A 165,042-nucleotide genomic window follows, 5' to 3' on the forward strand; every position below is an offset into this window, starting at 1 on the left:
ACGGCCCGATCCTGCTCCAGGACCACTACCTGATCGAGAAGAACGCCCAGTTCAACCGTGAGCGGGTGCCGGAACGCGTCGTCCACGCCAAGGGCGGCGGCGCGCACGGCTTCCTCGAGGTCACCGAGGACGTCAGTCAGTTCACGAAGGCCGCGTTGTTCCAACCGGGCGTGCGCACCGAGAGCCTGGCCCGGTTCTCCTCGGTCGCCGGGGAGAACGGTTCGCCCGACACGTGGCGCGACCCGCGCGGTTTCGCGGTGAAGTTCTACACCTCCGAGGGCAACTACGACCTCGTCGGCAACAACACCCCGGTGTTCTTCATCCGCGACCCGATCAAGTTCCCCGACTTCATCCACTCGCAGAAGCGCCGCGCCGACAACCACCTGCGCGACCACGACATCCAGTGGGACTTCTGGACACTGCGGCCCGAGTCCGCGCACCAGGTCACCTGGCTGATGGGCGACCGCGGCATCCCGTCGAACTGGCGTGAGATGGACGGCTTCGGATCGCACACCTACCTGTGGGAGAACGCCGGCGGCGAGAGGTTCTGGGTCAAGTACCACTTCAAGACCGACCAGGGCATCGGCTACCTGCCGCAAGCCGACGCGGACCGGATCGCCGGCGAAGACTCGGACTACTACATCCGCGATCTGTTCAAGAACATCAAGCAGGGCAATCACCCCAGCTGGACGCTGTATGTCCAGGTGATGCCCTACGCCGAGGCCGCGGACTACCGCTTCAACCCGTTCGACCTGACCAAGGTGTGGCCGAAGGGCGACTATCCGCTGATCAAGGGCCTAGGTTCGGCCAGTGCTCGACCGCAATCCGGCGAACTACTTCGCGGAGATCGAGCAGGCCGCGTTCGAGCCGTCCAACCTGGTGCCGGGGATCGGCCCGTCGCCGGACAAGATGCTGCAGGGCCGCCTGTTCGCGTACCCGGACGCCCACCGCTACCGGATCGGCGCGAACTACACGCAGTTGCCGGTCAACGCGCCGAAGTCCCCGGTCAACAGCTACTCGCGCGACGGCGCGATGCGCTACGACAACCCGGGCGACCCGGTGTACGCGCCGAACTCCTACGGCGGCCCGCACGCGAACGCGGAGATCGCCGCCGAGACCGCTTCGGGCTACGGCGTCGAGGACGAGGTCATCCGGTCGGCGTACCAGCTCCACGCCGAGGACAACGACTTCGGCCAGCCGGGCACGCTCGTCCGCGAGGTGATGGACGACGCGCAGCGCGAGCGGCTCGCGAGCAACATCATCGGCCACGCTTCGAACGACGTCTCGCGCCCGGTGCTCGAGCGGGTCTTCGAGTACTGGCGGAACGTCGACAAGGACCTCGGCGACAAGGTCGCGGACGCTTTCCGCGAGTAAGGACCTCTTGCGAGAGGCTGCTCCCACCACAGAAAGCCCCCGGTGCCCGCACCGGGGGCTTTCCCATGCCCCACTCGCATGTGAAACCCAGAAGTGGGCGTGGCGTGCGTGGGGGACAACCCGAGTGGAGCAGTGCGACACGCCTGTCCGACGGAGTGATCAAGCGAAACGATCACCGTTTACACCGCTGTGGGTGAACGAGCCGCACCGCCGTGTCGGCCGGTCACAGGTGGTCATAAACCGGCGGGAAAAGGATGATCTTCAGGGGGAAGCACAAGATTTCGACGTTAATCAATTGCGGGGGTCTTCCCGGGGAATGAATCCGGCACGTAAGGGTCAGAAAAGTGTTCCGGCCGGTGATCGGGTGGTGTCCGGCCGATACGGCGGGTATCGATTGACCTCGTCAGGTCTCAGAGGTCAGGAGGTAAGGGAATGAAAGGTGACATTGTCCGGACGATTGCCGCGGTCGCCGCAGGCAGTCTGTTGACGGTGGCCTCGGCCGGCGCCGCTACGGCCGGCACCGATGGTGGGAAGGGCTCGTCGAACACCCAGGCGCTCGCCGCACAGTTGCTGCAGATGCGAGACGGCCTCACCAAGGTGGCCTACGCCGGCGACGTCGCCAAGACGCGGGCGGATTTGGACAAGCTCAGCCCGGTCCTCGGTGACATCGCCGCGGGCAAGCGCTACCAGGTCCAGACCGAAACGCAGAAGCTCGGCGACCTGGCCCAGGGCCGATCCGTCGAGTCCGGCAGGCTGCTGGCCGACCCGACGGCGAAGGCGCGTCAGCTGCCACCGCTGCCGGTGCCGATCCCCTCGCTGCCGGACCTTCCCGGACCACTGAAGATCGTCAGTGACCTGGTGAAAGCCCTGCTCGCGGCCGTGACCGGCATTCTCGCGGGCCTGCTCGGCGGGCTCCCTGTCCCGCCGCTGCCGGTCCCGCCCGTCCCGCTTCCCACGCCTTAGAAGGAGACCTGGAGTCGTCAGGTTCCGCCGTGCAGGGCGGCGGGCCACGATATGGGGGCCGGAGCCCGGGTGAGGACATTTCTCCTCACCCGGGCTTTGGCTTTCACTGCGGGGCTTTTCACTTCGGGGCGAGACCCAGCCGCAGGGCGCCGGCCGCTTCGGCCGTCGCCTCACGGAACCGCCGTCCGATGCCGAGGAAGTTGATGTACCCGTGGATCAGGTCCGGCTGGCGGCTGAGCGCCACCGGGACCCCCGCCTTTCGTAATTTCTCCGCGTAGGCCTCGCCCTCGTCGCGCAGCGGATCGAAACCGGCCGTCGCGATATAAGCGGGCGGCAATCCGGAAACGTCGCCGTGCAGCGGCGACAGTTTCGGGTTGTACAGATCGGTGCCCTTCGGCACGTAATGTCCTTCGAACCAGGTCATATCCGAATCGGTGAGGAACAGGTCCTCGGCGAACAATTCCCGGGAACGGCGGCGCACGGTGAAATCGGTCGCCGGATAGAACAGCAGCTGGAACGACGGCACCCCGCCGCCGCGTTTCACCGCCTGCTGCGCGGTCACCGCGGCGAGGTTCCCGCCCGCGCTGTCACCGCCGACGGCGATACGGGCCGGGTCGGCGCCCAGATCGCGTGCCTTCGCGAAGGCGTACTCGAACGCCGCGATCGCGTCTTCGGTGGCGCCGGGGAACGTCGTCTCCGGCGCGAGCCGGTACTCCACCGAAAGAACCCGCACGCCCGCCTGCTTCGCCAGGTAGCGGACGGTGTTGTCGTGGGAGGCGCGGCTGCCGACCACCCAGCCACCGCCGTGGAAGAACACCAGCAATCCGGAGGGATCCGGCAGCCCGGCCGGGGTGTAGAGCGTGGCGGGCACGTCGCCGTCACCCGTCGGGATGAGCAGCTCCCGGGTGGCGACCGGTTCGATCGTCTGACCGCTGACCAGATGCCTGCTCGCCAGGAGCATGCTGCGCGACTCTTCGACGCTTCCGCGCACCAGCGACGCCTTCGCCAGCTTCTGCAGGCGGAGCAGGAGCTGGGCGTCCAGCGCGAGTTCCTGTCCGTCCAGGCGGAGCGGCGGCCCGGCGATGGCCCGTCTGACCGGCTTCGGGAGCCAAAAAGCGAGCTGCGAGAACGCGGCCTCGGCACGGATCTGGAGCGGTATCGCCATACTTCCTCCTGAGGGCTTCCCGTCAGGTTACTTTCGAGTAGGTATGCCGTCCAGCGGGACCGCGGCCGTTGCGGCGAACGGGTGTGACGCAAGCCTCCGTTCCAGATCCTGGTCCTCCACTTAAGTAGAGGGGTTAGCCTCGAAAGCGTGACTTCGACGAACGCGGTGCATGTCCTCGGTATCGGCGGCTCCCTCCGGGAGGGCTCGCAATCCGAGCGCGCGCTGCGCATCGCGCTCGGCGCCGCGGCCGAAGCCGGAGTCACCACCGAGCTGATCTCCGGGCCCGAGCTGGTGCTGCCCTTCTACGACATCGCGCCCGCGGAGCGGCACGAGCGGGCCACCCGGCTGGTCGAAGCGATCCGCCGCGCCGACGGGATCGTCGTCGTCTCGCCCGGCTACCACGGCGCGCTGTCCGGACTGGTCAAGAACGCCCTGGACTACGTCGAAGACCTGCGTGACGACGTCCGTCCGTATCTCGACGGCCGTGCGGTCGGCCTCGCCGCCGTCGCGTACGGCTGGCAAGCCGCGGTCACCACGCTGGAGCAGCTGCGCACGATCACGCACGCGCTGCGCGGCTGGGCCACCCCTTTGGGTGGTTCGATCAACACCGCGGAGACGAAATTCGACGAAGCCGGCGGCGCCTCGGACGAGAAGAGCGTCCGCACGCTCCGCCTGATCGGAACCCAGGTCGCCGAGTTCGCCCTGAGTCGCGCCGGTCACTAGTCGTTTGCTCCGGTCATCGTCCGGGTAGTTTCCGGACGTGATGCCTGCCATGGGGTGGCAAGGTTTCGCGGTTGCGGGACGTTGACACCGAAGAGACGCTCAACGGGGCGTGTCTTGAGACCAGGAGGTAGGCGAAGAATGGCTGAGGCTCTGTACACCGCTGTGGCCACCGCTCGCGGCGACGGCCGCAACGGTGAGGTCACGTCCTCTGACGGCGTCATCGACGAGTCGTTGGCGATCCCGAAGGAAATGGGCGGGCCGGGTGGGGACAAGACGAACCCCGAGCAGCTCTTCGCCGCCGGCTATTCCGCCTGTTTCCACTCCGCGTTGCAGCTCGTCGCGCGCCAGGCGAAGGTGACGCTGGACGGCTCCACCGTCACCGCCGAGGTCAGCGTGCTCAAGCAGGGCGAGGGCTTCGGTCTCGGCGTGGCACTCAAGGTTTCGCTGCCCGGCCTGGAGCAGGCGCAGGCCGATCAGCTCGTCGAGCAGGCGCACCAGGTGTGCCCCTACTCGAACGCGACCCGCGGCAACATCGAGGTCGCCCTGTCCGCGACGGTCTGATCCCGGCCGCGGCAGGTCCATTCCCGAACCGGCAGTTTCTGAAAGGAAGACCGAATATGGGCAAGTCTCCGATCAAGAGTCCGCTGAGCGAAGCCGACAAGGAGATCACCGGTAACGCCTTGCAGGCCACGCTGGTCGATCTGGTGGATCTGTCGCTGATCGCGAAGCAGGCCCACTGGAACGTCGTCGGAGCGAACTTCCGCAGCGCGCACCTGCAGCTCGACGAGCTGGTCGCCACCGCGCGCCAGTACGTCGACGAGGTCGCCGAGCGCGCCAACGCCATCGGCATCTCGCCGAACGGCCAGGCGAAGGCCGTCGTGGAGAGCTCCGGCCTGCCGGCCTACCCCGACAACTGGCAGTCCGTCGAGTCCACGGTCGCCGCGATCGTCGACATCCTCACCACGCTGATCGAGCGGCTGCGCAAGCGCATCGACGAAACCGACAAGAGCGACCTGGTCACCCAGGACCTGCTCATCGAGATCACCCAGGAGCTCGAAAAGGCGCACTGGATGTGGCAGGCGCAGCAGGCCTGACCCGCCCTCTCGCGCCGCTCTCGCGTGCAATGAAGGGGCCTTTCATAGCAAATTTTGCTATGAAAGGCCCCTTCATTGCACTTGGCGGAGGGTGAGTCCGAGTGCCGGTTTCACGCTGCCGGGCTACGTTCGGTCCATGGTGCTGCACAAGGGAACCGCGTCCGAGTCCGCCCGCAAGGGCGGGGCCAACCCGCTGCACGCCGGCGCGTATCCGGCGCTCGCCGCGAACATCCGCCTCCCGCACGACAGCCTCGCCGAAGACCCGCTCCCGCCCGACACCGCGCTCCAGCTGGTGCGCGACGAGCTGATGCTCGACGGGAACGCCCGGCTCAACCTCGCCACGTTCGTCACCACGTGGATGGAGTCGCAGGCCCGCGAGCTGATGGCCGAATGCGTCGACAAGAACATGATCGACAAGGACGAGTACCCGCAGACCGCGGAACTCGAGCGGCGCTGCGTGAACATCCTCGCCGAGCTGTGGCACGCGCCCGATCCCACCGCCATCATGGGCTGCTCGACGACCGGTTCGTCGGAAGCCTGCATGCTCGCCGGGATGGCGCTGAAACGCCGCTGGTCGAAACTGGGCCGCACCGGGAAGCCGAATCTGGTGATGGGCGCGAACGTCCAGGTCTGCTGGGAGAAGTTCTGCGAATACTGGGAGGTCGAGCCGCGGCTGGTGCCGATGGACGGCGACCGTTTCCATCTCACCGCCGACGAGGCGATCGCCCGCTGCGACGAGAACACGATCGGTGTCGTCGCGATCCTCGGGTCCACGTTCGACGGCAGCTACGAGCCGGTCGCCGAGATCGCGGCCGCGCTCGACGGCCTGGCGGAACGCTCGGGCTGGGACATCCCGGTGCACGTCGACGGCGCTTCGGGCGCGATGATCGCGCCGTTCCTCGATCCCGAGCTGTGCTGGGACTTCCGCCTGCCGCGGGTGGCGTCGATCAACACCTCCGGGCACAAGTACGGGCTGGTCTACCCCGGCGTCGGCTGGGTGGTGTGGCGCGACAAGGAGGCGTTGCCGGAGGAGCTCGTCTTCAACGTCAACTACCTCGGTGGCGACATGCCGACTTTCGCGTTGAACTTCTCCCGCCCCGGCGCCGAGGTGGCCGCGCAGTACTACACGTTCGTCCGGCTCGGCCGCGAAGGTTTCCGTGCCGTGCAACAGGCTTCGCGTGACGTCGCGACCCAGCTGGCGGACGGGATCGCCGGGCTGGGCCCCTTCGAACTGCTGACGCGCGGTGATCAGCTGCCCGTGTTCGCCTTCACGACGAAGGCGGACGTCGAGAGCTTCGACGTCTTCGACGTGTCACGGCGGCTTCGCGAGCGTGGCTGGCTTGTCCCGGCATACACGTTCCCCGAGAACCGGACCGATCTCGCGGTGCTGAGGATCGTGGTGCGCAACGGTTTCACGCACGATCTCGCCGATCTGCTCCTCGCCGACCTCCGGCGCCTGCTGCCCGAGCTCGATCACGGCGCGCGACAGCGGACAGCGTTCCATCACTGAGCCGGGTGCCTTGCGTCACGCCGGATTTCGCCGCGTCCTACCGGCGCGTAACGTCGTGGGGTATGGGAGTCGCCGGAGACGAACGTCGTGCGTTGAGCGAGCTTTTCGAAGAGGTCGGCCCGGACGCGCCGACCCTGTGCGCGGGTTGGAAAACGCGGGATCTCGCGGCGCATCTGCTGATCCGCGAGCGGCGGCCCGACGCGGCGCCCGGCATCCTGGTTCCGGCGTTGGCGTCGTACACCCAGCGCGTGCAGGGCTCCTATGCCGCGCGGCCGTGGTCCGAGGTCGTCGGCAAGGTCCGGTCCGGCCCCGCCTGGTACTGGCCGACGTCGATCGCCGCGCTCGATGAGCTGGCGAACAGCGCGGAGTTCCTGATCCACCACGAGGACGTCCGGCGAGGACAGCCCGGCTGGGAGCCGCGTCCGGCGGACTCCGCCCGGGACGCGGCGGCGTGGAAGTCGGCGAAGCAGGCCTCGAAGCTGAACCTGCGGAAATCACCGGTCGGCGTGATCCTGAAGACTCCCGAAGGCCGCGAAGCGCGGGTGAAGGAAGGCCCGGACACGGTGACCGTGATCGGCGCGCCGATCGAGCTGCTGCTGTTCGTCTTCGGCCGCGACGCCGTCCGTCTCACCTTCGAGGGTGACGCCTACGCGGTGGACAGGCTCCGGAAGCACGATCGAGGCCTTTAGAGTTCCGCGTCGGGAATCCGGCACGCATCTCGGCGGCCCAGCTTCCCGTCGGCTGCGTCGCCGTTCCGCCCGAGTACAACCCGGTACGAGGACGAACCGGCGCCTTGCCGAGGGAAACCTGGATCCACCGGGATACGCACCGTATTCCCGACGCGGAACACTAGAGTTCCGGCCATGCCGATGATCAGTGTTTCGATGTTCCCCGGCCGCACGGCCGAACAGAAGCAGGCCCTCGTGCGCGAGGTGACCGACGCGTTCGTCCGCACCTGCGGCGGCAAACCCGAAGGCGTCTGGGTGACGATCAACGAGATCCCCGCCGAACACTGGGCGGCCGGCGGGACTCTCCTCTCCGAGCGCTGACCCACTCACCGAGTGCCATGAAAGGTCCTTTCCTTGCAAAATTCGCAAGGAAAGGACCTTTCATGGCACGTCAGCGAAGCCCGACGGCCCGCAGCGCGAAGAACACCTCGATCGCGGTCTGCTTGATCGTCTCGGCGATCACCAGCGACCCGTGGCCCGCGTCGAACCGGTAGAACTCGAACGGGATCTCCCGCTTCGCGAGCCTGTCGAGGTAGTTCTCGACCTGCCGGATCGGGCAGCGCGGGTCGTTGTCCCCGGCGAGCATCAGCACCGGTGCCGTCACGGCCTCGACGTAGGTGATCGGCGAGCATTCCCGGTACACCGCCGGCACCGTCTCCGGCGAACCGCCGAACAGCGCCCTGTCGAACGAACGGAGCTGCTCCATCTCGTCCTCGTACGCGGCGACGTAGTCCGCGACAGGCACCCCGGCGATCCCCGCCGCCCAGCGCGCCGGCTGGGTGCCCAGCGCCAGCAGGCTCAGGTACCCGCCCCACGAAGCGCCGTTCACCACGCATTTGGCCGGATCCGAAAGTCCACTTTGGACGGCCCAGTCGTGCACGGCGGCGACGTCTTCGAGTTCGGTCAGGCCGGGGCGGCCTTCGATGGCGTCACGCCAGGCCGAGCCGTAGCCGGTCGAACCGCGGTAGTTGACCTCGACGACGGCGAATCCGGCGTCGAGCCACACGGCGCGGTACGCCGAGAAGCGGTCTTCGTCGGCCGAATGCGGCCCACCGTGCAAGGAGAAGACCGTGGGAAGCGGACCTTCCGGCGCGTCGGCCGGACGCGAGACGAGCGCGTGGATCTGCCCGCCGATCCCGTCGACGAACGCGTCGGTGACCGGTGCCGACCCCGGGGCGCGCTCGCCCGGCGGTTCGAGGAGCACCGAGTCCTCACCGTCCGCCGTCCGCGCGCGCACGGCCGTCGGCTGCGCGGCGCTGGACCACGAGTATTCGACGGTGCCGTCGGGCCGCACTCCGGCGCCGCCGATCCGGCCGGACGGAGTGTCCAAAGAGGACAATTTGCCACTGGCGAGGTCGTAGCGGTGCAGGGAACTGCGGCCTTGGTGGAAGTGGACGACCAGCAGTGCCCGCGCGTCCTGATACCAGCCGGCGACCACCTCGCCGGGCAGATCCAGCTCGATCTCCTGCTCGGTGTCCGCGGCGGTGTCCCAGATCAGGAGTTCTTCGCGACCGCGCCGCTCGTGCAGCACCAGCAACCGCTGATCCCCCGCGACCGGGGAGAACTCCAGCGCGCCGAGGCCCTTGCCCTCGCCGTCCCATTTGTCGGCGACCGTCGTGAAACCGTCGGTCGACAGGACGCGAAGCGCGGGGTGTCGTGAATCACCGTGCTCGGAGTGGGAGATCACGAGCAGCGACTCGTCGCGGGCCAGCGAGGCGATCCCGGCGTCGTCCTCGTGCTTGTAGAAGGACGTGGTTTCGCCGTCGATACGGGCGAAGAGTTCGCTGCCGTCGTCGGTCGAGACGCCGACGGCGACCACCTTGGTGCCGATCTCGAGCCCGGCGGGGTAGCCGTCGTGGACGTCCGGCACCGCGCGCTCCGCGGCGGCTCCCGGCGCGAACGGTTCGCGGACCCAGGAGCCGAATTCGTCGCCGTCGGTGTCGTTGAACCACCAGATCCAGCGGCCGTCGGGGGACGGGGTCGCGTGCATCGTGCCGTTGGGCCGATCGGTGACGCGGCGGTGCTCGCCGGTCGACCGGTCCCAGGAGTAGACCTCCCAGACGCCGCTGGCGTTGGAGACGTAGACGTTCGCGTCGGGGGCGTCGATGGCCCATTCGGGCACCGAGATGCGCGGCGCGCGGAAACGGGCCCGCCACCTGACCTCGGCTTCGGCGTCGTCGAACAGGCGGTCCGGGACCACCGCGGACGGATATTCATTGCCTGGCTGCGTGCTCACCCCTCGATCCTGCCACTGGAGAGCCGTACTGTGTGCGGGGTGCTGGAGGGAAACGCGCCGCGCGCCGCGGTGTCCGCGCGGTTCGCGCGTCAGGCGGTCGAGCGGGCCGTGTTCGCGCAACCGCTGTTCGGGCCGGGGATGGGGTGCGTCGACGTCGGCTGCGGGCCGGGTTCGATCACCCTCGGTATCGGCAACGGGCACAGAAAGTCCACAGTGGACTTTTTGGTGGCGGAGGCAGGCGCGCTGCCGTTCGCCGAGGCTTCGGCGGACGTGGTCTTCGCGCACGCCGTCTTCGAGCACCTGCGGGAACCGGGCGCCGCATTGGCGGAACTCCGGCGGATCCTCAAGCCGGGCGGCACGCTGGCACTGTCCACATCGGACTGGAGCCGGGCACGGCTGCGGCCGAAGACGGCGAACGTCGACGCCGCCCTCCGCGGTCACTATCTGCTGTGCCGTCGCGCGGGCGGTGACCCGTTCGCCGGGCGCTCGCTGCCCGCCGCGGTCACGGCCGCCGGTTTCACCGACGTGCGAACGAAAATCCGCTACCGCACGGATACGACATACCGGGCGCTGGCGACGTCCGTCGAGGCGCGTCTGGTGACGGCGCTGGAAACCGCGACGACCCCGGACCGCGACCAGCTCGCTTCGGCGGCCCGCTCGGCCTGGTCGTGGGCGCGCTCGGGCGATGGGGACTTCGCCCAATGCTGGACGGAGCTACTCGCCACCCGCTGAGCGTCTCGAATGAGGCATGGGAACATGCGGGAGCGCCCAGGGCCCGTAACGCGAAAGAGCCTTGCTCGCCAAAGCGAGCAAGGCTCTTTCGATCCAACGTCGGGGTGGCGGGATTCGAACCCACGACCTCCTCGACCCGAACGAGGCACGCTACCAAGCTGCGCCACACCCCGGGGTACTGCTTAACGGGTCGTGGAGAAGTCTAGCGGACGGTGTTCCGGGCTTTGCGGGGGGCCGCGTTCCGGCGATCGCCGCTGGTCGTACCCCGTGGGACGAGGGTCAGCAGGCTCGCTTCGGGAGGGCACGCGAAGCGCGCGGGAGCGTATGGCGACGTGCCCAGCCCGGCCGAGACGTGAAGCCACATCTGCGCGCCCCAGCGGGACGCGCCGCGGGCGCGGGTGCGGTCGAGGTCGCAGTTGGTGACGAGCGCGCCGTAGCCGGGAACGCGAAGCTGCCCGCCGTGGGTGTGCCCCGCGAGGACGAGGTCGTAGCCGTCGCCGGCGAACTCGTCGAGGACGCGGGGTTCCGGGGAGTGCGTGACGCCGATGCGGACGGCGGCCGCCGTGTCCACCGGGCCGGCGATGTCGGCGTAGCGGTCGCGGCGGAGGTGCGCGTCGTCGACGCCGGCGGTGAACACGTACTGGTCGGCGACCTCGATGGTGCGCCGGACGTGGGTGAGGTCGTGCCAGCCGTGTTCGACGAAGGCCGCGCGGAGGTCGCGCCACGGCAGGTGCTCGCCGTGGATGCGCTTCTTCTTGCCCTTCGGCATGAGGTAGCGCGCGGGGTTCTTCGGCTTCGGCGCGTAGTAGTCGTTGCTGCCGAAGATGAACACGCCGGGCCGGTCGAGCAGGGGGCCGAGTGCGCGCAGCACGGACGGGACGGCCTGCTGATGTGACAGGTTGTCACCGGTGTTCACGACGAGGTCCGGTTCGAGTTCGTCGAGCGCCGCTACCCAGCGTTGCTTGCTCACGTGACCGGGCAGCATGTGCAGGTCCGAGATGTGGAGGATCGTGAAGGGCTTCGCCCCTGCCGCGAGGACCGGGAGCTCCGCGGTGCGAAGCGTCCACCGGCGCCTTTCGATACCGACCGCGTAACCGAGGGTCGCGGCTCCCAGGGCGACGGTTCCCACGGCCAAACGCCGTACCGTCGCCCCCGAAGTACTTTCGTTACTGAGCGTGCTCACATCGTCCAGTTTACGTGCTCTTCGGTGGTGATCGTTCGCCCCCATTCCGGCGATCTCGGTAAATCGCTGGAATGGCCTCTTTTCTTCACCTTCCGTGGTCGGCGCGGGTTGTCGCGATCAACCGACATGATCCCGTCGACCACTGTTCCCCGTTAGGCCGCCAGGCGATCACTCAAAGTTAGATTCACCTGACTCATCGTGATTTACGCTGGTGAACGCGGTCAGCGTCCGCCGCCCATGTACTTCGGGTCCGGCTGCGGCAACGGCAGGGCTTCCTGGCCTTCGAGGATCTTCGTCATCGCCCCGAACCAGGTCTGCGCCGGCGTCTTCCCGCCGAACATGTTTTCGCAGCCGCGAGTGGTCACGTTACCCGGGCCGAGGTAGCAGAGACCGCCGTTTCCACCCTTCGGACGGAACACCATCGCGGCGCCCGCGAGTTGCGGAGTGGCCCCGAGGTACGTTCCCGAGCCGTTGCTCTGGGTGGTCCCGGTCTTGCCCATCACCGGCCGGTTCCACTTGGCGCCGCTCGCGGCGCCGGCCGACGTCCCGCCGGGCTGGCTGTCCCTGCTCATGCCGACCGCGAGAGTGTTGGCGAGCCCTTCGGGCACCACCTGCTCGCAAGCGGCTTCCTTGACGGGCACCGGCTTTCCGTCCCGGTCGGTGACGCCCGCCAGCGGGGTCGGCGGGCACCAGACGCCGCCGCTCATGATCGTGGCGCCGACGTTCGCCAGCTCCAGACCGCTCAGCGGGGCGGGGCCGAGGGTGAACGACGCGTTTCCGGCCCAGCCGGGCCTCGGGCCGAAGGCCTGGAGCTGGCTGGTGTTGGCGCCGGGGTTGTCGGACTTCGGGTCGACGGCGCCGCCGCCGAGGTTGCTGGTCATGGTGTCGCGCATGCCGAGTTTGCGCGCCATCTCCACGATCGGCCCCGTGCTCCCGACCTTCTCCTCGAGGGCCACGAACGCCGTGTTCGGCGAAGTCGCCAGCGCCTGCTGCATCGACATGGTCCCGCCCGCCGGGTTGTAGTCACCCGCGTTGCCGAGGCAGTACCAGCGGGAGCGCAACGGCGGCCCGGTCGGGGCGCATTTGGGGCCACCGCCGGCGAACACGTGAGAGGTGTAGAAGTCGGGCACCGGAAGGGGAGAGTTGATCCCCGCCACGCCCGCTTCCAACGCCGCGGCGGCGGTGAAGACCTTGTACGCCGACCCGGCGCCACCGGTGTTGTAGACGCCGGAAGGCAACGCGAAGGTCGTCTGTCCCTGGTCTTCGTGGAGCCCGTAGTCACGGTTCGCCGCCAGCGCCACGACTTCGTGCCGTTCCTTGCCCGGCTTCACCAGCGAGAGCGTGTTCGCGACGTTGTCCTGGGTCTTCTTGACCTGGGCTTCGGCCGACATCTTGGCTTCGTGGTTCGCCCGTTCGTCCAAAGTGGTCTTGATCTGGTAGCCGCCGGTGTAGAGGTCGTCCTTCGTCATCCCCGACTTGAGGAGATAGTCCTCGACGTACTGGCAGAAGAAACCGTTCTCCGGACCGGCGCCGGTGCAGTTCGAGGCGGGCTTCTGCGGGCCGCCTTCGACGACGCCGAGCGGCTCGGCTTTGAAGCGTTCCGCGTCCACCTTCGCGAGCTTCTGGTTGTCGACCATGCGGTCCAGCACCAGGTTGCGACGCTCGGTCGCCTTCGCCGGGTTCTTCCACGGGTCGTTGACGATCGGGTTGTTCACCAGACCGGCCAGCAGCGCCGCCTGCGGCACCGTGAGTTTCTCGGCGGGCGTGTTGAAGTACGCGTTCGCGGCCGCGCCGACGCCGTAGATCTCGCGCGAGAATTCGACGACGTTCAGGTAGCCGGTCAGGATCTGCATCTTGTTCAGCTTGGTTTCCAGCTGGATCGCGATCCGGGCTTCCTTCAGCTTCCGGGCGACCGACTGCTCCTGTGCGCGCTTCTGCCCCGGCTTGTCGTCCCGGTAGACGACGTTGATCAGGTAGTTCTTGACGTACTGCTGGGTCAGCGTCGACGCGCCTTGGGTGTCCCCGCCGGTGCTGTTGCTGACCGCGGCGCGCAGCGTGCCCTTCCAGTCCACCCCGTTGTGCTCGTAGAAGCGCTTGTCCTCGACCGAGATCAGCGCCCACTTCATGGCGTCGTTGATCTGGGTCTCGCTCGTCGGGATGCGGAACTGCTTGTACAGCGTCGCGACCTGCTTGCCGGTGTTGTCGGTGATCGTCGTCACCAACGGCGGCGGTATGTCCGCGAGGTCCGAAGATGTCTTGTCGACGGTCTCGCTCGCCTGGTTCGACAGCACCCCCGCGGCGCCCGCCACGGGGAACAACATCCCCGCGACCAGCACCCCGGCGAGCACACACAGGCCAATGAGCTTCAGCAGACCGTCCGTTTTGCGCACGCGGACCAGGGTACGCGGATCCCGTTAGCCCACCGTGACGTCACCTCGCTGTAAGTGGGATTCGGTCACGAAATCGACCCCATGAGGTGACTTTCGGTAACGGCAGGCATTCTAGGGCTTGGCGGGGGGAACCGAGGGCCCCTACAGTCCGTCAACGTCTCACGTATGAAAAAGCCGACAGACGGGTGAGTGCGAGCGGCAGTCGCATTCGACCGAACGGAGGCACCGGCACCGGGGAGGTGTCGGCTCAACCGACGTGAGCACACAGGGAGACACGCTCATGGGGGCAGGAGCGCAGGCTTTTCGTCCTCCCGTGGTGTGTCGAACACCAGGGTAGGGAGCTGGGGGTATGGAAACCAACCAGTCGAGCTGGCGAGTCAATGCGTCGTGCCGCGACACCGATCCGGACGGTTTGTTCGTCCGGGGGGCGGAACAGAACCGGGCCAAGGCGGTCTGCCTCGGTTGCCCGGTCAGGACGGAATGCCTCGCCGAAGCGCTCGATGGCCGGATCAACTTCGGCATCTGGGGAGGTATGACCGAACGGGAACGGCGGGCGCTGCTGCGGCGGCGGCCGGACGTTTCCAGCTGGGCGGACCTGCTTGAAGCGGCGAAGCGCAGTTTCACCGGGATCGACGAAGAGGAAGACGTCCGCGTCCGAGTCTCGTGATCACGGTTTCGTGAAAGGCCCCTTCCCTGAGTCCAAGGTAGGGAAGGGGTCCTTCACGGAAACTCAGGACTGGGTGGCCAGCCTGGTCCCGATGTCGCGCAGGCCTTCGAGGTCGTGGACGTCACTGGGGAGCGCGGGCACCCGCACCAGCGGGACCTCGGGATGCGCCCGCGTGAACCTGGCGAGCAGCCGCGTCTCTCGATCGGCCAGCGCGACCCGGTCCGCGTGCAGGCGAAGGACGGCTTCGGCCAGCGGAGCGCTGGCCTCGCCCTTCGCCAGTTGCTCGGCGGCCGCGATGGCTTCGGCGCCGGACAACGGCGCCAGCACCGGATGCGTCCGGTTCGCGACCAGCCCGGCCAGCGGCATGCTCTCCTCCGAGAGCCGCTCCACGAAGTAGGACGCCTCGCGCAGCGCGTCCGGCTCCGGCGCGGCCACCACCAGGAACGAAGTGCCGCCGGACCGCAGCAGCTCGGAAGTCTTGCGCGCGCGTTCGCGGAAGCCGCCGAACATGCTGTCGAAGGCCTGCATGAACGCCGAAGCGTCGGTCAGCAACTGGCCGCCGATGATCGTCGAGACGGCCTTCGCGAACATCGAGAACCCGGCGTTGACGACCTTGCGCAGGCCCCAGCCGCCCGCCTTGGCTGGACCGGTGAGCAGCCGGATCATGCGGCCGTCGAGCGCGCTGGAAAGCCGCGTCGGCGCGTCGAGGAAGTCCAGCGCGGACCGGCTCGGCGGCGTGTCGACGATGATCAGATCCCACTCGTCGGTGGCCGCGAGCTGCCCGAGCTTCTCCATCGCCATGTACTCCTGCGTTCCGGAGAACGACGTGGAAATGGTCTGGTAGAAGGGATTCTGCAGCAGTTGCTCGGCGCGTTCCGGGCCGGCGTGCACGCGCACCATGTCGTCGAAGGTGCGGCGCATGTCGAGCATCATCGCCCAGAGCTCACCCTTGGGCTCGAAGCCTTCGACCTGCACCTGCTTCGGGTGGTTGCCCAGTTCGCGCAGGCCGAGCGCCTGCGCCAGCCGCCGGGCCGGGTCGATGGTGAGCACCACCGTCTGCCGCCCGCGTTCGGCCGCGCGCAACGCCAGCGCCGCCGCGGTGGTCGTCTTGCCGACCCCGCCGGATCCGCAGCACACGATGACCCGGCTTTCCGGATCGTCGAGCAGCCGGTCGACCTCCAGGATGTCCGACATCAGCGCACCCCCTGCTCGGTCAGCGCTTCGGCGAGTTCGTAGAGCGCCGCGACGTCGACGCCGTCGGTCAGGTCCGGCAGTTCGAGGCCCGGCAAGTCGGCTTCGGCGAGTTGCTCGCGGGCACGCTGCTCGGCCGCGACCCGCACGGCGTGCTCGACGGTCTCCTCGACCAGCGCGTCGAGGGTGCTGTCGGGCAGGTTCAGCCCGGCCGACGCGAGCCCGGCGCGGACGCGCGAGGCGTCGACACGGCCGTCCGCGGCGGCGGTCACCGACCGGGCGGGCAGCCGCGGCGGGCGGACCCGGTTGACCAGTACCGCGCCGGGGCGCAGGTCGGCGCCGTCGAGTTCGGCGACGGCTTCGACGGTCTCCCGAACCGGCATCTCTTCCAGCAGCGTCACTAGGTGGACCGCGGTCTCACCGGAGTGCAGCAGGCGCACGACCCCGTCGGCCTGGCCGCGGATCGGGCCGGTCTTGGCGAGATCGGTCAGCGCCTTGGTGACGTCGAGGAACTTCACGACCCGGCCGGTGGGCGGCGAGTCGACGACGACGGCGTCGTAGGTGTGGCGGCCGTCCGATTCGGTGCGGCCGACGCATTCCTTGATCTTCCCGGTGAGCAGGACGTCGCGCAGCCCCGGCGCGAGCGTGGTCGCGAACTCGATCGCGCCCATCCGCCGCAGCGTCCGCCCCGCGAAGCCGAGGTTGTAGAACATCTCGAAGTATTCGAGGAGCGCGGCCTCGACGTCGATGTGCAGGGCGCGCAATTCGCCGCCGCCGGGAACGGCCGCGATGCGCTGCTCGGCGTACGGCAGCGGCTCGGTGTCGAAGAGCTGGGCGATGCCCTGGCGGCCTTCCACCTCGATCAGCAGCACGCGGCGCCCGCCCTTGGCGAGCGCGAGGCCGAGGGAGGCGGCGAGCGTGGTCTTGCCCGTCCCGCCCTTACCGGTGACGAAATGCAGCCTGGCTCTCACGAGTTCGTCGGTCCAGCCGGCAAGGGATGTGCTCACCGGTCCCACCCTAATTGAGCGATCAGCCCGCCAGCATCATGACGCCGAGCGCAGCGGCGACCACCGCGACGACGGCCCAGGTCAAAGCGCCGGGCAGAACCGTGAGCATCACCACACCGAGCAGCAGGAGGACGACGAAGGCCACCGCGCCGGTGATCGCGACCGTCGCCGAGCGGTCCGTGCGGTCCCGTGCCTTCGCCATCAGGACCAGCACCAGCGGCAGCCCGGCCGCGGCGAGCAGGACGGTCGCGACCACACGCCAGGTCTCCACGGGGCCAGCCTAGCTCCGCCGATCACACGTGATCAGACGGCGATCCCCCGTGATTGGAGAGCGATCACCTGTGATTGGAGAGCGATCACGCGTGATTGGGGAGCGATCATCGTGATCGCCGTCCAATCACGCGAGTTCGCCGTCTGATCACGCGTGATCGCTTCCTGATCACGCGCTTCGGTCAGCTCCCGATGGGGGTCGCGGGCACGCAGGGGACCGGCTTCGCGTGCGCCGGGTCCAGCGCGTTGAGGACGTGCCCGGCCGCGTTCTTGTCGGCGGCGACGCCGGCGTGCTCGGCCAGGTCCAGCACGCAGCCGTCCTGAAGCACGATGTTCTTCACGTTCGGCCCCTTGCCCATACCGCTCGTGTACGGGATGACGGCCTCGTCGTACCGGGTCATGATGTTCGTATAGGTCACGCCCGGCTGGAAGACGCCGTTGCCCGACCGCAGCTTCGTGAGGAATTCCGAGCCGCGCAGGAACTGGCGGCACGAGCCGCAGGCCGGATCGAGGATGCCGTTGAACCCGGGCGCGAGCCCCAGCGCGGCGGCGAGCGCGTACAGATGCGAAGCGCCGAGCAAGGTCGTGCCGTCCCAGAGCGGGGTCAGGCTGACGTACTTGTCCACTTTGGACGCACCGCCGAGGAACTTCACGTAATAGGAAGGCATCAGCGTGCCTTCGGAATGTCCGAGGAGGTCCACCTCGGACGCGCCGGTCGCGCCGAGCACCTTGTCGACGAACGCCGAAAGCTCCTTCGCGCTCTGCTCCATCGGCAGGAGGCCGCCCGGCTGGTAGACCGGCAGCGGTTTCCCGGGGATCCCGTAGGTCAGGGAGAAGACGCAGTACCCCTTGTTCTTGAGCAGCGGGGCGAACGTCTGCCAGTTCACCGTCTGGTTGGCGCCGAGACCGTGGGTGAGCACCACCGGATTCGGATGGGCAGCGCTCGGACGGCAGTCGAAGTCGTTCGAGCCGGGTGGCGGGCCGCCGGGATTCGCCGCTTGCGCGGGCAGTGCCGCGGCGAGTGTCCACGGGACGGGGAGTTCCTCGTCGGCGTTCGCCGGTGAAGCGCAGATCAGGGCAAGGGCCGCGGCCAGGAAGGCGGCGGCGAAGGACTTCGTTGTCCGCATGTCGGCGTCCTATCTACTCCCGAGTAGGTGTGAAGTGAACCACATCGACGGGAATTCGGCGAACCGTCCGCGAGAGGGTTTTCCGCATGTGTGTCGGGCGCGCTTGCCGGTTTGGCTACGCTCCCGGACATGAGCGCCACCAAGTGGGAGTACGCGACCGTCCCCCTGTTGATCCACGCCACCAAGCAGATCCTCGACCAGTGGGGTGAGGACGGCTGGGAGCTCGTCACCGTGCTCCCGAACCCGACCGGCGAGCAGCACGTCGCCTACCTCAAACGAGCGAAGAACTGAGGGATTGAAGCCATGACCTGGAGCGATCGACTCGCCGAGCTCGGTATCGAGCTGCCAGCCGTCGCCGCCCCGCTGGCGGCTTACGTGCCCGCCGTCCGCACGGGTTCGCACGTCTACACGGCCGGGCAGCTGCCCTTCGTGAAGGGTGAGCTCGAAGCGACCGGCAAGGTCGGCGCCGAGGTCAGCCCCGAAGAGGCGAAGCAGTACGCGCGGACGTCGATCCTCAACGCCCTCGCCGCGGTCCACTCGGTCGTCGGCATCGACAACGTCGTACGGGTGGTCAAGGTCGTCGGGTTCGTGGCGTCCGCGGAGGGCTTCACCGGCCAGCCAGCGGTGATCAACGGGGCGTCCGAGCTGCTCGGCGAGATCTTCGGCGAGGCGGGTATCCACGCCCGCTCGGCCGTCGGGGTCGCCGAGCTGCCGATCGGGGCGCCGGTCGAGATCGAACTGATCGTGGAGGTGAAATGATGGACCCGGATATCGAACGGTCCTCGCACGAGCTCCTGCTCCGGCTGGCCGGACGGCTGCCGGATCAGCTCTTGTGGCGGTTCCGTGACTGGCTGGGCGAAGGCGCGATGGGCACGCTCGCGCGGACCCTGCCCAGGTCTTTGCTTAAGCACAGGATCGACCTGGATCAGACGGAGTATCGCCTGCTAGTCGCCGGGCTCATCCCGCACGGAGCCGACTGGCACCAGGTGAGTTCCACCCTGGGGGTAGACGACGTCACCGAGACCAGGTACACATTCACGCAGAGTGCGCCCGAATGGGTGAACTCCGTCGACTCTGTGTCCGTATTGATCCACGCGACGTTGCGGGGACGGCCGGATGTGGGTGAAGTGCGGCAAAGCTGGCGACACCTCGGTGTAATCGGCGAGGGTGGGGCGAAACGAGTCCTCCTGGTCACGGCGCTGAACGGGTTGCCGAGGCTGACCGGCGAACTGCAGCGCGTCCTGCGCGTGCTGGGTGACGAGGAGCCCGGCGTCGAGGTTCTCCCGCCGAGCATCGACCTCACCGGTTATCACCGCACCGCGCTCGCCAACTCCGAGCTGGTCTGTGTGGGCGCGGTGGACACCGGAAGTCGGCTGGTCGCCGCTTAACGCTCGCTCCACCAGGCGAGCCGGGAGGGAGCAGAGCAATGGTGGAGGTCCACGACGGCCCGCCCATGGACGGGTTCTCGGTGCCCCTGCGTCTGCACAACCTGTTACTGGCCCTGGCGGGTCGTATCGACGACAGTGCTTTGACCGAAGCGCGTGAGCTGATCGCGCGTGCGCACATCGACGAAGCGGTGGAGCTCACCACCGGCACCCTGATCGCGGGGAAGATCCCGGTGAGCTCGGCCGAACAGCGTGAACTCGCGCTCGTCCTCGAGATGAGCAGGTCCGACGCCACCCTGGCGAACGACCTGCTGGTCGTCGAGCAGGACGAGCCGGTGCTCACCCACCGGTTCACCGGTGAGAACCAGCCCGAATTCGGCCTCGCCGAGGCGCTCGACCGCACCCTGCAGGTGCTGCCGGACGTCCGGTCGGTGCACGCGGTGTGGCGGAACACGCCGGCGGGCAGCGTGCCCGGCGCGTTGCCGCAGCGGGTGGTCCTCGTCGAGATCGGCCCGGAGGGCAACCCGCCCGCGGTCGCGTTCCGCGTGGACACCGCGCTTCGCCGCGCGGGGATCCGTTCGGTCGTCGAGGTCGCGGGCCCCGGCGTCGCGCGGTCCGCGTACCACCAGGCCGCGTCGTCGGCCGCGAGTCCTGTCTGGGTCACCGGGAGTACCCACTCCAGTGACTTTCGGTCCGAGCCGGTGACTCCGCCGCCCGCTCCCGCCCCGGCTCCCGAGCCGGTCAAGGAGCAGCCGAGCAGGCACGGGCTGCGGCCGGTGAGCAGCGGTGGCCACGAACCGGTCGAGCCGATCGCGCCGGTGGTGCCGATCGTGCAGCAGGCGACGGCGGCGACGCCGTCGTCTTCGCCGGAGCCGCGCAAATCGCGGGCGGAGACCCGTGCCGAGCGCACGGCCGACCTGACACCGGCCGAAGTGGCGCAGCTGCGCCAGGCGCTCAAGGAGGACCCCGAAAAGGGCCGCGAGATCGCCACGGGCAAGCCGAGCATGCACGAGGTCGTCGAGCTGCCCGCTCTCGACCTCGACGACCCCAGCCTGAGCGAGCGTGACCGCGCGCTCCTACGCGAGCTGCACGCCGAGCTCGCCGAACGGGAGCGCGCCGAAGCGGCGAAGATCCGGCTGAACGGTGCTTCGCGCAGCAGCGGCTGGTCTTCCTGACCGAGCCCCACGCGTTTCGTCCTCTGAATGCGGTAGTTGCCCGCGCAACGATCGCAACCAGAGGACGAAACGCGATGTTAGGTTGCTGGTGTGGCTGAAGAACTGACATTCGACATCCCGGTGGGGGCCGGGGTGGGTACCCGCGCCAACGCCGACGGCGAGCCCGTGACGCCCAAGGACGCGGCGACCGTGATCCTCCTCCGGGACGGCGCGGACGGCGTCGAGGTCTTCCTGCAGCACCGGGTGAAGGGCATGCCGTTCGCCGGCGGGATGACCGTCTTCCCCGGTGGCGGCGTGGATTCCCGCGATGTCGACACCTCCGTCAGCTGGGCGGGCCCGAAGCCGGCGTGGTGGGCGGAGCGCTTCGGCTGCGACGAATCCCTCGCTCGTGCCCTGGTGTGCGCGGCCGTGCGGGAGACGTTCGAGGAGTCGGGCGTGCTGCTCGCGAGCGTCGGGGACGCCGTCGTCACGGACACGACGCCCTACCACGACGCCCGCGCGAAGCTGGTTTCCCGTGAGCTCTCACTCGCCGCGTTCCTCGAAGCCAACGGCCTGACGCTGCGCGCGGATCTCCTGCGCCCGTGGGCGAACTGGGTCACCCCGCCGCAGGAACCGCGCCGCTACGACACCTGCTTCTTCGTCGCCGTGCTGCCCGAGGGACAGCAAGCGGACGGCGCCACCTCCGAAGCCGTCAGCTCCGGTTGGCAGCGGCCCGAGGAGGCCATCGCCGATGCCAAGGAAGGGCGCCGCATGCTCATGCCACCGACCTGGATGACGCTCGCGGAACTGGGCGAATTCGACTCGGCGGCCGCGGCTCAGGCCGTCGAGCGCGAGATCTCGAAGATCATGCCGACGCTGGTGCGCGAAGGCGACAAGGTCCGCGTCGTCCTGGACCCGGCATGAGCGCCCCCGCGTACGGTGTGCTGCGCCAGGTCACGCCGACGGCTTCCGTGCTGCTGGAGCACAACCCGTCGTCGATGACGTTGGAGGGCACCAATTCCTGGGTGCTGCGCGGTCCCGGCGCGGCCGGTTCCGTGGTCGTCGACCCCGGTCACGAAGACGTCGATCATCTGACACTGTTGGCGGAAACCGGTGCCGTCGAGCTGATCGTCCTGACCCACCACCACCCCGACCACGCCGAGGGCGCGCCCTCGTTCGCCGAGCGCGTCGGGGCTCCGGTGCGGGCCTTCGACGAGTCGCTCTGCGTCGGCGGAAAGTCCCTTGTGGACGGTGAAGTGATCGAGGCGGCCGGTCTCCGGCTGTCGGTGCTGCACACGCCCGGCCACACCGGGGACTCGATCTGCCTGGTGTCCGCAGGGCAGATCCTGACCGGTGACACCATCCTCGGCCGCGGCACCACCGTGCTGCACGACCTCGGCGACTACCTGCGCTCGCTGCGGAAACTCATCGGCCTGCCCGGCGGCACCATCGGACTTCCGGGCCACGGCCCGGAACTGCCCGACCTGGCCGCGACCGCGCGCGAATACCTGGCACACCGGGAAGAACGGCTCGACCAGGTGCGTTCGGCACTGGAGAAGCTCGGCGCGGACGCCACCCCGCGCCAGGTCGTCGAGGTCGTCTACGCCGATGTCGACAAGGCTCTGTGGGTGCCCGCGGAGTGGAGTGTGCAGGCACAGTTGGACTACCTGAGGTCGGAGGACGGCGAATGAGTGACGTCGAGGTCGAGTTCTACTGGCGCCCCGGATGCGGGTTCTGCGCCGCGCTGGAGCGGCCGCTGTCGAAGAGCGGCTTCAAGGTGAAGCGGGTCAACATATGGGAGGACCCCGACGCCGCCGCGCGGGTGCGTTCGGTGGCGAACGGGAACGAGGTCGTGCCGACGGTCTTCGTGGGCTCGAAGGCGATGGTGAACCCTTCGTTCGGTGAGATCGAGGCCGCGGTGAAGGCCGCTTCCGCCTGACGCGCGCGCTATGAAAGGTCCTTTCCTTGCAAAATTTGCAAGGAAAGGACCTTTCATAGCATTCGGTACGGGTGACGCGTCGAGTCGGGACGCCGAGTTGAGACGCCGAGCCTGGTGTTGCGAAAGCCACTTTCGCAACCTTCAACGTTGCGAAAGTGGCTTTCGCAACACGCGCCACGGCACGGGCCCCCTTGTGAATGGCGTCAGCGCGGCAGCATCGGCATCACGTAATACGTCAGCTCGACATCACCCGGCTCCACCGCCCGGATGACACAGGCCCGCATCCCGGGCTGGATCTCGAGCCGCACCCGTTCCCCGGCGAACCCCTGCAGCGCGTCCAGCAGGTAGCGCGCCTGGAACGAGGGTGACGTCCGGCCGCCCGAAACCTCGGCCTTCAAGGTCTCCTCGGCCTCCCCGGTGTCCTGCTTGGAACTGGCCAGCCGAAGATGCGAGTCGCCGACCTCCAGCGTCAGCACGCGCCGGTCGTCCGCGTAGACGCCCACCCGGCGTACGGCGGCGGCCAGGGCGTCGGCGGCGACCTCGACCGTCGTGTCCACAGTGGACGACTCGATCAGCTTCTCCGAGAGGAATCCCGCGTCGAGTACGGCGGTGGTGACGGTGACTCCGGGCCAGCTCAGCCCGAAGCGCGTCTTGTCGCCATGCAGGCCGACGACGCCGCGTGCCTGTTTCGCCGTCTCCGCGAGCAGGCCTGCCGGGACGAGCGCGTCGATCGGCTCGCCTTCGGCCCGCAGCGGCAGGGTGGCCACGGCCATCCGGTACCGGTCGGACGCCGTCAGCCGCAGCTCGCGGCTGAAGCTCTGCACGCGGACGCCGGTGAACATCGGCAGCGCGTCGTCCTTCGCCGCCGTGCCCGCGACCGTGCGCAACGCGGCCACCAGCGCGTGACCGTCCACTTCGGACACCTTCGGCGGCATGTCCGGAAGCTGCAGCTCGCGGCTCAGCAAGGGCAGCGCGTACCGGCCGCCCTCCACGCGTACAGCCAGCCGCGAACCCTCGACGACCAGGCGCACCAGGTCATCTTCCAGCATTCGCAGGGTTTCCGCGAGCGGCCCGGCCGGGACGAGCACTTCGCCATCGGTGTGGACCATGGCGTCGCTGGTCAGGCGGACCGCCCGTTCACTGTCGCTGCCGCCGACGGTCAGCCCTTCCTTCCCGGCGCGCAGGAGCAGACCGGAACGGGCCGTGAGCAGCCGGGCGGCGGCGGAAACGGCGGACGAGAGGGAGCGGGTGGCGGCAGTCAGGTCCATGCCCGCAAGCTAGCGGGCGGCACCGACAAGTTCGGCGGCTTCGGTGGCGGTTCCGGCCGGCTGCGGGCGGAAGGTGCCGCGCAGCAGCCACACCACCACGGCGAGCGCGAACCCGACACCGCCGGCGGCGAGGAACGCCGCTTCGTGCCCGGCGTGCTCGACGAGGTAGCCGCTGATCGACTGCCCGAACGCGAGCCCGAGGGTCACCGCGGTGAGCACCCAGCCGAACGCCTCGGCCGCCGTGCCCTTGGGTGCGGCGATCTCGATGGCCGCCGAGTGTGTCGTCGACTGCGGCGTGATGAGCGCGCCCGCGGCGAGCATGGCGAGCGCGAGACCCCAGAGCGAGCCGGGCAGCGCGAGCAGCGCCACCAGCGCGCCGAATCCGGCCAGCAGCACCGGCAGCCGCAGGCCCATCTGACGCGGCCAAGGGCGCAGGCTGTACGCGACACCGAACGCGACCGAGCTGACCGACCACGCCGAGAGCAGCAGCCCGCCGATGGAGGTGTTCCCCGCCTCGGTGGCGGCCGCCGGGACGGCGACCTCGACGAACCCGATCACGGCCCCGAAGCCGAGCGCGGCGATCGCTAGCGTGCGCATCCCGGGGCTGGCCAGCGCGCCGAGCACCCGCTGGTTCGACGACGGCGACGGTCCCCACACCCGCACGATCGGGCTCAGCGCGAACAGCACCGCGCCGGCGATCATGGTCAGCGAGCCGGTCACGATGCCGGTGCCCGCCCATGGCGCGGCGATCAGCAGGCCCGCGAACCCGGGACCGAGGATGAAGAAGACCTCCATGCTGATCGCCTCGTAGGAGAACGCGGCGTTCCGCGTCGGCCCGGCGGGCAGCAGCCGTGTCCACAGCGCCCGGGAGGCCGAACCGACCATCGGTTCCGTGATCCCGGTGCAGAAGGCGAGCGGGACCAGCAAGACGGTCGGCGCGTGCGCCTCGATCGCGAACACCAGCCCGGTCATCGCCAGTGCGAAGAGCACAGTGGTGGTCAGCAGCGGCCTCGTCGGCCCGAAGCGGTCGATGAGCCGTCCCTGCACGACCGCGCCGACGGAGACGCCCACCAGCGACCCGGCCGAAACCAGCCCGGCCGAGGCGAAGGAGCCCGTCTCGCGCTGGACGTAGAGCAGCGCGGAAATGCCGATCATCGCGATCGGCAGGCGGGCGAGCAGGGACGCGATCACCGCCCCGCGGGATCCGGGCGCGGTCAGCGCGGCTCGGTAGTCGGCGAGGGAGGTGCGGTGGCTCTCGGCGGAAGCGGGCACAGACTGGGACACGCGTACCAGTATGAACACTTTGGTACGCGAGTACCAGATCGGCGGCGGTAAGTTTGGTCACCGCCGGTTTCGGGTACTACGCGCCTTGGACTGCTCTCGGTTCGTCACGATCAGGTAACAGTCGGCCCATTCTGGGTCATTCGGGGCAACAAATTGACGCGTTCGGCGTCCTTGAGAGTGAAAGAGCTTGAGTTCTCGGCCGATGGCCGTGGATGGTTGTACGACAATCACACAGTCTCCAGCTCCCTCCGGCGTACGGGTCGGGGCCTTTGTTCCGGAGGGCGGGGAGCGCGGATCGTCGGGGGATGGTCCGCGCACAGCGAAGAGCCGGTGCGCCACGTCGGGGGTGGCGCCCGGCTCTTCGTTGTGTCAGGCGCCAGGATGCAATGAAGGGGCCTTTCATCGCAAAATTTGCGATGAAAGGCCCCTTCATTGCACGTGAAGCAAGGGACTAGCGGGCGCGGCGGGCCAGGCGCTCCGGGTCCAGGATCAGCACGCTCTTGCCTTCGAGCCGCAGCCAGCCTCGGTGCGCGAAGTCGGCGAGAGCCTTGTTGACGGTCTCGCGCGAAGCGCCGACGTACTGGGCGATCTCTTCCTGCGTCAGGTCGTGCGTGACCCGCAGCAGACCGGCTTCCTGGCTGCCGAAACGCTGCGCGAGCTGCAGCAGCGCGCGCGCCACGCGGCCGGGGACGTCGGTGAAGATCAGCTCGGCGACCATGTTGTTCGTTCGGCGCAGCCTGCGGGCGACCACGCGCAGTAACTGCTCGGCGATCTCCGGGCGGGTGGAGATCCACTGCCGCAGCGCCGGGCGGTCCATCGTCACCGCGCGGACCTCGGTCACGGTCGTCGCGCTGGACGTCCGCGGGCCGGGGTCGAAAATGGACAGCTCGCCGAACATGTCGGACGGGCCGAAGATGCCCAGCAGGTTCTCGCGGCCGTCGGGTGACTTGCGGCCGATCTTCACCTTGCCGGACTGGATGATGTAAAGCTTGTCGCCGGGTTCACCCTCGTTGAAGATGACATGCCCGCGAGGGAACTCCACGGATTCCAAGGTCTGTGCCAGCGCCTCGGCGGCTGCCGGCTCAACACCCTGGAAAATGCCCGCTCGGGCCAGGGTTTCGTCCACCTCGGGTGCCTCCTCATCGAGATACGACGTCGATCCTCATTCTGCCGAGGACCGTGTCGTCGATCACTTTTCGCGTCAGTCTAGGTCGTGCGCGCGAGATCGCTCGTCGGCACGCCGAACGTGCTGGCGGCCGGGAACGATCTCGCTCGAACGTGGAGCCTAACTCCGCACGCGTCGCGCGCGAAGCCTGGCCGCCTTCCCGCCCAGCCTGCGCAGCCGGAAAAGCTCGAGCGCGCGCCCGATGCCGTGCCCGTACAGGGCCCTGACCTCGTTGGGCTGAGCCTGCTCGAGGAACTCCTCGACCTCGTTCTCCTGCACCGCGACGTGCTTGAGCCTGGTCTCCACGCGTTCCATGAACAGCGCGAAGAACATGATCACCAGTGGCACCAGGATGACGAACCAGACGGTCATGCGCCCTGCCCAGGGAATTCCGAAAAGTTGTGCATTACTCCAGATCCTCGCTCATGGCGTCCTCGATCGAAGCGCCGAGGTGGTGCTCTGGCGTGTCGGCCGTCGACCGGCGGGTGCTCCCACTGGCTCGTCCGATGGCGCCCGTAGGCTATCGGGGTGCCTCCTGCCCCTGCCAATGCCCCCCGTGCGGGGGGTAAGGGTGAAAGCCGGCTCGCAGTGGTGAGACGCGCCAGGCGGATGAAGCGTTGCCTCGACGACGAGTTCCCGGACGCGCACTGTGAGCTTGACTTCACCACTCCACTCGAATTGCTGGTCGCGGTCGTGCTTTCGGCGCAGACCACCGACGTCCGCGTGAATCAGGTCACGCCCGCGCTCTTCGCCCGTTATCGCACGGCCGCCGATTACGCCGGCGCCGACCGCGCCGAACTCGAGGAGTACCTCCGGCCGACGGGGTTCTTCCGCGCCAAGGCGAACTCGGTGATGGGCCTGGGCGCCGCCCTGGTGGAGCGCTACGACGGCGAAGTGCCCGGCAAGCTGAAGGACCTCGTCACGCTGCCGGGTGTCGGCCGCAAGACGGCCAACGTCGTGCTCGGCGACGCCTTCGGGGTTCCCGGGATCACCGTCGACACCCATTTCGGCCGTCTCGTCCGCCGCTGGGGCTGGACCGAGGAGGAGGACCCGGTCAAGGTCGAGCACGCCGTCGGTGAGCTGATCCCGCGCAAGGAGTGGACGCTCCTCTCGCACCGGACGATCTTCCACGGCCGTCGCGTGTGCCACGCCCGCAAACCCGCCTGTGGTGCCTGCCCGCTGGCGAAGATGTGCCCCTCGTACGGAATCGGCCCGACGGGCTTCGAAGAGGCCGCGAAGCTGGTCAAGGGCGAAGAACGCGAGCACATCCTGGAACTGGCGGCCCGCCGGTGACCAGGGTCACCAAACTGGCTCTCGGCGCCGCCGTACTCGTGGTGGCCCTGATCGTCGCGCTGCTCACCACACGTGACGGCCAGGCACCCGCGAAGACGTCGGGAGATCTCACAGCCGCGCGGGCGAAGGCCGCTCTCGCACCCTGTCCGCCGCCTGGGCCGGGCGAAGTGGCGAAGCTGCGCGGAGTCGACGTCGAATGCCTCGGCGACGGCTCCCGGGTCGACCTCGCCAAGGTGCTCTCGGGCGGGCCCGTTCTGGTCAACCTGTGGGCGTCGTGGTGCGAGCCGTGCCGCGCCGAACTGCCGTTGCTCCAGGAGTACGCCGCGCAGCCGGGTGCCGCGCGCGTGCTCCTCGTCCAGGTCGCGAGCTCCGGGGCCGACGGGCTGGCGATGCTGGCGGGACTGGGGGTCCGGCTGCCGTCCGTGTTCGACGGTGACGGACAGTCAGGCCCGGTGCGGACGGCACTGAAGGTCCCTTCCTCCCTCCCGGCGACGTACCTGGTCACGGCGAGTGGTGACGTCCGGCTCATCGAGAACCCACGCATCTTCCTGAACACTGACCAGGTGCGCGCCGCTGTGGAAGGGACACCATGACCGGCCCCCTCGTCGATCCGGAGGCCGTGCCCGCCTGGTTGCAGCCGCTGGTCAAGATCAGCGGCGAGGTCGGCGCGGACGCGTTCAGCCGGTTCAGCGTGCCGAGGGACGCGACCTACCGGTCCGCGTCCGTCCTGATGCTCTTCGGCGAGGGCCCGCAGGGGCCCGACATCCTGCTCCAGCGCCGCGCCGACACGCTCGGCTCGCACGCGGGTCAGGTCAGCTTCCCCGGCGGGGGCGCCGAGCCGGAAGACGGCGGCCCGGTCGGCACCGCGTTGCGTGAAGCGGAGGAGGAGACCGGCGTCGAACCCGAGGGTGTGCTGCCGGTGGCGGTCTTCCCGGAACTGTTCGTGCCGGTGTCGAGTTTCGCCGTGACGCCGGTGCTCGCCTACTGGCGGACGCCGTCGCCGGTGCACGCCGTCGATCCCGGCGAGACCGCGGCGGTGGCCAGGGTGCCGATCGCCGAGCTCACCGATCCGGCCAACCGGTTCCAGATCAAACGCGAGGGCTACGACTGGAAGGGGCCCGCGTTCGACGTCGGCGGGATGTTCGTCTGGGGGTTCACGGGCGGCCTGCTGGCGATGACGTTGTCGCTCGGCGGCTGGGAACGGGACTGGGACCGAGGCGACGTCAGGGAGCTTGACGTAGCGTTGGCCGAACATCAGGCGCGGGTCGACGGGCGGCAAGTGCCGGAGAAGGAGTAGGCGCCGGTGAACTGGGTCGACGTACTGGTGATCCTCCTCGCGCTGCTGGCGGGCGTGTCCGGCGCGTTCCAGGGGGTGATCATCGCCCTCCCCTCGCTGGTCGGGGTGGTGCTCGGCGCGCTCGCCGGGATCAAGATCGCGCCGTTGATCGTCGAACTCTTCCAGCATCCGGCGGCGAAGGTCGGCTTCGCGGTGGCCACCGTGGTGTTCCTGGTCGCGCTCGGCGAGACACTCGGTGTCTGGGCGGGCCGGAAGCTGCGGCAGAAGATCAACCCGGACAAGCTTTCCGGCGTCGACAAGACGCTCGGCGCGGTGGTGCAGGCCGCCGTGGTGTTCGTGGTCGCGTGGCTGATCGCGACGCCGCTGACGGCCGTCTCGGGAGTACCAGGGCTGGCCAAATCGATCAACAGCTCGGTCGTGCTCGGCGAAGTGAACGACGTCATGCCCGAGGCGGCGCAGGGCTTCCCGAGCGAACTGCGCAAACTGCTGGACGCGTCCGGCTTCCCGTCCATTGTGGACCCGTTCCAGAAGCCGAACGTCGAGGACACCAGCCCGCCGGACACCGCGTTGCAGGCGAGCGCGATCGTCAAACAGGTGCGCCCCAGTGTCGTGAAGATCCGCGGCAACGCCACTTCGTGCTCGCGGGCGCTGGAAGGCAGCGGATTCGTCGTCGCGCCGCAGCGCGTGATGACCAACGCGCACGTCGTCGCGGGGACCGACGAGGTCGCCATCGAATCGACTTCGGGCAAGTTCCCGGCCAGGGTCGTCTACTTCGACCCCGAGGCCGACGTGGCCGTGCTCGCGGTGCCGAGGCTGCAGGCGCCGGTGCTCCCGTTCACACCGCGCGTGGCGCGGGCCGGCGACAACGCGATCGTGCTCGGCTACCCGCTCGACGGCCCGTACACCGCGACGCCCGCCAGGGTGCGCGGCCGGATCAACCTGCGCGGACCGGACATCTACGAGGCCAACACCGTGCAGCGTGACGTGTTCACCGTGCGCGGGCAGGTGCGCAGCGGCAACTCCGGCGGGCCGATGATCAACCCCGAAGGCGAGGTCATCGGGGTCGTCTTCGGTGCGGCGGTCGAGGATCCGGAGACCGGCTTCACGCTGACTTCGGAGCAGGTGCGGCCGGTGGTGGAGACGGCTCCGGCGCTGAGCGCGAACACGTCGACCGGTCCTTGCGCCAACTGAGCCCACTCACGTGCGATGAAGGACTCCTTCATCGCACGCGCGCGGGGTCAGGAGTCCGCGGAGAGGCCTTCGCGCCACGAAGCGACCGTCTCGTCCACGTCCAGCGGCCGTGCCCGCAGCACCGGACCGCCCGCCGGACGCCGGTGCTCGGCCCGGATCCGATCGTTCAGGTCCTCGACGATCTCCCGCACCCGCGCCTCACGACGTACGCGAGCAAGTGTGTCCGGCAGGTCGTCGAGCTCCTTCGCGATCGCCAGCGACGGCGGCAGCAGCGCCGAAACGTCGTGCCCTTCGGCGCGGACCTTGTTCACCACCCAGGCCAGCGCGGTGTCCGTGCCGTCCGTCTTCGGCAGCGGCTTCCCCGCGCCGGGGAGGTCTTCGAACTCGCCCTTCGCCTCCGCGGCGCGGACCTGCTTGTCCACCCAGGACTCGAACGTCACGCCCGTCGGTTTGCGCTCGGTCATGCTTCCAAGATACGGAGGAAGTCCAGCAGCGCGGCCGACGTGCGTTCCGGGGCCTCCAGCTGCGGGAAGTGCCCGATGCCGGGCCAACGCTCGAGGCGAGCGTCCGGGGCCCAGCGACGTGACGCCGCGGCGGTGTCGGGCAGGACGCACTTGTCCTCCTCGCCGTGCAGTTGCAGCACACGGGGGGCGAAACGGCCTCGCAGCGCTTCGCTGAACCGGCGTCCTTCGCCGCGGAACTGCGCGCGGAACGCCCATCGGTAGTACTCGAGGGCGCTGTGCGGCACCCCCGGCACGAGCATCGCCTGCCGGAAGGTCCCCACCGTCTCGGTGAAGTCGGAAGTATCCGTCCACTGTGGACCGGACCAGGCGCGGAAGAGTTCTTCGACGGCGAGCGCGTCGTCCTTGACCAGCCATTTTTCCGGCGCCATCGGCGTCTGGAAGCGGAACAGATGTCCCGAAGCGCGCAGCTGCCCCGGCCGCCGGACGGCCCGGCGCAACGCCAGCGGATGCGCGCCGCCCAGCACGCTGACCGACGACACCAGCCGCGGGTGCAGCGCGCCGACCGTCCACGCGAGCATGCCGCCCCAGGCATGCCCGACGAGATGGGCCTTGCGCGCGCCGAGCGACTTGATCAGCCCGCCGACGTCGCCCGCGAGGGTCCAGGCGTCGTAGCCACGCGGGGGTTTGTCGGAGTCGCCGTACCCGCGCAGGTCGACCGCGACCGCGCGGAAACCGGCATCGGCGAGCGCCGTCAGCTGGTGATGCCAGGTCCACCAGAACTCGGCGAACCCGTGCAGCAGCAGGACCACCGGCCCGTCGCCGAGTTCGGCGACGTGCAGCCGGATGCCGTTGGCCGAGACGTCACGATGGGTCCACGGACCGTCGATCCGGACGATCGACGGATCCGGTGTCGCCTGCACCGACTCGAAAACTTCTCAGTCGCGGTCCGCGGGCGCGGCGTCTTCGGCGCTGTGACGCGGCTTGAACGCGGCGGCGGTGTCCTTGAAGCTGTTGATCGTGCGCTCCGGCGCCTTGATCTTCTTCACCTTGCGGTAGCCGAGGAAGCCCGCGACCGCCGTCGCGACGAGCATCAGCCCGAACACGATCGCGAACGCCGCCCAGCGCATCAGCCACTCCGACAGCAGTTCGCCGAGGAAGAAAAAGAAGAAGAACGAGCTGTACAGCCCGATGACCAGCGCGACCAGGAAGAAGATGGCGCCTTTGAGGCCCTTCTTCGCCTCCGCGACGACCTCGGATTTGGCCAGCTCGACCTCGGCGCGGATCAGCGTCGAGACGTGCTGTGTGGCATCGCCGACGAGCTTCCCGAGGGACTGCTCGCTCGCTACCACGTCGTCATCGCTCGACAGGGGGAGGTAGGGCACGGCCCCCACGCCGTCGGGGCCGGTACGTTCGTGCTTGGGGCTGCTCACACCGGCCATCGTGCCACGTGCCCCGATCACGGGCGCGACGGACCGGCGAGTGTCGCTTCTCAATCTTCGCGCGCGTGCACCCGGCTGCGGTGCAGCAGCATCGCTGCGGCGGCCAGCGAGGCGACCGCCGAGGCGATCAAGACCGCCATCTTGGCTTGGTCCACGGCCTCGCCGTCGAGCGCGAGGTCGGCGATCAGCAGGCTCACGGTGAACCCGACACCGCCGAGCATCGACAACGCGCCGATGTCCCGCCAGCCCATGCCCCTGGGTTTCTCCGCGAGCTTGAACTTCACCGCGAGCAGGCTGGCGCCGAAGATCCCGACCAGCTTCCCGCCGACCAGGCCGACCAGCACGGCCAGCGGCAACGCCGTGGTGAACACCGCTCCGAGCGACTCGGCGTCCACTTTGATCCCCGCCGCGAACAGCGCGAACAGCGGCACCGCGACCGCGGCCGACCACGGCTGCAGCCGGTGTTCGAGCCGGATCGCGGGCGCGTGCTCCTCGCCCTCGTCGGCGCGGACGCGGGTGAGCAGGCCGAGCGCGACGCCGGCGATCGTGGCGTGGATGCCCGCCGAGTGCACCGCCACCCAGGTGATCAAGGCCAGCGGCACGTAGATCCAGGCGCTGCGGACCCGGCGGTGCTGCAGGTAGGCGTACAGCGCGAGGGCGACGACGGCAACGCCCGCGGCGACGAGGTCGAACTTCGCGGTGAACAGGATCGCGATGAGGAGGATCGCGCCCAGGTCGTCGACCACCGCGAGCGACAGCAGGAAGACCCTGGCGCTGCTCGGCAGGTTCGACGCGGTCAGGGCGAGGACACCCAGCGCGAAGGCGATGTCCGTGGCGACCGGGATGGCCCACGCGCGTTCGATGCCCGGCGCTCCCCAGCCGACGGCCAGCGCGACCAGCGCTGGGACGACCATGCCGCCGACCGCGGCGACCACCGGCAAAATCGCCTGCTTGAACCGCGAAAGTTCACCGACCACAAGTTCGCGTTTGAGTTCGAGCCCGGCGACGAAAAAGAACAACGCGAGCAGGCCGTCCTTCGCCCAGTCGCCGATCGTCAGATTCAGGTGGAGGAATTCGGGGCCGAGCCGGAAATCGCGGATCGCGCGGTAAATGTCGTCGATGGGCGAATTGGCCCAGATGAGGGCGATCGCGGTGGCACCGAGCAGGATCATCCCGCCGGTCGTCTCCGTGCGCAGGTAGCGGGCGAAATCTGCGACGGCTTTCGCGGGGCGGGTAGGGCCGGACAAGGCATCCTCCGGGGTTTCGGCAACGACGAACACTGTTGCCGACCAGACTTCCCGGCGCACCTTGACGTGATTTTAACGCCTCAAGCTGCGGAAATCTCGTCTTCATGACGGTGACCACAAGATCATGCGGACGTCGGTGTCCCGTCCACTCGGTGGGCTTCTAGCATGTCAATCGGAAACCGACAACGATGTCTGCACTAAGGACGGCATGGTGAGTACCTCTACCGAGGTCCAGCGAGACACGAGGTTTTTCGGGCACCCACGAGGGCTCGCGAACCTCTTCGGCGTCGAGATGTGGGAGCGTTTCTCGTTCTACGGGATGCTCGGCATCCTTCCGATCTACCTCTACTACGAAGTCAGCCAGGGCGGCCTGGCGCTGCCGAAGGCCTCCGCGCTCGGCATCGTCGGCGCGTACGGCGGCATGGTCTACCTGTCGGCGGTGATCGGCGCCTGGGTCGCGGACCGGGTGCTCGGCTCGGAACGCACGCTGTTCTACAGCGCGATCCTGATCATGATCGGCCACATCAGCCTCGCCGTGCTGCCCGGTCTGGCGGGTATCGGTGTCGGCCTCGTCTGCGTGGCCGTCGGCAGCGGCGGGCTGAAGTCCAACGCCACCGCCATCGTCGGGACGCTGTACGCGCCGGGCGACGAGCGCCGTGACGGCGGTTTCACGATCTTCTACATGGGCGTGAACGTCGGTGGCTTCGTCGGACCGCTGCTGACCGGGCTCGCGCAGAGCGAGATCGGTTTCCACGTCGGCTTCGGGCTCGCCGCGGTCGGGATGGCGCTCGGCCTGATCCAGTACACGATCGGCCGCAAGAACCTCGGCGAGAAGGCGAGCGAGGTCCCCAACCCGCTGCCCGCGTCGCGGCGCCCGCTGGTCTTCGGCGGTACCGCGGTGGGTGTCGCCGCGATCGTGCTGCTCGTGGTCTTCGGCGTGATCAACCCGGCGAACCTGGTCGACGTCGTCGTCTGGGCCGTCGCGGTCATCTCGGTGATCTACTTCGTGGTGATCATCAGCAGCAAGAAGATCACCGCCGACGAACGCAGCCGGGTGTACTCGTTCATCCCGATGTTCATCGCGAGTGCCGCGTTCTTCTCGCTGTACCAGCAGCAGTTCACCGTGGTCGCGGCCTACACCGACGAACGACTGAACCGGACGATCTTCGGCTGGGAGATGCCGGTCGCGTGGGTGAACTCGATCAACCCGGTGTTCATCATCCTGTTCGCGCCGGTGATCGCGGCGATCTGGACGAAACTCGGCTCGCGGCAGCCGTCCTCGCCGATCAAGTTCGTGCTCGGCACGGTCACCATGGGCGTGGCGTTCCTGCTGTTCCTCCCGATGGTCGGCAGCGGCAAGAACGCGAGCCCGCTGCTCGCGCTGGCAGGCATCCTGTTCGTGTTCACCATGGCGGAGCTGATGCTTTCGCCGGTCGGTCTCTCGCTGTCGACGAAACTCGCGCCGGAGGCGTTCCGGACGCAGATGGTGGCGCTGAACTTCCTGTCCATCTCGCTCGGTACGGCGATGTCCGGGAAGCTCGCCGAGTTCTACACGGTGGACGACGAAGCGCCGTACTTCAGCATCGTCGGCGGGGCGGCCATCGTGGTCGGTGTGGCGCTCCTGGTGGCGACGCCGATGATCCGCAAGCTGATGAAGGGCGTTCACTGACGCCGCTTCATGCCGCACTGACGAGCGATCCTCGAACGTGCTGAAAGGGCCCTTCGCCGCATAGGAAGCGGTGAAGGGCCCTTTCGCTGCTTCAGGTGGGCCGGGCCGCGTGATTGGACGGACGACACGCGTGATTGGACGGACGACACGCGTGATTGGACGGACGACACGCGAAACGCGGCCTAACCGACGGTGATCCCGAAAAGCACACCGACGTAGTAGGTCACCAGCATCGTCAGCGCGCCGACACCGACGTTGCGCGCGATCGCGCGGCCGACGCGGGCGTCGCCGAGTTTCGCGCTGATGAACCCGGTCAACACCAGCCCGACCAAGACCGCCGACGCGCACGCCCAGACCCGCGCCGAGGTCGGCGTCCACGCGATCGCCAGCAGCGGCAGGAGCGCGCCGACGGTGAACGCCACGAGCGACGCCCACGCCGCCTGCCACGGGCTGGTCAGATTGTCCGGATCGATGCCGAGTTCGGCCTCGGCGTGCGCCTGCAGCGCGTCCTTTTCGGTCAGTTCGCGGGCGACCTCGGCGGCGAGTTCCGGCGAAAGACCCTTCTCCTCGTAGATTTCCGCGAGTTCCCGTTCTTCGGCCTCGGGCATCTCTTTCAGCTCGCGCTTTTCCAGCCGCAACTGCGCGCGTTCGGTGTCGCGCTGCGTGCTCACGGAGACGTATTCGCCACCCGCCATGGAAAGCGCGCCCGCGACCAGTCCCGCGATTCCCGCGGTGGCGATCGCGGTGGAATCGGTGGTCGCGCCCGCGACACCGACCACGATGCCCGCCACCGAGACGATCCCGTCGTTCGCGCCGAGAACCCCGGCGCGCAGCCGGTTCAGCCTGCCGCCGAGGTCCGCGTGGGGTTCGTGAGGATGTGAAGTCGATACGGTATCGGTCACCGTTTCAGTGAAACACAAAGAACGGTATCCGGCGAGTGAAGGCCGGTTTGGTGAATAGAGGCAATCCTTATTGACTATTGCCTTGCCTGACTCATCGGCTACGTTGTGCCCGTGGCGGAGATGGTGATCCTGATCGGGCTCCAGGCGTCCGGGAAGTCGACGTTCTTCCGGCGCGAGTTCGCGGGGACGCACGTCCACGTCAGCAAGGACACCTTCCCCAACGCCCGGCGGCCGCAGGCTCGGCAGCTGCGGATGCTGGCCGAGGCGCTCGAGGACGGCCGTTCGGTGGTCGTGGACAACACCAACCCCTCGCCGGAGGAATGGGCACCGCTGGTCGAAGTCGCCAGACGGTACGGCGCGCGGGTCCTCGGGTACTGGTTCCCGCCTGATCTCGAAGGCTCCCGAGAGCGCAACGCGCGCCGGACGGGGAAAACCCAAGTGCCCGACGTCGGTCTGTATGCGACGCTCAAACGCCTCAGGCGCCCGAGCGCCGAAGACGGTTTCGACGAGCTGTACACCGTCGGTTTCGACGGCGAAGGCGGTTTCGTCGTCGAGCGGGGGTGAACCATGGACGTCGGTGATTTCGAGGCGCGGCAACGGGAACGCGAGTGGTTCCACGGGCTGACCGTGCCGCCGGGAGCCTGGACGGTGCTCCGCGTCGACGGCCGGGGCTTCTCCAAGTTCACCGAAGCGCGCTTCGAGAAACCGTTCGATCCCCGGTTCGCCGACTGCATGGCCGAGACCGCGAGCGCGTTACTGGCGGAGTTCGCTTCGCCTTACGTATACACGGAAAGCGACGAGATCTCGGTCCTGCTCGCCCCTTCCGCCGATCTCTTCGGCCGGGGCGTAGAGAAGCTCGTGTCGATCTCCGCCGGGATCGCCTCGGCCGCGTTCACCCACGCGGCCGGGGTGCCCGCGCACTTCGACGGCCGCGTTTGGCTGGGCACGACGGCGGACGACGTCGTCGACTATTTCTCCTGGCGCCAGGCGGACGCGGCCCGATGCGCGCTCAACGGCTGGTGCTACTGGATCCTCCGCAAGACGGGGAAATCGGCGAGTGAGGCCGGAGCCGTTCTCGACGGTGCCGGCGTCTCCGAGAAGAACGAGCTGCTCTTCGCGCACGGCGTCAATTTCGCCGAAGTCCCCGCGTGGCAACGGCGGCGTCGGGCTGTACTGGGAGTCCTACGAGCGCACCGGATTCGATCCGGTGCGCGAGGTCGAAGTCTCCGCGACCCGCCGCCGCGTCCGCGTGGAGCGCGAGCTGCCGATGAAGGACGAGTACCGGGCCTTCCTCGGCGAGCTGCTTCAGCCGATCGGTTCGGGCAGCCGTCGCACGGTGTAGGCGAGTTCGATCGTCTCGCCGGTCGCCGGGTCGCCCAGTTCCACGCGCCAGGAGCCGGCGAACTGGTCGACGCCGTGCACCATCGGGATGGTCCCGGAGATCAGCACGGTGCCCGGGGCGTAGAGGTCCCGCTCGCGCAGGACGTCCAGCCAGTACGACGGCGGCAGCAGTTCCGCGAGCTTTCCTTGCTGGATCAGGTTTTCTCCGGCCCAGGCGGACAGCGTGAGGTCGTCGAGCCGGTCTTCGACGTCCACGAGCCGCCACGCCTTGGCGGCGAGGACGTCGGGGCCGGCGTTCTTGCTCCACGCGACGCCGTGCGCTTCGAGCGCGCGGTCGGTGTGGTCGCAGGCGGCGGTCAGGAGGACGTCTTCGGGCGCGGGGCCGGTGATGACGATGGCCCATTCGGCCTCGCCGGAGGTCCGCTCGTGCTGCACCGGGACCTCGTCGGTCTGGCTCGCCAGGTACGGCGCGACCGGGTAGAGCGCCGGGATCACCGACGGCGCGGGGACGCCGAGTTCGGCCAGTTCGGCCACGTGAGCGGCGACGTCCTCCTGGCTGCGACCGGCGTATCCGGCGTTCAGCAGCGTGTGGACCTCGGTCCGCCGCTCCTGGCCGTCGGGAAGGGTGAAACGCAGCTCAGGCATCGGTCCTCCGAGATTGGGGGTTGCGCATACAGCTTGTATACAAGGAGTATATCCGCAATTCAACCCCTCCCGGCGGGGTTGCGGATCTCCTACGGACGGATGTGGACATGACCTCACCAGCCGGTGACCGGCGTTCGTTGCACAAGGCCTTCGCGGCCAGCCTCTCGGGAACAGCGCTCGAGTGGTACGACTTCGCGGCCTACTCGGTGGCGGCCGCGACGATCTTCGGGAATCTCTTCTTCCCCTCGGAAGACCAGCTCGCGAGCACGATGGCGGCGTTCTCGACCTACGCCGTCGGCTACCTCGCCCGGCCGCTCGGCGGGTTCCTCTTCGGCCGCCTCGGCGACGTGCTCGGCCGCAAGCGCATCCTGGTCATGACGCTCGTGCTCACCGGGGTGGCGACGTTCCTCATCGGTGTCCTGCCCACCTACGAGAACATCGGCGGTTTCGCGGCGGTGCTGCTCGTCGCGCTGCGGTTCGCGCAGGGTGTCGGCATCGGTGGCGAATGGGGTGGCGCGGTCCTGCTGTCGAGCGAATTCGGCGATCCGAACAAACGCGGTTTCTGGGCGTCCGCCGCGCAGATCGGCCCGCCCGCGGGCAACCTGCTCGCCAACGGTGTCCTCGCCGTGCTGGCCGGGCTGCTCACCGAGGACCAGTTCAACAGCTGGGGCTGGCGGATCGCCTTCCTGCTTTCCGGCGCGCTGGTCGGGTTCGGCCTGTGGATCCGGCTCAAACTGGAGGAGACGCCGGTCTTCAAGCAGCTCCAGGAGCGGGGCGAACGCTCGTCGGCGCCGATCTCCGAGGTCTTCCGCACCGAACGCCGCGCGCTGGTCGCGGCCGTGCTGATCCGGGTCTGCCCGGACGTGCTCTACGCGCTGTTCACCGTCTTCGTCCTCACGTACGTCACCACGCACACCGATCTCTCGCGCGGCGCCGGGCTGGCCGCGGTGATGATCGGTTCGGCGTTCCAGCTGGTGCTGATGCCGCTGTTCGGCGCGCTCTCGGACCGCGTCTCGCGACGCAAGATGTACCTGATCGCGACCATCGCCGCCGGGATCTGGCCGTTCGTGTTCTTCCCGATGGTCAGCGGCGGCTCGTTCCTCATGCTGGCGACCGGGATCGTGCTCGCGCTCGTCATCCACGCGGCGCTCTACGGACCGCAGGCCGCGCTCGTCACCGAGCAGTTCTCGCCGCGTCTGCGCTACACCGGCAGCTCGCTGGCCTACACCCTCGCCGGCGTGATCGGCGGGGCGCCCGCGCCGCTGCTGTTCACGGCGTTGCTGGCCGGGTTCGACACGTGGCTCGCGATCGGGGTCTACTTGCTGGCGACCGCCGTCGTGACCATCATCGGTGTCGTGCTCGCCCGTGACCCGGACCGCGAGGAGGCAGCCGCCATGGAGACAGTGCGATGACCTGGACGACCATGTCCACAGTGGAGGGTCTGCCGCTGATCGGCGGACAGGGCCGGTTCCGGACGCTCGCCAGGGCGGAAGGCGGGCTGGCGTACGAGATCTCCTACCCGGCCGGCGTCGCTTCTCCCGTGCACAGCCACGATCACGACAGCATCGTGTACCTGGTTTCGGGTTCGCTGCGCGGCACGCTCGACGGCCGGGAAGTGACCCTCGAAGCCGGCGGCACGATCGTCCATCCGCGCGGTGTCCCGCACAGCGTCGAGGCCATCGTGGACAGCCAGTGGGTCGAGTTCAAGACGCCGCTTCCTTCGCGGCCGCCGATCGCGGAATGAAAAAAACCGGGGCGGGCACTGATATCCAGCGTCCGCCCCGGTCGGGAGGAAAGTCTTACGCGTCCAGCTCGGCCAGCGCCAGCTTCGCCTTCTCCAGCTCGGCTTCGAGCTGAGCGACCTTCGCGGCCTGCAGCTCGCGGGCGGCGTTGATGACCTCGTCGATCGGGCCCGACAGGTCGGCGTGCAGTTCCTTGGCGGCGCGGGACACGGCCGCGGCCGGGATCTCCAGGCCCTTCGTGACCCACTTGCTGCCGTTCTTGAGCTCGGCCTGCCACTCGCCGTCGGCGGTGCCGGTGACCGTGAGGGTCAGCTCGACGGTGCGGGTCTTCTTCGCCGTCGTGGCGACCTTCGGGCGGCCACGCTTGGGCTTGGGGGATTCCACCGTGTTCTCTTCGGTGGGGGTCTCCGGGTTTTCCGGAGTCTCGGTCTTCGCCTCGGCCGGGGCTTCGGCCGTCTCCGCCTGCGGCGTCGAGTCGACGGGCGCTTCGGTAGCCGCTTCTTCGGACACGGCGTCAGTGCGTGTCAAGGCATCCACGGTCATCGTCGGTGTCGTCTCCTTGCCCGGGTATGGGGTGGTACCCGGCACATCCTAGAACAGGCGTTCGAGTGACGCGAACCGGGGTGTGATAGGCGTGTCGCGCGCCATGAAAGGTCCTTTCCTGGCAAATTTTGCAAGGAAAGGACCTTTCATAGCGCTTGAGGTGGGGTTACTCCTCGGACTTGCCGGACTTCAGGCCCGAAGAGATCAGATCCATCACCGACGAGTCGGCCAGCGTGGTCACGTCGCCGACCTGGCGGTTCTCGGCGACGTCGCGCAGCAGGCGGCGCATGATCTTGCCGGACCGCGTCTTCGGCAGCTCCTGCACGACCAGGATCTGCCGCGGCTTCGCGATCGGCCCGATCTCCTTGGCGACGTGGTTGCGCAGCTCCTGCACGGCCTTGTCTCCACCGTCCACCGCGTTACCGCGCAGGATGACGAAAGCGACGATGCCCTGCCCGGTCGTCGGGTCGGTCGCGCCGACGACGGCCGCCTCGGCGACTGTCGGGTGCGAGACCAGCGCGGACTCAACCTCGGTGGTCGAGATGCGGTGCCCGGACACGTTCATCACGTCGTCGACCCGGCCCAGCAGCCAGACGTCGCCGTCGGCGTCGTACTTCGCGCCGTCACCGGCGAAGTAGTAGCCCTGGTCGGCGAAGCGCGACCAGTAGGTGTCGCGGAAGCGCTGCTCGTCGCCCCAGATACCGCGCAGCATGCCCGGCCACGGCTTGTCGAGCACCAGGTAACCGCCGCCGCCCTTGCCGACCTCGACGCCCTGGTCGTCGACGACCTTCGCCGAGATACCCGGCAGCGCCTTCTGCGCCGAGCCCGGCTTCGTGGCGGTGACGCCCGGCAACGGCGAGATCATGATCCCGCCGGTCTCGGTCTGCCACCAGGTGTCGACGATCGGCGCCGAGTTCGCGCCGATGTTCTCGCGGTACCAGATCCACGCCTCGGGGTTGATCGGCTCGCCGACACTGCCGAGCACGCGCAGCGACGAGAGGTCGTACTTCTGCGGGATCTCGTTGCCCCACTTCATGAACGTGCGGATCAGCGTGGGCGCGGTGTAGTAGATGGAGACCTTGTGCTGCTGGACGATCTCCCAGTGGCGGCCCTCGTGCGGGGTGTTCGGCGTTCCTTCGTAGACGACCTGCGTCGTCCGGTTCGCCAGCGGCCCGTACACGATGTACGTGTGCCCGGTGATCCAGCCGATGTCGGCGGTGCACCAGTAGACGTCTTCGCCTGCCTTGTGGTCGAAGACGTTGTGGTGGGTGTACGCGGCTTGGGTCAGGTATCCGCCGGAGGTGTGCAGGATGCCCTTCGGCTTCCCGGTGGTGCCGGAGGTGTAGAGGATGAAGAGCGGGTGCTCGGAGTCGAACGCCTGCGGCGCGTGCTCCGCGGACTGGCCGTCGACCAGTTCGTGCCACCAGAGGTCGCGGCCTTCGGTGATCGGCACCTCTTCGCCGGTGCGGCGCACGACGATGACCTTCTCGACCGATTCGGCGCCTTCGAGCGCTTCGTCGACATTGGCCTTCATCGGGGCGGCCTTGCCGCGGCGGTACTGGCCGTCGGTGGTGATGACGATCCGCGCCGCCTGGTCGTCCACGCGGGAACGCAGGGCTGTCGGGGAAAAACCACCGAAGACGACACTGTGCAGGACGCCGATCCGGGCGCACGCGAGCATCGCGACGATCGCTTCGGGCACCATCGGCATCTGGATGGCGACGCGGTCGCCAGCCTTGAGGCCGAGGGACTCGAACGCGTTCGCGGCCTTGGAAACGTCGTCCTTCAACTGCGCGTAGGTGATGTCACGGCTGTCGCCGGGCTCGCCGACCCAGTGGAGGGCGACCTGGTCGCCGTGCCCGGAATCGACGTGGCGGTCGACGCAGTTGTACGCGACATTGAGCTTCCCGCCCACGAACCACTTCGCCACCGGCGCATTGGTCCAGTCCAGTACCTGCGACCACTTCGTTTCCCAGTGGAGGCGCTCGGCCTGCTTGGCCCAGAACGCTTCCCGGTCCGCGTCGGCCTCGGCGTAGAAGTCGGCGGTGGCATTCGCTTGCGCGCTGAAAGTCTCACTCGGGGGGAAGGTCCTGCTCTCCGTGAGTAAATTGTCCAGCGCCGGCGACTGCTCGGTCATGGTGCGATGCCTCCTGTGATTCGCGTGTCTTCACGCCCGTTGGCACGCTATCGACGTTACGACGCGAAGTAAAAGGTTGCATCGTGGTTGCGCGCGGCATTCATCCGCTTGAGGACAAAGCGGTACGGACCGCAGGCCATTCTGGTCCGGTGAGGGAGTAGACGACGGTGTCGCGGATGGTTCCGTCCGGCCGGACGCGATGCGCGCGCAGCACCCCTTCCCGCTGCGCGCCGAGACGTTCGATCGCCTTCTGCGACTTGAGGTTGCGGAGGTCGGTCTCCCACGAGACGCGGTTCGCGCCGAGGTCGTCGAAAGCGTGGCGCAGCAACAGGAGTTTCGACTCGCGGTTGAGTCCGGTCCGCTGCCATTCGGAACCGATCCAGGTGTAGCCGACGGAAACGATCTTGTGGCGGGCGCTCATCGCGTAGAACGACGTCGTGCCCGCGACCTCGCCGGTGCGCGCGTCGATCTGGGCCCAGGCGCGGCGGTCGGCGTCGGCGAGGATGTCTTCGACCATCACTTCGGCCGCGGCGAGGTCTCGCGGCTGACGGAGGCTGAGCCACGTCCAGATCGCCGGGTCGGAGCCCGCGGCGAACAGGCCCTTCGCGTGATCGCGGGTGAGCGGTTCGAGGCGGACGCGTTCGCCGGTCAGGGTGGCATGGACACTCCAGCTGTTCCAGTCGTTCACGGCCTCGACGCTACGGACGGCAATGGCCTTATTGGATAGCCAGTTTCGAAGCATTCGAGAAGGCCACTGGGGCGTTGCCTATGCTCGCGGGAACGATCGAGAAGGCGAGGCAGCATGGCCGAGGAGCGGGAAGAGCTCACCTGGGAGTTGTTCGGGACGGCCAGCAGGGAGCTGGCGCAGGCCGTCGCCGACGACGGCTTCGAGCCGGACCTCATCCTGTCGATCGCGCGCGGCGGGTTGTTCGTCGCCGGCGCGCTCGGCTACGCGCTGGACGTCAAGAACCTGCACGTGATGAACGTCGAGTTCTACACCGGCGTCGACCAGCGGCTCGACCTGCCGGTCATGCTGCCGCCGGTGCCGAACGTCGTCGACCTGACGAAGAAGAAGGTGCTCGTCGCCGACGACGTCGCGGACACCGGCGCGACCTTGAAGCTGGTCCGCGACTTCTGCGCCGACCACGTCGCCGAGGTGCGCTGCGCGGTCGTCTACGAGAAGCCGCGCGCGTGCGTCAAGTGCGAGTACGTCTGGAAGCACACGGACCGCTGGATCAACTTCCCGTGGTCGGTGCAGGCGCCCGTGGTGCGGCGCGCGGGGCAGGTGCTGGACGCGTGACGGATCCGCTGAAGCCGCTGCTGGACCTCGAAGGGGTCGCCGCGGCCGCGAAATCGGCGCAGGACGCGGTGTTCGCCGTCCACCGGCTGCCCGCCAACCTGCGCGGCGGCGCGGCGACGGCCGCCGAAGCCTCCGTCCGGTCGGCGCGGGCGTCGGCCGGGATCGAAGGCGCCGCGCCCGAACTGCCCGAGTCGGGTGAAGTGAGCGATCCGGTGCTGGCGGGCGCGCTGCGGGTCGCGGAAGCGCTGGAGGGCCTGCTGCCGACGTGGCGGCGTGCGCCGTTGCAGGCGTTGGCGCGTCTGCATGTTCTCGCCGCGTCGGATCTGGTGACGGATTTCGACGCGCTGGGGCGGCCGCGGTCGTCCGGTGACGTCGGCCCGCGGCTGGAGATGCTGGCGCAACTGGTCGCCGGCGTGACGTCGGTGCCGGGGCCGGTGCTGACCGCCGTCGTGCACGGGGAACTGTTGGCGCTCAAGCCTTTCGGCTCCGCGGACGGTGTCGTCGCACGGGCGGCGGCGCGGCTTTCAGCGGTGGCGACCGGGCTGGACCCAAAGGCGCTGACAGTGCCCGAGGTCGCGTACTTCCGGCGCGTGCCGAAGTACCTCGAAGCCGCTTCGGCGTTCGCCGGGGGAACTCCCGACGGCGTCCGGGCGTGGCTGCTCTTTTCGTGTGAAGCCTTCGAGGCCGGCGCCCGCGAGGCGAAGTCGATCTCCGACGCCGCCGGCTGACCTCCCGCGTTTCGTCCTCTCGATGCGGTAGTTCGCGATGCCAACTACCGCATTCAGAGGACGAAATGCGGGAGTGGGGTGGGCTCACATGAGGTCGTGGGTAGGTGTGGGGCGTAGCCACATGGTCTAAGGGCCGAGAGCGACCTAACGTCGTTCGGCATGAGTGGTGCGTATCACAGCGATCTGGCCGGTAAGTCCGCGCTGGTCACGGGCGCGGCGAGCGGGATCGGCCTGGCCTGCGCCGAAGCGCTCGCCGAGGCGGGGGCCAAGGTCCACCTCGCCGACATCGACGACGCCGTCGAGCAGGCGGCGGCCGACGTCAACGGCATCGCGCACGTCGTCGACCTCACCGACGCCCAAGCCGTCGAGACCCTGCCGGCCGAGGTCGACATCCTCGTCAACAACGCCGGTTTCCAGCACATCGCGCCGATCCACGAGTTCCCGCCGGAGACGTTCACCCGCATCCAGGCGCTCATGGTCACCGCGCCGTTCCTGCTGATCCGCCGCGCGCTGCCGCATATGTACGAACGCGGCTGGGGGCGCGTGGTCAACATGTCCAGCGTCCACGGCCTGCGCGCGAGCCCGTTCAAATCCGCGTACGTCACCGCGAAACACGCGCTCGAAGGCCTCTCCAAGGTCACCGCGCTCGAAGGCGCGGAGCACGGCGTGACCAGCAACTGCGTCAACCCCGGCTACGTCCGGACACCGCTGGTCACCGGCCAGCTCCAGGCGCAGGCCGAGGAGCACGGGCTCGAACGCGACGCCGTCATCGAACAGGTCCTCCTGCGCCGTTCCGCGATCAAGCGGCTCATCGAACCCGCCGACGTCGCCGCTTGCGTGCTCTGGCTGTCCGGCGAGCACGCCGCCCATGTCACCGGTACCTCGATCCCCCTCGACGGCGGCTGGACCGCCGCGTGAACCCCTGTGTCTCCCGAGGAACCCGCGACCGCGATCGACGTCGGCAGGGCGCTGCCCGGTCGTCCACTCACGACGGCGATACGGCGCCCTGCCACCGCGATAGCGGGGCCTCCGGCCCGCCTTCCGGACCCACCTCCTGCTCCGCCAACAGGTTCTCACGAAAGGACGTCCTCGGTGACCACGCAGAACCGCGGCTCGATCGCGAAGGTCGTCAGCGCCAGCCTGATCGGAACGACGATCGAGTGGTACGACTTCTTCCTCTACACCTCCGCCGCGGCGCTGGTGTTCGGCAAATTGTTCTTCCCCACCAACGATCCGCTCACCGGCACGCTGCTCGCGTTCCTGACCTACGCCGTCGGTTTCCTCGCGCGGCCGATCGGCGGGCTGGTGTTCGGCCACTTCGGTGACCGCGTCGGCCGCAAGAAGCTGCTGGTGCTGAGCCTGTTGCTGATGGGCGGTTCGACCTGCGCGATGGGCATCCTCCCGACGTACGCGACCGTCGGTGTACTGGCGCCGATCCTGCTGACGCTCCTGCGGCTCGTGCAGGGTTTCGCGCTCGGCGGCGAATGGGGTGGCGCGGTACTGATCGTCTCCGAACACGGCGACGACAAGCGACGCGGATTCTGGGCGTCCTGGCCGCAATGCGGAGCTCCCGGCGGCAATTTGCTCGCGACGGCGGTCTTGGCGATCCTCGCCGCGACGCAGTCCGATGAGGCGTTCCTCAGCTGGGGCTGGCGGATCCCGTTCCTGCTTTCCGGTGTCCTCGTGGTGATCGGGCTGTGGATCCGGCTCGCGGTCAGCGAATCACCGGTGTTCCTTGCCGCGCAGAAGAACAACGCGACCACGCACGCCCCGGTCGTCGAGGTGTTCCGCAAGAGCTGGCGCGCGGTGCTGATCACGATCGGTTCGCGTATGGCGGAGAACGTCTCGTACTACGTGATCACCGCGTTCATCCTCGTCTACGTCACCACCGGGCTGAACCTGCCGAAATCGGCCGGCCTCAACGCGGTGCTCATCGGTTCGGCCGTGCACTTCCTGACCATTCCCTTGTGGGGCATGCTTTCCGACCGGATCGGCCGACGGCCGGTGTACCTGTTCGGCGCGATCGGCATGGCGGCGTGGAGTTTCGCGTTCTTCGCGATGCTCGACACGAAGAACTCCGGTGTCATCATTCTCGCGGCGACGGTCGGGCTGGTGCTCCACGGCGCGATGTACGGCCCGCAGGCCGCATTCTTCTCCGAGCAGTTCCCGACGCGGGTGCGCTACACCGGCCTTTCGGTCGGCGGGCAGCTGTCGTCGATCGCGGCCGGGGCGGTGGCGCCGCTCATCGCGGTCGCGTTGTTCAGGGAGTTCGGCAGCACGATCCCGGTCTCGCTCTACGTGGTCGCGATGTGCGTGCTGACCGTGATCGCCCTGCTCGCCGCCCGCGAGACCAAGGGGGAGTCCCTGCACTCCGAAGTTCTCACGGAGCGCGGTCACGTGTCAGCATGACCCTTGTGGACAGTTCCGCACAGTTGCGCCGGCTGCTCGAACTGCTCGCCTCCGGGGCGGGCAGCGAGCAGCTGGCGCACGTCCCCGTCGACCCGAAGGCCACCGAACTGGCGCTCCGGATCCGGGACACCGTCGCCGAGCACAGGCGGCGAGAGGCGGAGCTGGCCGCGCTGTTCGACACGGCCAGCGATCTCGCCCGGCTGGACGATCCGGACGCCGTCCTGCGGTCGATCGTGCGGCGGGCGCGGGCGTTGCTCGGCGTGGACGTCTCGTATCTCAGCCTCAACGACGAAACCGAGGGCAAGACCTACGTCCGCGTGACCGACGGCTCGGTTTCCGCGCTGTTCCAGGACATCGTGCTGGGCATGGGCGAGGGGCTCGGCGGGCTGGTCGCGCAGACCGCGCGACCGTACGCGACCGCGGACTACTTCAACGACAAGCGTTTCCGGCACACTTCGTCGATCGACACCGGTGTGCTCGACGAGGGGCTGACCGCGATCCTCGGGGTGCCGCTGGCGATCGGCAGCAAGGTCATCGGGGTGCTGTTCGCCTCCGACCGGACCAGCCGTGACTTCTCGCCCGACGAGGTCGCGCTGCTGTCGTCGCTGGCCGACCACGCGGCGATCGCGCTGGACAACGCGCATCTGCTCGACGAGACGCGCCGCGCGGTCGCCGAACTGAACGCCGCCAACGCGACGATCAGCGCGCACAACGACGCGATGCGCCGCGCCGAGGACGCCCACGACCGGCTGATGGATCTCGTGCTGCGCGGCGGCGATCTGGCCGAGGTCGCCGCCGCGGTCGCGGACGTGCTCGGCGGCTCGATCGCCGTCTATGACGCCGACGGTGTCGTCCTCGCCCGGACCGACGGCGAGCTGAGCCTTTCGCGTGCGGCGGTTTCGGCGTCCAGGACGAGCGGACGCGCGGTGTCCACTGAGGACGGTTGGCTCTGCGCTGTCCAGGCGGGGCAGGAATTCCTCGGCAGTCTGGTACTCGGCGGTGGGCCGTCGCTTGGCGAGGCCGACCGGCGGCTGTTCGAGCGGGCGGGGGTGGTCACCGCCGTCCTGCTGATGCAGCGGCGATCCGTCGCGCGCGCCGAGGACGAAGTGCGCGGGGAGTTGCTGTCGGACCTGCTCACCGCGCCGGGCCGCAACCCCGCCGCACTGCTGGCTCGCGGTCGCCGCTTGGGGGTCGATTTGTCGACACCGCACGCGGTGCTGGTCGCGCATGCCGACGACGTCTCCCGGCGAAGGCTGGCCACGGCGGCCGCCCGGCACGCGGCCCTCGTCGGTGTCCATGCCGACGAGGTGGTCCTTCTGGTCGGCGGTGCGGACCCAGGAGCGCTGGCCCGGTCCGTCGCCACCGAACTCGCGTCCACAATGGACTGCCCGGTGACGGTGGGTGCGGCGGGCCCGGCGGCGTCACCGAGGGAACTGGCCGTGGCGCACGCCGAAGCCGCGCGCTGCGTCGCGTCGCTGCTGGCGCTGGGGCGCGCGGGGGAAGGCGCGAGCATGGCCGACCTGGGTTTCGTCGGGCTGCTGCTCGGCGAGCACGCCGATCTGGGCGCGTACGTGACCGCCACGATCGGCCCGGTGCTCGACTACGACGAACGCCGCGGCACGGACCTGATCGGCACCCTGCGCGCGTATTTCGCCTGCGGCGGCAACTTGACCCGCGCGAAGGATCTCCTCCACGTGCACGTCAACACGGTCGTGCAGCGGCTGGATCGCATCGCGTCACTGCTGGGAGAGCACTGGCAGGCGCCCGAGCGCGCGCTGGAACTCCAGCTCGCGCTCAGGCTGCACCGCCTCACCAATGACCGAAACGGATGACGTCGTCGAAATCGCGGCGAGCGATCTTGGTCGAAGAGGAACCGGGCGACGGTCCGGATTCCGCGCCGTGGCCGAGCGCCACGACGCCGATCGGGTCGTGATCCTCCGGCACACCGAACTCGCTGTGCAGCCGCTCCACGCTTTCCGGTGCCAGCCCGAAGAACACCGCGCCGAGACCCTCGTCGACGGCGGTCTGGAGGATCAGCAACGTCGCCATCCCGGTGTCGACGTCCCAGTACGGCACGCGCCACCACGAGTCGTCACGGTCGGCGACACCCTTGTCGGGCTTGGCATAGCGGTCGAGGTAGGCGTTCTTGACCGAGAGCGGGACGATCGCGACCGGTGCCGTGGTCACGGTTTCGGGCGCCCAGCTCGCCCCGAACTCCCAGAATTTCGTGAGTTCTTCGCCGGCGAGGACGAGAAACCCTTGTCCTTGTGAGAAACCGGCCGAAGGGCCTTTGAGCGCGTTGCGCAGAATGCGCCGCAGGCTCGCCTCGGCGACGGGTTCGTCGGTGAACTTCCGGACCATGCGACGGCGTCGTACGACGTCCTGGAATTCCATCCGATCAGCTTAGGCTGCAACTGGTCGCCAGGTCACCGCTCGCGCGCGGGATCGTCGCCGAAGCGGGCGGGCGGACGCCGTCGAGCCAGCCTTCGAGCGCGGTGAACGCCGTGCGGAAACAGGGGCCGATCGGGCGCAGCTTGTCCGGGAAGGCGTCGTAAAGCCCGTCGACGTGGTTGCCGTCGACGATCCGGTAGTAGCGCTGGAGCCCGGCGCGGCCCTGTTCGGCGATCATCCGCTGGTAGACGTCGGAATCGCGGGTGATCGGCAGCAGCGTGTCGAGGGTGCCGTGCAGGGTGATCAGCGGTTTGCCGATGCGGCCGGTCAGCGAGATCCGTTCGACCGCGCGGTGCACCGGCCGTGGGCGAGTGGCGTAGTCGTAGTCGGTTCCGGCGAACGACGGATCGAATTCGGCCTGGTAGATGCGCTGGGTCAGGCCCCAGTAGACGTCGTTGTGGTACGGCCAGAGGAATTCCGAGCCCGGCGCGAAACCGGCGTCGAGAATTCGTTGGCGGGCTTGCGCGAACCGGCGGCGTACGCGGGGTAAGCCTTGATCGCGGGCGGCAGGAAGGTGAACAGGTTCGGGCCGTCTTCGTGCCAAAGCGTGCCCTCCCAGTCGATGCCGCCGTCGTAGAGCCACGGCCGGTTCTCCAGCTGCCAGCGGACGAGGTAGCCGCCGTTCGACATTCCGGCCGCGAGGGTGCGGCTCGGCGGACGCCCGTAGCGGTGCGCGATGGTGGACTTCGCGGCGATCGTCAGCTGGGTGACCCGTGAGTTCCACTCGGCGAGCGCGTCGCCGGGGCGGCGTCCGTCCGTGTGGAAGTCCGCGCCGGTGTTGCCCTTGTCGGTGGCGGCGAACGCGTAGCCGGCGGCGAGGACCTGGTCGCCGATCGCGCGATCGTTCGCGTACTGGCGTCGCACACCGGGCGACCCCGAGACCACCAGGCCGCCGTTCCAGCGATCGGGCAGCCGCAGCACGAACTGCGCGTCGTGGTTCCAGCCGTGCGTCGTGTTGGACGTCGACGAATCCGGGAAGTAGCCGTCGATCTGGATACCGGGAACACCGCTCGGCGCGGGGAAGCCTGCCGACGTGAGCCCGGCCCAGTCGGACTGGACGGTGTGCCCGGTGACCAGCGTGCCGGTGGTCGTCAGATCGTCCAAACAGGACAGTCGTTCGTTCGCGGCCCCGGGAACGCGCACGTTCCCGCAACCACTCGCCGCCTGGGCGGGGGTGGCCAGGGCCAGCATCATCGCGAGGACCAGAATGAGCCGCATCGGCCGACGGTAAGCGGGCTCCTCGGAGGCCGGTACCCGGCGCGACCACACAAAACCGGCCGCCGCTGTGGTGGTTTGCCACGTGGAACGCCGCAGACGGCGGATTTAGCCTGAAATGATGCGAAAACTCCTCATCGTCGCGGTGGTTTCGGCATTGACCCTTCTCTTTTCGGCTCCGGCGCAGGCGGCGACGATCCGCCCGGTGACCGGGTTCGGGAGCAATCCCGGTGCGTTGCAGATGTTCGAATACGTTCCCGACGGGCTGCCGGCCGGGCGTCCGGCGGTGGTCGTGCTGCACGGCTGCACCCAGGACGCGGCCGGATACGCGCGCGGCTCCGGCTGGGTCGGGCTCGCGGACCGGCTGCGGTTCAAACTCGTTCTGCCGCAACAGGTCTCGGCGAACAACTTCAGCAAGTGCTTCAACTGGTTCCAGGCGGGTGACATCAAGCGCGGCTCCGGCGAGGCCGAATCGATCGCGCAGATGGCGCGGTTCTCGGCCGGGAGCCGGACGTACGTCACCGGCCTTTCGGCGGGTGGTGCGATGACTTCGGTGCTGCTGGCGGCGTATCCGGAACTGTTCGCGGGCGGCGGTGTCGTCGCGGGACTGCCTTATGGCTGCGCGGCTTCGATGATCGACGCCTACTCCTGCATGAATCCCGGCAAGGACCTGACTCCGAAGCAGTGGGGCGACAAGGTGCGGGCCGCGGGGGCTGGGCCGCGTTCGCCGGTCAGCGTCTGGCACGGGACCGCGGACTACACGGTCGCTCCGATGAACATGCGCGAACTTTCCGAGCAGTGGACCGACGTCGGTGCCGCCGTCGACACGCACGCCATCACCGGGATGGGGCACGGTCAGCCGATCGCACCGAGGTCCGGTTGCGGTCAAGCGGGCCCGTACCTGCTCGACGTCGGCGTGTGCGCCGCCGGCGAACTCGCGGCCAAGTGGCGGCTAGGCGAGGACGGCGTCCAGTAGCCCGGGGAAGCGCGTGTGGAGGTCTTCGGTGCGTAGCTCGACCCAACGGGTCCGGCCCTCGACGAACGTCGTCGTGAGGCCGGCCTCGCGCAAGACCTTCCAGTGATGGGAAAGCGTCGGCGCGCTGATCTCGACGTCGTACTCGGTGATGGCGCAGCTTCGCGGCGAAGGATTGCTTCGCAGGGCGCGGATCAGCTCCAGGCGCACGGGGTCCGCGAGCGCCTGAAGGACCGGCACGATCTCGATCTCGTCGATCGACGGCTGCGGCAGCGTGCTGCTCACTTCACTCCAAACTATTTGACAGTCATCGAATAGTCCCGTCACTATACCTCTCATGACGATTCGACGATCATCAAATGATCGGCTCGCTCTGGGGGTTCTGCTGGTACTCGCCGTCGGGACGTTCACCGTCGGTACCGACGGATTCGTCCTGAACGGGCTGCTGCCTGCCATCGCCGCCGACCTGCGCGTTTCCGAAGCCGTCGCGGGCCAGCTGACCACGGTCTTCGCGGTGACCTACGCGGTTTCCTCGCCGATCATCGCGGCCTTCACAGGACGGCTCGACCGGCGCTGGGTGCTCGGCGCGGGGATGGTGCTGTTCACGATCGGCATGGCCGGTCAGGCGCTCGGCGAGTCCTTCGCCGTGGTCGCCGTCGCCCGCGTGCTGGCCGCCCTCGGCGCCGCCGCGTTCCAGTCCAACGCCTACGTCCTCGCCGGTGCGCTGGCGTCGGACGAGCGCCGCGGCCGCGCACTGGCCACGGTCTCCGCCGGGATGAGCGTGTCGATGGTGCTCGGTGTGCCGATCGGCGTGCTGGCCGGGAACTGGTTCGGCTGGCGCGCGGTGATGTGGGGGATCGGCGCGGTGGCGGTGATCGTGATGCTGCTCGTGCCGCTTCTGCCGGGAGTCCGGATGCCGACGGTGTCGTTGCGCGACAGGCTCGCCGTCGTCGCACGTCCGCCGATCGCGCGCGTGCTCGGCGTGAGCGTTCTCGGCACCGCTGCGGGCTTCGCGGCCTTCGTGTACTTGCCGGTGCTGGTCGCTCCGGTCGCGGCGGGCGCGATGATCTCGTGGCTGCTCGTCGGCTTCGGGATCGGGCAGATCGTGGGCAACGCCTTCGCGGGCCGGGCCACCGACTCGCTCGGCTCCGCGCGCGTCCGCTCGATCTCGCTCATCGGTACGGTCCTGACGCTGGCGCTGCTGGACGTCGCCGTGCTGAGCCTGCCCGGCGCGCTGATCTTCACGCTGGCATCGGGCGTGTTCGGCGGGATGCTGATGGTGCCGCAGCAGCACCGGCTGTTCTCGCTGGCGCCCGACGCGCCGACGGTCGCCTTGGGGCTCAACGGTTCCGCGATCTACGCCGGCGGTGCGCTCGGGGCCGCGCTGGGTGGCGTCGTTCTGTCGTCTGCGGGCGTCTGGTGGGTCGGGCCCGTTGCCGCCTTCGTCGGTCTGCTGGGCTTCGCGCTTTCGGTGCCTTCGCGGGCGCGGGTGCCCGAGCCCGCCTGACCAAAGGGGAGCAAGGGACCTTTGCTCTCGTTTGTCTCAATGTCGAGAGAAACGGTAGCAAAGGTCCCTTGCTCTCTTTCCGCAGGTCAGGGGGCTATTTGACCGACCAGCGCTCCTCGATCCGCGCGAAGCGCCACACGAGGAGCGCGAGAGCCCACGTCAGCACGAAGAGCGCTACGACCGCGTAGCCCACGTAGTCCAAGCTCCGCTCCAGCGACGCTTCGTCGAACTCGCCCCGCCGCATCCGCCGGAACACCTTCACGATGCCGACCAGCACCACCAGGTTCATAATCCCGATGAGGTACAGGAACACCGCGGAAACCGACGTCCCGATCAGCCCGGTCGCCTCGTGCAGCGCCGACGAATCGTCCTCGACGGCGCCGGCCAGCGCTCGCACCCCGAGCGACAACAGCAGGCACAGGACGAACACGATCGTCGAATGGCCGAGGGAGAACCAGAAACCGACCGAAAGCGGCCGTTGCCCGTCGGCCATCAGCTTGCGGGTGGTGTTGTCGATCGCGGCGATGTGGTCCGCGTCGAACGCGTGCCGCATCCCGAGCACGAACGCCGTGACGCCGAGGCCGACCCCGAACACGCCCGTGGCGCCGAGCTCGTACTGGCGCGGCGCCACGAAAAGCGTCAGGACCCCCCAGCCGATGACGTTGAGCAGCAGGATGAACCCGGCCATCCCGGCGACGGACACCCGTTCGCGTCGCGAGAGCGCGAGGCGTCGGGATGAACGGGTCTGTCCGCCGGTGTTCAGCTCGCGTGCACCCGGAGGGAGTCGAGAGCCTTGCGTACGTGGCCATCGTTCGCCGCCAGCGCCTTCGCCGCACTCGCGACGTCCTCACCGGACAGCAGATGGACCAGCGCGACCTTGAGGTCGCCGTCGGCCTCGGTGAGCGCGTCGGAGCAGTCCGCCATGCTCATTCCGGTGGCCTCACGCAGGATCCTGATGGTCCGTCCGCGCAGCTTCGCGTTGCTCGCCCGCATGCTGACCATCAGATTCGAGTACGTACGGCCGAGCTTGATCATCGTCGCGGTCGAAAACGCGGTGAGGATGATCTTCTGCGCCGTGCCCGCCTTCATCCGCGTCGACCCGGCGATCGCCTCGGGGCCGGTGTCCACCGCGATGAGGACATCGACACCCGGCGGCGTCACCGCTGCCGGATTGCCCGACACCAAGGCGGTGCGGCCACCGCGACGGCTGGCCGCGGCCAGCGCGCCGAGGACGTAGGGCGTCCGGCCGGAAGCGGTCAGCCCGAGCACGAAGTCGCCGGGCGCGACGGACTCGGCCACCTCGGCGGCTCCGGCCTTCGCGTTGTCCTCGGCGTCTTCGACGGCTTGGCGCAGCGCGCGTGCGCCGCCCGCGTGATGCGCGATGAACCAATCGGAGGGCACGTTGAACGTCGGCACGAGCTCCGCCGCGTCCAACGTCGCCAGCCTGCCGGAGGTGCCGGCCCCGAAGTAGTGCACGCGGTGTCCCGACCGCAGCGCTTCCACGGCGAAGTCGACCGCCCGCGCCACCTGCGGCAGCACCGCGGCGACGGCTTCGGGGACCCGGCGGTCCTCGGCGTTGATGGCGCCGAGGATGCCCATGGTCGACATCAGGTCGATGTCGGTCGTCCGTGGATTGCGCTGTTCGGTTGGCGAATCGACGTGCACCACCTGGCGTGGGACGGTCATCATGCGCCTCACTTTTTCGCTCATTTGCCGGTTTCCCGCGGCCGCCGCCTGCCGTCGGGCCGGACGCCCAGACGGTGCGAACCCACCGCGTCCCTGGTCGCGTCGAGCGCGTTGACCGACGCGTCCATGTGCCGCTGCGCGACACCGATGAACAGGCAGTCGATGACGGTCAGCTGCGCGATGCGACTGGCGGTCGCGCCGGAGCGGAACGTCGTCTCCCGCGCGGCCGTGGTCAGCACGTGGTCGGAGACCTCGGTGATCGGCGAACGCGGGAAGTTCGTCACGGCGACGGTGATCGCGCCGTGCTCGCGGGCCACACGCAGTGCCTCGACGGTGTCCGTGGTCGCGCCCGTGTGCGAGATGCCGATCGCGACGTCTCCAGGGCTCAGCACGGCGGCCGAGGTGAGCATGATGTGCGTGTCCGACCAGGCGAAGCTGACCCGTCCGATGCGGTGCAGCTTCTGCTGCAGGTCCGCGGCGACGAACGCGCTCGCGCCCACTCCGTAGACGTCCACGCGGCCCGCGCCCGCCAGAACGTCGATCACCCGCTGTAGCGACGGGATGTCGAGCTGGTCGGCGGTCTCCTCCACGGCACGAGCGTCCGCGAAGCTGACCTTGCCGATGACCGCGGCCAGGTCGTCCTCCGGACCGATCTCGCCGCCGAGGTTGCGGGACGACCGCGCCTCGGACCGGGCGGTGTCGGCCGCCAAGGCGATCCTGAGCTGCGGATATCCGCCGACACCGACCGCCTTGCAGAACCGCGTGACGGTGGTTTCGCTGGTGTTCGCCGCGAGCGCGACCTCGGTGATGCTGCGCCGTGCGACCGTCGCGGGGTCGTCGAGGACGACCTTCGCGACGCGCTGCTCGGCCCGGGCGAGCCCGGGCAGGAGGGAGCGAATCCGGACAAGCGGGCTCGCGTCAGCGTCCCGTGTCGGCTGCGCCGGCACGGCCTCGGACGGTGCGGCCGCGATTACGGATTCGGTATCGCCCACCGTGGGAAAGTTACTAACCGTTGGCATCTGCGACAAGGCTACCCACACCCTTCGGGAAGATCGCAACCTATCCGTGTCTGCGGATTCGATTTGCGATTAATCGTTGACCAGAAAGTCGCTAACCAGGTCGAGGCCGTTAACGAGGTCGAGCTAACGACTTGGCAACTTAGTGTCGCGATGCAAGGGGCCGTGTCCCGGTCAGCGGGGCGGTCGGTCAGCGCATCGGAGCCGTCCGGTTACCTAGTGCTCAATTTCCAGCCGGTAGCGACGAAAGGAGGGCGATTATGCTCACTGTCCAGCAGTATGCGGCCGCGTTCAGTGACTTTCACACCGTCCAAGGAAATTCCCCGTCCGGTGTAACGGGCATCGGTCGTGTAACGCCAGCGGAGGGTGATTTGTGAGCTTTGCGACACCTCGGCCGTCGCCCGCCACCAAGCCCGATGACCATGCCCGCCGAGACCGGGTTGGTCGCCGGCGGGAGCGCCTGGTCCGTTTGCACGCAGAGTAATCGATTTCCAGGTCGCTCCGCCGTCGGTACTTGTTTCCAAAAACAGTGAGTCCGAGGGACCCTCGGTGTCCACGAAGGTGTCGAACGAGATCTTCAGCGGCCCGCCGCGCGCCTGTAGCGGCGGAGTCGTGAGCGTGGCCGTGGAGACGTCCCCGGCGCCGCTGAACCACGCGTCGTGGCCGCGCGCCGGGCGGACGGCCATTGCCTTCGCCAGGGAGCTCGCCCAGGTCTCCCTGGCGATGTTGATCGAGCCCCAGTTCCGTGTCGGGTGCACGCGGTTGGTGAGCAGGACCGCGAACGACCGCGACAGCGGGTCGATCACCAGCGAGGTCCCGGTGAACCCGGTGTGCCCGGCTGTCGAAGGTGCCGACAGCGCGCCCATGTACCAAGGCTGGTCGAGTTCGAAGCCGAGGCCGTGCGCGTTGTCGGGGAACTTGTGGTTGTAGTTCGTCAGCATCGCCCGCACGGTCTCCTCGCGCAGGATCCGCTGGCCGCGGTACGCGCCGCCGTTGAGGATCGTCTGCGCCAGCACCGCCATGTCGGCGGCCGTGGAGAACACGCCCGCGTGCCCGGCGACACCGCCGAGCGACCAAGCGTTCTCGTCGTGGACCTCACCGCGTACGAGCCCCCGGGGCGGCTTCGCGGCGTACTCGGTCGCCGCGACCCTGGCGAGTTTCGACGCGGGCGGGTTGTACCCGGTATCGGCCAGGCCCAGCGGGGCGGCGATGCGATCCTGGACCACCTTGTCCAGCGGTGCCCCGGCCACCTTCTCGACCAGGAAGCCGAGCGTCAGCAGGTTGATGTCGGAGTAGAGGTAGGTGCTGCCCGGCGGGTTCTTCAGCGGGCTGTCGAGGACGGCCTTCCGGCGCGACGGGATGTCCGGGTAGCCCTCCCACAGCGACGGGAGCGGTGTCGCGGCGAAGCCCGAGACATGGGTGAGCAGCTGCTGGACGGTGACGGCCTCCTTGCCGTTCACCCCGAACTCCGGCAGGTACCGCGCCACCGGCGCCGAGATGTCCAGCTTGCCCGTCTCGGCCAGCTGCATCACCGCGATGGAGGTGAACAGCTTCGAGATCGAGGCCATGTCGAAGATCGTGTCCGCGCGCATCGGGACCTGTTGCTCGGGTGGCAGCTCGGTGCCCTTCGCGTCGGCGTAGCGGACCGCGCCGCCGACGGCCTGCCGCTCGACGACCACACCGTCGTGCGCGAGCAGGCCGACCGCTCCGGAGAAATGCGGATGCCCGGTGGCGTCCGGCTTCGTCCAGCTCTCGATGAACCGCTCGGCCGCTTTGATCGGCTCCGGGTCGAGACCGACGTCGGAGGGCGCGCCGTCACGCAGGACGGTGGACGCGGGCGCGAAGCCTTCACGCGGCTTGTCGAACCGGCCCGCCGCGCGGTCGCGCTGCTGCTCGCTCCCTGGAATCGCCTGTGCTCCCGCCGTCGACAGCGTGGTCGCCGCGACCAGTACGGAGACGGCCGCGATCAGGATCTTCCTAACACGCAAGGTCGTTCCCCTCAGCGATAGATGAGATGGCGACGGCGTTTCCGGTCGAACTCGGCCAGTTCGGCCTGCCAGGACCCGACGATCTCGTCCACTCCGGCGCCTTTGTCGATCATCGTGCGCAACCTGTCGGAGCCGGAGAGCTTGTCGAGGAAGTTGTCGGGCCGCCACTTGAACTTGTCCGGATGCAGCTGCTTCGCGGTGACGAACATGGTGACCGCGGTGCGGATGGCGTCGAACGCCCGCGGGTCGGTGATGGTCACCTGCACGCCGCCGCACGGCTCGTTGACGAACTTGCCGAACGTCGGCACGAAGTACGCCTCACGGAACTTCACGCCGGGAAGCCGTAGTTCGCCGAGCTTCTCGCGCCAGCGCCAGTCGAGGCCCGGCGCGCCGATGATCTCGAACGGCCTGGTGGTGCCCCGGCCTTCGGAGAACACGGTGCCCTCGAACATCCCGGTGCCGGGATAGACGAGCGCGGTGTCCGGCGTCGGCATGTTCGGGCTGGGTGGGACCCACGTCAGCCCGGTGCGCGCGAAAAGCTGCTCACGTCGCCAGTCACGCACTTCGACGATTTCGAGCCTGCCCGGCGTGACACCCTCGGCGGGCAGGAACTCGGCGGCGAAGAACCGCGCGAGCTCGCCGACGGTCATGCCGTGCTGCTGCACGATCGGCTTCCGGCCGACACCCGAGGCGTACGCCGGGTTCAGCATCGGCCCGGCGGACTTGCCTCCCAACGGGTTCGGCCGGTCCAGTACGACGACCGCCGCGCCGACCTTCGCGGCCGCGACCATCGCCGTGTAAAGCGACCAGATGTAGGTGTAGAACCGCGCGCCGACGTCGGCGATGTCGAAGACGACGGTGTCGACGCCCGCCTTCGTGAACATCCCGGCGAGCTTCGTCGCGTCGGCGCCGTACGCGTCGTAGACGGGCACGCCGGTGCGTGGATCGGTGTAGTCGCCTTCGGACCCGCCCGCTTGCGCGCTGCCGCGGAAACCGTGCTCCGGCCCGAACGCGGCGAGCGGCCGGACCCCGGCGGCGACCATCGAGTCGACGATGTGGTCGCCGCTCGCCAGTACTCCTGTCGGATTCGACAGCACGCCGAGCTTGCGACCGGCCAACGGCGCCCAGCCCTTGGCGGCGAGCACGTCCGCTCCGGTGCGGGTGAGCGGGGGACCTTTGCTCTCGCTTTCCGCCTGGGCGCCCGCGACCGAGGACCCCGCCGTCAGCGCGGGGACCGCGAGCGCGCCGGTGGCGAGGAAGTGGCGGCGGTTGAGGTTCACCAGGTCAGCCCGTGGCCGAAGGGGTATTTCACCGTGCCGACGTCCTTGCCCGCGGGAACGTCCACCGGCAGCTTGCCCTGCGGCTTCACCTTCCCGAGGATCACCTTCGCCAGCGCTTCGAGCGAAGGCGAGATGTAGCCGTACGTGGCGAGCCACGTCTTGATCGGGTTCTCGTAACCGGCGTCGTAGGGGATCTGTGCGGCGACCGCGACGACCGGCTTGCCGGTGTCGGCCAGTGCCTGCAACAGCTTGCCCTGCAACGGATACGTACCGACGTTGTTGGTCAGCACGACGACGAGGTCGACGTTCTTCGCCGCCGCGACGGCCTGGGAGATCTGCGCGTCGGTCGGCGTCTGCCCGGTCTGCAACGCGGTCGCCTGCGTGCCGTGCGCGGTGAGCTTCGCGGCGAGCGACGTCGTCGTGCTCACGCCCCAGCCGGTCACGAGCGTCTTCGCCGGCTGCTGCTTGAGCGGGAGGACGCCGCCGTCGTTGCGGATCGCGGTGACCGACCGGTCGGCGATGCCCTGCGCGGTCGCGAGGTTGGCCGGGGTGCCGACCTTCGTCATCACCTTGGCCGGGTCGACGAACGGCGAGGTCAGGATGCCCCGGTTCAGCTTGAGCTTGAGCACGCGCAGGACACTCTCGTCGATGCGCCGCTCGGTCAGCTCGCCCTTGCGGACGGCGTCGAGCACCGAGTTGATCGCGAGTTCGAGGTTCACCGGCATGAGCAGCTGGTCGATACCCGCCTTCAGCGCCAGCACCGGGATCTCCGCGTCGGTGTGCAGCTCGCGCACGGCGTCCATCGACAGCGAGTCGGTGACGACGACGCCGCGGTAACCGAGCTCCTCACGCAGCTTGCCGGTGAGGATCGGCTTCGACAGCGTGGCCGGCTCTCCCGACGGGTCGAGACTGGGGAACTGGATGTGCGCGCTCATGATCGAGTCGATGCCCGCCTTGATGGCGGCCTTGAACGGCGGCACGTCGGTCTCGCGCCAGCTGGCCTCGCTGCGGTCGATCCTGGGCAGCTCGTGATGGCTGTCCGTGGCCGCGTCGCCGTGGCCGGGGAAGTGCTTCGCGGCGGCCGACACCGTCTCGGAGCGCCGTCCGGAGTTCTGGAAGCCCTTGACCTGGGCCTCGACGTACTGGCTCGCCAGCTCCGGGCGGCCGGAGAAGGACCGGACGCCGATCACCGGGTTGGCCGGGTTGGAGTTGACGTCGGCGTCGGGGGCGAAGTCCTGGTTGATGCCGACGGCGCGCAGTTCGTGCCCGAGGATGCGGGCGGCCTCCTGTGCGGCCTTGGTGTCACGGCCGGCCGAGATCGCCATCGCGTTCGGCAGCTCGGTGGCGGGGGCGCCCATCCGGGTGACCGTGCCGCCTTCCTGGTCGGTCGCGATCTGCAACGGGATGCGGGCGCCGCTGCGGAGCGCGGCCCGCTGGAGCCCGTTCGAGAGCTTGGCGACCTGCACCGGGTCGTCGAAGTTGTCGCGGCTGTCGTTGTTGAAGTAGATGACGCCGCCAAGGTGGTACTTCTCGATCACCTGCGCGGGGGTGTCGACGCCGAAGTCGGCCTTGTTCTTGGCGTTGACCTCGTCGGCGGACTTCCCGTTCACCCACGTGACGAACAGCTGCCCGACCTTCTGCTCCAGGGTCAGCCCGCGCAGCGTCCGCTGCGCCTCCACGTCCGCCGTCACCGGCTGCGCGGTGGCGGGAACGCCCGCGATGGCCAGCGTGAGCAGACCCGCGAGGGGCACGGCGAGCGCATGGATCCTCCGATGACGGGCGTGCGCGGTTCGGGTCGTCACCTCAAGCCTCCCAGATTCGTGCCTGACTCTCAGATGGAAAGAAGTCCACCTGGAAGCACTGATATCCGGAAGCTACCCACGAGCACTTTGCTTGTCCATCGGCTACCCCCGCGATCGGTCCGTTCATACACAAAGGGACGCGAAGGGGCCTGTCACGCTTGAAAACGAGGGCAAAACACTGGCGGCGCCCGTCGGCAAGAAGCCGGCGGGCGCCGCCAGTCGGTGCGGACCACTCGGGCGACCAAGCGTGCAACTCTGGTCGTACCTTCATGGACTCGGCGTCCGGCGTCCCGGTACGCAGTCCCTAGACGACGAGCCTCCCGCGGCGCGCTGCGCGTGGGTACCCGGTGTCCGCACACGGAGATTCGCCGGGGTGGAACAGGCTTCTCTTCTACCTGTTCCCTGGCCGACCGAACGTCCGCACTTACTTTCTACGCCGTGAGCCGGGTCACTTCAAGTGCGCAGACGGGTGCACCGGTACAGAGGCTCGATCTAGTGACACGGGCACCCTCCGCGACGGACAATTCGCGGCCCTGACTGCGAAAACCGGCCCGGTACCGCCGTGTGGGTGTGCGCTCAGCGGGTGCGTTTGCGCCGGTTGTAGCCGTACCAGGTGGCCCCCGCGGCGAAGGCACCGAGCGCGACCAGTCCGGCGGAGCGCGCCGGGATCCGGGTCCGTAGCGACATCGGGTGCTCGAAGGCGAGGATCTCCCAGCCCTGCTCCGTCGCGTGCTTGCGCAGGACGCGGTCGGGGTTGACCGCGTGCGGCCGCCCGACGACCTCGAGGAGCGGGATGTCGGTGCTCGAGTCGGTGTACGCGTGGCACTGGGTGAGGTCGTAGCCGTAAGTCGTCGCGAGCTGCTTCGCGGCGACGGCCTTGTTCTCGCCGTAGCAATAGAAATCGACTTCGCCCGAGTAGCGACCGTCCACGATCTGCATCCGCGTGGCCACGCTGCGCGTCGCGCCGAGCATTTCGGCGACCGGCGCGACGACCTCCTCGCCGGTCGCCGAAAGCACCACGACGTCGTGCCCGTCCGCGCGATGCGCGGAGATCAGTTCCGCCGCCTCCGCGTAGACGAGCGGGTCGACGACGTCGTGCAGCGTCTCACGGACGATCGCCGACACCTGCGCGACATCCCATCCGGCGCACAGCGCGGAAACCTCGGCCCGCATTCGCTCGGTCTTCGCCGCGTCCGCGCCCGCGAGAGAGAAGACGAGTTGGGCGTACGCGCTGCGAAGCGCCGCTCGGCGGTTGATGAGGCCTTCGCGCAAAAGCGGCTTGCTGAAGGCCAGCGCGCTCGATGACGCGATGATCGTCTTGTCGAGATCGAAGAACGCCGCGACCTGGCTGGGCGTCGTGCTGGGTCGGTCCACTCGCCAAGGATAGGAGAGCCGCACGGCCGCGCGCCCGTTGGTCGACCACGATCGGGATACGGCGGTGGAAAATTCACGACCGCGTACTCGATCCGGCGCGTCGTGCCGTTATCGAATTGTGGGTACGGAGGGCGCGCGCATCGGGCCGGTATCGGAGTTACAGTGAGATTGTCCGGCGTTGCACCGGGCCCAGGTTCAGTCCGACCCCCCGGGGCTGAACCCCAGGCGGCCCTCGTCCCTCCCCCCTGACGAGGGCCGCCTCCTTTTCCTTGTGGTGTCAGTGGTTCAGACCTCGTTGGCCGTGAAAAGCGTTTCTGGACAAGGCTGGGACTTCTCGGAGTTCGTTGACTTTCTTTTTCCTCGGCCGTTTTCGTGCACGCACCCGTGCCGAAAAAGTGTCGTGGATTCATGCGGTGAAGGACCGACAAGAATCGCGGGAAACCGGTTTCTCGCGGCTGAGTTGTCCACAACACCCCGGTTGTCCACAGGCGGGACGGAATGGCGTTGTGCGCGGCGGGGACCGGCGCGACCGTGGAGTCATCACCCGAGTCCGACCGAATCACTGGGGGAGTCATGACCGCGGAACGTCCGCTCGTCGTCGCCGGCGACGACATCCTGCTCGACGAGATCCTGCGCGTGGCCGCGGCCGCGGGCTGCGAGGTCGAACGCGCGCCCGATCTGGACGCCGCCCGCGGAAGGTGGGCCCGCGCACCGCTCGTGGTGCTCGACGAGGAAGCCGCGAGCGTGCCGAATCGCCTGCTGCGGCGGAACAAGGTCCTGCTGGTCTGCAAGGGCGCGCCGACGCCGGTGACGTGGGAGCGTGCCTTCACCACCGGTTCGGAGAAGGTCCTTTCCCTTCCGGACGAGGAAGGCGACCTCATCGGCGAGTTCGCCGACGTCGTCGACGGGCCGGCGCGTGACGATGGTGTCGTCATCGGGATCATCGGCGGGCGTGGCGGTGCCGGGGCGTCGGTGCTGGCGGCCGCCGTCGCATATCGCGCGGAGAAGTCCGGCACCGGCGGGCTGCTGGTCGACTGCGACCCGCTCGGCGGCGGGGTCGACGTCCTCCTCGCCGCCGAACGCGATCGCGGGCCTCGCTGGCCGGAGCTCGATCTCGGCGGCAGGGTGTCCATGGCCGCGCTGAGCGAAGCCCTGCCACGAAAGAAGTACTCGACCGGCTCACTGTCCTTTGTGTCCTACGGCAGGGAAGGCCGAGGCCCCGGGCCCGAGGCGATCGAGGGCGTGCTGAACGCCGGACGGCGGGCGGGGCGGACGGTCGTCTGCGATCTGCCGAGGTACTTCGGCGCCGAGACGGCCGCCGTGATCGGGCTGGCCGATCTCGTCGTGGTCGTCGTCCCCGCGGAACTCCGTGCCTGCGCCGCGGCGAAACAGGTCCTCGCCAGGCTCGAACCCCACGCGAGGAGGATCGGCGTCGCGGTCCGCGGTCCGTCGCCCGCCGGGCTGATCCCGCAGGAGATCGCCGACGCCGTCGGTGTCCCGCTCATCACGTCGATGGGCCGCGAGCGGTCCCTTTCGATGGCCCTGGACCGCGGGGAATTCGTCCCGAGGCATCGCGGGCACCTGGCCACGGCCGCCACCGAAGTCCTCGCGGCGGCGCGCGGAAACCTGGCCGGTGCCTCGCGATGACCGAAGATCTGGTCGAGCGGGTCCGGCGGCGGCTGGCCGGATCGACCGACCCGGCGAATCCGGTGAGCGTCGCGCGGGCGGTCCGCGCCGAAGCGGGCGGCGCACTCGGACAGGACGCCGTTCTCGGAGCGGTCCGGCTGGCCCGTGACGAGTTCGTCGGCGCCGGTCCGCTCGCGCCGCTGCTCGAAAAGCCCGGCGTCACCGACATTCTCGTCACCGCTCCCGACGAGGTCTGGGCGGACACCGGTGCAGGTCTTGAGGAGACGGAGATCCGTTTCACCGACGAGGAAGCGGTCCGCAGGCTGGCCCAGCGGCTCGCCCTCGCGGGCGGGCGGCGGCTGGACGACGCGCAACCGTTCGCCGACTGCTGGCTGCCGGGAGTGGGGCCGCAAGGCCGGGTCCGGATGCACGCGGTACTCCCGCCGCTGGCGCCCGCCGGAACCGCTCTCTCGCTCCGTGTTCTCCGGCCCGCCACCCATGATCTCGCCGAGCTCCGGTTGCGCGGGGTGTTCGGAACCAGTGGCGCGGATCTGCTCGACTCGGTCATCCGGCGACGGCTCGCGTTCCTGGTCTCCGGTGGGACGGGGTCGGGCAAGACGACCTTGCTCGCCGCGTTGCTCGGCGCCGTGCCCCCGGCCGAACGCATCGTCTGCGTCGAGGACGCCGGAGAATTGCGACCGGATCATCCGCAGTTCGTCAGCCTGCTCACCCGCCCGGCCAACGTCGAGGGCGCGGGCGAGATCGGACTCGGCGAACTGGTGCGCCAGGCGTTGCGGATGCGCCCGGACCGCCTGGTCGTCGGGGAAGTGCGTGGCGGAGAGGTGATCGCGTTGCTCAACGCGATGAACACCGGGCACGACGGTGGCGGCTGCACCCTGCACGCCAATTCCTCGGAGGAGGTCCCGGCACGCATGGAGGCGCTGGCCGCGCTCGGCGGGCTGAAACGCGACGCGCTGCACAGCCAGCTGACGGCGGCGGTGCGGGTGGTCCTGCACATGGTCCGGCTGCCGAGCGGGATCCGGCGGCTGGACGAGGTCGGTGTCCTTCGGTCCTTTCGAGGTGAGGCCAAAGTCGTCCCGGTCTGGAGCAAGGGCAACTGGATCGGCGACGAGACTCCCTTCGAGGAGATGGCGGCATGAATCCCTGGTTCCTCCTCTCCTTCGGCGCGGGGCTGGCCTGCTGGCCGAAGCAGATGGTGCGCGCGCCGATCTCCTGGCGTTTGCCCCGGGAGGTTCGGACGGGCTGGTGGCCTCTGCCGTCGCTGATCGCCCTGCCGTTCCTCGGGATCGGCTGGGCGGTGGCGGCACTCGTGTTCACCGTGACCGTCCGCCAGGAGGTCCGGTCGCGGGCACGGGAGAAGGCGGCGCTGGCCGAAGCCGAACTCACCGCGTCCGTGCTGCGGACGATGATCGGTGAACTCCGCGCGGGCGCCCATCCGGTGACGGCGGCCGAAGCCACCGCGGAGGCGATCCCCGCGGCGTCCGAGCGGCTGCGCGGACTCGTCGCGGCCGCCCGGTTCGGTGGTGAGACAGCCGCCGATCCGGACGCGCCACCGGCACTGGTGAACGCGTGGACGCTCGCGAACCGGTTCGGACTGCCGATGGCCGACGTGCTCGACGCCGCGCGACGGGACACGGAGGCGGGAATCGGCTTCCGTCGACGGCTCAAAGCCAAAATGGCCGGTCCCCGGGCGAGTGCCGCCGTGCTCGCGGCCCTCCCGCTGCTGTGCCTGCCACTCGGCGAGGCGATGGGCGCAGGCCCCGTCCACGTCCTCACCGGGACGGGCGCCGGGCAGCTGCTGCTCGTCGTGGGCAGCGGGCTGCTCTGGGCGGGGACGGCCTGGTGCCGGGCCCTCACCGGGCGGGTGTCGTCATGCTGACCGGCGCGGCGTTGATCCTGCTGGGCGGTGCCGTCTTCTGCTGGCCACGCGTCGCGGCCGGAGGCGCAGCGCGCCCAGGTCGGCTTTTCACGTGGCTTCGGGACCGGTCTCCCCGGGACAACGGCGTCTTCGAACTCGTCCGGTCCGCGGCCACCCTCGACCTGCTGGCCGCCTGCCTGGCAGGCGGGCTCCCGGTGCCCGTCGCGCTCGAGGCCGTCGTTCCGGCCGCCTCACCGAAGACCGCGGCGGCTCTGCGTTCGGTGGCGTCGCATCTCGCCGTGGGCATCGGGCCGGCGGAAGCCTGGGCGCCGGTCCGCGACCGGCCTGGCCTGACCGAACTGGCCGTCGCCGCCGTCCGGACGGCGCGGGCGGGCACCGCGCTCGCCACGCATGCGAAGGACCTCGCGCGAAGGCTGCGCGAGTCCCTCACCGCCGAAGCCGAGGAACGCGCGGAACGGGCGGGAGTGCTCTTGGCTGCGCCGATCGGCCTGTGCTTTCTCCCCGCGTTCCTCTGCCTCGGTGTCCTGCCCGTTGTGCTCGGCCTCGCCGGGCGGCTCGACGGCGTCCTTTGATCCGCCGGAGAGCGGCGCTGAATAGCGCGGATCAAAGACGTGAAGCGGCCTGCCGACGTCGGTCGCGGGTTCACCGACAAGCAATCACTGAAAGGCGATCCCCTTGAACAAGCTCCCCACCTTCCGCGAAGACGACGGCATGGCGACGATCGAATACGCCATCGTCACCCTGGCCGCCGCGGCGCTGGCCACCGTCCTCTACTTGGTCATCGACAGCGAAGCCGTCCGCTCCGGGCTCACCGCGCTCATCGAGCGGGCCTTGTCGGTGAAGTTCTGATGCGCGGCGAGGATCGCGGCTCCGTCACGGTGGAGGCCGCGCTCGGCATCGGCGCGCTGACCTTCGTCTCGGCCCTGTTGCTCGCCGGGATCGGCGCCGCCTCCGATCAGCTCCGCTGCACCGACGCGGCCCGCGAGGCCGCCAGGTTGCTCGCCCGCGGCCAGCCCGCCCGTGCCGAACAGGCGGTACGGGAGATCGCGCCGTCCGGCGCCCGGCTGGAGGTCGTCCGCGAAGGCGACACGATCACGGCCGGCGTCGAGGCCGAACCGGTCGCCGGGCTCCTGCCCGGTCTCCGGCTGCGCTCCAGCGCCTTCGCCATCGCCGAGCCAGGGAGCGAGCCGTGAGCACGGACGATCGCGGCGTCGCGACCGTGTGGACCGCGTCGATCGTCGCCGTCCTGGTCGGCGCGGCGGCGTTCGTCTTCTGGGTCGGCGCCGCCGTGTCGATCCGGCACCGCGCCGAGGCCGCCGCGGACCTGGCGGCGCTCGCGGCGGCCTCACACGCGTCGGACGGTCCCGCCGCGGCCTGCGAACGGGCGCGGCAGGTCGCCGTCCGGATGTCGGTCACGTTGCTGACCTGCCGGTGGGAGCGGGGTGACGCCCTGGTCGAAGTGCGCTCGGAGCCGTCGGAGCGGCCAGCGGTCACCGGACGGGCGGAGGCACGGGCCAGGGCGGGCCCGGTCGACCGGCCACCGTGACGGGCGTCGCACGGTGAACGGTCGCCGGGCGGTGACCGGCCGGTAGTACGGACGAGTAACCGCTGGGCGCGAGCAGCGGTCGTTGACGCGCGGCGAGCGGTCGAACCCATGATCAGCTCGCCGCCGAACGGTCGCCCGCCGCCCGCCGTGAGCGCCGTCACACGGGCGGGAAGCCCTGGTCGGCTGCGACGAACGGCCCCGTACCGGTCGTGCGGGCCCGTTAATCGGACGTCCGGCGTTCGGTCCGTCCGGTCGCACTACCGCGCGTTCATCGCTAAGTAACCGCCGGTTGTCGCGTGAGGTCTTCTCCCGAAGTGCAACTTGCCGTTTATTGAGATGTGCGCCACTTCGAAAAGTTCGCCGAGGCCGGTGCGACCGAGACAGACACAGGACAGAGTTGACCTGAGGCAGGGACAGTAATGTTGGACGCGAATTGGCCGGACAGCTGGCGGGGCGCCTTCCGCATCGAAATGCGTGCGGAGGCGATCGGTCTCGCCTGGCGTGGCTGGCCGGTGCTCCCGGGTGCCGAGCCCGCGGCGCTCACCGCCGAAGGTGACGACCTCACCTGGCGGCGTCCGGTCCCGGCACAGGACAACTGGCGTGAGCTGACCGAGACCCACCCGCACGAGGTCGCCACCTGGTTCGGCGACGACACCCACAGCCTGCTCGTCGCCACCGGCACCGTGCTCGACGCCATCGAGGTCGACGACGAGCTCGGCAAGGCCGCCGCCCGCCTGCTGCGCGCCAGCGGGCACCCCGCCCCGATCGTCGCGATGCCGAACGGCCGCTGGCTGTTCCTCACCACCGTCGCCGCGAGCATCCCGCGGGAACTGGCCGACCAGGCCTCGATCCAGTGGCACGGTGCGAACGGCTACATCCCGCTGCCCCCGTCGCCGTTCCAGCACGGTGTCGTGCACTGGCGGGTCAAGCCCGAGGTCTGGGGCTGGCAGCTGCCCGAGGCCGCCGAGGTGCACGACGTGCTCGTCCGTGCGCTCGCCGGTGACCAGGCCGTCGCCCCGGTGGCGAGCCTCAGCACCGCCGCCTGATCAACCCACAATTTCAAGCCACCCCGTGGCCGGACACGGACCCGTGCTGACGCAAAGCCCCGAGCACGGTGTCCAGAACGGTCACCGCCCCCGCCTTGTCCAGCGGATCGTTGCCGTTCCCGCACTTCGGCGACTGGACGCAGGACGGGCAGCCGGCCGGGCACTCGCAGGAAACGATCGCCTCCCGCGTCGCGGCCAGCCAAGGGACAATCGCGGCAAACCCGCGGTCGGCGAATCCCGCACCCCCGGGATGGCCATCGTGCACGAACACCGTCGCCTCCCCGGTGTCTTCGTGCCACGCGGTCGACACCCCGCCAATGTCCCAGCGGTCGCAAGTAGCGAACAGCGGTAGCAGGCCGATCGCCGCGTGCTCGGCGGCATGCAGGGCACCGGGGACGCGCGCCGGATCCAACTCGGCGCCCGTCCCCGGTGCTCCGCCAAGTTCCCCGGCCCCCACCGTGGAGCCTCCGGTCCCCACCGGCTCCAACGCTTCGGTCCCCGTCCGATGGCCCCCGGTCCCCGCCACGCCATCGGACACGCCGAGCAGCTCGGCGGAGATCGTGTACCAGACGGCACGGGTGTGCAGGCTCTGCTCGGGCAGATCCAGCGGAGTCTGGTCCAGCACCTCACCGGACGGACGTCTCCGCAAGTAGCCGACCACTTGCGAGCTCACCGAAACCTCGCCCAGGTTCACCGTGACCCCGCCGTGCACTCGCTTCTCTTCGGTGCGCAGCACGCTGATGTCGACGATCTCGCGCGGTGACGTGGTCCAGTCCGGATCCTCCGCGTGCACCAGGGCGAGCCCGGTCTCCAGATCCAGCTCGTCGACCACATAGGACGAGCCCTGGTGCAGGTACACCGCGCCGGGATGGACCGCGTAACAGGCGGAACCCGGGTCGACGGTGCCGAGCATCCGGCCGGAATCGGCTTCCACCACGGCGATCTGCTCACCGCCGGAGCCCCGGATGCCGACCTCGGCGTGCGGCCGGTCGCGCGACGTCCAGTACCAGCCGCTCGTGCGGCGGCGGATGATCTTCTCCTTGACCAGATCGGCGAGCACGGCGCGTGCCGCGTCGCCGCCGAAGGCCGCGACCTCCGGCTCGGTCAGCGGGAGTTCGGCGATGGCGCAGGCCAGTTGCGGCCCGAGCACATACGGATTCGACGGGTCGAGGACGGCGGCCTCCACGGGCCGGTCCAGGATCGCGGCCGGATGGTGCACGAGATAGGTGTCCAGCGGATCGTCGCGGGCCACGAACACGACCAGTGCCGCGTCGCCCGCGCGCCCGGCGCGGCCGGCCTGCTGCCAGAACGAAGCGAGCGTCCCCGGATAGCCTGCCAGTACCACCGCGTCCAGCCCGGCGATGTCGACGCCGAGTTCGAGCGCGTTCGTCGTCGCGACGCCGAGCAGCCGCCCGGACAGCAACGCCGCTTCGAGGGCGCGCCGTTCCTCCGGCAGATACCCGGATCGGTACGCGGCGACGGATTCCGCCAGTGCACCGTCCACTTCGGACAGAATCCGCCTGGCGCCGAGCGCGGTCAGCTCCGCGCCCCGCCGCGACCGGACGAAGGCCAGCGAGCGAGCGCCTTCGATGACCAGTTCGGCGAGGATCCGGGAAGCTTCGGCCCCCGCCGAGCGCCGCACCGGCGCCCCGTTCTCGCCTGAGAGTTCCGACAGCAGCGGAGGTTCCCACAACGCGACCGTGCGCTCGCCGCGCGGCGAGCCGTCCTCGGTGACGGGGACACAGTCCTGCCCGGAGAGCTTCGACGCGAACGCCGCCGGGTCCGCCGTCGTCGCGGACGCGAGGACGAAGACCGGCGAAGCGCCGTAGTACGCCGCGACCCTTCGCAGCCTGCGCAGCAGCAGCGCCACATGGGAACCGAAGACACCGCGATAGCTGTGGCATTCGTCGACGACGACGAACGAGAGCCGCCGGAAGAACCGGGACCAGCGCGAGTGCGACGAGAGGATCCCGCGGTGCAGCATGTCCGGGTTCGTGAACACCCAGTTCGCGTGCGCGCGGACCCAGTCCCGCTCCTCCAGCGGGGTGTCGCCGTCGAACGACGCGGCCCGCGCCTTCTTGATGTCCAAAGAGGACGCCGCGCGCAACTGGTCGGCGCCGAGCGCCTTGGTCGGCGACAGGTACAGCGCCGTGGCCCGCTCGTCCTCGACGAGTGCCGAGAGCACCGGCAACTGGTACGCGAGCGACTTGCCCGACGCGGTACCGGTCGAGATCACGACGTGCTCGCCCGCACGGGCCAGGGACGCGGCTTCCGCCTGATGCCGCCAGGGCGCCTCGACGCCGTTCGCCTTCAGCGCCTCGACGACCGGACTCGCCACCCACTCCGGCCAGTCCACGGAATCCGCCGGACGAGCCGGCAACTCGGCCACATGGGTGACCGGGTACAGCGAAGCCGGGATCCCCGCCGTCGCTCGGTCGAGAAGCCGCCGGCCCTTGCCGGATCGCACCGTGCCGTCCACCTTCGGAAGCTTCGCACAGCGCACCGACAAAAACGGCCCGCCGCCGGAGGCGAACGGGCACTGGAAGCGGCCACTGATGATCGATACAGTGACCAGCCTCACAAGATCACGGAACGTACGGTGGCGGGGACGCCTTGCCGTCCGCCATCCCATTACCAATACACTCCCGCAATCCACACCGTCTGTGGCGAGCGTCATGTGAGACGTGCCTTGCAGTGCGACTAGCGTGACGTTCGGCTCAGCTCCCCATGCCAGCGCACGAGCCGCCGGTTCCTTCGGCGGATCGTCGTTGGCCAACGGCGACGTCTCCAGGAGGACGAATGTCCCGGCAGTTCCTCGCGGAGGGCGAACTCACGCTCTCCGGAGGTGGTTACACCATCGTCGGTGTGATCGCCGTGGTCGCCCTTGCCGCACTGGTCATCGGCTACGTTCTGATGAAGGAGGTCTTGGCCGCGGGCCAGGGCACCTCCAAGATGCAGGACATCGCGAAGGCAGTGCAGGAAGGCGCGGCTGCCTATCTCAAACGGCAGCGCAACAGTCTCGCGATCTTCGGTGCGATCGTTTTCGTGCTGCTCTTCGCTTTGCCCGCCGATGACTGGAACGAGAAGATCGGCCGGTCCCTCTTCTTCCTGGTCGGCGCCGGGTTCTCCTTCGCGATCGGCTATCTCGGCATGTGGCTGGCGACGCAGGCGAACCTGCGTGTCGCGGCCGCTTCGCGCGAGGAAGGCGGTCGCGAGAAGGCGATGCGCCTGGCCTTCCGCACCGGTGGCGTCGTCGGCATGATCACCGTCGGTCTCGGTCTCTTCGGCGCCGCGGTGGTCGTCCTCGTCTACACCGGACAGGCCCCGAAGGTGTTGGAGGGCTTCGGTTTCGGTGCCGCGCTGATCGCGATGTTCATGCGTGTCGGCGGCGGTATCTTCACGAAGGCCGCCGACGTCGGCGCGGACCTGGTCGGCAAGGTCGAGCAGGGCATCCCCGAGGACGACCCGCGCAACGCGGCCACCATCGCCGACAACGTCGGTGACAACGTGGGCGACTGCGCCGGGATGGCGGCGGACCTCTTCGAGTCGTACGCGGTCATGCTCGTCGCGGCGCTGATCCTGGGTAGCACCGCCTTCGGCGTGCACGGCCTGATCTTCCCGCTCATCGTTCCCGCCATCGGCGTGATCACCGCGGTCATCGGTGTCTACATCACCAAGGCCAAGGCGGGCGAAGGCGGTCTGGTCACGATCAACCGCTCGTTCTACATCTCCGCCGGGATCTCCGCGGTGCTCTCGACGATCGCCGCGTTCGTCTACCTGCCCGGTTCGTTCTCCGAGCTGACCAGCGGTGCCACCAGCGAGCCCGGCAGCCCGGCGCTGATCGCGACCGTCTCGGTGATCATCGGCATCGTGCTCGCGGCGATCATCCTCAAGCTCACCGGCTACTACACCGGCACCGAGCACAAGCCGGTCAAGGAGGTCGGCAAGTCCTCCGAAACCGGTGCGGCGACGGTGATCCTGGCCGGTATCTCGGTCGGGTTCGAGTCCGCCGTGTACACCGCGCTCGTCATCAGCGCGGCCGTCTTCGGCGCGTACCTGCTCGGTGGCGGCGTCGCGCTGTTCGCCGTGGCGCTGGCCGGTACCGGTCTGCTCACCACCGTCGGTGTCATCGTCGCGATGGACACCTTCGGCCCGATTTCGGACAACGCGCAGGGCATCGCCGAGATGTCGGGTGACGTCGACGAAGACGCGGCGCAGATCCTCACCGAGCTCGACGCGGTCGGCAACACCACCAAGGCCATCACCAAGGGCATCGCGATCGCCACGGCGGTCCTCGCGGCGACGGCGCTGTTCGGGTCCTATCAGGACGCGATCAGCAAGGCGCTGAAGTCGATCCCGGAGGCGGCGCAGGCCAGCGCGTCCGCGCTGAACTTCTTCGTCAACGAAGTGGTCAGCCCGAACACCCTGGTCGGGGTCATCATCGGTGCGGCGGTCGTGTTCCTGTTCTCCGGTCTCGCGGTCAACGCGGTGTCCCGTGCCGCCGGCGCGGTCGTCTACGAAGTGCGGCGCCAGTTCCGCGACATCCCGGGCATCATGGAGGGCACCACGCGGCCGGAGTACGGACGGGTCGTCGACATCGTCACGCGCGACTCGCTGCGTGAGCTGACCACGCCCGGTCTGCTCGCGGTCTTCGCCCCGATCGCGGTCGGCTTCGGCCTCGGCACCGGCGCCCTCGCCGGTTACCTCGCCGGTGCGATCGCCTCCGGCACCCTGATGGCGATCTTCCTCGCCAACTCCGGTGGTGCCTGGGACAACGCGAAGAAGCTCGTGGAGGACGGAAGCCACGGCGGCAAGGGTTCGGACGCGCACGAGGCCACCATCATCGGTGACACCGTGGGTGACCCGTTCAAGGACACCGCCGGTCCCGCGATCAACCCGCTGATCAAGGTGATGAACCTGGTTTCGGTGCTGATCGCCCCGGCGGTCGTGCAGTTCTCGATCGGCGCGGACGCCAACGTCGGCATCCGCATCGCGATCTCGCTGGCCGCCGTCGCGATCATCGTCGCGGCGATCGTGGTCTCCAAGCGTCGCGAGTCGGTGCTTTCCGAGAACCCCGCGCAAGCGAAGGCGTAACGCCGGAAGTTCTCCTCCGCCGGGCCCGTCACGATTTTCGTGGCGGGCCCGGCGGCTGTCCGGCGCAGGCTAATCTCTGCGCGTCACGCCGATCCGATCCCGGGGGAGTCCCTTTCATGAGGCGTTCGATCATCGTGTTCGCCGCCGCTCTACTGCTGGCGGGCTGCGGTGGCGCGGAGCGGGCGGCCGCCCCTTCGCCTTCTTCGCCCGCGCCGGTGGCCGGGAGTTCCTGGATGGACGGTTTCTGCGGTTCGCTGATCGACTTCGCCAAGATCGGCGATTTCACGATGCCCGACTTCGAGCAGGACGACGTCGCAAGCGCGCGAAGGGTGATGGACGAGGCCTTCGGGGTGTTCGCGCCCGGTTTCGACAACGCGGTCACCGGTCTGCGGAAACTCGGCCAGGCGCCGAGCCCGGAAGCCGACATGGCGCGCAAGAGCATCGTCGACGCGTTGACGCCGATCCGGGACGAGGTCCTCGCCGCGAAGGCCGCGCTCGACGCGGCGCCGAAGGACGACAAGAAGGCGGTGGCGGCGGCCGCGGTTTCCTTCCGGCAGATCGGATCCGACATCAACGACATGCCCGACCCGTTCCAGCAGCTGGAAACGAACGTTTCGTTGAAAACACTGGCCGCGCAGGCCCCGAACTGCGAGAAGTTGCCTTCCTGACCGTTCTTTCCGCCGCGTTGATTTGCATTGCCCCCCAGTATCGGTACCGTCGGGGGCCAGCCGGGAAGTCGTCAGGTCGGGAGGTGTTTTCGTGCGGCCGCGGTTCACCGTTCTCGCCGCGCTAGCAACAGGTATCGGACTCGGCCTCGCCGGGTGCGGGCAGCAGCCCGCGGTGACTTCCCAAGCCAGACAAGAAGGTCTCGCGACGGTCAGCGCGTCGGAGGCCGACCCCGCCTCCGCTTGGACGGAGGGGTACTGCGGCGCGGCGGGCGGCCTCGTCCGGACGCTGGCGACGCTGCCCAGCGTCGATCCGAGCACGCCACAGCAGGCTTCCCGTACTTCCAGCGAACTGATGGCCTCGGTGGTCCAAGGACTGGATCGCACCTCCGCCGCTTTCGAGAAACTCGGTCCGTCGCCGGTCGCGGGCGGTGACACCTCGCGTACGGCGCTCGTCGCCCAGCTCGACGGCATCCGCGCCCGCGCCGACGACGTCCGCCACCGCCTCGACTCCACAAGCGACCCCGAAGCGACGAAAACGGCGCTTCGCGACGCGAGGACGTCCCTCGACGAACTAGACCGCCTCGACCTTCTCAGGGGCCTTAAAGGCGTCCCTCAGCTCGCCGCGGCGAGCAGCCGGATCCCGATTTGCCAGGAATTGGTCGAACAACCTCGCTGAGTCACCGCCTCATCACTGGCCATGAGTCGAACCTGTGTTCTATTCTGTCCGGGTGGACGGGACGATCTCGCTCTTCTCGGCGGAGGCGAGCGGGCCGGGGCTCGCCGACCTCGCCGGCGTGCTGTGCGGGCCCGGGCGGATGACGGGTTTCGGGCGGACGGCCGCGCGGTTGTCCGCCGTGGTCGACGAGTCGTGGCGGGCGGGTGCCCTCGCCAGGGAATGCCGTCGTCGTGGCGCGGAGGCGCAGGTCTCGGCCGCCGAATGCGGGCGGCCGCTCGTGAGAACGCCGTTCAGGGTCGACCTGCTGCCACTGGAGCAGCGTTGGAACCGTGGTGAAGAGAAGGTCCTGCCGGAGGGCTTCCGGCTCGACGGGGCCATGTTGAGGATGTGGGCGCTGGCGGCGGGCAGTCCCCAGGGCAACGGCTACCTGCTCGCGCTCGATCCGGAGGCGCCGGAGACGCACGAGCGGCTGATCACGGCGCTGGCCCGGCTGGGCGTACCGGCGAAGGCGCAGAAGGGTGAAGAGGCGCTGCTCCGGGTCACCGGGCGAAGGCGGCTCGCGCACGTGCTGGAGCTGATCGGAGACGCGCCGGCGGGTGCCGAGCCCGCTTGGCCGAGCCTCGTGCCCGTCGTGCGTGCCGTCTGACGCCTGTGGTCAGGGCGGTTAGGGCCTTCACACCTTCGGGCTGCGGTTGACCCCAACCTGGTCCGTGAAGGCCTCCTTGAGGGACCCAGAGTCCCTCAAGGAGGCCTTCACGGAATCGATGATCGTCACACGAGCCGCACCTGCGGCAGGAGCCCCAGCGGTAGGGCCGTCAGGGTTTCGGTGCCCGGCAGTTCGGGTTCGAAAGGTCCAGTTCACTGTGCGAGAGACAGGAGGTCAGCTGATAGGTCTGCTCCCCGTAGTTGATCCCCTTCCGCACGGTCACGTTCCCGGCGGCGTCGACCTCGCACGGGTTGTTCATCGTGCACCGCTGGCCGCTTTCGTTGCCGGTGTTGTTGACGCCGACGACCTTGCCCGTCGACCTCTCGATGATCGGCGACCCCGAGGTCCCGCCGATCGTCTTGCACGCCGGGGTGTACCTGATCGAGTCCTTCCAGACCCAGTCCGCCTCGTGCAGTTCGTGGACGAAGCCGTCGATGTCGCAGGAGTAGATCTTCTTCCAGTAGCCCGACACCACGTCCATCCCGATACCCGCCGACGGACGGGTCGGCGAGAGCGTCAGCGGGGCGATACCGTAGGCGGACTTGATCTTGGCGTAGCTGGTGTCGAGCTGGTAGAGCGAGACATCGGTGTCGGTCATCGTCGCGTAGAGCAGCTTCTTCGCCTTGAGCGTGCCGAGCGAAGAGCGGCCGTCCTTGGACAGCAGGCTGAAGGTCCGCGACGACGGCTTGTCGACGATTACTTCTCCGGGGTCCGGGAAACCTTCTTGCAGGCAATGTCCGTTGGAAAGGACGAGGGCGGGGTCGTCGAGGCTCGCCTCGGGCGGTTTGACCACCGACCCGGAGCAGTTCGACAACGCCACGGTTCCGGCGAAAGTGGTCGTGGCCGCCTGTGCCGGCGCGGTTCCCACCAGGGCGGACGCGGTCAGCATGGCGAACAGTGTGCCGAGGAGTCGTCGGGTCACGTGGAGTCCTTTCGGGTCGGCGTGGACATCAAGTGAAGCGTTGGCGGGCGCCGAGCCACCACCGTCGAACGGAGGGTGTTCGGCCCGTCACGCGGGCCCCCCGGCGGACGTGTCCGACATCACGTGCTAGGTGTTGAAAGGAAACATCGACGAGGTCAGCGGCGATGCGCTGGACACACGATCGGCGGCGTGTTGCACCACCTAGCCGTGGTCCGGACGGTGCGAGCGTGCACACTGACGGGTCGAGAGGCGGCGCGAAGGCGCCGAAGATGAGCGGAGAGCAGGACAGCGTGGCAGGAGCACGGACGAAGAAGACCGCGGCGTCGGACGACGGCGCGGGCCGTCGTCGGCTGGTGATCGTCGAGTCGCCGACCAAGGCCCGCAAGATCGCCCCGTACCTCGGCGGTAACTACGTCGTGGAGTCCTCCGTCGGACACATCCGCGACCTCCCTCGCGGCGCGGCCGACGTCCCCGCCCAGTACAAGGGCGAGTCGTGGGCGCGGCTGGGTGTCGACGTCGACAACGACTTCAAGGCGCTCTACGTCGTCACGCCGGACAAGAAGTCCAAGGTCACCGAGCTGAAGAGCCTCCTGAAGGACGTCGACGAGCTCTACCTCGCCACGGACCCCGACCGCGAGGGCGAAGCCATCGCGTGGCATCTGCTGGAGACCCTCAAGCCGAAGGTCCCGGTGCGCCGGATGGTCTTCCACGAGGTCACCGAGCAGGCGATCCGCGCCGCGGCCGACAGCACCCGCGAGCTCGACGGGGATCTGGTCGACGCGCAGGAGACCCGCCGCATCCTGGACCGGCTCTACGGCTACGAGGTCTCGCCCGTGCTGTGGAAGAAGGTCATGCCGAAGCTTTCGGCCGGCCGCGTCCAGTCCGTCGCGACCAGGATCGTGGTCGAGCGGGAACGCGAGCGCATGCGCTTCACCTCGGCGTCGTACTGGGACATCTCCGCCACGATGGACGCCGGAGCCGAGGCTTCCCCGCGCAACTTCCCGGCCAGGATGATCGCCGTCGACGGCGCGCGCCTGGCCACCGGCCGTGACTTCGGCTCGGACGGGCAGCTGAAGGCTTCGAACAACGAGATCCGCGTGCTGGCCGAGGCCGACGCGGTCCGGTTGGCCGAGGCGCTGAAGAACCGCGACTTCAAGGTCGCGAGCGTCGAGGAGAAGCCGTACACGCGCAAGCCGTACGCGCCCTTCATGACCTCGACCCTGCAGCAGGAGGCGGGCCGCAAGCTGCGGTTCACCTCCGAGCGCACCATGCGGATCGCGCAGAAGCTGTACGAGAACGGGTACATCACTTATATGCGTACCGACTCCACGACGCTGTCGGAGTCGGCGATCTCGGCGGCGCGCAGCCAGGCGACGCAGCTGTACGGCAAGGAGTACGTCTCGCCGTCGCCGCGCCAGTACACCCGCAAGGTCAAGAACGCGCAGGAAGCCCACGAGGCGATCCGTCCCTCCGGCGAGGTCTTCCGCACGCCGGGCCAGGTCGCGAAGGATCTGGACACCGACGAGTACCGCCTTTACGAGATGATCTGGCAGCGCACGATCGCGTCGCAGATGGCGGACGCGAAGGGCACCACGATGTCGGTGCGCATCGTCGGCACCGCCACCAGCGGCGAGGAGGTCACGTTCGCCTCGTCGGGCCGCACGATCACCTTCGCCGGGTTCCTCAAGGCGTACGTCGAGGCCGTCGACACCGAGAGCGGTGGCGAAGCGGACGACAAGCAGAGCCGTCTCCCGCAGCTGGTCAAGGACCAGGCGCTGACCGCGACCGAGCTGAGCCCGGACGGGCACACCACGTCGCCGCCGGCGCGCTACTCGGAGCCGAGCCTGGTCAGCAAGCTCGAAGAGCTGGGCATCGGCCGCCCGTCGACGTACGCGTCGATCATCAAGACCATCCAGGACCGCGGCTACGTGTGGAAGAAGGGTTCCGCGCTGGTGCCGTCCTGGGTCGCGTTCGCCGTGATCGGCCTGATGGAGCGGCACTTCGAGCGGCTGGTCGACTACGACTTCACCGCCGGCATGGAGGACGAGCTCGACCGCATCGCCGCCGGTGACGAGCACCGCACGCAGTGGCTGTCGAAGTTCTATTTCGGCGGCGACATGGGCGTCGACGGTTCCGTCGGCCGTCTCGGCGGGCTGAAGAAGCTGGTGGGCTCGGGCGTCGAGGACATCGACGCCCGCGAGATCAACTCGATCCCCCTGTTCACCGACGCCGATGGGCACACCGTCGTCGTGCGTGTCGGCCGCTACGGCCCGTACCTCGAGCGCGAGGTCGACGGGACGTCGCAGCGGGCGAACCTGCCCGAGGACCTGCCGCCGGACGAGCTGACCAAGGACATCGCGGAGAAGCTGTTCGCGACGCCGCAGGAAGGCCGCGTACTCGGCAAGGACCCGGTCAGCGGACACGAGATCGTGGCGAAGGAAGGCCGCTTCGGCCCGTACGTCACCGAGCTCCTGCCCGAGCCGGAGCCGCTGCCCGAAGGCGCGACGGCCGCGCAGAAGAAGGCCGCCAAGGCGAAGCAGCCGAAGCCGCGGACGGGCTCGCTGTTCAAGTCGATGTCGATCGAGACGATGACCCTCGAAGACGCGCTGAAGCTGCTTTCGCTGCCGCGCGTGGTCGGCAAGGATCCGGAATCCGGCGACGAGATCACCGCGCAGAACGGGCGCTACGGGCCGTACCTGAAGAAGGGCACGGACTCGCGTTCGCTCATGACCGAGGACCAGCTGTTCTCGATCACGCTCGAAGAGGCGCTGAAGATCTACTCGGAGCCGAAGCAGCGTGGCCGGTCCGCGACCGCGAAGCCGCCGCTGAAGGAACTGGGCGACGACCCGGTGTCCGGTAAGCCGATGGTGGTCAAGGACGGCCGCTTCGGTCCATACGTGACCGATGGCGAGTACAACGCGACGCTGCGGAAGTCGGACAGCATCGAGGAGCTGACCGCCGAGCGCGGTGCCGAGCTGCTGGCCGAGAAGCGCGCGAAGGGCCCGGCGCCCAAGCGCAAGGCTCCGGCGCGGAAGACGGCGGCGTCGAAGACGACGGCCACCAAGTCGACGGCCACCAAGAAGACCGCCGCGACCAAGTCGACCGCGACCAAGACCGCGGCGGCGAAGAAGCCTTCGACCCGCTCGACGGCCACGAAGACGAAGTAGCCCCCTGAGCGCGCTATGAAAGGTCCTTTCCTTGCAAATTTCGCAAGGAAAGGACCTTTCATGGCACTTGGGGAAGGGCAGGTCAGGAGCGAAGGCCCGCCCAGAAGCCGCACCGGTGATCGGCCGCATGAGCGACCGGACGGATAGCGTCCGGCGCGAGCGACAACACGACATCCCGATCCCAGCGGGGTGACCCTGGCGAGTTCGGATCACCCGTGCGCATGAAGTTCGTCCAGTACGCGATCATCTGCCCCGAAAGCCGTTTCTGCGCCTCGTCCAGCGACTTTTCGACCCCGCTGAGCTCGAACAGATAGACCAGATCGAGGGCGTGCGCCGCGCCGTGCGGCACGGTGGGCACGTCGTTGCCGTTGACGTTGGGCGCGTTCTTGTCGTCGAACTCGTAGGCGTGCACGGACGTCCGCCGGGACAGCAGCCGGTTCCCCTCGGCCGTCGGGCAGGCCAGGGCGGGCGAAAGATGATCCCGCGCCGGGTATTCGGCCGCGACCTCGTCCGCGTGCTCGCCGAACGTCTTGCGCAGGAACTCCTGATAGCGCTCCTCGGTGATCGGCTTCAGCTTCTCGACACCGGCGATGAACGCGCGCATCTCGTCGTGCGTACCACCCGAAAGCAGCGGCACACGGTGAAAAGCGCCTCGCCGCACGGCTTTCGCGGGATCGGTCGGCAGCAACGGCGTGTGATAGGTCAGGTGATTGGCGAAGGACTGGTGGTCCTTCAGCAACTCCGCGGCCGGGAGACGACGCAGGCACCCGAGCGCGTCCGGCCCTTCGCAGCCGTGGCTCGCGGCCATCGCCGCGCCGTCGGCTTCGGTTTTCGCAAGCGGCGAGTACGGGGTCTGCGCGGGCTGATTCGGGATGAGGCCGCCGGGAGGCCAGTTCAGCAGGCAGGAGCCGGACATGATCGCGGCCTTGTGGAACAGGCCGGTCGCGGCGGGCGAGGTGAGCAGCGCGCAGGTGCTCATCCCGCCCGCGGACTGCCCGGCCAGTGTCACGTTCCGCGGGTCGCCGCCGAACGCGGAGATGTTGCGCTGGGTCCAGCGCAGCGCGGAAAGCTGGTCCATGAGCCCGAAATCGCCGGACCCCGCGAGGCCGGGAAGACCGAAGTAGCCGAAGACGCCGAGCCGGTAGTTCGTCGCCACCACGACGACGTCGCCCTGAGCCGCCAGCCGCTGCGCGCCGTAGAGACTGCCCGCGTCCATCGTGTAACCGCCGCCGTGCAGCCAGACGAGCACCGGCAGGCGGCGGCTCCCCGCGTCGCGCGGCACGGTGACGTTCAGGAAGAGACAGTCTTCGGCACTGCCCGGCAGGTACTGGGTGCAGGCGGGACCGGGTTTCGTCGCGTCGGCGACGTCCTTCCATGGTTCCGGCGGGCGCGGCGGTTTCCAGCGGTCCTCGCCGACGGGCGGCGCGGCGAACCTGATCCCGCTGAAGGTCCTGGTCGGTCCGGCTTCCCTGCCCCGGACCGGACCTGCGTCGGTGGGCACGACGAGCGGGTCCGCGGGGGCGACGATGGTGAGAAGGCCGGTGACGATGGCCAGCACAAGATGCATGAGAAGTCCTTTCAGCATGAACCGACGATGACCGCGAAGATCGCGAGCGCGCCGACACCGAAGCCGCGAAGCACGTAGTACCCGGCGACGGGCACGACGACCTCGAGCAGCACCACACCCCACTGACGGAGCACGGGATCACTGCCTCCGGGTCGCGAGATCGAAGAGGGTCACCAGTTCGGCCGCGTAGGCGGTCAGGTCCGGCACCGGCGTTCCGGCGAGCAGGAACACCGGACCTTCCACCGAACGCCGGATCGTCGTCGCCATCACGTGGACGTCGAACTCGCGGAACTCGCCCGACTCCTGGCCCCAGCGCAGGATGCGCTCGACCGGTTCCAGCGCGGCCCGCTCGTTCGCGGGGTCGTAGTCGAGGGCGCCGCCGAGGAAGATGTTCAGCAAGGCGCGCATCCGGGTCGGCCGTGCGGCGGCGAATTCGAGGTTCGCCTCCAGATACGTCCGCAGCGCCTCGCTCGCTGAGGCGGGCTCGCTCATCCGCTCGGCCATGAACGCGCCGATCTCGCGGAAGACGTCTTCGAGGACCGTGCGGACGAGTTCTTCCTTGTTCGCGAAGTGGTACGAGATGAGCCCGGTGCTCGACAGTTTCGCCTGTTTCGCGATGCGGGCGAAGGACGCGCGGGGGTAGCCGAGCTCGGCGATCGTCTCGATGGCCGCGGCCACGATCTGTGCGCGTCTCGCACTCTCGGTGAACGTCTTCGGTTTTGCCTGTATGAGCAAAAAATAGCTCAGTCGAGCAAATCCGTCGACCGAAAACCGCTCGCCGACCGTTCGTCGAACGACCTCACCCGTTCGAACAAAAGTTCTAAAAATTGTCGGTACCAGGGTGTTCAATGGTCAGGTGAGCACTTCAACGACCGGTTCTTCCGCGACCGCCGTCTTCGACGTCATCGACGAGGTCATCGCCCCGCTGGCCGCCGAGGTTCCGGAGCGTCCCTCGGTGATGGAGTTCTACGATCCGGAGCTCTCCGTGCCGCCGGTCCTTGCCGACGAGGAGCCGACGCCGGGGCTCACCCTGGCCGAGGAGGTGGAGCAGTACACCCGGTTTGTGAGCGGGATGGCGACCATCGGGCTGGCCCCCGGCGGTGAGGTCACGCCCGAGGCCGTCGGGCTGTATCGCGCGCTGCGCGGCGGATTCATCCGCGGCGTGGTGACCGGGGTGTTCCCGTCGCGCGCGGAGCCGTGGGAGGTCCGGTTCTTCGGCGACGAGGACTACACCACGGTGCTGAACAAGCTCGGCAGGCGAGCGCGGCTGCGGTCCGGTTTCCTCAGCGCGCTGCCGGGCTGGGTGTTCGACGGGCTGCCCGACCATCCGCCCGGCACCGGCGAGACCGTGCGCATCCAGACGGACGCGGGCGGGCTGATCCCGGTGCGGGCGCGAGAAGCCGTCGAGGTGATCCGTGAGGGCGCTTCGCGGCCGCGGCTCGGCACGGTCCTCGTCGATCTCGCGGTGCGGAACGCCATCCTCGCCGAGTACCCGCACGGCGCGTTCGGCCTGGTGGACAACGACCTCGGCCGATACCAGTTCAGCGCGGCGATGGACGGCGACGGCCGCTGGACGCTCACCTGGGGCCCGGCCAGCCGGTCGACGGCCGAGCAATGGATCGTGAAGGCGGTGCAGAACCATGCGTGAACCGGCGACCGTGAAGGAACTGATGAGGCGCGCCGCCGAGCCGGTGCTGCGCGCCGTGCCCGAGCGGCGGAGCGTGTACCTGGGCTACGACCCGGAGATCACCGACGACGAGATCCGCCGCCTGTGCCCGTCGTACGACGAGCCGGCGGATCTCGTCACCCAGGCCGAGCGGTACGCGGCCAAGGCGGCGATGCTCGAAGAGGCCGGGCTGATGGAGAACGGCGAAATCCATCCCGCGGCGGTCCAGATGCACGGCGTGATGCTGCGGGGTTCGGTGCGAGGCGTCCTCACCGGCGTCTTCGCGTCCGGGCCCCGTTCGGTGCGCGTCGACTGCTACGGCGACGGGCATCAGGCGGTCGTCTGGCGGATGAGGACGGGACGGCGGACCACGTTCAGCCTGAGCGATTTCGGCGAGCTGGGCGCCCGCGTCTTCGGCGGGCTCCCGCACGTTCCCGCCGGTGAGACGGAGCCGATGCGCATCAGGATCGACGGGCACGGCGTGCCGCTGCCCGGTCAGGACGAAGAGGTCGGCCTGGTCGCGGACACGCTGAGCCGTCCGCGGACCGGCACGGCGATCCTCGATCTGGTCGCCTTCGGCGGGCTGAACGCCGAGTACCCGGACTACGGCTTCGTGATCGTCGACAACGACCTGGGGAGGTTCGTTTTGTACGCCGCCCCTTCCGAAGGGTGGCTGATGTTCGGTGGAATGGACCGCCGGGCACTGGCGGGCTGGCTGCACGAGGCGGTGGACTTGAGCCGTACCTAGTGTTCCTGGCGCCTTGAGCGAAAACGAGGGGGAGGCATGGACCTGGACCGGCGCGCGGCCGACGCGTGGTTCCGGCGGCGAGGGCTGCCGATGGTCATCCACCGGCGGAGGCGCGGAGCGGGCATGTTGCGCCGGTCCACGCCAGGGCTGGTGTTCCTGTGCCTTCTCGACCTGCTGCTGGCCGGGCTGCTGAAGCTGCTCGACGTACCCGAGGACGTGCTCGCGGCCAGGATGCGCGAGAGCGGTGTCGGCTACGTCCTCGGCGTGCTGGCGCTGACGTTCGCCGTGGTCGTGGTGCCGGTGATCGCCGGACGCTTGATGGCGAAGCTGCTTCGCGTGCTGAGCCGCACCAGGGTCCGGCTGGCCGTCATGGCGGCGACGATCGGCTTCTGGTTGTTCGTGCTGCCGCTCGGCGAGCGGCTCACCGGGCTGGTGGCGTGGGACAACCCGTTGTGGATCGCCGTGCTCGCCAACGTCGCCGCGCTGGGCGTGCTGATGCTGCTGGTCCGGATCGGTGTCGGCTCGATCCTGACCTGGGCGGCGCGGAGCGCGGTCGCCCAGGTCAGAGCCATCGGCACGCTGGCGTCGCGGGCGTTGCCGCTGCTCCTGCTGGTGGTGATGTTCAGCTTCTTCACCGCCGAGCTGTGGCAGGCCGTGGAACGGCTGACCCCCGGCCGGTTGTGGCTGGTGGTCGGGTTCCTCGTCCTGATCGGCGCGGTGTTCCTGGCGTCGATGCTGTCCGACGAGGTCAAGGAGCTGAAGTCCTGGACCGTGGAACCGGGGGCGGCGGTCCTGCGCGGCACGCCGTTCGACGACGACACGCCTCCACCGGAACGGCGCGCGCTGACGAAGATCGAGCGCCTGAACATCGCCTTGGTGCTGTTCTTCGCCCAAGCGGTGCAGATCGTGGCGTTCGGGGTGCTGGTGTTCGCCTTCTTCGTCGTGTTCGGGGTGCTGATCCTCAGCCCGGAGGTCGTGACCGAGTTCGCCGGCCGCGAATCGGCGCCCGGGACACTGCTGGGTGTCCCCCTTCCGGTGAGTTCCGCGCTCGTCAACGTCTCCGTTTTCCTCGCCGTCTTCTCCGGTTTGTATTTCGCCGCATCGACCGCGACAGATGCCCGGTACCGGCGTTCTTTCTTCGAACCATTGCTGGAGGATGTGAAGATCAGCCTCGCGGCGCGTGACATTTATCTGGCCCATTGGGCGGATGTGCGTTCGCCGGAGGTGGTTACCCTGGAAGCAGAGGACATTCCGTAGTGAGGTGGTCACCATGAGCGGGAAGGGCGAGACTCCCTTCTTCGATGCCCCCGACTTCGTGAAAGGCGACGGCACTCAGGCAGATCCTCCAGGCGACAGGTTCGCCGACCCACTGTCCGGGCTGGTCACGACCGCCCCGGCGACCCCGCCGGCGGGAGCCGACGACGTCCACGTGCAGGTGCCGGGACCGGTACAGCACGACCCCGAAGTCGTGAGCAGGATGGTCAACGCGGCCATGCTCGCGGACGAGCTGCCCGCCGAGAGCCCGGGGCCCGAGCAGACCGCCGCACAGTCGCCGGCCAAGATCGTCAGCACGGTCGGTGAGCAAGGCGCTGCGCCGATCGGGATCCTGCCCCAGCAGCGCACCTGGCCGTCGAGGCCTTCCCAGCTGATCCGGCCGCCCCGGCGCGTGAGGCAGGAAGAGCCGGTCGATGCCGACGAAGAGGTCGAAGTCGAAGTGCGGCGGGCAAAACGCTCCATGCAGATGCCGCGGCTCGGTAAACCGTCGTCGAACACGGCGGGCGTCATGATCGCGATCGCCCTCATGATCGCCTTCGTGGTCCTCGCCATCCAGTTGCTGGCCAGCCTGTTCAACAGCATCGCGGGGATCTTCGGGTAACCCGTCCGGCGGATAGCGCCGGACGGGGCCGTCCGTCCATACCTCACCCATCGGGATACCCTGGCCTGACGGTCGGGGTACCCGGTGTTGACCCGGGTCGCACCTCGGCGCCGCGTGACTAGTGGGGTGGGCGTATCAGCGAGGGCGTGCAGTCGGTGCCCGAAGCGGGCACGGGTGATTCGGCGGGGCGTGACGCTTCCACCATGCACCGCGTGCGGCGGGTGCTGGCGATCAAGCCGTTCCGCCGGATCTGGGGTGTCTCGTACCTGTGCAGCGTCGCGGACTGGCTGAACCTCCTGACGCTGACCGGTCTGGTCACCAAGCTGACCGACAACTACGCCGCGCAGAACTTCGCCTTCGTCGGGGTCGTGCTGACCTCGCTGCTGCCGGGGCTGCTGTTCGCCCCGATCGGCGGGCTGCTCGCCGACCGGTTCGACCGGCGCAAGGTGATGGTGCTCTGCGACCTCGGCCGGTGCGGGTTCCTGCTGTCGATCGCGTTCGTCGGCACGCCTTGGTGGGTGTTCGTCGGGAACTTCCTGGTCGGCTGCTGTTCGATGATGTGGATCCCGTCGAAGGACGCGGCGGTGCCGAATCTGCTGCGCCGTCCGGACCAGGTCGAGACGGCCAACCAGCTCGGCATGGTGATGACCTACGGCCTCGCGGTGATCACCGCGGCCGGGGCGAATGCCGTGCTCACCGGTAGCAACACGACGTTCCACTTCTTCCAGGGCGATGCCCAGCTCGGCATCGCCAAGGTCGCCGTCGTCATCACCGGCCTGCTGTACCTGGCCAGCGCGATCGTGATCGCGACCCGGATCCCCGAGCTCTCGCTGCGCAACGTCCATTCGGTCGAGAAACCCAAGGTCAAGGCGGCCGACGAAGAGAAGTTCGGCTTCCGGCAGATGATCGCCGACGGCGCCCGTTTCGTGCGGACGACGCCGTTGGTCCGCGGACTGATGATCGGCGCTTTCGGCGCTTTCGCCGCCGGTGGCGCGGTGATCGGTTCGGCCAAGCCGTACTCGTCCAGCCTGCTCGCCGGCGACGCGGCGTTCAACCTCCTCGTGCTCGCCGTCTTCCTCGGGCTCGCCACCGGGATGGCGGTGGCTCCGAAACTCGCACGGCGGCTCGCGCACGACCGGCTGTTCGGGATCTCGATCGTCGCCGCGGGCCTGTGCCTCGTCGTCGTGGCGTTGTCGCCGCATCTCGCGGTTTCGCTGGTCGCGGTCGCCGCGGTCGGGGTCTGGGCCGGGACGGCGTTCCTGACCGGTGTCACGATCATCGGTTCGCGGATCGAGGACTCCATCCGCGGCCGGATCAACGCGATCTACCAGTCCTTGATGAAGATCGTGCTGTTCGGCTCGACGGTGCTGGTGCCGGTGCTGATCAGCCTGGTGCAGCCGACCGCGGTCTCCGTGTGGGGGAGCACGATCACGATCGACGGGACGCGGCCGGTGATGATCGGCGGCGGTGTTCTCGCGCTGCTCGCCGGCATCTTCGCGTATCGGCAGATGGACGACCGGCGGGCCGAGCCGATCCTCGCCGACCTCCGCAACGCCTTGCGCCGCAGCCCGCGTCGCGTGAACGGGCTGCTGATAGCGCTGGAAGGCACGCGGGCGATCAACACCGAGATGCAGGCTGCGCGGCTGGCCGAATGGTTGCGCGAGGGTACGCGTCCTGTCGTGCTGGCGGCCGACCCGGCGCTGGACGATCAGCGGCTCGCGAAGCTCGTCTCCGGCGCTTCGCTGTCCGGTGCGCGGGCGCAGGCGCTGGCCGCCGCCGCGGTGCGGGCGGACATCGTCGAACGGGACATCCAGCCCGCGCTCGACGCCGGGTCCGTCGTGGTGATGGAACGGTTCGTGGACTCGCCGCTGGCGCATCTGTCCGCGGTCGCCGGGCTGGACAGCCAGGAACTCGAAGGGCTCGCCGACTGGGCGACCGGCAGGCTGCGGCCCGACATCACCGTCCTGCTCGACGCCGATCCCGGCACGGTGATGCGGAAGTCCGCGTCGCTGGACGCGCAGTGGCGGGTGCAGCATCTGCTCACGGAAATGGCCGCCGCCGATCCGGACCGGTATGTCGTGGTCGACGCGGAAGGCACCGAGGACGAGGTGAGCGACCGGGTGCGGACGGCGATCCGCGCGGTACTCGTCGGCAGGCTCGCCGGGCTCGCCCCGGCGGAGGAAAAGGTCGAGGTGAGATGACGGAAGCCCCTGCGCTGATCGGTGTCTGGAAGCAGCTCGTCGGCCAGGAGCCCGCCGCGCGCACGCTTTCCACGGCGTCGGCCGCGGCCGCGCGGATCGTCGAAAACCAGCCTGTCGCGCCCGGCGCGATGACGCATGCCTGGCTGGTCACCGGCCCGCCGGGTTCGGGGCGCTCGACGGCCGCGCGGGTCTTCGCGGCGGCGTTGCAGTGCAGTACCGGCAACGGATGCGGCGAATGCCCCGGCTGCCGCACCGTGCTGGCCGGGACGCACGCGGACGTCAAACTCGTCGTGCCGGAAGGCCTTTCGATCTCCGTCGCGGAAATGCGTTCGCTGGTGCAGGCCGCCGCCCGCCGCCCGACCTCCGGGAAGTGGCAGGTGGTGATCATCGAGGACTCCGACAGGTTGACCGAAGGCGCGTCGAACGCGTTGCTGAAGGCCGTCGAGGAGCCGCCGGACCGCACGGTGTTCCTGTTGTGCGCGCCGTCGGATCACCCGGACGACGTGTCGGTGACGATCCGCTCGCGGTGCCGTCTGGTCACGCTGCGGACGCCGCCGTCGGAGGCGATCGCGCAGGTGCTCATGGAGCGGGACGGCATCGATCCCGAGCGGGCGCGGTGGGCCGCGGCCGTCTCGAGTGGACACGTCGGCCGCGCGCGGCGGCTCGCCACCGACGAGGCCGCCCGGCAGCGGCGGGCGACCGTGCTGCGGATCCCGCTCGGTCTGCGCCGTCCGTCCGATGTGTTCACTTGCGCCGATCAGCTGATCAGCGCCGCGGAGGCCGACGCGGGCGAGGAGAGCAAGGTCCGCGACGAGGCCGAGCGTTCCGAACTCCGCACCGCGATGGGCGGCGACGGCATCGGAAAGGGCGTTTCCGGGGCGAAACGAGCCGCCGAAGCCGCCGTGAAGCAGCTCGAAAAGCGCCAGAAGTCCCGCGCGACCCGAACCCAGCGGGACACTCTCGACCTCGCGCTGGTGGACCTGGCCGCGTTCTACCGGGACGTGCTCGTGACCGCGAGCGGCGCCGGCGCGACGCTGAACCACCCCGACCACGCCTCGGAAATCGCACAGGCCGCCTCCGCCTGGGCGCCGGACTCGATCCTGCGGCGGCTCGAAGCCGTCCTGGAATGCCGCGAGGCCATCGACCTGAACGTGAAGCCGAGGATCGCCGTCGAAGCCATGGTCACCACCCTGCGCCAAGGCTGATCCGCTTCGCTGTGCCACCCCAGCCCCCGCCCGTCCCGGGGGGCGACCCCGAGTCCAGTCTACCGGGGGTGGCGGGGGGAAAGGGCTGGTCGCGGGAGTTGTCCACAGGTAGAGGTGGTTGTGGACAAGTGCTGTGGGTAAGTGAAGGCACTTCGGGTTCGAGAGCGTGTTCTCGCGGGCTGGGGCAGACGGCGAGACGATCAAGGTGCGAACGGTCCTCTCACGCTGAAACTGTGCGCGAAAGGACCGTCCTCACCCCGTCTTAGTCCTCCGAGTCCAGAGAGCGCGGCCGCGGCGAAGGCTTGAAGCCCGGCGACTTCTTGGTGACCGGAACCACCGCGAGCCGTCGCCGTCCCGGCATGGCCGCCACGAGCACGACACCGATCAGCAGCATCGCCGTACCCGTCCAGAACATCGGCACCGTGTCGTAGGCCGCGTTGGTGTAGGCCAGATTCTTGACCGGCCCCTTCGGCGCCGCACCACCGTTGTTACCGGCGGGGGGTGCCTGAGCCGTGCCGCATTCGACACCGCCTGCCGGCGCGTGCGCCCGGGCGATCTGCTCACCGAGCGAGACCTGGGCCAGCGACGAGGGCAGCTTCTTCGCGGCGTCCGGCGGCAGAGCCTTCTGGAGCGCCGTCGTCGGCAGGATCTGGAGGTCCAGCAGCCGCGCCGAGGCACCCAGCTGGAAGCCCTTGAACGGCGACGTCGTGTCGCTCGACTTCTGGTTCAACCCGGCGATCGACAGCTTCAGCACCCCGAGGTCGAGCGTGAGCCCGTTCCCGGCCTCGCCGCCGGGAAGGTGCTTGGTGGCACCGTCCATCATCTCGGCGAGCCCGCCGACGACCGGCACGTTCTTCAGCTGCTCGAAGCCGGGGGTCTGCTTGAGCGACGGCAGCGGGATCCCGATCGGGATGTCCTTGGTCGGGTTGTTCGCGTCGAGGGTGAACAGCACCTTGTCGCCGCGGACGATCTGCAGCACCGGCGCGGTGTACTCGACCTTCGACGTCTTCTTGTCACCGGTCGAGGTGACCCGCAGCGTCGGCTGGCTGGCGACCTTGATCGTCAGGCCGAGCGGCGTGCCCTTCAGCAGCTCGATGTTGGCCGCCTGCAGCGTCGACGTCGATTCGACCGCCTTGTTCTTCGAGCCGGGGATGTCGACCAGCCGCACGACCGAACGCGACGACAGCGTGTTCGGCAGGCTCAGCACGGCACCCTTGCCGTCGGCGTTGGTGCTGGTGCCCGAAAGCAGCCCGCCCAGGTTCGCCAGCGGACCCAGGGCCGAGAGACCCGCCTTGAGCTGGTCCGAAGCCTGGGTCAGCTGGTCGGCGCCCGGGATGTTCGGGATGGTCGGCAGCAGCGCGAGGTTCGCGATCGACGTGCTCGAGTCGGCGATCGTGCCGACACACGGTCCGAGCGTCGGGCTCCAGCGCGCGTGCGCCTCGCCGTTGAGCAGGCCCAGGTTGAACAGCGGGTTCTTCGGCGCGTTGAGGCCGCCGCTGATCGGCTTCGGGTTGTCCGGCAGGGCCGTCTGCACGAGGCTGCCCGGCGTCTGCGGCGCGTTGCCCGCGGCCGACAGGCCGAACGGCGACGACTGCGCGATCGCCTTTTCGTAGCTCAGGTAGGCCTCGGAATTGGCCTGTGCGCTGGACAGACCCATCCCGGCCTCGAGCGCGGACTGCTTCGGCAGCAGCTTGTCCGCCCCGGGCAGGATCGCGCTCGTCGGCACCGCGTTCGGCAGCAGCCGCAGCACGCCCAGCGCCGCTCCCGCGTCACCGACCGCCTTCCCGAGCGGCTGGGGGCCGATCGGCGCCGACATCGGCGGCTGTCCCGGATTGGCCGGATCGGGGATCGGCGTGGTCGGGATGTCCTGGGCGATCGCCGGGACCGCGGTCAGCAGAAGCAGGGCCGCGGCGGCCGGAAGCGCCAGCGCACGGGGCAGTCGTTGCCGCATGAACAGGTCCTCCAGTGGGGATGGGCCGATCTTGGGGGACTGAGACCGGCGTCATAGGACCCTAACGACGGTGGCCCCGGAAGGTGACGTTCAAGCCTCCGCTACACTTGGCTCCGTCATCGGGTGCGAGCCCGATGTCCGCCGCCTTAGCTCAGTCGGCCAGAGCGATTCACTCGTAATGAATAGGTCAGGGGTTCGATTCCCCTAGGCGGCTCCGCAGGTCAGGGCCTCATTCGGAACATTCCGGATGAGGCCCTGACGCATTTCGGGACCGGTGCCGGACCCGCGCCGAAGTTCACCCGTTGGTGTCACCCTCGAGGAACATCCGCGACAGCGAAGTACCCACGCCGGTGAGGTGGCCGACGAGCGTGTCCGCGTCCGCGTCGAGCAGGCCGGAGCGCCACGCGAGCATGATCTCGACGAAACCGCCGATGCCCAGCAGGACGTTGACGCGGAACTCCAGCCCGTCCACGTCCGGCTTCAGATGCGGTCGGGCGAGTTCGATCAGCAGGCCAGTGGTCTCCTGGACGGTCTGCCGCCGCAGTTGCTCCAGTACCGCGCTGCCCGCGTGGTCGCCGAACAGGATCTGCGCGCGGGCCGGTTCTTCCTGCACGTGGTGGACGACGACGTCGACGGCGGCGCGGAGTTGCTCCAGGGCCGGCTGCTCGATGTGGGCGGCGACGGCGTCGAGGACCATCCGCAGGGTCTCGTCGCGGACCCGTTCCCAGGCGGTGGCGAGCAACGCGTCGCGGTTCGCGAAGCTTTCGTAGAAGTACCGGTCGGTGAGGTTCGCCCGCGCGCAGACGCCGCGCATGGTGACCGCCGCCCAGCCCTGTTCCTGCCAGATGTCGAGTGCGGCACCGAGGAGGGCGAGCCGTCGTTCGGCGCGGCGTTCGTCGGCGGTCTTGCCGCTGTAGCGGCGGGACGCGGTCACCTCTCCATCTTGACAGCAGATGCCCTCGGATTCATTCTGAGGGCATGCGACCGCAGAATGGCCTGCGACCCGGTTTGGCCGCCGCGCTGACGTCCGCCTTCGTGCGGCCGATCGCCAACGCGATCCCGGCCAACCGGGCGGGCATCGCGTTCTCCCGCGCCTTCATCGCGAGCAGCTTGTGGCTGGCTTCGCCGCCGTTGAAGGGAAGCCGCGTCGAGCCGGGCGTCCGCGGCGAGTGGGTCCGCGCGCCCGAGGTGACCGAGGGCAACGCCGTTGTCCTGTACATCCACGGCAGCGGATACGCGCTCTGCTCGCCGCGCACCCATCGCGGGCTGACCACGCGGGTCTCCGGCGGCACCGGGCTGCCGGTTTTCGCCTGCGAGTACCGCCTCGCGCCCGGCCATCGGTTCCCGAGCGCCGCCGACGACGTCCGCGCGGCCTACGACCGGCTTCTCGACCAGGGATATCGGCGGATCCTCGTCGCGGGTGACTCCGCCGGCGGGCATCTCGCGGTCGACCTCGCCGCACAGCTGCTCCGGGAACGAAAAGACCCGCCTGCCGCGCTGGCCCTCTTCTCACCGCTGTTCGACGTGACGTTCTCGTTGGCGGCCCAACGGGAACGCATGAGCCCGGACCCGATGATCTCCGCCACCGCGGCCGCGCGGCTGGTCGGTTTGTACACAGTGGACGCGGACCTCGCCTCGACGCGGCTCCGGTTCGCCTTCGACGACATCAAGGGGTTCCCGCCGACGATCATCCAGGCGGGCGGGCTGGAAATGCTCGCCGCGGACGCCATCGAACTCGCCAGGGCCCTGCGCCGCGCGGGTGCGGACTGCGAACTCGAAGTGGTCCCCGGTCAGATGCACGTCTTCCAGGCCTTGACTCGCTTCATTCCCGAAGCGGCACCGGCGATGGAGCGGGCTTGCCGCTTCCTCACCGGAAACCTTCCGGCGATCGTGAGGGCGGCATGACCAAGCGGACCCACGGAGCGCACGCCGTCGTCACCGGCGCCGGCAGCGGGATCGGGAGGGCGATCGCGGCCGAACTCGTCCGCCGCGGCAGCCGCGTCGTCTGCGCCGATATCGATCTCGAAGCCGCCGAAGAAACCGCCGCGAAGCTCGAGAACGCGGTCGCCGTCGCCTGTGATGTGTCCACAGTGGACGAGGTCGCCGAACTCGGGAAGCAGGCGCGGTCCTGGCTCGGCCGCGAGCCCGACCTCGTCGTCAACAACGCCGGGATCGGCGCCGGCGGCAAGCTCGTCGGGGAGAGCCCGCTGTCCGATTGGCAACGCACCCTCGGCGTGAACCTCTGGGGCGTGATCCATGGCTGTCACACCTTCGTCCCCGCCATGCGGGCGGCGAAGGCGGGTGGCGTCATCAACGTCGCTTCGGCGGCCGGCTTCACCGCGGCGCCGAGGATGGCCGCGTACAACGTGAGCAAGGCCGGTGTCGTCAGTCTTTCCGAAACGCTGGCCGCCGAACTGTCCGGCACCGGCGTCGCGGTCACGGTGCTGTGCCCGACCTTCGTGCGCACCAACATCTTCGGCGGCGACCTCATCGAGGACGGGGCACGCGGGCTGGCCCAGCGGGTTTCCGACGTGGTCGGGTTCTCGCCGGAGCGCGTCGCGCGGATGACGCTCGACGCCCACGATCGCGGACGCCTGTACGTGGTGCCGCAACCCGACGCTCAGCTTCTCTGGCACGCCAAGCGTTTCGTGCCCGTCCCGTACACGCGGATCGCCGGCCTGCTCGGCCGGTTCCTGCCCGCCGAAAAGGAGAAGTGATGGCCTACGACTTCGACGCGATGCTCCAGACCATCAAGGACAAGCAGTGGTCGCTGGCCGACATCGACTGGGACGCGCCGGGCGCCGAGACGATGACCGACGAACTCCGCGCCAAGATGCGGCCGTTCATGGCCGATCTCGTGTGGATCGAGCATGTCGGGGCCCGCGGTTTCGCCTCGCTGGCCAAGAAGGCGCCGACCCCGGTGATCCAGGAGATCTACCGCTACTTCCACGCGGAGGAACAGAAGCACGCCAACGCGGAACTGGCGTTGATGAAACGCTGGGGCATGCTCGACGAGCACGGTTCGATGCCCGAGCCGAACATCAACGTCAAACTCGCCATCAAGGTCCTCGACGACTACGGCGACACGCTCCCGCTGACGGCGCTGGCCACGCTCATCCCGCTACTGGAATGCGCGCTGGACGGCGCACTGGTGAAGTTCCTGCTGGACGAGGTCTCCGATCCGGTGTGCCATCAGGTGTTCCGGCATATCAACTCCGACGAGGCCCGGCACATCACGGCCGACTTCGAGGTGCTGGAGCTGATCGGCGCCGGCTCCACGACCAAGCTGTTCACCGAATCCGTCGGCTCGCTCAAACCCCAGATCGTCCTCGGCCTGATCGTGGTATTCGTCCCGCTGATCAACAAGATGCGGGACAACATCGTCGCGATGGGCCTGCCGGAGAAGAAGCTGTACAACGCGGTGAAGCGGTTCTCCACCATCGGCGGCCGCGGCGAGTTCACCAAACGCATCCCGGCGTACCACGTGCTCAAGGCGCAGGCGGCGATGATCGTCGACCGCTCGCACGTCTACCACCGGCTGCTCGCCGACCCGATGGTCAAGGTGACCCGCCTGATCCCCGCGCGGCTGCTGGGAAAGCCGCAGTCGTGGACTGAGGAGATCACTCACGAACCGGTCGCGTCATGAGCCTCGGCGAATTCCGGGGCGAGGTGCTGCGCGGCACCGAGTGGTTCGGGCACGACTTCTCCGGGCAGCGGGTGGCCGTGGTCGCACCCGGCCGTGAGGCGGCGCAGATCGTGCCCGAAGTCGCGGCCACCGCGCGTGCGGTGAGGGTGTTCCAGGAGGAACCGGACTGGGTCGTGCCGGCGCCGGTCCCCGGGCCGGACCTCCTCGGCATCGCCGTCGCCCGGGTTTTCCTGCGCTGGCAAGTGAAAGATCCTTGGATCCGCAGACTTTTGACGCCGGACCGGCGCTTCGGCTCGCGGCGGACGGCGCCGGGACTCGGCTACTACGGGGCGCTGCGGCGGCCCGGCTGCAAGCTCATCACCTGGCCGATCTACGCCTTCGCGCCCGGCGGCATCCGCACCGCCGAAGGTATCGAGCACCAGGCCGACGTCGTCGTGCTCGGCGCCAGTTCGCGCTTCGCCAAGGAAGGACTTCCCGCATGACGCCGCACCACGAGATCGCGATCATCGGCGGAGGGTTCTCCGGTATCGGTGCGGCGATCCTGCTCCACCGAGCCGGTTTCGAAGACTTCCTGATGCTGGAAGAGGGAGACGGCGTCGGCGGCGCCTGGCACTGGAACACCTATCCCGGTGTCGCCGTCGACATCCCGTCCTTCAGCTACCAGTTCTCGTTCGAGCAGATCTCCGGCTGGTCGCGGGTCTACGCGCCGGGCCGCGAGCTGAAGGCGTACGCCGACTACTGCGTCGACAAGTACGACATCCGCCGCCGCACGCGCCTCGGCAGCAAGGTCGTCTCCGCGACCTTCGACGACGAAACGCACTTGTGGCGCCTCGAAACCGCCGAAGGCTGGTCGATGACGGCACGGTTCGTCGTCGGCGCCACCGGCGTGCTCACCCAGCCGAAACCGCCGGACATCGCCGGGCTCGACACCTTCCGGGGCACGGTCATGCACACCGCGCGCTGGGACCACTCCGTCGACCTGCGCGGGAAACGCGTCGCCGTCGTCGGCACCGGAGCCTCGGCCGTGCAGGTGATCCCGTCCATCGCGCCGGAGGCGGGCCATCTGACGGTGTTCCAGCGCACGCCGATCTGGTGCCTGCCCAAACCCGACGCCGTCCTGCCGCGGACGGCGCGGGTCGCGTTGCGGCGGCTGCCGGGCGCGAAACTGGTGTCCCGCCTGGCCAGCCAGGCGCTCGTCGAGGTGACCTTCCCGCTGGCCGCGCATTTCCACAATCTCCTGCCGACGGCGGGCGCGGGGGAGCGGATCGGGCGCGCGCATCTGCGCCGCGCGGTGAAGGACCCCGTGACCCGCGAAAAGCTCACCCCGCGCTATGCGCTGGGCTGCAAGCGGCCGAGCTTCTCCAACGAGTACCTCCAGACGTTCGACCGGGACGACGTCACGCTGGAGACCACCGCCATCGACGCGATCACCGGATCCGGGGTGCGCACCACCGACGGCACCGAGCATCCGGTCGACGTCCTGGTGCTGGCGACCGGGTTCAAGGTGTTCGAGAAGGGCAACATGCCCGCCTTCACCGTGCGCGGATCCGGCGGCGCCGATCTGGAGAAGTTCTGGGAGGAGAACCGGTTCCAGGCCTACCAGGGCGTCAGCGTCCCCGGTTTCCCGAACTTCTTCACCATTCTCGGGCCGTACGGCTACAACGGTTCCTCGTACTTCAACCTGATCGAGACGCAGACCGCGCACATCATCCGTTGCCTGCGCAACGCCAGGAAGACCGGCGCGACCCGCGTCGAGGTCACGAACGAGGCCAACGACCGGTACTTCCGGAGCATGCTGGAGCGGCGCAAGCACCAGGTCTTCTTCCAGGACAGCTGTTCCCTGGCCAACAGCTACTACTTCGACGCGAACGGGGACGTGCCGTTCCGGGCCTCGCCCACGCTGGAAACGATGGTGACGAGCCGGTTCTTCGACCTCGACGACTACGCCTTCGCGGACGGCCGGTGAACACTGGCTGAAGTCCGCCGTCCCCCGCCGGGATGAGCCATAGGTTCGATACCCCGAACCTGGAGGCTGGTCTTGGAAGGCTTTCCCTGGGACGTCCTGCTCGCGGTGGTCGGGATCGCCGTCCCGGCCGTCGCGTTCCTGTGGGAGTTCGTGCTGGTCGGCCGCAAACGGCTCGGCTACCGCGTGCAGATGGACACCCCGACGGCGTCCGGACGCGGGTTCGCGCCGTCGGCGGACGCGCTCGCGCAACTCCAGCACGAGAACGGCGAGCGGCTCGTCGACCCGTCGTTCGTGCTGCTGCGCATCGAGAACAGCGGCACCACCGACATCGACACCGACGACTACGCGGTCAACGCGGACGACCCCGTCGGCGTCCGCGTGAAGTTCCCCGGCCGCACCGTGGCCGGGATGGTGGTGACCGAGCTCAGCTCGCCGCATCTGCACGAATGTTTCGGCGACGACTCCGGGTTCGGCGCGCGCGACGAGAATCCCGAACGGCCGGCGGGGGTGATCGACCTGCCGAGGGTGCCGCTGAACCGCGGCGCGCACTACAAGATCCTCGCCGTGCTCGACCGAGTCCCCAACGGCTCGCCCGACGCCTTCGACGATCCTCAGGTCATCGGCGAGATCAAGGGCGGCAGTCTCCGCGAGACCAAGAGCCGCACCGGGCCGACGGGTTCGGTGATGGCGCTGGTCCTCTTCCTCGTCGTGGTCAGCATCTTCCAGCTGACCCGGTCACTGTTCTTCGACGAGAAGCCGCCGCCGCTGGACTGCGCGTCCGGGAAGCTCACGATCACCGGATCGACGGCCTTCGCGCCGGTGCTGAAGGAAGCGACGGCTTCGTACACGAAGACGTGCCCGGGCGCGTCGTTCGTCTTCGACAGCCGCGGGAGCGCGGAAGGCCTCAGCAGCCTGAACCAGGCGGCGAACGACGGCACGCTGGCGTTCTCCGACGGCGCGAAGGGCGAGGGGTTCCCGCAACTGCTGCCGCGCCCGGTCGCGTTCTCGCTGTTCACGCTCGTGATCAACGCCGACGCGGGCGTCCAGGACCTTTCGCTCGCGCAGATCCGCGACGTCTACGACGGCAAGATCGCGAACTGGCGGGAGATCGGCGGCAAGGACCAGCCGGTCCGGCTCGTCGACCGGCATTCGGACTCCGGCACGCGGCGGACGTTCGAGGCCCAGATCCTGACGGGCAAGCGGGAACCCGGCGACAACTCCGACGACTGCCTCAAACCGGCGCCTGGCGCCCAGCCGGGAGTGGTGCGGTGCGCGAAGCCGTCCACCAGCGACGTCCTCGACGCGGTTTCGCGGGTGCCGGGCGCCCTCGGCTACAGCGAACTGGGCGCGGCCACGAAACGCGAGGACGTGCTGCCGGTTCGGATCGACGGCCACCAGGCGACCCTGGAGGGCGCGATCCACGCGGCGTACCCGTTTTGGGAGACCGAGTACGCGTACACGTTCGGCGAGCCGAAGGCCGACTCGCTTGTCGCGAGCTTCCTGCGGTACCTGACGAATCAGGTCGGCAAGGACATCGTCCGGTCGCACGGGCACCGGCCGTGCGCGGAACTGGCGAACCCGGTGCTGTGCCGTCCAGGCGCGTGAAGGCCCCCTTCACGCGCTTGCCGGACGCTCGCCCCGGAGCGCGTCCAGACCACCTGGGCAGGCCGCAGAGGTTGCGAAAGCCACTTTCGCAACCTTCAACGTTGCGAAAGTGGCTTTCGCAACCCCACCTGGGCACTCCTCGGCCGAAGTGCGTGAAGGCCCCCTTACCTCGGCTCAGCAGAGGGAAGGGGACCTTCACGCGCGGACGAGTCAGGCGGGCGGCTTCAGGGTGACGACCGTGGCGCTGGTCTCGCCACGCGGCGTCCGGTACTTGATCTCGTCGCCCTCCTTGGCGCCGACGAGCGCCAAGCCGAGTGGGCTGTCCGACGTGACCGTGGAGGCGTCGGCGTCCTCGCCCGGGATCGTGACGATGTGGAGCTCGTCCTCGTCGCCGTCGGCGAACCTGAGGGTGACGGTGGTGCCGTCGGGCAGCAGACCCTTGCTGTTCCGGCCGCCGTGCTCGAGCTTCGCCGCGACGTCGGCGATGCGCCGGTCGAGGTACGCGGCGGCCTCCGCGCGGTCCAGCACCTCCGCCTGATCGGCGGCGTCGCCGGTTCGTTCCTGCTCACCGACGAGCGGCGCCATCGCGTCGCGCTGCGCACGCAGATCGGCGAGTTCCTTCTCCAGCTGCCGTCGTGCGGCCGGGCTGAACCCGTTGTCCCCTGAGGTCACCATGCCGCGCATTGTCCGCTACGGATCGGCGGCTAGCCACCTAGATTTTTCACCCGCTGTGATCGGACAGGACGGTTGCCCTAAGCTTCAGGGCTTCCGTCCTGACTACTTGGTGTAAGGAACTTCGTGACCGCCGTTCCCGGCCGCAGCGCGCGGCTCTCCCCCAATCAGCTGCAGAAACAGGAGCAGATCGTCGAAGCGGCGCGTGTCGTGCTCGCGAGGGACGGGCTCGCGGGTTGCACCGTGCGCGCGATCGCGGAGGCCGGACCGCTCACGAAGAGTGCGATTCATTACTACTTCGCGGACATCGACGTCCTGATCGACCGCGCGATGGCGGCGCACATCACAACGTTCACCGCCGATTTGCGCAAAATTTCGGCGAAGCACGATCACCCGGACGAGCGGCTCTTCGCCGCGCTGGAGGCCTTCCTCGGCGAGTTCTCCGGCCGCCCGAACGCGGCCTTCCTCTGGTTCGAGTACTGGATCGCCGCGGGCCGCGCGCAGCATCCTCAGGCCATCGACGTGATGCTGACGTCGATCACCGAACTGCTCGCGGAACTGCTCGCCCCGCTCGACGTCGAAGATCCGCGCGCACGGGCGCGGGCGCTGCTGTCCTACCTGCTCGGCGCGATCGTCCAGCAGCGCGTCCGGCGGCGGCCGTTCGCCGCACTGCGTGGCGACATCGAAGCGCTCTGTTTCGCGAACTACGGCTAGAAATACGCATTAGATCCGTACCGTTACGGATTGTTCGGTCTTTCCGCTCCGGCCATGGTGAGGTTCCCCTTCCCTGCCTGAGAGCTAGGAGACGACGATGCGCATAAGACGGTGCATGGCCGTGGCGATCGCGGCCGTCGCGGCGTTCACCATCCCGGTCGCCGCGAGTCCGGCGACCGCGGACCCGCAGGCCGAGGACGCGCAGGTGCAGATCTACGAGGTCTTCGGCACCGGGACCTCGCAGCAGCGCACCCAGATCTCCCGGCTCGGGGTCGACGTCCTCGGCTCGGCCGGCGGCACCACCACGGTCATCGGCGAGGCACGCGACGCGGCGAAGATCCGTTCGCTCGGCTTCCGCGTCGAGCAGCGCGGCGTCGTCGACAGGTCGGAGAAGGTCGGCACCAACGCGATCAACGACTTCCCGCCGTCGGACTCCGGCTACCACAACTACGCCGAGGTGACGACGGAGCTGCGCAACGCCCAGTCGAGCTTCGGCTCGATCGCGCGGCTGAGCAGCGTCGGCAACTCGTTCCAGGGCCGTGCGCTGAACATGCTCAAGATCAGCGACAACGTCGCCACGGACGAGAACGAGCCCGAAGTCCTCTTCACCTGCAACCAGCACGCCCGCGAGCACCTCACCACCGAGATGTGCCTGCGGATCGTCAACCGGTTCACCCGGGGCTACGCCACCGATCCGGCGATCAAACGGTTCGTCGACAGCGTCGAGATCTACGTGATCCCGAACGTCAACCCGGACGGCTCGGAGTACGACATCTCCGGCGGCAGCTACAAGTACTGGCGCAAGAACCGCCAGGGCAACGGCACCGACCCGAACCGCAACTGGGCCTACAACTGGGGCTGCTGCGGCGGTTCGTCGGGCTCGACCACCAGCGAGACCTACCGCGGCCCCTCGGCGTTCTCCGCGCCCGAGACCCGCGCGGTCTCCAACTTCGTCAACTCGCGCAAGATCGGCGGCGTCCAGCAGATCAAGGCGAGCATCGACTTCCACACCTATTCGGAGCTCGTGCTGTGGCCGTTCGGCTTCACCTACAACGACACCGCCCCCGGCATGACCGCCGCGGAAGCGCAGCGGTTCCAGACGCTGGGCCGTCAGCTGGCGGCGACGAACGGCTACACGCCACAGCAGTCGAGCGACCTGTACATCACGGACGGGACGATCGACGACTGGATGTGGGGCACCCACAAGATCCTGAGCTTCACCTTCGAGATGTACCCGCGGGGATCGAACCCCGGCTTCTACCCGCCCGACGAGGTGATCGTCCGCGAAACCACCCGTAACGACAAGGCCGTGGACCTCCTCCTGAACACCGCCATCGGCTGACGTTCCAGCGTTTCCGTGAAGGCCTCCTTTCCTGCGCTCAAGGTAGGGAAGGGGGCCTTCACGGATTTTCGGCATAGGGTGCGGGCATGCCGATGTTCGAATTCGAGGGACACCGTCCCCAGGTGGATCCCGAAGCGTGGATCGCCCCCACCGCCACCCTGATCGGCGACGTCGTCGTCGAGAAGGGCGCCTCCGTCTGGTACGGCGCCGTACTGCGCGCCGACTTCGGGAAGATCGTCATCCGCGAGGGCGCCAACGTCCAGGACAACTCGGTCATCCACGTCAACGGCGGCGTGACCGAGGTCGGCAAGAACGCCACCGTCGGGCACCAGTGCCTCGTGCACGACTGCACGGTCGGCGAGCAGGCCCTGATCGGGAACGGCTCGACCGTGCTCGACAAGGCGCAGATCGGCGCGAAGGCACTGGTCGCGGCTGGCGCCACGGTGACGCCCGGGATGGTCATCCCGCCGGAGACGGTCGCCATGGGCAGCCCGGCGAAGAAGCACGTCCCGCTCGACGGCAACGCCCGCGGCTGGGTCGAGCACAACGCGGCGATCTACCAGGAACTGGCGCGCCGTCACGCGGAAAGCGTCAAGCCGATCGATTGACTCTCCAGTAACTGGAGACCATAGCTTCGGCGCATGGCACCGAAGTCGAAGAAGAAGACGCACCAGGCGACGCTCGAGTTGACCGCCGGCAACGCGCCGGTGGTCGACCTCGGGAAGACGCTCGGGCAGACCGGCGTGAACCTCGTCGAGGTCAAGAAGGCCTACGACGCGGCGACCGCCGCGCAACGCGGCGACATCGTCCCGGTGGTCGTGTCCGTGTTCGAGGACCGCTCCTTCGAACTCCGGCTGAAGACCCCGCCCGCCTCGTTCCTCATCAAAAAAGCGTTGGGCGGCAAGGGATCCGGCCGTCCAGGGCATGAGGTCGCCGGAAAACTGACGCAGGAGCAGCTGCGCGGGATCGCCGAGCGGAAACTGCCGGACCTCAACACCGGCGACATCGAGGCGGCCATGCGCACGATCGCGGGCACGGCCCGCTCGATGGGCGTAGCGATCGAAGAACCGTGACGCGCAAGCACCTGATCGTCCCGCCTTTCCGCGACCTCGACCCGGCGCTCGAGGTCGCGGAAAGGCTGCTGGCGCAAGGAAACCCGTGGCTCGCCGGGGTCGTCTCGGCGCTGCCCGACGAGCGCGCCGCCGCCGATCGGCTCAACCGGATCCTCGCCGGGAACGGTGCCGCGCCCCGGCTGGTCGAGACCGGGAACGGCTGGCGCCTGGTGCAGGTGACGTCCTGGCCGGGCCGCGGGCGCCTCCGGGCTGGCGGAACTCGTCGTGTTCGGCGGCTGGCGGCGGATCAAACGCTGCGCCGTCTGCGCGCAGGCGTTCTGTGATCGCACGGCCGGATGCAGCCGCCGATGGTGCGCCGGGCATCGTCCGCACACCGAGCCGCGCCCGAGCGGAGTGCTCTAGTCTGGTCCGCACCAGCGACTGGCGCCATTTGAGGTGGAGCACCACCGGGAAGCGACGACAAGGCCGGTACCGCGCGCCTGGGTCCGGCCGTCTCTGGCAGGAGTACGTCCGATGACACACCAGCCCGAACTTTCCGCGCTCGCCGCCGCCGACCCGCAGATCGCGGGGCTCGTGGAGGACGAGGCGAAACGCCAGCACGACAAGATCCGCCTGATCGCGTCCGAGAACTACGTCTCTCAGGCCGTACTGGAGGCGACGGGCACCGTCCTCACCAACAAGTACTCCGAGGGCTACGCCGGCAAGCGGTACTACGAGGGCCAGCAGCTCATCGACCAGGTCGAGAAGCTCGCCATCGAGCGTGCGAAGGCCGTGTTCGGCGTCGACCACGCGAACGTCCAGCCGTACTCCGGCTCCCCGGCGAACCTGGCGGTGTACCTCGCGTTCGCGCAGCCGGGTGACACCGTGCTCGGCATGGCGCTGCCGGACGGCGGCCATCTCACGCACGGCTGGAGCGTGTCCGCGACCGGCAAATGGTTCACCCCGGTCCGCTACGGCGTCCGCAAGGAGACCGGCCGCGTCGACCTCGACCAGGTCCGCGAACTCGCGCTGAAGCACCGGCCGAAGCTGATCTTCGCGGGCGGCACCGCGATCCCGCGCACCATCGACTTCCCGGCGTTCGCGGAAATCGCCCGCGAGGTCGACGCCGTCCTGGTCGCCGACATCGCCCACATCGCCGGGCTCGTCGCCGGCGGCGCGCATCCGTCGCCGGTGGGGCACGCGCAGGTCATCACCACGACCACGCACAAGACCCTGCGCGGTCCCCGCGGCGCGATGATCCTTTCCGACGCCGACCACGCGAAGGCCGTCGACAAGGCGGTGTTCCCCGGACTGCAGGGCGGCCCGCACAACCACACCACCGCCGCGATCGCCGTCGCGCTGGGCGAGGCGCAAAAGCCGGAATTCTCGGAATACGCGCACACGATCGTCGCCAACGCGCGGGCGCTGGCGGAGGCGCTGGTGGAGCGCGGCTACGACCTCGTGTCCGGCGGCACCGACAATCACCTGCTGCTGATCGACCTGACGAACAAGAACGTGCCGGGCAAACCGGCCGCGCAGGCGCTGGACCGGGCAGGTATCGAACTGAACTACAACACCGTGCCGTTCGACCCGCGCAAGCCGTTCGACCCGTCCGGTATCCGGCTCGGTACCTCCGCGATCACCACTCGCGGGCTCGAGCCGGAGCACCAGACGCAGGTCGCGGAGTGGATCGACCGCACGATCACCGCGGCGGCGGGCGAGGAACAGTCCGCTTTGGACACCATCGCCGCCGAGATCCGCGAGTTCCTGGCGCCGTTCCCGATCCCGGGCTACTCGGCGTAGGTCGTTCCTCGCAACGTCGTGAAGACGCAGTCAGTCGACTAAACGCGAAAGGGCCCTTCACCGCAGGCGATGCGGTGAAGGGCCCTTTCGGCACTCCGAAACTAGTGAGCCGCCGGACCGTCGATGGCCTCCTTGGCCAGCCGGTCGGTCTCGCGGTCGAACGAACGCTTGATCTCGGCCTCGGCCTCGGACCGCCCGACCCAGCTCGAACCCTCGACGCTCTTGCCCGGCTCCAGGTCCTTGTACACCTCGAAGAAGTGCTGGATCTCGAGCTTGTGGAACTCGTTCAGGTGGTGGATGTCGCGCAGGTGCTCCAGCCGCGGGTCGTTCGTCGGGACGGCGAGGACCTTGTCGTCCGGGCCCTTCTCGTCGGTCATCCGGAACATGCCGATCGCGCGGCAGCGGATCAGGCAGCCGGGGAAGGTCGGCTCCTGGACGAGCACCAGCACGTCGAGCGGGTCGCCGTCCTGGCCGAGGGTGTCGTCGATGAACCCGTAGTCGGCGGGGTACTGCGTGGCGGTGAACAGCGTCCGGTCGAGTTTGATCCGACCGGTCTTGTGGTCCACCTCGTACTTGTTGCGCTCCCCCTTGGGGATTTCGATAGTGACGTCGAATTCCACGCCGACCTCGCTGCTCTCATCTTTGGTCCGCGCGGGCGTCGCGGACGGCTCACCGAGTTCATGGTCTTGTCTTCACTAGTGTGGACCACGGGGTCCCGGGTGGTCGCATCGATGTGGCCGTATGTGAGCTTGGCCCCTTCCCCGGACGGTGGACGAAGGAGCGTTGAGTGCCGGAAAACGATGCGCCGAGGTGGCCGTCGGACGACAAGGACACCTCATCCGCCGAGCCCAAGGGCGCGAAGGGAGAGGGCGAGACCACGATCTGGCTGCCCATGACGGGGATGGCGAACGGCAAGACCGAAGAGCTGTCAGTGCCGAAGGTCACACCCGAAAGTGGCTCGTGGTTCGACCCGGTCGTCGAGGTGGAGGAGGAACCGGACATTCCGGAGATCCCGACGCCGAAGTGGTCCGCCTTCGAACCGGTGACGCCGGTCGAGCCGGAGCAGCGCGAAGAGCCGAAGACCCTCTTCGTCAATCCCGTCCAGCCACAGCACCATGGCGAACCGGACTGGGACCAGTTCGACCGCGGCGCTGAGCCTTCGAGACCCGAGCCGAAGCAGGAGCCTCCGAGGCAGGAGCCCCCGCGCCGTCCCGAGCAGAGCCGGGTCGAGCCGCCGACTCCCGCGCCGGTCCCGTCCGCGACGATGCACGCGCGTCCGGTCCGCATCGAGCCCGCCGAAGAGCGTTTCGACTCCGAATCGACCGTCGGCATCCAGCGGCCCGAGCCGCCGTCCAAGGAACCCCCGGCCGTCGAAAGCGAGGCCGCGCCCGCGCCGAAACCGAAGCGCAAGCGCAAGGCCCTGCTGATCACGACCCTGGTCGTCGTCCTGCTGCTCGCCGGGATGGGCGGCGCCGCCGCGATGCCGAAGGTGTCGAACCGCCTCGGCCTGCCCTGGGCGCCGAACGCGCCGAAGGGCGAGATCCCCAAACCCGCGGGTATCACCCGGATCCTGCACGGGCCGGACATCAACGGCGCCGGGCCGACGAAGGAAGGGCTCGCGGCCGCGCTGGCGGGCCCCGCCGGTTCGCCGGACCTCGGCACGCTCACCGGCACCGTCGTGGACGCGGCGTCCGGCGAAGTCCTGTGGGACAAGAACTCCGGCACCCCGCTGACCCCGGCGTCGACCACGAAGATCCTCGTCGTCGCGGCCGCTCTGCTGTCGATGGACCACGGGACGCAGTTCTCGACGAAGATCGTCCAGGGCGCGGATCCGGGCACCGTCATCCTCGTCGCGGGCGGCGACCCATCGCTGACCTCGCTGCCGCTGGGCACGGACTCGCCGCTGTATCCGGGCGCGGCCCACGTCGACGACCTCGTCGCCCAGGTCAAGAAGGCCGCGGTCGGCAAGATCTCCAAGGTCCAGCTGGACATCAGCCTGTTCAAGGGGCCGACGTCCGCGAAGGGCTGGGACCCGGAGGACACCGCCGCCGGGAACACCTACATGGCGCCGGTCCTCCCCGTGATGGCCGACGGCGGCCGTTCCGACCCGAAGAACGACCACGCGGCCCGTGTCGCGAACCCGGCGGCCGCGCTGACCCAGAAGATCGCGGGCAAGCTCGAAGCCCAAGCCGGTGGTACGACGACGGCGCCGAAGGACGCGAAGGTGCTCGGCGAGGTCAAGTCCCAGCCGCTCGCGGAGTTCGCCAACTCGCTGATGCAGCTTTCGGACAACCTGATGGCCGACGTCCTCGCCCGCCAGCTCGCGCTCGCGAAGGGCGCCGAGGCGTCGTTCACCGGCGGCGCGACCACGACGATGGACGTGCTCAAGCAGGCGGGGTTCGACCTCACCGGCGTCCAGATCAACGACGGCAGCGGACTGTCCGACCAGAACAGGATCCCGGCCAAGGTGCTCAGCGAGATCCTCGCGGTCGCGGCGGCGCCGGACGGCAAGGACCCGAGGACGGCCAAACTGCGGCCGCTGCTGGCCGGTCTCCCCGTCGCGGGCGGCAGCGGGACGCTGGAGAAGCGCTACGGCGATCCGGCGTCGGCCGCGGGCCGCGGCTGGGTGCGAGGCAAGACCGGGACGCTGTCCGGGGTGAACACCCTGGCGGGGGTGGTGCTGGACACCGACGGCCGGATGCTGGTGTTCGCGCTGATGTCGTCCGGATCGGACCAGAACAAGGGCAGGGCCGCGCTCGACGTCGTCGCGGCGACCCTGCACAAGTGCGGCTGCAGGTGATTCGGTGAGCGACCGGAACCGGAGCGTGAGGAAGTCGGGACGGAATCCGGTCTTCCAGCGGGTAGCGTCATAAGAGTGACTGAGGAAACGCCGACCAAGACACGTTCGATGGTCGACTGGTCCCTGGCCGCCTCGACGGGTGCCCTCCTGGTGCGCGGTGGTCCGGTGGTCGACCGCGAAGAGGCCGAAGAAGCCGTCGCCGATCTCCGTGACCTGACCGGTGAGGCCGAGGGACACGTCCGCGAGCTGACCGGGCTCGGCCTCGATCTGCCGTTGCTGCCCGCCGAAGTCGTCGACCGGCCCGGCTGGGTCCGTTCGGCCGCGGCCGGCCTCGACGCGCTCACCGGCCGTGCGCTGCCGGAGGCGCAGGGCGGCCCGCTGGCGCCCGTGCTGGCCGGGGGCGCCGGCGTCCAGACCGGCCTGGTGCTCGCCTTCCTGGCTTCCCGCGTGCTCGGCCAGTACGACCCGTTCGGCGGGCCGGACCGCGCCGGGCAGCTGGTGCTCGTCGCGCCGAACGTGGTCGCCGCCCAGCGCGCGATGGACGTTCCGGGCCACGACTTCCGGCTGTGGGTCTGCCTGCACGAATGCACCCACCGGTTGCAGTTCACCGCGGTCACCTGGCTGCGCGACTACTTCGCCGACGAGGTCGAGCGCCTGATCGGCGGGCTCGCCGGGCGGGACGCGGACGGCCTGAGCGATCTGGTCGGCCGCCTGCCGGACACCATCAAGCAGATCGGCAAGGGCAAGGTAGGCGGCGCCGGTCTCGCCGAACTCCTGCAGTCGCCGAGCGAACGAGCGGTGTTCGACCGGCTCCTCGCCCTCTCCACGCTGCTGGAGGGGCACGCCGACTTCGTGATGGACGCCGTCGGGCCGCAGGTCGTGCCGAGTGTCGAGCTGATCCGTTCGCGGTTCACCGCCCGGCGCAAGGGCGGCGGCCTGATCGACCGCGTGCTGCGCAGCCTCCTCGGCGTGGACGCGAAGCTGCGCCAGTACGAACAGGGCGCGAAGTTCACCAAGCACGTCGTCGACGCCGTCGGCATGGACGGCTTCAACGCGGTGTGGACCTCGCCGAACACGCTGCCGACCAGGGCCGAGATCGGCGATCCGGCGGCCTGGGTGCGGCGACTGCACGGGTGAGCGGACCGGATCCGGCGATCGCGGCCGTGCGGACGGCCGTGCGGGAGTTCCTGGCGTCGGCAGGGGTCGTCGACGAGATCTGCGTCGCGGTCTCCGGCGGCGCAGACTCCCTTGCGCTGACCGAAGCGGCCGCGTTCACCGGCGGCCGCGCCGGGCTGAAGGTGCGGGCGCTCGTCGTCGACCACGGCCTCCAGGACGGTTCCGCCGAAACCGCCGCCCGGGCCGCGAACACGGCGCGGGAACTGGGCGCCGGCACGGCCGAAGTCCTGAAGGTGCGGGTCGAGGGCGCGGGCGGACCGGAAGCGGCGGCCCGCCGGGCCCGCTACGGCGCCTTGCGCTCGGCGCTGCCGGACGGACGCGGCCTCGTTCTGCTGGGCCACACCCTCGACGACCAGGCCGAAACGGTCCTGCTCGGCCTCGGCCGGGGCTCCGGGCCGCGTTCGCTGGCCGGGATGCGGCCGCACGACCCGCCGTGGGGACGGCCGCTGCTCGGCGTCACCCGTGCCACCACCCGCCGGGCCTGCCAGGCGCTCGGCGTCGACCCGTGGCAGGACCCGCACAACGCGGATCCGCGGTTCACCCGTGTCCGGTTACGGACCGAAGTACTGCCCCTTCTGGAGGATGTTCTGTCCGGCGGTGTCGCGGCGTCGCTCGCCCGCACGGCGGCGCAACTGCGCGAGGACACCGAGGCGTTGGACACACTCGCGGACGAGATCCACCTGCGCGCCTTCACCGGCGAAGGGCTCGACGTGGCGGTGCTCGCCACCGAACCGCCCGCGCTGCGGCGACGCGTCCTCCGCAGGTGGCTGCTGGACTCCGGCGTCCGTGAACTCACCGACGCCCACCTTCGTTCGGTCGACGCTCTGGTGGGGAATTGGCGGGGTCAGGGCGGGGTCTGGCTACCCGGCGACTTGGTGGCCACGCGGGCGCATGGCAGGCTCACGGTGTCGATCGGGTGAACCCGCGTCCGCGATCGACGTCGGCAGGACGCTGCCTGGTCATCCACCTCCCGGAGGTGGATCGGGCGTCCTGCCACCGCGATAGCGGGGCCTCCGGCCGTGGCGGGTTCACGCGTATGGTGACCATTCATCGATACGACCCGGCTCCGCGAACAGGCTCAGCCGAAGCACCCCAGTCCACCACCTAGAGGGGATCGTCCCGTGTACGAAGGCGAGATCGCCTCCGTGCTCGTCACCGAGCAGCAGATCAACGACAAGATCGCCGAGCTGGCGGCAAAGGTCGCGGCGGACTACCCGGCCGACGGCCCCGGCGCCGGGCGGGGAGACCTCCTGCTCGTCGGCGTGCTCAAGGGCGCGGTGATGTTCATGACCGACTTCGCCAGGGCCCTCCCCCTTCCCTCCCAGCTCGAGTTCATGGCGGTCTCCTCCTACGGCTCGGCGACGTCGTCGTCCGGCGTGGTGCGGATCCTCAAGGACCTCGACCGCGACATCGCCGGCCGCGACGTGCTCATCGTCGAGGACATCGTCGACTCCGGGCTGACCCTGTCCTGGCTGCTGAAGAACCTCGCGAGCCGGAACCCCGCGTCGCTCGAGGTCGTCTCGCTCCTGCGCAAGCCGGAGGCGGTCAAGGTCGATGTACCGGTCAAGTACATCGGGTTCGACATTCCCAACGAATTCGTGGTCGGGTACGGCCTCGACTACGCGGAGCGTTACCGGGACCTGCCCTACATCGGCACCCTGGACCCGCACGTTTACACGTCCTGAGAGCCGCTTGCCCGCGTGAGCGGAAATACGGAACCCTGAGCGCGGAGAACGCGTCATAGGCAGCGTTCGAGTGCGTTAACCTATGCGAAGACCTTTGCCACACAGCCGTCGTGGCCTGGCCCGGGGGAAACGGAGAGAGCTCAGATGGGGAACAGCTTGGCGGACGCGAACGCGTTCAAGAACGCCGCGGCCCAGGGTCAGGTCGGGATCGACCCTGACGCGGCCCAGACCGTCCTGAACAAGATCCGCACCGGCAAGGACGCCATCGAGGCCCTCCTCCAGCGGGCCGGCGACCTCGGGCAGGCGCCGAAGCTGGGCAACAACCCGGTCGGCAACGCGATCGCCGCGAAGGTGGCGAACCGTGCCGACGGCGGAGGCGACTCGTACGCGGCCGCGCTCCAGAACCTTTACCAGCAGTACGAGGCCGCCGAGTCCGGCATCGTGACGGCGATGGCCCGCTACCACGAGATCGACCAGGACGCGGCCCAGCCGTTCCGTAACGTCTGAGGGGGAGTCAGAAAGCCATGCCACCGAAGCACAGCGCCGACTCTTACGGCGAGAGCAGCAGCAGCACCACGCCGGTCCAGCTCGGCGACAACTCGCACGCCGAGAGCATCGTCTCCTCGGCGCGCGGCCGGTCCGACGGGTTCGACATCGGCGCCGACCGCGCCATCACCAACCCGCCGAACTGGGAGAGCGCGCCCAGCAGCCAGGACCTGTGGAACCAGGCCAACATCGGCAACGACCCCAGCACGGCGACCGGCATCAGCCAGTCGTGGGGCTCGCACGGCAGCAAGCTGAGCCAGGCGTCGAACGACCTCTACAACGCGATCTCCGAACTGGGCGCCGCCTGGATCGGACAGGGCGCCGCGGCCGCGCAGGGTTCGCTGGTCGCCATCGCGAACTCGGGTTCGCAGGCCTCCGAGGCCGCGCAGACGATGTCGGACAGGCTGCAGAAGCAGGCCGACGCCGCCACCAAGGTCAAGCTCATGCCGAAGCCGACCGACTACAGCCCCGAGAAGGCCATGGGCCAGGCGCTGGCGGCGGGCCCGATCGGCATGATCACCGACCAGAAGCCCCTCGCCGACCAGGACAAGGAAGTGCGGGCGGAGCAGGCCAGGTTCCTCGAGGCCTACACCAAGGAGATGAGCGAGGTCGACAGCTCGACCCCGAGCTTCGGCCCCGAATCCCTCGGCATGAAGCCGACCGCGACGCACAACAGCGCGTCGTTCAGCGGCGTGGGCAACATCGCCGGCGGAGGCCTCAACTCGGGCGCCGTCTCCGGAACCCCCGTCTTCGCCGGCACGCACGGTTACGGTGGCGCGCAGGGCGGCGCCGGTGCGCCCGTCCACGCCGGTCCGGACTCGGGCGTCTTCTCGCAGGCCGGCTACAGCCCCGCCGCCGGTGTCGCGCCGGGTGCGGGCGTCGCGTCCGGCGCCGGTGCCCCGATCGCCCCGCACGCCCCGGCGAGCGGCGGCAACGGGCTCGGCCAGGCCCTCACCGCGGCCGCGCTCGGCGGCGGCCTCGGCTACGCGGGCGCCAAGGCGCTCGGCCAGGGCAACAAGTCCGGCGCCAAGGACACCGACAGCACCGACGCCGCGGCGACCGAGAAGGGCGGGCCCGCGCAGAGCGCCGCGTCCCAGGCCGTGCCGCAGCAAGGCATCGTGTCCTCCAGCGGCACCATCGGTGGCGCCGCGCCGCCGATGCACGGTATGGGCGGCGGCATGGGCATGGGTGCGCACGGCGCGCAGGCCGAGCAGGAAGAGGAGCACACGCACGCGTCGTTCCTCATCGAGCCGGACCCGGACGACGCCTTCGGCGCCAACGAGGCGACCCCGCCGCCGGTCATCGGCGCGTGGACCGAAGACGACGAACGCTAGAGCGGTTTCTCACCGGGCGCGCGGCCGATCCGGCCGCGCGCCCGCTGACTTGTTCGGGGGCCGGCGGAGGAAGGTGGATGCCGAAAGGCGACCACGCCTGAACCCGCCCCGGCCGAAGGCCCCGCTATCGCGGTGGCAGGACGCCTCGTCCGCGGTCGTGAGGTAGTTGATCAAGCAGCGTCCTGCCGACGCCGATCGCGGACGCGGGTTCACCAACAGACACTAGGGGCGGATGATGGCGAACGGTGACCTGCTCACCCCGGTCGAGCTGGACTTCCTGTGGGAAGGCGCGAACGCCGGTGAGCTGCCGTACCCGCTGCGGCTCCGCTCGCACGGGGCGACCATGGACGAGCGCGGCGCACTGCGGACGCAGACGCTCCAGTCGCTGAACCAGCGTCGTCTCGCCGACGAACGAGGACGCCCCGAGCCGCATATCGAGGACTACTTCGGTGTCCTCGCGAGGCCGGACCTGAGCCTGGACTGCGTCCAGCTCAACAATCCCAACACCGAACCGCTGCTCGCGGTCGCGTCGCTGCTCGGCGGCCAAGGCCTGCTGACGGTGCAGGACCCGCGCGGTTTCCACTTCCACCCCATCGCCCCGGACGGCCTCGCGAGCGCGATCGTCTCCCTGCTGCCGCCGGGTTCGCGCGGTACGGAGAAGTCGATCACCCTCCCGCTGGACGGGCTCGTCGGCGCTTCGGGCGCGGACTTCCTCCAGCGTCGCCAGCCGCAGGTCGACGGCTCGGCGACGTCCGACGAGGATCGCAAGGCCCTCTCGAGGCTCCAGGCGCAGCCGCGGCTTCGCGGTGGCCAGTTCGGTGCCAACGCCCGCAGCAAACACGGCACGCGGAGCCGGTCTTCGGTGCTGAGCTGGTTCGACACGCAGTCCGGCCGGTACTTCACCCAGGCCACCCGTGGTTCCGACGGACGGGACTGGATCACCGTCGCGCCCGCGGACCCGGCGACGCTGCGGCAGCGGCTCACGGAGATGCTGGGGAAGATCGCTGCCGAAGCCTCGCCCGCGCACTGACCCTCCCTCTCACCCGCGCGCCAGGAAAGGCTCTTTCCTTGCAAAATTTGCAAGGAAAGGACCTTTCATTGCCTTCGCGCCGCACACTTGACCGCAGCCGGACGCCGACTGTCGTACCCCTTCGCTATCGTGAACCTCTGGGCGTCCCGAGGCCCATGAAGCCGAGGTGCCGGGAGGGCACGGAGCAAAATGCACCAGGAACACTTCACACCGATGGCGTTCGACTTCCTCTGGGAGTCCGCCGAGCTCGGCGACCTGCCATACCCGCTGCGCGTCCGGTCGCACGGCGCGACCGAGCTCGAACGCCGGGCGCTGCGCCAGCGCGTCGACAACGAACTCCAGGCCCGCGGCATCCGCGACGGCCGGGGAAGGCTGGAGCGGAGGATCGAGGACTGGCTGTACCTCCTCGCCCGCGGCTCGCTGACCATCGACGCGCTGCACATCCCCGAATTCCAGGCCCCGACCATCGCCGTGCTCGGCGCCACCGACGGCCGCGACGCGGTGATCGCGATCCAGGACCAGTCCGGGATCTGGCTGCGCGAAGCCCCCTCCGACGGGCTCCCGACAGCGGTCGTCGACCTGCTGCCCCCCGGGCAGCGCGGCTCGGAGGCGTCCGTCACGCTGCCGATCGACGACGCCCGCCGCACCGAGCCGATCCGCGCCGCCGTCAACCCGACGAAGCAGGCGGAGGAGCCCGAAGCGGCGAAGAGCCGCCGCAAGGACAGGCCGCGCGTCTCGCTCAGTGACCGCATCACCGCGGACCCGCGCGAGGCGTTCGGCAAGCTCACCGGCCAGCCGAGGCTGCGCGGCGGTCAGCTCGCAGCGAACAGCCGGTCCCACGTGGGCGCCAAGCAGCGGTCCCGCGTCCTCGGCTGGTTCGACACCGCCAGCGGACGCTATCTCAGCACGTCACAGGCCGGTCCGGACGGACGCGAGTGGGTCACCGTCTCACCCGCCGACGTCAAGACACTCCGGATGCGGCTGGGCGAAATGGCCGCCGGTGTGGCGGTGGACACACGCTAGAGCCCCGCTCCGGGAACCCTCGCGCGACGTCCGCCGTTTACGTCCGAGAGGCTCACCACCCTCATCCGTCCAGGCGGGCGGTATCCTGAGGGGCGGGTGTCGGAGCACCATGGGTCGTCAAGATCGTGATGGCGGGTATCACATGAGCCGCCCAACCAGGAAGGGTCGAGGCCACCAGGGCCGAGTCGTATGAACCGGAAGAGCGTGCTCAAGAACCCAGTGCTCTGGATTCTCGCGGCGGTACTGGCGTTTCTCGCATACAACACGATCTTCGACAGTGATCGTGGCTACACCCAGGTGCCGATCTCGATCGCGAACCAGCAGATCACCACGAACAACGTCAAGGAAGCCTCGCAAGAGGACAAGGAGCAGCAGATCAAGCTGCTGCTGAACAAGAAGATCGAGGTCGACGGTCAGCAGGTCGACCAGATCATCGCGCAGTACCCGGCGAACGTCGCGGGCACCATCTACGGCCAGCTCATCGGCCTCAAGAGCGGTGACAACCCGGTCAAGTTCACCACCAAGGTCACCCAGCAGAACGTCCTCACCCAGATCCTGATCTTCGCCATCCCGCTGGCCCTGGTGCTGGGCCTGCTGATGTGGATGATGAACAACGCCCAGGGCGGCGGGAACCGAGTCCTCAACTTCGGTAAGTCGAAGGCCAAGCAGCTCAACAAGGACATGCCCAAGACGACCTTCGGGGACGTCGCGGGCGCCGACGAGGCCGTCGAAGAGCTGTACGAGATCAAGGACTTCCTGCAGAACCCGGCGCGCTACCAGGCGCTCGGCGCGAAGATCCCCAAGGGCGTCCTGCTCTACGGGCCGCCCGGTACCGGTAAGACGCTGCTCGCGCGAGCCGTCGCCGGCGAGGCGGGCGTGCCGTTCTACACGATCTCCGGTTCGGACTTCGTCGAGATGTTCGTCGGTGTCGGCGCCTCGCGAGTCCGCGACCTGTTCGAGCAGGCCAAGCAGAACGCGCCCTGCATCATCTTCGTCGACGAGATCGACGCGGTCGGCCGCCAGCGCGGTGCCGGCCTCGGCGGCGGCCACGACGAACGCGAGCAGACGCTGAACCAGCTCCTCGTCGAGATGGACGGCTTCGACGCGCGCGGCGGCATCATCCTGATCGCCGCGACCAACCGCCCCGACATCCTCGACCCGGCGCTCCTGCGTCCCGGCCGGTTCGACCGCCAGATCCCGGTCGCCGCACCGGATATGCGCGGCCGCAAGGCGATCCTCGAGGTGCACGCCAAGGGCAAGCCGATCGCGCAGGGCACCGACCTCGGCAGCCTCGCCAAGCGGACCGTCGGCATGTCCGGCGCGGACCTGGCGAATGTGCTCAACGAGGCCGCGCTGCTCACCGCCCGCCAGAACGGGCACGTGATCACCGACGCCGCGCTGGAGGAGTCGGTCGACCGAGTCGTCGGCGGCCCCGCCCGCAAGAGCCGGATCATCTCCGAGAAGGAGAAGAAGATCACGGCCTACCACGAGGGCGGGCACGCGCTCGCCGCGTGGGCGATGCCGGATATCGAACCGGTCTACAAGCTGACGATCCTGCCGCGCGGGCGCACCGGCGGTCACGCCCTGCTCGTCCCGGAGGACGACAAGGAGTTGATGACCCGCTCGGAGATGATCGGGCGCCTGGTCTTCGCGATGGGCGGCCGGACGGCGGAGGAGCTCGTCTTCCACGAGCCCACCACCGGTGCCTCCTCCGACATCGAGCAGGCGACCAAGATCGCCCGAGCGATGGTCACCGAATACGGCATGAGCGCCCGGCTCGGCGCGGTCAAGTACGGCCAGGAGCAGGGCGACCCGTTCCTCGGCCGCTCGGCGGGCCGCCAGGCGGACTACTCGCTGGAAGTCGCGCACGAGATCGACGAGGAGGTGCGCAAGCTCATCGAGACCGCGCACACCGAGGCGTGGCACGTGCTGAGCACCTACCGCGACGTGCTGGACGAGCTGGTCATCGAGCTCCTCGAAAAGGAGACGCTGACCCGCAAGGACCTCGAGCGGATCTTCGCGACCGTCGAGAAGCGCCCGCACATCACCATCTTCAACGAGTTCGGCGACCGCAAGCCGTCCGACAAGCCGCCGATCAAGACCCCCGGCGAGCTGGCGATGGAGCGCGGCGAGCCCTGGCCGCCGCCGGAGGAGAAGAAGGAGCAGCCGGTGCTGCAGCCGGCGCCGACCCCGGTCGGCACCGCGCAAGGCGGCGGCGACCTTCCCGGTGGCCCGCCGTACGCGCAGCCCGCTCCGCCGCCGGACCCGAACGCGAACCCGTACGCCCCGCCGCCGCCGGGCGCCTACCCCAACGGTGGTCGCTCCAACGGTGGGCCGAACGGCACCGGTCACTGGCCCCAGGCATATGGTGGGCAGCAGCCGGGCGGTCCGGCAGGCGGTTACCAGGGTGGACCCGTTGGCGGTCCGCCGAACTACGGGGCTCCCCCCGGATGGACCCCGGCCACGCAGCCGGGCGGCCAGCCGAACCAGCCCTGGCGTCCCGCCGAAGACCGCCCGCGCGACGGCTGGTTCGCTGACCAGCCCGGCGGTCAGCAGGACGAAGGACAGCAACGGCGTGACGACGGACAGGACGACACCAAGCGGTAACGGCGTAAGCCCGGGCTTCGACCAGGACCGGGCCGAGAAAGCCGTACGCGAACTCCTGCTCGCCTGTGGTGAGGACCCGGACCGGGACGGTCTTTTGGAGACCCCGGCCCGGGTCGCTCGCGCTTACCGGGAAATGTTCGCCGGGCTCTACACCGAACCGGACCACGTCCTGGACCGCACGTTCGACGAGGCACACGAAGAACTCGTCCTCGTGACGGACATCCCGATGTTCAGTACCTGTGAACACCACCTCGTGCCCTTCCACGGTGTCGCCCACGTCGGCTACATCCCGAACGGCCACGGCAAGGTCACCGGCCTGTCCAAACTGGCCCGCCTCGTGGACCTCTACGCCAAGCGCCCCCAGGTCCAGGAGCGGCTCACCTCCCAGGTCGCCGACGCGCTCATGCGCAAACTCGAGCCCCGCGGCGCGATCGTCGTGGTCGAGGCCGAGCATCTCTGCATGGCCATGCGCGGCATCCGCAAACCCGGCGCCAGGACGACGACGTCCGCCGTGCGCGGGCTGCTGAAGTCCTCAGCGTCCTCGCGGGCGGAGGCGCTGGATCTGATCAAGGGCCGTCGATGACCGCCCTGCCCCGGCCCGGCCGGTGCGCGGTGATGGGGATCCTGAACGTCACCCCGGATTCCTTTTCGGACGGTGGCCGCTATCTGGGCGTCGAGCAGGCGCTGGAGCACGCGCACGAGATGTGGGCGCGCGGGGCGGATCTGATCGACGTCGGCGGGGAGTCGACACGGCCGGGAGCGTCCCGGGTGGACGCCGAGACCGAGATCTCCCGGATCATGCCGGTGATCCGCTCGCTTGCCGCCGACGGCGTCGCGATGTCCGTGGACACCACTCGCGCCGAGGTCGCCCTCGCCGCGGTCGAGGCGGGCGCGTCCGTCATCAACGACGTCTCCGGTGGGCTGGCCGATCCGAACATGGCGAAGATCGCCGCCGAGACCGGTGTCCCGTACGTCCTGATGCACTGGCGCGGGCACAGCAAGGACATGAACGCGCTGGCGTCCTATGAGGACGTCGTCGCGGACGTGCGCGCCGAACTGCTGTCCCGAGTGGACGAAGCGCTCGCCGCGGGTGTCGACGCTGGTGCCATCGTGCTCGATCCGGGGCTCGGGTTCGCGAAGAACGCGGAGCACGACTGGGCGTTGTTGAACGGCCTGGATTCCTTTCTGTCACTGGGTTTCCCGGTTCTCGTCGGTGCCTCGCGCAAACGGTTCCTCGGGCGCCTTTTGTCCGGAAGGGACGGAAAGCCCGCTCCGCCGGACGGCCGCGAGAACGCGACCGCGGCCGTGTCCGCGCTCGCCGCGGCGGCCGGTGCCTGGGGAGTGCGGGTGCACGAGGTCGGCGCGAGTATCGACGCCGTGACCGTCGCGGCGGCTTGGCGGAAGGGGAGTCCCGTTGTCTGACCGGATCACGTTGACCGGATTGAGGGTCTTCGGCAGGCACGGGGTCTTCGACCACGAAAAGCGGGACGGGCAGGAGTTCGTCGTCGACATCGTGGTGTGGCTGGACCTCGGCCCGGCCGCCGCGTCCGACGACCTGACCAAGACCCTGCACTACGGCGAACTGGCGGAACTCGCCGCCGGGATCGTGGCGGGCGAGCCGTACGACCTCATCGAGAGCGTCGCCGGGAAGATCGCCGACGAGGTGCTGCGCGACGAGCGGCTGACCGCCGTCGAGGTGACGGTGCACAAACCGTCCGCGCCGATCCCGCTGAACTTCGACGATGTCGCGGTCACGGTGTTTTCTGCGCGCACCGCCGAAAACGCGCCGACGGGGCGCGAGCCGGAGCCTTCCCGGCGGCTGCCGTGACCGGGCCCCGGCACCGCGTTTCCGGGCGGCCTGGCGGCCGCGAAAGAGGGCGCGCGCGGTGAAGTCTCCGATCGCGCGCTGCGCGCACTCACAGAGACGGCGGGAGCGATGAGCCGCGCGCTGCTCTCGCTCGGTTCCAATCTGGGGGACCGGCTCGCGTTCCTTCGGTCCGCCGTCGACGCCGTCCGGCCCGCGGTCGTCGCGGTGTCTTCGGTCTTCGAGACCAAGGCGTGGGGTGTCGAGGACCAGCCGGATTTCCTCAACGCCGTCGTCCTGGTGGACGATCCGGCGCGCGATCACTGGGACTGGCTGCGCACCGGGCAGGCCGCCGAGCAGGCGGCGGCGCGCGTGCGCGAACTCCGGTGGGGTCCGCGCACGCTGGATGTCGACATAGTGACCGTGGACGGGGTGCGCTCCGACGACCCCCAGCTGCTGCTTCCGCATCCCGGCACGCCGGAGCGCGCGAGCGTGCTGATCCCCTGGCTGGAGATCGAGCCCGGCGCGGTGCTCCCCGGCCACGGTCCGGTCGCCGACCTCCTCGCCGCCCGCCCCGCTTCGGACCGCGACTCCGTCCGCCTCACGCATTTCGTCCTCTGAATGCGGTAGTTGGCGATACGAACCACCGCATTCAGAGGACGAAATGCGCATCTGGCGTTCGGCTTTCGGCCGGAGGCGGGGACTGTGTGGATTTCTGGACATCTGACGTCCCGAAATCCACACAGTCCCGGGCAAGCCCCGATGGTTCGTGATGCGAACCATCGCATTGGGCGCCGAATTGCGGGTGGGGGCCTCGGCGAGGGGTTGCGAAAGCCACTTTCACAACGTTGAAGGTTGCGAAAGTGGCTTTCGCAACGCATTCCGTCGTCTCGCGTCTGGGCCTCGCCTCGTGCCTCGGCTTCGCGCTCGCAACGTGCCTCGGCTTCGCCTGCGCCCCGCTCGGCTTCGCCTTCGCAACGCACCCCCGCCTCGTGCCTCGGCTTCGCCTTCGCAACGCACCCCCGCCTCGTGCCTCGGCTTCGCCTTCGCAACGCACCCCCGCCTCGTGCCTCGGCTTCGCCTTCGCAACGCACCCCCGCCTCGTGCCTCGGCTTCGCGCTAGCGACCCACCCCACCTCCCGCAATTAGCCGACTAAACGCGGCAGGCGGTAGCAAAGGTCCCTTGCTACCCCAGCGCGGAGCGCAGGGCGGCGATGATCCACTCGGCCTGCGCCATCTGCGAGGGGAACGACGGCCAGCCGTTGATCTTCCCCAGCAGCATCCAGTACCGCTCGGCGCGCGGGTCGGAGCTGATCGCCATCCCGTCGGTCAGCCGCTTGCGCCAGGCCGGGTCGGCGGGGTCCCGGCCGTTCCGCGAAGACTGCGTGAAGATCGTCTCCGCCAGCTCGCGGCCCTCGGCCGAGTCCGGCGCGAGGCCGGCTTCGAGCGCTTCGGTCGCTCGAGCGCTCCACGCCGTCCACAGCTCCTGCTGCTTCGCGCCGAAGTCCGCTCCGTCTTGCTTCCGCAGCTGCGAGTGCCACTCGCTCATCCGGCGGATGGACGCACGGAATTCCTCGTCCTGTACGAGTTCGGCGAACTCGATCCAGGCCTCCAGCTGCTCGGGTGTCGGGTCGTCGGGCAGTTCCGGTTTCGCCGAACGCATCCGTTCGTAGAACTCGGGGTCCAGTTCGAGCCCTTCGACCATGTCCGCCCAGAACTCGTCGAGCAAACGCTTGCGGTCATCGTCTGACATCGACGCGAGTTTGTTCATCAGTTCGACCTCCTCCAGTGGTGAGTCCCGTTTGGCCACCGCCCGCAGGACCGCCCGGCGCAGTTTCAGCCGCCGGATCTGCTCGTCCAGGGCGGCGACGTGCTGGACCGCGAGGTCCCCGATGGTCGCTTCCCTGGTCAGCGCCCGTTCCACGTCGGCGAGGCCGAGCCCGAGCTCCCGCAGTGTCCGGACCAGCTCGAGGCGCGCCATCGCGGTGGCGTCGTAGAGCCGGTAGCCGGAGCCGGTGCGGTCGGTCGGGGGCAGGAGCCCCTCGTCGGAGTAGAAGCGGATGGTCTTCACCGGCAGGCCGGTCCGTTTGGCCAGCTCCCCGATGGTGAAAACCGTTGCGGTGCCCATAGGCTTCATCGTCGACTCTCCAGTTGGTGGAGAGTCAAGCCTGCCAGGTAGCGTTGGACCATGCACTTCACCCGGCCACGTGAGCTGGCGGTGGCCGGCCTCCTGGGTCTCGTCCTGGCTTATCTGCTCTTCCAGGTCGCCTACGGATCCATCCCCGAGCTTCCGCTCTTCGCCGGAATCACGCTGCTCGTCCTCGCGCTCTGCGAGACCGTGCTCGCCTTCATCATCCGTGCGCGGATCAAGAGCAATCGCGTGCTCGCCGCGATCTCCGTCGCCCGATCGGTGGCCCTCGCCAAGGCCTCTTCGCTCGCCGGATCCGCCATGACGGGCGTCTGGCTCGCGGCTTTCGCGTATCTTTTTCCGCGACGTGACGAACTCCTCGCGGCGAGCGGCGACCTCCGCTCGGCGACGGTCGGGATCGTCAGCTCGGCGGCGCTGGTAGCTGCGGCTTTATGGCTCGAACACTGCTGCCGGACCCCCGAGGGCGGTGATCGGGACAGCGATCCCGAGCCGACCGGTTAACGCTCGGGAGCCACCGCTCGAAGTACCGACTAGGTCTCGTTCGGATTACTAGAAGGTACGGTGTTGGGCATGACCGGGGTGGGTGACGACTCGCGCGGCCGCCTTGCGGGTAGGCCGTGGCTTGTCGTCGGCTTGGTTCTCGCCGTCGGCGCGACCCTCGCATTGGTGCTTTCCGACGACCTCCGCTACTTGCGTCTGGGAATCGTCGCGGCGCTGTGGGCCGCCTTGATCGGTGCTTTCCTGGCGGTCCGCTACCGCAAGCACGTGTCACAGAGCGAGGACGCCGTCGCCGAGGCGCAGGCCGTCTACGAGCTGGAGCTGGAACGCGAGATCGCCGCCCGCCGCGAGTTCGAGCTCGAGATCGAGGCGGAGACCCGTCAGGCCGCCGAGAGCCGCTCTCAGGAAGAGCTCGAAGCGCTCAGAGCCGAGGTGAGCGCTCTGCGTGAAAGCCTCCAGTCGCTCTTCGGCGGCGAGGTGCTCCTCGAACGTGTCGCGCTCACCGCGCAGGCCACCCGGATGCGGTCCCTCGACAACAAGCAGCTGATGAGCGCGGGGTCCGAGAACGGCAACGGCAAACCCCAGCTCATGGCGGCCAAAAGCACCACGATCGACGTCGAAGACCGTGGGCGCGAACGCCCGACCGAGATGATCGACCGCGTCCTCGAGCCCGCTTCCGCGCGGGCTTCGGCGCCGCCCGCCGCCCGCCGCAAACCGGCGAACGGCCAGGTCAACGGCGCCAACGGCTACGGCCACAACAACCAGGTCCAGCGGCCGAAGCCGGTCGACGAGTCGACTCGCCGCAGTATGCGCAAGGCGGACGCCCGCGCCTCGAAGGCGGCCGAAGCGCTCGCCGCCGAAGCCGCCCGTCGCGAGCGGCTCGAGATGTCGAACCCCGGGATGTCGCCCGCCGAGGTCTCCCGGCCGATGCCGAGGGTCGACCCCCAGCGCAAGACCCCGCCACCGGTGACGCCTGCCGAGGTGTCCCGCCCGTCCATGCCGGGCCTGTCGCGCTCCGAGGTCTCGCAGCCCTCGATGCCCACCGTCGCCCGGCAGCCCCAGCGCAACGAACCGCCCCGCCGCCCGCAGCAGGCTTCGCTGCAGCAGCGGCTGGACGCCGGCACCGTGCAGCGTCCGCCCGCGCCGCGGCCCGAGGAGCAGACCCGCAAGCAGACGCCGCCGGTGAAGCCTCCCGCGCAGGCGAAGCCGGTCAAGAAGGTCGAGCCGGATCGTCCCCGGCCGAACCGCGAGCTCGGCCTGACCCGGCCCGGGATGAAGCCGGTCGAGCGGTCCCGGCAGGCCGGTGGCACGCCGCCGCCCGCGAACAAGCCCGCCGCGCCGGAGCAGATGGAGGCCACCGGCGAGTGGAAGCCGTCGTGGACGCAGGAGCGCCCGGTCTCCGACCTGAGCGCGGCGTTCCCCAGGAAGGACGACTTCCAGGACCGGTTGCGCCCCACACCGCCGAATCCCCAGCAGTCCTCGGTCTCCCTGCCCCGGCCGGAACCGCGTCCGGAACCCCGCCCCGAGCCGAGGCCGGAGCCGCGCCGTGAGCCGGAGCCGCCGACGCCGCCGTCGATCCCGGCCGCGTCCGAGCCGCCTCGCCGGGCCGAGCCCGTGCGGAAGCCGGAGCCCGAACCCGTGCGCCGTCCGGCGGCCGAGGCGCCGTCGCGGCACAGTTCGCCGCCCGTCGAGGAGCCGCCCGCGGTCAACCCGACGTTGCCCGAAGAGATCCGCATGGCGCAGAACGGCGGCGGTGGACGCCGTCGCCGCGCGGCGGAAGACTCCTCGGTTTCGCTCACCCCGGCCCCGAACGTTCCCGAGCCCACCGGTGGCGGCCGTCGCCGCCGTCCGGACGGGGAGCCCCCGGCCTGGCAGAGCACCGAGTCCACCGGCGGCCGTCACGGCGGCAGGCGGGCGAAGCCGGACGACGAGGAGCCGTCCCGCAATGGCTCGTCCGGGGCTTCGCACAGCCGCCCGGAGACGTCCGCCGCGGGTTCCCACGCGTCCGGCCGGTCGGTGATGGATCTGCTCGCCGCCAACGGCGCGAACGAATCCACTCCGCGGCGCAGACGGCGTGCCGAAGACTGACCGCGTACCGACGGTAGGGTGACCCGCTGTGAGCGAGCCTTCCTCCCCGGCGCCCGATCTCGACCGGCCACGCCGGTCCCGGTCGATCACCGTGTTGCTGCCGGTGCTCGGGCTGATCGCCGTCGCGCTGTGCGGGTTGTTCGTCTTCGGCACGGTGACCGAAAAGGTCGGCCCGCTCGCGGTGGGGATCGGCGTGCTCGCGGCGCTGGTCCCGGTCGGCGTGGTGGTCACCGCGTTCCTGTGGGTCGACCGCTGGGAACCGGAACCGCCGAAGCTCCTGCTGCTGTCCTTCGTCTGGGGCGCGTGCGTCGCGACGATCATCGCGCTGCTGCTCAACAGCGGTGCCGAGGCCGTCGGCGACCTGCTGCTCGGCACCGGCGTCGGCAGCAAGATCAGCGGCCTGGTGTCCGCGCCGCTGGTCGAGGAGGCCGCGAAGGCCGCTTTCATCCTTTTGCTGTGGTGGCGCCGCCCGATCGAGTTCGACGGCGTCGTGGACGGCATCGTCTACGCCGGGTTCACCGCGGCCGGTTTCGCCTTCACCGAGAACATCTACTACTTCGGCCGCGCCTTCGCCGAGCACGGTTTCGGTGACGGCACGAGCGCCGGTGTGCTCGCGGCGTTCTTCCTTCGCGGCGTGCTCTCGCCGTTCACACACCCCTTGTTCGCCGTGATGACCGGGATCGGGCTCGGCATCGCCGCGAGCAGCAAGGTGCGCTCGCTGCGGATCCTGGCGCCGATCGGCGGCTACGTCATCGCGGTGCTGCTGCACGCGCTGTGGAACGGCGCCGCGCTGCTCGGCGGCGCCACGACCTTCCTGAACGTCTACTTCCTGATCATGGTGCCGCTGTTCATCGGGGTCTTCTCGGTGGTGGTCATGCAGCGGCGCCGCGAGCAGCGGATCGTCGCGGCCGCGCTGCCCATGATGGTCGACGCACGCTGGATCGCCCCGTCCGAGGTCACGCTGCTGGCCAGCCTCTCGGGACGGCGGTCGTGGCGGAAACAGGCGCGGAAGCAGTCGGGACGGGAGGCGGCGAAGGCCGTCGGCCGTTATCAGGCCAGCGTGACCGAGCTCGCGTTCCTGCGGCGCGGCCGGAAGCTCACCGACGATGCGAAACAACGGCAGCGTGAGCTGCTCCAGGTACTCAAGACGTCGCGGGCCGAGGCCGTGCGGCTGGCCGACGGCGCGCCGCGCGGGTGACCTCTGTCAGGTGAAGCTGGTCACGGGGGCCGGTTCAGACGCGTGCCGGAGGGTTACTCTCGCGCCGTCGTCTGGTACCCGCGACCGCAGAGCGGGACTGGAACGAGTTGAGGAGTTTTCGACCATGAGCGTCCACTGGCGCACGCCATGATGAGGCCCGCTCGCCTGGCCGTCGGCGTCGTTTCCGCGGGGCGTGTCGGCAGTGTCGTCGGCGCCGCGCTCACCAGGGCCGGGCATACGGTCGTCGCCGCTTCGGGCCTTTCCAGCGCCTCGGTGCGCCGGGCGGAGCAACTGCTCCCCGACGTGCCCCTCCTGCCACCCGACGAGGTCGCCCGACGGGCCGACCTGGTCCTGCTGGCCCTTCCGGACGACGCGCTCGCCGGGATGGTGCGCGGTTTCGTCGCCACCGGATCCCTCCGGCCGGGGCAGATCGTCGTGCACACCTCCGGCTCGCACGGGATCGACGTCCTCGCGCCCGCCGCCGAGGCCGGGGCGCTGCCGCTGGCCCTGCACCCCGTGATGACCTTCACCGGCCGCGCCGAAGACCTCGAAAGGCTGGCCACCTGCAGCATCGGCGTCACGGCCACGGAGGGTGACGAAGCGGCGTGGAACGTCGGCGAGGCGCTGACCGTGGAGATGGGCGCGGAGCCCGTCCGGGTCCCTGACGAAGCGCGAGCGCTCTATCACGCGGCGTTGGCGCACGGCGCGAACCACCTGATGACCCTGGTCGCCGATTGCGCGGAATTGTTGCGGGAGGCGGGAATCGTCCAGCCCGAACGCCTGGTGGCTCCGTTGTTGTCGGCGGCGTTGGATAATGTTCTACGACACGGGGACCGGGCGCTGACCGGGCCGGTGGCCCGTGGTGATCTCGGCACCGTGCGTAAGCATCTCGCGGTGCTGGCCGAACGTGGCCCCGACATCGCCCCGAGCTACCGCGCGCTGGCCAAGCGCACGCTGGCGCGCGGCGACGCCGCCGGGCTCCTGGACGCTTCGGCCGCCGCCGAGCTCACCGAACTCCTCAGTGATCCCGCCGATCCCGCAGATCCCGCCGAAGGGCAGCAAAACCAGTGACCACACCGAAATTCGCCCGAGGCACGCTGCACACCTTCCAGCCGCCCGAGCAGGTCAGCCAGGTGACGCGTGCCCTGCACGGCGTCGGCCGCAAGGTCGCGCTCGTGCCCACGATGGGCGCCCTGCACGCGGGCCACCGCGAGCTGATCCGCCGCGCGAAGCGGCTGCCGAACACGGTCGTCGCGACGTCGATCTTCGTGAATCCCCTGCAGTTCGGGGAGGGCGAGGACTTCGAGGCGTACCCGCGTCCGCTGGACAAGGATCTCGAGGTGCTGAAGGAGGACGGCGTCGAGCTGGGCTTCCTGCCCAAGGCGTCGGATCTGTATCCCGAGGGGGCCACCGTCAAGGTGCATCCCGGCGCGCTCGGCGACGAGCTGGAAGGCGCGGTGCGGCCGGGGCATTTCGCCGGCGTGCTGACCGTGGTGGCGAAACTGTTCAACATCGTGCGGCCGGACTACGCCTTCTTCGGGGAGAAGGACTACCAGCAGCTGGTGCTGATCAAGAAGATGGTGCGTGACCTGAACTTCGACACCCGCGTCATCGGGGTGCCGACGGTCCGGGAACGCGACGGGCTGGCGTTGTCCTCGCGGAACGTCTACCTGACTCCGGAACAGCGCGAGGACGCGATCGTGTTGTCGGCGGCACTCACCGCGGGTGCCTTCGTCGGACGCGACGGCGCGGAAGCCGTGCTGGCGACCGCCAGGCAGACCCTCGCCGCGCGTGCGGGGGTCGAGGTCGATTATCTGGAGTTGAGGGGAACCGACCTCGGGCCCGCGCCCGTGGACGGTGAAGCGCGGTTGCTGATCGCGGCCAGGGTGGGGAGTACCCGGCTGATCGACAACGTCGGAGTGGTGCTCGGTGCCGCCGCGGACCATCCGGAACACGCGCTGGACGCAGGGGAATAGGGAGAGTCCACGATGTACCGCACGATGCTGAAATCGAAGATCCACCGGGCGACGGTCACCCAGGCCGACCTCCACTACGTCGGCTCGGTGACCGTCGACGAGGACCTGATGGACGCGGCGGATCTGCTGCCGGGCGAACAGGTGTCCATTGTGGACGTCACCAACGGCGCGCGGCTCGAAACGTACGTGATCGCGGGCGAACGCGGCACCGGGGTGCTCGGCATCAACGGCGCCGCGGCACATCTGGTGCACCCGGGTGATCTGGTGATCCTGATTTCGTACGCGCAGATGGAGAACGCCGAGGCGGCCGCGTTCCGGCCGCGGGTCGTCTTCGTCGACGCGGACAACCGGATCGTCGAGAAGGGCGCCGACCCCGGGCACGCGCCGGAGGGCTCCGGTCTGCTGAGCGGCACCGTGACGCTGGCCGACGACGACACGATGACCTTCCCGGTCGCCGAAACCGCCGACGCCCGCCGTCTCGACGCGCTGCTGCACGCCGAAAGCTGAGCCCTTGCTGCTCACGGTCGACGTCGGCAACACCAACATCGTGCTCGGGCTGTACTCCGGGCACGCTCGTGCTGATGGCTCCTCGGCGGGAAAGAGCACCTCGGAGCTGATCAGCGACTGGCGCATGCGCACCGACGCGCGCATGACCGCCGACGAGCTCGCGCTGACCATGCGCGGGCTCCTCGGCTCGCACGCGGACGCGATCTCCGGGATCAGCGCGCTGTCCACGGTTCCCGCCGTGCTGCGGGAGCTGCGCGTCATGCTTTCGCGGTACTACGCCAAAGTGCCGAAGATCGTCGTCGAGCCGGGGGTGCGCACCGGCGTGCCGCTCCTGGTGGACAACCCCAAGGAGGTGGGCGCGGACAGGCTGGTGAACACCCTCGCCGCGCACCATCTGCACCCGGACACCGCTTGTGTGGTGGTGGATTTCGGGACTTCGACCAATGTGGACGCCATCTCCGCCAAGGGCGAGTTCCTCGGCGGCGCGTTCGCGCCCGGCATCGAGATCTCGGTCGACGCGCTGGCCGCACGGGCCGCGGCGCTGCGCAAGGTGGAGCTGGTGCCCCCGCGGTCGGTGATCGGGAAGAACACCGTGGAATGCCTGCAATCCGGCATCCTCTACGGTTTCGCCGGCCAGGTCGACGGCCTGGTGAAGCGGATCAAGCGCGAGCTCGCGCCCGGCGGGGCGGATCCGGTCGCGGTGATCGCGACGGGCGGCCTCGCGCCCTTGGTGCTCGACGAGTCCGAGACGATCACCGAGCACGTCCCGGAGCTGACGCTGCTGGGCCTCCGGCTGGTCTACGACCGCAACCGCCGCGTTTAGTCCTCTGAATGCGGTACTTGCGTGGGCAAGTACCGCATTCAGAGGACTAAACGCGGCGGGAGGCGACCATCAGGACCCGCCGCGTCATCAGGTCCTGGTTCCGCAGGGTCTGCTCCAGGCTCGCCCGCAGCTGCGCCGGATCCTGCCCCGATTCAGCGGCCAGTTCCGCCACCCGCGCGAGCGAGAGCTCCACGGTCCGCCGCTGCTTCGCACGCCAGTCCGGTGTCTCCTCATAGGAGAGGACGTCGAATCCCGCCGCTTCCAGCAGCGGCCGGTGGTCGGCCACCTGGGGCGGCCGGTTCACCGGTTGCCCGTCGAAGTCCCAGGTCGTGACGAGCAGCCGCCCGCCGGGCACGAGGATCCGCGCGAACTCCGCGCAGGCACGCCGCTTGTCGGGCGCGAACAACAGCGCGTCGACGCTCATCACCGCCTCGAACGACGCGTCGTCCAGTCCGGTTTCCTGGAAATCGCCGACCAGGAACTCGGTCGCTTCGACGTCCATCAGCTCCGCGCGACGCCGCGCCGAGGCCAGCGCCGTCTCCGCGATGTCGACGCCGGTGAGCGTCGCGTAGGTGCGCGCGGCGACCCACAGCCCGGGACCGCCGCGCCCGCAGCCGATGTCGGCCAGCCGCCCGCCCGGTTCGAGCCGTGCTTCGGCCGCGATGCGGCGCAGGTCCGTCCGGGTCACGAAGCTGTAGGTGTCCAGCTCGGCGGGGTACTCGTCGCCGTACACCTCGGCCCAGATCCGCGCGGACACCGCCGACGCGGGAGCGCCGAACGTCGCCGTGAACGTCGCCTTCCAGTCGGTCATCGCTTACGCGCCCGGAAGACGGTGGTGGTGATCGGCAGGTCGAATTCCCCCGAGGCGGTTTCCGGGTTCCGCTCGAGGAATTCCCGCGCCGTGCGAAGTTTGGCTTCCCGTTCTTCCGCCGAGGCCACCAGCATGTGCGAATGGGTGGCGAGCGTCGCCACCAGGGTCTCCGCGGTCCTGGGGTGTTTGTGGCCGAACGTCTTCTTCTCGAACGGTTCGAAGGCTTCGTGTTCCGGCAGCGATTCGTAGTCACTCAGCCAGCGCCTGCTCATCGATGTCTTGATCAGCGTGTTCAACTCCGCCAGCCACCCGGTCGACTCGTCGTCGTGGTTCCACAGCGCGGCGACGACACCGCCCGGTTTCAGCACCCTGGCCATCTCCGGGTAGGCCCGGTCGAGGTCGAACCAGTGGACGGCCTGGCCGACGACCACGGCGTCCACGGAACCGTCGGGCAGCGGGATCTCCTCGGCCGTCCCGATGAGCGGGGTCACGGAGGGGAGCGCCTTCTTCAGTTGCGCGAGCATCTGGTCGTCCGGCTCCACCGCGGTGACCTCGACGCCCAGCGCGAGCAGCCCTTCGCTGACCTTCCCGGTCCCGGCCGCGAGGTCCAGTACCCGTTCCGGCGTGTGCCGGGCGCCGGCCAGCCCCCAGGCCAGTGCCTTTTCCGGATAGTCCGGCCGATGCGCGGCATAGGCGGCGGCCTTCGCGCCGAACGAGGCGGCGCGGCGTGCGTGCAGTTCGGGTTCGATGCCAGGAGTGGATGAGTTCACGCGATCCAGGTTAATGGAGAGAAAACCGGCCGGTCCGGACCCGGAAAAGGTAATCCGGTTGGCGTAGGGAACCGGCGGGTTCGTACGCTGTGCGCCATGACTGAAATCCCCGCATCCGAGGGCGTGAGCCCCGACGAAGACCTGCCGGAACAGATGCGGGTGCGCCGGGACAAGCGCGACCGGATAATCGCGGAGGGTATCGATCCGTATCCGGTGGAGGTGCCCCGGACGCACTCGCTGGCCGAAGTCCGCGCGAAGCATTCCGGTCTCCCTGTCGACACCGCCACCGGCGAGATCGTCGGCATCACCGGCCGGGTCATGTACATGCGCAATACCGGCAAACTGTGTTTCGCGAGTCTCCGTGAAGGCGACGGCACCGAGTTGCAGGCGATGCTCAGCCTCGCGAAGGTGGGCGAGGACGCGCTCGCGGCGTGGAAGTCCGATGTCGATCTCGGTGATCACGTATTCGTCTCCGGCGAGGTCATCACCTCCAAGCGCGGTGAGCTTTCCGTGATGGCCGACTCGTGGCGGATCACGTCGAAAGCATTGCGCCCGTTGCCCGTGGCGCACAAAGACCTGGCCGAGGAAACGCGGATCCGGCAGCGTTATGTCGATCTGATCGTGCGTCCCAAGGCGCGGGACGTGGTCCGCACCCGGGCCGGTGTGCTGCGTTCCCTGCGTGACTCGTTTCACGGCCGGGGATTCCTCGAGGTGGAGACCCCGATGCTGCAAACGCTGCACGGCGGCGCGGCGGCCAGGCCATTCGTCACGCATTCGAATGCCTTCGACCTCGACCTCTACTTGAGGATCGCGCCGGAGCTGTACCTCAAGCGTTGTGTGGTCGGCGGTATCGAGAAGGTCTTCGAGATCAACCGGAACTTCCGGAACGAGGGCAGCGACTCGTCGCACTCGCCCGAGTTCGCGATGCTCGAGTACTACGAAGCGTATGCGACCTATGACTCCAACGCGGTGATGACGCGTCAGCTCGTCCAGGAGGCGGCGCAGAACGTTCTCGGTACTCAGGTGGTCACTCTCGCCGACGGTTCGGAGTACGACCTGTCCGGCGAGTGGACCACACTCGGAATGTACGAGTCGTTGTCCGAGGCGTTGTCGGAAGAGGTCACTCCCGAGACATCGGCGGACAAGCTGCGTTCCTATGCCGAAGCACGAGAGCTGGAGCTCGACCCGAAGTTAGGCCACGGCAAACTCGTCGAAGAACTTTGGGAACATCTCGTCGGCGATCATCTCCACGAACCTACTTTTGTCCGTGATTTTCCGGTCGAGACATCCCCGCTGACCAGGCAACATCGCAGCAAGCCGGGGGTCGCCGAGAAGTGGGATCTGTACGTGCGCGGATTCGAACTGGCCACCGGATACTCCGAGCTGGTCGATCCCGTCGTGGAGCGTCAGCGGCTGGTGGAACAGGCTCGGCTGGGTGCGCAGGGCGATAGTGAGGCCATGAACCTGGATGAGGATTTCCTCCGAGCGCTGGAGTACGGAATGCCGCCGAGCGGTGGTGTCGGAATGGGGATCGACCGGTTGCTGATGGCGCTGACCGGCCTTGGTATCAGGGAGACCATCCTGTTCCCGCTCGTCCGACCCGAATAACCCGTCCGCGTGACAGAGATACCTCGATCGTTCTCGTAAACAAGATTTGCGTTATGTCTCGGCAGCGGGTATTAATGTCGCTAGACAAAGTCTTCTGTCCGGGGCATGCCCCGTACCAGATCATTCGTGTAAGCCCCCAGCAGGAGGAAACAGATGGCACAGAAGGTGCTCGTCTCGCTCGTCGACGACCTCGACGGCACTGAGGCGGAAGAGACCGTCGAGTTCGGTTTGGACGGTGTGAGCTACCAGATCGACCTTTCCGCGGAAAACGCGGAAGAGCTTCGTGACGCGCTGGCCCAGTATGTGGAGCACGCCCGTCGCGCGGGTGGCCGTAAGCGCACCGCCATTCGTCCGGTCGCCGGTGTGAAGGCCGCCGCCCGTCCCGCGACCGTGGACCGCGAGCAGAACCAGGCCATTCGCGCCTGGGCCCGCAAGAACGGCTTCCAGGTTTCCGACCGCGGACGTATCCCGTCCGAGGTCGTGGAGGCCTACCACAAGAAGAACTGAGGTCTTTCAGACCTGACGGCCGCCGGGAATCCGTTCCCGGCGGCTTTCTTGTTCTTGTACACGGTTCAAGCGGGCGTACTCGGTGGGCGCCCATCCGGTCACGGAGCGGAAATCCCGGATGAAGTGCGCTTGGTCGCTATAGCCCAGCGTGGTCGCCAGTTCCGCGTAGTCCGGCCGTTCCTCGGCGGCGATCCGTGCCGCCGCTTCGTTCAAGCGGTATACCTGAATCGCCCATTTGGGGGCGGCGCCGACATGTTCGGCGAACAGGCGTTGCAGGCTCCGGTGAGACAGGCCCGTCCGGCTTGACAGCTCGCCGACTCTGGTAATGGCCGGATGGGCCGCGATTGTTTCGACCGCGTCGACGGCCGTCCTGGCCGCGGCGGTGAGCACGGGCTCTTTCGTGAGGAGCAGTTCCTCGCACCGGCGGACCATTTCGAAGTCGTTCGTCGCATTCCGTACCGATTCCGTCACTCCTCCGGCGCCGGGGAAGAGATCGGTGAGCGGAACGGAACCGCCGGAGATCATCGAGACCGGACCGCTGAGGAATGCCCGGAAAGCTCCCGGCCGGAATCGCACGCCGATACCGTGGTCCGTGCCGGCGACGGTGTAGTGGAAGGGTCGTTTCCCCGGGCCGAACGCGCCCGCCGCGTCGCGGAAGAATGTGACGTTCACCGCGAGATTGGGCAGAACGACCTGTTCGTGCGGCGGTCGGCCGCTCAGGTCCCAGCGCAGCACCCAGTGGTGGTCGACGAACGGGCGCAGTTCCGGCGTTGGGCGATGCCGGACGAGGCTGAACTTCGCCTCCCGCGCGTTGACGATCCCCGCCGGGATCCGGTGCCCGCTCACCGGCTCAACCTATCCCTGTCGCGTTTCTTCAAGACAGCGCGCCGGGTCCCGTGAACTCATGCCCTCATGTCCGAACACGCTGCCCTGATCGCCCCCGCCGCCGCGGAATTCACCGGAATCCTGCGCGGGATCGGCGAGTCCGGCCTCTCCGCCCGGACCCCGTGCGCCGAATACGACGTCCGCGCGTTGCTGAACCACCTTCTCTACTGGGGTCCCTGGCTCGAAGCAGCCGGGCGCAAGACGGCGCCGCCCGAGGTGTCCACCGGCGAGGCCGAGGCGGACCTCGTCGGCGGCGACTGGCTCGGCGGCATCGAAAAGCAGACCGCGCGCCTCGTGGACGTCTTCGGCGCGCCGGAGGCGTGGCAGGGGCAGACCACCTTCGGGGGAAACCCGATGCCCGCGTCCATGGCGGGGTACATGGTGCTGGACGAGTTCGTCTTCCACGGCTGGGACCTCGCGAGGGCGGCCGGCGCGGAGTTCACCGTCCTCCCCGAAGTCGCCGACGCCGTGTACGCCATCGCGCTGGAGATCGGCGATCAGGCGCGCGCGATGAAGGTGTACGGCGAAGAAGTGGCCGTCGCGGAGGACGCGACGACGTTCGAGCGCGCCCTTGGCGCGACGGGACGTGACCCCGGCTGGAAGCCTTAACGAATTCTCGGGCAACCGCCGCATTCCGATTCCGCGGGAAGCAGATAGTTGAAGCAGCAGCTTTCGCGGTTTCTCGTCCACTCACGGCGTCCGTCGGCTCCCATGGCCAGTGTCAGCTTCGACGGCGACGTCAGCGGCGGGAACCGGGCTTCGAGGACCAAGGCGGCGTCCGCGACGCCGGCGCCCTCGGACTCCGGGGTCCCGCCGAGGCGCCCCGCCGACCACAGCGCGTTGTCGAGCGCGTCCGTGGCGGCCGCCCACAACTGCCGTCGCCCGAGCCTTGTCAGTGGCCCGTAGACGTCGATGAACCGGCTCGCGTGGGCGACGAACCTGCCCCGCAGCACCGTCGCCAGCGCCCGCTCGTCCGGGACCACGACGGCCCGCGGATGCGCCGAGCCCGGATCGGTCGGCAGGCAGTGGAAACCGCGGAGGTCCGGGTCGAGGACGGCGACGGAGTCGGGATGGGGCCGGTCGGCCCCGATCCGGAACGCCAGCGCGGACGGCGCCAGCGACGGCACGCGGCGTCCGTGGTGGAGCAGCATCGCGCCGGCGAGGGCCGGGACGTGCAGGTACCAGGACAGGATCCAGCTCGCCGGGGTCCGCTCGGGGATCACAGGGGCTTCCCGATACGTCTCGGCCAGCCAGCGGGCCAGCCGCTCCCGCCACCGCACGAGCCGCGCCGGATCGCCGAGCAGGTCGCCGCAGCGGACCCAGCCCGGCTCTCCGTCCGGCACGTCTCCGCGGAGCCCGGCGCCCTCCGGCAGCCTGGAGAGCGATACCCGGAGCCCGTCCGGCGGGGACGCGAGAGCGTAGTGTTGTGACACACCGGCCTCCCGTCATTAGGTACGGCTAACCTTACATACGGTCCGTGACTACTCCGGACGGGTGTCCAACCACTGGGCAGACCCTTGTTCGCGCTCAGCGGACAACCCCCGTCCGACGGAATCCGGGCGCGCCTTCGCACGTTGGGCTTGACGTAAAGGTGCAGGGCAACCGGAAGATGAAAGAGCGCACGGCCGGAGAACGGCCGGGGCGCGAACGGGCCGCAATCGGCCGTAGTGGTACGCCAGCGCGACCGCATGGCTACTAGAGTGGTCTCACGGTGCTGAATCCATCGCGGTGAAAGCACGATGGAAACGGGCCGCCGTCGCAGCAGTCGAGGGAGTGCACATGTTTGAGAGGTTCACCGACCGCGCGAGGCGGGTGGTCGTCCTGGCCCAAGAAGAGGCCAGGATGCTCAACCACAACTACATCGGCACCGAGCACATCCTCCTGGGTCTGATCCACGAGGGTGAAGGTGTCGCCGCCAAGGCGCTGGAATCGCTGGGCATCGCGCTGGAGGGCGTCCGCCAGCAGGTCGAGGAGATCATCGGCCAGGGGCAGCAGGCCCCGAGCGGGCACATCCCCTTCACCCCGCGGGCCAAGAAGGTGCTTGAGCTGTCCCTGCGCGAAGCGCTGCAGCTCGGCCACAACTACATCGGCACCGAGCACATCCTGCTCGGGCTCATCCGCGAGGGTGAAGGCGTCGCCGCACAGGTGCTCGTCAAGCTCGGCGCGGACCTCAACCGGGTGCGCCAGCAGGTCCTGCAGCTGCTGTCGGGCTACCAGGGTGGCAAGGAGTCGACCGAGACCGGCTCCGGACGCGGTGAAGGCACCCCGTCGTCGTCGCTGGTGCTCGACCAGTTCGGCCGCAACCTGACCGTGCAGGCCCGCGAAGGCAAGCTCGACCCGGTCATCGGCCGGGGCAAAGAGATCGAGCGGGTCATGCAGGTGCTGTCGCGGCGCACCAAGAACAATCCGGTCCTGATCGGTGAGCCCGGCGTCGGCAAGACCGCCGTCGTCGAGGGGCTCGCGCAGAACATCGTCAAGGGCGAGGTGCCCGAGACGTTGAAGGACAAGCAGCTCTACACCCTCGACCTCGGCTCCCTGGTCGCCGGTTCCCGGTACCGCGGTGACTTCGAAGAGCGCCTCAAGAAGGTGCTCAAGGAGATCAAGACCCGCGGCGACATCATCCTGTTCATCGACGAGCTGCACACGCTCGTCGGCGCGGGTGCCGCCGAGGGCGCGATCGACGCCGCGTCGATCCTGAAGCCGATGCTGGCCCGTGGTGAGCTGCAGACGATCGGCGCGACCACGCTCGAGGAGTACCGCAAGTACATCGAGAAGGACGCCGCGCTGGAGCGCCGCTTCCAGCCGATCCAGGTCGGCGAGCCGTCGCTCGAGCACACGATCGAGATCCTGAAGGGTCTCCGTGACCGGTACGAGGCGCACCACCGCGTCTCGATCACCGACGGCGCGCTGGTGCAGGCGGCCACCCTCGCGGACCGCTACATCAACGACCGCTTCCTCCCGGACAAGGCGATCGACCTGATCGACGAGGCCGGTGCCCGGATGCGCATCCGCCGCATGACCGCGCCGCCGGACCTGCGCGAGTTCGACGAGAAGATCGCCGACGTGCGCAGGGACAAGGAGTCCGCGATAGACGCGCAGGACTTCGAGCGCGCCGCCCGCCTCCGCGACGAGGAGAAGACCCTCCTCGGCCAGAAGGGCGAGCGGGAAAAGCAGTGGAAGGACGGCGACCTCGACGTCGTCGCCGAGGTCGACGAGGAGCAGATCGCCGAGGTCCTCGCCAACTGGACCGGTATCCCGGTGTTCAAGCTCACCGAGGAGGAGACCACGCGTCTGCTCCGCATGGAGGACGAGCTGCACAAGCGGATCATCGGCCAGGAGGACGCGGTCAAGGCCGTCTCCCAGGCGATCCGCCGCACCCGCGCCGGCCTGAAGGACCCGAAGCGCCCCTCCGGCTCGTTCATCTTCGCCGGCCCGTCCGGTGTCGGTAAGACCGAGCTGTCCAAGGCGCTCGCGGCGTTCCTGTTCGGCGAGGACGACGCGCTCATCCAGATCGACATGGGCGAGTTCCACGACCGCTACACCGCTTCGCGGCTCTTCGGTGCCCCTCCGGGCTACGTCGGCTACGAAGAGGGCGGTCAGCTGACCGAGAAGGTGCGGCGCAAGCCGTTCTCGGTGGTGCTGTTCGACGAGATCGAGAAGGCCCACCAGGAGATCTACAACACGCTCCTGCAGGTCCTCGAAGACGGCCGCCTCACCGACGGCCAGGGTCGTACGGTCGACTTCAAGAACACCGTGCTCATCTTCACCTCGAACCTGGGTACCTCGGACATCTCCAAGTCCGTCTCGCTCGGGTTCTCGCAGGGAGGCGACACCGCCAACCGGTACGAGAAGATGAAGCAAAAGGTCAACGAGGAAATGAAGAAGCATTTCCGGCCTGAGTTCCTGAACCGGATCGACGACATCATCGTCTTCCACCAGCTGACCAAGGACCAGATCATCCAGATGGTCGATCTGATGGCGGCCAGGGTCGAGAAGCAGCTCAAGGCCAAGGACATGGAGCTCGAGCTCACGCCCAAGGCCAAGTCGCTGCTCGCCAAGCGCGGCTTCGACCCGGTGCTGGGCGCGCGGCCGCTGCGCCGCACGATCCAGCGCGAGATCGAGGACCAGCTGTCGGAGAAGATCCTGTTCGGCGAGATCCAGGCCGGCCAGATCATCCTGGTCGACGTCGAAGGCTGGAACGACGAAGAGGGCGAGAAGGACGACAAGGCGCACTTCGTCTTCCGCGGCGAAGCCCGGCCCTCCTCGGTCCCGGACGCCCCGCCGGTGAGCATCGGCGCCGGCTCGACCGAAGAGAACGGCGAAGCCGAGGGCGAGTAAGTCCTTTCAGTTCCGGAAGTGCCCGTCGCGGGTTGGCCGCGGCGGGCACTTTCGCGTTCGGGTGCCGTGTCGTCCGTCTGATCACGCGTGTCGTCCCTCTGATCACGCGAGTCGGCCTCCCGATCACGTGAGTTCCGCGCTCAATCACGCGAGTTCGCCTTTCCCGCGCAGAGGGCCTGTGTGCGTGGATGGACGACTCTCGTGATCAGACGGACGACACGCGTGATTGGGCGGACGACACGCGTGATTGGGCGGCGCACTCGCGTGATCAGAGGCGGAACTCGCGTGATCGGGGGGCGTGAGACGATGCCCTCGGGTCCGGGAGGGGGTCAGGTGGACGTTCTGGCGATCGATTTCGGTACCTCCAGCACGGTGGGGGTGCTTTCGATCCACGGCAGGGGGACGCAGGTCGTCGAGATCGACGGGTCGGTGACGATGTCGTCCGCGATCTACGTCGACAAGGACGGCACGGTCTTCGTCGGTCGTGACGCCGAACGCCGGGCCCGGCTGGATCCGAGCCGGTTCGAGGCGAATCCGAAGCGGCGCATCGACGAGGGCGCGCTCCAGCTCGGTGACGTCTCGCTCCCCATCGCCGACGCCTTCGCCGCGGTCCTGCGCCGGGTCGGCGAAGAGGCCGAGCTGCTCCTCCAGCGTCCGCCCGCCCAGGTGCGCATCTCGCATCCTGCGGGCTGGGGCCCGGATCGCAAGCAGATCCTCCGCGACGCCGCGCTCAAGGCCGGTTTCGGGACGACGATGCTCATTCCCGAGCCGGTCGCCGCCGCCGCGCATTACGCCTCCCTCGGCAACGGTCACCGGCCGCCCGGTCCGATCGCGGTGTACGACCTCGGGGCGGGCACCTTCGACTGCGCGGTGGTCGGTGTCAGCGCACAGGGGTTCGCCGTGCTGGCCGAGGACGGGCTGCCCGATCTCGGCAGTCTCGACATCGACCAGGCGCTGCTGGTGCACATCGGCCGCGAGGTTTCGCATTCCGAACCCGCGCGCTGGCAACGGATCCTGCGCCCGCAGTCGGTCAGCGACCGCCGGACGCGCCGGTCGTTGCTGCAGGACGTCCGTGACGCCAAGGAAAGCCTGTCCCGCCATCAGCAGACCGAGATCCCGATGCCGGAGCCGTTCGGCGACGTGCGGGTGACGCGGACGGAGCTCGAGGCGCTCGTCCGGCCGAGTTTCCTGCGCAGCGCCGAGCTTCTGGCCACCACGATCCGCCGCGCCGGGCTGTCCCCGGACCGGCTCGGTGGCGTCTACCTCGTCGGCGGGCCGAGCCGGATGCCGTTGCTGGCGAGTCTGCTGGCGAATCAGCTCAGGATCGCGCCGACGACGCAGGATCAGCCGGAGACGGCGGTCGCGTTCGGGCTGCTCCACGTGCCGGCCGGTGGCGAGGACTCCCAGTTGACCGTGCCCGCCTTCGCGCCGGTCGCGCCGCCGGTGCGGCAGCAGGCGGCGCCACAACAACCGCCGCGGCGCCCGCAGCCCCCGCGCTGGACGCCGCCGCCACCACCGCCGGGCCGGAACTGGCAGAAGCCCACGACCTACGGCGTCATCGTGCTCGCTCTCGCGGCGATCGTGACGACGATCGTCCTGCTCAGCGGCGGCGGAGACGAGCCGGTCGCCGGACCGGCGCTGGCGAAACCGGGCGGCTGCGATCAGCCGGGTGCGAAGGACGCGCAGGGATTCACGGACTGTCTCCGCCGGATCGCCGCCGTCATCCCGCAGCGGGACGAGTGCCGGGACGCGCCGGACGCCGCCGCCACGGTGGGTGCGGCGTCGGCGGTCACCTGCGTCTTCAAGGACGACAAGGGATCGAACGCGATCAACTACTACCAGGGCGTCGCGATGACCGGCCTGGAGGACGGCGTCCGGCAGCGCATGACCAAGGGCAAGCCCGCGGAGGGCACCTGGGCGGCAGACGGGCTCCGGGGGCGCTACTTGGCGGGCGTGGGCGCGCGAAGTGGCATCGTGCTTTTCGGGACCGAAGACGCGCCGTTGAGCGCGATGCTCGTCTCGACCCGCAACGACGGCTCCGCGCGGACGACGGCGGAGATGGTCGAGTTCTTCACAACGCAGCTCAAGCCTTGATCAGTGCAGGGTGCCCGCCGGGATCGAAAGATCCTCGGTCACCGAAAGCGCGGTCTCCACGATGATCTCCAGCGCCTCGGCGGCGCGGTGCACGGCCAGGCTCGGCGCGGTCGTCCGCGCCGCCTGCTCGGGCGTGTACGGCACGTGCACGAAACCGCCGCGTACCCCGGGGAAGTCGTTGTCCAGCAAGTGCATCAGGCCGTAGAAGACCTGGTTGCACACGTACGTCCCGGCGGTGTGCGAGACCGACGCCGGAAGCCCGGCGGCCTTGATCCCGGTGACACACGCCTTCACCGGCAGCGTGGTGAAGTACGCGTTGGGCCCGCCGGGGATCACCGGGACGTCGACGGGCTGCGAGCCCGCGTTGTCCGGGATGCGGGCGTCGATCAGGTTGATCGCGACCCGCTCCGGGGTGACGTCGGGACGCCCGCCCGCCTGTCCGACGCAGATCACCAGTTCCGGGCGGTATTCGTCGATCGCGTCGCGCAAGGTGACCAGCGAACGCGAGAAAACGCACGGAAGCTCGACGGCGACGGTGTCGTGCCGACGGCCGGTGAGCAGGGAAACCGCCTGCCAGGACGGGTTCACCCGCTCACCGCCGAACGGTTCGAAACCGGTGAGGAGCACTGACGTCATGCCCTCACCCTAACGTGTGACGCCCCTCAGGCGGCCGGCTTGAGATCCCCCGGGTAGAGGTACTCGGGCGCCGGCTTGGTGTTGCCGTAGAACCAAGCGTCGAAGAAGCCCTGGAGGTTCTTGTGCGCGACGCGTTCGGCGAACTTCTGGAACTCCGGCAGGCTCGCGTTGTCGTCGCGGTGGATGGCGGGCCACGTCTTCAGGATGCGGTCGAACGGCGCGGCGCCGATGTAGTTCTTCAGCGCGTGCAGGGCCACCGGGCCCTTCGAGTAGACGTACGTGAACTCGTTGCCGGGCCCCATGTCGTACAGCTTCCCGGCCCAGAAGCGGTCCGTCGCCTTCTGCACGGCGGTCAGGTAACGCGCCTTGAGGTCCTGGCCCGACTTCGCCTCCGACCACAGCCATTCCGCGTACGAGGCGAAGCATTCGTTGAGGCAGACGTCCTTCCACTTGTCGACGGCGACCGAGTCGCCCCACCACTGGTGGGCGTTCTCGTGCACGATTGTCGGTACGTTGCCCGCCGCGCCCGAGTAGATCGGCCTGCTCAGCGTCTCCAGCGAGAACCCGATCGGCTCGGCGAGGAAGATACCGCCCGCCGCGTCCACCGGGTAGCGCCCGAACTTCGACGCCAGGAAGTCGATGATCTCCGGCAGCCGCGCCTCGGCCTGCTTGGTCGACGCGGGGGTGCCGGGGGCGTAGGCGTTGACGACCGGGGTGCCGTCGGACAGCTTCGTCCGCTCGAACTCCCATTTGTCGATCGCGACCGTCGTCATGTACGGCACGGCCGGGGTCTCTTCGGCCCAGACGTACGTGGTGTTCTTCCCCGAAGCGAACTTCCCGCGCTCGCGGCCGTTCGAGATGACGCCCCATTCCGAGGGAACGGTGACGGCGAGGTGGAAGGTCGCCTTGTCCCGCGGGGTGTCGTTGACCGGGTACCAGGTGGTCGCGGACCTCGGCTCGCCCGCGACGAACGCACCGCCGGATTTCGCGTACTGCCAGCCGTTCTCGCCCAGCGCCGGATCTTCGATCGGCTGCGGGACGCCGTGGTAGACGATCTCGGCGGTGAACCGCTCGTGGTTCCGCAGCGGACGCGCCGGGGTGATCACGAGCTCGTGGTCACCGGTCCGGGTGAAGGTCGCCTTCCGCCCGCCGACCTTGACCGAGTCGACGGTCAGCCCGTGCAGGTCGAGGTTGAACGTGCTCAGCGCCTGGGTGGCGCGGCCGGTGATCGTCTGGAGGCCGGTGAGCTGCTTGGTGGCGGGCTCGTAGCCGATTTTCAGGTTGTAGTCGGCGACGTCGTAGCCGCCGTTGCCGTCCTGTGGGTAGTAGCTGTCGCCCGCGCCGTCGGCGCCGGGTTTCCCGGTGTCGGCGAGGGCGGTCCCGCCGCCGAGGACACTCGCGGCCAGAACGGCGGCGATGACGGCCGTACTCCGGTACCTCATTCACGCTCCCAGTCGATCGGCTGTGACTCGGTCACGAACGTAGCGCCGCGACCTCGGCCGTCCGCCCGGAAAGATCCTTCGTGCCCGGATAATCCCCACTTCCGTCGCTTGATCGGGGTCCGGAGTTCGACAGCGCGCTCCGAGAGACACAGCCTGACTGGGGTAAGCGTTCGCGGCTTCTGGAAAGCTGGGGGTCGTGCGTGTGACGCTGCTGGGCCCGGTCGGAGCGGAGGCCGGTGACGGCACCCCGGTCGACATCGGCGGTGCCCGCCTCCGCATGCTCTTGGCCAGGCTCGCGCTGGAGCCCGGACGCGCTGTGCCCGCCGCGGCCCTCGTCGACGGTCTTTGGGGCGCGGAGCCGCCCGCCGACGCGGCGAACGCGCTGCAGTCCCTGGTCTCGCGGTTGCGCAAGGTCCTGCGTGCCGAAGACGTCGCCCTCGACTCGGGCCCCGGCGGTTACCGGCTGGACGTCGCCCGCGAGGACGTCGACGTGGTCCGCTTCGAGCGCTTGGCCGCAGAGGGCCGAACGGAGCTGGCGGCGGGACGGGACGCCGGTGCGGCCGCGGTCCTCGCCGAAGCGCTCGGGCTCTGGCGTGGTCAGGCGCTGTCCGACGTGCTCGATGCCCCGTTCGCGCAGGCGCCGGCGACCCGGCTGGAGGACCTGCGGCTCGAAGCCGCCGAAGACCGTTTCGAGGCGGAGATCCGGCTGGGCGGGCACGACCGGGTGCTCGCGGATCTCAAGGAGGCGGCCACGCGGCACCCGCTGCGTGAACGGCTCGCCGGGCTGTGGATCCGGGCGCTGTGCGCGGCGGACCGGCAGCCCGACGCCCTCGCCGTCTACGAGGAGGTCCGGGCGGCGCTGGCCGATCAGCTCGGCGTCGACCCGTCGGCCGAGCTCCGGGAGATCCATCTCGCCGCGTTGCGCGGTGAACTCGGCCCGCCGCTCGCGGCCACCGATCACCTCCCGGTCCGGCTGACCAGTTTCGTCGGCCGTGACGACGAGTTGAAGCTGGTCGCCGAACTTCTCTCGGGTGCGCGGCTGGTGACGCTCGTCGGGCCCGGCGGCGCGGGGAAGACGCGGCTGGCCACCGAGGTCGCGACGCGGCATCCGGCGCACGCGCGCGGACGCGTCTGGTTCGTGCCGCTCGCCGGTGTCCGCGACCCGGGAGACCTGCCCGGCGCGGTGTTCGCCGCGCTGGAGCTGTGGGATCTCGGTCTTTCGCACGGTGGCGACCCGATGCGCCGCCCGGTGGACGCGCTGGCCAGGGCCGTGGAGACGCTCGGGGCCGGTGAATCGGTGCTGGTGCTGGACAACTGCGAACATCTGGTCGACGCGGCCGCGGAGCTGGCGAACACCCTGTTGCGCCGCGTGCCGACTCTGCGCGTGCTCGCGACGAGCCGGGAAGCGCTGGCCATCGACGGCGAAACGCTGTGCCCGCTCGGTCCGCTGTCCGTCCCGGAAGGCACGCCGACCGTTTCCCAGGCGGCCGAGGCGGGCGCGATCCGGCTGTTCGTCGACCGGGCGGTGGCCGTCCGCCCGGACTTCGTCCTCGATGAGTCCACTGTGGACGGTGTCGCCCAGATCTGCCGCAGGCTGGACGGGATGCCGTTGGCGCTGGAACTGGCCGCCGCGCGCCTGCGGTCGATGACCGTCGCGCAGATCTCGCGGCGCCTCGACGACCGGTTCCGCCTGCTGACCTCCGGCAGCCGGACCGCGTTGCCCCGGCAGCGCACGCTGCGGGCCGTCGTCGAGTGGAGCTGGGACCTGCTCGACGACGCCGAACGCGTGCTCGCCAGGCGACTGTCGGTCTTCGGGGCCGGCGCCGAGGTGGAAGCGATCGAAAGCGTTTGCGCCGGTGACGGCCTGCTCGCCGAAGACGTCCTGTACGTCCTCGGCTCGCTCGTTGAGAAGTCCATTGTGGACGCCATCGCCGGAGACCACGGCGAGCCGCGATACCGCATGCTGGAGACCATCCGCGCCTACGCGGCGGAACGTCTCGATGAAGTCCAAGAGCGGGAACAGCTGACGAAGGCCTATCACCGCTACTACGTCCAGCTCGTCGAACGGCTGGAGCCGATGCTGCGAACGGCGGATCAGCTGATCGCCATCTCGCGCTACGACGCGGAGCACGGCAACATCGTGACGGCGCTCCGGCAAGCCATCGACGCCGGCGACGTGGCAATGGCGACGCGGTTGTTCGGCGGGACCTTCTGGTACTGGCTGGTCAAGGGCGACAGCGACCGGGGCGAGTCCTTCGTCGACGAAGTGCTCACCTTCGGAGACCGCCTGGAGGACGACTTCGCGGCCGCGTTCCGGGCGATGCGGGCGATCACCGGCATGGTGCCGGGCGTCGGCGATCCCGAGGCCGTGCGGGAGCTCGTCGACGACTGTGTGCGGACGAACGCGTACACCCGGTTCGCCGGGCTGGCGATCGGCCTGCCCATGCTGGCCTTCTTCAGCCAGAACAAGGAACTCGCGCGCCGCGAGGTCGAGCGGGCGCTGGCGAGCCCGGACCCGTGGGCCAGGTCGGCGGGGTCGTGGGCACAGAGTTTCCTGCTCGCCGACGACGGCGACCCCGAGGGCGCGGAGCGGGCAAGGGACAGGGCCTACGAGGGGTTCACGGCCGTGGGCGACCGCTGGGGCACCGCGATGGCCGTGGGCATGAAGGCGAGCGACATCTCGATGTCGGGCGATCACGAGGCCGCGATCGCGCTGTACCGGCGAGGTCTCGCCCTCGCGCTCGAACTGGGCTCGCAGGACGACGTGATCCAGCAGCGCTGGCGGCTCGCGACAGAGTACGCGCGGGCCGGGGACATCGAGACGGCGATGCGCGAGATGCGCGACGCGGAGCGCTACGCGATCGACACGGGAAACGACCAGCTCGCGGTGATGGTGCTGGTGGGCAAGGCCGATCTGCTCAGCCGCGCCGGGCGGATCGACGAGGCACGCGCGGTCGGCGCCCGGTTCCGCGAGCGGATGGCGACGGTGCCGATGCCGGGCCTGTTCGGCGACGAGTTCGGCGGGTACATCGACACCGAGATCGCGCTGGCCGCCGGAGATCTGGACGGTGCCGAGCGCGGGGCCGCGGTGGTCGTGAAGTCGACCGCGGAGCGCGGTGACATGGCCGACCTCGGCCGGATCGTGGAGGTCTGCGGCCTGATCCGGTTCCGGCAGGAGAAGCCCGAGGCGGCTGTGCGGCTGCTCGGCGCGGCGAAGCTCCTGCGCGGCAGGCTGGACCTGGGGGAGCCCGGCATCCGGCAGCTCATCGACGATCTCCGCGAGCATTTCGGCGAGGAGCGCTACGAAGAGCTCCTCGTCCAGGACGCCGGCCTGACCCGAGCCGACCTGGTCTCCTGGGTCTGTCAGGAAGCGAGCGCGTGAAGGCCCCCTTCCCTCGGCTGAGCCGAAGGAAGGGGGCCTTCACGCGCGTTCCCCCTGACCCCCGTCAGACGCGCTTCCGATAAGCCCAAGTGGCGAGCGGGAAGAAGACCGCGACCGCGGCCGCCATCCAGATCAGCGAACCGGTCAGCGGACCGGCGATCGGCCCGCCGTTCATCAGCCCGCGCAGGACGTCGGACATCTGCGTCACCGGGCTGATGTCGGCCCACGCCTTCAGCCAGCCGGGCATGGTGCCGGTCGGGACGAAGACGTTGCTGCCGAAGGTCAGCGGCATCAGCACCACGAACATCAGGCCCTGCACCGCGCCGGGGCTCTTCACCAGCATCCCGACGAACACCGAGGCCCAGCAGAACGCCAGCGCGAACGCGATGACGAGCACGATCGCCAGCGCGAATTCGGCCGGTCCGGTCTGGACGCGGTAGCCCATGATCGTCGCGACGACCATCAGCACGACCAGGCACACCAGGTACCGCACGATATCGGCCAGTACGGCGCCGATCAGCGGCGCTGACCTGGCGATCGGCATCGCGCGGAACCGGTCGAACACGCCCTTGGTGACGTCGGTGTTCAGCTGGACGCCGACGGTCATGCTGGCCTGCAGGATGTTGAACACCATGATGCCGGGCACGATCATCTGGAGGTAACCCTCGGTGCTGCCCATGATCGCGCCACCGAACAGGTAGACGAACATGACCAGGAAGATGATCGGCGCGATGGTGACGTCGGCCAGCTGCTCCGGGTTCTTGCGGATCTTCAGGATGCCGCGCCAGGCAAGGGAAAGCCCGTGCCGCACGCTGCTCGACGGTGAGACGCGCCGTGGTGGTGCGGGCATCGCGATGGTCGTCATACCAGGCTCCCTTCCGGAGTCGTGTCCTTTGTGGACTCATCGGTCTTCTTGCCGGTCAGCGCGAGGAACACCTCGTCGAGGCTGGGCAGCCGCAGCGCCAGCTCGTCCGCGGTGATCCCGGCCTCGTCGAGCTTGCGGACCAACGTGGACAGCAGGACCGGGTCGGCGACGGGCGCGGTGAGCAGCCCGGTGTCGTCGTCCCGGTTCGGCCGGGCCCCGGTGAGCCCGGTCAGGATGCGCTCGACGGCGTCGAGGTCGGCGAGCGCGGACGGCCGGACCTGCAGCGTCTGGCCGCCGGTCCGCCGCTTGAGCTCGTCGGCGCGCCCGTTCGCCACGACGTGCCCGTGGTCGAACACGGTGATCGTGTCGGCCAGCTGGTCGGCCTCCTCCAGGTACTGCGTCGTGAGCAGCACCGTCGTGCCGTCGGCGACCAGCGTGCGGACCACGGCCCAGACCTCGTTGCGGGCGTGCGGGTCGAGCCCGGTGGTCGGCTCGTCCAGGTAGAGCACCTTGGGACGGCCGACCAGGCTCGCGGCGAGGTCGAGCCGCCGCCGCATTCCGCCCGAGTAGGTCTTGATCGCGCGTCCGGCGGCGTCGGTCAGTTCGAACCGCTCCAGCAGGTCGGCCGCGCGCTTCTTCGCGTCCGCCCTCGAGAACTCCAGGAGCCTGCCGATCAGGACGAGGTTCTCCGTACCGGAAAGGTCCTCGTCGACCGACGCGTACTGCCCGGTCAGCCCGATCATGCTCCGGACCGCCATCGGGTTCTTGACGACGTCGTATCCGAAGACGCTCGCGTGGCCGCGGTCCGGCCGGATCAAGGTGGCCAGGATCCGGACGGCGGTCGTCTTCCCCGCGCCGTTCGGCCCCAGCACCCCGACCACCTTGCCCGCCGGGACCTCCAGATCGACCCCGTCGAGCGCCTTCGTCTCCCCATAGTGTTTGACCAGGCCCTCGGCCCTGATCGCGTGAGTCATCGTTTCCTCCTGTGGATCTCGCCCCGTGGACAAAGGTGCACCCCGGGCCTGGCAGACCGCGCACAGCGCGCTGGCAGCGGCTGACAGGACCTGATAAGCGCTGGTAGACGCGGCGTGAGGAGGTTGTGAAGGTGTTGTGGAGACGGCCGCCACGACGCTCATGATCGGCATACTCGACGGCATGGTGATCGAAGAGCGCGTGGCGCCCCACGGCGCCGGGCGGAAGCTGGTCAGCGGGCTGCTCGTCGCGGCGGTCGTGCCGTTCGCGGTGCTGACGGCGTTGCGGCTGGTGGGCTACGACGGCAACACGTACACGATCGCGGCGCTCGCGCTCACGCCGTACGCCGGGATCGCGACGCTGATCCTCGGGGTCCTCGCGCTGGGGCTGCGCCGCTGGTGGACCGGGGTGGTCGCGCTGGTGCTGACCTGCACGATCACGTCCCTGGTCCTGCCGCGGGCGTTCGCCAACGAGCAGAAGGCGCTGGACGGGAAACACGTGCGCGTGCTGGCGTCGAACATGCTCGGCGGGCAGGCGGAAGCGGCGAAGATCGTCGGCTACGTGAAGGAGCACAGGGTCGACGTCCTGAGCCTGACCGAGATGACACCCGAGGCGATCGACGGGCTCGAACGGGCCGGGTTGTTCCAGGTCCTGCCGTACCACGTGCTACACCCGGCCAAGTGGGCGTCGGGTTCCGGGCTGGTGTCGAGGTATCCGCTCACGCCGTTGACGCTGAGCGGCAATTCGGACTACAAGCAGCCCAGCGCGAGCGTGGACCTCGGCGACGGCGTCCGAATCGAAGTCGTCGCGGTCCATCCGGCGGCGCCGATGTGGGACCGGCACGCGTGGGTCGACGAAGCCAAGGACCTGCCGTACGCCGACGCCGAGCACGACATCCGGATCCTGGCGGGCGATTTCAACGCGAGTCTCGATCACGCGCTCTTCCGTGAGCTGCTGACCAGGGGATATGTGGACGCGGCCGATCAGCTGGGGAAGGCGTTGGCGGGGACGTGGACGAACGGGATGGTGCCGCGGGTGCCGATCGACCATGTGCTGGCGGACAAACGGACGGCCATCGCGGATTTCGAGGTGCTGGAGATGCCCGGTAGCGATCACGACGCCGTCTACGCGGAAATCGTCCTGCCCTGAGGGAGTTGGCCCGGAGGCCTTGACGCGCGGCCGGAGTCCGTGAAGGCCTCCTTGAGGGACCTAGAGTCCCTCAAGGAGGCCTTCACGGACCGGAGTTCGAGCCGAGCAGGGCGTCCAGCGCTTCGAGGGTTTCGAGGCCGTTGCTCGCGAGCGAGACGCCGCGGCCGTGCCGGACCCGCGGCTCGCGCGGGTTGATCCGGACCAGCGCGCCGGTCGCGGCGCTGGCCAGCTCCGAGTACCGCCGCACCGTCGGCACGGCCTGCCCGGCGCCGAGTTCCACCACGACGAGGTCGCGATGCTCGCGGCGCCACGCGTTCAGCGCGTCGAGCTGGGCCTGGCTGCGCTGACCGAGCCAGTCGTAGTCGCCGAACATCAGGATGTTGGGCCGGGCGAGGCCGCCACAGCGCGGGCAGGACGGCAGCGGCTCGAGCGCGCGCATGCTGTCTTCGTCGATCGGGACCGCGACGTCGTCCGCCGGCCAGATCTCCTTGGTGCACCTGTCGAGACACTGCAGGTGGTGGATGGACCCGTGGGCCTCGGCGACATACGGGTAGCCCGCCTTCTGGAACTGTCCGTCCACATTGGACGTGAACGCGCGCGTGCCGCCCGGTTTGCGCGCTCCCCAGGACAGCAGGAGTCCGAACCCGTCGTGCGGGACGGTGGCGCGGTACAGCGCGAGCCGGTGCCCGTAGAAACCCCAGGCCAGCCCGGGGTCTTCGGCGAAATGCCGCGGGTCGGCGAGTTCGACGAAGCTGATGCCCAACCGCTCGTACGGCGGATACGCCGTCCAGAAACCTTCGTCGCCCCGGAAATCGGGCAGGCCGGAGTCGACGCCCATCCCGGCACCGGCGCAGACGAGCAGCGCGCCGGCGCCGTCGATCAGTTCCGCGGCTCGTTCGAGCTCACTCACCCGGCTTCGAAGCCTGGACGACCTCGAATTCCAGCAGGTTCGCGCCGGTGGAAACCGGCTTCGCGCGCTCGCCCGCGTGCGCCTCACGCGCCGGGCCGGCCGCCCACGCCTGATACGCCTCCTCGGACTCCCACTTCGTGTAGACGAAGTAGCGCGACTCGCCGGAGACCGGGCGGAGCAGCTCGAAGCCGAGGAAGCCGGGCTGATTGTCGACGGCGTGCAGCCGCGCGGCGAACCGCTTCTCCAGCTCGGGGCCTGCGCCTTCGGGAACCTCGATCGCGTTGATCTTCACGACAGCCATGCCGCCAGCCTACGACGAAACTCTTTTGCGCCGCGAGGTGATGCGTGGGACCTTCCCAAGGGTGGCTGACACCGAGATCCTCATCTCCGGGGCGAGCGTCGCCGGGCCGGCGCTGGCCTACTGGCTCGCCCGGTACGGCTTCCAGGTGACCGTCGTGGAGCGCGCGCCTTCGCTGCGCCCCGGCGGTCAGGCCGTCGACCTGCGCGGAACGGCCAAGGAGGTCGCGCGCCGGATGGGCCTGGACGAACGTATCCGCGCCGCCTGCACGGACACGAAGGGCGAGACGCTCGTCGACCGGAAGAACCGCACGAAGGCCACGATCCGCGCCGACGACTTCGACGGTGACGGCGTCATCGCCGAGATCGAGATCCTGCGCGGTGACCTGACCGAAGTGCTCTACGAGGCGACCAAAGAGACGACGGAGTACGTCTTCGGCGACCGGATCACCGCGCTGGACGAGCGGGCCGACGGCGTCGACGTCACCTTCGCCGGTGGTGCGCGACGGACGTACGACATGGTCATCGGGGCCGACGGGCTGCATTCGGGAGTGCGGGCGCTGGCCTTCGGCGAGGAGTCCCGGTTCGTCCGGCATCTGGGCTCCTACCTGGCGTTCTTCACCGTGCCGAACCGGCTCGGGTTGCGGAACTGGGCCGTCGGTTACGACGACGTCGGCCGCTCCGCCGGGATCCGCGCCGTCCGCGACGGCGACGAGGCGATGGCCTACTTCGGGTTCGCCTCGGAGAAGGTGGACTACGACTATCGCGACGTCGAGGCGCAGAAGGCGCTGGTGCGCGAGTTCGCGGCCGGGATGGAGTGGGAGGCGCCCTGGCTGCTGGACCGGATGGACGAGGCCACCGACTTCTACTTCGATTCGTGCGCACAGGTGGTCATGGAGTCCTGGTCGCGCGGCCGCGTCGGGCTGCTGGGTGACGCCGCTTTCTGTCCCTCGCCGCTTTCCGGCCAGGGCACGAGCCTGGCGTTCGTCGGCGCGTACGTCCTCGCCGGGGAACTGGCCGCCGATTTCGACACCGGGCTCAAGCGCTACGAGGCGGTCATGCGCGAGTTCGTCGAGAAGACGCAGGAGATGGGGCGGGAGAACGCGGAGACGATCTTCGCGAAGTCGCGGACGGCGCTGCGGATGCGCTACTTGATGATGCGGGTGATGCGGCTCAAGCCGTTCGCCGCGCTGGCTTCGCGGAAGATGCGGGACGTCGTGAACGGCATCGACCTGCCGGACTACCCCGGGCGCACCCGCATTTAGAGGACTAAACGCGTGGGTGGTGTTCGGTCCGGTGTGTGTCGCCGACGCGCACTGGGGTCCCGGGTCGGTTGGGGGAGGGTTGCGAAAGCCACTTTCGCAACGTTGAGCGTTGCGAAAGTGGCTTTCGCAACGTGCTCGCGCCGGTGCCGGGGCATGGGGGGGCGGCCGCATTGAGGACGAAACGCGAGCGCCCAAGCCCGCATTTAGAGGACTAAACGCATGGGTGGTGTTCGGTCCGGTGTGTGTCGCCGATGCGCACCGGGTCCCGGGTCGGTTGGGGGAGGGTTGCGAAAGCCACTTTCGCAACCTTGAGCGTTGCGAAAGTGGCTTTCGCAACGCGCTCGCGCCGTCGCCGGGGCATGGGGGCCAGCCGCATTGAGGACGAAACGCGAGCGCCCAAGCCCGCATTCAGAGGACTAAACGCGTGGGTCAGCCACGCAGCGTGCCCGGCAGCAGTTCGGCGTCCGGCGGGATCGCCGTGCCGTGGAACCACGCGTCGAAGAACGGCCGCAGGTTCTGCTCCGAAAGCTTGATCGTGAACGCCTCGAAATCCGCCCAGGAGGCGTTGGCGTTCCGGTACGCGGCCGGCCATTCCTTCAGCAGGCGCGTGAACGCGGCTTCGCCGATCTTCCGCCGCAGCGCGTGGATGGCCAGGATCCCCTTGTCGTAGACGCCGTGGAACTCCTGCCCAGCGCCCATGTCGACCAGTTTCGGCGTCCAGAAATCCTGGCTGCCCCGCATGATCTCGAGGGCGGCTCGGTAGCGATCGTCCAGATTCTCCTTGTCCCGCGACTCCTGCCACAGCCATTGCGCGTACGACGCGAGGCATTCGTTGAGGCAGATGTCGGACCACGATTTCAGCGTCACCGAATCGCCGAACCACTGGTGCGCGGTCTCGTGCACCACGGTGATCAGGTCGGCCCATTTCGCGTAGGTCGGCCTGGTCTGGGTCTCCAGCGAGAAATGGATGTCCTCGTCGAGATAGATGCCGCCCGCCGCGTCCACCGGGTACGGCCCGAACTTCGAGCTCAGGAAACCGATGATCTCCGGCAGCCGCCTGCCGGTGTCGCGCCGGTCCTCGGCGCCCGGCGCGTACGCGTTGACCACCGGGGTCCCGTCCGGGAGCGCCATCCGGTCGACGGTGAACTTGTCGATCGCCACCGTGGTCAGGTAGGACGCCACGGGTGTGCGTTCCTGCCAGGACGTCGTGGTCCAGCCGTTGGTCGCGGTCTTCTGGATCTCACGCCCGTTCGAGATGACGGTCCAGCCGTCCGGGACACGCGCGGTGAGGGTGAACATCGCCTTGTCTCGCGGGGTCTCGTTGACGGGATACCAGAACGACGCCGAATGCGGCTCGCCGACGATGAACGCGCCGCCGTCCTTCGACTTCTGCCAGCCGTTCTCGCTGCCGCCCGCCTTGGGCGTCGCGGACGGATCGCCGCCGTAGAGGACCTTCGTGCGGAAGGCGGTCCCGTTCCGGATCGGCTCGGCGGGCGTCACCACCAGTTCGAATTCGCCCTCGCGCGCGAACTTCGCCGGTTTCCCGTCCACTTCGACGGATTGCACGGTCAAGCCGCGTAAATCCAAGTTGTACCGATCGAGGTCCTGTGTCCCGTTCGCGAGCACGGTGGTGTCGCCGTCGAGCCGCCCTTTAGCGGGGTCGTACGTGATCCCCACCTGGTACTCGGTCGCGTCGTAACCGCCGTTTCCGTCCATCGGGTAGTACGGGTCACCCGCGCCCGAAGCGCCGGGAGCCGGGTTCATCGGCGGCGGCGGTGGGGGCGTGGCCGGAGGCGGATCGGCGGTGCAGCCGATAATCAGGGCGCAGACGGCCCCCAGTACCAGACCGGCGGCGAGGACACGGCTGCGCATGGAGGGGAGCTTAGTGGTGATCCAGCGCGACGGGTTGATTACTTTCGGCGGTGACGGGCCGCCGATCGTCCTTCTGCACGGGCTGATGGGCAGGGCGACGACGTGGTGGCGGATCGCGCGAAGGCTCGAGCCGTACGGGCGTGTCCACGGTCTCGACGCGCGAGGTCACGGACGCGGACCGCGCGGCGGGCCCTGGCGCACCGAGCGGTTCGCCGACGACGTCGCCGCGGTGCTGCGGACCTTCGACGAACCCGCGGTCCTGATCGGACATTCGATGGGCGGCCTGCACGCCTGGGTCACCGCGGCCACGCATCCCGAGCTCGTCCGCGCCGTGGTCTGCGAGGATTTCGCGCCGGACCAGCGCGGCCGGACCGTGGACACCTGGCGCGGGTACTTCGAGTCGTGGCCGGTCCCGTTCCGCTCACTGGCCCACGTTCGCGAGTTCTTCGGCGACACCGGTGACTACTTCATCGAATGCGTCGAGGAACGCGAAGACGGCTACCACCTGATCGCCTCCCTCCCGGACCTGTACGAGATCGCGGCCGAATGGGGCAGGCGTGACTTCTGGGAGTTCGTCGAACGCGTGAAATGCCCGCTGCTCGCGATCGAAGGCGAGCGGACCGCGATGCCGCACGGTCAGCAGGCCGAGCTGGCCGCACGCGTGCCCGGCGGCCTCGGACGGCACATCGTCGTCCAAGGCGCCGGGCACGTGGTGCACGACGAAGCGCCGGAGACCTACCTCGGGGCCGTCGAAGCGTTTCTCTCCGACGTCCTCGGTCAGCCCTTCGCGAGCTGAGCGTCGATCCAGGCGCGCAGCCGCGCTTCGCCCGGGTAGCCGATGTTCCGCGAGGACGGCAGCTCGGCGGCGTTCCGGACACCGACCAGCGTCGGGAGGTAGCGGATGTTGTACCGGGTGGACAGGTCCCGGCTCTGGTCGACGTCGACCTCGCCCAGCAGGAACCGGCCGCCGTATTCACCGGCGAGCCGTTCGATCACCGGCTTCATCTGGCGGCACGGCGGGCACCAGGTCGCGCCGAAGTCCATGATGACCAGTTTCTGCCGCGAGATGTTCATGACCTCGGCGTAGTTGGCCGAAGTCACCGTCATCACGTTCTCGGCCGCCGGCGCGGCCGAAGCCACCCCGTTGCCGAAGCCGGTGATGAGCGCCAGCACACCGGCCAGCACGCAGACGAACCGTTTGCACTTGGACAAGACGATCTCCTTTCAGGTCGAAGACCAGGTCGGCAACCCGCTCGCGACCCAGTCTTCGATGCCTTCGCGATATTTGCGGACGTTCGTGTACCCGAGCTCCAGCAGCCGCCGCCCGACGAATTCACTGTTGCGGCACGGCGTGTTCGCGCAATAGACGACGATCTCGGCGGCCTTGTCCGGAAGCACCGCCGGTGCCAGGCGATCGGTGAATTCGGCCGCCCGTTCGTACGGGAAACCCGGAATGTTGCGCGCTTCCGGAAGATGTTCCTTGTCGAAATAGGCGACCGGCATCGTGTCCACCACGACCACCGATCCGGACTCCATCCGGGAGAGCAGTTCCGTACGGGTGATCAACGGCAGCATGATGCCCCTTCTTTCCGGCGACCGTGATTGACGATTCCCATCGTCGGTCGCCTCGCGGGACACGCTCTAGTGCCGCATCGGCATGCCGAAGGGTTATCCGGCGGTCAGCCTGCCGTGCCGGTGCAACCAGGCGCGGTACGGCGCCGTCCGCCCGGCGAGCCGCCAATAGCCGTCCCTCGCCGAGGCGGCGAGTTCCGGGACGCCGGGCGCGCATCGGGCGTCCTCCCGCCAGGCCAGCACATGCCGCACGCACATCGGCGCGCCCACGAGCGGCCGGATGGCCAGCCCGTCCGCCGACGGCCGGGTCGGCTGGATCAGCCCGACGCCGTATCCGCCGCCGACCAGATCCTCCCGTGTGGTGTCGATGTCGGCGTCGTGGGTGATCCGGGGGTCGAAACCGTGCGCGAGACACATTTCGCGGAACACCACGCGGCAGCCGTCGCCGCCGCTCGACACGATCCAGTCCTCGCCTGCCAGTTCGGCTAGCTCGATCTCCTCTTCGGCGGCGAGCGGGTGTTCCGCGGGGATCGCCACGAACGAGGGCTCCTCGACCAGGGTCATCGTCCGCACTTCCGGCGGCACCGGGAGGCCGCGCCCGCCGCAGATCATGATCAGCGCGAGGTCGATGCCGCGGTTCGCGACCTGTGCGAGCAGCCGCGTGCGGGAGGTGTCCGCGCGCGTGCGGAACGGCTCGCCAGGGCTCAGGTCGCGCAGTCCGCCGAGCAGCGAACCCGTGATGGCGCTGTCGTTCCAGCCGATCCTGAGCGATTCGCCCGTCTCGGGTTCCTGGCGGTGGAAGTCGTGCTCCAGTTCGTCGAAGGTGAGCACGATCGCCCGCGCCCGCCGCAGGATCAGGGCGCCGAGTTCGGTGGGCCGCACCCCGTGCTGGTCGCGGTGGAACAGCGGGCCGCCGACCATCCGCTCGATCCGGCGCAGCTGGTGGCTGAGCGCGGGCTGGCCGAGCCCCAGTCCGGCCGCGGCACGGTTGAGGCTGCCGGAGGCGGCTATCTCACAGATCACGCGAAGATGCCGAACCTGAATCTCCATGACTTCGTATACCGCGGCCCGTTCGCGCCCGGCACCTCCGAAAGTCGAGACAACCGATTTCTCATAACCCGGTGACAACATCCGGTGGCAATACCCGCGCCATCCGGCCGTGGCTACGTTCGGTCGACGCCCCGCATATCACGCGAATCAGGAGCCGTCTTGCCGCGACCACTGCCGCTCACGGAGCATTGCGCTGATCCGCTGGCGCGAGCCGAGCACGTTTGCCTGGGTGTCAGCCCGTTCAACAGTCATTTCACCGTGGACCGTATCGCCGATCTCGCCCGCTGGGCCAGTTCGGCCTTTCACGGTTTCCATTTCTTCGTCCCCGACGGCCCGTCCGCGTTCACCCTCGAAGCGCTCGGCTACGACCCGGTTCGTGCCGCGCAGAAGGCGCAGCGGCAGGGCAATTACACACGGAACAAGATCCTCCGCGCGCTGGAGCAGGTCTGTACGCGGGATCCGCACACCTTGATCCTTGATTCCGCCGCGCTCGAAGCCGACAGCGCGTACCTCGCTCTGCTTTCCGAGGCGCACCAACGGTTCGCCACCGATCCGGAGTTCGCCGAGCAGTGCCTCGGCGCCACGGGCTGGGTGCTGGACCGGCGGCTGCCCGAGGGTGAACATCCCACGCGCGACCAGTTGCGCAGCGCGGTCCGGTACTTCCTCGCCGAGTTGCCGATGTTCGTCGGCACCGTCGCCGTGGCCGGGGTCGAAAGCTCCGTGTTCGCCTATCACCAGCGGGTCGCCTTCCTCGAACGGCTCTACCGCGGCGAACTTTCGTGGCGGCCGTTGCCGGGCCAAGGTTTCGTCGTCCTCGAACAAGCCGTCCCGGAACGAGTGGAGTGACCGTGGAACACGACGACTTCTCCCTCCGCCGGGTGCCCGCCGAACGCCGCTACTCCTGGATTTCCGTCGCGTTTCAGCGGTTCGGGCAGGTGTCCTCGTTCCACCAGTTCCTGCTCGGCGCGGTGCTCGGCTTCGGCATGACGTTCTGGGAAGCGGTGCTGGCCATCACGATCGGTTCGGTGCTGCTGGAGATCATCACCATCCTGATGGGGATCGCCGGCACCCGCGAGGGGCTTTCGACGTCGGTGCTCGCGCGCTGGACCGGATTCGGCACCGGTGGGTCCGCGCTGGTCGGGCTCCTGATGACGTTGAGCCTGGCAGGCTGGTTCGGGGTGCAGAACGACGTGTTCGCCCACGGCCTCCACGCCCTGATGGGCGGCCCGCCGGTATGGGTGTGGGCACTCGCGGGCGGCGCGCTGGTCACCGCGATCGTCGTGTTCGGCTTCCACGCGATGGCTTGGACGGCGTATCTGACGGTGCCCGCTTTCCTCGCGCTGGCGGGGTTCTCGATCGTCTCGGCGCTCGGCGACCATTCCCTGCCCGCGCTGATGGCCGAGCCGCCGCCGGGACCGTCGATGTCGCTGGCACAGGGCACCACGCTGGTGGCGGGCGCGTTCATCATGGGCGCGATCATGACGCCGGACATGACCCGGTTCAACCGGACCGCGTCCGACGTGGTGAAGCAGACCCTGGTCAGCGTCACCCTCGGCCAGTATCTCATCGGCCTGATCGGGGTCCTGCTCGCGCACGCGGCGAAAAGCGCCGACGTGGTCGGGATCATCACCTCGTCGTCCGGTGTGCTCGGCACGCTGATCCTGGTCACCGCGATCCTGAAGATCAACGACTGGAACCTCTACTCCTCCTCGCTCGGACTGGTGAACACCGTGCAGGTGCTGCTGTCCCGGCGGCTGGACCGCACCACCGCGACCCTGCTGCTCGGCGGTCTCGGCACGGTGCTCTCCGCGATCGGCATCCTCGACCATTTCACCACCTTCCTGACCTGGGTCGGCGTGCTCACGCCACCGGTGGCCGGGGTGGTGATCGCCGAGTACTACGTGGTCCGGCGCTGGAAACCGGAACTGGACGCCACCCGCGCGTCCGGGGAACTGCCGTCCACCTGCCCGTCCTGGGTTCCTTCCGCGCTGATCTGCTGGGTGGCCGGGGCGGCGGTGGGGGCCTGGCTGCCGTGGGGAATCCCCACCGTGAACTCCGTTTTGGGTGCCTTTCTCCTGTATATTCTGCTCGGCAGACGGACCGCGGCCGCGGTGTCCACCACGGCCATGACTTCTTCCGGCGGGTCGAAAACCCGTTCGTGACAAAGGAGTTCGACGTCGTACAGCTGGATGTCCACCACCTGCGGGTGATCAGGGCGATCGCGGACACGGGAAGTCTTTCCCGGGCCGCGATCGCGCTCGGTGTCACCCAGCCCGCGGTTTCCGCGCAGCTCAAACGGCTGGAGAACATGCTGGGCTACCGGTTGTTCGACCGGTGCGAGGGTGGCGTGACCCCGACGCCGATGGGCGAACTGCTGTTGCGCCGCACCGCGGCCTTGCTGCCACAGCTGGACAAACTGCTCGAAGACATCGAGCAGCGCGTCTGCCCCAGCGGCCCGCCCGACGTGGTCCGGGTGGTGGCGGTGGCCAGCGCGCTGGTGTCACACCTGCCCTCATTGGTGACCGGGTTGTGGCCCGAGGTCTCGGAGGTGCAGGTCGTGCACGACGACCACCCTGAACGGCTGTTGCCGCTGCTGGCTCAGCGGCGCGCGGAATTGGGACTGGTCAAGGACTATCCGGGATACGAGCTCGAAATCCCGGCGAACGTGGACACCGCGGTGGTGGTGACCGAGCCGACCTTCGTCCTGTTGCCGGAGTTCCATCCGCTGGCGCGCGAGAAGGTCGTCGACCTGCGCGACCTGCGGGACGAATCGTGGGTGATGGTTTCCGATTCGTCGGCGGCGACGTTCACCAAGTACTTCGCCGACACCTGCGCGCGGCACGGTTTCAGTCCGTCGTTCACCCATCAGGTGACTTCGCAGCAGGTGGCGCTGTTGGTGGTCAAGGCGGGCGCGATCGGGCTGTCGCAACCGATCTGCGATCCGGGGAACCACGGCATCGTGACCCGGCCGCTGCGTGGGGATGTGTTGCCGCGCAGGCATATCCTCGCCTGGAACAAGGAGACCTTCGTGGCGGGGCGGCGGGCGGAGCTGATCTCGGCCGTGGTCGAAGCGTACTGGGCCGAGGCGAGGACCGCGCCCGTCTACGCCGCGTACCTGGACGAAGGACGGGACAGCGTGTGAAAGCCCCTCCCCTCGGCTCAGCCGTGGGGGGGGTTCGCCGGTTCGCCGGTTCGCGGCAAGGCCGAAGACGTGACTCGCGTGATCAGGCGCGCAACTCACGTGATCGAAGGCGGAACTCACGTGATCGAAGGCGGAACTCACGGATCGAAGCCGGAACTCGCGTGTGGAGTGTCTGATCACGCGAGATGCGTCTCAAATCACGCGAGTTCCGTGTCTGATCACGCGAGTTCGCTGTCTGATCACGCAACAGGCGTCTCCGCGTGTGGCCGACCGGCCGCTCCCCTCGACGCGTTGCGAAAGCCACTTTCGCAACCTTCAACGTTGCGAAAGTGGCTTTCGCAACACGAGCCCCTGACGGCCGGGTCGTCGTTGCCGCGAAACGGCCGATTCAGAACCCGATGGGCAACCCCGCGTAGTTCTCCGCCAGTCCCGCCCGCCCCGCCTCGCTCCGTGCCAGCCACTGCAACTGCGAGAGCTGCAACTGCCGGTCGAACGGGTCGCCGGACTGGTGCAGCATCGTCGTCATCCACCACGAGAAGTGGGTACACCGCCAGACCCGGCGCAGCGCGGTGTCGGAGTAGGCGTCGGCGAGCGCGAAGTCCTTGTCGCGCACCAAAGCGGCCAGCGCGGGGGCGAGGAGAGCGACGTCGGCGACCGCGAGGTTGAGGCCTTTCGCGCCGGTGGGCGGCACGATATGGGCGGCGTCACCGGCGAGGAACAGGCGGCCGTGCCGCATGGGCTGCTGCACGAAACTGCGCATGGGCAGCACGCTCTTGTCGGTGATCGGCCCCGGCGTGAGGGTCCAGCCGTGCTGGCCGTGGCCGAGCCGGGTCGCGAGCGCTTCCCAGATCCGGTCGTCGGACCAGGTGCCGATGTCGGTGCCGTTGGGCACCTGCAGGTAGAGCCTGCTGACGGTGGCCGAGCGCATCGAATGCATGGCGAAACCGTCGGGATGCCACGCGTAGATGAGTTCGTCGGTCGACGGGGCGACGTCGGCGAGCACGCCGAGCCACGAGTACGGGTAGGTGCGTTCCCAAGTCTGTTTCGCGGCGTCGGGAATCGCGGTGCGGCAAGGCCCGAAAGAGCCGTCGCAGCCGACGACGACGTCGGCGTCCAGCCGCTGCCGCGTGCCCTCCGCGTCGGTGAAGGTGACGTAGGGTCGCTCGGTCTCGATGTCGTGTACGGCGGTGTCGGTGACTTCGTAGTGGATCTGCTGCCCGGCCCCCGCACGCGCCTTGCCGAGGTCCTTCGTCACCTCGGTCTGGCCGTACACGGTGACACTTCGGCCCACCAGGTCCACGAAGTCGAGGTGGTGGCGTTCCCCGGGCCATTGCAGGTAAATCCCGCGGTGCTCGTCGCCTTCGCGGTCGAGCCGCTCACCGAGCCCTGTCTCGCGAAGGAGGTCCACTGTGGACTGTTCGAGGATACCCGCCCGGATCCGCGCCTCGACGTACTCGCGCGAGCGGGTCTCCACGATCACCGATTCGACCCCGGCCAGATCGAGCAGATGCGACAGGAGCAGTCCGGCCGGGCCGGCGCCGACGATGGCGGCTGGGGTACGCATGACCGAAGTCTGGTCGCGCGGCCGCCGAACCGCTAGCGATCGCTTCCACTCAGTGAAACCCGCAGGCTCCGGCCGATTCCGGCGGCCGCGACCTGGAGCGCGGAGACCAGCCGGGCCCGGCCGCGGCTCAGATCGGGGACGACCAGCCCGAGTGCCGCGACGACGTCGCCCTTCGACGGCCGGATCGGGACGGCGACCGAGCACGCGCCCCGGCTCATCTCCTCGACGGTCTGTGCGTAGCCCTCTCGCCGGACGCGGCGCAACTGTTCGCGCAGGCGGCCGGGCTGCGTGATGGTGTACGGCGTGACGCGGGTCAGCGAAGCGAGCACTTGCCGCTGAACGTCCTCCGGTGCCCAGGCCAGCAGGACCTTGCCGATCCCGGTGGCGTGCAGTGGAAGCCGTCCGCCGATCCGGCTGACCACCGGCACGGACGCGTTCCCGGAGAGGCGATCGAGGTAGAGCACCTGGTCACCGTCACGTTCGCCGAGGTGCACGGTGGCGCCGGTCGCACCGTAGAGGTCCTGGAGGAAGGGGGCGGCGACCTGCCGCAGTTCGAACTGCACGGGTGCGAGCAGCCCGAGGTCCCACAGCCGTCTCCCGATGGCGTACCGGTCTTCGCGCCGCTCCAGCGCGCCCAGGCCGACGAGTTCGCGAGCGAGCCGGTGCGCGGTGGGCAGCGGCAGGTCCGCTCGCTGCGAGAGTTCGGTCAGCGACAGCTCACGATGGTCTGCGTCGAAGGCGCCCAGCAGCGCGAACGCCCGCGACGTGACACTGGCGCCGGGTGTCGACAGGTTCCCGGGCATGCGTCGATCTTCTCACTGGGTGGAAGTCAGGGCGAGCCCGAGCCACAGCCCGCCGACGGCGAGCACGATGGACGCCGGGACGGTGAGCAGGCCGAGCCGGGTGAACTCGCCCAGTTCCGGCCGGGTGTCGTGCCGGTGCAGGATGCGCCGCCACAGCAACGTCGCCAGCGAGCCGACGTAGGTCAGGTTCGGCCCGAGGTTGACCCCGATCAGTACGGCCAGCACCACCGGTGTCCCGCCGGCGGCGGCGAGCGGCAGCAGCACGAGCACGGCGGGCAGGTTGTTGATCAGGTTGGCGAGGACGGCCGCCACCGCAGCCGCGCCGAGCAAGGCGGGGAACGAGGTGGAAGTCGGCACCAGATGACTGAGCGCCTCGTCCAGCCCGTTGTCGACGACGGCGCGGACCACGATCGCCAGCGCGAGCACGAAAGCGACGAAGGGGATGCTCGCCGAGCGCACGATCGCGGCGGGTGACGTCCTTCGTCGCACGAGGGCGCGGCAGGCCAGGACGGCGGCGCCGGCGAACGCGGCCCACGCGGGGCTGATGTCCATCAGCGACGTGATCACGAATCCGGCCAGCGTCAGGCCGAGCACGACGAGGACGAACGCCGGCACCTTCCCGGCCGGGACCGCGTTCCCGCCTCGTGGCCGCGCCGCCAGGTCGGCGGCGAAGAACCGGCGGAACACCAGGTATTCGGTGAGCACCGCCGCGAGCCAGGGCAAGGTCATCAGCGCGGTGAACCGCAGGAACGAGATCCCGGTCGCGGCGACGGCGAGCAGGTTGGTCAGATTGGACACCGGCAGCAGCAACGAGGCCGAGTTCGCCAGATGCGTACAGGCGTAGGCGTGCGGTTTGGCCCGCGCGCCCATCCGCGCGGCGGTGGCGAACACGACCGGCGTCAGCAGGACGACCGTGGCGTCGAGGCTGAGCACCACGGTGACCGCCGCGGCGACGACGAACACCGCCGGCAGCAGCCGTTGTGGCCGTCCCCGGCTGAACCGCGCCATGAGTGTCCCTGCCGCCTGGAACAGCCCTTCGTCGTCGCACAGTTTGGCGAGGACGAGCACGGCGGCGAGGAAGCCGACGACCGGGGCGAGCCTCGTCACCTCGTCGAGAGCGTCGGAGAACGTGATCGCTCCGGCCGCCAGGACGATCGCCGCGGCGGGGACGGCGGCGACCGCTTCCGGGAGACCGCGCGGCCGGATCACCGCGAAGGCCAGGACCATCAGCAGGAGCGCGATGGACACCATCTCGCCGGGAATGCCCGTCAGTGCGAACCCTCCTCCGTGTGAAGCCGACTTCGGCAATCTAGGCTGGGCCTGGTGCGAGAGACGAACTGGGCGGGAAATCAGGCCTTCTCCGCGGAGCGGATCCTCCGGCCACGCACAATCGGGCAGGTTCAGGAGGCCGTCGCCGGAGCGAACGGGGTCAAAGCGCTCGGCAGCAGGCACTGTTTCAACGACATCGCGGACATTCCGGGTGGGGTCCTGCTCGATCTGTCCGCCCTCGACATGGACGTCGTCCTCGACGCGGAGTCAGCGACGGTTTCGGTGCCCGCGGCGGCCCGCTACGGGGACATCGCCGTCCAGGTGCACGCCGCCGGGTTCGCGCTGGCCAACCTCGCTTCGCTGCCGCATTGCACGGTGGCGGGCACCGTCGCGACGGCGACCCACGGCTCCGGGCGGCGGAACCGGAGCCTGGCGTCGGCGGTGTCCGGTTTGGAGCTGGTGACCGCCGACGGCGAGCTGAAGACGTTCTCCCGGCACGACGGCGTGGTCGTCGGCCTCGGCGCGCTGGGTGTGGTGACCCGGCTGACCCTCGATTTGGTGCCGTCGTTCGACCTTCGCCAGGACGTCTTCGACGGCCTGCCCTGGAAATCGGTGTACGAGCACTTCGACGAGATCCAGGACGCCGGTTACAGCGTCAGCCTGTTCACGAACTGGGCCCGCGACGAGGCCGACCAGGTCTGGGTCAAAGGGCCGGGGCGGCCGGGCGCGGACTTTTTCGGCGCGAAGGCGGCGGATGGGCCACGGCATCCGGCCCACGCGGCGGGTATCCCGGCGGACAACTGCACGCGGCAACTCGGCGTCACCGGGCCTTGGCACGAACGGATCCCGCATTTCCGCCTGGACTTCACGCCCAGCATCGGGAACGAACTCCAGACCGAGTACTTCGTGCCCATCCGGCACGCCGTCGCGGCGATGGAGGCGATGCGCGGACTCGGGCACCGGCTGGCACCCGTCTTGCTCACGTCCGAGATCCGCACGGTCGCAGGGGACGAGCTCTGGCTCAGCCCGTTCCACGGCGGCGACCGGCTGGCGCTGCATTTCACCTGGCTGCCGGACGTGAAGGCGGTCCGCGAGCTGCTGCCCGTGATGGAGGAGCGGCTGGCACCGTTCGACGTCCGGCCGCACTGGGGGAAGCTCTTCCACCGCGCGGCGGACTATCCGAAGCTGGCCGATTTCCGGGCGCTGGCCGACGAACTGGACCCGGACGGCAAATTCCGGAACCCGTTCGTCCGGCGGCACGTGTTCGGGGAGGGCTAGCGCGTGTTTCACAAGTCTTGTTCGCGGTCTTCGCGCTCAGGCGGTCCCTGACGGCACGGGCGGATGCGGCGAGTACGACCCCGGTACGAGGCCGATCCGCCCGCACCGTCAGGAACCACCTGGATCACGAAGCCCATCGAACAGACTTGTGAAACACGCGCTAGTCCGATTGCGACCACGCCGCCACGGGCAGTGAGAGGTACACGCCGACGTCGTCGATCCCGGTCGCGGATTCAATACTCGTGCGCAGCAGGTCCACCCGCTCCTGGCGGTTGTCCGCCCGGCTCGGGAACCACTTCGACCGGACCTCGACCAGGAGGTCGAGTCCGAAGCGGTCGAACGGTCCCGGTGCGCGGAAACGCAGTTCCACGTCGCCCGGCTGGAGGTCGCCGTCGTAGGGCTCCTCGGGGCACTCCACCGCGACGGACACGAGATGCGGCAAAACCGAGCCGAGCTCACGCAGCTTGGCTTCGGGAAGATGGGGCGCGTAGGTGATTTCCACGAGAGGCACGGCACAAGCCTAGGCGCAGGCGAAACTGATATCGTGGCGGCAGTTGCTTGCTCGCGCGGGAAGATCCCCGGCTGCTGCACTGGAGCCGCACGTTTCTCCCGAGGAGCCTTGATGTCTCTTCCCCTCGCCCGTCGTATGGACGGCGTCACCAGTTCTCCCGTGCGCGACCTGCTCGCGCTCACCGCCCGCCCGGGCGTGATCTCCTTCGCCGGCGGGATGCCCGCGCCGGAACTGTTCGATGTGGACGGTCTTCGCGCCGCCTTCGACCGGGCGCTCGCCGACAGGTCCGCGTTGCAGTATTCGCCCACCGAGGGGAATCCGCGGTTGCGCGAGCTGCTCGCTCGGCGCCTGTCCGGTCGCGGACTCGCGACCACTGTGGACGATCTGCTGATCACCACGGGTTCGCAGCAGGGCCTGCAACTGCTGAGCACCGCGTTGCTCGAACCCGGCGCCACCGTGCTGGTGGAAGAACCGGTGTACCTCTCGGCGCTGCAATGCTTCCAGCTCGCCGAGGCGCGCGTCGTGCCCGTTCCCGGCGACGCGGAAGGGATCGACCCGGCCGCGCTGGACGAGATCGCGGCCAGGGAACGGCCGGCGCTGCTGTATCTCGTCCCGACGTTCTCGAATCCCTCCGGGCGCACGATCGGCCCGGAGCGACGCCGCGCGCTCGCGGAAGTGATCGCGCGTCACGGGTTCTGGCTCGTCGAGGACGATCCGTACCACGAACTGCGGTATCGCGGCGAACGCGAGGAACCGCTGTCGGCCCGCCCCGAGCTCGCCGGGCGCACGATCTATCTCGGCAGTTTCTCGAAGGTGATCGCCCCGGGGATGCGGCTGGGCTGGTTCCGCGCGCCGACGGACCTCCTGCGCCGCGTCACGATCCTCAAGCAGGCGACGGATCTGCACAGTTCGACCGTCGACCAGGCGGCCGCGGCCGAGTACCTGGGCGTGGCGGATCTCGACGCGCACGTGCGGAAGCTGTGCGCGACGTACCGCGTGCGCCGCGACGCGATGCTGGCCGAACTGCCCGTGATCACCCCGCCCGGGACGACGTGGACCGACCCCGACGGCGGGATGTTCGTCTGGGTCACCCTTCCCGGCGGCGCGGACACGGACCGGCTGCTTCCCGAGGCGCTGCGGCAGGACGTCGCTTTCGTGCCCGGCTCGGCGTTCCAGGTGGGGGAGGCGGACCGGTCGTCGTTGCGGCTGTCGTTCGCCACGCACGCGCCGGAGAAGATCGCCGAGGGATTGCGGCGGCTGGGCAAAGCCCTGTCGCAGTGAGGTAAGCGTCGCCCGGGGTCTCGCACCGGCCCGGGCGCGTCAGGGGCGAGTCGGGTTGGAACCGACCGTGTCTCGCGGGACGACACCCGTGATCAGATGGACGACACGGGTGATCAGGCGGACGACACGCGGCGGACCGGTCGCGGCGTGTGCCGTCCGTCGGATCACGCGTGTCGTCCATCCGGTCACGCGAGGCGGCGCGGCCGCCGATCCGGCGGCGGAGACGGCCGGGGCCGGTAACGCCGTCGCCGGACTGTTCGGCGCGATCGCGACGGCGGAGGTGCCGATCACGACCCTGGTGATCGGGGAAGGAGGTTCAGGCGGCGCGCTCGCCTTCTGCTCGGCGGACCGCGTCTGGCTCACTCCGGGCGCCTGTTTCTCCGTCATCGCCCCGGAACTGGCGGCCGGGATCCTCAGACGGGACCCTGAAGAGATCCCCGCGCTCGCCGACGCGCTGAAGCCAAGTCCCGAAGATCTGCTCGCCCTCGGTGTCATCGACGGCATCGCGGGACCGGAACCGGTCACCTTCCTGAGATAAGGGGTTCGACATGTTCAAGCGGATGTCCGCCGCGGTGCTCGCCGCGGTCACGCTCGGTCTCCTGGCCACGCCGCCCGCGCAGGCGAGTGCACCTGCCCGCTACGTCGCCATGGGCAGTTCCTTCGCCGCGGGGCCGGGGATCCCGCCGCAGCAGCCCGGCACCCCGGCGGCGTGCGGCCGCTCGACCAAGAACTACGCGACCCTGGTGGCCGGGCGACGCGGATTCGCCCTCACGGATGTCACGTGCAGCGGAGCGACCACGGCGAACATCCTCACCGCGGCACAGGCCGGGCAGCCGCCACAGATCGAGGCCGTCACCCGGGACACTCGCCTCGTGACCGTCACCATCGGCGGTAACGACGTCGGCTACGTCGGGAGCCTGTTCACCTACGCCTGCCAGAACACCGGCGGCGCGAACTGCGGCCAAGTCGATCAGAACGCCGTCCGCGCGGCGCTGACCACGGTGCACGAGAAGATCGGCGCCGTCATCGCGGCGGTCCATCTGCGCGCGCCGCGGGCTCGTGTGCTGGTCGTCGACTATCTGACGATCGTGCCGCGCACCGCGCCCGCCTGCGACGGCGTTCCGCTCACCCCGGAGCAGCTGGTCTTCGAACGGGAAGTGGCGGACCGGCTGGCGGCGGCGACCCGCCGAGCGGCGCGCGCCGAACGAGCCACGCTGATCCCGGCGGCGGCGGCCAGCGCGGACCACGACGCCTGCGCCGCCGCCCCGTGGATGGAGCGGTACGCGGCCGCGCCGGGACGCGTGCCGTACCACCCGAACGAGGCAGGGATGGCGGCCGTCGCGGACCTGGTCACGGCGCGGCTGCGCTCTTGAGGGCGTCGGGTCGCGGTGGGCTTCCGTCCGTGACCGGCTTGCGACCGTGTTGCGAAAGCCACTTTCGCAACCTTCAACCTGGATCCACCGGTGTGGTTGTGGGTTGATCGTGGTGGTGGTTGTTGGTCAGGTGTGGGGTTGGTGGGTGTGGTGGATTGCCGGTCGTCGCATCCGGTGTGTCCACTGTGGTCCGGTTGTTGGGGTGGGGGGTCAGGCTGGTCGGTGGGTTGTGGTGAAGAGTGTCTGGTAGGCGGCTTGCCAGGGCCAGTGGGTGGGTAGTCGCAGGGTGATGCGGCGTGCGGTGCGGGTGATGCGGGCGGGGATGGCGATCAGGTGCCGGCGCAGGGTTGCGGTGCGGGCTTTGGCATGGAAAACGCTGGTCAGGCAGCCTGTGGCGCGGAGCAGGTTGTGGGTGAGGCAGGCCAGGATCAGCCAGGCGTGGTTGGCGGGGAAGCGGCCGGAGGGGAAGTGGGCGAGGGCTGCGTTGTTGAGGTCGGCGAAGACTTGCTCGATGATCGCGTGCTCGCGGTGGAGTTTGTCGGCGTCGGGCAGGTCGAAGCCGGTGTCGGTGAAGATCGCGTGGTAGTTCCAGG

General features: G+C 69.0%; 158 protein-coding genes, 2 tRNA genes and 3 pseudogenes (1 of these 163 cut by a window edge). 102 read left to right on the plus strand and 61 right to left on the minus strand.

The features are described 5' to 3' along the window. Both ACLJQ7_RS09315 and ACLJQ7_RS09320 read left to right on the plus strand, forming a co-directional pair. A pseudogene (locus tag ACLJQ7_RS09315) lies at positions 1–1,374 on the plus strand (catalase); it begins 72 nt to the left of the window's first position. A gap of 432 nt (positions 1,375–1,806) precedes the next feature. Next, positions 1,807–2,337, plus strand: a complete 531-nt coding sequence (locus ACLJQ7_RS09320; RefSeq protein ID WP_410647686.1) for a hypothetical protein — start codon at positions 1,807–1,809, stop codon at positions 2,335–2,337. Between the two features lie 118 nt (positions 2,338–2,455). Here the strand turns inward: ACLJQ7_RS09320 and ACLJQ7_RS09325 are convergent, their stop codons facing one another. Beyond that, positions 2,456–3,502: an alpha/beta hydrolase gene (locus ACLJQ7_RS09325; protein ID WP_410647687.1), complete on the minus strand. Its 1,047-nt coding sequence runs from the start codon at positions 3,500–3,502 to the stop codon at positions 2,456–2,458. A gap of 147 nt (positions 3,503–3,649) precedes the next feature. Here ACLJQ7_RS09325 and ACLJQ7_RS09330 point away from each other — a divergent pair, with 147 nt between their 5' ends. The 6 genes from ACLJQ7_RS09330 (at position 3,650) to ACLJQ7_RS09355 (ending at position 7,878) form a co-directional block, all read left to right on the plus strand. Then, positions 3,650–4,225: an NADPH-dependent FMN reductase gene (locus ACLJQ7_RS09330; RefSeq protein WP_410647688.1), complete on the plus strand. Its 576-nt coding sequence runs from the start codon at positions 3,650–3,652 to the stop codon at positions 4,223–4,225. Between the two features lie 138 nt (positions 4,226–4,363). Beyond that, positions 4,364–4,786, plus strand: coding sequence for an organic hydroperoxide resistance protein (locus tag ACLJQ7_RS09335; RefSeq protein WP_126737210.1), 423 nt, complete (start codon positions 4,364–4,366; stop codon positions 4,784–4,786). A gap of 56 nt (positions 4,787–4,842) precedes the next feature. Then, entirely contained in the window at positions 4,843–5,319 is a 477-nt protein-coding gene (locus ACLJQ7_RS09340) for a Dps family protein (protein ID WP_410647689.1), read from the plus strand. A gap of 136 nt (positions 5,320–5,455) precedes the next feature. Next, a complete protein-coding gene (locus ACLJQ7_RS09345; protein WP_410647690.1) occupies positions 5,456–6,829 on the plus strand; it encodes a glutamate decarboxylase in 1,374 nt (457 codons plus the stop codon). Between the two features lie 62 nt (positions 6,830–6,891). After that, positions 6,892–7,518: a TIGR03085 family metal-binding protein gene (locus ACLJQ7_RS09350; protein ID WP_410647691.1), complete on the plus strand. Its 627-nt coding sequence runs from the start codon at positions 6,892–6,894 to the stop codon at positions 7,516–7,518. A 132-nt stretch (positions 7,519–7,650) separates the two neighbouring features. Beyond that, the gene (locus ACLJQ7_RS09355; protein WP_410647891.1) at positions 7,651–7,878 is read left to right on the plus strand and encodes a 2-hydroxymuconate tautomerase; all 228 of its coding nucleotides are present in this window, start codon (positions 7,651–7,653) and stop codon (positions 7,876–7,878) included. 70 nt (positions 7,879–7,948) lie between these two features. On the opposite strand, the gene ACLJQ7_RS09360 is transcribed toward ACLJQ7_RS09355, so the two are convergent. Then, positions 7,949–9,793 carry a prolyl oligopeptidase family serine peptidase gene (locus tag ACLJQ7_RS09360; RefSeq protein ID WP_410647692.1) on the minus strand — a complete coding sequence of 615 codons (1,845 nt, stop codon included), beginning with the start codon at positions 9,791–9,793 and terminating at the stop codon, positions 7,949–7,951. 39 nt (positions 9,794–9,832) lie between these two features. Here ACLJQ7_RS09360 and ACLJQ7_RS09365 point away from each other — a divergent pair, with 39 nt between their 5' ends. Then, the gene (locus tag ACLJQ7_RS09365; RefSeq protein ID WP_410647693.1) at positions 9,833–10,525 is read left to right on the plus strand and encodes a methyltransferase domain-containing protein; all 693 of its coding nucleotides are present in this window, start codon (positions 9,833–9,835) and stop codon (positions 10,523–10,525) included. Between the two features lie 99 nt (positions 10,526–10,624). On the opposite strand, the gene ACLJQ7_RS09370 is transcribed toward ACLJQ7_RS09365, so the two are convergent. The 3 genes from ACLJQ7_RS09370 to ACLJQ7_RS09380 all read right to left on the minus strand — a co-directional run bounded on the left by ACLJQ7_RS09370 (position 10,625) and on the right by ACLJQ7_RS09380 (position 14,098). After that, a tRNA-Pro gene (locus tag ACLJQ7_RS09370) sits at positions 10,625–10,698 on the minus strand. Between the two features lie 29 nt (positions 10,699–10,727). Further along, on the minus strand, positions 10,728–11,654 hold the full coding sequence (locus tag ACLJQ7_RS09375) for a metallophosphoesterase (RefSeq protein WP_410647892.1): 927 nt from the start codon (positions 11,652–11,654) through the stop codon (positions 10,728–10,730). A gap of 275 nt (positions 11,655–11,929) precedes the next feature. After that, on the minus strand, positions 11,930–14,098 hold the full coding sequence (locus ACLJQ7_RS09380) for a transglycosylase domain-containing protein (protein WP_410647694.1): 2,169 nt from the start codon (positions 14,096–14,098) through the stop codon (positions 11,930–11,932). Between the two features lie 349 nt (positions 14,099–14,447). Between ACLJQ7_RS09380 and ACLJQ7_RS09385 the strand changes: the two genes are divergently transcribed. Continuing rightward, positions 14,448–14,765, plus strand: a complete 318-nt coding sequence (locus tag ACLJQ7_RS09385) for a WhiB family transcriptional regulator (protein WP_005166974.1) — start codon at positions 14,448–14,450, stop codon at positions 14,763–14,765. 63 nt (positions 14,766–14,828) lie between these two features. Here ACLJQ7_RS09385 and ACLJQ7_RS09390 read toward each other — a convergent pair whose 3' ends face one another. From ACLJQ7_RS09390 to ACLJQ7_RS09405, 4 genes are all read right to left on the minus strand, one after another. Continuing rightward, positions 14,829–15,959 (minus strand): ArsA family ATPase, encoded by a 1,131-nt coding sequence (locus ACLJQ7_RS09390; protein ID WP_410647695.1) that lies wholly within the window; start codon positions 15,957–15,959, stop codon positions 14,829–14,831. Next, a complete protein-coding gene (locus tag ACLJQ7_RS09395) occupies positions 15,959–16,963 on the minus strand; it encodes an ArsA-related P-loop ATPase (RefSeq protein ID WP_410647696.1) in 1,005 nt (334 codons plus the stop codon). Before ACLJQ7_RS09395 ends, ACLJQ7_RS09390 begins: the two co-directional genes overlap by 1 nt. 22 nt (positions 16,964–16,985) lie before the next feature. Continuing rightward, positions 16,986–17,234, minus strand: coding sequence for a hypothetical protein (locus ACLJQ7_RS09400; RefSeq protein ID WP_410647697.1), 249 nt, complete (start codon positions 17,232–17,234; stop codon positions 16,986–16,988). Positions 17,235–17,415: 181 nt separating this feature from the next. Then, a complete protein-coding gene (locus ACLJQ7_RS09405) occupies positions 17,416–18,360 on the minus strand; it encodes an esterase/lipase family protein (protein WP_410647698.1) in 945 nt (314 codons plus the stop codon). Between the two features lie 129 nt (positions 18,361–18,489). On the opposite strand from ACLJQ7_RS09405, the gene ACLJQ7_RS09410 reads away from it, so the two are divergent. From ACLJQ7_RS09410 to ACLJQ7_RS09440, 7 genes are all read left to right on the plus strand, one after another. Beyond that, positions 18,490–18,651: a DUF4177 domain-containing protein gene (locus ACLJQ7_RS09410; protein ID WP_005166970.1), complete on the plus strand. Its 162-nt coding sequence runs from the start codon at positions 18,490–18,492 to the stop codon at positions 18,649–18,651. A 12-nt stretch (positions 18,652–18,663) separates the two neighbouring features. Beyond that, positions 18,664–19,119 carry a RidA family protein gene (locus tag ACLJQ7_RS09415; RefSeq protein WP_410647699.1) on the plus strand — a complete coding sequence of 152 codons (456 nt, stop codon included), beginning with the start codon at positions 18,664–18,666 and terminating at the stop codon, positions 19,117–19,119. After that, positions 19,119–19,748, plus strand: coding sequence for a hypothetical protein (locus tag ACLJQ7_RS09420; RefSeq protein WP_410647893.1), 630 nt, complete (start codon positions 19,119–19,121; stop codon positions 19,746–19,748). The genes ACLJQ7_RS09415 and ACLJQ7_RS09420 overlap by 1 nt, the downstream gene beginning before the upstream one ends. 38 nt (positions 19,749–19,786) lie before the next feature. Beyond that, on the plus strand, positions 19,787–20,920 hold the full coding sequence (locus ACLJQ7_RS09425; RefSeq protein WP_410647700.1) for a hypothetical protein: 1,134 nt from the start codon (positions 19,787–19,789) through the stop codon (positions 20,918–20,920). A gap of 90 nt (positions 20,921–21,010) precedes the next feature. Then, positions 21,011–21,823, plus strand: a complete 813-nt coding sequence (locus ACLJQ7_RS09430) for an NUDIX hydrolase (protein WP_410647701.1) — start codon at positions 21,011–21,013, stop codon at positions 21,821–21,823. After that, a complete protein-coding gene (locus ACLJQ7_RS09435; protein ID WP_410647702.1) occupies positions 21,820–22,590 on the plus strand; it encodes an MBL fold metallo-hydrolase in 771 nt (256 codons plus the stop codon). Before ACLJQ7_RS09430 ends, ACLJQ7_RS09435 begins: the two co-directional genes overlap by 4 nt. Beyond that, positions 22,587–22,838: a glutaredoxin family protein gene (locus ACLJQ7_RS09440; RefSeq protein ID WP_034314716.1), complete on the plus strand. Its 252-nt coding sequence runs from the start codon at positions 22,587–22,589 to the stop codon at positions 22,836–22,838. Before ACLJQ7_RS09435 ends, ACLJQ7_RS09440 begins: the two co-directional genes overlap by 4 nt. A gap of 203 nt (positions 22,839–23,041) precedes the next feature. Here the strand turns inward: ACLJQ7_RS09440 and dnaN are convergent, their stop codons facing one another. The 4 genes from dnaN to ACLJQ7_RS09460 form a co-directional block, all read right to left on the minus strand. After that, positions 23,042–24,106, minus strand: coding sequence for a DNA polymerase III subunit beta (dnaN, locus tag ACLJQ7_RS09445; RefSeq protein ID WP_410647703.1), 1,065 nt, complete (start codon positions 24,104–24,106; stop codon positions 23,042–23,044). A gap of 9 nt (positions 24,107–24,115) precedes the next feature. Further along, positions 24,116–25,390, minus strand: a complete 1,275-nt coding sequence (locus tag ACLJQ7_RS09450; protein ID WP_410647704.1) for an MFS transporter — start codon at positions 25,388–25,390, stop codon at positions 24,116–24,118. A gap of 451 nt (positions 25,391–25,841) precedes the next feature. Then, a complete protein-coding gene (locus tag ACLJQ7_RS09455) occupies positions 25,842–26,516 on the minus strand; it encodes a Crp/Fnr family transcriptional regulator (protein ID WP_003081747.1) in 675 nt (224 codons plus the stop codon). A 159-nt stretch (positions 26,517–26,675) separates the two neighbouring features. Continuing rightward, entirely contained in the window at positions 26,676–26,927 is a 252-nt protein-coding gene (locus tag ACLJQ7_RS09460; RefSeq protein WP_005166943.1) for a hypothetical protein, read from the minus strand. Positions 26,928–27,164: 237 nt separating this feature from the next. Here ACLJQ7_RS09460 and nth point away from each other — a divergent pair, with 237 nt between their 5' ends. The 4 genes from nth to ACLJQ7_RS09480 are packed head-to-tail and all read left to right on the plus strand — an operon-like array spanning position 27,165 to position 30,336. Continuing rightward, positions 27,165–27,848, plus strand: a complete 684-nt coding sequence (nth, locus tag ACLJQ7_RS09465) for an endonuclease III (RefSeq protein WP_125679879.1) — start codon at positions 27,165–27,167, stop codon at positions 27,846–27,848. Then, complete coding sequence (locus ACLJQ7_RS09470; protein ID WP_410647705.1) at positions 27,845–28,441, plus strand: TlpA family protein disulfide reductase; 597 nt, start codon at positions 27,845–27,847, stop codon at positions 28,439–28,441. Before nth ends, ACLJQ7_RS09470 begins: the two co-directional genes overlap by 4 nt. Then, positions 28,438–29,145 carry an NUDIX hydrolase gene (locus tag ACLJQ7_RS09475; RefSeq protein WP_410647706.1) on the plus strand — a complete coding sequence of 236 codons (708 nt, stop codon included), beginning with the start codon at positions 28,438–28,440 and terminating at the stop codon, positions 29,143–29,145. The genes ACLJQ7_RS09470 and ACLJQ7_RS09475 overlap by 4 nt, the downstream gene beginning before the upstream one ends. Positions 29,146–29,151: 6 nt before the next feature. Further along, positions 29,152–30,336, plus strand: coding sequence for a MarP family serine protease (locus ACLJQ7_RS09480; protein ID WP_410647707.1), 1,185 nt, complete (start codon positions 29,152–29,154; stop codon positions 30,334–30,336). Positions 30,337–30,383: 47 nt separating this feature from the next. Here ACLJQ7_RS09480 and ACLJQ7_RS09485 read toward each other — a convergent pair whose 3' ends face one another. The 4 genes from ACLJQ7_RS09485 to nhaA are packed head-to-tail and all read right to left on the minus strand — an operon-like array spanning position 30,384 to position 33,486. Further along, positions 30,384–30,800, minus strand: coding sequence for a DUF1992 domain-containing protein (locus tag ACLJQ7_RS09485; protein ID WP_410647708.1), 417 nt, complete (start codon positions 30,798–30,800; stop codon positions 30,384–30,386). Then, positions 30,797–31,720 (minus strand): alpha/beta fold hydrolase, encoded by a 924-nt coding sequence (locus ACLJQ7_RS09490; protein ID WP_410647709.1) that lies wholly within the window; start codon positions 31,718–31,720, stop codon positions 30,797–30,799. Before ACLJQ7_RS09490 ends, ACLJQ7_RS09485 begins: the two co-directional genes overlap by 4 nt. Positions 31,721–31,735: 15 nt before the next feature. Continuing rightward, on the minus strand, positions 31,736–32,239 hold the full coding sequence (locus ACLJQ7_RS09495; RefSeq protein ID WP_410647894.1) for a phage holin family protein: 504 nt from the start codon (positions 32,237–32,239) through the stop codon (positions 31,736–31,738). Positions 32,240–32,289: 50 nt separating this feature from the next. Continuing rightward, complete coding sequence (nhaA, locus tag ACLJQ7_RS09500) at positions 32,290–33,486, minus strand: Na+/H+ antiporter NhaA (protein WP_410647710.1); 1,197 nt, start codon at positions 33,484–33,486, stop codon at positions 32,290–32,292. A gap of 208 nt (positions 33,487–33,694) precedes the next feature. Between nhaA and ACLJQ7_RS09505 the strand changes: the two genes are divergently transcribed. Continuing rightward, entirely contained in the window at positions 33,695–35,155 is a 1,461-nt protein-coding gene (locus ACLJQ7_RS09505; protein WP_410647712.1) for a peptide MFS transporter, read from the plus strand. Positions 35,156–35,337: 182 nt separating this feature from the next. On the opposite strand, the gene ACLJQ7_RS09510 is transcribed toward ACLJQ7_RS09505, so the two are convergent. Then, positions 35,338–36,057 carry a VIT family protein gene (locus ACLJQ7_RS09510; RefSeq protein ID WP_410647713.1) on the minus strand — a complete coding sequence of 240 codons (720 nt, stop codon included), beginning with the start codon at positions 36,055–36,057 and terminating at the stop codon, positions 35,338–35,340. A 120-nt stretch (positions 36,058–36,177) separates the two neighbouring features. Between ACLJQ7_RS09510 and ACLJQ7_RS09515 the strand changes: the two genes are divergently transcribed. The 3 genes and pseudogenes from ACLJQ7_RS09515 (at position 36,178) to ACLJQ7_RS09525 (ending at position 37,399) form a co-directional block, all read left to right on the plus strand. Beyond that, positions 36,178–36,621 (plus strand): AAA family ATPase, encoded by a 444-nt coding sequence (locus ACLJQ7_RS09515; RefSeq protein WP_410647895.1) that lies wholly within the window; start codon positions 36,178–36,180, stop codon positions 36,619–36,621. A 3-nt stretch (positions 36,622–36,624) separates the two neighbouring features. Next, a pseudogene (locus ACLJQ7_RS09520) lies at positions 36,625–37,158 on the plus strand (tRNA(His) guanylyltransferase Thg1 family protein); the annotation flags it as partial. After that, positions 37,115–37,399, plus strand: a complete 285-nt coding sequence (locus ACLJQ7_RS09525) for a hypothetical protein (RefSeq protein WP_410647714.1) — start codon at positions 37,115–37,117, stop codon at positions 37,397–37,399. The pseudogene ACLJQ7_RS09520 and the gene ACLJQ7_RS09525, both read left to right, overlap by 44 nt. On the opposite strand, the gene ACLJQ7_RS09530 is transcribed toward ACLJQ7_RS09525, so the two are convergent. Continuing rightward, entirely contained in the window at positions 37,363–38,043 is a 681-nt protein-coding gene (locus ACLJQ7_RS09530; protein WP_410647715.1) for a DUF2848 domain-containing protein, read from the minus strand. The genes ACLJQ7_RS09525 and ACLJQ7_RS09530 overlap by 37 nt on opposite strands. Before the next feature lie 107 nt (positions 38,044–38,150). Here ACLJQ7_RS09530 and ACLJQ7_RS09535 point away from each other — a divergent pair, with 107 nt between their 5' ends. Further along, entirely contained in the window at positions 38,151–39,455 is a 1,305-nt protein-coding gene (locus tag ACLJQ7_RS09535) for an MFS transporter (RefSeq protein ID WP_410647716.1), read from the plus strand. Beyond that, positions 39,452–39,787, plus strand: a complete 336-nt coding sequence (locus tag ACLJQ7_RS09540) for a cupin domain-containing protein (protein ID WP_410647717.1) — start codon at positions 39,452–39,454, stop codon at positions 39,785–39,787. The genes ACLJQ7_RS09535 and ACLJQ7_RS09540 overlap by 4 nt, the downstream gene beginning before the upstream one ends. Before the next feature lie 55 nt (positions 39,788–39,842). On the opposite strand, the gene ACLJQ7_RS09545 is transcribed toward ACLJQ7_RS09540, so the two are convergent. The 3 genes from ACLJQ7_RS09545 to ACLJQ7_RS09555 all read right to left on the minus strand — a co-directional run bounded on the left by ACLJQ7_RS09545 (position 39,843) and on the right by ACLJQ7_RS09555 (position 43,153). Beyond that, positions 39,843–40,328, minus strand: a complete 486-nt coding sequence (locus ACLJQ7_RS09545) for a DUF6319 family protein (RefSeq protein ID WP_410647718.1) — start codon at positions 40,326–40,328, stop codon at positions 39,843–39,845. Positions 40,329–40,494: 166 nt separating this feature from the next. Then, entirely contained in the window at positions 40,495–42,465 is a 1,971-nt protein-coding gene (gene acs, locus ACLJQ7_RS09550; protein ID WP_410647719.1) for an acetate--CoA ligase, read from the minus strand. Positions 42,466–42,565: 100 nt separating this feature from the next. After that, positions 42,566–43,153, minus strand: a complete 588-nt coding sequence (locus tag ACLJQ7_RS09555; protein ID WP_410647720.1) for a GNAT family N-acetyltransferase — start codon at positions 43,151–43,153, stop codon at positions 42,566–42,568. A gap of 114 nt (positions 43,154–43,267) precedes the next feature. On the opposite strand from ACLJQ7_RS09555, the gene ACLJQ7_RS09560 reads away from it, so the two are divergent. The 5 genes from ACLJQ7_RS09560 to ACLJQ7_RS09580 all read left to right on the plus strand — a co-directional run bounded on the left by ACLJQ7_RS09560 (position 43,268) and on the right by ACLJQ7_RS09580 (position 48,734). Then, positions 43,268–43,765, plus strand: a complete 498-nt coding sequence (locus ACLJQ7_RS09560; protein WP_410647721.1) for a phosphoribosyltransferase — start codon at positions 43,268–43,270, stop codon at positions 43,763–43,765. Then, a complete protein-coding gene (locus ACLJQ7_RS09565) occupies positions 43,762–44,493 on the plus strand; it encodes an oxidoreductase (protein WP_410647722.1) in 732 nt (243 codons plus the stop codon). Before ACLJQ7_RS09560 ends, ACLJQ7_RS09565 begins: the two co-directional genes overlap by 4 nt. A gap of 159 nt (positions 44,494–44,652) precedes the next feature. Continuing rightward, positions 44,653–45,411, plus strand: coding sequence for a 3-hydroxybutyrate dehydrogenase (locus ACLJQ7_RS09570; protein WP_410647723.1), 759 nt, complete (start codon positions 44,653–44,655; stop codon positions 45,409–45,411). A gap of 174 nt (positions 45,412–45,585) precedes the next feature. Beyond that, the gene (locus ACLJQ7_RS09575) at positions 45,586–46,902 is read left to right on the plus strand and encodes an MFS transporter (protein WP_410647724.1); all 1,317 of its coding nucleotides are present in this window, start codon (positions 45,586–45,588) and stop codon (positions 46,900–46,902) included. Beyond that, the gene (locus ACLJQ7_RS09580; protein WP_410647725.1) at positions 46,899–48,734 is read left to right on the plus strand and encodes a helix-turn-helix domain-containing protein; all 1,836 of its coding nucleotides are present in this window, start codon (positions 46,899–46,901) and stop codon (positions 48,732–48,734) included. Before ACLJQ7_RS09575 ends, ACLJQ7_RS09580 begins: the two co-directional genes overlap by 4 nt. Here the strand turns inward: ACLJQ7_RS09580 and ACLJQ7_RS09585 are convergent. Further along, positions 48,712–49,296, minus strand: coding sequence for a nitroreductase family protein (locus tag ACLJQ7_RS09585; RefSeq protein WP_410647726.1), 585 nt, complete (start codon positions 49,294–49,296; stop codon positions 48,712–48,714). The two genes, ACLJQ7_RS09580 and ACLJQ7_RS09585, sit on opposite strands and share 23 nt — an antisense overlap. A 4-nt stretch (positions 49,297–49,300) precedes the next feature. Then, positions 49,301–50,571, minus strand: a pseudogene (locus ACLJQ7_RS09590) (tannase/feruloyl esterase family alpha/beta hydrolase). A gap of 115 nt (positions 50,572–50,686) precedes the next feature. On the opposite strand from ACLJQ7_RS09590, the gene ACLJQ7_RS09595 reads away from it, so the two are divergent. Continuing rightward, complete coding sequence (locus ACLJQ7_RS09595; RefSeq protein WP_410647728.1) at positions 50,687–51,544, plus strand: alpha/beta hydrolase family esterase; 858 nt, start codon at positions 50,687–50,689, stop codon at positions 51,542–51,544. Here ACLJQ7_RS09595 and ACLJQ7_RS09600 read toward each other — a convergent pair. Further along, positions 51,521–51,826, minus strand: a complete 306-nt coding sequence (locus tag ACLJQ7_RS09600; protein ID WP_410647729.1) for an ArsR/SmtB family transcription factor — start codon at positions 51,824–51,826, stop codon at positions 51,521–51,523. The two genes, ACLJQ7_RS09595 and ACLJQ7_RS09600, sit on opposite strands and share 24 nt — an antisense overlap. A 52-nt stretch (positions 51,827–51,878) precedes the next feature. Between ACLJQ7_RS09600 and ACLJQ7_RS09605 the strand changes: the two genes are divergently transcribed. Then, the gene (locus ACLJQ7_RS09605) at positions 51,879–53,048 is read left to right on the plus strand and encodes an MFS transporter (protein ID WP_410647730.1); all 1,170 of its coding nucleotides are present in this window, start codon (positions 51,879–51,881) and stop codon (positions 53,046–53,048) included. A gap of 94 nt (positions 53,049–53,142) precedes the next feature. Here the strand turns inward: ACLJQ7_RS09605 and ACLJQ7_RS09610 are convergent, their stop codons facing one another. The 7 genes from ACLJQ7_RS09610 to ACLJQ7_RS09640 all read right to left on the minus strand — a co-directional run bounded on the left by ACLJQ7_RS09610 (position 53,143) and on the right by ACLJQ7_RS09640 (position 62,194). Further along, entirely contained in the window at positions 53,143–53,736 is a 594-nt protein-coding gene (locus ACLJQ7_RS09610; protein WP_410647732.1) for a hypothetical protein, read from the minus strand. A gap of 71 nt (positions 53,737–53,807) precedes the next feature. Next, positions 53,808–54,737 carry an N-acetylmuramic acid 6-phosphate etherase gene (locus ACLJQ7_RS09615; protein WP_410647733.1) on the minus strand — a complete coding sequence of 310 codons (930 nt, stop codon included), beginning with the start codon at positions 54,735–54,737 and terminating at the stop codon, positions 53,808–53,810. A gap of 17 nt (positions 54,738–54,754) precedes the next feature. Then, complete coding sequence (locus tag ACLJQ7_RS09620; protein ID WP_410647734.1) at positions 54,755–55,753, minus strand: MurR/RpiR family transcriptional regulator; 999 nt, start codon at positions 55,751–55,753, stop codon at positions 54,755–54,757. Between the two features lie 209 nt (positions 55,754–55,962). Beyond that, positions 55,963–57,738: a serine hydrolase gene (locus ACLJQ7_RS09625; protein WP_410647735.1), complete on the minus strand. Its 1,776-nt coding sequence runs from the start codon at positions 57,736–57,738 to the stop codon at positions 55,963–55,965. A gap of 11 nt (positions 57,739–57,749) precedes the next feature. Then, positions 57,750–59,018: an exo-beta-N-acetylmuramidase NamZ domain-containing protein gene (locus ACLJQ7_RS09630; protein ID WP_410647737.1), complete on the minus strand. Its 1,269-nt coding sequence runs from the start codon at positions 59,016–59,018 to the stop codon at positions 57,750–57,752. After that, entirely contained in the window at positions 59,015–60,820 is a 1,806-nt protein-coding gene (locus ACLJQ7_RS09635; RefSeq protein ID WP_410647738.1) for a glycoside hydrolase family 3 protein, read from the minus strand. Before ACLJQ7_RS09635 ends, ACLJQ7_RS09630 begins: the two co-directional genes overlap by 4 nt. 576 nt (positions 60,821–61,396) lie before the next feature. Beyond that, on the minus strand, positions 61,397–62,194 hold the full coding sequence (locus ACLJQ7_RS09640; protein WP_410647739.1) for an HAD family hydrolase: 798 nt from the start codon (positions 62,192–62,194) through the stop codon (positions 61,397–61,399). Positions 62,195–62,767: 573 nt separating this feature from the next. On the opposite strand from ACLJQ7_RS09640, the gene ssd reads away from it, so the two are divergent. The 8 genes from ssd to ACLJQ7_RS09680 all read left to right on the plus strand — a co-directional run bounded on the left by ssd (position 62,768) and on the right by ACLJQ7_RS09680 (position 68,312). Beyond that, positions 62,768–63,841: a septum site-determining protein Ssd gene (ssd, locus tag ACLJQ7_RS09645; protein ID WP_410647740.1), complete on the plus strand. Its 1,074-nt coding sequence runs from the start codon at positions 62,768–62,770 to the stop codon at positions 63,839–63,841. Next, positions 63,838–64,980 (plus strand): TadA family conjugal transfer-associated ATPase, encoded by a 1,143-nt coding sequence (locus ACLJQ7_RS09650; protein WP_410647741.1) that lies wholly within the window; start codon positions 63,838–63,840, stop codon positions 64,978–64,980. The genes ssd and ACLJQ7_RS09650 overlap by 4 nt, the downstream gene beginning before the upstream one ends. Continuing rightward, entirely contained in the window at positions 64,977–65,720 is a 744-nt protein-coding gene (locus tag ACLJQ7_RS09655) for a type II secretion system F family protein (RefSeq protein ID WP_410647742.1), read from the plus strand. The genes ACLJQ7_RS09650 and ACLJQ7_RS09655 overlap by 4 nt, the downstream gene beginning before the upstream one ends. Continuing rightward, positions 65,684–66,292, plus strand: a complete 609-nt coding sequence (locus ACLJQ7_RS09660) for a type II secretion system F family protein (RefSeq protein WP_410647743.1) — start codon at positions 65,684–65,686, stop codon at positions 66,290–66,292. The genes ACLJQ7_RS09655 and ACLJQ7_RS09660 overlap by 37 nt, the downstream gene beginning before the upstream one ends. A gap of 103 nt (positions 66,293–66,395) precedes the next feature. After that, on the plus strand, positions 66,396–66,569 hold the full coding sequence (locus tag ACLJQ7_RS09665) for a DUF4244 domain-containing protein (protein ID WP_410647744.1): 174 nt from the start codon (positions 66,396–66,398) through the stop codon (positions 66,567–66,569). Then, positions 66,569–66,913, plus strand: coding sequence for a TadE family type IV pilus minor pilin (locus ACLJQ7_RS09670; RefSeq protein ID WP_410647745.1), 345 nt, complete (start codon positions 66,569–66,571; stop codon positions 66,911–66,913). The genes ACLJQ7_RS09665 and ACLJQ7_RS09670 overlap by 1 nt, the downstream gene beginning before the upstream one ends. After that, positions 66,910–67,266 (plus strand): Rv3654c family TadE-like protein, encoded by a 357-nt coding sequence (locus ACLJQ7_RS09675; RefSeq protein WP_410647746.1) that lies wholly within the window; start codon positions 66,910–66,912, stop codon positions 67,264–67,266. Before ACLJQ7_RS09670 ends, ACLJQ7_RS09675 begins: the two co-directional genes overlap by 4 nt. 419 nt (positions 67,267–67,685) lie before the next feature. Then, the gene (locus ACLJQ7_RS09680; RefSeq protein WP_410647747.1) at positions 67,686–68,312 is read left to right on the plus strand and encodes a bifunctional DNA primase/polymerase; all 627 of its coding nucleotides are present in this window, start codon (positions 67,686–67,688) and stop codon (positions 68,310–68,312) included. Between the two features lie 13 nt (positions 68,313–68,325). Here ACLJQ7_RS09680 and ACLJQ7_RS09685 read toward each other — a convergent pair whose 3' ends face one another. Continuing rightward, complete coding sequence (locus ACLJQ7_RS09685) at positions 68,326–70,791, minus strand: DEAD/DEAH box helicase (RefSeq protein WP_410647748.1); 2,466 nt, start codon at positions 70,789–70,791, stop codon at positions 68,326–68,328. Positions 70,792–71,111: 320 nt separating this feature from the next. On the opposite strand from ACLJQ7_RS09685, the gene ACLJQ7_RS09690 reads away from it, so the two are divergent. The 4 genes from ACLJQ7_RS09690 (at position 71,112) to ACLJQ7_RS09705 (ending at position 75,396) form a co-directional block, all read left to right on the plus strand. Then, positions 71,112–73,406: a sodium-translocating pyrophosphatase gene (locus ACLJQ7_RS09690; RefSeq protein WP_410647749.1), complete on the plus strand. Its 2,295-nt coding sequence runs from the start codon at positions 71,112–71,114 to the stop codon at positions 73,404–73,406. A gap of 116 nt (positions 73,407–73,522) precedes the next feature. Next, the gene (locus tag ACLJQ7_RS09695; protein ID WP_410647750.1) at positions 73,523–74,074 is read left to right on the plus strand and encodes a hypothetical protein; all 552 of its coding nucleotides are present in this window, start codon (positions 73,523–73,525) and stop codon (positions 74,072–74,074) included. A 91-nt stretch (positions 74,075–74,165) separates the two neighbouring features. After that, positions 74,166–74,750 (plus strand): hypothetical protein, encoded by a 585-nt coding sequence (locus tag ACLJQ7_RS09700; RefSeq protein WP_410647751.1) that lies wholly within the window; start codon positions 74,166–74,168, stop codon positions 74,748–74,750. Between the two features lie 34 nt (positions 74,751–74,784). Continuing rightward, positions 74,785–75,396 (plus strand): hypothetical protein, encoded by a 612-nt coding sequence (locus ACLJQ7_RS09705; protein ID WP_410647752.1) that lies wholly within the window; start codon positions 74,785–74,787, stop codon positions 75,394–75,396. 169 nt (positions 75,397–75,565) lie between these two features. On the opposite strand, the gene ACLJQ7_RS09710 is transcribed toward ACLJQ7_RS09705, so the two are convergent. After that, positions 75,566–76,378 (minus strand): serine protease, encoded by an 813-nt coding sequence (locus ACLJQ7_RS09710; protein WP_410647753.1) that lies wholly within the window; start codon positions 76,376–76,378, stop codon positions 75,566–75,568. A 269-nt stretch (positions 76,379–76,647) separates the two neighbouring features. Here ACLJQ7_RS09710 and topA point away from each other — a divergent pair, with 269 nt between their 5' ends. Continuing rightward, a complete protein-coding gene (gene topA / locus ACLJQ7_RS09715; RefSeq protein WP_410647754.1) occupies positions 76,648–79,545 on the plus strand; it encodes a type I DNA topoisomerase in 2,898 nt (965 codons plus the stop codon). Positions 79,546–79,627: 82 nt separating this feature from the next. Here the strand turns inward: topA and ACLJQ7_RS09720 are convergent, their stop codons facing one another. The 3 genes from ACLJQ7_RS09720 to ACLJQ7_RS09730 are packed head-to-tail and all read right to left on the minus strand — an operon-like array spanning position 79,628 to position 81,790. After that, positions 79,628–81,112, minus strand: a complete 1,485-nt coding sequence (locus ACLJQ7_RS09720; protein ID WP_410647755.1) for a carboxylesterase/lipase family protein — start codon at positions 81,110–81,112, stop codon at positions 79,628–79,630. Positions 81,113–81,123: 11 nt separating this feature from the next. Beyond that, on the minus strand, positions 81,124–81,246 hold the full coding sequence (locus ACLJQ7_RS09725; RefSeq protein WP_410647756.1) for a hypothetical protein: 123 nt from the start codon (positions 81,244–81,246) through the stop codon (positions 81,124–81,126). 4 nt (positions 81,247–81,250) lie between these two features. Further along, on the minus strand, positions 81,251–81,790 hold the full coding sequence (locus tag ACLJQ7_RS09730; protein ID WP_410647757.1) for a TetR/AcrR family transcriptional regulator: 540 nt from the start codon (positions 81,788–81,790) through the stop codon (positions 81,251–81,253). A 163-nt stretch (positions 81,791–81,953) separates the two neighbouring features. Between ACLJQ7_RS09730 and ACLJQ7_RS09735 the strand changes: the two genes are divergently transcribed. The 6 genes from ACLJQ7_RS09735 to ACLJQ7_RS09760 all read left to right on the plus strand — a co-directional run bounded on the left by ACLJQ7_RS09735 (position 81,954) and on the right by ACLJQ7_RS09760 (position 88,808). Next, the gene (locus tag ACLJQ7_RS09735) at positions 81,954–82,760 is read left to right on the plus strand and encodes an ESX secretion-associated protein EspG (RefSeq protein ID WP_410647758.1); all 807 of its coding nucleotides are present in this window, start codon (positions 81,954–81,956) and stop codon (positions 82,758–82,760) included. Then, a complete protein-coding gene (locus tag ACLJQ7_RS09740; RefSeq protein WP_410647759.1) occupies positions 82,753–83,526 on the plus strand; it encodes an ESX secretion-associated protein EspG in 774 nt (257 codons plus the stop codon). The genes ACLJQ7_RS09735 and ACLJQ7_RS09740 overlap by 8 nt, the downstream gene beginning before the upstream one ends. A gap of 36 nt (positions 83,527–83,562) precedes the next feature. Beyond that, on the plus strand, positions 83,563–84,783 hold the full coding sequence (locus tag ACLJQ7_RS09745; protein ID WP_410647760.1) for a hypothetical protein: 1,221 nt from the start codon (positions 83,563–83,565) through the stop codon (positions 84,781–84,783). A 13-nt stretch (positions 84,784–84,796) separates the two neighbouring features. Then, positions 84,797–85,402 (plus strand): hypothetical protein, encoded by a 606-nt coding sequence (locus tag ACLJQ7_RS09750; RefSeq protein ID WP_410647761.1) that lies wholly within the window; start codon positions 84,797–84,799, stop codon positions 85,400–85,402. Positions 85,403–85,548: 146 nt separating this feature from the next. Continuing rightward, positions 85,549–87,603: a bifunctional MFS transporter/dTMP kinase gene (locus tag ACLJQ7_RS09755; protein ID WP_410647762.1), complete on the plus strand. Its 2,055-nt coding sequence runs from the start codon at positions 85,549–85,551 to the stop codon at positions 87,601–87,603. Then, positions 87,600–88,808 carry a DNA polymerase III subunit delta' gene (locus ACLJQ7_RS09760; RefSeq protein ID WP_410647763.1) on the plus strand — a complete coding sequence of 403 codons (1,209 nt, stop codon included), beginning with the start codon at positions 87,600–87,602 and terminating at the stop codon, positions 88,806–88,808. Before ACLJQ7_RS09755 ends, ACLJQ7_RS09760 begins: the two co-directional genes overlap by 4 nt. 262 nt (positions 88,809–89,070) lie before the next feature. Here the strand turns inward: ACLJQ7_RS09760 and ACLJQ7_RS09765 are convergent, their stop codons facing one another. Further along, positions 89,071–90,759, minus strand: a complete 1,689-nt coding sequence (locus tag ACLJQ7_RS09765) for a hypothetical protein (RefSeq protein ID WP_410647764.1) — start codon at positions 90,757–90,759, stop codon at positions 89,071–89,073. A gap of 140 nt (positions 90,760–90,899) precedes the next feature. Between ACLJQ7_RS09765 and ACLJQ7_RS09770 the strand changes: the two genes are divergently transcribed. Further along, a tRNA-Thr gene (locus ACLJQ7_RS09770) sits at positions 90,900–90,973 on the plus strand. Positions 90,974–91,054: 81 nt separating this feature from the next. Here ACLJQ7_RS09770 and ACLJQ7_RS09775 read toward each other — a convergent pair. Then, positions 91,055–91,693, minus strand: a complete 639-nt coding sequence (locus tag ACLJQ7_RS09775; protein WP_410647765.1) for a TetR/AcrR family transcriptional regulator — start codon at positions 91,691–91,693, stop codon at positions 91,055–91,057. Between the two features lie 44 nt (positions 91,694–91,737). On the opposite strand from ACLJQ7_RS09775, the gene ACLJQ7_RS09780 reads away from it, so the two are divergent. The 6 genes from ACLJQ7_RS09780 to ACLJQ7_RS09805 all read left to right on the plus strand — a co-directional run bounded on the left by ACLJQ7_RS09780 (position 91,738) and on the right by ACLJQ7_RS09805 (position 97,976). Then, a complete protein-coding gene (locus tag ACLJQ7_RS09780) occupies positions 91,738–92,664 on the plus strand; it encodes an alpha/beta hydrolase (RefSeq protein ID WP_410647766.1) in 927 nt (308 codons plus the stop codon). Then, complete coding sequence (locus ACLJQ7_RS09785; RefSeq protein ID WP_410647767.1) at positions 92,661–93,476, plus strand: SDR family NAD(P)-dependent oxidoreductase; 816 nt, start codon at positions 92,661–92,663, stop codon at positions 93,474–93,476. The genes ACLJQ7_RS09780 and ACLJQ7_RS09785 overlap by 4 nt, the downstream gene beginning before the upstream one ends. Further along, on the plus strand, positions 93,476–94,405 hold the full coding sequence (locus ACLJQ7_RS09790; protein ID WP_410647768.1) for a ferritin-like domain-containing protein: 930 nt from the start codon (positions 93,476–93,478) through the stop codon (positions 94,403–94,405). Before ACLJQ7_RS09785 ends, ACLJQ7_RS09790 begins: the two co-directional genes overlap by 1 nt. Beyond that, positions 94,402–94,887, plus strand: a complete 486-nt coding sequence (locus ACLJQ7_RS09795; protein ID WP_410647769.1) for an FAD-dependent oxidoreductase — start codon at positions 94,402–94,404, stop codon at positions 94,885–94,887. Before ACLJQ7_RS09790 ends, ACLJQ7_RS09795 begins: the two co-directional genes overlap by 4 nt. Continuing rightward, positions 94,884–96,371: a flavin-containing monooxygenase gene (locus tag ACLJQ7_RS09800; RefSeq protein ID WP_410647770.1), complete on the plus strand. Its 1,488-nt coding sequence runs from the start codon at positions 94,884–94,886 to the stop codon at positions 96,369–96,371. The genes ACLJQ7_RS09795 and ACLJQ7_RS09800 overlap by 4 nt, the downstream gene beginning before the upstream one ends. A 72-nt stretch (positions 96,372–96,443) precedes the next feature. Further along, positions 96,444–97,976, plus strand: coding sequence for a PstS family phosphate ABC transporter substrate-binding protein (locus ACLJQ7_RS09805; RefSeq protein WP_410647771.1), 1,533 nt, complete (start codon positions 96,444–96,446; stop codon positions 97,974–97,976). A 210-nt stretch (positions 97,977–98,186) separates the two neighbouring features. Here ACLJQ7_RS09805 and ACLJQ7_RS09810 read toward each other — a convergent pair whose 3' ends face one another. Continuing rightward, positions 98,187–98,651 (minus strand): GreA/GreB family elongation factor, encoded by a 465-nt coding sequence (locus ACLJQ7_RS09810; RefSeq protein ID WP_410647772.1) that lies wholly within the window; start codon positions 98,649–98,651, stop codon positions 98,187–98,189. A gap of 123 nt (positions 98,652–98,774) precedes the next feature. On the opposite strand from ACLJQ7_RS09810, the gene ACLJQ7_RS09815 reads away from it, so the two are divergent. The 6 genes from ACLJQ7_RS09815 to glyA all read left to right on the plus strand — a co-directional run bounded on the left by ACLJQ7_RS09815 (position 98,775) and on the right by glyA (position 103,559). Further along, positions 98,775–99,362: a TetR/AcrR family transcriptional regulator gene (locus tag ACLJQ7_RS09815; protein ID WP_410647773.1), complete on the plus strand. Its 588-nt coding sequence runs from the start codon at positions 98,775–98,777 to the stop codon at positions 99,360–99,362. Between the two features lie 115 nt (positions 99,363–99,477). Continuing rightward, a complete protein-coding gene (locus ACLJQ7_RS09820) occupies positions 99,478–100,704 on the plus strand; it encodes a M14 family metallopeptidase (protein ID WP_410647896.1) in 1,227 nt (408 codons plus the stop codon). A gap of 86 nt (positions 100,705–100,790) precedes the next feature. Then, positions 100,791–101,312, plus strand: coding sequence for a gamma carbonic anhydrase family protein (locus tag ACLJQ7_RS09825; RefSeq protein WP_410647774.1), 522 nt, complete (start codon positions 100,791–100,793; stop codon positions 101,310–101,312). A 33-nt stretch (positions 101,313–101,345) separates the two neighbouring features. Next, on the plus strand, positions 101,346–101,777 hold the full coding sequence (locus ACLJQ7_RS09830; protein ID WP_125797578.1) for an uL11 family ribosomal protein: 432 nt from the start codon (positions 101,346–101,348) through the stop codon (positions 101,775–101,777). Beyond that, a complete protein-coding gene (locus ACLJQ7_RS09835; protein ID WP_410647775.1) occupies positions 101,774–102,100 on the plus strand; it encodes a hypothetical protein in 327 nt (108 codons plus the stop codon). The genes ACLJQ7_RS09830 and ACLJQ7_RS09835 overlap by 4 nt, the downstream gene beginning before the upstream one ends. 190 nt (positions 102,101–102,290) lie before the next feature. Continuing rightward, positions 102,291–103,559: a serine hydroxymethyltransferase gene (gene glyA, locus ACLJQ7_RS09840; RefSeq protein WP_410647776.1), complete on the plus strand. Its 1,269-nt coding sequence runs from the start codon at positions 102,291–102,293 to the stop codon at positions 103,557–103,559. Between the two features lie 101 nt (positions 103,560–103,660). On the opposite strand, the gene ACLJQ7_RS09845 is transcribed toward glyA, so the two are convergent. After that, the gene (locus ACLJQ7_RS09845) at positions 103,661–104,179 is read right to left on the minus strand and encodes an inorganic diphosphatase (RefSeq protein ID WP_410647777.1); all 519 of its coding nucleotides are present in this window, start codon (positions 104,177–104,179) and stop codon (positions 103,661–103,663) included. A 167-nt stretch (positions 104,180–104,346) separates the two neighbouring features. Here ACLJQ7_RS09845 and dacB point away from each other — a divergent pair, with 167 nt between their 5' ends. The 13 genes from dacB to folK all read left to right on the plus strand — a co-directional run bounded on the left by dacB (position 104,347) and on the right by folK (position 118,185). Further along, entirely contained in the window at positions 104,347–106,359 is a 2,013-nt protein-coding gene (gene dacB / locus ACLJQ7_RS09850) for a D-alanyl-D-alanine carboxypeptidase/D-alanyl-D-alanine-endopeptidase (protein ID WP_410647778.1), read from the plus strand. A 108-nt stretch (positions 106,360–106,467) separates the two neighbouring features. Continuing rightward, entirely contained in the window at positions 106,468–107,496 is a 1,029-nt protein-coding gene (locus tag ACLJQ7_RS09855; RefSeq protein ID WP_410647897.1) for a zinc-dependent metalloprotease, read from the plus strand. After that, on the plus strand, positions 107,493–108,455 hold the full coding sequence (gene tilS / locus ACLJQ7_RS09860) for a tRNA lysidine(34) synthetase TilS (RefSeq protein ID WP_410647779.1): 963 nt from the start codon (positions 107,493–107,495) through the stop codon (positions 108,453–108,455). The genes ACLJQ7_RS09855 and tilS overlap by 4 nt, the downstream gene beginning before the upstream one ends. Positions 108,456–108,656: 201 nt before the next feature. After that, entirely contained in the window at positions 108,657–109,220 is a 564-nt protein-coding gene (gene hpt, locus ACLJQ7_RS09865) for a hypoxanthine phosphoribosyltransferase (protein WP_410647780.1), read from the plus strand. A gap of 144 nt (positions 109,221–109,364) precedes the next feature. After that, the gene (locus ACLJQ7_RS09870) at positions 109,365–109,727 is read left to right on the plus strand and encodes a hypothetical protein (RefSeq protein ID WP_410647781.1); all 363 of its coding nucleotides are present in this window, start codon (positions 109,365–109,367) and stop codon (positions 109,725–109,727) included. 17 nt (positions 109,728–109,744) lie between these two features. After that, positions 109,745–111,100: a WXG100 family type VII secretion target gene (locus tag ACLJQ7_RS09875; RefSeq protein WP_410647783.1), complete on the plus strand. Its 1,356-nt coding sequence runs from the start codon at positions 109,745–109,747 to the stop codon at positions 111,098–111,100. Positions 111,101–111,335: 235 nt separating this feature from the next. Then, positions 111,336–112,130 (plus strand): ESX secretion-associated protein EspG, encoded by a 795-nt coding sequence (locus ACLJQ7_RS09880; protein ID WP_410647898.1) that lies wholly within the window; start codon positions 111,336–111,338, stop codon positions 112,128–112,130. A 189-nt stretch (positions 112,131–112,319) separates the two neighbouring features. Further along, positions 112,320–113,153 (plus strand): ESX secretion-associated protein EspG, encoded by an 834-nt coding sequence (locus ACLJQ7_RS09885; RefSeq protein WP_410647784.1) that lies wholly within the window; start codon positions 112,320–112,322, stop codon positions 113,151–113,153. A gap of 189 nt (positions 113,154–113,342) precedes the next feature. Next, on the plus strand, positions 113,343–115,760 hold the full coding sequence (gene ftsH / locus ACLJQ7_RS09890) for an ATP-dependent zinc metalloprotease FtsH (protein WP_410647785.1): 2,418 nt from the start codon (positions 113,343–113,345) through the stop codon (positions 115,758–115,760). After that, positions 115,729–116,343: a GTP cyclohydrolase I FolE gene (folE, locus tag ACLJQ7_RS09895; RefSeq protein WP_410647787.1), complete on the plus strand. Its 615-nt coding sequence runs from the start codon at positions 115,729–115,731 to the stop codon at positions 116,341–116,343. The genes ftsH and folE overlap by 32 nt, the downstream gene beginning before the upstream one ends. Further along, positions 116,340–117,182 (plus strand): dihydropteroate synthase, encoded by an 843-nt coding sequence (gene folP, locus ACLJQ7_RS09900; RefSeq protein WP_410647788.1) that lies wholly within the window; start codon positions 116,340–116,342, stop codon positions 117,180–117,182. Before folE ends, folP begins: the two co-directional genes overlap by 4 nt. Continuing rightward, a complete protein-coding gene (gene folB / locus ACLJQ7_RS09905) occupies positions 117,175–117,588 on the plus strand; it encodes a dihydroneopterin aldolase (RefSeq protein ID WP_410647789.1) in 414 nt (137 codons plus the stop codon). Before folP ends, folB begins: the two co-directional genes overlap by 8 nt. A 108-nt stretch (positions 117,589–117,696) precedes the next feature. Continuing rightward, complete coding sequence (gene folK, locus ACLJQ7_RS09910) at positions 117,697–118,185, plus strand: 2-amino-4-hydroxy-6-hydroxymethyldihydropteridine diphosphokinase (protein ID WP_410647790.1); 489 nt, start codon at positions 117,697–117,699, stop codon at positions 118,183–118,185. A gap of 565 nt (positions 118,186–118,750) precedes the next feature. Here folK and ACLJQ7_RS09915 read toward each other — a convergent pair. Beyond that, positions 118,751–119,692, minus strand: a complete 942-nt coding sequence (locus ACLJQ7_RS09915; protein ID WP_410647791.1) for a MerR family transcriptional regulator — start codon at positions 119,690–119,692, stop codon at positions 118,751–118,753. 60 nt (positions 119,693–119,752) lie between these two features. On the opposite strand from ACLJQ7_RS09915, the gene ACLJQ7_RS09920 reads away from it, so the two are divergent. The 7 genes from ACLJQ7_RS09920 to ACLJQ7_RS09950 all read left to right on the plus strand — a co-directional run bounded on the left by ACLJQ7_RS09920 (position 119,753) and on the right by ACLJQ7_RS09950 (position 126,803). Then, the gene (locus ACLJQ7_RS09920) at positions 119,753–120,214 is read left to right on the plus strand and encodes a DUF3180 domain-containing protein (RefSeq protein ID WP_410647792.1); all 462 of its coding nucleotides are present in this window, start codon (positions 119,753–119,755) and stop codon (positions 120,212–120,214) included. A 69-nt stretch (positions 120,215–120,283) separates the two neighbouring features. Beyond that, positions 120,284–122,299: a DUF6779 domain-containing protein gene (locus ACLJQ7_RS09925; protein WP_410647793.1), complete on the plus strand. Its 2,016-nt coding sequence runs from the start codon at positions 120,284–120,286 to the stop codon at positions 122,297–122,299. 28 nt (positions 122,300–122,327) lie between these two features. Further along, positions 122,328–123,497, plus strand: a complete 1,170-nt coding sequence (locus tag ACLJQ7_RS09930) for a PrsW family intramembrane metalloprotease (RefSeq protein ID WP_410647794.1) — start codon at positions 122,328–122,330, stop codon at positions 123,495–123,497. 135 nt (positions 123,498–123,632) lie between these two features. Continuing rightward, complete coding sequence (locus ACLJQ7_RS09935) at positions 123,633–124,568, plus strand: Rossmann-like and DUF2520 domain-containing protein (protein ID WP_410647899.1); 936 nt, start codon at positions 123,633–123,635, stop codon at positions 124,566–124,568. After that, positions 124,565–125,473 carry a pantoate--beta-alanine ligase gene (gene panC, locus ACLJQ7_RS09940; RefSeq protein WP_410647795.1) on the plus strand — a complete coding sequence of 303 codons (909 nt, stop codon included), beginning with the start codon at positions 124,565–124,567 and terminating at the stop codon, positions 125,471–125,473. Before ACLJQ7_RS09935 ends, panC begins: the two co-directional genes overlap by 4 nt. Before the next feature lie 12 nt (positions 125,474–125,485). Next, a complete protein-coding gene (gene panD, locus ACLJQ7_RS09945) occupies positions 125,486–125,980 on the plus strand; it encodes an aspartate 1-decarboxylase (RefSeq protein ID WP_410647797.1) in 495 nt (164 codons plus the stop codon). A gap of 4 nt (positions 125,981–125,984) precedes the next feature. Continuing rightward, positions 125,985–126,803, plus strand: coding sequence for a type III pantothenate kinase (locus tag ACLJQ7_RS09950; protein WP_410647798.1), 819 nt, complete (start codon positions 125,985–125,987; stop codon positions 126,801–126,803). Between the two features lie 46 nt (positions 126,804–126,849). Here ACLJQ7_RS09950 and ACLJQ7_RS09955 read toward each other — a convergent pair whose 3' ends face one another. After that, complete coding sequence (locus ACLJQ7_RS09955) at positions 126,850–127,614, minus strand: class I SAM-dependent methyltransferase (protein WP_410647799.1); 765 nt, start codon at positions 127,612–127,614, stop codon at positions 126,850–126,852. Continuing rightward, a complete protein-coding gene (locus tag ACLJQ7_RS09960; protein ID WP_410647800.1) occupies positions 127,611–128,384 on the minus strand; it encodes a methyltransferase domain-containing protein in 774 nt (257 codons plus the stop codon). Before ACLJQ7_RS09960 ends, ACLJQ7_RS09955 begins: the two co-directional genes overlap by 4 nt. Before the next feature lie 96 nt (positions 128,385–128,480). Between ACLJQ7_RS09960 and lysS the strand changes: the two genes are divergently transcribed. Together lysS and ACLJQ7_RS09970 are read left to right on the plus strand one after the other, a co-directional pair. Continuing rightward, the gene (gene lysS, locus ACLJQ7_RS09965) at positions 128,481–129,992 is read left to right on the plus strand and encodes a lysine--tRNA ligase (protein WP_410647801.1); all 1,512 of its coding nucleotides are present in this window, start codon (positions 128,481–128,483) and stop codon (positions 129,990–129,992) included. Between the two features lie 153 nt (positions 129,993–130,145). Beyond that, positions 130,146–130,499: a histone-like nucleoid-structuring protein Lsr2 gene (locus tag ACLJQ7_RS09970; protein ID WP_005165380.1), complete on the plus strand. Its 354-nt coding sequence runs from the start codon at positions 130,146–130,148 to the stop codon at positions 130,497–130,499. A gap of 6 nt (positions 130,500–130,505) precedes the next feature. On the opposite strand, the gene ACLJQ7_RS09975 is transcribed toward ACLJQ7_RS09970, so the two are convergent. Beyond that, positions 130,506–131,345 carry a DUF6597 domain-containing transcriptional factor gene (locus ACLJQ7_RS09975; RefSeq protein ID WP_410647802.1) on the minus strand — a complete coding sequence of 280 codons (840 nt, stop codon included), beginning with the start codon at positions 131,343–131,345 and terminating at the stop codon, positions 130,506–130,508. Positions 131,346–131,411: 66 nt separating this feature from the next. On the opposite strand from ACLJQ7_RS09975, the gene ACLJQ7_RS09980 reads away from it, so the two are divergent. Further along, positions 131,412–131,993, plus strand: a complete 582-nt coding sequence (locus ACLJQ7_RS09980; RefSeq protein ID WP_410647804.1) for a TIGR03086 family metal-binding protein — start codon at positions 131,412–131,414, stop codon at positions 131,991–131,993. On the opposite strand, the gene ACLJQ7_RS09985 is transcribed toward ACLJQ7_RS09980, so the two are convergent. After that, positions 131,990–132,817: a (2Fe-2S)-binding protein gene (locus ACLJQ7_RS09985; RefSeq protein WP_410647805.1), complete on the minus strand. Its 828-nt coding sequence runs from the start codon at positions 132,815–132,817 to the stop codon at positions 131,990–131,992. The two genes, ACLJQ7_RS09980 and ACLJQ7_RS09985, sit on opposite strands and share 4 nt — an antisense overlap. A 346-nt stretch (positions 132,818–133,163) precedes the next feature. Here ACLJQ7_RS09985 and ACLJQ7_RS09990 point away from each other — a divergent pair, with 346 nt between their 5' ends. After that, positions 133,164–135,722: an ATP-dependent Clp protease ATP-binding subunit gene (locus ACLJQ7_RS09990; protein WP_410647806.1), complete on the plus strand. Its 2,559-nt coding sequence runs from the start codon at positions 133,164–133,166 to the stop codon at positions 135,720–135,722. A 333-nt stretch (positions 135,723–136,055) separates the two neighbouring features. Next, positions 136,056–137,816, plus strand: a complete 1,761-nt coding sequence (locus tag ACLJQ7_RS09995; RefSeq protein WP_410647808.1) for an Hsp70 family protein — start codon at positions 136,056–136,058, stop codon at positions 137,814–137,816. Here the strand turns inward: ACLJQ7_RS09995 and pcp are convergent, their stop codons facing one another. Together pcp and ACLJQ7_RS10005 are read right to left on the minus strand one after the other, a co-directional pair. After that, positions 137,817–138,452, minus strand: coding sequence for a pyroglutamyl-peptidase I (pcp, locus tag ACLJQ7_RS10000; protein WP_410647809.1), 636 nt, complete (start codon positions 138,450–138,452; stop codon positions 137,817–137,819). Positions 138,453–138,478: 26 nt separating this feature from the next. Further along, positions 138,479–139,894, minus strand: a complete 1,416-nt coding sequence (locus tag ACLJQ7_RS10005) for a M1 family metallopeptidase (RefSeq protein WP_410647810.1) — start codon at positions 139,892–139,894, stop codon at positions 138,479–138,481. Positions 139,895–140,090: 196 nt separating this feature from the next. Between ACLJQ7_RS10005 and ACLJQ7_RS10010 the strand changes: the two genes are divergently transcribed. After that, a complete protein-coding gene (locus ACLJQ7_RS10010) occupies positions 140,091–143,276 on the plus strand; it encodes a BTAD domain-containing putative transcriptional regulator (RefSeq protein ID WP_410647812.1) in 3,186 nt (1,061 codons plus the stop codon). A gap of 64 nt (positions 143,277–143,340) precedes the next feature. Here ACLJQ7_RS10010 and ACLJQ7_RS10015 read toward each other — a convergent pair whose 3' ends face one another. Continuing rightward, positions 143,341–144,141 (minus strand): ABC transporter permease, encoded by an 801-nt coding sequence (locus ACLJQ7_RS10015; RefSeq protein WP_410647813.1) that lies wholly within the window; start codon positions 144,139–144,141, stop codon positions 143,341–143,343. Then, positions 144,138–145,115 carry an ATP-binding cassette domain-containing protein gene (locus ACLJQ7_RS10020; RefSeq protein WP_410647814.1) on the minus strand — a complete coding sequence of 326 codons (978 nt, stop codon included), beginning with the start codon at positions 145,113–145,115 and terminating at the stop codon, positions 144,138–144,140. Before ACLJQ7_RS10020 ends, ACLJQ7_RS10015 begins: the two co-directional genes overlap by 4 nt. Before the next feature lie 136 nt (positions 145,116–145,251). On the opposite strand from ACLJQ7_RS10020, the gene ACLJQ7_RS10025 reads away from it, so the two are divergent. Next, positions 145,252–146,262: an endonuclease/exonuclease/phosphatase family protein gene (locus tag ACLJQ7_RS10025; protein WP_410647815.1), complete on the plus strand. Its 1,011-nt coding sequence runs from the start codon at positions 145,252–145,254 to the stop codon at positions 146,260–146,262. Between the two features lie 82 nt (positions 146,263–146,344). On the opposite strand, the gene ACLJQ7_RS10030 is transcribed toward ACLJQ7_RS10025, so the two are convergent. Further along, the gene (locus ACLJQ7_RS10030) at positions 146,345–147,172 is read right to left on the minus strand and encodes an SIR2 family NAD-dependent protein deacylase (RefSeq protein ID WP_410647816.1); all 828 of its coding nucleotides are present in this window, start codon (positions 147,170–147,172) and stop codon (positions 146,345–146,347) included. Beyond that, positions 147,165–147,473 (minus strand): antibiotic biosynthesis monooxygenase family protein, encoded by a 309-nt coding sequence (locus ACLJQ7_RS10035; RefSeq protein ID WP_350583645.1) that lies wholly within the window; start codon positions 147,471–147,473, stop codon positions 147,165–147,167. The genes ACLJQ7_RS10030 and ACLJQ7_RS10035 overlap by 8 nt, the downstream gene beginning before the upstream one ends. Before the next feature lie 40 nt (positions 147,474–147,513). Here ACLJQ7_RS10035 and ACLJQ7_RS10040 point away from each other — a divergent pair, with 40 nt between their 5' ends. After that, entirely contained in the window at positions 147,514–148,734 is a 1,221-nt protein-coding gene (locus tag ACLJQ7_RS10040; RefSeq protein WP_410647817.1) for an FAD-dependent monooxygenase, read from the plus strand. A gap of 429 nt (positions 148,735–149,163) precedes the next feature. Here ACLJQ7_RS10040 and ACLJQ7_RS10045 read toward each other — a convergent pair whose 3' ends face one another. Beyond that, a complete protein-coding gene (locus ACLJQ7_RS10045; RefSeq protein WP_410647818.1) occupies positions 149,164–150,606 on the minus strand; it encodes a M1 family metallopeptidase in 1,443 nt (480 codons plus the stop codon). Between ACLJQ7_RS10045 and ACLJQ7_RS10050 the strand changes: the two genes are divergently transcribed. After that, entirely contained in the window at positions 150,605–151,402 is a 798-nt protein-coding gene (locus tag ACLJQ7_RS10050) for an alpha/beta fold hydrolase (protein WP_410647819.1), read from the plus strand. The genes ACLJQ7_RS10045 and ACLJQ7_RS10050 overlap by 2 nt on opposite strands. Here ACLJQ7_RS10050 and ACLJQ7_RS10055 read toward each other — a convergent pair. From ACLJQ7_RS10055 to ACLJQ7_RS10065, 3 genes are all read right to left on the minus strand, one after another. After that, positions 151,384–151,818, minus strand: coding sequence for a thioredoxin family protein (locus ACLJQ7_RS10055; protein WP_034310116.1), 435 nt, complete (start codon positions 151,816–151,818; stop codon positions 151,384–151,386). The genes ACLJQ7_RS10050 and ACLJQ7_RS10055 overlap by 19 nt on opposite strands. Positions 151,819–151,830: 12 nt before the next feature. Then, positions 151,831–152,181 carry a rhodanese-like domain-containing protein gene (locus tag ACLJQ7_RS10060; protein WP_410647820.1) on the minus strand — a complete coding sequence of 117 codons (351 nt, stop codon included), beginning with the start codon at positions 152,179–152,181 and terminating at the stop codon, positions 151,831–151,833. Between the two features lie 93 nt (positions 152,182–152,274). Next, positions 152,275–153,228, minus strand: coding sequence for a LysR family transcriptional regulator (locus ACLJQ7_RS10065; RefSeq protein WP_410647821.1), 954 nt, complete (start codon positions 153,226–153,228; stop codon positions 152,275–152,277). A gap of 159 nt (positions 153,229–153,387) precedes the next feature. Between ACLJQ7_RS10065 and ACLJQ7_RS10070 the strand changes: the two genes are divergently transcribed. From ACLJQ7_RS10070 to ACLJQ7_RS10080, 3 genes are read left to right on the plus strand one after another with little or no spacing between them, the layout of a single operon-like run. Next, positions 153,388–154,074 (plus strand): tRNA-dependent cyclodipeptide synthase, encoded by a 687-nt coding sequence (locus tag ACLJQ7_RS10070; RefSeq protein WP_410647822.1) that lies wholly within the window; start codon positions 153,388–153,390, stop codon positions 154,072–154,074. Positions 154,075–154,076: 2 nt separating this feature from the next. Further along, the gene (locus ACLJQ7_RS10075) at positions 154,077–155,390 is read left to right on the plus strand and encodes a purine-cytosine permease family protein (protein ID WP_410647823.1); all 1,314 of its coding nucleotides are present in this window, start codon (positions 154,077–154,079) and stop codon (positions 155,388–155,390) included. Further along, entirely contained in the window at positions 155,387–156,370 is a 984-nt protein-coding gene (locus tag ACLJQ7_RS10080; protein WP_410647825.1) for a LysR family transcriptional regulator, read from the plus strand. The genes ACLJQ7_RS10075 and ACLJQ7_RS10080 overlap by 4 nt, the downstream gene beginning before the upstream one ends. A 388-nt stretch (positions 156,371–156,758) precedes the next feature. Here the strand turns inward: ACLJQ7_RS10080 and ACLJQ7_RS10085 are convergent, their stop codons facing one another. From ACLJQ7_RS10085 to ACLJQ7_RS10095, 3 genes are read right to left on the minus strand one after another with little or no spacing between them, the layout of a single operon-like run. Then, entirely contained in the window at positions 156,759–157,934 is a 1,176-nt protein-coding gene (locus tag ACLJQ7_RS10085; protein ID WP_410647826.1) for a 4-hydroxybenzoate 3-monooxygenase, read from the minus strand. A gap of 32 nt (positions 157,935–157,966) precedes the next feature. Then, complete coding sequence (locus tag ACLJQ7_RS10090; RefSeq protein WP_410647827.1) at positions 157,967–158,737, minus strand: IclR family transcriptional regulator; 771 nt, start codon at positions 158,735–158,737, stop codon at positions 157,967–157,969. 12 nt (positions 158,738–158,749) lie between these two features. Further along, on the minus strand, positions 158,750–159,988 hold the full coding sequence (locus ACLJQ7_RS10095; protein WP_410647828.1) for an ArsB/NhaD family transporter: 1,239 nt from the start codon (positions 159,986–159,988) through the stop codon (positions 158,750–158,752). A 72-nt stretch (positions 159,989–160,060) separates the two neighbouring features. On the opposite strand from ACLJQ7_RS10095, the gene ACLJQ7_RS10100 reads away from it, so the two are divergent. Continuing rightward, positions 160,061–161,284, plus strand: a complete 1,224-nt coding sequence (locus ACLJQ7_RS10100; RefSeq protein ID WP_410647829.1) for an FAD-binding protein — start codon at positions 160,061–160,063, stop codon at positions 161,282–161,284. A gap of 160 nt (positions 161,285–161,444) precedes the next feature. Here ACLJQ7_RS10100 and ACLJQ7_RS10105 read toward each other — a convergent pair whose 3' ends face one another. Beyond that, positions 161,445–161,795 (minus strand): hypothetical protein, encoded by a 351-nt coding sequence (locus ACLJQ7_RS10105; RefSeq protein WP_410647831.1) that lies wholly within the window; start codon positions 161,793–161,795, stop codon positions 161,445–161,447. A 111-nt stretch (positions 161,796–161,906) separates the two neighbouring features. On the opposite strand from ACLJQ7_RS10105, the gene ACLJQ7_RS10110 reads away from it, so the two are divergent. The 3 genes from ACLJQ7_RS10110 (at position 161,907) to ACLJQ7_RS10120 (ending at position 164,449) form a co-directional block, all read left to right on the plus strand. Further along, positions 161,907–163,076 carry a PLP-dependent aminotransferase family protein gene (locus tag ACLJQ7_RS10110; protein ID WP_410647832.1) on the plus strand — a complete coding sequence of 390 codons (1,170 nt, stop codon included), beginning with the start codon at positions 161,907–161,909 and terminating at the stop codon, positions 163,074–163,076. A 109-nt stretch (positions 163,077–163,185) separates the two neighbouring features. Further along, positions 163,186–163,614, plus strand: a complete 429-nt coding sequence (locus ACLJQ7_RS10115; protein WP_410647833.1) for a hypothetical protein — start codon at positions 163,186–163,188, stop codon at positions 163,612–163,614. A 10-nt stretch (positions 163,615–163,624) separates the two neighbouring features. Next, positions 163,625–164,449: an SGNH/GDSL hydrolase family protein gene (locus ACLJQ7_RS10120; protein ID WP_410647834.1), complete on the plus strand. Its 825-nt coding sequence runs from the start codon at positions 163,625–163,627 to the stop codon at positions 164,447–164,449. A 210-nt stretch (positions 164,450–164,659) separates the two neighbouring features. On the opposite strand, the gene ACLJQ7_RS10125 is transcribed toward ACLJQ7_RS10120, so the two are convergent. Next, positions 164,660–165,042 (minus strand): transposase (locus ACLJQ7_RS10125; protein WP_410647835.1); only part of this gene is annotated, 383 nt, incomplete at its 5' end.

This window comes from Amycolatopsis sp. cmx-4-54 (assembly GCF_046548895.1).
In the GTDB taxonomy this organism is placed as follows: Bacteria; Actinomycetota; Actinomycetes; order Mycobacteriales; family Pseudonocardiaceae; genus Amycolatopsis.

Bases quoted from the DNA above. Each gene is read 5' to 3' on its own strand.
- ACLJQ7_RS09795 (WP_410647769.1), top strand. From the start codon at position 94,402: ATGAGCCTCGGCGAATTCCGGGGCGAGGTGCTGCGCGGCACCGAGTGG.
- ACLJQ7_RS09340 (WP_410647689.1), top strand. From the start codon at position 4,843: ATGGGCAAGTCTCCGATCAAGAGTCCGCTGAGCGAAGCCGACAAGGAG.
- ACLJQ7_RS09505 (WP_410647712.1), top strand. From the start codon at position 33,695: ATGGTGAGTACCTCTACCGAGGTCCAGCGAGACACGAGGTTTTTCGGG.
- dnaN (WP_410647703.1), bottom strand. From the start codon at position 24,106: ATGGACCTGACTGCCGCCACCCGCTCCCTCTCGTCCGCCGTTTCCGCC.
- ACLJQ7_RS10020 (WP_410647814.1), bottom strand. From the start codon at position 145,115: ATGACTCACGCGATCAGGGCCGAGGGCCTGGTCAAACACTATGGGGAG.
- ACLJQ7_RS09585 (WP_410647726.1), bottom strand. From the start codon at position 49,296: ATGGAATTCCAGGACGTCGTACGACGCCGTCGCATGGTCCGGAAGTTC.
- ACLJQ7_RS10120 (WP_410647834.1), top strand. From the start codon at position 163,625: ATGTTCAAGCGGATGTCCGCCGCGGTGCTCGCCGCGGTCACGCTCGGT.
- ACLJQ7_RS09420 (WP_410647893.1), top strand. From the start codon at position 19,119: ATGGACCCGGATATCGAACGGTCCTCGCACGAGCTCCTGCTCCGGCTG.
- ACLJQ7_RS10060 (WP_410647820.1), bottom strand. From the start codon at position 152,181: ATGCTGCCGTTGATCACCCGTACGGAACTGCTCTCCCGGATGGAGTCC.
- ACLJQ7_RS09545 (WP_410647718.1), bottom strand. From the start codon at position 40,328: ATGACCGTGGATGCCTTGACACGCACTGACGCCGTGTCCGAAGAAGCG.
- ACLJQ7_RS09750 (WP_410647761.1), top strand. From the start codon at position 84,797: ATGAGCGGGAAGGGCGAGACTCCCTTCTTCGATGCCCCCGACTTCGTG.
- ACLJQ7_RS09690 (WP_410647749.1), top strand. From the start codon at position 71,112: ATGTCCCGGCAGTTCCTCGCGGAGGGCGAACTCACGCTCTCCGGAGGT.
- ACLJQ7_RS09875 (WP_410647783.1), top strand. From the start codon at position 109,745: ATGCCACCGAAGCACAGCGCCGACTCTTACGGCGAGAGCAGCAGCAGC.
- folP (WP_410647788.1), top strand. From the start codon at position 116,340: ATGACCGCCCTGCCCCGGCCCGGCCGGTGCGCGGTGATGGGGATCCTG.
- acs (WP_410647719.1), bottom strand. From the start codon at position 42,465: ATGACCGAGCAGTCGCCGGCGCTGGACAATTTACTCACGGAGAGCAGG.
- ACLJQ7_RS09810 (WP_410647772.1), bottom strand. From the start codon at position 98,651: ATGGTGACCTCAGGGGACAACGGGTTCAGCCCGGCCGCACGACGGCAG.
- ACLJQ7_RS09495 (WP_410647894.1), bottom strand. From the start codon at position 32,239: ATGGCCGGTGTGAGCAGCCCCAAGCACGAACGTACCGGCCCCGACGGC.
- ACLJQ7_RS09435 (WP_410647702.1), top strand. From the start codon at position 21,820: ATGAGCGCCCCCGCGTACGGTGTGCTGCGCCAGGTCACGCCGACGGCT.
- ACLJQ7_RS09325 (WP_410647687.1), bottom strand. From the start codon at position 3,502: ATGGCGATACCGCTCCAGATCCGTGCCGAGGCCGCGTTCTCGCAGCTC.
- nth (WP_125679879.1), top strand. From the start codon at position 27,165: ATGAAGCGTTGCCTCGACGACGAGTTCCCGGACGCGCACTGTGAGCTT.
- ACLJQ7_RS10015 (WP_410647813.1), bottom strand. From the start codon at position 144,141: ATGACGACCATCGCGATGCCCGCACCACCACGGCGCGTCTCACCGTCG.
- ACLJQ7_RS09560 (WP_410647721.1), top strand. From the start codon at position 43,268: ATGGCCGAGGAGCGGGAAGAGCTCACCTGGGAGTTGTTCGGGACGGCC.
- ACLJQ7_RS09655 (WP_410647742.1), top strand. From the start codon at position 64,977: ATGAATCCCTGGTTCCTCCTCTCCTTCGGCGCGGGGCTGGCCTGCTGG.
- ACLJQ7_RS10005 (WP_410647810.1), bottom strand. From the start codon at position 139,894: ATGAGGTACCGGAGTACGGCCGTCATCGCCGCCGTTCTGGCCGCGAGT.
- ACLJQ7_RS09460 (WP_005166943.1), bottom strand. From the start codon at position 26,927: ATGACCGTCTGGTTCGTCATCCTGGTGCCACTGGTGATCATGTTCTTC.
- ACLJQ7_RS10035 (WP_350583645.1), bottom strand. From the start codon at position 147,473: ATGGCTGTCGTGAAGATCAACGCGATCGAGGTTCCCGAAGGCGCAGGC.
- ACLJQ7_RS10050 (WP_410647819.1), top strand. From the start codon at position 150,605: ATGGAGGGGAGCTTAGTGGTGATCCAGCGCGACGGGTTGATTACTTTC.
- ACLJQ7_RS09780 (WP_410647766.1), top strand. From the start codon at position 91,738: ATGCGACCGCAGAATGGCCTGCGACCCGGTTTGGCCGCCGCGCTGACG.
- pcp (WP_410647809.1), bottom strand. From the start codon at position 138,452: ATGACGTCAGTGCTCCTCACCGGTTTCGAACCGTTCGGCGGTGAGCGG.
- ACLJQ7_RS10065 (WP_410647821.1), bottom strand. From the start codon at position 153,228: ATGGAGATTCAGGTTCGGCATCTTCGCGTGATCTGTGAGATAGCCGCC.
- ACLJQ7_RS09800 (WP_410647770.1), top strand. From the start codon at position 94,884: ATGACGCCGCACCACGAGATCGCGATCATCGGCGGAGGGTTCTCCGGT.
- ACLJQ7_RS09345 (WP_410647690.1), top strand. From the start codon at position 5,456: ATGGTGCTGCACAAGGGAACCGCGTCCGAGTCCGCCCGCAAGGGCGGG.
- ACLJQ7_RS09915 (WP_410647791.1), bottom strand. From the start codon at position 119,692: ATGGGCACCGCAACGGTTTTCACCATCGGGGAGCTGGCCAAACGGACC.
- ACLJQ7_RS09485 (WP_410647708.1), bottom strand. From the start codon at position 30,800: ATGACCGAGCGCAAACCGACGGGCGTGACGTTCGAGTCCTGGGTGGAC.
- ACLJQ7_RS10110 (WP_410647832.1), top strand. From the start codon at position 161,907: ATGTCTCTTCCCCTCGCCCGTCGTATGGACGGCGTCACCAGTTCTCCC.
- panD (WP_410647797.1), top strand. From the start codon at position 125,486: ATGTACCGCACGATGCTGAAATCGAAGATCCACCGGGCGACGGTCACC.
- ACLJQ7_RS09475 (WP_410647706.1), top strand. From the start codon at position 28,438: ATGACCGGCCCCCTCGTCGATCCGGAGGCCGTGCCCGCCTGGTTGCAG.
- ACLJQ7_RS09595 (WP_410647728.1), top strand. From the start codon at position 50,687: ATGATGCGAAAACTCCTCATCGTCGCGGTGGTTTCGGCATTGACCCTT.
- ACLJQ7_RS09385 (WP_005166974.1), top strand. From the start codon at position 14,448: ATGGAAACCAACCAGTCGAGCTGGCGAGTCAATGCGTCGTGCCGCGAC.
- ACLJQ7_RS09390 (WP_410647695.1), bottom strand. From the start codon at position 15,959: ATGTCGGACATCCTGGAGGTCGACCGGCTGCTCGACGATCCGGAAAGC.
- ACLJQ7_RS09410 (WP_005166970.1), top strand. From the start codon at position 18,490: ATGAGCGCCACCAAGTGGGAGTACGCGACCGTCCCCCTGTTGATCCAC.
- ACLJQ7_RS09970 (WP_005165380.1), top strand. From the start codon at position 130,146: ATGGCACAGAAGGTGCTCGTCTCGCTCGTCGACGACCTCGACGGCACT.
- ACLJQ7_RS09615 (WP_410647733.1), bottom strand. From the start codon at position 54,737: ATGATGACCGTCCCACGCCAGGTGGTGCACGTCGATTCGCCAACCGAA.
- ACLJQ7_RS09620 (WP_410647734.1), bottom strand. From the start codon at position 55,753: ATGCCAACGGTTAGTAACTTTCCCACGGTGGGCGATACCGAATCCGTA.
- ACLJQ7_RS10040 (WP_410647817.1), top strand. From the start codon at position 147,514: ATGCGTGGGACCTTCCCAAGGGTGGCTGACACCGAGATCCTCATCTCC.
- ACLJQ7_RS09720 (WP_410647755.1), bottom strand. From the start codon at position 81,112: ATGCATCTTGTGCTGGCCATCGTCACCGGCCTTCTCACCATCGTCGCC.
- ACLJQ7_RS09760 (WP_410647763.1), top strand. From the start codon at position 87,600: ATGACGGAAGCCCCTGCGCTGATCGGTGTCTGGAAGCAGCTCGTCGGC.
- ACLJQ7_RS09790 (WP_410647768.1), top strand. From the start codon at position 93,476: ATGGCCTACGACTTCGACGCGATGCTCCAGACCATCAAGGACAAGCAG.
- ACLJQ7_RS09785 (WP_410647767.1), top strand. From the start codon at position 92,661: ATGACCAAGCGGACCCACGGAGCGCACGCCGTCGTCACCGGCGCCGGC.
- ftsH (WP_410647785.1), top strand. From the start codon at position 113,343: ATGAACCGGAAGAGCGTGCTCAAGAACCCAGTGCTCTGGATTCTCGCG.
- ACLJQ7_RS09415 (WP_410647699.1), top strand. From the start codon at position 18,664: ATGACCTGGAGCGATCGACTCGCCGAGCTCGGTATCGAGCTGCCAGCC.
- folK (WP_410647790.1), top strand. From the start codon at position 117,697: ATGAGCCGCGCGCTGCTCTCGCTCGGTTCCAATCTGGGGGACCGGCTC.
- ACLJQ7_RS09820 (WP_410647896.1), top strand. From the start codon at position 99,478: ATGGCCGTGGCGATCGCGGCCGTCGCGGCGTTCACCATCCCGGTCGCC.
- ACLJQ7_RS09825 (WP_410647774.1), top strand. From the start codon at position 100,791: ATGCCGATGTTCGAATTCGAGGGACACCGTCCCCAGGTGGATCCCGAA.
- ACLJQ7_RS09980 (WP_410647804.1), top strand. From the start codon at position 131,412: ATGTCCGAACACGCTGCCCTGATCGCCCCCGCCGCCGCGGAATTCACC.
- ACLJQ7_RS09955 (WP_410647799.1), bottom strand. From the start codon at position 127,614: ATGACCGACTGGAAGGCGACGTTCACGGCGACGTTCGGCGCTCCCGCG.
- lysS (WP_410647801.1), top strand. From the start codon at position 128,481: ATGACTGAAATCCCCGCATCCGAGGGCGTGAGCCCCGACGAAGACCTG.
- ACLJQ7_RS10090 (WP_410647827.1), bottom strand. From the start codon at position 158,737: ATGCCCGGGAACCTGTCGACACCCGGCGCCAGTGTCACGTCGCGGGCG.
- ACLJQ7_RS09920 (WP_410647792.1), top strand. From the start codon at position 119,753: ATGCACTTCACCCGGCCACGTGAGCTGGCGGTGGCCGGCCTCCTGGGT.
- ACLJQ7_RS09530 (WP_410647715.1), bottom strand. From the start codon at position 38,043: ATGCCTGAGCTGCGTTTCACCCTTCCCGACGGCCAGGAGCGGCGGACC.
- ACLJQ7_RS10095 (WP_410647828.1), bottom strand. From the start codon at position 159,988: ATGGTGTCCATCGCGCTCCTGCTGATGGTCCTGGCCTTCGCGGTGATC.
- ACLJQ7_RS09680 (WP_410647747.1), top strand. From the start codon at position 67,686: ATGTTGGACGCGAATTGGCCGGACAGCTGGCGGGGCGCCTTCCGCATC.
- ssd (WP_410647740.1), top strand. From the start codon at position 62,768: ATGACCGCGGAACGTCCGCTCGTCGTCGCCGGCGACGACATCCTGCTC.
- ACLJQ7_RS09925 (WP_410647793.1), top strand. From the start codon at position 120,284: ATGACCGGGGTGGGTGACGACTCGCGCGGCCGCCTTGCGGGTAGGCCG.
- ACLJQ7_RS09990 (WP_410647806.1), top strand. From the start codon at position 133,164: ATGTTTGAGAGGTTCACCGACCGCGCGAGGCGGGTGGTCGTCCTGGCC.
- ACLJQ7_RS09440 (WP_034314716.1), top strand. From the start codon at position 22,587: ATGAGTGACGTCGAGGTCGAGTTCTACTGGCGCCCCGGATGCGGGTTC.
- ACLJQ7_RS09880 (WP_410647898.1), top strand. From the start codon at position 111,336: ATGGCGAACGGTGACCTGCTCACCCCGGTCGAGCTGGACTTCCTGTGG.
- ACLJQ7_RS09425 (WP_410647700.1), top strand. From the start codon at position 19,787: ATGGTGGAGGTCCACGACGGCCCGCCCATGGACGGGTTCTCGGTGCCC.
- ACLJQ7_RS09610 (WP_410647732.1), bottom strand. From the start codon at position 53,736: ATGGCCGGGTTCATCCTGCTGCTCAACGTCATCGGCTGGGGGGTCCTG.
- ACLJQ7_RS09695 (WP_410647750.1), top strand. From the start codon at position 73,523: ATGAGGCGTTCGATCATCGTGTTCGCCGCCGCTCTACTGCTGGCGGGC.
- ACLJQ7_RS09885 (WP_410647784.1), top strand. From the start codon at position 112,320: ATGCACCAGGAACACTTCACACCGATGGCGTTCGACTTCCTCTGGGAG.
- ACLJQ7_RS09670 (WP_410647745.1), top strand. From the start codon at position 66,569: ATGCGCGGCGAGGATCGCGGCTCCGTCACGGTGGAGGCCGCGCTCGGC.
- ACLJQ7_RS09870 (WP_410647781.1), top strand. From the start codon at position 109,365: ATGGGGAACAGCTTGGCGGACGCGAACGCGTTCAAGAACGCCGCGGCC.
- ACLJQ7_RS09570 (WP_410647723.1), top strand. From the start codon at position 44,653: ATGAGTGGTGCGTATCACAGCGATCTGGCCGGTAAGTCCGCGCTGGTC.
- ACLJQ7_RS09535 (WP_410647716.1), top strand. From the start codon at position 38,151: ATGACCTCACCAGCCGGTGACCGGCGTTCGTTGCACAAGGCCTTCGCG.
- glyA (WP_410647776.1), top strand. From the start codon at position 102,291: ATGACACACCAGCCCGAACTTTCCGCGCTCGCCGCCGCCGACCCGCAG.
- ACLJQ7_RS09515 (WP_410647895.1), top strand. From the start codon at position 36,178: ATGGTGATCCTGATCGGGCTCCAGGCGTCCGGGAAGTCGACGTTCTTC.
- ACLJQ7_RS09405 (WP_410647698.1), bottom strand. From the start codon at position 18,360: ATGCGGACAACGAAGTCCTTCGCCGCCGCCTTCCTGGCCGCGGCCCTT.
- ACLJQ7_RS09765 (WP_410647764.1), bottom strand. From the start codon at position 90,759: ATGCGGCAACGACTGCCCCGTGCGCTGGCGCTTCCGGCCGCCGCGGCC.
- ACLJQ7_RS09335 (WP_126737210.1), top strand. From the start codon at position 4,364: ATGGCTGAGGCTCTGTACACCGCTGTGGCCACCGCTCGCGGCGACGGC.
- ACLJQ7_RS09580 (WP_410647725.1), top strand. From the start codon at position 46,899: ATGACCCTTGTGGACAGTTCCGCACAGTTGCGCCGGCTGCTCGAACTG.
- ACLJQ7_RS09745 (WP_410647760.1), top strand. From the start codon at position 83,563: ATGGACCTGGACCGGCGCGCGGCCGACGCGTGGTTCCGGCGGCGAGGG.
- ACLJQ7_RS10045 (WP_410647818.1), bottom strand. From the start codon at position 150,606: ATGCGCAGCCGTGTCCTCGCCGCCGGTCTGGTACTGGGGGCCGTCTGC.
- ACLJQ7_RS10085 (WP_410647826.1), bottom strand. From the start codon at position 157,934: ATGCGTACCCCAGCCGCCATCGTCGGCGCCGGCCCGGCCGGACTGCTC.
- ACLJQ7_RS09650 (WP_410647741.1), top strand. From the start codon at position 63,838: ATGACCGAAGATCTGGTCGAGCGGGTCCGGCGGCGGCTGGCCGGATCG.
- ACLJQ7_RS09740 (WP_410647759.1), top strand. From the start codon at position 82,753: ATGCGTGAACCGGCGACCGTGAAGGAACTGATGAGGCGCGCCGCCGAG.
- ACLJQ7_RS09540 (WP_410647717.1), top strand. From the start codon at position 39,452: ATGACCTGGACGACCATGTCCACAGTGGAGGGTCTGCCGCTGATCGGC.
- ACLJQ7_RS09350 (WP_410647691.1), top strand. From the start codon at position 6,892: ATGGGAGTCGCCGGAGACGAACGTCGTGCGTTGAGCGAGCTTTTCGAA.
- ACLJQ7_RS09855 (WP_410647897.1), top strand. From the start codon at position 106,468: ATGGTCGACTGGTCCCTGGCCGCCTCGACGGGTGCCCTCCTGGTGCGC.
- ACLJQ7_RS09320 (WP_410647686.1), top strand. From the start codon at position 1,807: ATGAAAGGTGACATTGTCCGGACGATTGCCGCGGTCGCCGCAGGCAGT.
- ACLJQ7_RS09605 (WP_410647730.1), top strand. From the start codon at position 51,879: ATGACGATTCGACGATCATCAAATGATCGGCTCGCTCTGGGGGTTCTG.
- ACLJQ7_RS09830 (WP_125797578.1), top strand. From the start codon at position 101,346: ATGGCACCGAAGTCGAAGAAGAAGACGCACCAGGCGACGCTCGAGTTG.
- topA (WP_410647754.1), top strand. From the start codon at position 76,648: ATGAGCGGAGAGCAGGACAGCGTGGCAGGAGCACGGACGAAGAAGACC.